A 230,686-nucleotide genomic window follows, 5' to 3' on the forward strand; every position below is an offset into this window, starting at 1 on the left:
GAGCAGAACGAAAGAAAGAAAAACAGCCTAATTATAAGCTTTGGATTGCCGCGAAGACTGTGCTTGAGCATTAATCTTATTGAATGGGCCCTTACAGGTGCAATTGCCGCGACGGGGGCAGTTTTAGGTACATGGGTCGCTGGTACGCTCATCTATCAGTCACAATTTTCTATGACATACCGCCCTAGCGTAGTTTGGACGACACTCGCTCTAAGCACGATGATAATGTTTGTTATCGCGGTTGGATACCTAGCAAGTAAACGCACATTATCAAGCTCTGTTCGGGAATTGCTCACAGAGTAGCTGTCATTTCACATCTGTTTCACGTGGCGTTGCATAGAGTGGTAAATACTTTTTAAGGAGATATTTTATGCAACGTCTATTCATGCAAGCTATCGTTTCAATTGTGCTTTTTAGCATGTTAATAATGGCGCACGCTGCGCCAAACGGCCCTGCCCCTCGCATTATCATGGTGCTTAGTAGTCATGGCGAAGCACAAGGGAAAGAAAAACCTGGCTACGAATTTGATGAGTTTGCCAAAGCTTACCTAGTGTTCAGCGCGAATGGCGTTGAAATAGATGTGGCCAGCCCTAAAGGCGGCGCAGTGGAGGCCGACGAGTATGATCCCAATAAAGCATTTAATTCTGACGTATTAAATGATGCGTCAGCAATGGCTAAGCTCAACAATACGATCGCTTTAAGTAATGTGCGCGCAGAGAACTACGATGCGGTATTTGTTGTTGGAGGAAAAGGGGCTATGTTTGATTTACCGTTTGATGCATCGCTACAACAACTTATTTCACACGTGTACGAAAACAAAGGTGTGGTTGCCGCTGTTTGCCATGGCCCTGCCGCGCTTGTTAATGTTAAATTATCGAATGGTGACTATCTCGTTGCTGGTAAAGCAGTTAATGGTTTTACAAACAATGAAGAGCTACTTTTTGGCAAAAAGTGGGCTAAGCAGTTTGACTTTATGCTTGAAGATAAACTCAAAGCGATAGGTGGCAAATTTCAATCTTCTGACATTATGCTTGAACATGTTGCTGTTGACGGCCACTTAGTCACAGGACAGAATCCTTCATCGACAGTGGCGGTGGCCAACGCCACGCTTAAGGCGCTGAATATCGCTGTACAGCCAATCCCTGCTTACAAGGATGACAGAACCTTAGCCAGCATCAGCGCATTTATCGAGGGTGATGACAGCGCGCTCCACGCCATTTCAGCATCACCGGAAAATCACCACCTTGCACTTGCTGGCATGTACGGTTACTACTATCTTCAACTTGCTTCGACAGAGAAAAAACAACAGCAAGCGCTTGCGTTAATGTTGCTTGCTCAAGAAGAGATAGATAACCCTGCTCTTGATATTCAAATAGCAAAAACACAATTTCAACTGGGTGATATTATGGCGAGTAGAAACACACTAGAAAAAATAATAGACAAGCACCCTGACTTTGAGCCAGCGCAGGCGCTCATGGCAACATTAACCCAGTAGTCAATATCACTGACTATGATTTGGTAAAGGAAGGTATGATGACAATGTCGAAAGGACTACACATACTGCTTATTGAAGATGAACCCAGTATTGCCAAGAATATTGCGCAATATATGGAACATCAGGGGCATGTATTGGACTTTGCTATAAGCGGTGATCACGGGCTAGAGCTTGCACTTAACGCTTATTATGATGTTGTCATTCTCGACCTTAATCTGCCTAACATGGACGGGCTAACTGTCTGCCAAACAATTAGACAAAAAGCAGACCGTCATATTCCAATTTTAATGCTAACAGCCCGTGATAGCATCGACGATAAAGTATCCGGATTTAACACAGGTACCGATGATTACCTAACCAAACCCTTTTCATTGCAGGAATTAGAAGTACGCTGTCTTGCTCTGTCAAAAAGGCATTTACTGCAAAGTCACGATAAAATCGAACTTGGCCCCATCGTTGTTGACCGCAAAAGCAGAACAGCCTGCAGAGATGGACAAGCCTTGGTGTTGAGTGCCATGGGCTTTAAGATCCTTTCCATTCTGGTACAAGCACATCCTCAAGTGGTTAGCCGCTCTCAACTTACTCAACAGCTTTGGGGAGATGACCCCACCGAGTCAGATGCCCTGCGCTCACATATCTATCAGCTTCGCGCCATCGTTGACAAACCGTTTGCCAAGCCACTTATAAAAACTGTTTTTGGTGCGGGGTTCGCGCTTTCCATTGATGATAGTAAGTAGAACATTATGCGTTTAACTGGTACTTCTTTTCACAGTTTAAGTAGTCGTATTATTTGGCGTTTTTGCTTGTTTACACTGGTAATCTCATCCATTTATGGCCTTATTGCACTGTCTCTGATGTATACCATTGAAGATAATTTTATCGAGCGCGGGGTGTTACAAGAAGCCGAATATCTTGAAAAGGGTTATTCCGCTACAGGCAGTTGGCCATCACCAAGAGAAACAAGTATGCAACTGGCTTTTTCAATCAGTGAGCTACCGCCTGATATACAAGCACTTGCCACGGAAGAGCCTCGCAGAAAAGAATTTTTCGGCCAAAATGGGCTTCATTATCACCTATATCGTTTCGATAACTTCCCCGATACTTTCTTGGTAGCCGAAGTAAGTGAACAGTTAATGGTGCGACCAATTCGCGGTGGTGTCATACAATTTCTCATCATAAGCGGGGTAACTGTCACGGTACTTGCATGCATGATCGCTTGGTTTATAGGTCGACGAACCACCCGTGGACTCAACGAGCTTGCGAGCGCTGTAGATGGCGTTGACGTAACAACCTTATCTGAACAGTTTTCGTCTAAAGGCCTTTTACATCACAATGCTAACAACTCTCCCAATAACGAAGTAGGTATTTTAGCGCACGCATTGGAGAAGACACTCAAGCGTATTGCACTTGCCATGGAGCGAGAGCGCAGTTTTACTCGCGACGTTAGCCACGAACTGCGAACACCGCTTGCCGTAATAAAGAACACTGTCGAAGTCGCACGGCTTAATGACAATAATGACAAGGAGCTTTTGCAGCGCATTGAGCACGGCGCAGAACAAATGGAAAGAACGGTTGAAACATTGCTTATGCTGGCTCGCGAAGAACACTGTGCATCTGACAACCATACTGTCGAACTCATGCCACTGCTTGAAGCCTCAGTCATCGACAACCGACTGTTATTAGATTCTAAACCTGTAGAAGTGAACATTGACGATAGTTGCAACATCCGTGTACTTGCTGAACCAAATGTGTTGAAAGTTATTTTAGATAACTTAATCAGCAATGCATTTAAATACACATTAGAGGGGAATGTGTCTATGACCATAAAAGATGGCGCTTTGCGTATCACAGACACTGGCCCCGGCCTTCAACAAGATATTGCCCAATCGGTAACTCAACGAGGTGTTAAGGGAGCGCAAAGCACTGGCCTCGGATTTGGTCTGTCTATTGTAAATAGGCTGTGTGAACAGCAAGGGCTAGCGCTAGAAATTACTAGCTCGTCAGGCACAGAAGTCACGTTGCACTTTTTGCGTTAGCTTAGTGGGAGTCCATTGTACTGCCTACATACTGATAGTCTGAGTAGACATCAGACGAGGTTTCGTTGATTTCACTAAACACGGCGAACTTGCCAACCATATCCATCGTAATAGACACGGGTAATACCGCCTCCTCCTTCTTGGTAAATGTCATACTCACCTTTAAATTATCAATCGTGGCTGCAAACATTGGTGAGAAGCTCGCTTTGTTAACGATGGTTAGGTGCCTAATGAACCTCTCGTCGAGATCGTAAATTAGCGTGCCTTGTAAATTTGACGAAGCTTCGTCACCCAACTTTTCCAGGAACACATCAAAACCAAAACGAATGGTGTTGTTGTCCCTTGCTATTTCGTGAACACTTTCCAGAATGATCAAATCACTAAGTGCTATAGCAGTGCTATTTTGTTGTTCTTGCTTTTGTTTAACAAACGCTCGCTGTTCTTGAGGTGTGGGCGGCCTATTATTTTTTTGCACTAATCTCCACTGATTAGGGTTGCTGGAATGAGGAGAAAATACTTCTATACTGCTGGTTTCAGTTCCTTCTTCGTTTTCGTAACGGGTTACGCGGTATGAAAACGCCTCTATCGGCGTATTCTCAAAATTTGCAATGGCATGAGCAAGCAGTGTTTTAGGGTCATTTATACGAACGACACTGTCACTTTCGCTCCCATCGCTTTGTGCATAAGAATAAAAGGTAGGCAGTGTAACTAAGCACGTACTCGCCAAAGCAAAAAGCGATTGTATTAACCTTGTTTTCATTGTTCAGGCCCTTGTTCAAAAGTGTAGACAAGTGCTCAATATCTAATAAGCACGGTAAACAGGATGCCAGTAGAGATGTGAACCCCCTGTGAAATAACGCATAAGCACCATTTCGAACAACTATTTGAATAGCGCAACGTCGCTGGGTACACTTTGCGAGAGCTTGGCAATGAGGTGAAACAATCCGTATGACCGCAAACAATACACACAAAAATCTGGATTTGCCCCCCGAACCGGAAAAACCCTTGCGTGATGATTGTTGTGGTGGTGGTTCGTGTTGCCCATGTATATGGGACGTATACTACGAAAAATTGGCCAAATGGCGGGAAGCAAAAGACGCATTAGAAAAGTGCGATCCGATGCCTGACGAAAATCAGCAACGGCCACTATAAGATGTTGGCACACATATAGCATCTATGCCAAAGCGAACACGCTAGCGATTAGTAAGTTGCTAGCGTGTTTCATATTGATTGTACTGGGCGAAAACGCGTTTTAGAAACCTTCTAATACCAGCTTACCAATAGCACTGCCCTCTTCTAGGATTTTATGCGCTTCAATCAAATTTGCCGCGCTAATTTTACCTAAGTGCTTACCAACGGTTGTTTTCACTTTTCCTTCATCGATGAGTTTAGCCACTTTATTGAGCAACTGGCTTTGTTCAAACATATCGTCTGTTTCAAACATCGAACGCGTAAACATGAACTCCCAGTGCAGTGACAAGCTCTTCTGTTTAAGTTTGCTGATGTCTAATGACTCAGGATCATCAATAAGAGCCAATTTACCTTTGGGCTTCATAACTTCAACAAACGCGTCAAGGTATGCACCTGTATTATTCAAACTGGCAACATGCGTTACCTGACCAATACTCAGTGCTTCAATTTGAGGGGCTAGCGGTTGACTATGATCAACCACATAGTCTGCACCTAGCGACGTAACCCACGCTTTCGAACTATCCCGGGATGCGGTAGCAATAACTGTAGCACCAGTAAGCGTTTTTAAAAGCTGTAGCATAATTGAACCAACGCCACCTGCGGCACCAACCACGAGCACCACGTCATCGCTTTTTTCGCCTTGCTGTGCTAACGCTAAGTGATCAAAAAGGAGTTCATAAGCCGTAATGGTGGTCAAAGGCAGCGCTGCCGCCTCACTGTCTGAAAGTGTCCTGGGCGCATGGCCAACAATGCGCTCATCCACCAATTGATATTCTGCATTGGTACCTTGACGCGTTAAATCACCTGCGTAATACACGCGATCGCCAACCGTGAAGTTAGACACATCAGCGCCAACTTCAACAACTTCACCCACTGCGTCCCACCCTAGCACTTTGGGAATACCGTCCTGTGGTTCTACTCTTTGACGAATTTTGTAGTCTACGGGGTTAACGGCAATAGCACTTACTTTTATCAGCAGGTCGCGTCCCGCTGTGGTAGGTTTGTCCAACTCAATATCAAGCAGTGCATTAGCGTCGTTAATCGCAAGTGACTGTGTATATCCAACCGCTTTCATCAATCTATTCTCCTTTTCATTACTAGCGGTATGATACCGCGCTCCCATTGCTTTTGAATATCAACTAAAAATAGAAACAGAATTTTGAATAAGAAAAAATTGAACAATAACAAGCAGGTAGTGCTGTTCTATCAGTCTATCGGAAACTGTTGTTCATCATCCATCATTTCAAACATATCAAGTACGCGCCGTTCTGCCGGGTCTAAATTAGCTTCAGATTGGGTCAACTGTTTTGTTGGCAAAGCGCTGGCCGTCTCTAAAACAGCTTCAAAAGATTGCTGCAGTTCGTCGATACGCGCTCTAAAAATGTCCATTTTGCCAAATCTAACAGCACCAAACCTGCCACAAACCATCAGTCGGTCGTGCGAAGTGGTGATACTTTGTAAGTGATTTCCAATGCCCGTAGACACCTGATACCACTTCTCGTTAACTCGAATAACGAGTTCGCCAGACTGACCGCCAAACCAAAACCCTTTTCTTTCGTCTTGGGCAAACGCACTGACCTCTTTAGTAAGCAATTTACCTGCGTACTTTGTTGGCATCTCAATATTTTCTACATCGCGAAGACCGTTAGCCTGTAGCACGATCATTCTGTCATAAGGCTTGGTGCTATAACGTCTCATTACTTTACCCGCGAAATAGGCATCTTCCGTATTTTGTGGAATAGCACCACGTCTAAGCTCGTCACCAACGTCAAATAAAATCTCAGTATCGCCAGCGACCAAATGTACCTGTCCATTGTAACAAACAGCGCGTATACCCTCATTGACGATCGACAAGTCGACAATAGGTGATGGCAGCGGCTTTTCTATCAGTTCTGTCAACGCAGAAGAAGATAATTGTCTAGATTGCAAATGGCGAGCTGGAATTGACAGAATTTGTCCGCCACTCGTTCCTAAATACAATGTTTCATCATAATAATTTGCAGTAGTGAAAACATAATTAGGCATTGAAAAAATGACCGGAGATTCAGACTCACGCCACAATACGATGGTCTCTACGCCTGCCAAACACATTAGGTTGCTATCTATTTCGACACTGCATAAAAAGTCCTTATTGACGGCTGGTGGCTGTAAATCTACGACGTCAGATTGCTGTTCTAAGACACCTATCGCGCCATCTTGACCACATATCAAAGAGCCAGAACGTATTGACGATGCGCTCCACCAGGTTGGCGAAGAAATGGAATACACTTCGGTTTGTCCACTGCCTAGGTCAAGCCGCTTTACTCGCCCCCATTTGTGTCCAACATAAAGAACATCGTCTTTGGCATCAGACATGCTGGTTATCTCACTGTATGAACCAGAATGCTTTTTCACAATTTGATTATTACTATCAACAAACAGAACGCTTCCTCGCGTTCCACCGAGTATTAAGTGCTCATCTGAATATGTCCCATAACTAATGGTTTCGCCAGCTGATATCCAGTGCTTTTCAATCTCAACGACCTTTTGCCACTGCTTCCTTTGGTTTAAGTCAGTTACAAGCCATACAGCTTCGCGGTTGATAACCCAAATTTTATTATCTGAAGCCACAATAACATCACTTTTCGCAATATTCAGGCGAACAGCTTTATTATTGTCTAAGTCAACAAAATAGGTTTTTAGCGGCTTGTTGTAACCACCGGATAGCCTCGCTAAAAACGTTGTTTCGCTTAGCACGTAAAGTGCTTTAAAAGTGAAGTATTTACTGGAGCTACTTGCACTCAGTAGTGATCTAACGCCATTAATTTCAGTTACGGTGCCACTTGACCACTTTCTAATTGCGAAATCGCTACACCCCAGGTACACATCGTTTGTAACTGGCACACCACAAGTAGCGTCCCAGTTTGCCTGTCCGATATCCTCGCTGAGGTAGGTTAAATCGCCATTTGCTTGAACTGAAACTTCAGCAATGTAGCCGTCATCGCCCGCAAGCAGAACATTTCCGTTTTCAAGCCCAAGCGCGAGATTAACGTCGCAGTGACAAGGAAGGTGTTGTTGGTAATCTCCACTTGAAGAACGAACGATTATGTTTCCCCCACCACAAGAGGCAACAAGACTTTGGTTGTCCAATTTAGCAAGTGTTAGCGTTTCGTTCACTCGTCCGTTGTACAAAGAGGTCCAGCGATTGTCTTCTAGATCATAGCTAAGCAATCTACCCATCCAGCCTACTGCGATAAACATATTGCTTCCACAAAACGCGACGCCCTCCAAAAAAGGCCTAGACGTTATGCTCAGTCTTTTCCATATACCATCTTTGTAGCGCAAAAGCCGCCCGCCCCAGCCCACCACAATAATGTTGTTTTCATCGATAGCCTCAATGGCATAGAGACGATCGTCTTTCTTTACAATACCTTCAGCTTCTTTGGTAATTTGGTTGCCTTTTATGCGGCACAGAGTGCCATTGCCACCACATAGCAAAAGTTCATTTGTATCGGGGATTCTTTCAATGGCATTAATGAAAGGCGTATCTGTTGGAGCATCTAATAACTCTGGGTCTTCACCAGGTCTTATACGTACTACCCCGCCTTTTTTTTGACCATTAATTGTTATTGGGCTACCCACCGCGTACAAGGTGCCATCGTCCAACCCCGCCATGGAATACCACCTATCAGGATAGGTTTTCTGACTTACTCTGTCCCACTTGATTAAATAGCGCCATTCACTGCCGTCAAAGTGAAGTATTTCAGAGTTATCTCCACAAACATATAGATCGTCAGAACTGCGACCCCACACAGCCTCAAACCACGTTGGGTCATAATTGCCTTCTGTTGGGTTGTTCTCAATGGTGTTCCAGTTAGTGCCATCAAAGCACCAAATGGCGCCGAATGTTCCCACCGCCCATACGTCGTTAGGTGCAAAACCATGTACATCATAAAAATCCGAAGTAGTGGGCACACTTACCGGCGAGACCACACCGCCGTTGATATGGAAAAACGTTCCCGATTCTGCAGCCGCTATCGCGTCTCCGTTGCCATGGCTCCATACCGCGTAGCATGTTTTTGAGCGGGTATGTGTGTTAGCGGCTTGAAGTGGGTTTTCACGTAGTTTTCTGGCCATTCCCTTTCCTCTTATGTTCCGGCAGTAATATCAATGGATATGATGTGAGCTACCGCGCAAAGAGACGTACCACTGCTCATAAAGAAGCGTAGTCGGTTTTTAGGCGTTGAGCGACTTTGTTTGCGTTGAATTGCTAAACATTGAAGTGAAATGAAAAAGAAGAAGGTGGCGAACGCTCTCCACCTTCACATACCATCAAAAATAATTTGTACCTTAACGGCGATACATTGCAGGCTCACCTACAGCTGGTGTGCTTGCTTTGATAAACTCTCGTAAATCCTGATTAGATTGTTTTAGGTCATCGCGGCGCAAATACATCATGTGCCCACTTCTATACCCTTTAAAGCTTAAACGGTCTTTCATTTTGCCGCTTTGATCAAGTTGCCACATCGTATACTTGGCATCAAAATAGTTAGTTGCACCATCGTAATATCCAGCTTGGATCATGACATTTAAATACGGGTTTTGCGCCATGGCTAGGCGTAAGTTCTCACCCGTTTTATTGTTTGTTCTATCCCAAGGGCGAACGGGACCAAACATATTGTATTTGATGTCTGTTTTATAGTTCAGCTCTTCACGCAAATAGTAGTTTATTGCAGGCGTGAAAGAATGAAGCCAAGACGTCAGTTCCGCCCAGTAATCAGGTCGATCGCCGCTTTGCTTCTCGTCTATTCCAAGATATCGACTATCAAGACGCCCCAGAGTTTTGCCTTCATCTCTTAATAGTGCTTTCCAGAAAAATGCGGTACTCACGTCAAGATTGTTCTGCGAGATATCTTGTTCAGACAACCCTGAATAGCGCGCCATTTTAGCCAATATGTCACGCTTTTCCTGATTACCAATAAAGCCACCTTTTGCTAACGCTGGAATAAGTTCGTTGATAGTAAAGTCTTCAACCTCGGGAAGAAAATCGGTAAGGTCTTTGCTCTGTAATTCGCTGTCTAATTTCTTGTGATACCACGCTGCCGCTGCAAAATACGGTAAGCGGTTAGCGGCCTTAATAAGCCCATCACGCTCTATGCCGATATCTGTGGGCGATACAAGTACAACGCCATTCAAGTACATCCATTGTCGACTTTGTAGTTCTAGCGCTAAACCCGAAACACGAGTAGTACCGTAGCTCTCTCCGATCAAATATTTGGGTGAGCGCCAGCGGTTATTTCGTGTCACAAATGTATTCACCCAATCAGCAAGGTATTTGATGTCAGCGTTTACACCAAAGAACATTTTTTGCTGTTCGTCTTTTGACGGCATATTGCCATCAGCATCTTCCAGTACACGGCTGTACCCGGTATTAACTGGATTGACAAACACAATGTCGGCGACATCTAAAATAGAGTAAGGGTTGGTTTGCACACCGTAAGGCTGCACAGGATACCCCTCACTGTCGATATTCAAAATGCGTGGGCCCGTGTAAGCAACGTGCATCCACACTGAAGCCGAGCCAGGTCCACCGTTAAATGAGATAATTAAGGGGCGAGCACTTTTATCTTTAATATCTGTGCGTTGGTAATAGGTATAGAACAGCGTAGCGACTGCTTCGTCGTTATTGTTCCAAACGGGCTGTGTACCCGTTGTTGCGCTGTATTTAACGCGTTTGCCTAAAATTTTAGTTTCGTGTTCGGTCACCACATTGCTGTCAATTTCGATTTGACGATCATGTGCACTCGAATCAGCATAGGAAGTGGCACTACACAGAGTAAGTGCGGCTAGAAATACCAGCCAAATTGAGCCTTTGTTCAAAGTAAGCATAGATTTATTCATGTTGGATTCTTTTTATATGTTTTAACGATTGTCACGATGTTTACAGGATCACTATAACGCTACCTTACACAACACTCAGGTTTGCTCGATAAACACGCCAAAATAGTCGACAGGTACCGAAAATGAACATAGCAATCAAGACGGTGAGGTGTTGTTTTCAGGACTGTGAAGGCGAACATGGCGATGCAGCTCAGGAAAAAATTCGAGAAACTCTTGCTCAATAATGTTGCGATTTACATCAATATCATCGACGGCGCGATAAAAGGTATTTTTAAACCTAATGCGTTTCGATACCACGGTTATTGCTTTTGCAATGCCGTCTTCAGTAGCGTAATCCTCAAACCAATTATGTGTAATCATATGCCCGATACTGTGCTGCATTGCGCGAGGCATTTGTGAGAGCCTGCGTTCCAGTAAAGTAAAACTTCGCTGAGTAAATGAATCGAAAGGCTCATCACAAAACACAGCCCAATGTTTTATCAATAAATGATCAAAATAGATATCCAGCGCTACAGGCGCAAAACGTCGTCTACTAGGCTCAAACAGGCCTTTAGCATTGACAACGCTTTGATGGGTGTCGGTAAACCTATCCACCTCATAGTGATTCGCCAAACCTCGTTGAACCGCTTCCGAAAACTGAGAGGTATCTACTCCTCGCCTAAAATCGCCAAGCAAATTACCGAAATGAGAATCTTCGGTGGCTTTTGCGAGGAATAAGTGGGCAAGGTAATTCATGAAAGTCGCCTGTTTATTTTTTAAGTTGAACGCCACGCCACCAATCGGGTAGTATTGCGCCGCATCGCAAACGGTGCGCTGTAAGCTTACAAACTTTTGGGGATAAGTAACACCATGTCTGTCATTTCTTCGTCTGAAGCTCTTTCTCTTTTGCAACCCATTAACGCTTTTTTGCAATGCGAAACGCCACAATCGTGGTTAGACGAAGCGAAGAAAGAAGACAATCTTAGGATATTGCTTACTGACCATCTAATTTGTGAACTTAAGGCGGCGCAAAGTGCCATGTACCTGTTACGCCGTTATGTTGCAGATGACGATACAAGTAAAATTCTACTTGGCTGGTTAAAGCCCTATGAAGACTTCACTTATCGCCATGAAGGTGACTGGGAATCTCTCAATACGAAACACCTATCAAAAAGCGTGTTCAATGTTGAGGGTCTAGACCCTTTCAAAAAAGATATGCTGGATAAAATGGTTATGCTTATAAAAGAAGAGCTACATCATTTTTATCAAGTACTCGAAATCATGCACAAGTTAGGCTTTGATTATAAGTCAGTTACATCTAGTCGTTATGCAAATGGACTGCTTAGGCATGTTCGCACCTATGAGCCGGAGAAACTGGTCGATAAGCTTATTTGCGGCGCTTATATAGAGGCCCGTTCATGTGAGCGCTTTGCGAAACTTGCTCCTTATGTTTCTCAAGAACTCGGTAAATTCTATGTTTCTCTGCTTCGTTCAGAGGCTAGACACTTCGAAGACTACTTAACGCTTGCTGCCGCTATTTCTCCTTTAGATATACAAAGCCGCGTAGACCACTTTGGAGAAGTGGAAAAACAGTTAATTGAAAGTGACGATGATACGTTTCGATTTCACTCTGGCGCTCCAAGCGCTGCCTAGCGATAATAAAGGCACAGAGCGAACGCCGATCATTATTTAATCAAATTTATTGACGCACCTCAGTTAATCCTGCACACTCAAATTGTAAACATATTGTTAACGGCAGTTCTAAGGTGCATTCACCTCATTTCTGTAGTCATAGTGCCTAGGTTTACATCTTCACTATGCATTTTCGCGTATTTTCACTGCCAACAACAATATATCCATAATAAAGACAATAACCGTGGTTATATAAGGCAGGTTCTATGATTTTGAATCATCTCGTCGGTATCTACACTCACCCTAAGGAAGAGTGGCAAACTATTGATATCAAACATGAAACGTATTTTTATGCGCTCACTCACATTGCTTTTATCGCACTTATCCCTTCACTTGTGGCGTATTACTCGAGCGCACATACGGGTTGGAGTATAGGCGCTGGTGACGTAATTAGATTAAGCGAAAGCAGTGCCATTATGATGGGCATTGGTATGTATTTCGGACTTGTTACGGGAGTCATTGCCCTTGCAGTGCTTATTCATGAATTAGCAAAAGCATTCGATGCATCGCCATCGTATACACAATCACTGGAGCTGGCAGCATATACTGCAACGCCTTTGTTTATGGTTGGCTTCGCAGGTCTGTATCCTGAACTTTGGGTAGTGATGACAGCACTACTTGTAGGTATAAGCTATTCCGTGTATTTGCTGTATTCTGGCGTCCCTATCATGTTGCACATGCATGAAGACAAAGGTTTTATCTATTCAAGCTCTGTGGTCACTTGTGGATTAGTTCTGCTTGTTATACTTATGACTAAGCTCTGTACTACTTTGGGGTTTGTATGGCGGTCCTGTTTTCGTGCATTAAGCGAATCTCGGCGTGATGCCGACCTGATTTGATACAAAAAAAGCCGCTTTTGAAAAGCGGCTTTTTAGTTTGATTTAATGCGACATATCAGTCGTCTGCCGCACCAATATTATGTACATCTAAGTTACTAAGTTCGGCTTGCACGACAGGGGCATTTCGCGATTTCTCTGAGCGTGACATATCGATACGCTCTAGATACTCTTGGTCGATATCAGCGGTAATGTAATTTCCATCGAATACCGAAGTTTCAAAACGTTGAATTGATTCATTTTCCTCACGTACCGCATCAACCAAGTCTGAGATATCTTGGAAAATTAGCCCGTCAGCCTGAATAAGTTCTGCGATTTGGTCAATCTCTCGACCGTAAGCAATAAGCTCATTAGCTGAAGGCATATCAATGCCATACACATTTGGGAACCGAATTTCTGGCGCTGCTGAAGCAAAGTACACTTTCTTCGCTCCCGATTCTCTTGCCATTTCGATAATCTGACCTGACGTCGTACCGCGTACAATGGAATCGTCGACAAGCAAAACGCTCTTTCCTTTAAACTCAGAGGAAATGGCGTTCAGTTTACGACGCACCGACTTCTTACGCATGGTTTGTCCAGGCATAATAAAGGTGCGACCAATATAGCGGTTTTTAACAAATCCTTGGCGATACGGTAAATCTAATGTGTTAGCGATTTGCAGCGCGACGTCCATTGATGTCTCTGGAATTGGAATAACCACGTCGATATCTAAATCTGACCATTCACGCTTGATCTTCTCTCCCAACTTGCGGCCCATGTTTACGCGTGATGCGTAAACTGAAATGCCGTCAATGAAGCTATCTGGACGGGCGAAGTAAACAAATTCAAAAATACAAGGCGATGTCACAGGGTTATCAGCACATTGACGAGTATGAAGCTGGCCTTCTTCGGTAATGTAAACCGCTTCACCAGGTGCGACATCACGGACGAACTGAAAACCAACAGCGTCAAGTGCCACGCTTTCAGAAGCCACCATCCACTCTTCACCCAACTCTGTCATTCTCTTGCCTAACGCCAGCGGGCGAATGCCATGAGGGTCACGAAATGCAACGATACCTTGGCCGATAATGGCAGCAACGACCGCATATGCACCGCGAATTTTCTTGTGGACTTTGGTCACAACTTCAAAAATATGTTCGGCACTAACGCTCAAGCCTGCTACTTGCTGTAGCTCGTGCGCTAAGATGTTAAGCAATAATTCTGAGTCGGACGTTGTATTGATATGGCGGCGTGCAATGCGAAAAACCTCTTCCTGAAGCTCATGTGCATTAGTGAGGTTACCATTATGCGCAAATGCAATACCAAATGGAGAGTTGACGTAAAAAGGTTGCGCCTCAGCTGAACTAGACGTCCCTGCTGTCGGATATCGCACGTGGCCGATCCCCATGTTTCCGGTAAGCCTTTTCATATGACGCGTATGGAAAACATCTCGAACCAAACCATTTGCCTTGCGCAAATTAAACATATTTTGGTCGATAGTCATTATGCCTGCGGCATCCTGTCCACGATGTTGAATGACCGTTAGACCGTCATACAAAGACTGAGCTACGGGCGTTTTACCAACTATTCCGACAATACCACACATGTGCGTTACCTATTTCAAGCGGGATTTAAGAAACTGGAGGAGTCTTTCACATAACTGAAAAACCACTCAATAATGACCCCAAACTCGGGGATAAGTACTGAGGCTTGCCACCATGCAGAGGAAGCAGCACCAGTAAAGGTGTCCATAAAAAAGAGCAACGCGCTAACAATTAATGCACCACGCAATGCACCAAAAACAATACCAAGGGCGCGATCGGTCCCCGACAAGCCCGTGGCTTGAACGAGTTGACTGATTGCAAAATTGATCATTCCACCAAGAATAAGTGTTGTGACAAACAATGCCGCAATAGCTGCGCCATTTTTTAAATATGGGTCGTCGATGGCTGTGAAATAAACTGCGAGGTCTGCATAGAAGTTGCTAGAAATAAAGAGTGCAGCGAACCATACCACAAGCGAAATGGCTTCTTTAACAAACCCTCTGATAAGGCTTATTAAGGTAGATACCGCAATGATACCCAGTATGGAAAAGTCTACCCAGTTCATCGTCTCTTTATTGCGTTAATGCCGCTTAAATACATAAAAGCAGCGAGCCGTTGGCGAGATGGCGCGCATTCTAACAGAAGCTAGAAATATTGCTAGTGTGTAATAAAGTTGCGTTAGTTTGGGGAGGGGTGGTAACACCCCCTACTCCACTTTAAACGTCGTTACCTTGCCTTTAAGGCTTGGTAAGTTCTTTAAGATGCGGTAGCGCTGCATCCAGTTTTTTCTTCTCTAAATCTGGCCCGACGAACACTTTATTTAGTGGGCCAGAACTTGTTTGGATTTTTCTGCTAAATGCGCGATAGCTAGCTTTCTCCAGCTTGCCTAATAACGCTTTGACGTTTTTATCATGCCTAAAGCTACCAAGCTGAATAACCCAACCAGCATCGTCGGCCGCATCACTTTTGTTCTCGATAACGGTTTGTGTTGCGAGATCATCATCTGTTCGGGAATCACTCGTCGTTTGCTGAGGGCTTTGTGTCACCTTGCTAGGTTGTTTCAGTAGACGCGAGTTCATCGTCCAGCGCTTTTTCATCTTCAATTTCCACAGCAGGAACAGCAGCCTTCGCTACGCGCTCACTGGGAAAAGGCTCAGGTTCAACGATGGGCTTGACCGAGCGGGTTCGTCGGAACAGAAACAAACGGCTCTCGGTTAGTTTGCTTTTTGCCATCAAGAAAGTCTGGTAAAAAGATAACGGCAAGAGCCACCACGATGATGGTTCCAACCAGTCTATTCTTTAATGCCGATGTCACTAATCTCTCCTGCTTAGATTGCTATCTATCAATTTAATGACTAAGCAATTACTGGGCTTCAAGCACGTCTGCTACGGTAACAAATGAGCCAAATACAAGGATTAGTTCACCATCTTGATAGTCAGCAAGCGCGCGTTGGTAAGCCGTTAATACGTCATCAAATGTGTCTATATTGTCTATGCTTGCTCCCGCATTAACAAGTGCATTTTCAAGAACACTTGCTTGGCAACCTCTTGGGCCTGAGGTGGATGCTGCATACCAAGAGGCCTGAAGCCCACTTAATGGTTCTAAAGTTTCGGCAATAGACTTATCTTTTAACATGCCGACGACAACGCGCATATGACCCACAGAATAACGTTCTAACCATTGCTTCATAGCTTGGGTTGCCTGGGGGTTGTGAGCAACATCAACTACCACTAGTGGCTTTTGGCTAATGACTTGCTGGCGCCCTGGCATTGTCGTTTTCGACAAGATGTCACGAAGCACTGGTTCATCAGGGAGTAATTTTAGCACTTCAAGCGCTGCTAACGCTGTGCTCGCATTTTGTAGCGGAATATTCGGATAGGGTAAATGCGCAAAGTGTTCCTCTTTACCTTTCCAAGACCACTCACTGTAGTCATCCGCAACTTCAGTGACAAAGTCCTGGGTGGCCCAGCGCGCAGAAACGGTGAGCTCATTAGCAACATCATAAAGTGAAGATGGTGGGAAAAGTTCACCAATTACCGCCTTTCCGTCTTTACGCATGATACCCGCTTTTTCACGCGCGATTTTTTCACGGGTGTTACCCAGCCAATCTTGGTGATCTAAATCGATGGTGGTTATGACTGCAAGGTCGGTATCTATGATGTTAGTTGCATCCAAACGACCGCCAAGGCCCACTTCTAAAATAGCGACATCGACGCACCAATCTTGCATCATCTTCATTGCCGCTAACGTACCAAACTCAAAGTAAGTTAGCGTGGTATCGCCGCGAGCACCTTCAACAAACTCAAACGCGTCAACAAACGCTTTTTCGCTAGCAAGTTCACCATTGTGTCTTACCCTTTCGCGGTAATCTGTTAAATGTGGTGAGCTATACACTGCAACGTGTTTACCTTGAGCCAACAACGCTTGTTCTAGCAAACGACAGGTTGTGCCTTTGCCGTTGGTTCCGGCTACGGTGATCACTAAAGATTCGTTTAGATTAAGCGACATACTTGAGGCGACAGCTTTGACTCTGTCGAGCCCCATATCAATAGCGCTAGGATGAATTGACTCGAGATAAGAAAGCCATTGGCTCAGACTTTTAGAAGGTGATGCGTTCGCATCCGCTGAGCCAACGGTAGTAGTATTTTTATTGTTCACTAATTCTTGTTATGCAACTTGACCAACAGGCTATGTAATCTATCACGCATTTCTCTGCGGTCAACAATCATATCGATTGCGCCTTTCTCAACTAGAAATTCACTGCGCTGGAAGCCTTCCGGAAGTTTCTCACGTACGGTTTGCTCGATAACACGAGGACTAAGCGAAACCAATAAGCGCTTTGGGCTCAGCTACGTTAATGTCACCTAGCATGGCTAGACTCGCTGATACACCGCCCATTGTAGGGTCTGTAAGCACAGAAATGTACGGTAAGCCTTTTTGCTCATTCTCGCCAGTGCTGCTGATGTCTTCGCCATCTGCATTAGAGACATTAGCGCTTCTTGCATACGCGCACCACCACTGGCAGAAAAACAGATTAGCGGTGTGTTATTTTCAAGACAAGCATTCACTGCTGCAACAAAACGCGCGCCAACAACTGACGCCATTGAACCACCCATAAAGGCAAACTCAAAGCATGCCACAACAACAGGCATACCTTTTAGCTTGCCTTGCATAACCACTAAGGCATCTTTTTCATTTGTGAGTTTTTGGGCTGCTACAATTCGGTCTTTGTAACGCTTTGAATCTTTAAACTTAAGTACATCCTGAGGCTCGTGCTCAGCGCCTAACTCGATGCGATCACCGTCGTCAAGAAAAGCATCAATTCGACGGCGTGCAGTGATGCGCATGTGATGGTCACACTTAGGGCATACTTCCTGTAGTTTTTCCAGTTCACTCTTATATAGCACGGCCTGACATGAACCACACTTCGTCCAGATACCTTCTGGAACGTTACCTTTTGTTGAGGTTTGTGTGCGTGGAAGAATTTTTTGAATCCAGCTCATGGAAATCGAATCCTTTTTTATCGGCTGCCCGCCACCCGCGTGAACTCTATTCACCGACAAGGCCAGCAACACATTAATTTTTAAGTTTCTTACTGAATTACCAAGAAAAAAGTCGTAAATCAGCAGAACAGCTACCTAATATAGCGCGCTATTAGACCACAATACAACGAAATGGAAAAAACAAAACTGGTCTAAGAAGTTGGCACTAGCCTCAATCAACTTTGCTATCGGCAGCATCTCGAGCCCATCGAGTTTGACCAATAAATTTAGTGAAATCAGCATTTCCCTTTAGGAAACTTATGCGTACCTGAATGTGTTTGAATTGATTTTTGAAGTGCACCACTCTTTCTAAAACGCGCCATAGCGGCTCGAACACTATGTTGAAATTCCACCAGTTCAGGGCGAATTACGAAAACCAGATCAACATCGCTAATGCTATTGGATGACTGATAAAATGTGGTATCGCAGAAGCTTTCGTCAAACATAATGGACTGGGCGTTTTGCTCACTCATGATGGTATAGTCACAGCGACCTCTGGCAAGCATCATTGCCATTGTCACTTGGCTATTTGAATTAACACGCACTAAACCACCGTTATTTTTGTAGAAGAACTCTTGTAGAACAGGGTAAATAAACCCGTAACGTGTGCATACACTGGCATTGGGGTTATCCTCTGGAACAAAGGGCCCGTAAAAAGCCGACGTTGAGTATATGTAACTCGAATGCGTCATTAATACATCACTAAAAATGAAGTAATTAGGATTATTGAGCCAGTCGATAGCAGACAAAAAAACATCCGCCTCTTTTTGCAGTAGGAAGTTTTCACTTCTTACACGATTAGAGTCTAAGTAGGTGATAGCAAAATCGCTTTCTGACTCAAGAAATGAGAAAAAGTCGACTACTACACCACGATAATCTTGGCTAACGTCATCAAAATACAGGTACGGTTTAGAACCTGGAGCATTGATAGCAAACCGGATTGACGCCGTTGCGTGTGATGATACAAATGTAGATACAGTGACAAGACTCATACATGCTAAAAAAGCCTTTTTAAAGCAGTGAGATAACGCCATCATGGTGACAATTCCTTTTATGTAACCTCAATATGTGTCGTGTAGTTTTATTTTAACTATAGAAAACACAGCGCAGTAATGCGAATTATTAATTACTAATCAGAAAAGTGAGAGGGCGTGCGCATGCTGATAAATGCAAACGCACTGCGTTGTTTAAGCGTGTAAAGAAAGTCTACTAGCGCAATGCGCACTGCCTCTGTTAGTCGTCAGGCAGAAAAAGAGGCCCTAAGGGTGGTTTTGGTAGCCCAAATGTTTCGGGGTAAGTTACATCAACGAGATACAGACCGTTGGGTTTTGCGGTAGCCGCAGATTGACTTCTGTCTTTTAAACTAAGTAGGTGAGCAATCCAATCTACAGGCTGCTCACCTAAGCCCCAATTTCAACGAGAGCCCCTGTAATATTGCGTACCATATGGTGTAAGAATGCATTAGCGCGAATGTCTATGATGACGTATATACCTTGCTTAGCTCACACTGACGTTCGTCACATTGCGAAAAGGTGTATTGCTTTGACATAGGGCAGCTCTAAATGACGTGAAATCTTGTTCACCAATCAAAGCTTGGGCGGCTTCGTGCATTTTTGCTTCGTCTAACGCCCGATGTACGTGTGTAACACCATGGCTAAGGATGGCAGGACGCATCTTGGAATTATGGATAACGTAGCGATAGCGACGGTGTGTAGCGGAAAAGCGAGCATGGAAGTCATCTGACACCGATTTTGCCCAAGTCACGGCGACAGAGTCAGGGAGATTTGCATTAACACCTAGCGTCCAAGCACGCTCGTTTCTTGGCGCATCGCAATGAAAATGGACAACCTGTCCCGTTGCATGGACACCCGCGTCAGTTCTACCCGCACATTGAACTTCAATCGGCTCATTAGCAACGATTGATAATGCTTTTTCTAAATGCTCCTGAACACTTGGCACTTCTCGTTGGCGCTGCCAACCAAAAACCGCAGCACCATCGTATTCAATGCCTAAGGCAATTCGCCCCATTTTTCTGATACCTCTAAGCTAAAAGGCGCTAAGTGTAGTCATGTCCCACTCAACATGCAATTAGCCGATAGATTTCAAAATAGACTCGGCTTCCATCTTTTGCTCATCACTGCCTTCTGACATTACTTCTTCTAGTAATTCTTTTGCAGCATCCACGTCTTCCATTTCGATGTACGCTCGGGCCAAATCTAAATTTGCGTTCTGTCCAGCATCCTTATCAATATCTATCACGGAATCTTCATCAGTAACACCTGTAAAATCAGACAGGCTTACATCTAGGTCGAGCTCTTGACTATCAGGGTCGACGCTGTTTGCATCATCGCCATCATCCATTAGCGCCTCTACGTCGAGGAACTCTTCAGGCGGTGTTATCTCACCATTTGACGTGTCGCTTAGACTATCATTAAGCAAGGCTTCAAGGTCTAAATCAGGGTTATCAAGTTGAAGAGGCTCATCCTCTAACGCTTTTTGTTCACTGCTTTGAGATACAGAAGAGTCCACCTCACCTTCCACCTCGTCAGGAATGTTTAGATCGTCGAGTTCATCATCGTCTTCAAGAGAGAAAGTGTCGTCCTCTTCATCATCACTTTCAAAGAAGGCTTCAAGTTCGTCGTCAACGTCTGTGTCATCAAGCTCAAACGTGTCCTCGTCAGCAAACGCGTCGTCACTGTCAGTATTGTTCTCTTGTGTCGTATCGTCGCCAGCTTCTTCGAGAGAAAATGCTTCCTCTGGCTCTGGCTCTGGCTCTGGCTCTGGCTCTGGCTCTGGCTCTGGCTCTGGCTCTGGCTCTGGCTCTGGCTCTGGCTCTTCAGGCTGTTCTAACTCAGATTCCGACGCAAGCTCTGATGTATCGACAGGGTCTTCAGACTCTAAGCTCTGCAGCAGTTCATCAAATTCCGCGCTGTCTAACTCGTTTAGCAACGCATAGTTTTCGGTGTTCTCATCATCGCTACCCGACAACCAATCGTCTAGGCCGGGCACATCATCAAGTTCGTTGATATCTTCAGCAGGAGCATTATTGCTCGGCGCTTCTTCTTCAGCAGGCTCTGTTTGTTGTGCTTCTTGCGAATTATCTGGCTCTACGCCATCAACTTCTTGTTCCAGCTCAAAGGTGTCAACCTCATCAAAAGCATCGTTGAGAATACTGTCGTCAAACCCTTCGTCACTCTCAGTTTCAGGCTCTGATGACTGTGACTCGACTTCACCAAATGATGGAATGTCGTCCATCATTTGTTGTTCAAAATCTTCAATCGCATCATCCAGAGGGTCAATAGACTCTGCTTCTGCTTCTGCTTCTGCTTCTGCTTCTGCTTCTGCTTCTGCTTCTGCTTCTGCTTCTGCTTCTGCTTCTGCTTCTGCTTCTGCTTCTGCTTCTGCTTCTGCTTCTGCTTCTGCTTCTGCTTCTGCTTCTGCTTCTGCTTCTGCTTCTGCTTCTGCTTCTGCTTCTGCTTCTGCTTCTGCTTCTGCTTCTGCTTCTGCTTCTGCTTCTGCTTCTGCTTCTGCTTCTGCTTCTGCTTCTGCTTCTGCTTCTGCTTCTGCTTCTGCTTCTGCTTCTGCTTCTGCTTCTGCTTCTGCTTCTGCTTCTGCTTCTGCTTCTGCTTCTGCTTCTGCTTCTGCTTCTGCTTCTGCTTCTGCTTCTGCTTCTGCTTCTGCAAAATCGTTTGCTAGCTCGTTATCAATGTCAAGTGTTTCTTCTTCAAAATCAGAATCTTGCTCCACTTTTTCTGATTCAACATCCGCATCATCGTGCATGATATCATCGCTAGCAGCATCCCCCTCCAACGCGGACTCACCAAAGTCAGCATCGTCAATATCTGCCTCTAACTCTGACAGTAATTCGTCAGCTAATTGGTCAGGATCGTTCGAAGTGTCTGTTTCTTCTGCCTCTAACTCAGCAAGCAACTCATCCGTCAGAGGGTCGCTGAAATCTTCTTCACTCTCTTCAGTTGCCTTATCTACATCAGTCACTGACTCAGACTCTGCTTCAGGCTCTGCAGGCTCATCTTCGAGATCAGCTTCAAGCTCAGCTAACAACTCATCAGTAATCGGATCATCAAAGTCTTCACTCGTATCTAAATCGGCCTCAGCTTCCGCAGGATCTTGTTCATCAACAGCTCCTGATTCGAGCTCTTCGTCTTGTGCCTGTAATTCTGCGATTAACTCATCAGAAAGTGGGTCACTAAAGTCAGCTACGCCTTCAAGGGTTTCTGCGTCAATCTCGTCTAACTCGTCGGCGATAGCGTCTAAGCTTTGTATTGACTGAGGAGACGGCGTGCCTGTACTGATTTCTTCTTCAATATCGTCTTCGTCGTCTTCATCACCTAAACCGCCCATCATTTCAATTTGTTCAATTTCATTGAGCAAATCGTCGGTGATCTTATTTATCTCTTTGTTTTGTTGATTTATCTCATCATCTAGCTTTTCAAGCATTTCTTCATTGATGAGGTCATCGTTACTATCCAGTTCATCCGTCAGACCAGCATCAACACCATGCTCTTCTAGCAAATCATCAATGCTAATTTCTGGCGTGTCGTCTTCATCTTCAACGTTAGGGAGACTGGAAGTCGTTTCGGAAGACGGCTCTTCATCGGCAGTATCAACCGCATCATCTGCTGCGCCTGCTAGTAGCGCATCAATATCATCCTCGTCGACATCTTCGTTAGCATCATCTGCAGAATTTTGCGCTTCATCACTAGTGTCAGTCTCAAACTGATTAAGAATATCGTCAGGGTCAACGTCTAATTCATCGGCCTGCGGCTCTTCACTTTGACTTTGGACATCGTTGAGGATGTCATCCACGTCAAAATCGTCATCTTCTGACGCAGTTTCATCCGAATTATCTTCAGACGATGGTTCCTCGCTTGATTCCTCGAAAACATCGTCATCGCCAGATAAATCAAAGCCCTCTAAGTCAGACGATTCATCTTCGCTTAACATCTTGTCAGACAAATCATCGTCGTCGAAGAGACTGTCTAACTCACTTTGATCAAGTTCATCACCTCCCTCTTCGAATAAGTCGTCCGTACCTTCATCAGGCACCAACATGTCATCTTCAAGGTCAGCAAACGTATCTAATTCGTCATCAAGACTATCTTCGAGGTCTGATGTTAGAACGTCGTCTAACAAGTCGTCATCGTTAAACAAGTCATCGTCAGACAACTCAGATTGATCGCCTAAGTCAGGCGCCAATGAATTAGATAAATCACCAATATCAGCATCCGGTACCTAAGCACGTCATCATTGTTAGAGCTAATGGGTGGCGTGGTTACTGGTGCTTCTTCAGGCGCACTATTGCGCTTTAACAACCAAGCTATTAACCCACCTACCAGTAATAGCGTCAGAACGCCTGAGCCGATAATTAAACTCATTGGGCTAGTTAGCGCATTAAGAAATGAGTCTTGCTTCTCTGCTTCTCGCTGCGCCTGCTCGGCTTTAATCATATCGAGAAGTTCTTGTTGAAGCGCAACTTGCATGTCCAACTGCGATTTCACATCGCCTTCGACCTGACCTCGTAACGTCTCTAGTTCACCGTTGACGGCCTCGACGCGATCGTACAATTTTCTATTTTCATTCAGCAGCGCTTCAACGTTTTCAAGGGACGCGGCAAATTGCATGCGCAACTCATCAAATTGTCGAGTCTGCTCTTGATCTAAGCGGGTAATCTTTTGTTCGATATCGGTTTGCGTTTGCGTTAGATCATTTTGATTAACCAATGGGGAAGCAGGTTTGATATTTCTAACACTACTACCAGGTTTGTTGAGTAGCTCTGCAAATTCTCTGTCATCTTGCTCGGCACGCATTTGTGCTTTTTGCTTATCGATGCGAGCAATGTAACGTTCTGAGGGCAACTTAAGAACAGCGCCGTCGACAAGCAAGTTAAGGTTGCCATTCTCGAATGCGTCAGGGTTAAGTTCGTAGATTGCCGTCATAACCTGGTAGACACTCAGGTTGTTATTCTGACGATACCGTTCGGCGATGCGCCACAATGTGTCGTTCGCATCTATCGGGCCATACTCAAGCCCAGAATACTGATTGCTGGCGTCTTTTGGACCCTTTAGTAATGTAGCGCGCTCCTGTGCGTCGACAGGTGCGATTGGGGCAGACAAACAAAGTGTGAGTAAAAGTAAGCCCGTCAAATGCAATTTCATAGCAGTCCTATATGCCCTTAAGCGTCTTTACCGCCTGTGACGTCGAGGCGGATTTTTAGCCAATCATTGTTATCAGAAGTCTATTGGCTTTTATTCTTGTTCTTAAGTCACTCGCAGCCCTAACATTCTGGAGTAACCTTGTGGCTTCGCGTTACACACTGAAGCACTGTAATTCGATTCTGTTTGTATTGTCTAAACCACTGAAGAAAAGTAGTTTTTTTAATTTTTCAAAACGTTAAAAAAACGTTGTTACTCAAACTATAAACCAGTTATTCGGGGCGATCTAGTGAGTGTTGATTATTTGCAAGCTCACTCTATTATGTAAACTATCGGCAAGCACAGAAAAATGTTTACTTTTTCTGTGCTTACTCGAAAGACACGGGTCATCTATTCCCGTAATTTACTACAAGTAATCGCGAATCAATGTTTCGGCAATTTGAATGCTATTCGTCGCAGCACCTTTGCGAATATTGTCTGACACTACCCATAAATTTAGACCGCATGGATGGGTTATGTCGTTACGAATCCGCCCCACATGCACAATGTCGTTTCCGCTGGCATTACTCACCTGTGTTGGAAATTGCTCATTGCTATCATAAACGGTTACACCAGGTGCATTAGCAAGCAACTCTTTAACTTGTTGCGCATCAATTGGCGAACGCGTTTCAAGATGAACGGACTCGGCATGCCCGTAAAACACTGGTACTCTCACAGCCGTTGCGTTAACAAGAATACTCTGGTCACCCATTATTTTCTGTGTTTCCCACAACATTTTCATTTCTTCTTTAGTGTAACCATTATCTTGAAACACATCGATTTGTGGGATGACATTAAAGGCAATTTGACGACTAAATGCTTCTGCTTTGACCTCTCGGGCATTCAGCAGCCCAGCGGTTTGTTTGGCCAACTCTTCCATAGCTTCTTTACCCGCACCCGACACAGACTGGTACGTGCAAACATTTATACGCTCAATTCCCACAGCGTCTTGAATTGGCTTCAACGCAACCAGCATTTGAATAGTGGAACAGTTGGGGTTAGCAATGATATTTCTATTGCGAAAATCGGCCAGCGCGTGGGCGTTAACCTCAGGCACAACAAGAGGAATATCTGGCTCGTACCTAAACTGAGAGGTGTTATCTATAACAATACAGCCTTCATCAGCAGCGCGCGGCGCGTACTTTTCAGAAATACTTCCCCCTGCTGAGAAAAAACCGAATTGTACTAGTGACCAGTCAAATTCATCGGCATCTAATACCTCAATGTCTTCGCCTTTAAACGATACGGTGCTTCCTGCTGAACGTTTACTGGCAAGCGGATATAGTCGATTTACGGGAAAATCTCGCTCTTCTAATAGTTCAATCATGGTTTGGCCCACAAGACCTGTGGCACCTAGAACCGCTACGTCAAACGCTTGCGACATAATATTTTATGCTCCTAACAAAAATCACAGTGTGATTTATTTATGATGATATTAAAAAGTAACAACAGCGGCGTTTCGACGTTACGGCTTTGAAAACAACGCCATGTTCTGCTGTGTTATTGTTGAAAAAAGTATTTCCTTACTTTGCTCTCGTGCTCTTTACACGTAGTGCGTGTTAACTACTCGCCTGTCGTCTCTAGTGTAAAACCCAGTTGTTCCAATGTTTGCTGTATCGGAGCACTGATTTGCTGAGACAAACGCAGCGTATATGCGCTGCATTCCCGACGCGTTCGATAGTGTTTGCGCATGTTGGCAAAACCTTTGCCTACATCAGCGCTGTTTGAGTTTACCCCTTCACTACCTGCTAGCAACGTTTCTCTTGTATGCTTATCGTCAATGGCAACATCGTACACTTGATGAAATATGCTGACAGCATCTTCCATAGCGAGGCGAGATGCTCTTGGACTATGAAGCAGAACATTGATTGGTTCCACCTAAACGAAAGAAAGCTACTTAGCTGCTTTTCCACTGGTTTACCTACGACCTCGCTTATTTGTTCGTAGATCATTTGGGTACCACGCACTTTCCCTTCAACAGAGTGGCCAGCAATATGGGGCGTAACAAACCACACATTTTTAAATAGCGCTGTATTTACATTGGGCTCGTTATCAAAAACATCTAACACAACGGTAGGTGCTTCACCTTTGTCCAATCTTTGTATTAATGCAGCTTCATCAATCACCTCACCGCGACACGCGTTAATCAACAGCTGCTTTGCATTCAATGAATTTAAGAAGTGGCCGTCGATAAGGCACCCGGTTGCATGAGGGCCTTCTTTCACAAAAGGAACGTGCAGAGATATGACATCACATTGTGAAATGCGCTCAAGCGAGACAAAATCACGCCCATCCCCCGACGCTTCAAGCGGTGGGTCGCACAGTAGGTGCTTAATATCTAACGCCGATAAAATTGTGCTTAGGGCACTGCCTACGTTTCCAGCACCAACAATGCCAACGGTGCATTCAGGCAATGCTAACTTGCCATCGCGATAGGCATGCAGCAATACACTTAACACATATTCTGCTACCGCGACGGCATTGCACCCAGCAGCAGATGCATGTGGTATTTCACGCGTATCAAGGTAGGCTTTATCAAGGTGGTTTGTGCCCGCGGTAGCCGTTGTAACAAGTTGAAGCTTGTTAGCGCGTTCCAACAATTTTGGCGTCACTTTCGTCGTCGAACGTAACGCTAAAATGTCCACATCACACAGCATATCGGGTGTGAATGTTTGCCATGCATAGGTTGTTACCTCGCCAAGGTCGTCAAGGTAATCACGTCCAAACGGAATGGTATCTTCAAGGAGTATCTTCATAGCGAAGATTGTACCTTAAGTTAAGTCTTGAGTAACCCACAGACTACTGGTGTTTAAGGTAAAAGAGGACCTAAAAATAACAATTAAGCGGGTTTGTGCAGGTAAACGCCGTGAACACATTGATAAATCAATGACTGGCGTAGACCAAACCCGCTTGAATGGCGTGTGACTATAAAGAAAAACCCGCCTTTTCCACGTTACTGGTCAAAGCCCGGGAATCTGCGTTCAACACGACGCTTAATACCGGGCCATGCCAATGTTCCACCTGCCTGCTTCGTCACTTCTGAAGCCTGCGCGCGAATGCCTTGTAATATGGCTGAGTGGATAGGTATTAATTTTTGCCCCGTGGCCTGCGCTTTCAGCTGTATCTCACACGCCCGTTGTAGAATGAACATAAACAAAAACGCATCAGGAATGTTGTCTGCACATGTGAGAAGCCCATGGTTGCGCAGGATCATAAATTGGGTATCACCTAAGTCTCTTACTAAACGTGCTTTTTCTTCGGGGTTTAAAGCGACACCTTCGTACGCGTGGTATGACAGCGATGCTAAGGGAAACAAAGATTGTTGCGAGTAAGGTTGTAAGCCCTCTTCTAATATCGATAGCGCCACACCTTCCGCGGTATGTAAATGCAAAACACACTTTGCATCGTCTCGTGCATCGTGTACGGCGCTGTGGATGGTGAAGCCCGCAGGGTTGATATCGTACTCACTCTCCATAACTTTGTTGCCGTTTAAGTCAACTTTCACCAAGCTAGATGCTGTAACTTCATCAAACATCATGCCGTAAGGATTAATAAGAAAGTGATGCTCTGGCCCAGGTACACGCGCTGAAATATGCGTAAAAATAAGGTCATCCCAGCCATACATTGCAACAGCCCTGTAGCAAGCAGCCAAATCTACTCGTGTTTGCCATTCTTGTTCACTTACTTGCGCTTTAACTGACGTCGTCATACCAACTCCAATGTCTTTTTGTATTGTCTCTACAATACGTACAAGATGTGCTATACACTGTCGGATATCCGACAGTGTAATGAATTTGTTAAATGGAAAAGTACAAAGAAACCCTGGCGAGTTCAATTTGGTTCAGCGGCATCGAGCCACATTTACAGCAGGTGATGTTTGACAAGATGCGTCTTAAGCACCTTAAGGCAGGCCAACAACTGCATGCTAAAGGGGAAGAAGGCGTTGGTTTTTACGGCGTATGCGAAGGGCGTTTACGCGTAGTGTCAGTGGGTATTGATGGCAGAGAAATGTTGTTTGCTTTGCTAGGTCCTGGTACCTGGTTTGGTGAGATTTCAATGTTTGACGATTTGCCCCGTACGCATGACAATTTTTGTGAAACTGACTGCACTGTGGCCATAATACAAAAAAAGCCATTTAAAGCGCTTCTTGCAGACTATCCTGAGCTATACCCACATTTCACCCGTTTACTCTGTACTCGAGTACGCAGCGCTTTTCAGTTTATAGACTCAAGTGCAGGCCTTAGCCTCAAACACCAACTGGTCAAGCGATTACTCATGCTTACCACCAGTTACGGCCAGCATATGCCAAAGCACAATACGATCACGTTATCGCTATCACAAGAGTCACTGGCACAGATGATAAACAGCAGCCGACAAACCGTAAACCAGCTATTAGGAGAGCTTCAGGAAGAGGGACTTCTTAAGCGTCACTATGGGAAAGTGACTATTCCCGACCCTGACCTTCTGTTTAGAGAATATCAATTTACCTGAGGCCTTAAGTTGTATAGGCCTTTGCGATACATTTTCAGCACCGAGCACCGAAAAACAGCACGCTATGGCACTTACGAAACAAAAAAACGCGCAATACGTGAGCATTGCGCGCTTTGTTGCATGATAAGCTTGATAGACATGATAAGCGTAATAAGCATTTTTCACAGGGTGTAATCGAACACCTTCGCTTACCTATTGGGCTAAGATCAGCCCTTGTATTTTTGCATTACCAAGGTTGCGTTTGTACCGCCAAAACCAAAGCTGTTAGACATAATCGTGTTTAGCTCTGCATCTCTAGCTTCAGTAACAATATCTAAACCTTGTGCAGCATCGTCTAGCGTGTCGATGTTGATAGATGGCGCAATAAAGCTATTTTCCATCATAAGTAAGCTATAGATAGCCTCGTTAACACCAGCAGCCCCCAACGCGTGACCAGTTAGTGACTTGGTTGCACTGATAGGCACGCCAGATTGACCAAACACCTCTTGGATAGCAGCAAGCTCTTTCACATCACCTACAGGTGTTGATGTACCATGTGTATTTAGGTAATCGATTGGCCCATTTACGTTTTGCATCGCCATTTGCATGCAGCGGATTGCGCCCTCGCCAGACGGTGCTACCATGTCGTAGCCATCAGAGGTTGCACCATAACCCACTACTTCGCCATAAATCTTAGCGCCGCGTGCAAGTGCATGCTCAAGCTCTTCAACGACAACCATACCGCCACCGCCAGAACTAACAAATCCATCTCGCGCTGCGTCATACGTACGCGAGGCTACCGATGGGTTATCGTTGTATTTCGAGCTTAATGCGCCCATAGCGTCAAACTGGCTTGATAATGACCAATGAAGCTCTTCACCGCCACCTGCAAAAACAACATCTTGTTTGCCAAGTTGAATGAGCTCTAGAGCATTACCGATGCAGTGTGCGCTTGTTGCACACGCTGAAGCAATAGAATAGTTAACCCCGCGAATTTTAAACGGTGTGGCTAAACACGCTGATACTGTAGATGCCATACAGCGCGGTACCATGTATGGACCAACGCGCTTCACACCTTTTTCGCGAAGAATATCTGCTGACAGTACCTGGTTTTCAGAAGACGCACCGCCAGAGCTAAGCAATAATACCCGTACGCTCGTTAGAAATATCACTTTCTTCTAGGCCTGAGTCTGCTATCGCTTGTTGCATTGCAACATACGCATAGCCTGCCGCATCACCCATAAAGCGCATCGCTTTGCGGTCGATGTGCTCTTTCAAATCAATATTAATGTCGCCCCAAACTTGGCTTCTTAGGCCCATTTCGGCGAACTGTTCCGAAAATGTAATACCTGACTTGCCCGCTCTTAATGAAGCAAGCACTTCTTCTTTGTTTACGCCGATACTTGATACGATGCCAAGACCTAGGTGATGACTGCTCTTCTCATAGTTTACCCTTTGCGTTAGTGCGGCTTATGGTAACGATTTTGAATCGTAAAGTGGTCTGCTTAGCGCATATCGAAGAATGCGTTTCCACTAAATCGTTGCACAACGACAATTTATACAAAAACTCAATTCAGCGTACACTTGTAAGCAAACAAAATCAATGACACGAAAAAGTGCTTAAACATCCACCTATTGGTGCAATCCTTTCACACATACGGCACTGTCATAGACAAGCCTTGTGCGAAGATGAGCAGTGAAACAAAACACGCTCATGCTGACTTTTTCAAGCAAACACGAATAATGATGGTTACAATACGCCATCGATCACCCGAACTCCCTGATACTTAACTGGATAAAGCAGCGAAAAATATGCCAACTACTTTCAATGCCGAAAAAAAGCACGCTCCGCTTCCTTGTCGTTTCCTTCGAGTTTTTGTCTGCACTTTGTTTGCCTGTGCAACAGCCCTGAGCGTGCAATCAACAGCCATGAGCGCACAATCAACAGCCGTGAGCGCTCACAATACGAACCAGCTAACAAGCAAAACGGCTGCCACGCCCTCTCCAATGATGCTCCCTTCATTACCCGAAGGCACGTCTAACAATGCGGTGGCAACGTTAAACATTGATGACACCGTGTATTTGTTTAGTTTTATGGGCTTGGGTAGTGGTAAAACTCACCATGACGTTCACAACAATGCATGGCAGCTTAAGATAGTTGATGACAAAACTTCGCAGTGGCAGCCCCTCCCCCAGGTGCCGTCTAGCTTGGCACTTAAAGGGCGGCTGGCATCTGTCGCCGTAGGTGTTCAAGATAAGGTATACATTTTTGGTGGCTATACGGTAGCAGAAGACCACAGTGAAATAAGTACACCGGATGTTTACGAATACGATCCCCTTGATATGACGTATACACTTCTTGCCCCCATGCCCATTCCCGTTGATGATGCCGTTGCCCTTGTATACCAGTCTCGCTATGTGTATTTGATCTCCGGTTGGCACAATGACGGCAACGTAAACTTAGTACAGGTTTACGACACCCAAACCAATACATGGCAACAGGCGAGTCCATTTTTAGGTAAGTCCGTTTTCGGTCATGCTGGCGCACTGGTTAACAATACCATGATGGTATGTGACGGTGTGGCCGTTATTCCTAACGAGGATAGACGACGCTCTTTTCAAGCGGAAACGGCGTGCTACAAGGGCGAGATCGACGCTGACAACCCGTTAAAAATTGACTGGCGTAGTGTGAAACACCCCACAGGAACAGCCCGATATCGCATGGCCAGTGCCGGCAATGAGAAAGATGGCTTAATGTATTTTGTGGGTGGCTCATCAAACCCATACAACTACAACGGTATAGGCTACAACGGCGTGCCGTCTGAGCCTGACAATCAAATATGGATATACAAAGTCCAGGACAACAGCTGGACAATCGAAAAATCTCGCCATAGCACAATGGATCATCGAGGCCTGCTCAATATTAATGATCAATGGTTCACAGTCGGCGGTATGGCAGAAGGCCAAGCGGTAACTGGCACCGTATCAACTCACTACCTCAGCAACAATTAGCACATAACTGCAACGGAGAGACACCATTCGTGAAATCTAAACATGCACAGGTTCATTTTAATGACAGCGGTACACCTGTGGCCGATCATTTCGACGACGTTTATTTTTCTAATGACAGCGGCATTGACGAAACGCAACACGTTTTCATCGAAGGCAATGACTTATCATCAAGATGGCTAGGCTGGTCTGAACCTTCATTTGTTATTGCAGAAACAGGTTTCGGTACGGGTCTTAATTTCTTGGTTGCTATGCATCAATTCAGCGCATTTAGGCAGGCCAATCCCACCCATCCGTTGAAACAGTTATTTTTTACTACTACCGAAAAATTCCCGCTTCCCCGAGATGATATGCAGCGCGCGTTGTCTGCATTCCCAGCACTAGGGCGTGAATCTGAAGCGCTAACTTCGGCATATCCAATGGGCCTAGAAGGTTGCCACAGACTCGATTTTGCTGAATTTTCTACCACGCTTGATTTATGGATAGGCGATGTACACGAGCTATTGCCACAATGGCATACGCCTATAAAAGGGCTTGTTGATGCTTGGTTTTTAGATGGCTTTGCGCCCAGTAAAAACCCCGACATGTGGACCGAGGCGCTGTTCAGCCAAATGGCTCGCCTATCAAAGACGGGCACAACTTTTGGTACCTTTACAGCTGCAGGTATTGTTAAACGCGGCTTGCGAGACGTGGGCTTTAACATTGCAAAGCGCAATGGCTTTGGTCGCAAGCGCGACATGCTCACTGGTGTATTTGATAACAACAATGACGGGGTTCCGCATAAATTACGCCTACCACCTGGCCCTTACTACCGATATGCCAATTCGCCGTTGACCAATCAACATACGGTGTTTGTAGTCGGTTCTGGTTTAGCGGCGGCAAGTGCCTGTTTGGCTTTAACCAAACGCGGTATTCGCACAACCCTTCTTTTTGACGGCGAGACGTTAGCCACAGGTGCATCAGGCAACCCTCAAGGCGGCTTCTATCCTCAGCTTCACAGCGAGGCAAGCATTGCGAGTCGGATTCAGGCGCATAGTTTTTTATACGCCAAGGCCTGTTATCAGGATATCGTACAAAAACACCCTGAAGTAGCGCACGACTTTTGTGGCGTAGTTCAGCTTAATTTCAATGATAAAGTATCGGCGCGGCAATCAAAATTAGCCCAAGCTGAGGTTTGGCCTGAAGCATTGATAAACGCGGTGGACGCCAAAGCCGTTAGCAAGATTGCCAATGTTAGTTTGCCCTACTCGGGTTTACATATTCCTTTCGGTGGCTGGCTGTCTCCACCCGATCTCGTTAAGGCTATGATTGACCAAGCAGCATCAACCGGGTATTTGGAGATAAAAGCCAACCACAAGTACATTAAACACGTTAGCGATGTTAAAGAAAAGGACGGCTCAGAAGGTCTCGTTGTTAGTTTTGTGACTAACGGCGCAGAAAAAGCGTATCATGCCGACCAGCTTATTTTGGCGCTAGGTGCTCAAGCAGTTAACGCCCCAGAGTTTGATAGTTTATCGCTACGTCCTGTGCGTGGTCAGGTAGAAGCTGTTCCCTCTCAAGCACCAATTGCTTCGCTTAACACCGTACTTTGTCACAAAGGCTATATGACTCCTAGCCTTTCGGGGCGACATGCCCTAGGCTCCACTTACGTCAAAAACGACATGGCGACGGATGTACGTAGTGAAGAAACGCAAATGAACTTGGATACCCATGCGCAAGCTCTTGCCAATACTGACATTGTAAGCGTGCTTGAACATGATGGAGACGCGCGCGCTGCCATTCGATTAGGCTCACCCGACCATCAACCTAGGTAGTAGGCTTGCTTCATGACTTTTCGACACTAAAGACCCAGTATGACGCGTTGGGCGTTGGGAAACCATTGGAGGCGACACCTACACTGCCTGCCAGCTGCTGCGCAACATTGACTTGTCTAGGTTCTAGGGGACTAACCACGGCGCCGCTAATGGCCGAGGTGTTGATAAGCAGTCTCTGCCATGAGCCACTGCCATTGAATAATGATTTATTGAATGCAGTAAATACAAGCCGCTTTATGACCAGAGAGGCCATTCGCGGCGAGTAGTGTTAGTGCATATTCACGTTGGCAATTTTGTTTAAATCCATAACAATAAATGCGGGAATATACACATTAGCACTGGCTACCACTTGTTTATTCTCTAGTGATACGATGCGTGCGTTAACGCGCACGCCTCTATCGTCTTCAATAATGGTTCCGGTAACAACATGGTCCATTTCCACTTGTTCTGCGAGCGCTTTGCCATCTCTTGTTAAAACAAAATCCCCAACCGGCGTTACAGTAATGCCCCCCGCCAGTTTGAAGTCGACAATTGCCAGCCCAAAGTCTTGCAGTTCAGCAATTAAGTATTCAGACAATTGATTGCCTAAAACCGTACTGTCATTCAGCGAATGATTAAGGCGAACAAAACTTGCCACGCCAACCATATCTTGATGCGTAAGTCGGGTTGCGTTGTCCATCAGCTTCATTGCCAGCTGCGATGCATAGTCATTTAAACGCTTATGCGTCCTTGAGGGGAAAAAACCTTGATGAAGCGGGTCTTTGTAGCCGGGTTCTTGTGCAACATGCTGTTGATACTCTCTATCTCTAGAATCTGGCGTGTAAACCAAACCAGAACGCCTTGGCACGGGCACAGGCTCAGCATCGTGCGTGATGTCGCCATCTTCACCTAACCAAAAGGAGCCAATTGAATCGGTACTTGAGCACCCACTTAACGAAATAGCCCCTGTAAAAACTAGCGACAAAACAACGCTTGGTAGCGGAATTCTTTTTAGCATGACAAACCTCTTGCTGTACTAACCGCGACTTAATTTAACGCCGTCACGCATACCATTTTGCTCACTACCATCACTTGGAATGAGTGCATCAACCACATAAAACGGCACCAGCATTTGCGCACTCGCCACCACTGCACGCGACTCCATGCCCAGTATTCTTGCATTAACAAGTACACCGCCTTGGTGTTTTGTCATCGTCCCCGTTAGGACATACTCAATAGGCAAGCTACTGCTTAACTCTAGATAGTCACGGCTCAACACGAAATCACCACCTTCGGTAATACGAATGTATTCCGTCGCTTTAAAATCAATAACGGGTACACGGAACTTGTGAAGTTCATGTACAAACGATTCGGCCATTTGTCGGCCGAGCAGGTCAGTTTGCTGAAGGTTTGTATCAAGCAACGCAAAATGCGTTACGCCTATGGGCGTTTTGTCATTGACGTATTCCATGTTCGCAATCAGGTCTTGCGTCATGTTTTTCACGTAGTCACCAATGTGTTTAGTAAGCGGTAAGCCTTTGTATGCACCTTGCACGCTAGAATAAAGAGGAGGCTGACCAATGGCACCGTAAGCGTCCATCCCGCCAACGTCGCTATCTTCTTCCATCATTTGAGGCTTAGCTGGCGCTCTATCTTGCGCGGTAATATCAATGACATTCATTGCAGGGCGCTGAGGAGATTGTTCTGCGATCTGCTCCTCGTCCATCATCATTGAGCAACCGCCCAAACTTGTTAATGAGGCCGATAGCATGAGTGCTGTGAAGTGTTTTCTGATTTTCATGTTTTTACCTCATACCTTCGGTTCTGTATAGCTTGCCATTACGGGTAGTAACGCGCTCTTCCTGCCAAAATAGTTCTGCAGGAAAAAAACGCGTTGCAGCAGCAACAATATCTTTGTTTCGCGCATTAACAATACGTGCATTTACGACCGCCCCCGACTCTTGATAAACAAGTGTGCCAGTAATGTAGTAGTCGACACGCTCTACGTTAGATAGACGTTCAATATCCCGCGTCAGTATTCTGTCGCTCTCGTCACTAACAATAATATCGTCTGAAAGCTTAAATTCTTGAGTAGAAAAGCCGCGTTTCGTGGCTTCAGTGATCATACCTTGCTCAAGTTGATGCCCCAACAACATAAGGGGGTGCTGGTGTTCAGGCGAGTATTTCATAGTATCAACAGGCACGAAGCCAACAACTGCGTAGCGTGATTGCCGCGAAGGACCCGCGCCAGCGAAGAGTTCATTAGCAAGCAAGTAGGTATAATATTCTACGTTACCCAAAGCATTTATGGATGACGTATCTGTTTGAGATAGTTGATTTTTCTCATCTGCCGAGGAAGAACACCCCATAAGTAGGCCCCCCACTAACGCAAACCCACATACGACGTACAAAAGTGGTGTAAAAAACGCTAAGCTGAAATTGTGTTGCAAGTGTTTCATTTCTCTAATCCGAGTAGAGAGCCAACCTTATCAACCATATAGTGCAAGGCTGCTCCATGCCGTTCGAGCAATTCATCGGCCGTCATTAAACCGACGTTTGCTGAATCAAATAGCATGATTCTGTCAATGACTATGCAAGTCACAGCAAAATTCACACCAACAATTGGTTCAAAAGCTATTTTGGCTTAGCTGCTACATAGAGAGTACTAGGTAGCAAGCGTGCCACCAGTGTCACCGTGTTAAATGGTGCTTTAAATTTTGTCGTCTACCGCAAGCAAAATGATAACAGGCTTACTCTGCTAAACGGTTTACCTCCGCGATTTGACAAGGCAAAGCGGAATAAAATTGCCGCTTAAAAACGTTTATTTCGTCGCTTTAATATGTATTGACGTTTCTTACACCTCATTGCATGCTTTATACACACCGTACTCCATCTGTATGCGCTTCCTTTTGTGTCGCTCGGCAAGGACGTTGATGTGCACGGTTTGGATTTAATACAAGAACGAGAATATTATGAAAAAGCTTTCCTTGGTAACGGCAGGCGTTCTGTCGGTAATGTTAAGTGGGTGCGGACAAGGCCCAAACTCAGAAGCCCAGTCACAAGCTTCTTCACCCGATACGGCGAAGATAGTTGAAGCTGCAAGCAATGTAGACATGGATGTAGGGTATAACGTACCTGTTGAATATTTCACCCTAGATAATGGCCTAAAAGTAGTGTTGTCGAAAGATGATACCGCACCAGTAGTAACGGTTGCTGTTTATTACAATATTGGCTTTAGAAATGAGCCTAAAGACCGCACTGGATTTGCTCACTTATTTGAGCACATGATGTTTCAAGGTTCAGAAAACCTTGGAAAAATGGAGTTTATCAAACTCGTCAACGATAACGGCGGTGTATTAAACGGCTCAACCCGATTCGACTTCACTAACTACTTCGAGATCATTCCTGCCCATAAACTCGAGACATTCTTATGGGCTGAAGCAGATAGAATGAAAGGCCTGGCCATAACTCAAGAAAACCTAACAAACCAGCAAGGGGTAGTAAAAAACGAAGTCAAGGTAAACGTCTTAAACCGTCCTTACGGCGGTTTCCCATGGCTTGATATGCCGCAATATGCCTTCAACAATTGGTATAATGCACACAACTTTTACGGCGACCTCGCCGACTTAGACGCCGCTAATCTTAAAGATGTAGACGCATTTTTCAAAATGTATTATGCACCTAACAATGCTGTGCTTGCAGTGGTGGGAGACATAGACGTACAACAAGCTAAACAAATGGTTGAAAAATATTTTGCGGCCATCCCATCGGCAGAACTATCGCCTCAACCAGACTTGACCGAACTTCGCCAAGAAAAAGAAAAAGTCTTCAACAAATTCGACAAACTCGCACCTAAACCAGCTTACGCCTTTGCCTACAAAATGCCGCCGCGCAACACGCCAGAGTATTATGCGATGGGCATTATTGACCAAATTTTGGTTCAAGGTGAAGACAGCTTGTTGTATCAAGAGCTTGTTAAAAATCAGCAAATCACTGGTAGCGTAAATGGCGGCATTAACTACTTGCTTGGAAACATGTTCAACTACAACGGCCCCATGCTTTGGATGAGCTCGTTTACTCACGACGATACCGTAAGTCGAGACACAATTACCGCAGCCATTGATAACGTAGTGAACAAACTTCAAGAAACACCGCTTACCGAAGATGAAATGGCGCGCGCTATTGTGAAGATTCGCTCAAGCTTGTTCGATGCCGTTGACGGCTTTTATGGGTTTGGACGTGCCGACTTGCTGGCGAGTTTTGCGCTTTTTGATAACGACCCAAGTAAGATTAACGACCTTGAAGCTAATTTCAAGAAAGTCACTCCAGAGGTAATAGCCCGCACGGTCAAAGAGTATCTTCGCCCTACTAACCGAACTATTTTAACGGTCACTCCAGGCGTTGATCCAAATGAAGAAGCTGAAAATGGCGGAAGTAAAGACAAAGATGCCACCACGGAACAGGGAGAATAACAATGACATTTACTAAAAAGCTTCTCGTTACCTCAATTTCTGCACTTTGCGCATTGGGTGTTTTTAGTGCTAACGCTAAAGAAACGCCACCAGCGGGCGGACAACCAAAAGATTTCGTGGTTCCACAAACCGATACCATGACACTTGCCAATGGACTGAAAGTCACTTTTGTACCTTACGGCAAGACACCGAAGGTAACGCTACAGTTAAGAACAAATACCTAGCAATATTGATGATGGTGAGAACATCTGGCTATCGGACATTAGCTATGAAATGTTGCGCCAAGGGACAACAACTTACACAGCAAAAGCGCTAGCCGAGACTGTGGCGAGTATGGGAGGCGAAGTCAATACATCCGTGGGTATGGATGCAAGCTTCGTCGGGATGAGTGTATTGTCTGAGTTCGGTGACGATGCCGTAGGTCTTATTGCCGATATGGTTATGAATGCAAAGTTCGAAGCGAATGATTTGGCACGTATTAAGACTGACACTGAACGCCGACTATCGGTGGCATTATCGAACCCTTCTTCAATCGCCAATGAAGCTTTCTATCACTCTGTTTACGGCAACCACCCTTATGGTCGACTTTATCCAACAAGCGAAAGTTTAAAAGCGCTGAGCGTTGAAAACACAGCAAACTTTGTTAAAACCCATATTGTGCCAAACCGCAGTCATCTGTATGTGTCAGGGGTTTTTGATAAAAGCAGTATAGCCAACGCGGTTGAGTCTGCTTTCAGTCAATGGGAAAAGGGGCAGCCTATTGAACGCAAGACGGTGTTGACGAAGTCTGGACCTTCTTTTGAATTGTTAGAGCGCGAAGATGCGCCACAATCTACGTTGCGATTGGGCCTTGCGACATTAGCGCCCGCACACGAAGACTACATGAAAATGAGTTTGATGAACACGTTACTCGGTGGCGCGTTTGCCAGCCGAATTACGTCTAATATTCGCGAAGACAAAGGTTACACCTACTCCCCCCGCTCAGCCATGGTAGACCGCGTTGGTACAGGGGTATGGTATGAAGCAGCCGATGTTACGGCAGAGTCAACAGGGGCTGCACTTGACGAGATCATAAAAGAGATCGATCTACTCGCTACCGAAGCACCGACTACTGAAGAGCTGGAGGGGATTAAAAACTACATGGCTGGTATTTTCGTGCTAAGAAACTCGTCACGTACTGCCATCATCTCTCAACTTGCGTTTACGGAGCTTCACGGTTTAGATGAAAGCTATTTAGCCGACTATGTGAAAACCATTTACGCTATCACACCAGAAGAGATAAAAGCGGTCACCGCGAAATATCTCGACGTGAATAAAATGCACTTGACCATTGTTGGTGACACTGAAAGCGTGATGCCGCAACTAAAAGAAGTTGAGGCACTAAAGCCGTTTATGTAATGTAAGATATGCTGACGTTGCTCTCGCGACGTCAGCTTTAATTCACCCCATCGCTGTATTGGCAGCTGAGTTGCGAGTAACGGTGAAAACCTCATCGAAAGTCACACTGAAAAATACGCTGAAAATCTCACTGCAATCTACATTGGATCTAACGTAAGCAATACTCGTTTATCGTCGGCTTCAACCGGGCAAGAACGGTGTACCGCAGCAAACTCCTCGTGGCCTTGCCATGCCTTACCTTTAAGCAGCCCTACATCAAATGCGCGCATCTGATGCACATCACTTTCCTTATAATACTGACCCAATCTGTTTTTCTTAAGCGAACCTGAGACACCCACTGAGGCTTGTGAAACTATCACTTCTTGCGGTAGCCACTGTGTGCCCTCTCCGAGATACGTATTCACCAGGCGCACAGGTATGTTGTCTACATGAAAGCTCGGACACATGGCTGCGCTAAGTGGAACAAGCCTCACGCCAACACTCTCGCAATCAAACAACGTCGTAAGCATGTCTGAAAGTAGAAAGATGTCATCAATTACTGCTTGTTTGCCGTCGCTATCTGGAAGCAGTGGTGCAAGCTCTTTTTTTAATGATGCCATAGAAAACACGCCACGCACGCCCATACCTAAGGCTTTGAAAGCAGCAGAGAAGTAACCTTGTACTAGCGTATTATTGGGTCTTTTCCACACTACAACGCTCTTTCCAACGTCAAAGATATCGCCCAAAACCAAAGGCTCGCTCCCTTCGCGCCACGACGCATTTATTGAGTGAATATCTGTGATATTAAGTGCTTGGGTACTCATGGTCATCTTAATGCCCCCAAGACGGGAATGGATCAGGTAACTCAGCCCACACAGCGTGACCTTGCATTAGCATTTCATCATTTAGTAGACATGCATCTAATCGCTCAATAATGTCATCTTTGTTTAGCCCCTGGCCAATAAATACCAGCTCTTGACGCATATCACCAAAAGGCTCCATCCACTGTGCCTCGATGGCTTTTAGGTAATCCGGATCGTCCGGCCATTGTTCTTTGGGCACGGCTTTCCAAAACAAACCTGCTGCGCCATAGCGTGCCATACCGCCCGCTTGGCTCCAACTTCCTGCCAGCTGTGGCCTTGTCGCCAGCCAGAAGAAGCCTTTTGAGCGTATTAATTTGCCAGCGATCTCTTTACTGTGAAGAAAGTCGTAGAACTTTTGAGGGTCGAATGGGCGTCGAGCCTCATAGGTAAAGCTGCTGATACCAAACTCTTCGGTTTCTGGTACATGCTCACCACGCATCTCTTTCAACCAGCCTGCTGATTGTTGCGCTTTTTCAAAACTAAAGCGGCTAGGTATTAAGGACTTCACCTAGCGGTACTTGTCCATGTTGAATGGGAATTTGCTTTGCTTCTGTGTTCAGTGTTTGCAAAATGCTTTGCAAACGTTTTAGGTCATTTTCAGCAATAAGGTCGGTCTTGCTAATAAGCAAAATATCTGCAAATTCAACTTGCTCTACTAACAAATCGGCGACGCTTCGTTCGTCCTCTTCGCCTAAACTTTCTCCCACTTCATCCAATCCTTTGGCCTCGTCGTAGTCCTTCAAAAAGTTAAGCGCATCGACAACGGTTACCATGGTATCAAGGCGCGAAATCTCCGATAAACTCTTACCGTCTTCGTCTGCAAAGGTAAAGGTTTCAGCAACAGGGAGCGGCTCAGAAATACCCGTAGACTCAATGACTAAGTAATCGTATTTACCTTCGTGAGCAAGGCGCTCAATTTCAAGTAAAAGGTCTTCTCGAAGAGTGCAACAAATACAGCCATTACTCATTTCAACAAGCTTTTCTTCTGCACGATTAAAGCTTATTTCGTTTTTGACAGTCGCGGCATCGATATTGATTTCACTCATGTCATTAACAATGACCGCAACGCGCAGCCCTTCCCTATTATTGAGAATATGATTGAGTACCGTGGTTTTACCTGCGCCTAAAAAACCAGAAAGCACGGTAACAGGTAGCTGATTAAAAGTAGACATTTCGCCCTCACAGAAACTTTTCAAAACGCTTTGCGTAAGTCATTTACTAGCTCACGCACTTTACAGATGTTATATCATAACATTTATGATGAAAAGCGGTATCTCAGCCATTCTCTTTTACTATGATGCCGCCAAAAAGAGGCAGCATTACTCCGTTATCGAAATACAAAGTGATGTTAAAAAGACACGCTAGCACGTGTCTTTTTTGCGTTACAAAAAGCGCAACACCAAGGCAATGATCACGCCAGTAACAACGAGCTGTAATAGGCAAAACCCCATGATGTCTTTGGCTTTAAGTCCAGCGATAGCCAAAACAGGCAATGCCCAGAAGGGTTGAATCAAGTTTGTCCATGCGTCTCCCCAGGCGACCGCCATAGCAACGCGAGAAACATCAGCGCCAAGCTCCGTGGCCGCAGGCAAAACAACGGGTGCCTGAACTGCCCACTGCCCGCCTCCAGACGGCACAAAGATATTTACAATGCCTGCACTGATAAAACTCCACACTGGCAAAGAGTCAGCACTTGCCATGCTAATTAACCATTGCGACATTGATTGTGCCAAGCCAGATTGCACCATGACCGCCATAATGCCAGCGTAAAACGGGAATTGGATAATAATGCCGCTACCGCCTTGTACTGCCTGTTGTAAGCTGTGCAACAAACTTCTTGGCGTACCGTGTAACACAATAGCCAAAAATAAAAAGAGCGTGTTAACAATATTTAAGTTAAGCCCGCCCTCTTGAATAAAATAACTGACCAAATAGAAAAGACCTATTGCTCCCACTAACAAAGAGAGCACTCTACTGGTTTCTAGTTTGTCTGCGGGCCTTTGGTTGGTTGTAACAGGTGCTTGTGTTTCGCTTAGCTTGTCTGTATCAACAAACACACTGTCATGCTCAGTGGGCAGCATTAGCCTATTAACTAGTGGAATAACCACAAACAAAATCGCCAGTAAAGACAGATTAAATGTACTAAAAATCGTCTCGCTGGTAGAGATAACGCCTATTTGAGCTTGGGCAAAATGCCCCTCGGTCGCGATAGTAAGAGGAACAGAGCCTGCCAAACCACCATGCCAAACCACAAACCCAGAATAGGCGCTTGCCACAAGCAAACGGTAGTCAACTCGAGTATTACGCGCTAATGCTCTTGCGAATAATGCCCCCACCACAAGCCCAAAGCCCCAGTTTATCCAACTCGCGGTTAACGACACTATAGTGACAAGCACGATTGCCTTGCCTGGCGTATTGCCCAGCATAGCAAGTCGCGACAAAAGCGCTTTCATCAACGGCGTATTGGCGAGCATAAAGCCTGTGACCAACACAAGCAGCATCTGCATCGAAAAGGTAAGTAGGCCCCAGATACCACTGCCCCATTGCTCTATCACCGTAACGGGCGATTGCTGCTCGTTGATGACCGCAGCGGCGAGTGTGACCAGTGTTAATATGAGAACAAAAATGAAAGGGTCAGGTAGATAGCGCTCGACTAACTTAACAAATGGCTTAGACGCACGATTTAGCATAACTCACTCGCAACATGTTAATAACTTGTTGCATGGTAACGCATTTTTCATGCTAGAGGTACCAACGGCAACACACTGACAAAGCGTATGCAGGTTGCCGTTTATAATTAGAGGGCTTAGTTAGTACAGAGCTTGCTAGCCCCTTCAAAAAGCCTATTCCACAACGCTTTAACTAACTCTGCGTCTTGCGCGTCAAGCTCATTGTTGTCAAAAGCCCGCTGAAGACTGTCAGTCATCTTATCGTTTAGCATCGACAAACTTGCTCCTTCAACCATTTCTAATTGACGCGCCTCAACAGCAAAGTGGCCTTGCAAATAGCTGGCGATAAAGAGCTCGTCATCGTTGCCGTGGTTAACGACATCGTCAAGTAGTGCTTCAATTTTTGCAATAGCATCAACCACGTCTTGTGGCGCAGCAGCAGGTGGTAACAAGGTTTTCTCCTAACTCTTCTTTTTAAACAATTCAATGAGGTAATTGTGGCTAAACCGCGTTATAAAGCACTTTGTCTTTGTAACCCGTGATAATGGTGAAGGCACCAGCAAGGCTTTCATCTAGCTGGCCGTCACCGGAATCTAGACGCAAAGGCTTTCCTTGAAGCGCCTGAATTTTTTGTTTGGTGGCAACCACAAGCATGTTTGGTTTGCCAATTTGGCGAATAAATGCGGGGCTTAACTGCTGGTTACCGCGACCTAGCACATGTCCTTGCCCCCCAATGACCGTTAGTACCACTTTTGTTGGATGGCCTTTGGTAATATCAATAAGTGCCTGCGCCGTAACGTCACTGGCCACAAGTTCGCCGCCTTTAACAATATCAACACCCAGCAATGTATTATCAAACCCAAGGAATTCCATCACAGCGCCAACCGTCGACCCAGACCCCATTACAAAGTAGGTATCAGGCTCGTCATCCATTATTTCGCTAATGTACGCTGCAATATCGTCAAGTACCAAGGCTTCATCTTCTTTGCCGCCCATTTTAACAGCTTGTACATAACTCAGTTCAGCGGGGACGCGCATTTCACCATAGTGTTTTGCAATGACTTTGCCGTTTCTGAACGCGTCTTCATCAATGTCTCTTACCTCAGCATCCATTTCGCTGACCAGTTCACCCGCAATCATTTGACTAACGACCTGTCCTGCCGCAGAGGGGGAAACACAATAAACGCCCGAGTGAATTTTGCAGCCGGCTGGCACGCCCAAAACGGGTACGTCGTTGCCTACCATACGGCATATATTACGCGCAGTGCCATCGCCGCCCGCAAATAGCAGTAAGTCTACACGAGCCTCTACCATCGCCTTGGCCGCGCGTTCTGAATCTTCCCCTTCAGTTTGCTCCTGCTCTGGCGCGTAGATGACCTCAAACGGAATACCCAACGACTCACAAACACTTGCGCCCATGTCGCTTGCAGCAGTGACAACGGTAAACTGCCCAGACAATGCATCAAGTATGCTTAATGCGCGCGCCATTTTTTCGTTGGCTTTTTTTTCAGCGCCCATCGCCAAGGCTTTTTCTCTTATTTCGGCCCCGTCACTGCCTTTAAGTGCTAACGCACCGCCAATGCCCGCAAAAGGATTTACAATAATACCAAGTCGAAACAAGGGTTGGGTCATGCAGCATTTCCTCCTACTGACGTGCTCGTGTGTTGATTAGGTGCCGAGTTTTCAGCGTGGTGAGGTGATTTAGATAAAAATGTTTGTTCTAATGCACGGATAAAGCGCGCTGCTCGCGGTGGAAACCCTTCGGCTTTATAACGTTGCAACTGCGCTGCTACGTTACGTGTAAACCCTTCTCTGTCAGGCTCTGCGCCATTTAGGTTATCGGTGCTGACTTGGAAGGTACGCCCAGCCGCTTCTGTCATGGCCCACTCGATAGCCTGTGGCTTTATTTCCACTTTCTCAAAATCAGCCTGCTGCTGTTCGTCGCGTCCATCAGGACAATACCAATATCCATAGTCTTCTAGCTTACGACGCGCCTCTCCAGCAATACACCAATGCGAAATTTCATGAAGCGCACTTGAGAAAAACCCGTGAGCGAACACAATTTGGTGATAGGCACATGCCTCGTTAGCAGGCAGATAAATAGGTTCGTCGCTTCCTAATACTAAACGCGTATTAAAGTCAGAAAACGTTTCATTGAACAGCGAAATAAGGGCTGGCACGTCGTGGTCTACCTCCACGGGCTCGTTATCAATACCAATGCTATTACTAATGCTGCTTTGCAATGACGAACTACCTATTGGTTTCATATTTCGTGGTGCTAACCTTTTCAATGAACTGCTAAAGATTGGGCGCGAAGTATACCAGTAAAAGCCAAAGGGATTAAACTTGTCCCTTGAAAGCAAAAGCTTGTTGGGTCAATCTAGGTTTACTCTTTTTCACGTCGGAGCTTATTTTTGGCACAAGAAATCATAAAACACATCCACAGGGTGAATGCACTTCGCGACCTTGCCACTAAGTTAGATGTGATGCACAAGATTCATGAATTACAGCATTGGCAGTGCCAAAGACTGTTGGTGAGCCATGATGATTTAGCACAACAACAGCGATATCAAAAAGCCATGGCGTTTTTTGTAGAAGAGTTATATGGGCCAAAAGATTTCAGCCAACGAGATGCTGATTTAGTGCGCGTTATACCCAAATTAGCCAAAGTATTGCCCGACAAAGCAATGAATGCCATGGACGATGCACTGTCGTTAAATGCCCTGTCGTTCGACCTTGATATGGCGATGGCGCAATACCTCAATGCGCATTTTGCAGACCAACCAATAGATAGACACAGCTACGCCGAAGCGTATCGCCATATAGGCAGACGCGATGACCGACAACATCAAATTGAAATTATCTCACACCTTGGTGACCAACTCGCCGATGTCATCAAGATTCGAGGAATTGGTATGCTCATTTCGCTGTCTCGCCGACCTGCAAAACTGGCAGGCTTGCTAGCACTTCACGAGTTTCTCGAAAGAGGGTTTAATGCGTTTAAAGCCATTGGCGATGTGCAGAGTTTTATTCAACCTGTGCTTGAACGTGAAAGCGCGCTAATGCACCGCTTGTTTGATGACACAATAACGCTGCCGGATGACAATCCGCTGCCTAACGTTTTATAACCTTAAGGAATCACATTGACCGACCTAGCGCTACCTTGGATCCATGATGCGCCATTTATCGAGCAGTGGCATATAGATGAGACGCATATTGATCACTATCAGCACGTGAATAATGTGGCCTATTTAACCCAACTTGAAAAACTCGCCTGGGCTCATTCAAACGCGCTCGGCCTTCACTTTTCAGACTACCGTTCACTTAATCGCGGTATGGTAATTAAGCGCCACGAACTGAATTATCATTTGCCCACTCATTTAGGCGATAGCTTATATTGCGCAACGTGGATTGTGCACTGTGATTCAAAACTAACCCTTAAACGACAGTTTCAATTTATTTGCCCCAAGCGTATGAAAACGGTGTTTGACGCGGTTACCACATTTGTATGTGTAAGTTTAGATACAGGCGCCCCCAAGCGTATGCCTGCGCAATTTACCGAGGCTTACGGCAAAGCGTGTATTTATGTGGAGCAGCCTCAATGAGGGCCGCGCTGGCAGTGCTACTTATCGGTCTTTTAGTGTTATCACTAGGGCTCAACGTTTACTTATGGTTTGCATTAAATCAAAGTGACAGTCTCTCGCGTTTACCTACTTCAAAAAATACAGAGAATAGCACCGCTTCGCTGATACCTCGTGAAGTAAACAACAATAGTGGTGAAACGAGTTGGCAAACAGACGTAGCCACAACGACAAGACAAGTGAATGAAAAGCAATGGATGCAAACGCTGCTTAATGACGGCGACTACGAACAGTTGTCTCAATACCTAACAGAACAGCTAAAAGCCTCCCCCTTTGACGAATCGCTATTGTTAATGGAAGCTGAGCTTATCAAGCTCACCAAACCGCTACCGACAGCACTGGTTCACTACTACGACCTACTGGAACTTCCCCTTTCACTTGAAGCTCAAGAAGACATAAGAGCAAAAGTGACACAGATGTACCAACAAGCCCAAGCGCAGTTAAGTAAAGAAGCCCAGTGGGAGCTTGTAGCCATGCTCAATGAGCCTTTGTTTCAACGACTGCCTGATGTCCGTCTTTTTGCACTCAATTTGGCCGAGGCTTACGCTCATCAACAAAAACTTACGCTGATGGAAGACGCACTTGCTGCGTTACCTAGCTTAGACGTTCAAGCAGAGGCCATTCGAGATTTAGCCTATGCCACAAACAATGAAGAGCCTGAACAACCATCACCTTTTAAATCGCCATCCATGCAAGGTAGTGAAAAACGCATTGCACTCACTCGCGTAGGTGACCAATACCGTATTCAGGCAAAAGCACTGAATCAGAAAGCGGTGATGATTTTAGATACAGGCGCCACGACAACCGCAATTTCGTCGAGGTTGTACGCGCGACTAGGCCGTGCGCGCAGGCTTACCTTTCTAGGTAATTTTAATGTTGGTACGGCATCAGGCACCATTGAAGCCCCCTTAGTGCAAATACCGCGCTTTTACTTTGCAGGTTATGAATTTGAAAACGTTTCAGCCATCGTTTTACCAGAAGCGGCATTGCCTGACACCGATGGTTTACTGGGTATGAATGTATTGGGTGAATTCGACTTTTCCATCAAGCCACAATCTAGCGAGCTTTGGCTTTCCAAACGATAAAAAAGCGCTTCATAACGAAGCGCTTATTACCTTTGTACTTTTTAGATTACTTTACACGCTAAACTTCAGCACATACTCGCGTGCCCTGATCGATAGCGCGCTTGGCATCAAGCTCTAATGCTTCGTCAGCCCCGCCTATCAAGTGGTATGGCATGTTAAGGCCTTCAACAATGTCTCGCATTGGTTCTTGACCCGCACAAATGATGATGTTGTCTACGGGTAACACTTGGCTATTGCCCTCTACCGTAATATGTAAGCCTTCATCATCAATCTTGTCGTACGACACGCCTGGGATCATAGTAACGCCTTTCGCCAATAACCCTGCGCGGTGCGCCCATCCGGTTGTCTTACCAAGCCCAGCGCCTACTTTTGATGATTTACGCTGTAATAAGAAAATCTCTCGTGGCGATGGTTCTGGCTGAGGTTTAACACCTTCAATTCCCGCACGAGCAGAGAATGTCATATCAATACCCCACTCTTTCATAAACGCAGGAATATCTTGGCTTGGCGTTTCTTTTCCATGAGATAAATACTCAGCTGTATCAAACCCAATGCCGCCTGCGCCAATAATAGCTACTTTATTGCCTACCGGCTTTTTGTCTTTTAATACATCAAGGTAAGTCAGTACTTTTTCGTGCTCGATACCTTCGATAGCAGGCGTACGCGGTTTGATGCCTGTTGCAACCATAACCTCGTCAAACCCTTCATCATTTAGCGCAGCGGCATCGACATAGGTATTAAGTTTAAGCGTAATATTTTTGTGAAGCTCTATCTGACGGGCAAAATAACGCAAAGTCTCATAAAACTCTTCTTTACCTGGAATTTGTTTAGCCACATTAAATTGGCCACCAATTTCACTCGCAGCATCGTAAACGACAACGTCATGGCCTCGCTGAGCTGATGTCACCGCTGCAGCTAGTCCAGCAGGTCCTGCACCGACAACCGCGACACGCTTTTTCGTTTCGGCAGGCTTCACGTTAATTTCTAACTCATGACAGGCGCGCGGATTAACCAAACAGCTTGTCATTTTGCCGTTAAATACGTGGTCTAAGCAGGCTTGGTTGCAGCCGATACACGTGTTAATTTCGTCTGCTTTATTTTGCTGCGCTTTGCGCACAAACTCTGGATCTGCTAAGAAAGGACGCGCCATCGAAACCATATCAGCGTCACCACGGGCGAGTACTTCTTCAGCTACCTCTGGCGTGTTGATACGATTTGATGTAATTACAGGGATGGACAGTGCTTCTCTGAATTTCGCCGTTACCCATGTAAAGGCCGCGCGAGGTACCTTGGTCGCGATGGTAGGAATTCGCGCTTCATGCCAACCAATACCCGTGTTGATAATAGTTGCGCCAGCTTGCTCAATCTCTTTACCTAACTGAACCACTTCTTCATACGTTGAGCCACCTTCTACCAAGTCCAGCATTGATAGACGATAAATAATGATAAAGTTTTTACCTACCGCTTCGCGCACACGGCGAACCACTTCGATAGGCAGTCGAATACGGTTTTCATATTCGCCACCCCATTGGTCATCACGGTGGTTGGTGCGCTTAGCAATAAACTGGTTTAGGAAGTACCCTTCTGAGCCCATGATCTCAACGCCGTCGTAATACGCGCGCTGCGCTTGAGTCGCTGCAGTAATGAAATCTTTTATTTGCTTTTCAATCTCGTCCGCTTCAAGTGCTTTAGGCTTAAATGGATTTATAGGCGCCTGCACTGCTGATGGTGCAACCAGTTTTGGGCTGTACGCATAACGACCGGTATGCAGTATTTGCATGCAAATTTTGCCGCCAGCAATATGCACGGCATCGGTCACTTCTTTGTGGTTTTTTACTGCTTCGTCAGTATCTAATCGAAATGTAGAAGGATGCGTAGCGCCCTCTTCATTTGGGCCGATACCACCGGTAACGATAAGGCCAACACCACCTCTGGCACGTTCACCATAGAATGCCGCCATTCGCTTATGGCCGTCTGGCAATTCTTCTAAGCCTGTGTGCATAGAGCCCATTAACACGCGATTTTTAAGCGTCGTAAAACCAAGATCGAGTGGACGAAATAAATGCGGATAAACAGAGTGGTCAGTAACGGTCTGGTTCATGAGAAATACCTGATAATTTTATAACGTTGTATTTTTAAATGTGATGTCGCTTTAACGCGACGACGTCAATTTTTATTGTTATGAATTCATTTTCTTTACCGCGCCATGTAGCGGTGGGTAATCGGGTAGCACTTTTGTCTTTTGTGCTTCCATGGCCTTAAATACGTCTTCCATTTGAAACATGCCCGCTTGCCATGTCGCCATGTAATTGAGACTTTCTGCCACGGTGTGCTCAACCGCATAGTTAATCATGGTTTTGGTACCCGATACGGCGAGTGGCGAATTGCCCGCAATTTGCTTAGCAATGGTCATGACTTCTTCAAGCATGCTGGCTTGGTCGTCAAAGACGCGATTAACAAAACCCAGTTGCTGCGCTTCCTGAGCACCAAAGTTGCGCCCGGTGTACGCTAATTCTTTTACGATGCCGATGGGAATAAGCTTTGGAAGGCGTTGTAATGTCCCTACATCCGCGGTCATACCAAGCTGAGTCTCTTTGATTGTAAAGAACGCATCGTTAGTGCAGTAGCGCATATCGCAAGCGCTCAGCAAATCTACCGCACCGCCAATTGCACCACCTTGCACAGCACCGATAACGGGCATACGGGCTTGTTCTATGGCAGTAAAACTATCTTGAAGCAGCATGACCATACGGCGCATTCGTTCTGCGCGACGTGAAGGGTCGCCTTTAAAATCCTCTTTCATATTCAAGAAGACAGATAAATCCATACCCGCTGAGAAATGCTTTCCTGTAGAGGAAATCACAATAACTCTTGCCTCGGCGGCTTCGTCAATGGCACGCACCGCAGCCGGTAATTCGGTCCAAAAAGCAGGGGTCATACTGTTCATCGCATCTGGGCGGTTTAACACAATATGGGCAATATGATCTTCGGTTTTAATCTCTAACGTAGAGTAATTCATGGTTTGCGCTGTCTCCATGGCGAATTCCTATTAACAATTTTGCAAACTAGACAGCGTCAAGATAAAAGGCTATGTTGACAGTGTCAAGATAAAAAGTAAGGTATAGGACTGCGGTGTATTGACCTTGTGCTTTTTAAAAGGCATTGTCCGTGCACCTAGGGTAGTCTCAACACTGCCTGTGGACTCAATAGTGTAGTCAATGTTTTCGGAATTCGTGTTTACTTATGGCATCAGCAGTACAAACTTATCACCACGGTGATTTGCGCAGCACCCTACTAGAGGTTGCAGCAAAGCGCCTTGCACACCAAGGCGTAGACAGTCTTTCATTAAGAAAGCTTGCTGAAGATGCAGGCGTTTCACGCACAGCGCCTTATCATCACTTTAAAGACAAAAGTGCTTTGCTAAGCGCAATAGCCGCTAAAGGCTTTAGTGATTGGCATAACGCTGCAAAACGTATTTTTGAACAAGAAGACAAAACACCACAGGCGCGTTTTAGAGAGTTTGTACACGAATATGTCGGGTATGCGGCAGATAACCCTGAAATGTACGAATTGATGTTTGGTCGCACCATCTGGCGCAACAACGCTGCGACAGATGATTTAAAAGAGGTGGCTTTTCCGTGCTTTCAATTCCAGGTCACCATGACGCGCTACTGGCAAGAAAAAGGCTTGTTGCCAGATAACAAAGATGCCTTGCGATTGGCCCAGGTCACATGGGGCACACTACATGGTATTGCACGACTTCTTATAGATGGGATATACGCCGACAACAGTCACATTGAGGAAATGTGTGACTGTGCCGCCGATCTGTTTATGCAAAAACCCTAGCGCTTTTCGCAGTGAACTTATCACACCTTAGCTTGCGATAGGAATTGGTTGCCCTTCGTGGGCCGCTTTTATAAATTCAGCGGCGCGCTCTGCAATCATGATGGTAGGCGCATTGGTATTACCGCCAATTAAACTTGGCATCACCGAGGCATCGACTACACGAAGCCCTTTTATGCCTCGCACATTTAATTGATTGTCCACAACCGCCATCGGGTCATCAATGCTCCCCATTTTGCAAGTGCCTATGGGGTGATAAATCGTTTCTGCGCGCTCACGCAAGAAGTCGAGGATTTCCTCATCGGTTTGCGCGTCTTCACCCGGATAGAGTTCACTGCCACCAAATTTCTCAAAATCTGGCGCTGAGAGTAACTTTCGGGCAATTCTCACACCTTCAATCATTACCTGCTGATCTTCTTCAGCAGAGAGATAATTAGGGTCAATTAAGGCTTGGTCAGCAGGATGGTTACTCTGCAGTGAAATTGTGCCCCGACTTTTAGGATATAAACAGCACACATGTAACCCGTATCCATAACCAAATGCCAGTTGTCGCCCGTGGTCGTTTAAAATAGCGGGCAAGAAATGGAACTGAATATCTGGTCCCTGTGTTGCAAGACTAGAACTCACAAATCCGCCAGACTCGGCAATGTTTGAAGAGAATATACCTTTACGCTTAAACGCATAATCAGCCGTAGCCTTAACGTAAGACGGTAGTGCACCCGCTGCAACTGCATACCCTTCGCGGGCTTTACAGGTGTATTGGACAATGGCGTCTAGATGGTCTTGTAAGTTTTGGCCTACGCCCGGCAAATCTTGTTGTACAAAGATCCCCTTTTCTTCTAATTCGGCACGTGGACCAATACCAGACAGCATTAATAGTTGCGGTGAATTGATAGCGCCTCCGCACAATATCACTTCGCTTTTGGCAAAATAGCGATTAACAGCGCCTTTTTCTCTAACCTGAACACCAATTGCCCTACCTTCTTTTAGCAGAACTTTTTCAGCTGCAACCTTAGTAAGTACCGTCAAGTTGTTGCGATGTTTAGCTTGGGTCAAATACCCTTTTGCCGTTGAACAGCGTTGACCGTTAACCTGAGTTACGTGGTAATAGCCAAGTCCTTCCCTGTCATCTCTATTAAAATCATCAAGTTGTCGGTACCCTGCAAACGATGCTGAATTGACAAAGGCATCTGACAGCACACTGGTATGGCGTAATTTACTGACGTTTAACGGGCCACCTGTACCATGATATTCATCAGCGCCTTCTTCGAAATTTTCAGCACGCTTAAAGTAAGGCAGGACTTCATCAAATGACCATCCCGTAGCCCCTTCTTCATTTGCCCACCGGTCATAGTCTTCTTTTTGTCCCCGTATGTAGCACATAGCGTTTACGGAACTACTACCGCCAAGTGTTTTCCCACGCGGCCAGAACAGCTCGCGGTCATACATCTCTTTTTGTGGTGCGGTATGATAACCCCACCCAATACCTTCAAAGCGGCTCAACAATGATAGGCCAAAGGGGATATGAATAAACGGGTTGGTGTCTTTTGAACCAGCCTCTAGAAGCAGAATATCTAACGCTGGATTTTCAGATAGTCGCGTGGCAAGTACTGCGCCAGCTGAGCCGCCGCCGACGATGATGTAATCGTATTTATTTAGTACTTCACTCATTACGCTTACTCCTTGCCACTAAATAGTAGTGATATACTTAGGGCATCAACTTGTTAATAAAATGTTGTGGTACGACCAGATTACCAAATAACACTACAGCGAGAAAAGTTTTATATTGTAAGTTTTAAAAAATCTAATAATCTTGGTAATTTAGAAGCTATACGTTCAAAAAAATGAACTGTTAAGTATATGTGCTCTTATCGAGCATATTGGTAACGTTTCAACTTACCATCTTATGTACAACCTAGTGACGGACAGCGGTCAAAATAACTATGATAACAACGCAATTAACGCTTAAAGACCGCATAACACTCTTCATCGCCACATGGCTGGTAAAATTTGGAAAACTCAATCACGACGACTTTACCCAAGCAGAGCTTCAAGCACTGATCGAAGATGCCTTTCCTTACCAATTCACTTTCGATATCCCAGTTGGCGTGGGAACAGTAAATGTGCTTGAAGGCAAAGTGACTCTGGATAACGCCGCCAATCGCGTTGGGTTGCAATGCTTAGCTGCCGTTCATATTGAAGTGGCTGCAAGCACTATTTATCGCGCCCACATCGTATTTGCATTGAGTGCAACTCCGCACTACGACGCTAATGCCGAAACCCTGTACCTAACCAATTTAGCCACCGACACGCTCACGTTGATTAACGACGACTATGCGTTTATTCGTGATACGCAATTTCTGTTATCTAAGTTTTTTCCAAAAAGCTTAAACTCGCTGTTGGGCAAACCTTTGCGCTCTGCCCTTTCTTTGTTTACGGCAGGCACATCAGATATGGCATCAGAGTATTTGAAGCTTTATCTTTCAGGGTCAAAGCAAGCTATTCTTGATTATCACAAACCACAAATAGATAACGCCATTACACGACAACTCACTCAAGACGATTTAAGCCACCGTATGCGCGATACCCAATGGCGAGAAGTCTTGTTTGCTCGCCTGGGTAAAAACGTGCGCGTTGAAGATAACGTGCTTCGTTTTTACCTTAATGATCACTCACAATAGACACTGGCATTACCTCTACTTGTTCACCAATGTCCTCTATGTTCAATCGAGGATCATCAACACTGGCTTCAAGCATATCGAATGCTTCGCTAACGTATTTTGCAAGAGGCTGTAAAGACTCAATGTTCTTGTTACAACACACCAGACCTACGTTAGCCGTGCCAGCATAGGTCATGAGGGTAATGTTTACGCCGCCTCCGGGCGTCATCGTTGATATGGGATAACACGCAAGTAACTCTGCATCTTTTAAGTAACGGGTATCTTTAGGGCCTGGTACATTAGATATTAGAATGTTGGCGATGGGTTTAACCACACTTGAGAGCCTAAGCCACTCAAATACAAGGGCTAATGACTGAATGGCGATAGTATAGCCACTAAACGCGGCAGGTCTTGCGTGTTGCGCTGCGTGTTTCACAATCCGGTGATTAACCACAATTTGTCGAAGGCGCAGATACGGGTCGGTTTCGCCATGGGCCAACTGCACGGGCACAATGGCAATTTTATTGCCTGTGGTTTTCTCGCCAGGTTTTCTTAAGTTAATGGGCATGTTGGTAAAAAGGGCTTTTTTAAACACCTGGCCATGGTCTTGTAATAGCTTGTGCACGCCAATATCAAACGCACAAAGTAGCACCTCATTGGCAGTAGAGCGCGTACGGCGGGCTAACTGTTTTACGCGTGTAAAGTCTAAGTCCATAGTGGCGACCGCCCTGCCCGCTTTAACTTGACCCGTAAGCACCGTTTTCGTGCTGGTAAAGGGTATAGGCATATAGTGTGGGTTAACTCTTAGAAGTTTCATGAATATGCGCAAAAAGATAATACACAAATCAAGCACGGTTTTTAGCGCATATCCCACGCCCACCAAACGTTTATAGAAACTGATTGGGTCTCGCTTTTTATGTCTTAGGCGTTTAACGGCCCACACAGGAGTAAATTTGGTGTCATGAGAGTGTGGCACATAGCCTGATTGAAACCATCGCACCAAAGTCGCACCATCGCCATACATGTGATGAACCCGCGCATAAATGGCAAATGTGTCGCTGCTTTCGTCGAAGATAAAGTGGTATTGCCAGAGCGGCTTGTCAGGGTCAAGACGTGAGGCATGCAATCGTGCAACGAAAGCATCCAGTACTTCGCGGTTTGTCACATCAGCTACTTTGTGAATTTGCACATGGTAATCCATGTTGAGCTTTTTTACTGGCGAGAAGCCAACTGGGTAACCAAGTACGGTTTTAATGTCACAATTAAACGGCGATGTTGCTCGTGCAAACCCGCGAATCTCCTGAAAGAGTTCAGGTACGTATTCAGTGCTTTTGGCCCCTTTTGGCATGGCGAGTAGCTGCAAACATGCAACGTGTTTTGGATTCTCGTCAGACTCGGTTATCCAAAAAGACTTATCTAAGAAACTGAGCGTTTTTGCCATCATTATTCCTTTAAGCAAAGTCGAGTGGCGACTGGGTTTTGAAATCTTTTACAAAATCGTGCGAGTTGAGCGTTTGCTCCAACTTCAGCTTTTCATCGTCACTTAACGCTAACCTTGGCAAAATGGCTACCATCATAAATGACAGAGCGTGATACTTCTGTAAGGTGTCATCAAGATGACTGCTAAGCTCATCAAATTGGCAAGATTGCGTGATGATAAGAGCAACCAAGTCTACAAGTAGCGTACTGTCGGACTTGTTTGCCAACAACACGTTTCGTTCACTCAATGAATCAAAGAGAAAATTAAGCTGTGTACGCAGGCTAGACAGTATATTCTTGTGTGCTCGCAAGATAGTCGGATACTTTTCAACAAGGTCAGCAGGGCTGCGATAAAAAAACCTAAACACATGAATACTATCCACCAGCAAATACAGATAATACATAATATCTTCAGCGTGCAAGGTATCGAGCTTGTCTTTCACAAGCAGCTTCTGCATTTGCTGTTCATGCATTTTCATCAGTGCCGTCACTAGGCTGTCCTTGCCCTTAAAGTGGTAATATAAATTGCCCGGACTGATGTCCAGCTCAACAGCAATATCAACGCTCGTTACGGTATTCTCACCATGCTCGTTAAACAGGGTAAGCGCCGCCAATAAAATCCTTTGTGCGGTTTTCATAAATACAAATTCAACACCTATTGCACCTCAACAGAGGTAATTCTATCTGTGTTTACTCACCCAATCGTACCGCTAATTTATCTCGTTTGGATGCTCGATTACTAACTATCACATAAAAACAAAGTACAGCTGCGCAAAGCCTGCAACCATGCCTAATATTGCACCTGTTACAATGAGCTTCCACTCATCTTGTTGGTACGCTGGGCGCAATACGCCTTCAAACTCTTCAGCAGAAAGGGCCTGCATACGTTCACTCAAGTCTTGACCTACGTGCAAAGCACCATTGGCATAGTCAAACGCATACATAAGATACTTGTCTGAATTATCAAAGATTTGCTGCACAGCTAATGCTTTCATTTTATGGTAATTTTCCGACCCTACCCCAAGGGCAAAATACGGCTGCGCTATGGCAACGTAACGCTCGATGGCGTCATTGACATGCAGCTCAATAAGCTCAAGCAGTTGTGCTGAACCAGAGCCGTGTAAAATAATATTAGTGATGTTTTTAGGGGTTATCAGCTTTTCTTCAATAATTGATGAATAAACCTCAGACACTTCCTTTTGCCGTTTGAGAAACATACCTTGTATGGTCATAGGGCCGAGCTTTCTAGGACGCTTCGGCTCAAAGATAATTTTGATGGCTATCCAATTGGTCGCGTACCCCACCAGAAGCCCGCCTAACGGCAATATCCACCAGGCCTGATAGAAATACCACAACAACATGGTTGGCAAACCAAACAGAAAGCCAAAATAAAAACCCGAGCGAACGATAAACGGAAATTCTTTACTGCCTGCTGTCAGAAAGATTTCATTGATCAGCTCTGGTGAGTTAACGAGCTGTTCAACAACAAGTTCTTTAATGTCCAAAATTTCAGACACATTATGCTGAAAGTCGTCCACCATTTTGTGAACCACATTAGGAATGTCGTTTTCAATTCGCTGGTATACCAAGTTTTTGCCTTGCACGGGCAGCGCTGCCCACAACTGAGGGGCTGACTCAGCCATCACGTTATTAACGACTTTTCGTATCACTTGGCTTAAGCGACGCTCCATTGCCTTAGTGAGCTCATCAGGGTCCAGGCGCTGAGCTAATTCTTCAACGCTTAGTAACTTACCCAACACCAATTCAACTTCAATCTCTGCCATTTGGCGGCGTTTGGCTAGTATAAGCCCCTGCCATCCAAATATAGGTTTAATGCCGACAAACTCTATAGGGTAAAACATCATTTTTACCGCTAAGTAATTTGTCAGCCAGCCTACTATAGCGCTTATCAGCGGGATAGATAGCAGAGTAAGCGTTTCAAAATTCCATTCCATACTGCGAGCAAGTGGTCCGATTTATTATTTTCTTTCTCAGGCTACTGAGTGCATAGGAATTGGTCAATGTAAAAGTTGAATTTAGTGCTAATTGTTGATTGAAAACAAGCGAATGTGCAGTTAAAACGTCATAATGATAGAGCACAGATAACACAAAGATAAATAGCGCCATTCTAGGTAGTAGATTCTAATAATCGCGCTTACACTGAAGCATGTTGACATGGACGTGAAACGCGGCAGATGTGCTTGAAACACGTTGCTTGTCTTTAACACTGAATAGGTAGTTGCCATGGCAGTATTCGATTTACGTTTGAAAAAACTCGAGCATGATATAGAAAATGCGACGAGTTGTGATGAGTATGAAGCCGCTTGTTTGGCGCACGATGCCTTGTCTGGTGCTGAAGAGTGGAAAGCAAAAGACGCCAGCGATGACTACGACTACAAGCTTATTCGAAAACGCGTCCAGCGCCTTCAGATTGCGCGCGGAAAAGGCGACATCCATGCACTAATGTCGATTCTTCACGAGGGCCTTCACGGCAATTTGGGAAACATTGCAAACCCAGTACTGCTCAGCAAGTGTAAAATTGGTACCAAATATCTTATTGAACAGTTTATTGACGAGGTTATCACCGCGCTTGAGCAAATTTATCACGCTGATGAAAACGATGTCGATTTCTACGAAAAGCTGTCATTTTTTGAAGAAACTGCCCACGCATTCGGTCGAAGCTGTTTAATGCTGTCAGGCGGCGCAGGGCTGGGATTTTTTCACGCGGGCGTCGTTAAATCGTTAAATGAGAAAAACCTGCTTCCAACGGTAGTATCAGGCGCAAGCGCTGGTTCAATTATCGCCGGTATGTTGGGTACACGCGATCACGATGAATTGCTTGAATCGTTGAGCGCCGAGTTTATCTACGAAACGTTCAAACATTGGCGTAGCTTTGCGGGCCTTGGTAAGAAGAGCTTGTTTGATAGTTCGGTGCTAGAAAATGCGCTGATCGAGTTGTTTGACCTTACCACATTTGAAGAAGCCTTTAAGAAGACTGGGCGTCACATCACGATCACCGTTTCTCCAGCCGATTTGCATCAACACTCAAGGCTTTTAAACGCAAAAACATCACCTAACGCCATTATTACACAGGCAGTCAGAGCCTCGTGTGCTGTACCTATTATTTTTAGCCCAGTGCAATTAAGGGCGAAAACCCAAAGCGGTGAGGTGGTTCCCTATATCCCTAACAGACGCTTTGCCGATGGTTCGCTTATGGCGGACCTCCCCTTTGAGCGCTTAGCTAGGCTTTACGGCGTTAATCACAGTATTGTTAGCCAAACTAACCCTTTGGCGGTGCCGTTTATATCGTCTAGTCGCATAGATCCCAATTCTTTATGGGACATGTCAGCCCGACATATTGGCCAACTCGCAAAATCAAACAGCATTTTTGCCATCGACTTCGTAGAAAGACTCATAGGAAATAAAAGCGCAAAACTCGCGATTCATAAAGTGCGGTCTATTATTGATCAGCAGTACGTGGGCAATATTAATATTCTCCCCAAACGTCAGATTAGGAACCTTTCACAAGTGCTTTCTAATCCTACCTTGGACAGCATTCAGCAGCTTATTACCAGTGGAGAAAGAGCTTCTTGGCCTCAACTTCACGTTATCAAAAGAAATACCAAAATAAGTGAGAATTTGAGGTATCATTTAGCACAATTGAAAAAACGCGAGGCAGTGGAATTGGGGCATCTTGTCAGGTAATTCTCCAAGTAAACTCTCTGTCTATTCCTGCCGTACAACCTTGACGGCATCGCAGCTAAATTAGTAAGGACGACGGTGAGCACAAACCCCGACAATATTTACACGCAACAAGTAAAGCAACTGATCAATATGGTCTACCCCCACGAGGTAGGCTATGGCTCGTTGTTTGAGGATGCCAATCATTATTTCTCACTAACCCCGTCACTAGAACAGCATACTGAAGATCTCAAAACTCAATTAGAAAAGCTTAAGGGCATAAAAAATAAAGAGGTACTGGCTGAGCAGCTGACGGCGCAGATTAAAAACAATACCGAAAAGCTGGAAGAAGAGCGATTGGCTAGGTTAGAGCGACTTCACCAAGTCAGTGAAAAATTGTTTGAGTTGTGTGAAGGTGATAACTGGCAAGAAACACAGCACCTAAGTGCCAAATTATTGGGCACGTTAATGTTACTAACCCCTGGGGCTGGTAGCAGGTCGCCCCGTATTCACCAGCGATATAAGCCACTTTACAAAGCCGTACTCACGTTAAGGCTGGTTGATAAGCTGCTCGAGCACGACACCATTGCTCATAAGTATTTATCAAAATATCGTGAGGCGTCTGCTCGCTTTAGTAACGACAAATATTGGCGAGCGAAATGGAAAACTGAGTTGGGCATTCCTCTTGTTACCGCCTCTCTATTGCAAGATATCGGGCTTCAATGTCCTGCTGCGATCACTATATTAAAAGGTGAGAACGGTGATAAGGACGAATTTCGGTTATTGGAAGAGTCGCAACGCCGAGATTTATTGAAGCTAAATTTTCACTTTACGCTTAAATACCTTTCTGACGGCTTAGGCATACCCAAGTACGTGGGAAATGACCGCTTAGAACGCGATAAGTTTGTACAAACTCAGCGCGAGGCTAATGCCTTTATTCTTCAACTGGTAAAAGACGCGTTTGTGTCCAAAACGGGGCTTGGCGAAGTCATCAAAATTCCTCAGATATATGCCTCAATCGTGTTTTCTACAAAGCTCGACTACAGTCGATTAAGCCTGCCGAAAGGCTATATGCTCATTGAGCAGTTGGCGAAAAAAGGAAGCCTAAACGCCAACCTGGCACAAGATTTTTTAGATATCGTTGGCTATTTCCCACAAGGCTTTGGCATTACTTTTATTCCTACTAATGAGAACGACCAAGAAAAAGATCAATACGAGTGCGCCATTGTAACCGGTCTTAACCCAAGTAAGGCGGCCGAGCCTTTGTGTAAAGTAGTGACACGCAACTTAACCTATATATCGAGCGGAAGTACTGAAGTAGTGCCTAGAACGCGAAACCTTTACTTTCCTGCAAATCGAAAAAAATTGATGCGTATAGGTAAGGAACGACTCATGGAAATAATGAGTGGGCTTTCCAGTGATTTCACGCCGGATGCATTAGATGATCTTGTGCCGAGTTATTGGGAGCCCTACGACTTCTTTAGTTTTAAGAATCACCAAAATATTTGGGCTAAGAATAAATAAAAAGCAAACCGAGGTTTGCTTTTTTTATATCAATTCGCCCTTAAAGACCTAGGCTTCATTTTTACTTTCATCTATCTGTCCGCTATTTTTGGCAGGACTGCTCGATTTAGGTGTAGTTGCCGTTGAGCGCTTTGCAGTTGTTGTTTTTCCAGCGGTGGCTGACGCTGAGGTCTTGCGCTTAGTCGTGGTTTTGGCTGTGCTACTTTTTGCTGTCGTTGTTTTCGCTGTTGACGACGCAGCTTTGCTTTGTGTCGATTTTGAAGCTGTTGATTTAGCAGCTGTACGTCGTGTGGCAGCAGGCTTCTTGGGCGCAGCAGCTTTCGATGTCGTAGTACTAGCGCTTGCTTCGGAAGATTTTTCAACCTTAGCGGCGGCTTGTTTTGCCGCTAACAGTGCAACTTGCTCGACAAGTAAGTCTACCTTTGCATTCAAGGCTTCCAACTGCTGAGCTTTCTGCTGCTTTTTCTGGCCTCCAGAAAGTACGTTAAAAAGCGGATTTTCGGTAACAAGTTTCTGTGCCGAATCAACCAGCGCGAATGGATTCAACGTACGTTTTAGCTCGCTTTCCACTTCAGCCCCCTTCGCCTGCATCGACATTATCGTTTCATGGGTATCATCAATCTTTTTGCTCACCATTCCTGCCGCCTGGTCCAGCTTCGCTGACAATAAGTCAGAACCCGCAAACAACCAACCAAATAGAGGAGACGATTTTAATGATGAAGATGCAGAACCATTAAGATTAGCCAGTGATGTGTTTGTCACTGATTCAACAGATTCGGTGCCGCTAGGTGTCGTTTTGTTACTCATGATAGCTCCTTGTGAGGAGATTTTAAGGGAGCGATCTAGAGCGAAATGATAGGTGTATAGCTTTATACCACGTCTAAGCTCTAGACCGAACACGTCACACATTCATGTGACGTGTTACAGTATGCAGCTTATGCTATGACAATTTACTTGCTTGCAGCTAGTTTTGCTACAGCTTCTGTCAATGCATCAATTTTCGCTGAAAGCTCTTCAATACGCTGGTCAGCTGGCTCAGAATCTAGACCTAGCTTCTTACGTACATCAGCTACACGGTTTTCTACATCATTCGTTGTAGATTTGAATTTGCTGCGTGCGTCGTCTTCTAGCGTTTCACCTTTGCTTACCAAATCGTCGAACATTTTGCTCGCTTCTTCGCTAAGCTTTTCGTAGCGGCCTTGTGCCTCTTCTACGCTTTTTCCATAAGCGCCAAGACCTGCCAACCAAATTTTACGAGCCATTTCTTCAGCTTCGTTGATTTTGCCTTTAATTGTATCTGTAGTAGTCATTTTCAGCTCCTATGAATGCTAAATGAAAGTGTCTTATCAACACCATGAGTACAATTTACGCCCAACAATTAGAAAGCGCATACTAAAAAGCAAAAAAGCCCGAAATAATTTTCGGGCTTTGCTGTTAATAGACTTGATACACCAAAGTCAGTATCAATTTACGGCGTTGGTATGAACACAATGTTTATATCGCTACACCTGCTAAATGCATAACAAACGCATATTCAAGCGCGGTAGACTCAAAACGCTTAAATCGTCCAGAAGCGCCGCCATGACCAGCTTCCATGTCTGTTTTGAACAGAAGAAGGTTGTCGTCAGTTTTCATTTCTCGCAGTTTCGCAACCCATTTCATCGGTTCAAAATACTGCACCTGCGAGTCATGAAGACCTGTGGTTACAAGCATATGAGGGTATGCTTTAGCTTCTACCTGATCGTATGGCGAATACGCCAGCATGGTCTCATATTCATCTTTATTGGCAGGGTTGCCCCACTCGGTATATTCGCCTGTTGTAAGTGGAATAGACGCATCGCTCATGGTTGTCACTACATCAACAAAGGGAACGTGCGCACTCACACCTTTGTAAAGCTCTGGTGCCATGTTAACAATCGCACCCATCAACAGACCTCCAGCGCTTCCGCCCATGGCAAACACACGAGATTTATCGGCGTAGTTTTTGGCAACAAGACCTTTGGTAACATCAATAAAGTCATAGAAAGTATTTACTTTCTGATGCATTTTACCGTCTTCATACCAGTCACGGCCCAACATTTGCCCACCGCGAATATGTGCTATGGCCACCACAAAACCACGGTCCAGCAGCGACACCCAACTACTTCTAAATGTTGGCTCTATGGTGGCACCGTAAGAACCATAAGCGTATTGGTAAAGTGGGTTAGTACCGTCCTTTTTAAATTTATCTTTACGATAGACCAGAGAAACCTAAGCACCTGTGCACCATCTCGCGCTTCAATCATCACACGCTCAGACGCATATATATCTGAAGAAAAAGTGTCAGATACTTTGGTTTGCTTCATTACTTGTGTTTCAAACGTATCAAGATTGATGTCGATAATTGAAGCAGGTGTTGTTAGCGAGCTATAATACAAGCGAAGTTTATTGGTATCTAGCTGCGTGTTACCCGTAAAATAAGCACCATAAATTGGGTCTTGAGTTGGTATTACTTTTTGCTCGCCCGTAGTCAGATTATGAACAACTAAACGCAGCATGCCGTTTTCTTTTTCTTTTACCACCAAATGATTGTTCATCACTTCCATACTTTGGATAAACACATCAGGTCGGTGTGCAACCATCTCTTCCCATTTAGATACATCATCAGTCGCATCAGCAGGCGCCTTCATGATCTTGAAGTTCTTAGCATCAATATTGGTAAGCACAAAGTAAGTGTCGCCTAATTTGGCAACACTGTACTCTTGGCCATCTTCAATAGGCAGAAAAACTTTGGTATCAGCTGTTGGATTATTAGCATCAATTAGCGTTAAGCCTGATTTGTCTGTATGACTGTGGTAAATATAGATATCTTCGTCGTCTTTGCTTTTGCCAATGAAGGTGTAGAACGTTGGGTCTGTTTCTTCAAACATTAGGACATCTTCGCTTTGCTGCGTGCCCAACTTGTGTCGATAGACTTGGTAACCCAACAACGTTTGCGGGTCTTTCTTAACGTAGAACAAATGTAAATTATCGTTAGCCCAAACAATTTGACCTGATGTGCCCTCTAGTACGTCAGGTAACATTTTACCGTCACTAAGCTTCTTTACGTTAATGGTGTAAATACGGCGGCTCAATGTATCTACTGAATAAGCTATTAGGTTGTTGTTACTACTTACTTCATAATCGCCGATGCTAAAGTAATCGTGACCTTCAGACATTACGTTAGCGTCCAGCAGTACCTCTGGCTCACTGTCTAACTGTTGCTTTCTCAAGTAGATTGGGTATTCGTTTTCACCTGAGTAGCTCGTGTAATACCAATAACCGTTAGAGAAAGCGGGAACTGTAGAGTCGTCCTTTTCAATACGAGAAACCAGCTCGTTGTATAGGGTTTCGCGCGCCTCTTTCAGCGGTGAAAGTACACTTTCGACATACGCATTTTCTTTTTCCAAGTGCGCGAGTATATCTTTGTCTGTTCTTGAGTCGTCACGCATCCAATAGTAATTGTCTGTACGCGTAACGCCGTGTGCCGTCATATCATGCGGTACTTTCTTGGCAACAGGTGCGGGAGTTTGAGTATTTAACGTGACCGTTGCTGCTACACTCTCTGCTTTATCCATTGGGGTGTTTGCTACCTCTTTTTCAGCAGTACAACCTGATAACAGGCCACCTGCTGCTAGTGCAATCCATATGTATTTCATTCTTATTCCCATTGTAAAAGGTTATTTTTCTTCCTACCTTTTGAGTATATCGAATTACATCATCGGGTCTAGGCTAAAGCGCCATAGCGACCAATTTAAAAGCGTGAAAAGTGTTACAAGATATGAGGGTGATAAAAACCCCATAAAAAAAGCGCCGTCTGAGGCGCTTTTCAACTGTATTTTTTAGCTTTTTGCAGGCTGAATGTGAGGTCTGGTTTAGTCCACCAAGTCTTTTGGCATATCGTGGCGGATTTCCTGCCATACCTTACCACTCTCAATACCGTATTTTCTTACCACTAGTGGTACACGGTCATACTCGCCTTTCTCAGCAACATCAAGAAGGTCTGCATAGTATTTGTTTGCAACATCTCGCGCTTGTTGATGGTCGAAGAAATATCCACCAATGCGAGAATATAGTCCTCTAAAGCCATTCATCATTAGGACGAAAACATTATTGTTTGAAGCCAGTGCCAAGTCGTGTGACATCTGATAATCAAACTGTGCAAAGGCCAAACCTTCTTGTTCAACATCTTTGTAGCGCGCAATAATTGCTGCCGATTCCTGCGGATTATTTCTAATTGCGCCTCGAATAAATACGGCGCTCAAATTCGTTCTAGCTGCTAAAAGGTTGTCTACTAGCTCAGGAATGCCTTCTTGGTCAAGACGCGCTAGCGTTTCTAGAATATTTAGACCACACGTTTCCCAAAAATTATTTACCTTGGTAGGTTTGCCGTGTTGGATAGTTAACCAACCGTCGCGCGCTAAACGCTGAAGCACTTCTCTCAGTGTGGTTCTTGTCACACCGATTAGCTCAGACAACTCGCGCTCTGCAGGCAGAATAGTGCCTGGTGGGAATCGTCCACTCCAAATTGATTCAACAATGTATTCTTCGGCGAATCCAGCCGGACTCTGAGCCTTATAAATCATAACTAATCGCCTGCACGTTATTGTTATTCTGTAACTGATTGTACCAGATGCTCATTTATTATCACACTGAAATATGCCACGTCCAGCAAAGCTTTCATCATTACTGGCACTTATTGGTAACCAATAAGTACTTTTCGCTTGCTAATCGTGCAAAAAAGGCTATGTCCAAATGCTATTTCCTTAGAAAAAGGATGGCTTTTGATTATTAATCAACCAAAACGACTGCATTTTGGTCATTAATAATAAACATCAGCAAAAATCGATAAATATTCAGTGACTTTGCTATGGTGGGGGCTGTGATTTGCTTTCTCAAGACGTTAATATCATGTACGCTTAAATTCCGTCTATAATGACAGCAGCAAAACCGCTAGCGGGGAAAACTTCCCTGATAACCAGCAGTTTATGTATGCAATACTCGGAACTACACAGTATAAAAGTCTGCAACTACGCACGCTTTGTTGTAAAAGGAACAGGAACTCATGCAAACCTCAATGATCGCGGCGATCTATAAGAACTTCCTGGGACATGCGCCCGACTGGTACAAAAAAACCATTATTGCCTTCCTCATTGTTAACCCCATTCTTTTTATGGTGGACCCGTATATTGCAGGCTGGACGCTTGTAATTCAGTTCATTTTTACACTTGCAATGGCATTAAAATGCTATCCATTGCAACCGGGCGGGTTGCTTTTGATTGAAGCCATGTTCATCGGCATGACCTCGCCAGGTCATATGATGCACGAGATAGAAGTAAACCTCGAAGTGCTATTGCTACTTGTGTTTATGGTGGCGGGTATCTACTTCATGAAAGACCTTCTGATGTACTTGTTTACCAAACTCGTCATCAAGGTACAAAATAAACTCGTCCTTTCTTTGTCTTTCATTTTTGCTTCCGCTTTTTTGTCTGCATTCTTAGACGCGCTGACCGTTGTGGCGGTTATCATCAGCGTGGGACTGGGCTTTTACTCAATCTATCACAAAGTGGCTTCGGGCAAAGAGTTTCACTCTGACCACGACCATACCAGCGATGACGAACTAGGGAGTCACGACCTAGAAGACTTTAGAGCCTTCTTACGCAACCTTATGATGCATTCAGCGGTAGGTACTGCGTTAGGTGGTGTAATGACTATGGTAGGCGAACCACAGAACCTTATTATTGCTGATAAAGCGGGTTGGAACTTCGTAGAGTTCTTTATTCGCATGGCACCAGTTAGCATCCCCGTGTTTGTATGTGGTTTGCTTACGACTGTTATACTCGAAAAAACCAAACTCTTCTCATATGGCGCACAGTTGCCATCGGCGGTTCGCCAAATACTTGTGGAATATAATGACCACATGGATAAAGGTCGCAGCAAACGTGAATCAGCGAAGCTTCTTGTACAGGCACTTATTGGTGTGTGGCTAATTGTTGGTTTGGCTACCCATATGGCGTCAGTAGGCCTTATCGGGCTCTCTGTTATCGTTCTTGCCACATCGACTAGCGGTATTATTGAAGAACACGCGCTAGGTAAAGCATTTGAAGAAGCCCTCCCTTTCACTGCCCTGCTTTGTGTATTTTTCGGCGTTGTAGCAGTTATTATTGACCAAGGCTTGTTCCAACCAGTTATACACTGGGTGTTGTCGTTTGAAGGTGAAACACAAATGGTTATGTTCTATCTAGCCAATGGTGTTCTGTCGATGGTGAGTGATAACGTATTTGTGGGCTCAGTATACATTACCGAGGTTACGGCAGCTCTGGAAGCAGGCCAAATTACCCGCGATCAATACGATATGCTTGCGGTTGCTATCAACACAGGGACTAACTTGCCAAGTGTTGCAACCCCTAACGGACAAGCGGCATTCTTATTCTTGCTTACCTCTGCGATAGCGCCATTGCTTCGCCTTTCTTATGGTAAAATGGTCATAATGGCTTTGCCTTACACCATTGTTCTTACGATTGTTGGTCTTGCCGCTACGTACATTGGCTTGGCAGACGCTACGCAATGGTTGTATGAGATGCACCTCATAAATCACCATAGCGCAGCAGAAGCGGTATCAGGCGCAGTAAGTCACTAAATTATGCGAGCATTAATTCACTCTATTAGTCAGTGGGCTGAGCACAAGTCATCATGGCTTGTGCTTTTTGCCACATCTTTGGCACTTGAAATAGCGGCATTGTATTTTCAATACGGAATGGGCCTAAAGCCATGCATTATGTGCATATATCAGCGTACTGCTATGTATGGCATCGTATTGTCTGCGCTTGTTGTAGTTATAAAAAACAATGGGCTAACCCGCATGTTAGGTTTTGCTGGCTGGGCCGTTTCTTCAGCATGGGGCTTTCTCATCGCAAAAGAGCACATTGGCATCTTAAACGCTGCCAACCCCTTCTTTGCTAGCTGTGAAATAGTACCAAACTTCCCATCGTGGCTTCAGCTACACGAATGGATACCTGCAATATTTGCTGCCGAGGGCGATTGCATGGAAGACAGTTGGCAGTTTTTATCTATGGGGATGGCTGAGTGGATGCAGCTTATCTTCGCTGCATACTTCATCGTCTTCGTCGTTGTTTTTTGTAGTCGTCTGTTAGATAAGAAACCCTTTTGATCGACTTATCTATCCTTCCCTCTAGGCTTCCGCCTATACACACGGAACAAGGCCCGGTGACCATTCAACGCATCGCTAGTAAACACTGCGATGCGTTGTGTGAAGCTGGTCAACAATCTATCCATCACGTCAAACCTTGGTTTGGCGCATCAACGTGCCCTGTCACTCCAGCATTAGCAAAACAGTGTATAGAAAGCATGGAAAAAGCGCGTGAAACGGGTTATGGATTAACTTACCTTCTTATGCATGACACTAAGTGTTTAGGCATGGGGATCATCAACTATATCAACCACACTCATTTAACCGCTAATTTGGGGTACTGGTTGCGACCTGATGCATGTGGAAAAGGATTGGCGACAGCCATTTGCGAAGCATTGAAAAAACTCGCTTTTTCTCAAATGAATTTGCATCGCCTTGAGTGCTATGTGGAACCAAATAACAAAGCAAGTATTCGCGTGGCAGAACGCATCGGAGGAAGTAAAGAAGGGCTGTGCCGCAAACGCATTTTTGGCAGAGATGCCCTTCTGTATGCCATTGTTGAGAACTAATTCGCCAACAAGAATGTCGTTTAGTCTAAGTCTTCTAATGGCCAAATAGCGATATAATCTTCAAAGTCGTGTAAGTCGACATCACTTTCAAATACCGTTTTGTTTCTCACTGACATACCCGCAGCATGCATAGCATGCTTTTTTCCTTTATTCAGTAACGGATGCCATGAAGGCAGCCCCCTGCCCTCATAAAGCCTTCTATATGCGCAACTGGTGGGCATAAAGAATATATCCTTGAGGTTGTCCTTGGTAAGTTTCACGCAATCAGGAACAAGCTCAATGCGCCTTGCATACTGAGTGCATTCGCATTTTTTTGTATTCAAATACGAACATACGACATTGGTGTAATGAATTTGTTCATTAGCCTTTATATGATCGGTCGGAGAATAGTTTTCTGCACTCTCATCATCGATAAATTTGTGTAGGCAGCATTTCGCACATCCATCACACAGCGACTCCCATTCGCTTTGAGTCATCTCTTCTAATGACTTAGTTTCCCAAAAAGCGTCTGTCATTGCCCTACGACCTTTGTATCTAGTGTAAAGTGGCCTTGCAGTGAAATAGACACGTTATCACCCGGAAGCAAAGGCCCTACGCCTTTTGGCGTCCCCGTTAATACCACATCACCAGCATCAAGCGTAAATATAGTCGACATATGCGCTATTAACGGAATAATTTTGTTTAACATTAACGAAGTGTCACCTTGTTGCCTTACTTCACCGTTAATCGTTAACGTGAAATGCAGGTCGTCCAAGTCGTTAATCGCACTGATTGGAACAAATTGAGACAAAGGCGCACTGTTGTCGAAAGATTTTGCCCTCTCCCACGGCTGACCATCTTTCTTCAAAGCAGCTTGAGCTTCACGAAGCGTTAAATCAAGACCAAGCCCAATTCCCCAAATAGCATTTTTAGCCTCTTCTTCATTGGCATTTTTGAGTTCTCGATTTAGCAGTACTGATACTTCAAGTTCGTTATGGCATGGCCCCATAGTCGTGGGTATAGCTACCGCGTTGGCAATGTTGCACATTGCTGCTTTTGGTTTCATGAAAAGCAGTGGAGCTTCAGAAACGGTAGAGTTCATTTCATTGATATGATCGAGGTAGTTTCTACCAACGCATACAACTTTGTTTACAGGAAGCCCTATGTCTTGACCTTTATCGTTTTGATGGTAATAAGTCATTAGTATCCTCTTTTAATGCGTTCTGATAGATAGCCAACCGAAACCCCGAAGTACGACGAACGGTTCCACTTCATTAGCGTATGAAAATTGTCATAAACGAGGTAAATTCGCCCTTCCTCTCCGTCAGGCATGATAAGCGATGCCTTAACATCGACCTTTGGTAGATCACGACCATCAAAACGTTTCACGCCATGATTATGCCAAAATGAAAGCGGCTTCATATTAGCTTTAGAGAGGCCTGACACAGGGACAGGCTGTGTGAGCTTTACTTGTCTGCCCCACGTCCCTGCATCACTCCAGCCCTCAGAAGAAAGGTAGTTTGCAATAGAAGCAAACACATCAGCTTTGGTATTCCAAATATCTTTTTTACCATCGCCATCGTAGTCGACCGCATAATTCAAAAACGATAACGGCATGAACTGGGTTTGTCCCATAGCGCCTGCCCACGAACCTTTGAACGCACTGACATTTGCATGCCCTTCATCTAAAATTCTGAGCGCAGCAAAAAAATTGTCCTTAAATAGTTTCTCTCTTCGCCCTTCAAAGGCCAATGAAGCCAATGCGGATATCACACTGTAGTTACCCTGAATTTTACCAAAGTTAGACTCATTCCCCCACAGTGCTACGATAAAGCGAGCCTGAACACCATATTGCTTCGCTATTTTATCTAGTAAGCTCTTGTTGTCTTGGTAAAGCGATACCGCTTGCTTAACCTTCCAATCTGGAACACGAGTCTCCAAGTAACTATCAAGCGTAATTTTTCGCTCAGGTTGATTCTTGTCAGATTTGACTACAGTAGGCCTAAATTGAATGTCGGCAAACGCTGATTCAATAACCTCTGCATTTATTCCTTTTGACTCAGCTTCGCTTTTCAATGTCGAGACATAACTAGCAAATGCAGCCAGTGTCTCCACATCTGAATTTTGCGCAAGCGATGGTAAAGGCAAAGCAACAAGCAAAGACATGATTACAGCGCGGCAGGCCTTTAATGCCTGATGCATATGACGTTTGCTCTTGTACATTGGGCTTATTAGTCGACGACTTCTGATAATGTAAAACATACAACTTAGAATTTTTTGTCTGGGGTCTTAGATAAACCAAGAGACTCACGATGCTGCTCTAGCATGTTGTCTTCCTTTGGAGGCATTTGTAGATAAAAACCTTTGTCGTTAAGTTCGTCAATCAACTTCTGCTTATCAACAAGCCCTAAACGCTCTCGTTTTTCAAGCGCGATAATTGTTACAAGCTCAGGCGTACCAAATCGCGCCATTAGAGGCTCGGGTACGTCACCGAACTCTCCTTTTTTCGGTACATATAAATACATACCTTCCTTTTTTCTGGTTTTATAAACCGCACATAGCATATTGCGTCTCGCCTTGTGTTGGAATGTTAGACCTAGCTCACATTACTGTGGAATGTCGCCCAGTAGCTTTGTCACATGAGGGGAAAACAATGACTTTCGCCACGTTGAAAGTACGTCTGGCGCTAAGCCCTGCACACGGGTTTCGTCAACGGGAAACCAATACCACTTTAACAGTTGATTTAACTGCTTCTTCGACGCTATCACATCACTACTTACACCGTTCTCATCGGCAATGCGCTCTGAAAGCAATTTTAGCTCGGCCAGTGTCTTTTTGTATTTTGGAATGTCAATTAAGCGAAGTACAACGGGAAGCCTAAGTTTTTCTGGTGTTTGTGCAAATTTCGTTCGCGCTTCTTCTATGATCGCCACGATAGCATCGCCGTAGCGTCGAATAGATTGATGATTCATGCCATTAATTCGGGATAGCGCAGACTTGCTATCGCATAAACGCTGGGCCGCTTCAAACAAGTGCCCTTCTTTAAATACAAAGTTAAGGGCTAAGTCTTTTTTCCTGGCAGTATGTAAACGCCATGCAGCTAACGCTTGTAACACGGTGAGTTGCTCGGAATTTAGACGCCAGTTATTTTTAATCTGGAGGTATGCAAAGTCTTCGGGCATCTGTGCGCGTTTTTTTGCTGCCAGCAGTGCTATCTCATCGAACACCCATTTAGTTTTATCTACTGCATTTATTTCGCTTGCTAACTGTTGATAGCAAGGTAACAAATAAAGCACATCGTTTGCTGCGTAGCTAAGTTGTGCTTCGCGCAACGGACGTGCTAGCCAGTCTGTGCGCGACTCGCCTTTATCAAGCTCAACACCACATAGCATTTCAACAAGCTTGGCATAGCCAAGTGTCGCTCCTTTCCCAAGCACACTAGCTGCGAACTGCGTATCAAAAATAGGAGCGGGTATGGTACCAAATGCCGTGAGGAATGTTTCTAGGTCTTCTGAACATGAATGTAAGACCTTCACAACAGACTGGTTTTCAAGCAGCGCAATAAATGGCTGCATATTGTTAATGGCAAGCGGGTCAATCAAAACGAGTTGATGACCATCGTATAACTGGATCAAGCCCAAATGTGGCGTGAGAGTGCGGGTTCTGACGAACTCGGTATCAAGGGCTACCGCTTCTTGGCGTTGTGCCGCTACACACACTTTTTCTAATTGTTCAAATGTTGTAATTAATTGATATTGCATAGTCTTGCACAGTAATAAAAAAGCTAAGCTTACGCTTAGCTTTCAAAAACTAACTTCTCAATTAGTCTCTAAGCTCCCGACGCAGAATTTTTCCTACATTGGTTTTAGGTAAATCGTCTTTGAAAACAACTTGTTTAGGTACTTTATAACCTGTTAAGTGATTACGACAATGCGCGATCACTTCTTTCTCTGTCAGCGCGTCGTTATTGCGAACCACGAATAGTTTCACAACCTCACCACTTACTTCGTGAGGTACACCGACTGCCGCGGCTTCAACAATACTTTCATGCATTGCAGCCACTTCTTCAATTTCATTAGGGAAAACATTGAAGCCAGATACCAGGATCATATCCTTTTTGCGGTCAACAATATACAGGTATCCTTCATCATCGATGGTAGCGATGTCACCTGTTGCTAACCACCCGTCCTTAAGTACTTCCTCTGTTGCTTCAGGACGATTTAAGTACCCTTTCATTACTTGTGGGCCTTTCACCCACATTTCTCCAGGCTCGCCTTTTTCAACTGGATTACCGTCATCGTCTAATAGCTTGATGTCAGTTGATGGAACAGGCATGCCAATCGCGCCTTTATACGCTTCAATTTGAGGTGGGTTAACAGCAACTACGGGTGAACACTCTGTTAAACCATAGCCCTCTAGTAAGACAGTACCCGTGACCTTTTCCCACTTTTCTGCAACAGGACGTTGCACAGCCATACCGCCACCGAGACCAAACTTAAAGTTACTAAAGTCCAGTTCGTCGAACCCTGGCGTGTTCAATAGCCCGTTAAACAACGTGTTTACTCCAGGCAAAATAGTAAATGGATATTTCCCAAGTTCACTAACAAACGCTAAGCATATCACGTGGGTTGGTAATAAGAAGATTACGACAACCGTACTTAACGAACATCAAGCAGTTCGCTAGCAATGCGAAAATATGATAAAGCGGTAGCGCTGTGACAACAAAATCTTCGCCCTCTTCAATCACAGTTTCGAGGATACCTGACACCTGCTCTAAGTTGGCAACCATGTTACGGTGAGTCAGCATTGCCCCCTTCGATACGCCAGTGGTTCCGCCCGTGTATTGCAAAAATGCTAAATCGGTATTTGAAATCTCTGGTCTTGTGTATTGAAGTGACTGGCCTTTTTTTACAGCAGCGGTAAACGACGTAGTTTGTGGCAAGTTAAACGCAGGCACCATTTTCTTCACGTATTTAACGACCGCATTTACGATCCAACGTTTTGGTGCAGGTAACATGTCACCTAATGCAGTGAGAAACACTTCTTGCAAGTTTGTTTCTGCGATAACTTCTTCTAATGTGCAGGCAAAGTTTTCGACGATGACAATGGCTTTGGCATTAGCATCGTTCAGCTGGTGCTTGAGCTCGCGAGCCGTGTACAGTGGGTTTACATTAACCACCACCATGCCCGCTCTTAGAATACCAAACATTGCCACTGGATACTGAAGAAGGTTTGGCATCATGATAGCTACGGCATCACCGCGCTTCAATCCGCTAGCTTGCAGGTAAGCCGCAAACTGTGCCGACAACGTATCGAGCTCTTCAAATGAAATAGAATGCCCCATGTTGATGAAGGCTTCTTTATCTTTAAATTTTTTGACCGACTGCTCGAAAATGTCTACAACAGACGCATAGCGATCTGCATCAATCTCTGCGGATACGCGAGGGTCGTAATGCTTAAGCCAGGTTTTTTCCACCAAAACCTCCTCTACTTTATTCTTATACTACTTTTATGGCCGCAACAGAGCCGCGACACATATAACTGGTCTGATAACTTGCGAATAGTATAGGATGTGTAAAAAAAATAAACGCCACAATTTACAATTGCTCAACAAATTGCTGAATTAATAGCCCTACATCCTCACTATTTTCCATGTGAATGTGGTGCCCGCCTACGAATTGTTCATATCGTGCATTTTTAAACCATGATTCTCTAGACGGATAAACCTTATCTAATGCTTTAAAACTTTTGGAAGCACCGATAAATAATACGGGACATGTGATCGCACGCATCAAATCTTCCGCTTGCGCCTCTGTGAGGCGTAAAGTTGACTTTGTTCTTAGCCTTGGGTCTGACGACCAAAAACAATGTCCACCTGCGTCCTGCGTTAGGTTGCGACTCAAAATTGCTCGTGCGTCGTCGGCGTTAATATCAGATACCTTACAACGAGCTTTAACCGCCTCATCAAGCTCAACGGTGCGCAGTTGGTTGCGACGTTTTGCATGACGGCTAATAATCGCGTCGCGCATCTGTTGGGATGTCGTGTCCTCTTTTAACGTAAGCGGGCCACACGCATCTATGCTTACCACTGCCTTGACTACCTCTGGAAACACAGCCGCAAATTGCGTGGCTAAAATGCCCCCCAAAGAATGGCCGAGTAAAATTACAGACCCCCAAGCGTTGTCTTGTATGAGCGCATACAAATCTTGTAGAAAATCAACTTGATTATATTGCGCGCCAACAGGACGATGTTGAGATTTCCCATGCCCAGCCAAATCAATAGCAACAAAGTGAAACGCTGTTAAGAACGGCGCCAAAGGCCTTAAACTTTCAGCGTTATCCAAGTAACCGTGAAGCCCAATTATAACAGGTCCTGTTCCTTGGTTATCAAGCGCTGCCAATTGCAGTGCTCCAGCACTAAACTCTTTTTCAAGCATCCTTTTCCCTCGCGGCAAACAGAAACCGCCTTTATTACAATTACTGCTTAGGTCTATACGAAAAAGGCGGCAAATGCATGCCGCCTTTACTGCTGGAATTATTTTCGTTTCAGGTTTGAAGGCTCACCAGAACGCCCCGCATCATTGCTTTGCGTAATACGGGTTTGTGAACGACTTGGCATGGGTGAGCGACTTGGCGCATTGTGGTAGCGAATAACGCGTGTACGACTAAAGCCAGGGTGACCCCATCCCCAGTTACGCCAGCCCCATGGGTGGTAGAAAGGTCCCACGCCCCCCAAAACGGTGAATACCAACCTGAAAAACTGTTAAAGGCAAAGGTATCAACGTCATAGACATCGCGTCTTCGCCACATATGATAATCGTCCGCAATGATGGTCGGGTAAATATAAGGTTGCTCGCCCACCATCCCCGCAGTAGGTGTAGTCAAGGCTCCTAGAAAAGTCGCTTCTCTGCCTTCCTCGAAAACGATAGGGTCAACGAACCCGTCAATCTGTACTTTAAATCGGCCGATGGTTTCGCCATTTGAATTAGGTTTGCCATAGTGGTTGAGTGGAAAGTGAGCTAACTCAATCAAGGTCTTATTGGGTTTATTTTCCACTCCAACAATTAAACCACCCCATCGCGCTTTTTGCCCTTGGGCATTGGCACCTGATGTGACAGCTTTAGAATAACTCACTAATTGAGTTCCATCTGGAACATCAATGCTTTCAGGCACGATGGCACAACCTGAAAAAATCACTACTGACAATAACAACAAGAAACGAGACATCTTACTGCTCCTCGGCGATCCCTGGAAAAATGAACATGCTTGTTTTGACCGTGTTAGTAGCAGAGGTCAACAAACAATAAAGCTAAAGATAACACTAGCACTGATACGTGCCAACAACCACTAACGTTCTATTACAAATGCATAATTTACAATGGAAACTTAACATTTTGTACCTCCATTAGAGAACGAAAGATACGATTTGTTCAATTCGTATAGAAGGTGTAAGAAAGTAACTCGTGTCTTATGCGTAAATATCTACACCAAACATTGATTGGATAGATTCGCGCTGTTGCTGCTTTTCGAAACTCGTGTATGACGCAATAGCCTGTTGTGAATATGCATTACCATCTTCCCTGATAAACTGTTGGTAGGCTTTTGCGTTATCCGCTCCTTGCTCATCAGGCGCAACAACCATCGCCTTGATTGACGACGGATCTTGACCTTTTTCTTGCTGTTGCGGGTCTTTGTTTACCTTATTTACACGCCCTTGTTCCGAGCCTGTAGAAGGTATTGAAAAGTTGTTCGTGATATTCATACAACGAGCGTAGCTGCAATAATTATACCAGCGCCACTAATATGGCGCTGGTAGGCATTGCCCGTTATTCTCTTCCGGGCAGCTTTTTCCATGTCACTTTATCGCGCAGATAAACCGGCTCTACGGACGTTGCCTCCGTCACAGTACCGTTCTCGTGCGCATGTTGTGCTAACTCAAGCATAAATCGCGCATTGGGGAGAGTCACTTGAGCTTGCTCTTGCGTTGTACATTGCTGTAACCACTGTCCAAGTGCATCGTAAGCGCTCCAGCCTGTACCCGCAGCGATAACATTCTGTTTATTCAGGCCTGCTAACTCATTTAGCTGCTCCACGGCATCGTGCGGTGGGCACACCTGTTCGGCAACGACTAAGGTAATGTCGCTTTCAGATTGCTTAAAGACAGCAAAATACACTTCATCCATACGTGCGTCTGACGCTACAGCAATGTATTTATTGGTCACACCGATGCTGCTCTCAGCATCTCCCAAGCTGGCCACTTCGTGGGCCATTGCCTCTAGCGTGCTAACACCAGCCACTTTTAGACCTGTGCCTAGTGAGAGCCCTTGAATCATACCAGTAGCAATCCTTACATAGCCAGTAAAGCTGCCTGGTCCTCGTCCAAATGCTAAAAGATCTAATTCAGATAACGTCAAATCAGCATCTTTAAGTACGTCATCCACCATTGGCAATAGGCGTTGGCTGTGCTGCTGAGGACACACTTCAAAACGAGAAGTAATGATATCGTCGTGTAACAGCGCGACTGAGCATGCTTCTGTAGCGGTATCAATAGCTAGAATTTTCATAATTTTCTCTTACAGATTAATCTTCATCGATAGCAGCAAGAAACTGCTCTACCTCATCTAAGCTTCTAGTGCGCTTCATATCGGGTAAACTACCAATGAACGTCTTTGCATAAGGTTTGGTTACCAGTCTATTGTCACAAATAACCAAAACCCCTTTATCTGATGGATCCCGAATAAGCCCTCTCGGCTCCTTGTTTAAGTGTAATAACTGCCTGCGGTATTTGAATTACACCAAAAGGGTTCGCACCTCGCTTCTTTACATCTTCCATGCGCGCCTGTAATAAGGGGTCATCGGGTGAAGCAAACGGTAATTTATCAATCATTACACAAACTAAATCATTACCGCGAACATCAACCCCCTCCCAAAATGCTCCAGTGCCCATTAATACGGCTTTTTCATCAGCAAGATAAGCATCGAGGAGTGCCTGTTTCGTTGTGGTACCTTGCACCAAAAGCGGATTATCAACTTCATCTGCAAGTTTTTCAGCAATCTCACGAAGCATCGCATGGCTAGTAAATAACAGGAAACAGCGTCCGCGGCTGGCTTTTATCAAACGTTTAGCCGTGTGCAAAAGCGTTTCTCGCATCTTAAAACTGTTGGGCTCTGGCAAGTAACGAGGCACGCATAGCATGGCTTGCTCAGGATAGTTAAAAGGACTATCAAGCCCTAATGTCTGTGCATCTTCTAATCCCATACGCCGCTGAAAGTGCTCAAAACCACCATTGACCATCAGCGTTGCAGAGGTAAATATCCACCCTCGTGGAGGCGACGACACAAAACGCCTAAATTTAGCCGCAATGGATAATGGCGTCAGATGCATAATGAGGTGACGCTGAGTTGTTTCATACCACAAGCTTACATTGTCTTGCTGATTGTCGCTTAACGCATCAAGCTGCTCTCTTGCTGCAACAACCCGCTCATACATATTGTCTAAATCTTTATCTCGTCCAATGTGCAGCTTGCACACTTCGTGCAAAACGCCCAAAGCTTCTGCTAACTTTCCAACGTGCAATCTAATATCGTCTCTATCAAGGGCTTCTGCCCAGTTGCCGCGCTCTGGTGTATCAGGAAAAAGTAAACGTAAGTCTGATGCAATCATTCGGCACTTATCGGCGGCTTTATCAAGCTGTCCGGCGTCTTTCAGCACCGTTCTAAACAAGAGGGTGATGTCTTTCGCCATATCGTGTATTTGACGCGTAGATAACGACTCACCAAAGTAATCACTGGCGATATCTGGAATTTGATGTGCTTCATCAAAAATAATGGCATCAGCCTCGGGAATGAGTTCACCAAACCCCGTATCTTTAAGCGCCATATCAGCAAAAAACAAATGATGATTCACCACAATAATATCGGCATCAAGCGCCTTTCGACGGGCTTTGACTAAATAACAGTCCTCGTAATCTGGGCAATCTCGTCCTAGGCAATTATCAACCGTTGACGTCACCAAGGGCAGAACGCGCGCATCTTCGGGTAACGTTTTAAGTTCTCCCATATCTCCCGTTTTCGTTGAGCTAGACCAGCGCTTTACTTCTGACAACTGACCAAGTACTTCTTTCTCTACCAGTGTTGAGTTTCCGCCATGCTGCGCTAAACGATGCAAACACAGATAGTTAGCACGCCCTTTGAGCAACGCCGTTTTACGTTTGCTCCCCAATGCTTTTTTACCAATGGTAGGTCGCGGTGAAACAATTGCTCTTGAAGGTTTTTTGTTCCGGTAGAAACAATCGCTTTGCCGTCGCTTAACAATGCGGGCGCGAGATAAGCAAACGTTTTTCCTGTTCCTGTTCCCGCTTCAACAATAAGACTCCCGGTTTTATCGATAGCATGCTTTACCGATTTTGCCATTTCAGTTTGTGCTTCACGAGGTACAAACCCTTTAATGGTATTGGCGAGCAAGCCATCTGAAGAGAAGACATTATTGATTGTTGGCATGATGTAAGCGCTTTGGTTTCTTTTTCGACTATCGGGCGCGCATTATGCCAAAAAGCACTTTGAATGCCCAATAGCGATTTTTGTATTTGCGCTGACACACCAATTTTATGATGCACGCTTCGCTACCCTGTGATAAATAGATTTTGTCTTCTGGAGCAAAAAATACGCTTTGTTATAACGGTAAGTAAGCGCACTATTCAGCCCCCAAGTATCTGTGCTTGTCTTTATTGTAGAGGTTGTTATGAGAAGTGTGTTTCTAATTGGATGTAGCGTTATGGCTTTGTCGGTATCAGCAACTGACTCAGAAACTGCGCCAGCTGAGCTTATTGCTGAACTACAGCAATATTGTACTGAAGTTGCAGAAGGTGAAGGTACACAAGGTAAGCCTATGAAGGCATTTGTCTTAGAATGTGTAAATGACGAACTAGAGTCAGAGGGATACCAGAAAATAACGTCACTCGACTAGCATCTGTTGAAGTAGATACAAATCAGTATGTGGGCTTACAGTGTTTTGTAGGCCCTTGTTACCTCTCAAAATAAGCGTCGACTAAATCAGCAAGCGCTTCGTCTAATTCTTCTTCAAAAGCGTCAAGATCGATATTAAAACTGTCCATATATTTGGCAGCGTTATCGCGCGACAAGAACGCGTTTTTTATTTGAAATTCGAGCTCAGGCAAAGATTTGTCATAGCGAGGCTTAATAGTCCATCTTAAGCAATGGCCATGAAGATCTTTAAGTTGGCGCTTGGCGTATTCACAAAACTCTTCCACATAGTCTGCCCCTTGCGGGCCGAGACAACCTGGTTCAATTCGATACATCACTAGTAGCTTTTTGTAGAGAGGAAGTCGCGTTTCCATCGTATTCGCACGTTGTCAAAAGTATGAGTATGGGAAAGTTATGACATTTTTGCCAGTACAAACCGCAGCATTGGTACTTTTGGCATTAGTCTTCTTCAATGTGATATCTCATGCGTTCTGGCACGCCGTTTCGCTCCATTGCAGGGATATACAGGCCTTCTTCGAATCCCAATTCAATTGCTCGATTGACAATTTCCAGAGCGTCTAGACTGCTTTTTTGATGCTTAGCAAACGCGATGTGTACTGTGCGCCGTTCAATGGTATTTAAATCAAACTCAATCGAACCATCATAATGTGACAGCTCGGTATCTAACAAATACTCACCATAGCTTTCAGACATGATCATACGGTCAACTTTCCCTAAATGTAGCAACCGCAACCCCTCTTGCGCTGTGGCGACTTCAAAGACATCAACTGATTTGTAGTGTGACAACAGCGTATCGTGGCTACCAAGTCGAATACTGGCAATCATCGAATTGGCATCGGGAAAGTTAGTATTATAGAAAGTGCCAAATATACCGTAACCGAGTACATGCGAATAGGCAGCCCATTGTTCCCTACCCTCTAAATTTGCCGCCAAGAATAACCCATCAGCGATACCGGCTTGTACCAAATTTTTTGCTCTCGCCCATGGTGCGACGGTCACATTTACGCTATACCCAAGCCTCTTAAGGCTTTCATTTACAAATTCCCAATTGGCGCGATAGATGGGGTAATTCGCGCTAAGCATTTTTTCGTGGTCGTGGCCTACGGCAAGTGTAACGTGCTTAGCCTCAACGCGAGATAGCGTCATCAGACAGATAAAAATAAACAAAGAAAGCCAACACCAATTCCGTCGACTTTCAGTAATTTTGTGTAGAAAATGCAAAGTAAGTACTCTCTAAATCTCTCAGCTGTGCCATTCTTTCACTACAAGTATACTACACACAAACTACAATCACAGTAGGTGAGTAAGACTCGTCTTGGCGAACATTTTTATGAAAACAGTTCGCAATATTAAAGTACGGCGCCCGATATCCATATCTCAAACTGCCAAGGCGCTAGCACTCTGGTTGTGGAGGGTGAAAACACTAGTTTCTCACTAGAAGCCCAATTGGTATATTGCCCTTGAAAGAGCGGCTCTTCAAAAGAGACTTCCACTGCCTCATTCGAAAAGTTAATAACAACGAAGACTTTTTCATCGCGATTGTGACGCACAAAGCTAAAAATACGCTTCATTTGTGAATTTGGAACTTGAATCATGCGCGCTCCATATTCACCATTACCTAATACAGCCATGGATTTTTTTAGCGTAATCAGTGATGCGTAAAGGTCGCCAATCGGGTGAGCCTGCCATTCGATAGGATCGCGTTCGAAAAAAGCCAATCGCTTAGTCTCACCCGCTTCTTGGCCATTGTGAATTAAGGGCATACCTTCGCCAATAACCGACAGCACAATGCAGGCTTCTAGCGCATCTTTAAACTGCTCCCTTTGCGTTCCATCCCATGCATTCTTGTCATGATTACTTACAAATGTCATGCGATACGCGTTAGTTGGCCAGCTCCTCTCGTTCCATGAGTAATACTTTCGCAGCCTGTCTAAAGAGCATCGTCCGTCTGCGAGTTCATGAAGCGTTTCATTCCAACTCCACGCATACGTCATATTGAACGCTTTCTCGTGGAGATCTCTATTTTCCCATTCAGCTAGCATAAACATGGGCTTCACCGCCTCAAGCGCCTGCCTTGCTTGCTCCCAAAAGTCATTGGGAACGTAACCTGCCACATCACAACGAAAACCGTCGATATCAAATGTTTCGACCCAGTACTTCATTGCCGAAATCATGTAATCTCGTAGCTCACTCTGGTTATAGTCAAACTCGATAATGTCGCTCCAATCCCACCAAGGAGAGGGTCTGAAATCTCCTTTATAATCTTTGGCATACCAGTGTGGGTGTGATTCTACTAAAGCGTTGTCCCAAGCACTGTGATTGGGAACCCAATCGATAATGACCTTAAGCGATAGTCTGTGTGCTTCGCTTACGAGAGCATGCAGTTCTTTTGATGTACCAAACTCAGGGTTAATTGCTTTGTAATCTTTTACTGCATAGGGGCTTCCTAACTCACCTTTCCGATTTTTCTCACCAATGGGGTGAATCGGCATAAGCCATAGAATATCCGCACCCAATGCCTTTATCCGTTCTAGCTGCTTGGTCACGCCTGCAAAATCGCCTTGTTCAGAAAATTGACGCGTGTTGATTTGATAGATCACACTATCAGCCGACCAAGAAGGTTGAACTAGGTTATAGCGACATTGCACGGAAGTTGCTTTATTCATAACGGACTCTTTTTGCCTTTAAGAGTGGCGTTGTTCGCCTCTCGTTGACTCTGGCTTTTTAAAACAAGGGTAAACTTGTAACGCCAAGTACAAATACCCAGAAACCGAAAAATAACTTTAAGCGTTGCACAGAAAAAGCGAGTACTAGATATTTAGCGAGTAACCCGCCAATAACTGCGCCCATTCCAGCAAAAAGCACCACCTCCCACACAATACTATGAGTGACAAGCGCATGGAATGGCAAAGCGGACCACACCGTAAACGCTGATAACACCACGGCAATTGCGATAGACATCGTTACATTGAATCCGCGGATAATGAGATAGACTGCTACCATCTCGCCAACACCTACAGACAGCCACGCTGTTATCACCCCACCCGCAAACGCGATAAAAGGAAGTGCAACGATATCCGCACGTCGAATATCTTTTTCAAAGTGTAGACGCTTCATTAATGGAATAGAGGCAAAAATAGCGAGAGAAAGCAGAACCGAAAATCCACCAAAAAGTGTATGAAGACTATTCGCACCACCTAATACGTGTTGTAGCAACATGGTTCCGTGGTCAGAAAACTGGGCAAACCACATGCCGCATAGAGAAGCGGGCACGGTGAGCATCAAGGTGCTTGGCAACGCATTCCAGTAGCCATCTTGTTGATGCTGCACTCGATAATAGCGCCACCATGTCAAAGCACCTGCGGTCATACCGCAACATTGAATACCAAAACTCGTCGCAACGATAGATTGAGGAGAGAAAGATAGATAATTGAAAAACGGAACAAAAACTACACCACCACCAGCACCTGTGGAATTGGCAAAGATAGCCCCTATAACGCCAAGAAGAGAAAACAGCCCAAACTCACTGGCCAAATCGAAAGGACCAGGCTGCAAAAGCCATACAGCTGTCCAAATTATAAAAAGCGCTATCATTACGACTTTAAAAGATAGAAATTTAACCAACGACCGTCCTCTTCTTTAGACATATATTCTATTTTTCGAACTATTTACGACCCATTGTCCGTATAAGGTCACGCGCTTAAGACTATCAGTAAGTAAACGCAAAGTGCAGACACAGCGGTATTTTGTCAGCTATTTTTAAAAGAAACCTAAGTATATTGTCTATGGTAGAAGTATCTGCGTCTAACGAAAACACGACAGTGAGGTTGTCTCCAAACCGTTCAGCGACTTGGCAACAAACCAAAGTGCTGATGATCTTTTTTACCTGCTTTGTCATCTCCATTGCCATGGCATGGTCACTCGTTGGCGCATGGCTTATTTTGCCTTTCGCTGGTGTCGAAGTGTCTGCATTGGCATTGGTCATGTACCTTGTATCAAGAGCGACTTATCAATGGGAAGAAGTGCAGATTGACAATGAATCAATAACCATTAGCAGTTCCAGAGGTTCAGCGCTCACTTTAACAAGGCATCATACGTATCTTTTTTTTGTTGAAGATAAAGAAAACAGGCGTATACCAAAACTCGTTTTCACGACGCCCCATGCAAAGTGTGAAATAGGCTCGTTTCTCAATGAAAAAGACAAAACACAATTAGCTAACCATTTATCTGATATAGGAATTATTATCTGTAAAAACAAATGGTGGACTAGTTAGCGCACATTGCCACGGGATGTGAAATTCAGCTTTCATTAACTCTCCAAGCCACGCGTGAAACAAAATTAATGATCGTTTCCCAGTACATGCACTAAAAATTAAGTAGTAGGTTAACCAATGAGGCCACTACCATGAACTTGTATATCGAATCTTTAGAAGGTGGAAATTACCTTGCGTCGACTGGAAACGGTGCAACGCGCACGCTTGTAAGAGATAACAAATCACAGCCAAAGACTTTCCATTGTCTAAACGAAATACGCGAGCATTTTGACCGCCAGCCGTTCGAACAGGTGTGGCTGCGACAGAATACCCCCTATGAAGAAATGGTCGGCCAACACGAACGAGCGAGACCACTCGACCTTGAAATAGAGTGGTAGTGCTCAATCATCGAATACTTTTTGACCAGTTTGCATGTTTGCATGCTTCTTGCGTATATCTTATTAAATGAAGATTCGTTTGCTTCACGCACAAACGCTGTGGTTCTGCGGTGGCAAGCGCAACTAAGTTATTTAAAGGAGAATCGCATGAAATTACACGTAAGAGCAGTAAAAATGGGTGTTTTGATGTCAGTGCTTATGTTTGTGGGCTGTGCATCAATGGGTGACGGCACTGTCGCCGAAAAGCGACAAGCAATATTAGATATGCAGGCTAATGCACTAAGTCGATTATATGTTGAGAAACCCGATACTCAATCCCAAGTGCGAGACGCAGCGGGCTACGCCGTATTCACCAATGCAAATATTAATGTCATCTTCTTTGCCGCCGGTACAGGTTACGGAGTTGTGAACAACAATAATACGGGCACAAAAACATACATGAATATGGCTGAGGGTGGTGTGGGCCTGGGACTCGGCGCAAAGGATTATCGCATCGTCATGGTATTCCATACGCAGCAGGCTATGCGCCACTTTATTGAAAACGGTTGGACCGTAGGTGGCAACGCAGACGCCGCAGCAAAGGCTGGAAACAAAGGAGCCTCTGCGCAAGGCGAAGGCTACATAGGCAATGTAACGGTTTATACTATGACCGAAAGTGGCCTTGCACTTCAGGCAACGGTTAAAGGTACGAAGTTTTGGGTAGATAAAGAACTCAATTAAGTTTGTCCCCCTACTGCATCAGTTGGGGGATTTCTTTGATAGGGTTGTGGCTTTCAAGTACTGTGCATAGGTGCAATGGTTTAACATCGAAAATATTTTCATTACATTATCAGAGCCAATAATGAATGGGTTTTGCTCACTCAAATCCAAGTTGATAAGCTTCTCATATGAATTATCACGTTTTGGGTGATTGGACAAAAACACGTCGATGTCATTTTCTTTAACAATGCGTTTCATCCTGTTAGTCGATTCAACGTAGCTAAGTATTCGAGCCGCGTTTGGTCCATAGTTTAGGCCTGTTCCTCCCCATAACACCGCTGTATGTTTCACGTTCATTGCATCGACAACAGGAAATAGAATTGATAGTGTTCCCGGCGTGTGCCCTGGCGTATCTAAGAAAGTAATTGTTGTATTTCCGACCGTTATATTTTCGCCATGTACCGTTCCTTTGTCTCGAGTAGGACGCTCTCCCCAATTTGGACTTGAAAAACCATCGCCGCCCTTAGAAAGCCAATTCCATTCTTTTTCGCTCATGATTACTATGGGGGAATACGTCGAGTCAATTAAAGATTGCCCGCCATAATGATCTCCGTGGCCATGTGTGATGATAAGGTGTGAAATCGGTTTATCTTGGAGACCTAGTGATTTCAATCCATCAATAATATAGCGTTGTGCTTGTCTATTGTTATTGAGGGCATCGACCAAAACAATCGACTCCCCCGTATCTATGGCCCAACTAGAAACATTATCTGCGCCGACATAATACAAATTGTTAAAGACTTTCGTCGCTTTTAGCTGTTGACGCCTTTTGTTTCTATTCACTTTTTCCTTAGATTCGGAGCGCGAATTATCCCTGCGCTTTCGCTTCGACATATCTCGCAATGGCTGTGATACGTCACACAAATCTGCCAAGCCTGGGAACAAAGATGAATAAGCCATTCCCTTATCAACATTTTGTTGAATTTTCGTCTCAATGCTTTCCACTGCGTCAACAAATGGGGATGTAAAAACACACATTGTTAACGTTATCATTGATATAGAACGACACAAATTTAGAATGTCCAATTCAGGCCTAGCCACAGTCTTCTCCCGTCTTCAACATACCCAAACTCTTCATATCTTAACGTTTTGTCGAACACGTTATACAGGCCAGTTTGCAACTTTATATTGCGTGTTAATTTAGTATTGTAGCCCAAATCTAGCAACCCTACACCAGGCGACAAGATCGAGCGTGAAGACACCGAAGTTAATGCTGTTTCTCTGCTTCTTAATGTCCATCGCGACCACAACTCAGAGTCGCCACCTAGTTTATATGCAGAATTCATGGTGAAGAGATGCTTTGGCTGCTGCACTAGAGGTAGACCTAAGCATTTGAACCTAGTTTTCTGTTCAGAGCGCGTAAAAGTATATGCAGCGTTGAGGGAGAACCTATCCCAAGACCATCGAACGGCTATCTCTGAACCATACGATATGGCTTTATCTATGTTAATGTTGAATCTATCAGTATCGTCTAAGCATTCTGCCAATTCACAGTTTGCAACTGCAATTTTATCTTCAAAGTCATTGTGAAACGCAGTGATACTGTATTCAAGGTCACGATCACTTGAATAGTAAACTGCTATTTCAGTATTCTGTGTTGTTTCGGGTGTTAGATTTGGGTTGCCATAAATATCGCCTCCTCTACTTTCTTGTATCCAACCTGATGCCATGTCACGCAAATCGGGAGTTCGATAGCCTGTAGACACTCCAGCTTTGACAACCCAATTGTCATTGACATTGTATACTGCATAGATTCTTGGACTAACCTGGGAATTGAATTGCTCATTGTCATCGAGCCTCAACCCCATTGTGATGGCCAAAGCTTTTGAAGCAAACCATTCAACTTCACTGTAAACTGACCATTGTGAGTTTTCGATGTCCGTCGCATTAACACTATCGGTGCTCCCATCTTGCAAAGCCTCACGCAAGAACTCCGCTCCGGCGGTCAATCTATAGTTGTGCCCTGTAGCAAAGGACCATTGTGTATTGGCAATTGTATTTTCTATTGATATATCACGACCGAGGTTTTCTACAGTCTCTTGCTGAATATAGCTGCGAGCGCGACTTTCATTATGGTGCCACTCATGTGTCAGGGCATAAGACTCCCGCTCATTCTGAGTTTCTGTTGCTGAGTTTCGCGTTGGTAGAGATTTCCCTGGATTTGCTCGACGGGTTTGGTCTTGAAGTGAGTACTCGAGTGTGAATATATTGTCGTTGTTAGGTGTCAGATGAAGGGCTGTGCGAATATTGTGCAGAGTTTTATCAGCATAACCACGCTCAATTTCATCCTCTTCGCGGTTTTGATACAGTCCACTCGCAGTTAAACTTAGCAGATCGTTTACCAATGGTCCTGAAAACGCTAACTGTAGCTGACTATCCGAACCACTCTCAGAATGGTTCTGCAGTCTAGTTTCGGCCCTTAAATTACCTCCCCATTTTTTGTAATCTTTTCGTGTAATGATGTTAATTACACCTCCCATAGCATCAGAACCGTATAGCGTAGACATCGGGCCTCGCACCACTTCAATACGATCGATACTATCTAAAGGGGGAAGCCAATCTTGCTCAAAACCACCGCTGCCGTTAGGTTGTGACTCTCTACCGGTTTGTCTTTTTCCATCTACTAGGATTGTCGTATATTGAGCAGGCAGTCCTCGAATACTTATGTCCTGTCTATACCCGCCCCCTGTTACCGTTACACCAGGGACATCTCTTAACGCATCAGTTATATCTTTATATGCCCGCTGACTAAGTTGCTTCCGGTCCAAAACACTTATTGATGCAGGAGCTTGAGAGAGCAATTGCTCAAATCCAGATGCCGTAACCGTTATATTTTCTATATTGGTATCTTGGGTTGGTAAAGGAGCAGCATTCGCAAAAAAACTGAATAAACTTATAAAAAGAGGGGTAGTTGTAGCAAAAAGGGACTTCATATTGCGCTTTCAAAAAACAAAGTTAACGCAGATGATAATCATTATTATTAACAAGTAAATAAAAAATTGATTAATCAAGCAAAATGGATTTGCATAAAACTACTGGCTTGGGCATATTTTGTACTACTCGGCTAAAAGGACTTTGTATGATAAGTGTGGTTTTCAATCAAAAAGGTGGCGTAGGCAAGTCTACGATAAGCACAAACCTTGCGGCCCAAAGTGCCAAGCTGGGATATAGAACCTTACTGGTAGACTTAGATGCCCAAGGCAATAGCACGCACTATGCAGGTGTCGATGTTGATGATGCAACGTTAACGGTTGCAGATATGTTTAAGCAGGTAGTTGGCATATTTAGGACACCTAAAAAACCCATCGAGTTTGTTCATGAAACCCCTTTTGATAACCTCTTTGTGATGCCATCTTCGCCCGCACTGAGTGATGTGGAAAGAGAGTTGGAAACTCGGTATAAAATCTTTAAGCTTCGAGATTCACTTAAAGACCTTCGTAACAACTTCGACTTTATATTCATTGACACGCCCCCCAACTTTAACTTTTACTCCAAGGCTGCATTAATTGCCTCAGATGGGTTTTGTGTGCCGTTTGATTGCGATGACTTTTCAGCTCAAGCTATACATCGACTGCTCGACAATGTCATGGAGCTTCGCAGCGATCACAACCCTGAGTTAACATTCCAAGGTGTTGTCATCAATCAATTTAATAGCCAAGCAAGACTACCTCACCAACTTGTGGCCGAGTTGAAAGCACAGGAGTTGCCCGTATTAGAAAATCACATTGGAACGACAGTGAAAGTAAAAGAGTCACACTCAAATCGACAGCCACTACCCTATTATTTGCCAAATCACAAAGTGTCCAAGCAAATCGCTGCCCTGTTTAAAGAGCTATACCTCTAGCGCTAAACGTCGATATCGATATGCTTTAAACCGGGTTTGTCGTCGACATCCGCATCGCCCTTTTCGTTTGCTTTCGCTGATATGTTATCAATAGCTTCGGTTCGCTTTACGTCTTGGAACGGGTCTTTGTCATCTTCGCTGAAATGATCTGATTTTTTTGTTTTTTGTACTTTTTTCACGCGCTCATCAACTTCAAAAGGCACCTTGGTGTTGCGCGGTAAAATCGGAAACAAAAGATCGTTACTCATACATTCCTCAACGTTAAATGGGACCTTTTCACCTAATCTTTATATCTGCTGAATAGTTCAAAAACATTAGGATCACAATCATTCATATCGAAAAGTTTTACTATATATACTTTTATTTAGACCCATTGACTAAAAAGAGTTCACTTTGGCCTTGCAAATCGCATGTCAAAACGATAATGTTTCAGCCGTTCAGAAATAGGAAGTAAATTTTTTAGAAATGATTAACTGCGCAGCGATTCATCACCATCACCACAAAGCATAACCTTTCAGGTTCGTGCTGGAAGGTCTATAACTCCTTCCAGTGGCGCAGATAGAACAAATTCTCGACCCTCGGAAGGAAACTTCCGAGGGTTTTTTCGTTTAAGGCGCAATCAAAAGTTTAAATACAACGTGTAAGGAACGTTTCAATGAGTAACAGCAAAAGACTTCGAATTGCCGTACAGAAATCAGGCCGATTAAGCGATGACAGCATCGCTTTACTGAAAGCTATTGGCATCAAATTGAACATTCGTGATCGCCTGCTGATTGCGCATTCAACGAACCAGCCTATCGATTTACTTCGCGTGCGTGACGACGATATTCCAGGCCTAGTTATGGATGGCGTTGTTGACCTTGGCTTTATCGGCGAAAACGAGCTTGAAGAAAAGATGCTTGAGCGTAAAGCAGCTTACAAGCCATTTGAGTATGAAGTACTGCGTCGCTTAGATTACGGCGGTTGCCGACTATCAATCGCGGTACCTAATGAAATGGAATATGAAGGCATTCAGTCTTTAGAGGGTAAAAAAGTGGCCACCACCTACCCTTACCTACTTGAGCGCTATTTCAAAGACCAAGGTATCAATGCCAAAGCCGTGATGCTTCAAGGTTCAGTAGAAGTTGCTCCGCGCGCGGGTGTAGCCGACGCTATCTGTGACTTGGTATCAACAGGCGCAACGCTAGAAGCGAACGGCCTTGTTGAGAAAGACGTTATTTTCCGCAGTAAAGCAGTATTAATTAAACGCGCTGACGGCGAATTAAGCGACGAAAAAGAAACGCTGGTTAATCGCTTAATGCCGCGTGTTGACGGTGTATTGCTAGCAAAAGAAAGCAAGTACATCATGCTACACGCACCAAAAGCCTATTTAGAGCAGGTAAAAAGCTTGCTTCCAGGTGCTGAAAACCCAACCGTATTACCTCTTGCTGGAAATGACGAACAAGTGGCTATCCACGTGGTGTCTACAGAAACGTTATTCTGGGAAACCATGGAAAAGCTTAAGGCACTTGGTTGTAGCTCGATTCTTGTAATGCCAATCGAAAAAATGATGGGCTAAAAGGCAGGCAATTATGATTACTTGGTCATCTCTTTCTACAAATGAGAAAAAACAGGCGTTAGCCCGCCCGGCTATGGCCAATAGCCAACAGTTAAAGCAAACCGTGGGCGACATTATCGCCCGCGTTGAGGCAGAAGGCGATGCGGCAGTGCTTGATTACACGCGTAAGTTCGATTGCCCAGAACTCACCAGCTTGGTGCTTTCGCAAGACAATATTGATGCCCTTGCAGCTAAGGTGACACCTGAAGTAGCAGATGCTATCGATACAGCGTTTAACAACATAAAAACGTTTCACGAAGCGCAGACGCCAAGCGACATTGCATTAACCACGACACCAGGGGTTAAATGCGAGCTTCGCTTTACTGCCCTTGATGCCGTAGGACTTTATATTCCAGGCGGAAGTGCGCCATTACCGTCTACAGTGTTAATGCTGGGCGTGCCTGCATTGGTGGCGGGTTGTGAAAATAAACTGCTGTGTACTCCGCCAAACAAAGAACAGCTTATCGCGCCTGAAATTGCTTATGCGGCAAAAAAGTGCGGTATCGAAAAGATATTTTTGTGTGGTGGCGCTCAGGCCGTTGCCGCTATGGCTCTTGGTACAGAGACCATTCCACAGGTCGATAAGATTTTTGGCCCGGGTAATAGCTTTGTGACAGAGGCTAAACAACAAGTAAGCCAGCGCGCTGACGGTGCCGCTATCGATATGCCAGCGGGTCCGTCAGAAGTGTTAGTACTTGCTGACGACAATGCAAACCCCGAATTTGTAGCAGCTGACCTGCTCTCTCAAGCCGAGCATGGTCCAGACTCACAAGCGATTTTGGTATCAAACAGTGCCAAGCTTATTGAAGAAGTCAAAGCTGCCGTTGAGCGTCAATTGTCAACGCTCTCACGAGCAGAGATTGCACGCCCAGCAATGCAAAATGCGCGTTATATATTAGCCGACTCTGTTGAACAAGCCATTGAAGCAAGCAACGCTTATGCCGCTGAGCACTTAATAGTACAAATAGAAAACGCCCGTGATTATTTGCCCAAAATCAAATACGCAGGTTCTATTTTCTTAGGTCCTTGGTCACCTGAGTCTGCCGGCGATTATGCATCAGGTACAAACCACGTATTGCCCACCTACGGCTATGCTAAGAATTATTCTAGTCTTGGCCTGTTAGATTTTATGCGCCGCTACACGATTCAGGAGCTAAGTGCAGACGGCATGCGTAATTTAGGCCCTGCGATCATGGCACTCGCTGCAGCAGAAGGCTTAGACGCACACGAACAGGCCGTTGCACTTCGCATGCAAGCGCTTAAGCAAGGAGACGACTAATGTCGGTACTTATCGATAACCTAATTAACGAGAACTTAGTGCCGTTAAAGCCCTACGAGTCGGCACGTCGCTTGTTCTCTGGTGGTCAAGACTGGCTTAATGCTAACGAGTCACCTTTTGCTAATGAATACAGTGTTGATAGCGGTAACTTTAATCGCTATCCATCATGCCAGCCTGAAGCGGTAGTCAATGGCTACGCAAGCTACTCTGGCCTTGATAAGTCACAGCTTATTGTCACCCGCGGCGCCGATGAAGGTATTGAACTACTTATTCGTACCTTCTGTACGCCGGGTAAAGATAACATTCTTATCTGCCCGCCAACCTATGGTATGTATGCAATCAGTGCTGAAACCTGTGATGTGGGCATTAAAAAAGTGCCCCTTAACGACGACTTTAGCCTTAACGTGAATGCTGTATGCGCAGAAGAAGACGTTAACGTGATCTTCATTTGTGCGCCAAATAATCCAACCGATACATGCCGGTTGCCCGCGAAGACATTAAAACCGTGCTCAATCACTTTGCTGATAAGGCATTGGTAGTGGTAGATGAAGCGTACATTGAGTTCGATGCTGACAATACATGGGCGAATGAGATTAACAACTACCCGAATTTAGTGGTACTTCGTACGCTGTCTAAAGCGTTTGCACTTGCTAAGCCTTCGCTGTGGTTTTACACTTGCTCAAGCACCAGTCATTCAAGCTCTGCTGAAAGTAATAGCGCCCTATCCTATTCCAGAGCCAGTGGCGCAGATTGCCGCACAAGCATTGTCGGCAGAATCGCTAACGCTACTTGAGCTTCAAGTGGCAACCATCAATCGCGAAAAAGAGGCCTTAGCCGAAGCGTTAGACGCAGTTGAAGGCTTTGAGTTAGTGGGTGATAGACGAGCAAACTTTATCTTATTTCGCTACGCAAAAGCGCAAGCCCTAATGCAGTACTTGGTAAGCCAAGGCATGCTCATTCGCGACCAATCAAAACAGCTTAACTTACAAAACTGCTTGCGCGTGAGCATCGGTACTGAAGAGCAAAATCAGCGCTTAATGCAGTTAATTAACGAATTTAAAAATAATGAGGACGCGGCATGAGTCAGCAAGCCATTTTATTTATTGACCGCGACGGCACACTTGTTGAAGAGCCGCCAGTAGATAAGCAGTTAGATAGTTTAGAAAAGCTTGTTTTCGAGCCAAACGTTATTCCTGTGCTACTTAAGCTTAAAGCAGCTGGGTTTAAACTCGTGATGGTAAGTAATCAAGACGGGTTGGGTACAGACAGCTTCCCACAGGAAGATTTCGACAAGCCTCACAACGCCATGATGGCCGTATTCGAAAGCCAAGGTGTAGTGTTTGATGACGTGTTGATTTGCCCGCATTTTGACGAAGACAACTGCACATGCCGTAAGCCGAAGCTCGGCCTAGTGCAAGAATACTTGCAGCAGGGCAAAGTGGATTTCACTCGTTCATTTGTGATTGGTGACAGAATTACCGACGTTCAGCTTGCCGAAAACATGGGTATTCGCAGCTTCCAGTACAACCGCGAGAGCTTGAACTGGAACGACATTCAGAAAAGCTTGCTTGCGTCTTCACGTATTGCAGAGGTCGTGCGTACCACCTCTGAAACCGATATTCGCGTTCGTGTAGATTTAGACTCGCAAGCTAAGTCGACCATTCAAACTGGCATGGGCTTTTTTGATCACATGCTCGACCAAATTGCTACCCACGGTGGTTTTGAGTTAAATCTGACTACTGATGGTGATTTGCACATTGATGATCACCACAGTGTAGAAGATACCGCGCTTGCACTAGGTGAGGCCCTAAAAAAAGCTTTGGGCGACAAACGAGGTATTGGTCGCTTCGGATTTGCTTTGCCAATGGATGAGTGTCGTGCGGAATGTATCATGGATATTTCTAACCGCCCTCACCTTAAATTTGATGCTGAATTTAGCCGCGACCAAGTAGGCGAAATGGCCACAGAAATGGTGCCACACTTCTTCTACTCGCTTGCGCAAAGCATGGGGCTATCGCTGCACCTTTCCACCAGCGAAGGCAATGCACACCACCAAGTAGAAAGCTTGTTTAAAGTATTTGGACGTGCGCTTCGTCAAGCTATTACGCGCCAAGGCGATGCACTACCAAGCAGTAAAGGAGCACTGTAATGTCAGTGGTAAATACCAGCCAGCGACAAAAAATCGTTATAGTGAATACTGGCTGCGCCAACATTTCATCTGTACGCTTTGCGCTTGAACGCTTAGGTGTTGAAGTAGACGTATCTGACGACGTAAACGTAATAAAAAGCGCTGACAAAGTATTTTTGCCCGGTGTAGGTACTGCCGCTGCAGCCATGGCAAGCATCAAACAAAAAGCGCTAGTGGAAACCCTTCAATCGCTTACCCAACCTGTACTAGGCGTATGTTTAGGCATGCAGCTTATGGTTGAAAGTAGCGCCGAAGGTGGCCTTCAAGGTACAGGCAACATCGACTGTTTAAACCTTATGCCCGGGCACGTAGCGCGCATGGAATCGAAAGGCGTGCGCTTACCTCATATGGGGTGGAACACTGTTTCTCATAACAATGAAAGCTTGTTCAAAGGCATCCCACAAGATACGTACTTTTATTTTGTGCATAGCTTTGCTGTACCTGAGTACGAGCACACGCTTGCAAGCTGTACTTACGGCAACGCATTTTCAGCCGCTATAAATAAAGACAATTTTTACGGGGTACAATTTCACCCAGAGCGTTCTGGCGAGGCCGGAGCACAACTACTGACTAACTTTGTGAACCTATAATGATTATTCCAGCGATTGATCTTATTGACGGACACGTAGTGCGCCTTTATCAAGGGGACTACGAGCAGAAAACCCAATACGAACTGGACCCTGTAGATGTGGTTCACGACTATGCCGACCAAGGTGCAACTTGGTTGCACATTGTTGACTTAACTGGCGCTAAAGACACAACTAAACGCCAGCTTTCACTTATCAAGTCTATGGTCGACACCAAGCGCATGAAGTTTCAAGCAGGCGGCGGCATTCGTAGCGAAGAGGAAGTAGCGCAGCTGCTTGAGACTGGCGTAAGCCGTGTGGTTATTGGCTCATTGGCGGTGAAACAGCCTGAACTGGTGAAGTCTTGGGTAGAAAAATATGGGCCAGAGCACATTGTATTGGCCCTTGATATTAATATTAGCGAAAGCGGTGAAAAGCTTATTGCCACGCACGGCTGGCAAGAAAACTCTGGTGTCGCCCTTGAAGGCTTATTGGAAGACTTCTCCTCAGTTGGCGCAAAGCACGTGCTTTGCACCGACATCAGCCGCGACGGCACGCTTCAAGGCGCGAACACCGAGCTATATCAAGAAATGGCAGCCCGCTTCCCACATGTTAGCTGGCAAGCGTCGGGTGGTATTGGCAGCATCGCTGATATTGAAGCGCTCAAACCCACAAACGTTGGCGGCGTTATTTTAGGCCGCGCATTGCTTGAAGGTAAGTTTACGGTGAAGGAGGCAATCGCATGCTGGCAAAGCGCATAATACCGTGTTTAGACGTACGCGACGGCAAAGTCGTTAAGGGCGTTCAGTTTAGAAACCACGAAATCATTGGCGATATTGTACCTCTTGCCGAGCAATACGCGAAAGCTGGTGCCGACGAGCTGGTATTTTACGATATTACCGCAAGCTCTGATGCCCGCGTAGTGGATAAAAGCTGGGTAAGCCGTATTGCACAGGTTATTGATATTCCGTTTTGCGTTGCAGGCGGCATTAAAAGCATTGAAGACGCTGGGCGCATTTTGGAAATGGGTGCAGATAAGATTTCAATTAACTCACCTGCCCTTAACAACCCAGACCTTATTAACCAACTGCACGATGTTTACGGTCAACAGTGCGTGGTGATTGGTATCGATAGCTTTTATAACGAAGCCACAGACCAATACGAAGTTTACAAGTTTACCGGCGATGAAGCCCGTACACAAAAAAGCCAGTGGCAAACCATCGACTGGATTAAAGAAGTGCAGTCGCGCGGAGCAGGTGAAATTGTGCTTAACTGCATGAACCAAGACGGCGTGCGCAAAGGCTACGACGTAAAGCAGCTGAAAGCCGTACGCGATGTATGTGAAGTGCCGCTAATTGCATCAGGAGGTGCAGGTGAAATTGCCCACTTTACTGATGTGTTTCAACAAGCTGACGTAGATGGCGCACTGGCGGCATCGGTATTTCATAAAGGCATTATCAATATTGATGAGCTAAAAGCAGAATTAACCAGCAATGGCGTTGCCATGCGTAAGCGTCACGGATTAACGGCGCAAGCAGAAGGAGTAAACCCATGATTATTACTAATGACAATAGCAATAAGCTTGCGTGGGACAAAATGGATAACCTATTGCCTGCCATTGTGCAAGACGCACTATCAGGCAAGGTATTGATGCAGGGTTACATGGACCAAGACGCCCTAGCAGAAACCCTTGAAACGGGCAAAGTGACCTTTTTCAGCCGCTCAAAGCAGCGCCTTTGGACTAAGGGTGAAACGTCAGGTAACACGCTAGATTTAGTGAGCGTTGCCTGCGACTGCGACCAAGATTCACTGTTGGTACTTGCTAACCCTAATGGCCCAACATGCCATACTGGCGTTGAAAGCTGCTGGTTTGACGGGAACACTCCGGCATTTACCTTTCTTGCAGACTTAGAGCGAGTATTGGCTGCCCGCAAAGATGCCGACCCAAAAAGCAGCTACACCGCAAGCCTATACAACAAAGGCATTAAGCGAATAGCACAGAAAGTGGGTGAAGAAGGCGTTGAAACCGCATTGGCTGCCACCGTACACGACAAAGAAGAACTGAAAAACGAAGCCGCTGATTTGCTGTATCACCTAACAGTGTTACTTCAAGCTAGCGACATGTCGCTAAACGATGCACTTGCTGTACTTCGCGAGCGTCATAAATAAAGGCTTTACCTAGCACAACCTTGTACAGCCATATGGTAAGCATATACGATGGTCTTTACAGGGTTGTGCTAACAACTTTACCCGCAGCATTATTTAAACGCGCTCCACATGGATAAGTTTAGCTTATTTCCAATATACGCTAAATATTCACTCATACGCTGTCTAACTTTAAATCTATGCTCGCTCACAAGCGCAATAAAACGCTTAGCACCTTTAAACCTGCCTACCTTACTTTTCATACCACTCAGCACACTAGTTAACATTGTCACACCTACCTTTTGCCTATTCATCGTTTGCTCAGCATCCTTGATTTGTCTTTACTTCACCAACGATAAAACCTAACCTTTTATATAAGGTAAACTTATATAAATATTCATATGGACAGACGTCTACGATGGTTAAACAATTTACTGTGTTTTGAAGTAGCAGCGCGGCATCAAAGTTACAGTAAAGCCGCTGAAGAACTCTTTGTCTCTCAAGCCGCAGTGAGTCAACAAATGCGCTTGCTCGAAGAAAATATTGGCGCGGCTCTATTTAGACGACAAGGACGAAAAATGGCACTTACCTCACAAGGTAAGACATTACTTCTCGCCTGTCAGACGGGCTTTTCAGAAATTGTTAATGGGTTGAACCAAGTTCAGGAAGAGCCTATTCAAGGGAGCCTAACTATAAGCTCAACACAAGCCTATTGCGCGTTATGGTTACTGCCCAATCTTTACGACTTTTTTAACATTCACCCCGAAATAAACATCAACGTGCAAGCGTCAAATCTATGTGAAGACTTACATGAAGGTAACGTCGATGTCGCCATTCGATTTAGCACGTCTACTTCGGCGCTTCAAAAAGAAGGGTTAGTTGTAGAGAAAATTGGTGAAAATGGCGTCGTTCCAGTTTGCTCTCCGTCATTTGCAAGAGACAAGCAAATACATAGCACTGAAGACTTAGTAAAAACGCGTTTGCTGTCATTGCCCATGAGTGACAAGGTAAATTGGGAGACGTATTTTGAACACGTTCAAGTAGATACAATGAAAAAGCCTCTCAACAAAACCGAGGTCTCTTCAAGTGATCTGGCGCTGAGTGCAGCACTGTCGAGCCAAGGCGTTATGCTGGCTTCTGATATGATGATTGGGCAATACATCAAGTCAGGCCAACTTATTGTGCCTGTCGATATACCTCACCCGGTCAGGTGGAAATCACACATCATTTATCTTGAACACTCTTCTAAGCACAAACGCATAACGCTTTTCTGCAATTGGCTTAAAAGGAAGATGTGGCAACACGAAATGGGCCAACCTGCCCATTGAAGTAACAGCGTGTTGCCCTTTGCAATACGTTTTTGCAGTGGTCAACACGCTCTGGTTAAGCGAAGGCTTGCAACTTCAATTAAACGTGCACAATTACGACATGTGCTAAAGTGCAACTATCGAGCATGCCTTCGTATGCGCTTTTACTCTTCAGTTTCGTTTAGCAATACAGGCTCTCCTAATCCGAGCGCCTTCAGACGCTCAAATTGTGTCGCCTTATCACCAACCACCAAATAAATCATGTTATCTGGATGGACATAGTTTTGATACAAGCGCTTCATATCGTCAACCGTTAACGCTTTAACTTGCTGCTCGCGTTGCATTACGTAATCGTCAGCAAACCCAAGGTCGCTAATGTTACCCACTACATTTAGTTTTGCGCCCAATGTTTCAAAGGCACGCGCGTTAGACTTAAGCGTAAAGCCCTTTGTCACAGACAAATCCTCAGATGAATAGTTGTTCCCGAAAGACAACAAAATATCGCGTATGGCTTCAATGGCTTCCAACGTTACGTTTGAGCGTACATTGCTTCTTAATGCAAATACGCCTGTATTCTTATCACTAGAGAATCCAGAATAGATTCCGTAGGTATACCCTTTGTTTTCACGTAATTCCTGCATTAGTTGAGAGGCAAAACCACCACCGCCTAAGCGGTAGTTCATGACACTGGCAACATAACTATCTGGGTGAGACACAGTTGGTGCTGGATGACCAAAATATAGCACTGACTGCTTCGCATCAGGCACGTCATAAAAATAAATCTTGGCTTTTTCAGGTAGCGTAACTTGAGATACTTCAGGTAACGTTACCGCTTTCGCCTTCCAATTTGTGTTTAAATTAGCCAGTGCGCTACTTACCTTCGACTGCGAAATATCCCCCGCTACATGAAGCTTGGCTAAAGTAGGCGTAAAGTTTCGCTCAAAGTACTGCGTCAAATCACTCACCTCAATGGCGGTTACGCTGTCGAGAGAACCAATAACAGGTTGCGCCAATGGATGCTCTTCTCCATAGAGAAGCTCACCAAACTCCACCGACGCGATTGCACCTGGATTTGCTTTAATCTGTTTAATCTCATTGATGACATCATCTTTGGCAAGTTCGAACTCTGTCGCGTCGAATCGTGGGGTAAGTATGACTTGAGATACAATATCCATCACTTTATCAAAGTGCTTTGACAGTGAAGTACCGCTGATAACAATGGCGTCATCGGTCGCTTGTGCGTCAAGTGAAGCGCCAAGCATCTCTATTTCCTGCTCTAACACTTCAGGCGTCTTGCTTTGTGTACCTTTAAGCAAAATACCAGACAGTAGATTAGCGACGCCTGTTTTATCTTGTGGGTCAAGCAGCATGCCGCCATCAATCTTAAGCTCAAACGCGACAAGCGGCACTTCATCGTTTTCTATACCTGCCACGTGAATGCCAGAGTCTAGCGTAGTTTGCCACACCACCGGCGGTGTAATGGTAACTTGCTCACCATATGGCGGCTCTTTACTTCTGTCGAAATTAGAAGGTGTACGTTCGTAGTCAGCCGTGATAGACGCATCAAAGCTCTCTTCAGCACCTGCCACAATTTGCTCTTCAACCACTGCCGCTTCTAATGAGTTATTAAGCACCAGAGATTCTTGGCCTTTTGGTACAAAGCTTGTTGCAACAAAAGGCTTATCTTTTATATATGTGTTGTAAACACGCATGACATCGTCAGCACTTACTGACAATATCTTCTGCACATCTTCACTGATGTACTGTGCCCCGCCTGCAAAAATTTCGTATTGGGCCAGTTGGAATCCCTTACCAAGCACACTTGATAACCCCTGATAGAACCCTGTTTCTTGCCCAGCTTTGATACGAGCTAAATCTTTTTCAGCAATACCGTCTTTTTCAAACGCTGCAAATGCTTGGTTAATCGCCTCTGCAACCTTATTCAAATCAATGTCGTTGAACGCCATGACTTGTAGCTGCATTTGACCTGCTATTTCAGAATCATAACCATACATATAAACATTGCTAGTAAGTTTTTTCTCATCAATCAGCACCTTGTTTAACGGCGCGTTTTTCCCCTGCGCTAAGTACTCTGAAAGGACTTTTAATGCATAATAATCTGGGTGATATTCTGGCACCGTTGGCCACACCATAGTGAGCATTGGCGCTTGGGCAAAGTTGTCGACGTGAAAGCGTTTCACTGTTTGAGTTAACGCAGCAGGCTGCTGTGCTAAGGGCTTAATACTTTTGCCAGCAGGAATTTCACCAAAATAATGCTCTACCCACGCCTTGGTCTGTGCAATATCTATATCCCCAGCAATGGTTAGCACTACATTGTTGGGCACATACCACTGATTAAAGAATTCTTTCACATCAGCTAGCGTGGCGTTTTGAAGGTCTTCTAGCGAACCAATTACCTGCCAACTGTACGGGTGACCTTTGGGATACAAGTTTTTATCAATGACATATTGATTGTGGCCGTAAGGACGGTTATCAACACTTTGACGTTTTTCATTTTTGACCACTTGTTTTTCTTTCGCAAGTACAGGCTCTGTCACGGTATTAATGAAGTAACCAAGCTTATCGGCTTCTGCCCAAATCATTTTTTCTAAGGCATCAATAGGCACGGTTTGATAATAGTTTGTACTGTCTCTACTGGTCGACCCATTAGCACCAGAACCACCAATGCGCGCACTTAGTTTATCTAGTCCGCCTTTTCCTAAATTCTCTGACTCCAAGAACAACAGATGCTCGAACAAGTGTGCAAACCCCGTTCTTCCCTCTTTTTCTCTAGCAGAGCCTACATGCGCTGTTAATGCCACAGCAGCGACAGGATCAGAACGGTCAACGTGTAGAAGTACAGTTAAGCCATTATCAAGAGTAAATCGTTCAAACTCGACATTGAACGTCGCTGAACTTTCAACGGTGGTTTCCACTTGAGAGATTGGGGTTTTAGACTGTGATTGATCAGAGGTTAATGGTTTGGAGGTATTTGAGTGACTACAGCCTGCTACTGACGCTACTAATGCTACAGCCGCTAGCCCGGTAAAAATTTTTGAGCGTTTAAACATGGTTCCGCTTCTTTTGTCCATAAAACAATAAGAAGTATCACAAAGCTTGATTTCACGCCATACCGTCAGACTCCTAGACAAAACGAGCAACCGGACCAAGCGTTTTCCACGACACTTGAAGGCCTTCGTAAAGGCTTGTTTTTTATTAACTTTAAACAAGCTATAGGTTAAAAAACAAATGACGCTGCGTGACCTACATCGCCCAGAAGAAACATAGTGTTACATTTTGCGTAGGAACACCCTCAAGCTCTTGGGGTCGAATCTCAGTGTGTCTGTCCATAGAGAGTCTATTAAATGTTATCGCTAAAAAAACAATTAAAAGAAAATCTCCCTTTTATTTTACTCATTGTACTGATGTTTTCGTTTAGAAGCAGCGTGGCTGATTGGTATCACGTTCCGTCTGGTTCCATGGAGCCGAATATACAAATTGGCGACCGAGTAGTTGTTGACAAAATGGCTTACTCACTAGATGTGCCATTTACCAATTATGAACTCATGAGTACTGGCGACATAGAGCGAGGCGATATTGTTATCATTGATAGCCATGCAGCGAAAAACCGACTAATAAAGCGCGTTGTAGCAGTTGAAGGCGACACCGTGTCGCTTAACAATAATAGACTCATTATCAATGGTGAGCCCGCTCGCTTAAAAGCAATAAACACGGCTCTCTATAAAGAAGAATTTAGTGACACTAAAAGAACGATAGCGCTTAGTGCAACGCCAAGTCCCGCTTCAAGTTTTAACGAAGTCGTGGTGCCAGAAGGACACATTTTGGCAATGGGAGATAACAGAAACAACAGTGTAGATTCGAGGTATTACGGCTTTTTCCCGATCTCAGAGGTGCGAGGTAAAGCGACATCAATTGCATTCTCAGTAGATAGTGAGAACTACTATTTGCCACGCAAAGAGCGTCTATTTGTCTCTCTGGAGTAGTTTCACTGCTTACTTATTTTTATGGAGTAGTTTCACTGCTCCTGCCTTTCCCCTTCTCCAGCATGTATTTCAATTACTTATTAGTAAGAAATGATTTAGACTTCACGGGTGAATATGGTTACCCAAAGCACCGCTGGCTGTTCGTAACAACCTGGTCAAAAGGTGCGTTTGATGCCAACCTGAATATTAGCTACATAGGCGAGTTTGAAGATACGCCAGATATTAACTTTGATGGCGTACTCGATTTTGAAGAAAACACGTCACGCATGGTTGATTCTCAAATGCTAGTAGACCTTCAGTTCGGTTATAACTATAGCGACAACCTACGACTTGTAATCGGCTCGAATAATTTACTTGATGAAGATCCACCGTTCGCCATTGGTAACGGAGATAGTGACTTATACGGATATGTAGGCGGGGTTCACAATCCTAGGGGACGTTTTGTGTATTCAAAACTTACCTATCGCTTTTAGTAAATAGTGCTATGAATTAAAAAACGCCCTTGATTGGGCGTTTTTTTGTTCTTCACCTTTTACATACCAAAGTGAATGAGTATTAGGTTCCCCACGGCAGCACATAACATAGCTACAAACGTCAAAATCATACCTAAGCAAAGCGCTGCCAACTTACGCCCGCATGCTTACCAAGCCCATAGGCGTGCAGTACCCGACCAAAAAGCAAAGCGCCAGCAAGCGCATGCACTACCCACATTTGCCCAGTGTTTGCTTCAAAACACGCAATCATAATGAGCGTGATCGGCACATATTCACTAAAATTCCCATGAGCTCGCACCAAGCGACTTAGGTCCTCATGACCCCCATCGCCGATACCCACTTTATTACGACGGCGTGCGCCAATAACTAAAATTGAGAGATAAAGATAACAAATACCCAGTAAGCTTGCGTAAAAAGCCGTAATTGGCAAAACCATGGTCTACTCCACATGTTATTGTTATTCAGGAATTCAAGTGCTAGCAAGCGTCACAACATAGCACGCTCACCCTAAGTATTAAACGCTATTGATTTACAAGATACAAGATACAAAAAAGGCCGCTTTTAGCGACCTTCTTAATTAATCTGGACGAATAGTTAGCCCAGACGCTCAGCAAGCTCAGCACTTACTTCTTCCACTGGACGTGTACCGTCAAGCTTGTGATAAGCACAGTTGCCTGCTGCCGCTTCTGCACTGTAATAATCTACCAGCGGCTTTGTTTGCTCGTGGTAGATTGCTAGACGTTTGCGTACTGTTTCTTCTTTGTCGTCATCACGTACGATAAGTTCGTCGCCCGTCTCATCGTCTTTACCTTCCACTTTAGGAGGATTGTACACAACATGGTATACACGACCCGATGCAGGGTGCACTCGGCGACCGCCCATACGTTCAACGATTACGTCATCAGCAACGTCAAACTCTATGCAATGGTCAACTGATACGCCTGCTTCCTTCATCGCATCAGCTTGAGGAATAGTGCGAGGGAAACCGTCTAGCAAAAACCCGTCTTTACAGTCGTCCTGAGCAATGCGCTCTTTAACCAAGCCAATAATGATCTCATCAGAAACCAATTTACCTTCGTCCATTACGCGTTTTGCTTGAAGACCTAGCTCTGTGCCTGCCTTGATCGCTGCACGAAGCATATCGCCTGTAGAGATTTGAGGAATGCCGTATTTGCCCATTAGAAACTGAGCTTGTGTGCCCTTACCCGCGCCAGGAGCGCCGAGAAGAATGATTCGCATGAGTGCGTTCTCCGCTTATGATTTTTGAACTTTTTTACTTCGGGCACTTTACACATTGTCCTGTTGAGTGACAAGTGTTCCAAGCACCGTTAGGTGAATCTTAAGACTAATGGCGAATATATGTTCAGCTTATAGGCAACCTATGTAAGTCGCTTAAGTATTATTCGCCCATGTGAAACTATCATTCCACGGACCGTCATTAAAACCAATAATCAGCACGAATATAGCACAATAAAAACCACAAACTAACACAAGTGGCGATTAGGCATAAAAAAACGGGCATTAAGCCCGTTTTTCACTGTAAACCTATTGGGTCACTTGCTTATTTTGCCAGCTTCATTAGCAAAGTGTTCAAGTTCTGAACAAAGGTTGAAGGGTCTTTTAGGCTACCTTGTTCTGACAGTGCAGCTTGGTCAAACAACACGCCTACCCATTGATTGAATAACTCTTCGTCTTGTGTGTCGGCAAGCAATTTAACCAAGCTATGCTCAGGGTTAAGCTCGAAGTGGTACTTCACGTCTGGTACGGTTTGTCCAGCCGCTTGCATCAGCTTCATCATCTGCGTGGTCATGCCGTTGTCATCAGCGACAATAACCGCAGGCGAGTCGGTAAGACGGTGTGTAAACTTAACGTCAATTACCTTATCGCCAAGTGCAGTTTTCGCTCTCTCTAGCACACCTTCAACTTCTTTTTCTGCTTCTTCCTGCGCTTTCTTGGCTTCTTCGTCTTCTAAGTCGCCTAAATCCAAGTTTGCTTTTGCAATAGAAACAAATTGTTTCTCATTAAACTCGGTAAGGTGTGACATTAACCATTCATCGATGCGCTCACCCATAAGAAGTACTTCGATGCCCTTCTTGCGGAAAATCTCAAGGTGCGGACTTGATTTAGCCGCCTGCAAGCTGTCTGCAGTTACATAGTAGATCTTGTCTTGGCCTTCCTTCATACGCTCAATGTAATCAGCTAGTGACACAGTTTGAGCATCTGAATCGCCGTGTGTAGAAGCGAAACGCAGTAAACCAGCGATTTTTTCGCGATTACTGAAATCTTCGGCTGGGCCTTCTTTCAGCACGTTACCGAATTCATTCCAAAATGACTGATACTTCTCAGCATCATTCTTCGCCATCTTTTCAAGCATTTGCAACACACGCTTAGTGCACCCCTGGCGCAGTGCCTGTGTAATCTTATTGTCTTGAAGAATTTCACGAGACACATTAAGTGGAAGGTCATTACTGTCTAACAAGCCTTTCACAAAACGTAGGTATGTCGGCATAAACTGCTCTGCGTCATCCATAATAAATACGCGTTGCACATACAGTTTCAAGCCGTGGCTCTGGTCGCGATTCCACATATCAAACGGTGCTTTCGATGGTATGTATAACAGGCTTGTATATTCTGTTTTACCTTCGACTTTATTGTGCGCCCACGCTAGCGGGTCGGTGAAATCATGCGAAATGTGCTTGTAAAACTCGTTGTACTCTTCTGCAGAGATATCAGACTTTTCACGCGTCCATAGTGCTGTGGCTTTGTTAACCACTTCCCACTCACCAGGCTGCGCTTCAATTTTCTCACCATCAGGGCCTTCACTTTCAGGCACTTCATCCTTCCACATTTGCACGGGAATGCTGATGTGATCTGAATACTTGCTCACGATAGAACGCAAACGCCATGTATCCGCATACTCTTTTTCTTCTTCACGAAGATGAAGGGTTATTTCAGTACCGCGGGTCGGCTTGTTGATTTCTGAAATAGTGAATTCACCTTCACCATCTGAGACCCACTCAACACCAGCAGAAGCGTCGGCTCCTGCGGCACGAGTGCGCACAGTTACTTTATCAGCAACGATAAACGCAGAGTAAAACCCTACGCCAAACTGACCGATAAGCTGTGAATCTTTCGCACTGTCGCCCGACAACTTGCTGAAGAAATCTTTCGTTCCTGACTTAGCAATTGTGCCTAGGTTCGCGATGACTTCATCACGTGTCATCCCAATACCATTATCAGTGATGGTGACAGTGTTCGCTTCTTTGTCTACGCTAAGTTTAACGTTAAGGTCGCCATCATTTTCGTAGAGGCTATCGTTTTCTAATGCGCGAAAACGAAGCTTATCTGCTGCATCGGCGGCATTTGACACTAACTCACGTAGGAAAATCTCTTTGTTCGAATACAAAGAGTGAATCATTAGATGAAGAAGCTGTTTTACTTCTGTTTGAAAACCGTGGGTTTCTTTCTGGGCTGCTTCAGCCATAATCCAATATCTCCTCATTGAATGGATCTTGATACTGTAAGCGAGGTAGGGACACTGAGGCCATTTTTCAATGTTTAGAAAGAAAATTTATTAGTTAGAGCGGAAAAACTATCATGACGTTCGATTTGCATTGCACAAACCGACATCATGTGATGAACTCATTTTACGAGCGCGTGTTGGGCTTAAAGTTTGCGGCGTCCAGAAAAGGCATGGGTAAGCGTATTGCCATCGATATACTCAAGTTCCCCACCCACCGGTACACCATGTGCTATACGAGAAGCTTCTACGTTATGCGATGCGCACAACTGCGCAATATAATGCGCGGTGGCTTCGCCTTCCACTGTCGGGTTTGTCGCAAGGATAACCTCATTGATACCCCCTGCTTGCAAGCGACGCTCAAATTCATCTAGCCCTATTTCATTTGGCCCAACGCCGTCAATAGGTGACAAATGCCCCATTAAAACAAAGTACTGGCCTTTGTAACTAAGAGTTTGTTCAATTGCCAATACATCTTGCGGGCTCTCAACTATGCACAATAACCCACTAGCTTCGCGCTCGGGGTGCCGACAGATATCGCACAACTCATCTTCGGTAAAGGTCCTACAACGCTTACAATGATGAATATGTTCCATGGCATTGTGCAGCACATTGCTTAAATCGAGCGCACCAGTGCGATTGCGCTCTAGCAAATGAAACGCCATGCGCTGTGCGCTTTTGTTTCCGACGCCAGGTAAGCAAGTTAACGCTTGAATTAGTTCTGAGAGTAATGGGCTGAACTTCATAGTTTTCTACTACTTCACTTATTGTTTGTCTTCAGTGTCTTTCGCGTATTTAATCACGTTCCGCTTTACTTGGTCGAGCTTAACTTCATAGACATTTCCGCCAACAAGCCCTTTAAATTCCTCGTCGGTGAATACCAATGTGTTGTCATCATAGAAGGTTACGGCTTCTTTTTGCGTCACAATACCAAGGTCAATGCGAGACACATCACCACTAAAAAAATTGTCGCCTTCAAAATTCTCGAAAAGCCACAAACTGGTCGAATCAAGCAACACAAGTTTGGTTCTGTCGGGGCTTATCGCTGCAGAAGTAATCCAACACAACTTTTCTAAAGTGGTACAGGTCTTAAACTCCCCGATTAGCTGAGCATCAAAATTTGCTGCATGATCTCCTACTTTGTAGAGCTTTGTAATACCATCGAATGGTTTAGTCCGGTTTTTGGTAAACAGATAAAGATGACGATTAAATTCCACAAACGCTTCTAAGTCGTAGTTCTTGTCGTGTGGCGCGACTTTATCTTTGGACATTTGCGGATATGTGAACTTGATAATTTCAGCTTCAGTAGAATCGCTCTTTATATCGATAGGGTTTTCAATTTTGTAAATAGTTAACCAACGGCGGTCATTATCATTATTGCCAAAGTCACCTAAGAAAAAGTGCCCAAAACGATTTTGCGTCATGTCCTCCCAATCAACATTTTTTGCATTGCTAACGCTCACTTCGCGCGCCACACTGCCATCTTTATTAAGCATATACAAAATGGGGCCGTCTCCACCATCGTTTATTGCCCATAAACGCTTGTATTTATCGAATTCTATACCGGATATTTCTTTTAACTTAGCGTCAACAGACACAGTTTTCATGCTAAAAAGCTCATGAACACTTAAAAATAATGCTGCGGCCGCAACAGGCAGCAATAAAACGGTAGTAGAAACCAGGCCTTTCCTTCGCAAATGTAATGCCTCCACGGCGGGCCATGCCATTGATAACAAAGCCATCATTGATAATAAGAATCGACCGAGCCAAAAGCACCAATGGTCAATTAAAGCAGTATTGTATAACGAGGATTGCGCTAAAGCAGATCTTTTAAGAAGTCAACAATTGCATGATAGACAAAGTTGATGGAATATTTGCATGGTTCACCCTGCGTTTACCTATCATTGGCTAAGGTATCCATTAAATAAGTATTATTGAAGGAATGTTTCTATGGCTCAAGCCTCTCTCTCAGTACTCGTTATTGAGGACAATCACGCCTTAGCTAATCAAATTTGTCGTTTTCTAGAGGGCGTGGGTTGGTGCATCGATTACGCAGCCAATGGTAAAGAAGGCTTAACACTGAGTGAGCATTATCAATTCGATGTCATTGTTTTAGACCTAAACTTACCCGATATAGACGGACTGCAAATTTGCGAACAAATAAAAACATATCAAAAACGGACAACGCCTGTTCTTATGCTAACCGCTAGAGATTCATATGAAGATAAAGCAAAGGGGTTTGCCAAAGGTGCAGACGACTACCTTACAAAACCCTTCGATCTTAGAGAGTTAGTTTTGCGCTGCGAAGCTCTTTCGAGACGACCTGAGTTACACCTTGATACCAAGTTAGAAAAAGGCCAAATGGTATTGGATACACGTGCCCATCAAGTGACATGGGCTGGAACTCCGATAAAGCTCACTAATGTAAGCTTTCAAATTTTACATAAGCTGCTGCTGAGTTATCCTTACCCTGTAACGCGAAGCGATATTTCTTTGCTGTTGTGGGGAGAAACTCCTCCTGAAAGTAATGCACTGAAGTCTCACATGTATAACCTACGAAAAGCACTAGATGCGGTTACCGATAGCCCAAAACTTCACACTATTAGCAGTGTTGGCTATCAACTCAAGGATCTTTAGGCAGCCACACTCTAGTCGCATTTCGTCATAACAGTCACACGATAACTACTTTCACTTTTGTCTATATGTACATGCCAGTTGAGTGCATCAGCAATGCGCTGTACAAGGTAATTGCCATGCCCTAACCCCTGATATAAGTTGTTCGCTTTTGCCACAATACTGTTTTCAAAAATAAGCTTGTTTGGTGCACTACGTACTGTTACCGACTGGGTGCCACTATGGTAAATACCATTACTGATAAGGTTTTGAAACAACAAACCTACCAGCACTTGGTTGCCATAAACGGTAGACTTTTCATCGAGCGCTAATGTTGCCTCAATGCACGTGCCCGGCATATTGTGGTGTAACATGACAATATGTTTCTCTAAAAGAGGTTTTACCTCGATATATTGCATATGGAAATTTTCAGAGCGGGCGAGTGCCAACAATACTTCAATGGTATTTTTTAAACTTTCACTTACTTGCGAAAGTAATGCTTTATCTTCATTTCCGATAGGCTCCTCACCTGAAAGCAACAATGTATTTTGCAACAGTGCAATAGGCGTTCTTAGTTCATGGCTAACGTCACGAGTAAAGTTTCTCTCCCGTTGTAGCAGCGCGTAGTTCTCATTGAGCGCCATAGCAAATGCCTCTCGAAGCAAGGACGTCTCATCTTTGTACTTTGCCGATTCAAATGGAAACACGGTGCCTGCTTTATGGCTCAGTACATCCGAAGTGAGCTTTTCAATAGGTTTAGCAATACGATTTGAAATGAGCCAAGCAATAGTGAGTGCAATTGTCATAACAATAAGCGTAACGACCGATAAAAAGCCGTTGAGCAAAGCGCTTAAACTGCTAATAACTGCAAGTTTAGAGTCTTCAATTAACAGTAAAAAGTGGCGACCGTCGTGCGTGGTATATCGGTCAAAATGATAGTTAAATTCAGCTACTGTGAACTCTTTTTCATGATCAAAGCGTGCTACACCTTTAGCGATATCCTCAGGTAGGCTGTCTTCATCAATGTAAAGCGTAACGTAATCAACTCGGGGGTCGACCAGCTCACCTTTCGTAGCATAAATATTTTTGATGTAGCGCGCTTCGGCGTGCATCACTCGTTTTACTACATCGTCTTCAGTCACCACCGCAAACAACCATGTGATGGCGCCAAAGAGAATACACAATACAGAGGTAAGTACACCAAAAGAGATAAAAAGGCGATGCTTGATAAAATGTGTTTGCATAAGTAAATCTGTCTAGTGCCCCCAATAAAACGAAAGCTGCGAAGCATTTAAAATATCCTCACAGCTAATGCCAAAATGATGTTACAGCGGACCGTTTACAAATTAGAGTAGCCGTCGATATGGTTCATAGGGAGAGTAACGCACCTTTTGCTTTCAATACAGAGCGAAAGCGGTATGTCGACGTTAGCAATACTGAGCCACTCCTCTTCTGACAAACTTTGAGCAGGCATTTGGTTAATCCTGGTGATCACATCTCCTACTTCAATATTTTCGTCTTTCGCAGCAAACCCGTCAGCGACATGCCTAACAACAAAATTGCCGTCAATAAGTTTTCGTATCTCTAAACCTGACAGGTTGTACTGTGACCGGAATACACTATTTTCATAGGGAGTAAGCGCAAACTGTGATGTATGGTAATCAATAATAGAGACATACTGGTTAATAAGCGCACTACCAATGATCCACCAGTCATCCTCGTCATCGCTTTTAATGACATTCGACTTTACGTTGTTAAAAGTAAGTTCGCCAATAACGAGCTTATCCAACGTGAAGCGATGATGCATGGCTTTGCCATTCATGCCAAAGTCAGCGGCACTTATGGTTTGCGGGAGTGTTATATCGTTATTTTTTATGAAAGCGGTATTAAGTTTGAAGTAGTGTCGACTGCCAGTATCTATCACTACCTCTCTTTCATACTGATGTTCACTGTCAAAGTGTACTGATGCTGGTATGCTCAATTTTCCCCAAAACGTAGTGAACGGAATGGCTACGTGGTTGGCAATTGGCAACAGAGGCTCTCGAGATGCAGAAATTACGCCTGACTGCTTGTCAAACCTCCAAGCAAAATGGCGTAAAATATCGTGGCCTAGAACACCGTCAAAGCGGGCCTCTTGTGGTGTATGGTAATAATGACTTTCTGAAAGGGGAATATATGCAACTTTAACATCGCTAAACGTTATGTTTCCAAGCATCAGAGTATTGATAACCGTTTGATAAGCTGGTGTACTTGCGCCTTCTCCCCACCCTCCTACTGAAAGTTCATATCCTTTGGTTGAAGACACATTCCTTCCTTTCTCTGTGTCAAAAAGAATTGAAAATGATGCTCCAGTGTCAATGAGAAACAACAAGTCTTGTCCATTTGCATTAACGGTTATATAAGGCTTATGCCCAATATAGGTTGCATCAAAGTGCTGTATCGATTGTGCCTTTGCCCACAATGGCACGATATCATCGTTTGCACTTTTCATTCTCAATGTGTTTACAACTGAGCAACCGGATAGGCTGATCATGCAAAGAAGCATGAATACTCTTACCATAAAGATTTCCTCGCTTAGTGAATGTAATGCGCAGGCTATCTTGGACAAGGTGAAAATTGGGTCAAAATTATGGCTAGGTAAAGAGCCATTGTTGGGAATGGAAAAATATATAGAATTTGCCTTGCACTTTAAGGCATCCAAGTAAGAAGTGTTGCTTTCCCAACATTCTACTGGGGTCTTAGCGCTCTTTCCTATCGCTCGGATGCAACTTAAGCTGCTTTTCACGCGGCTCGCCTGGCTGGACAAATTGGTCGATTATTGCCTGTTCATGTTCAGTAAAAGCAGAAGAAAAATTGTCTTGTCCAATGGCTACCTTTGCTTTTTGTGCGGGAGCTATTCGCGCATTGGCGCGCGCAATTTGCTTGGTGAAATCCTCAATTGAGATTCGGTTATAGATGAATATCCCTGGCTTATTCGAGGAAGAAATTGGAGCAAGTAAATCATCATGCTCTAGCATGAAAGCATGTTTAAATATGGCTTGCGACTTTGTAAAACATGCACTTGGGCTTCGCAGCGCAGCCGCTTCAGGTAAAGCTTTTATACGCACACTATCGCCATTATCTGACGTTTGCCACGTAACGCCGCACACACTGACGCTGAACGCATCGGTTTGATTTGCCACTTCCTTTCTTGCAAGCGGAGTCTTTGCATCGACACTTTGAAGTTGATGCAAGATTTCAGGTAAGTCATCTAATACTATTTTTTCTAGAGTAATGGCGCTAAGCATTAGACTGATAAGTAAGCTTGAGGGTGTTTTCAAGGTAGTACACTTGCCCTGTGTCTTTCCATATTGACACGGCTCCGTGCTGTTGACGTTTTACCACACCGCGACTTCTGTCCTTTGCCTGTAATCGACCAAATATTTTTGCTAACACTATACTCAGTACTTTTTGTTTACCCTTCTATAGTTTTACTGTGTACAGGCCTTTCTTCGCAAGTCGAACGACCTATTGTGACAACATTGTAATGTCTTGTTTACCACGAGAATATGCAAGGCGAATTGTCCTAATGTAAGCAAGACAAAACCAATTTACTCACGTTGGAGTAGTAAAGATAGGAACATACCAAATGTAATGAGAATTATTTTTAATAAAAAGTATGTAAGATTGTCAGCGATAGTCCATGAATCAGTGTGACAAGCAGGAGAAATAGTGCGAAATTTAATTAACGCAACGGTAACAGCCGTGCATCATTGGAACGACACCTTATTTAGCTTTAAGACTACCAGAGAAACGTCATTCACGTTTGAAAATGGCCAGTTTGTAATGATTGGGCTAGAGGTTGACGGCAAACCGCTCATGCGCGCATACAGCATCGCCAGTGCTAACTACGAAGACGAGCTTGAATTCTTTAGTATTAAGGTGCCAGACGGCGCACTAACTTCAAGACTGCAAAATATTCAGCCTGGCGATGAGATTATGCTAAATGCGAGGCCTACTGGAACTCTGGTGCCAGGCTATCTCCTGCCTGGCAAACACCTTTATTTACTAAGCACTGGTACGGGACTTGCCCCATTTATGAGTGTTATTCGTGATCCTTTCATTTATGAACGCTACGAAAAAATTATTCTTGTTCATGGTACGCGTTGGAAAAGTGAACTTGCTTATCAAGACGAAATTGAAAACCAGCTACCTCAAAACCCCTATTTTGGCGAAGCGGTGCAAGACAAACTTATTTACTACCCTACGGTAACCCGAGAGCATTACACTCACAATGGTAAGGTGCACGAAGGCCGTATTACTGATTTGCTAGCGAGTCAAAAGCTAATTGATGATATAGACATGCCATCGTTAAACAAAGAACACGATCGATTCATGCTTTGTGGCAATGATGCCATGCTTCAAGACTTAATGAGCATGCTAAACGATCAAGGATTTACTAAAGCGAACTCTCGCCAATTGGGGCATTACGTTATTGAGCAGGCTTTTATTGAAAAGTGATGGCAATAAAAAAGCCGACATCAAGGTCGGCTTTTTTGAATATTCTAGATTAAAACGGCATTTTGAAGCCAGGAGGAAGCGGCATCCCACCCGTTACATCGCCCATTTTTTCTTTACTGGTTTCTTGCACTCGACGAACTGCATCATTGAACGCTGCAGCCACCAAATCTTCTACCATATCCTTGTCGTCATCCATCAATGATTCGTCAATATCGACGCGACGAACATTGTGATTACAGGTCATAGTAACTTTAACCATACCCGCGCCCGCTTCACCAGTTACTTCTAGTTTAGCTAGGTCGTCTTGTACTTTTTGCATGCGCTCTTGCATTTGCTGCGCCTGCTTCATGATGTTGCCCATTCCACCTTTAAACATATTCTTGTCTCGCTTCGTTTTGGTGTTAATAAAACTACTATCTTGCTTTAACCGTGTCGGTTAATACTGAGGCATCGAAGGTCGATAGCAGTGCTTGAATTGTATCGTCGGTATTTACAACCGAGTGCGCATGCGCGTGGCGCATGGCATGTATTTCTTGTTGTAGCGCAAATGGCGTCGTTGACGGCTCCCCCAACGTGATATCTACATTTACGTTTTCACCCAGTCCATGATGCATTGCATCAATAAGCTGTTGTTTTGTACTATCGTTTAATAAATGCGACTGACTGTGGTCAATTTCAAGGGATACCGTATCCCCATTTCTAGCAAAAGACGCATGCAATACTAGCTGCTTTAGTAAACCAGCAACAGGCATTTGCTCTACCAACTGGCTCCAGCTATCAATTTGACTGGCATGAGTGAGTTTGTTCCCGTCATTGAGATAAGCCTTAAGGCTTCCGTTATACGTTGTGGCAAGCGGCGTATCGAAATCAAATGCATCGCGAGCAAAATCAGCGTCAGATGATTCAGTTTGCTCCTCGCTATGGCCGAGCTTAGTATTGTCATGATTTTGAAGCGCAGCACCTTCAACGGGCATATCACTTTCCCAATGAGGCAGCGGCTCATTGTCAGCCTCTGCGTATTCTGCCGAGCTGTGTTGTTGGCTTTCCCAAGGTGGCGCATCATGCTCAACTGTAGATGTCTCTTTACCTTTTTGTGCTATTGAGGGCTCGACTACTTCATTTTGAACTTCTTCAAAGGAAGGCGCATGGGCCTCACTTTCAAAAGGCGCTGAAGCGCTGGGCTCATTCGCGTATGGGGCATCAGAGTCGAACTCGTTAAATGAAAAATCGTCGTTTGATGTTTCGTTGCTAACTTCATGCTGTCCAGCGTTATGTTGTTCCGAACTAGGGAAAGCACTTTTCACTGCGGTATCGGCAGCTGTAGATGCATCGCTAGTAACCTGCACAGCATCCTGTGCTGCCGAATCTCCAGCAACGCTGGCCTCGGCAACCGTATCAGCGCTTGGTACGCTATCTTCGTTGGATCCGCTGGGTTCATTATCTAATGCAGATGGTGTCGCTGTTTTTACAAATCGAGCCTGAATCTCGTCTGCGCTTGTCAGCCCCGAGTTAGCCCCACCGTCAGTTGCTTTGCTGTCTGCGTCTTCGGCCTTGCGCTGTTTCAGCTTTTGACGAAGCGCCAGCATATCAGCCGTTGAAGTCAGTTGTTCTTCTGCCGAAAGCGCATTTGTGCTGGCTGCTGAATTGTGTTCTTCAGGTACTTTAGCTTCAGAGTGAACCTAGCAAGTCGATATTGTCGATGCCATAATCTGCGTCATCATCTGACGACGCTGGCATATCATCCATGTATGCATCTAACGGTGGTCCATCAAAACCCGTGTCTGAGGCAGACGTATCCGACTCTGTACTTTCTGGCGCAGTTTGAGCTGACTCTGGGATCGCTTGGTTTGATGTGGCCTGCTCAGAAACCATGGCTTGTGGCGATGGTGTATCTAATGCGTCATTTTCAGACTTTTCATCTGGCTGTAAATGTACCGGGGTTTCTGTCTCATCAGAAACAACATGGCTGTCGTCGATAGCGTCTTGCGTCTTTATTGAAGTTGCAGAAGTTTCGCTTGCATGCGTATCCTCCTGCTTACTGACGTTTCCCGGGCCACCACTTGGGTCAGTAGGCAATATCGCTGTATTACTCTGATTAGCCTTGCCACTAATCGGCAATGCAACGCCGCTGATTCCCGACGCTATATCGGAAGCCGTATCAGCAAGCGGTGCAGATGGCGCAAACGTCATCATGCGCATTAACGTCATTTCAAAAGCACTTTTACCGTCTGCAGCAAAAGGTAAGTCTTTTCTGCCTTGTAGTGCAATTTGATAGAACAGTTGAACCTGCTCTGCTGGTATTGTTTTGGCTAGTTGATAAATAGCTTTAGCAGACGTCGTCTCTAGTTTGCACGCTTCTGGAACCCACTGTGTAAGGGCTATTTGATGCAAAAGACTCGCAAGCTCACCATGTACATTGTCATAATCAGGCGCTTGCTCAGCAATGTCGTTGACCAGTTGCAGCACGTCTGCCGGGCTTTTGTTCACCACGGCATGAATGACTTTTAACAGCTGGTTTTTATCCATCAGACCAAGCATATCTGTCACGATTGACGCGACGACTTGATTACCACCTTGCGCAATAGCTTGGTCAGTCAAACTTAATGCGTCACGCATACTACCTTGTGCAGCTCGTGCCAACAAAGCAATTGCCTGGGGTTCAAACGGAAGCTGTTCGTGTTCAAGGATATGAGACAACTGCCCTACGATCTGCTCACGTGACATGGCTTTTAGATTAAACTGTAAGCAGCGCGATAAAATCGTTATCGGTAACTTTTGCGGATCAGTAGTCGCCAGCAAAAATTTGACGTGCGGTGGTGGTTCCTCAAGCGTTTTTAACAACGCATTGAAGCTGTGCTTTGATAGCATGTGTACCTCATCGATGAGGTACACTTTGTATCGGCCCCGTGTGGGCTTATATTGCACATTATCAAGAAGCTCACGTGTATCTTCTACCTTCGTTCTTGATGCTGCGTCAATCTCGAGCAAATCAACATAATTACCCTGCTCTATTTCTTTACAGGTATTACATTGACCACAAGGGTTTGCACCTTGTCCTTCTTCGCAATTAAGGCTCTTTGAAAAGATACGCGCAATAGTCGTTTTTCCTACACCGCGAGTACCCGTGAATAGGTACGCGTGATGTAAGCGATCGTTATCCAAAGCATTCGAAATGGCTGACACTACATGCTCTTGCCCTACAAGTTCACTGAACTTGCCTGGGCGCCACTTCCTTGCTAATACCTGATAACTCATTATTACGTTTTTAGCCTTATATGCTTTGTGGACAAAGTATGAGGCGTTTACTCGCCGTCAAATTCGCAAATTGAATAGCTTTCAATATCTAGCGCAGTAAGTTTCTCACAACCGCCCAAATCCGGAAGATTGATGACAAAGCCTGCGTGATTGACTTCTCCGCCTAGAGAGCGAATAAGCTTTGCAGAAGCAGCAATTGTGCCGCCAGTCGCCAGCAAGTCATCGATAAGAAGTACTTTATCGCCTGGCTCGATAGCGTCTTTATGAATTTCTAATGTATCGGTGCCATACTCAAGCTCATAGCTTTCGCTAACCACTTCGCGTGGAAGCTTGTTCGGCTTTCTTACAGGAACGAAGCCGATGCCCATTTCGATAGCCAAGGGTGCACCGAAAAGAAAACCACGCGCTTCTGTACCCGCAATTTTAGTGAAGCCCATGCCTTGATATTTTTCAACAAGCAATGAGATACAGCTACTGAACGCTTTGTGATCTTCCAAAACGCTGGTTACATCTCTAAATAAAATACCTGGCTTTGGATAGTCAGGTACGGTTTTTACTACTGATTTAATATATTCTGCAGTCACAATATTGCCTTGAATGTCTGCGTTATAACCAGAAGGTAAACCAGTCGACGATGATATGCATCAACGGAAACGCGATTAGAGTTACGAGCGATGCTAGAAAGTACCACTTATTATAGACTTCTTTGAAATCTGAATTGTCAGCCATTTGCACTACCTAAACAATTTTATGAACAAAAAAATGGTGCTAAATGTTAATCGAAAGCAAGCGCGATTGACAGCGCTAATGTAGTTGATCGCTCACTTTCGATACAGATCAGGGCTAAAGTTTAATATAAAGCGAATAAATGAAGTGTGTTTAACCTAGCAAAAGCTAAGCATTATGATGCCTTTTTGCAGCATTTCAGACACGGTTTGCTGCATTCCAGATTTTAGGGCTTCCTCAGGTATTTGAGGAAGTTGGTTTTTAAGCAACTCACTAAGGCCTTCTAGCGTTACACCATTGTCTTGCTGTTCCAATGTGTTAAGCAGTATTGCAGTAACCGGGTTGATATTGGCAAATTGAACATTGCATTGCGCATCACGGTAAACTACATAAAACTGTTGCTCTGGCGCGGTCGTCTCTGGCATATAGTCATCGCCTATTAAATGGACCGCATAGGAATAGCCTGCTAACGAGGCGTAGGGTGATACTCTTATTGTACTTACACGCTGACCTTCTTCATAAAAAGTTGCCGTGTCATCATTCGAGCGAATGCTTACATCTAATTCAAGCCATTCATAGTGCGCCAGTTCAGCGCTAAATTCCGGCAACGTTATAGTAAGTTCGGGCGAGCGAGAGAGGTACTCAACAAACTCTTTACTAATTTCTGCAAAATAAGGTGAACGACATTCGTGTTCTATAAAAAACTGTCTCACTAACGATTCCCACCCTTTCTCACCATAGAGTTTAATAACTATAGATTTAAGTACGGGAAAGGCAGTGCTCACAAAGTTGTCGATATTATTGAAAAACAACGACTGATATATCTCCATTCTTCGCGATTCTTCATTGCTGCGTCGCTGATACGAAGACGGATCTTTTATTGCACTTACAAATTCTGACTGGACAGATTGAAACGGTTTATTCACGCCACGCTCCCGTTAAGCGCAGTAACGTCAACGCTAACAAACTGTTCTTGAATTTGTTTAATACGACGTACCTCAGATAGCAGAGTATCGATAGAAGGAATATTAAAATCCCGTTCCAATAATGTTGGAAAAACGCCATGCGTTGCATAGGCATGTTCAAGCAACTTCCATACGGGCTCAATAACGTCGGCTCCGTGTGTGTCAACTTTTAGATCTTCTGCTTCATCATAGTGCCCTGCAATGTGGCCGTACACTATCTTGTTAGAAGGCAAACCTTCTATAAACTGACGAGCATCATATTTGTGGTTAATACTATTTACATAAACGTTGTTTACATCGAGTAACATTAGACAGCCAGATTCTTGTATTACCGCGTTGGTAAACTCCAGCTCCGTCATCTCTTGACCCGGTGCAATATAGTAAGACACATTCTCTAACACCAAAGGGCGCTCAATAATATCTTGAACCTGTTTGATTCGAGCAACCACATGACTCACAGCGTCCTCAGTAAAAGGAATTGGCATAAGGTCGTACATATGTCCATTGCCTGAGCAATAGCTTAAATGCTCACTGTACAAGTCGATATTATTGGTATCTAGGAAGCGCTTTACGCTCTTGACGAATTCAACGTCTAATTTGTCACTACTCCCAATAGAAAGCGACAAACCATGCGTAGTGAAAGGAGCTTGTTTTGAAGCTTGTTCAAATTGTTGTTGATAGCGACCACCCAATGGAATCCAGTTTTCGGGAGCTACTTCCCAAAAATCGACTTCGCTTGGTAAAGACGGTAAAAGCTCGTCCAGCATTTCTCGTCTAAAGCCTAAACCAGCACCTTTGATGGCATTCATACATTCCCCACTACTTCATTACCATTTAAAACAAAAATGGCCATCGAACGACGGCCATTTTAGCAACGCATTTACAAGATAACAGTTTGGATCACACTAGTGTAATTGGTGTTATCTCGCTAAATGAGGCCTTAATTACATGCTGCCGCACTTACCTTCGCCACATTTACCTTCTTTAGCTTTTTTGTCGCCGCCGCACTTGCCTTCGCCACATTTACCTTCTTTGGCTTTTTTATCGCCGCCGCACTTACCTTCACCACACTTGCCTTCGTGAGCTTTTTTGTCGCCGCCGCACTTACCTTCGCCACACTTGCCTTCTTTAGCTTGCTTGTCGCCGCCACATTTGCCTTCGCCGCACTTGCCTTCTTTGGCTGACTTATCGCCGCCACACTTACCTTCACCACATTTGCCTTCAGCTGCAAATTGGCTGTAACCTGATTCTAGTGACTGCATGCCAAAAGGATTAATTTCAGCAACGGCAACCGTAGACGCCAAAGAGCCAATTACAACTGCACCAAGTGCTGTAGCTACAGATGATTTTTTGATTTGTTTCATTGATCTACCCTCAATAATATTAGTCATGTTTGACGTACGGTAAGCACGTGTATTAAAGAAGACCCAGCGACGCCGTTTGATATTTCAAAAATTATTAAAATTTTTACAATTTTCATCTACATAGTTGAATTAATTGAAATTAATATGACTGTAAAAATAACATCACAGGTGATCTTTTATCATTTACAGTAAAAGTAAAGTACAGTGATGTCAGAAAGTACAGAAAATAGGGATTCGGCATTGAACCATCAATTTTATTTGGGTGAATGGCAAGTAGACGCTACAAGTAATACGTTGTCGTTAGGGAAAACAAGACGTACGATTGAACCCAAAGCAATGGACGTGCTGCTGTTATTGTGCCAACAGCAAGGCGACGTGGTGAGCGCGGACGATATTGTTGCGCAGTGCTGGCCCACAAACCCTGTGGGTGACAACCCAATTCACAAAACCATTACTCAGCTGCGAAAAGCGCTAGATGACAAGGCAAGTAGCCCTACTTTTATAGAAACTATAAGAAAACGAGGCTATCGCATTATCGCGCCCGTTCAGTTCATCAATGATGAACAGGCGCAAGCAACACAAGCTAACTGGGAAGGTGCTTCCCCTTTTCTGGGGTTGAGTGCTTACTCGTCAAAAGAAAGCAAAGTGTTTTTCGGAAGAAATGCTCTGACCAGAGAACTTATAACTCGCATTACAGAGCAATTCAAAAAGCGCAGGCCTTTTACGCTGGTGATGGGGCCCAGTGGTTCAGGGAAAAGCTCCTTAGTACACGCAGGGCTACTCCCAAGATTGCTTGACTATAAAGGTACAAACGGTATTCGCGTATTCGATTATGTCAGCATCGATATGGCCGATGTCAATGTGGACACCCATAGTTCACACAGCTTGCTGAATGAATTAGCGGCACAAATGCTAGATTGGGGTAACAGCGAGAAAGGAGTATTTGAAGGATATAGCGTTGAAAGTTTAACTAACACCTTACTTCATTCTCCAGACGACCTTGTATCACATGTAAAACACTGGTTTACGGTTGAGAAGTTTGATGAAAACAACACGAGCTCAAGCGTGGGTACTCATGTTCCTTATCCATGCTTTGCGTTGATTATCGATAGATTAGAAGCACTTCTTGCCAGTACCACTATTACAGAAGAAGCTAAATTAGGTGTTTTTGAATTATTGGAAGCGCTGAGTGAGAGTAATTTTTTTCTTGTTGTACTGGTATGCCGAAACGACTTTTATCCTCTTGTTTCACATTACTCCCCTTTAATGAAATACAAGTCACGCGGTGCTCATGTGGACATTGCAGCGCCTACACTAAGCGAATTGGCGCAGATTATTAAGCTGCCTGCCGTAGCCGCTGGTCTAGAATGGGAGTGGGATGAAATCACGAATGCGTCGGTTGACGACATCATCCTGGCTGATGCGGCCAAGGAACCCAATTGTTTACCCTTGCTACAATACACACTTCAAGAAATGTATTTACAGCGTCACCACAATACATTGCAAATTGACACCTACAAGAGACTGGGTGGTATCGAGGGTGCGATAGGCTATAAGGCGGAAGTGTTGTTTAACGCCTTAACCAAAAAGGTACAGGACGCTTTTGATTCAGTAATGCCACTGCTGGTAACACTAACCGAAGAAGGCAAAAACTTAACAAGTAAAAGCGCAAATTGGGACGCTCTTTCAACTGACGCTGAGCGAGAGTTTGTAAAGCAAATGGTGGATAACCGCTTGTTTGTTTCTTACCTGAACCAAGGCATTGCCAACTTTAGGGTAGCGCATGAAGCAGTGCTGCGAAAATGGGAGCGCGTGCAGCAATGGATTAGCCAACATCAATCTACTCTGGCCACTAAGTCAAGCCTTTCTAAACAGGCTGAACTTTGGCTATCAGACGAAAAAAGCAACGCCTACCTGCTTGCAGAGGGTAAGCCACTGGTGAATGCCCTGGCGCTAAGAGACAGTACTCACATACGTCTATCTGAAAACGAAGAGTTACTTATACAGGCTTCATCACGAAAAGCTAAACAAAAGCGATTGTTTAAGGGCGTGACGGTAGCGCTGTTAGCATGCCTGACTCTTGTGTCGTTTACTGCCATGTTAAGCAGCCAGCAATCACAAAAACTTGCTGAACGAAAACGGGTTGAGGCTGAGAACCTTATGGGTTTTATGATTGGCGATTTTGCTGACAAGCTCAGAAGTGTTAAACGCATGGATTTGCTTGAAGGTATTAGTGAACAAGCATTAGCTTATGTTGAAGCCGCACAAGAAGAGGAATCAGGTTGGTTTGGCTCAATCGGTCAAGAGCCAAGTTTTGAGTTGCGTTTTCAGCATGCTCTTTCGCTGCAGGCGATGGCTGAGGTGCGCTATTACCGCGACGATGCCAACACCGCTAAGAAATTGTACGAGCAGGCCGATAAAGGTTTAAAAGCATTGCTAAGCGAGCAGCCCAACAATTTCGAGCTATTAAAAGCCGCAGGGGCTAATGCATTTTGGTTGGGGAACATTGCATTTGAAGCTCATAACTTGAATTTAGCTGGCAAACAATTAAAGCGTTACTTAAATTTTAGCGAAGAAATGCTAACGTTAGAACCAGACAATGATACCGCGTTAATGGAGGTCAGTTATGCCACAAACTCCATGGGGAGCGTGGCCTTTCGTCAATTAGAGTTTGCACATGCACTGTCGTACTTTGAGTCTTCTTTGGCTTACAAGCAGCAGATACTTGAAAAGTCAGGCGAATCAATTTCGGCTGTCACTGCTTTAGCAAATAGCCATTCATGGATTGCCTCTACCCTAATGAACCTAGGAAATATAAGCGACGCCATAAAAACATTAGAAAGCGCTGAGGTTATGTTAACAAAACAACTACTGTCTACGCCCGGAAATGCAACCATTATTGAAAATCTTAGCTTTGTTAAAGTTAATATTGCCGAAAGTAGCTTGTTTACTAGTGACATGGCCAAATCAATCGAAAAGCTCCAAGAAGCGCAAAGCTTACTGGGTAACATTCTCGCCCAGGACCCTGATAACAGCACATGGAAGTCTCAGCATATAAATATTGGAATCTTGTTAAAATACTATCAATCGCAAACTCTTTCTTCATTAAACATTAATAGCACTGACTTAAATATAAGTATTGACGAAATTCAGAGCGAAAATTATTTTGTTACTACAAAAGGTTACGCCACACATTATTTTCAGAACGTAGGAAAGTGGGAACTTAGTAAAAGGCTATTAACCTCATTAGAAAAAACAGAGTCGATGTCGGAAAGTATAAGTGATGCAATACGCATGAATATACTTAACATCGAAAATATGAAAAAGTACATCCCCTACCAGCTAGCTAGTATCCGTCAATCACTGCATGAAAACAATCTTGATATCAATGCCATAACAAAAAAGTGTGAAGACCTATTTACCCTAACTAGTAAGGTTATAAATCAAAGTCAGCACCCATCGTATTTACAAGCCTATGTATTCTCGGGCTACTGTTTAAACAAGCAAAATACCGTAAACGAAAAACGTGCGCAGCTTGCTCGAATGAAAGTACCGCTGCCACACTACTTTTCCATCATCAATAAGGAATTGATAAATGACAACACCACCCAACTATAATTACAGTGTAACCGTTAGCGCAGAAGGTGCGTTCACCATAACACCAGAGGGCAATGCGCCAGAATCGCCCATTAAAGTAACCGTGCCTAACACAACCATTACCTATACCCTTACACCAGATACCGCAGCAGCCATGGTATTTTTAGCACCAGAAATATCCAATGACCCCGAGGGAGACCTAACTTGGGAAATAGTAGATTCAGGCAGAAGTATTGTGATCACCGATTCAGACGCTGACGACGAAGACTGCATTTGTGTAAAGCTAGTAGCTGGCTTTGTCAGTCCAGACCCAGAGATACAAAACAAACCTACATAATATATGAAACTTTCTAGCTGAACGAAGTTATAGACGTTCAACCACATCAACTTTTAGAACACGTTGAGCTTCTCGGCTCACGTGTTTTATTACCTTCCAAAAACAAGCAAGACTGCCCGTTTCGATGAATACTTACCGAAGACAATCGGCAGTAATATCACGGGCTCTTTCAACCATCTTGTTTGCAATACGCATAAAGAAATAACCTTGGCACTGCTTTACTTATATTGACCAAGGCAAAAATGGTTATTAATATCACTAACGCGCCTGAAACCTTGCGCAACAACAAAAATTTAATAAGGATGTAAAATGTTTACTATGAAGATGGTTGCTAAACCCCTGTTTTTTTGCTGATATGTTTTTCATTCAGCGCGTTTGCAACAGATGACAATACGGCTACTTTCACCCTCGAACTCTGGGCGCCAGACGAGGTTCCTCCCCACGACGCCAAGCATGCCGAAATAGGCAACAGTTACTACTATCGCTACACCCCTGAAGTCGTTCAATTTAATTCCAACCAAAACCGTAAATTGAATATTGAGTTTCATGAAAACACTGAAAGCCGTTATCAATTTCGCTGGGTAACCGCAACCAGCCCAGGTGACGTTACGTTGCTAAGTAAGTCAAACTCGCTTATGGAAATTGCCATTGACGACGGTGACGACGTTTCTGATTCAATATACATCGAAGTATGGGTATATGACACGCTGACCTATGAGCGGTTTATGTGTGACCCGCAAATACAAAACAGGCCGACAACATAGGCGTCCAACGACATCGACCATTAGAACACGTTGAGCTATGTTAGCTCAGCGTGTTTTTGTTTTACTCATTTTACAAATAACAAATTTGGTCACGTCCTTTCGACTTGGCTTGATATAATAACGTATCTGCGGCATGCAGCAGTGCATCACTCGTCTCATACCTATGACTTTCCTGCGTAGCTACCCCCATACTGACCGTTAACCCTACGCTGGACATCAGGGCAAAGTGTTTCGCACTTAACTGTGCCAAGTGACGCTTTATACGTATTGCTAAAAGCTGAGCGGTTTGAGCAGAACAATTCGGCAATATTAATGCAAATTCTTCACCGCCATAACGGGCGGCCAAGGTGTTTCTATTGGGTAAGCTTAAATTCAGAGTTTCCCCTATTCGCTTTAAACACCTGTCTCCCATAATGTGTCCATAATCATCGTTAAAGCGTTTAAAATGGTCAATATCAATAAAGATAATACTTAACGGCAAATCATCCTCTTCACACTTTGCCCATTGCTGAGACAAATAATCCGCAAATTTGTGTCGATTTGCTAAGCCTGTTAAAAAATCTGTTTCTGCTTTACGCTTCAGTGACGAGTACTCCGCTTTGTGCACTGTGAGGTCGCGTAATATACAAAGAAACAAGGCACTGTCAGCACTGAGTGCTTGTGGCAATGACGATAGCGTAAGCTCAACACTGACGACGCTATGAGAAGGCCCTAACCGACATACAGTTACTTCTAAAGGAGGAGTATTAATAATTTCGCTGGACGCTTTGTCCAGACAATGAATGATCTGGCTGTGTGACCGCCCAGTTTCGTCACGCAAGAAAGCGAGTAAGTTTTCCCCGGCTAGCTGGTCTTTTTTACCATCGAACAATAAGGCCGCCTGTGAGTTGAGCATTTCAATATTGCCATTGATATCTAAAACCATAACGGCTTCGTTGATGAAATTGAGCATGGTGGCCAATGAACTGTCTTTATAAAAACCAACGTGGCCACTTGTGTGTTGAAAAGGTGTGTTGTCTTTGATCATAGCTGCATACATCTTGTTATACCTAGAACAGGAGTTTTGATGTATACAGAATAGAAAATTCTTTAATGAATTAACTTCTGGTTACCTTCCGATTTAACCCTTTGTTTTAATTAACCATTTTAAATAAGGTAGGGTTCAATTCAGACTTATTCATTGCTAGTTTGCATCTGCTCAATGACCGTATCACTATCGGATAACGCAAAGAGCGTTGTTAGCTTATTGAATAATTCTACTTTTCGATCACTCATATTTGAAATGGCAAAAAATGTAGGAATGTTGCGACGCATTGACACTGCGAGTTCACTTATATTATCAGGTACTCTTTCGATGTGATAACGATAGGGCGCTTCATACGTTGCTAAATGTGTTGTTCGGCCAAATTGAAAAAGTTGAATTGCATCAGTACTGTTTGGCATATCGAAAAAGGTATAACCCTGCTGTTCGAGTTCTTGTCTTAAGCCAACATAGTCGTAGCCCCTGATGGCTGCTACGGTTTTTTCTCCACTCAACCCAGAGTTTGTCATTAAAACGAGTGAAAGGTAACTAAAAGGTTTTTCAACAAATGTAACATTATTGTCTAATGCCTTCGTTCCTTTAACATTAACAGTAATGTCTATTTCACCTTTACGAACGCGCTCAAAAAGGCGAGCCGGAGGCGGACATTCTATTTCTACTTTGTATCCTGCAAGTTCAAGTATTGCGCGTGAAATCGTTACAGCTTCTCCATGACAGCTAACACCTTCATTATCTTTGATAATAAGGGGCGGAAACTCAACAACGCCAAGCACTACTGTATTGTCTTTCGTGAATTCTTTTTCTTGTGAGTAAGAAAGACTAGTAAACATACACAAGAGAACAGCGATACTACACTTTAGAAACATTTATCAACACTATCTAAATAAGATGAACATATTTGTTGTTACTTATACTTTATATAGAAACTAGTGAACAAAAGATAGTTTAGCAAGGAAGTTGCAGATATAAGTAAGTATGAATTGCTTTACGTATGGTGATAAAGCAAAAAACCCGCCGTAAGGCGGGTTTCTTTAATTGGGACCTGGCAGTGTCCTACTCTCACATGGGGAAGCCCCACACTACCATCGGCGCTAATACGTTTCACTTCTGAGTTCGGAATGGAGTCAGGTGGTACCGTATCGCTATGGCTGCCAGGAAAAACTGGTAACAATTTGGGAAAGATAATATTAATTCAATCAGTGAGTAACTACTTTTCACTCTACTTACTTTAGCTTGTCTACAACACTCAAAAGCCTAAAGCTTTTTGGGCGTTGTATGGTTAAGCCTCTCGGGCAATTAGTACAGGTTAGCTTAACGCCTTACAACGCTTCCACACCCTGCCTATCAACGTCATCGTCTATAACAACCCTTCCAGAACTTAAAGTTCAGGGATGACTCATCTTTGGGCTTACTTCCCGCTTAGATGCTTTCAGCGGTTATCCGTTCCGAACATAGCTACCGGGCAATGCCATTGGCATGACAACCCGAACACCAGCGGTTCGTCCACTCCGGTCCTCTCGTACTAGGAGCAGCTCCCATCAATCATCCAACGCCCACACCAGATAGGGACCGAACTGTCTCACGACGTTCTAAACCCAGCTCGCGTACCACTTTAAATGGCGAACAGCCATACCCTTGGGACCGACTTCAGCCCCAGGATGTGATGAGCCGACATCGAGGTGCCAAACACCGCCGTCGATATGAACTCTTGGGCGGTATCAGCCTGTTATCCCCGGAGTACCTTTTATCCGTTGAGCGATGGCCCTTCCATACAGAACCACCGGATCACTATGACCTACTTTCGTACCTGCTCGACGTGTCTGTCTCGCAGTTAAGCTAGCTTATGCCATTGCACTAACCTCACGATGTCCGACCGTGATTAGCTAACCTTCGTGCTCCTCCGTTACTATTTGGGAGGAGACCGCCCCAGTCAAACTACCCACCAGACACTGTCCACAATCCCGATTAGGGACCTATGTTAGAACATCAAACATACAAGGGTGGTATTTCAAGGACGGCTCCACACAATCTAGCGACTGTGCTTCAAAGCCTCCCACCTATCCTACACATGTAGGTTCAATGTTCAGTGCCAAGCTGTAGTAAAGGTTCACGGGGTCTTTCCGTCTAGGTGCGGGTACACAGCATCTTCACTGCGATTTCAATTTCACTGAGTCTCGGGTGGAGACAGCGTGGCCATGGTTACACCATTCGTGCAGGTCGGAACTTACCCGACAAGGAATTTCGCTACCTTAGGACCGTTATAGTTACGGCCGCCGTTTACCGGGGCTTCGATCAAGAGCTTCGCATACGCTAACCCCATCAATTAACCTTCCGGCACCGGGCAGGTGTCACACCCTATACGTCCTCTTACGAGTTTGCAGAGTGCTGTGTTTTTAATAAACAGTCCCAGCCACCTGGTCACTGCGGCCCCCATCTGCTTACCACGTAAAGTGTTCACAAACAGGGGCGTACCTTCTCCCGAAGTTACGGTACAATTTTGCCGAGTTCCTTCACCCGAGTTCTCTCAAGCGCCTTAGTATTCTCTACCTGACCACCTGTGTCGGTTTGGGGTACGGTTCATATAATCATAAGTTTAGAAGCTTTTCCTGGAAGCAGGGCATCAACAACTTCACCACCTTAGTGGCTCGTCTCGCGTCTCAGCTTTAAGTGTCCGGATTTACCTAAACACTCGGCCTACTCGCTTTCACTTGGACAACCAACGCCAAGCTTGCCTAGCCTTCTCCGTCCCTCCATCACTGATTATATAAGTACGGGAATATTAACCCGTTTCCCATCGACTACGCATTTCTGCCTCGCCTTAGGGGCCGACTTACCCTGCCCTGATTAGCATGGGACAGGAAACCTTGGTCTTCCGGCGTGGGAGTTTTTCACTCCCATTATCGTTACTCATGTCAGCATTCGCACTTGTGATATGTCCAGCAAGCTTTACAACTCACCTTCATCCACTTACACAACGCTCCCCTACCCAGCAAGTAAACTTGCTGCCGCAGCTTCGGTATATTGCTTAGCCCCGTTACATCTTCCGCGCAGGCCGACTCGACTAGTGAGCTATTACGCTTTCTTTAAAGGGTGGCTGCTTCTAAGCCAACCTCCTAGCTGTCTATGCCTTCCCACATCGTTTCCCACTTAGCAATATTTTGGGACCTTAGCTGGCGGTCTGGGTTGTTTCCCTCTCCACGACGGACGTTAGCACCCGCCGTGTGTCTCCCGGATAGTTCTCATTGGTATTCGGAGTTTGCAAAGGGTTGGTAAGTCGGGATGACCCCCTAGCCTTAACAGTGCTCTACCCCCAATGGAATTCGTCCGAGGCTCTACCTAAATAGATTTCGGGGAGAACCAGCTATCTCCCGGTTTGATTGGCCTTTCACCCCCAGCCACAGGTCATCCCCTAACTTTTCAACGTTAGTGGGTTCGGTCCTCCAGTTGATGTTACTCAACCTTCAACCTGCCCATGGCTAGATCACCGGGTTTCGGGTCTATACCTAGCAACTAAACGCGCAGTTAACACTCGCTTTCGCTACGGCTCCGTTATTCACTTAACCTTGCTACTAAATATAAGTCGCTGACCCATTATACAAAAGGTACGCAGTCACCCCACGAAGTGGCTCCCACTGCTTGTACGTATACGGTTTCAGGTTCTATTTCACTCCCCTCACAGGGGTTCTTTTCGCCTTTCCCTCACGGTACTGGTTCACTATCGGTCAGTTAGGAGTATTTAGCCTTGGAGGATGGTCCCCCCATATTCAGTCAAGATAACACGTGTCCCGACCTACTCGATTTCACTGTAAAGAACTCGTCGTGTACGGGGCTATCACCCTGTATCGCTCCTCTTCCCAAAGGATTCCACTAAATTCTAAACAGCTTAAGGGCTGCTCCCCGTTCGCTCGCCGCTACTAGGGGAATCTCGGTTGATTTCTTTTCCTAAGGGTACTTAGATGTTTCAGTTCCCCTCGTTCGCCTCGTTACACTATGTATTCATGTAACGATACCTGTAAACAGGTGGGTTTCCCCATTCGGACATCTGTGGCTCAAATGCATTTTGTCGGCTCACCACAGCTTTTCGCAGACTTACACGTCCTTCATCGCCTCTAACTGCCAAGGCATCCACCGTATACGCTTCGTCACTTAACCATACAACCCCAAACAGCCTTTTGACTTCTGCCTGAGTTATGTCGCATGAATGACAAGCTAATCGGAAGAATTGCCTTGTTATCAAATCATCGATTGATAACAAGCAATTCAGTCAAGTAGAGTAAAAAGTCATCTTTCGATTTCTCAGTTACTCAATTTTGATTGATTACTATTAATATCAGCTTTCCAAATTGTTAAAGAACATTCGTAAAATGACGAATCATTTCACTTTAGAGTAAAAAACCCTAATCAATGCTTACTGAAACAGTAAATATTCATTAGGATTTAAATTCCGTTTTGACACATATACTGCCATCTATTTCTTGCTTAGACAAGGCATCTGATTGCGTAGCGTGCTAGTAGCACGTGAGCGATACGATAACGCAGTATAAGTAAGAAATGGTAGGCTTGGGCAGACTTGAACTGCCGACCTCACCCTTATCAGGGGTGCGCTCTAACCAGCTGAGCTACAAGCCTGTGGTGGAGCTAAGCAGGATCGAACTGCTGACCTCCTGAATGCAAATCAGGCGCTCTCCCAGCTGAGCTATAGCCCCATAAACTTGTGTCGTTCTTCGTTTTAAACAAGACTATCTGTGTAGGCACTGCATCAAGGCGTCTATCGACGTAATGGTAAGGAGGTGATCCAACCCCAGGTTCCCCTAGGGTTACCTTGTTACGACTTCACCCCAGTCATGAAACACAAAGTGGTAATCGTCCTCCCGAAGGTTAGACTAACTACTTCTTTTGCATCCCACTCCCATGGTGTGACGGGCGGTGTGTACAAGGCCCGGGAACGTATTCACCGCAGTATTCTGACCTGCGATTACTAGCGATTCCGACTTCATGGAGTCGAGTTGCAGACTCCAATCCGGACTACGACATTCTTTAAGGGGTCCGCTCCACATCACTGTCTCGCTTCCCTCTGTAAATGCCATTGTAGCACGTGTGTAGCCCTACACGTAAGGGCCATGATGACTTGACGTCGTCCCCACCTTCCTCCGGTTTGTCACTAGCAGTCTCCTTAGAGTGCCCAACTTAATGCTGGCAACTAAGGACAAGGGTTGCGCTCGTTGCGGGACTTAACCCAACATCTCACGACACGAGCTGACGACAGCCATGCAGCACCTGTGTCAGAGTTCCCGAAGGCACCAATCTATCTCTAGAAAGTTCTCTGCATGTCAAGTGTAGGTAAGGTTCTTCGCGTTGCATCGAATTAAACCACATGCTCCACCGCTTGTGCGGGCCCCCGTCAATTCATTTGAGTTTTAACCTTGCGGCCGTACTCCCCAGGCGGTCTACTTAGCGCGTTAGCTTCGCTACTCACGATTTAAAATCACAAACAGCTAGTAGACAGCGTTTACGGTGTGGACTACCAGGGTATCTAATCCTGTTCGCTACCCACACTTTCGCACATGAGCGTCAGTCTTTGGCCAGGGAGTCGCCTTCGCCACTGATGTTCCTCCAGATATCTACGCATTTCACCGCTACACCTGGAATTCCACTCCCCTCTCCAAGACTCTAGTCTGCCAGTTCTAAATGACCATCCCAGGTTGAGCCCGGGGCTTTCACATCTAGCTTAACAAACCGCCTGCGTGCGCTTTACGCCCAGTAATTCCGATTAACGCTCGCACCCTCCGTATTACCGCGGCTGCTGGCACGGAGTTAGCTGGTGCTTCTTCTGTTGTTAACGTCACGGATAGCAGGTATTAACTACTAACTTTTCCTCACAACTGAAAGTGCTTTACAACCCGAAGGCCTTCTTCACACACGCGGCATGGCTGCATCAGGGTTTCCCCCATTGTGCAATATTCCCCACTGCTGCCTCCCGTAGGAGTCTGGGCCGTGTCTCAGTCCCAGTGTGGCTGATCTTCCTCTCAGAACAGCTAGAGATCGTCGCCTTGGTAAGCCTTTACCTTACCAACTAGCTAATCTCACTTGGGCCTCTCTTTGCGCCGGAGCCTAAGCCCCGTTTGGTCCGAAGACATTATGCGGTATTAGCAGTCGTTTCCAACTGTTATCCCCCTCGCAAAGGCAAGTTCCCAAGCATTACTCACCCGTCCGCCACTCGTCAGCGATGTGCAAGCACACCCTGTTACCGTTCGACTTGCATGTGTTAGGCCTGCCGCCAGCGTTCAATCTGAGCCATGATCAAACTCTTCAATTAAATATATCGAAATATGAATCGTCGTTGTGACACTCTTAACGAGTGCCCACACAGATTGTCTTGTCTAAATTTTTAAAGAACAATGTGCAGAATCATCGAATATGATTTCTGCGCAAGGAGGACCAACATTACTCTCAGTTGGTTCGTTTCCTTGCTCGACAGCTTGATACTAATCTTTGCTGCCAGCTGCCTCTTCCGAAGCGGATGCGTATCTTACAGCGCATCTTTTTTTTGTCAACAACTTTTGTTTATTTATTTTTAAACTTGGTTTTCGACACCCTCATCAGTTGTTAGCTTTTCGCTGTTCCCTGTTGAGGAGGCGCGCATTCTACGCATTCTTTCTTTGCCGTCAACACCCTTCTTTAAATAATTATAAAAAAAGCGACCGTTCGGTCGCTTTTTAAACTATTCGGTTAATAACGCATCAAATCAGCGTTATTTCTTATCTTCTTTTTGGTTCTCGCAGTCTTCAACGTGAGAAGATTTGAAGTCGGCATCTTCTTCATGGTCTCCTACTACATCGTGTAGAGTCACCTTATCGACTGTGCGAAACGTATTTATCGGTCCTGCAAGTGCATATAGCGCAAACACTAGGAATAACACAAGGGCAGGTTCGGTAGCCACCACTACGAATATCAGTAGTACTAGCAACAAAGCAACGAATGGAACCTTACCGTGCCAGTTCACTTCTTTGAAAGAGTTGTACTTAAAGTTGCTTACCATCAAAAGACCCGCTAATCCTGTTACAGCGGCAACAATAAAACCATAATCAGTACCGACAGCTTCATACTCAACACCAACCCACACTAAGCCAGCAACAACCGCAGCAGCAGCTGGACTCGCCAGTCCTTGGAAGAAACGCTTATCAGCAATTCCTACTTGTGTGTTAAATCGGGCAAGCCTTAATGCAGCGCCAGCAACATAGACGAATGCAGCTAACCATCCAAGTTTACCAAGTTCGGTCAGCCCCCAGTTATACGCCACCAGTGCAGGCGCTACACCAAACGATACCATGTCTGCCATTGAGTCATACTCGGCACCAAAATCGCTTTGCGTGTTTGTCATGCGAGCAACACGCCCATCAAGCCCGTCAAAAATCATAGCAACAAAAATCGCGACTGCCGCAGCTTCAAAGCGACCATTCATTGAAGAGACTACTGCAAAAAAACCAGAAAACAATCCAGCAGTCGTTAATAGGTTCGGAAGTAAATATATTCCTTTACGCTTTTGTTCAGACATATGTCCTCGTAATATTACTCAATCTCTACCGTGATTATTTCACAGTTAAAGCTTCAGGCATAGCCACCCCTTCTTTCAGTTCGTTCAACATCCTTTATAAGTAATAACTATGTATGCGAGTACATACCGAACTAATAATCCCGCTAGGTTACATTTCCAGGACCATGTTGAAGTTCCTCGGGCATCTATGCTTGAGGGAACTTTTCCCTATCAATTAAACAGGAAAAATTGAAATGCGGTTAAGTTCATATATCGTCGGTCTTAGCGCGCTAGCGACCATTGTATTTAATGGGGACGCAGTAGCTGGCTACAATTCTAGTTATTACAAGAGTAACTGCGGCAACTACGCGCAGTCGACCAACCCCAAATGTGATTCCCCTGTGGGCGAGCATGTTTATAATCTTGTAAACAGCGGCGTTTACGAAGGAACATCGTCAACCTCTTCTAATGTCTCTATAGGTGGTATTAACGTCTCAATGACCAGCTGGGCCGATACATACGGTCAATTAGACGACATTGTCGTCGGAGCAAACAGCTATAAAATATCAAATTATTATGGTTATGGAGTAACGAACCAGGATTGGGAATACAGCAATAGTTATCCGGATCATGCTATCGATAACGTAAACTCCGTACGCGGAAATTGGCAAGACTTCGATTTTGTTCTTTTTTCGTTCAGTGAAGCAGTGACCCTCCAAGGTGCTAACTTCTCGTGGGTGTATGATAAGAGCGATACTCAGGTTTCAGTTGCGGCATTGACAAGTATCGAAACGTTGACTTCAGGGCGCAACACCTGGGATGACATTGTCGGCAACGCAATTACATCTTCTTATAACGTCGAAAAGTGCGATTCCAGCGACGCCCACCTAAAGTACAAATCAGAGTTTTCATTAGATACAACAGCTAAATATTGGCTGGTTGGAGCTTATAATAAGGTGTTTGGTAACATTGGGGGATCATCTACCAATGACGCATTTAAATTGACGAGCATCGGGTTTGAGACTAAGGGAGGAACCTCGCCACCTACGCCAACAGAGGTTAGCGAACCTGGTACAATTGGCATTTTGTTCGCAACAGGGTTGCTAATTGCTTGGAGGCGTAAAACTTCACCTTAACCCAAATCATACTTTAGTCTATAAAAGCTGATCTTTACTTGTCAGCTTTTTTTACATCCAATTTCAAAAAACAAAAAAAACTATTAAAAAACAGCCGTTAAAAAAACTGGCACGATTCTAGCTTTACCTCTTTCAATTAAAAGTTGTTAACAGTAAGGCTTTAGTCCATGAAGTTTATGTCTAAATTTGTCGCTCTGACCCTAGTGTGTGGTATGTCACAAACAGCATTCGCTGGTGATTCAATGATTGAACATTACAATTATAACATGCTTACACAAAACGTTTCTAAGGGCTTCGAACCAAACAATAATTCAATTCAGATTAACGGCAGTGACATCTACGTTTCTTACACAACATGGTCTGACACAGCAGGTAGCAGCGACGACCAGGTAGTTAGGCAAAACGGCTTAGATTATTCCTCTTACTGGGGTCTTGCCATGACGAATAAGGATCATGGTGGGAAATTGTCGGATTGGCATACGATTGATAATAATCCCGACGATTGGAAATATGATTTCGATATGGTTTTATTCTCATTTAGTGAATCCGTCGCGCTCACCAGCACGAAGTTTCAATATCTGACAGGTGCGGGTGATGAAAACCAATTAACAGTTGTTGGCTTCGACAATATTGATATTTTCAGGAATACGGCAAATACTGCAACGACTTGGGATGACATTGCTAGGTTCAAATGCAATTACATCAGTAACGCACAGAAACATTTCGCCCAACCCTGCAGGTCGCGGTAATTATGAGGTGACATATCCTACGCTTACTGAGGCCAAATATTGGTTGGTGGGTGCATACAACACGCACTTTGATCCAAGCACCAGCGTGTCTGATATCGACGGTTCTGGTTTTAAACTGGCAGCATTGGGTTTTTCCCAAACCACAACGAAAACTACGCCTCCACCAAAAGAAGTATCCGCCCCAAATACTTTAGCGTTTATGGGTCTAGGGTTAGGTTTTGTAATGTTTAGGCGCAAACGCTTGGTTTAATTGTTTAAAAGTAACCCAAAAAGACGTATCTTTGAAAAGGTGGCAATGGCCACCTTTTTTGTTATCAAATCCTCTACCTCGGTGAATTTTAGTTAGTCATGGAAAGTTCGAATAAAAATAAATCTTCAATAAAACGTACATTGAAAAATCTTGTTGCCACACTCCTTTTTGTATCAACACAATCTATCAGCTATGCATCTACCTCTGAAGATTATGAAAAAGCACTTTCCGCTTTCAATAAAGATGCGTTCGATGAAGCATATATCCACCTAAAAAACAGTCTTCAAAAAGACCCAGAGAACTTAGCAGCCAAACTTCTAATGGGTGAAATATTGTTAATAAATGGCTATCTAAAAGCTGCTGAAATGGAGTTTATAGAAGCGCTCGAAATGGGAGCGGACATCAATCTTCTAGCAGAACCTCTTGGCAATACTTGGCTTTTTCTCAATAAATACGAAAACATAGTGTCATTTTCAGAAATAAAAAAATTAACAGGAACAAACAAAAGAGAATGGCTTTTAATCAGAGCAACCGCTTGCCTTAGGCTTCAAGATGAAGAGTGTGCTCTTAGAGACTACAATTCAATTAATTTAGATTACCCTAACTTTGTTCCGGCAATTAACGGCTTGGCATCTATTGCATTGCAAAACGAAGAGCTAACCAACGCGAATGAATTGATAAACCGTGCAATTGCAATTTCTCCGAAAGACCCTATTTCGTGGAGACTTAAAGGCCAGCTAGCATACCGCCAAGGTGATACTGAAAAGGCGACATCATTTCTTCAAAAAGCGCTTTCATTCAATAGAGATGACCCTATAGCCCTACGCAACTTAGTAGATCTCTACCTTGAAGCAAAAGACTATGACACAGCGAAACTCTTTGTTGCAGAGATAATTGAAGACACCCCTAATGATCCCTTAGCCATTTTGCTTAACAGTTGGTTACAGAGCAGAGATAGCCAACAAGCTATCGATAACAGTAAGCTCAAAGAATTGAATGACTTTATGGCGCAACTTGACCCTGGGCTTATTACATCACAGCCCATGCTTTTGTATATAAGCGGTTTGACGAACTTTTTTAACAATAATATGGAAACCGCTGCGAAAGAGTTTAGCTCTTATTTACAAAAAGAGCCTGGCGATCTGCAGGCTGTACTTATGCTAAGCCAAGTTTACATTGCTACACAACAAGATAAGCAAGCAATGATTCTATTAGAGCGCCACAAAGATGAAATTATAGAAGACATAGATTCAGCGTTATTGCTTGGTGACCTATTCATAAGACAGAACAAAGCTTTTAAAGCGCAACGTCTGCTTCAAGAGCTGCAATTTAAGTACAAGAATGAAAGTAAGTTAGAACTCTTTAAAATTAAGTTAATGGCGGCGAGAGGCAAACAAGACGAAGCATTATCAATTCTTGATAATAATCTCGAAAAATACAAGGAAAGCGCTTAGCTTTTTGTTTACTTACGCATTAATGAATCTTCAAGCGGGAAAGTTCGAAAAAGCATTGAAAAGTGCCGAAATGCTTTCTGATATATTTCCTGATGAGGCAGAGGTATATAATTTAAAAGCGGGTATTTTGATACGCCAAGGCAATCTAAACGAAGCTAAAACCAACATACTTAGAGCGCTTGAAAAAAGCCCGACTCTGTTCTCTGCAAAATTCAACCTTGCAGCAACGGAAAGCAGATTAGGGAATACTGAGATATCCAACAAGTTAGTCGACGAACTTTTGATATTATCCCCGCAGCACAATGAAACATTGCTTTTAAGAGCCTTTAATCTTACTAAGCTCAACAGGTATGAAGAAGCACAGCAAATCTACCTCGATATATTGACTCTTAATCCTTCTAACATCAATGCGCGAGAACGGGTGTCTGAGCTCTATCAACAGCAAAGAGATGTTAAGAGTGCGCTGTATCATCTAGATCTATTATTAAAGGATAATTTTGACAACGCGAGTTACCTGTTGAGAAAAGCGCAGCTCTTGATCGAAGACGATCGAATTTCTGACGCTGAGAAAACATTAAACGTTGTGAAAAATTTCATTTCGAGTTCTCCAGATAAATTAATCCTTTATTCCGAGCTAATGCGTTCAGTTGATAACAACGATGAAGCCAAGGCTGCTATGGCAAGAGCCCATGATTTGTCAGCCTACAACGTCTTTATTACCCTGCGATATGCAAGCCTTCTGCTTGATTTAGAGCTTAACGAAGATGCAGATAAATTACTTTCATCAATAGGCGATGATAAACGAGGCACACCAGTCTACTATTTTTTGAAAGGAAGGGTCTGGGCGAATAAGGGTGAATCACTCCGAGCAGTGAGATTCTTTAAAGAGGCTCTGGAGCTGGATCCGAGGTTCGCTCAAGCTATTATCGGCATGTATAACTTTGCTTTGAATCAGCAACATGTCGAGCTTTTTCTTGAGACCACAAGGTCCCTTGTAGATAAAGACAACACTAATTTATTGACTAAAAACCTTCTTGCACAATATTTGTTTTTTATAGGCGAATATGAGGAATCAATATCGCTTTACAAACAGTTAGTCAGTGAGCCCAACTTAGTCAATCCAGCGGAAGCATACAACCGATTGGCGATAATGAGTATCGATGCATCCCTCGAGCAAGCCAGTGAATATGCCAATAAAGCGTATTCACTTCAGCAAAATTCAGCAGATATACTTGATACACTAGGCCATGTGAAAGCACTTCAAGGTGAATATGAAGAAAGCTTAAAACTGCTGAGAGATGCCTTCGCCAGAAACGCAAATGACCCTAAAATTCGATATCATCTTGGATATACACTTGCGAAGTTAAATCGTGTTGAAGAAGCAAAACAAGAACTAAATTATGCAGTTAACGTTGAGCGTCCTTTTTACCTGCGACCACAAGCGCAAGCTTTGTTGGATTCACTCTCAGTACAATAATTCGCGGCTTGTTGACTAACGAAGCGCTTCGTATATGAGTGCTCCAAAGCGGGTCAGCGCATTAAAAAAGGGCGACAATTCATGTCGCCCTTTTTTGTTCGCATTAGCGCTATTGGCTAACGACAAACAAACCGCTTTCATCAGCATCAATACGAATTGTGGATTCAGGTATCAATTCACCTGCCAACAATTGATGTGCCAATGGATTTTCCACTTGGACTTGAATTGCACGTTTTAATGGACGCGCGCCAAACACAGGATCAAAACCAGCTTCTGCCAACTTATCCATCGCTGCAGCAGACAGTGTTAATTTATACCCTTTCTCGGCAAGTCTAGCACGCAACGATGCAAGTTGGATTTTAGCAATAGACTTAATTTCTTCTTTACCCAAAGGATGGAAAACAACAATATCATCAACGCGGTTGATGAACTCAGGCCTAAAGTGTTGACCTACAACACTCATAACGGCAGCCTTCATCTCATCGTATTGGTTGTCGCTATGTTTATCTTGAATAACATCTGAACCCAAGTTAGATGTCATAATGACGACAGTATTTTTGAAATCTACCGTACGTCCCTGCCCGTCAGTTAAGCGCCCGTCATCTAATACCTGAAGTAATATGTTAAATACATCAGGGTGTGCTTTTTCAACCTCGTCAAGCAAGATAACAGAGTATGGCTTACGACGCACCGCCTCTGTCAAATAGCCACCTTCTTCATAGCCTACATAGCCAGGAGGAGCACCAACCAAACGTGCCACTGAGTGTTTTTCCATAAACTCAGACATATCAATGCGTATCATTGCATCTTCAGTATCAAACATAAATCCCGCGAGGGCTTTGCACAGTTCGGTTTTACCTACGCCAGTTGGGCCTAAGAACAAAAACGAGCCTATGGGACGTGCAGGGTCAGCGAGTCCTGCTCGTGACCGCCTTATTGCATTTGAAACCGCTTCAACCGCTTCTTCTTGACCAACCACTCGCTTATGTAAAACGTCTTCCATACGAAGGAGTTTATCTCGCTCTCCTTCGAGCATTTTGGCAACAGGGATACCCGTCCAGCGCGACAGCACGTCTGCAATTTCTGCATCCGTAACTTTGTTTTTTACTAGCTTAGTTTCGCGAGTTTCATTTTCTGCCGCCTGCTCTAATTTAGCTTCTAGTTCTGGAATGCGGCCATATTGCAGTTCAGACATACGATTTAAATCAGATGCCCTTCTTGCAATTTCTAGATCTAATTTCGCCTGCTCTAACTCCCCCTTAATGGTTTGCGTACCTTGCATGGCGTCTTTTTCATCTAGCCATACTTTTTCAAGCTCTGCATACTTCGTCTCAGCTTGCTCGCGCTCAAGTTCTATCATTTCTAGACGCTTATGGCTTGCATCGTCTGTTTCTTTTGCAAGAGCCTGTTCTTCCAACTTAAGCTGGATAATACGGCGCTCAAGTCGATCCATGTCCTCAGGTTTAGAATCAATTTGTAAACGGATGCTTGAAGCCGCTTCATCTATAAGATCAATAGCTTTGTCTGGAAGTTGCCTATCGCTAATATAACGGTGAGACAAACTAGCGGCCGCCACTATCGCGGGGTCAGTAATATCAACCGAGTGATGAAGTTCATAGCGCTCTTTTAAGCCACGCAGAATAGCAATGGTGTCTTCTACACTGGGCTCTTCTACCAAGACTTTTTGGAAACGGCGTTCAAGAGCAGCATCTTTTTCTATATATTGTCTGTATTCATCGAGCGTAGTAGCTCCCACACAGTGAAGCTCGCCGCGTGCAAGAGCTGGTTTAAGCATATTGCCAGCGTCCATTGCACCGTCGCCTTTACCTGCTCCCACCATAGTGTGAAGTTCATCGACGAATAAGATCACGCGGCCTTCTTCTTTGGCTAACTCATTGAGTACAGCTTTAAGGCGCTCTTCAAATTCACCACGGTACTTTGCACCCGCAACCAATGCGCCCATATCTAATGCAAGCACACGCTTATTTTTCAAACCTTCTGGCACTTCACCATTAATAATACGCTGCGCCAGCCCTTCAACAATCGCAGTTTTACCGACGCCTGGCTCGCCAATCAATACCGGATTATTCTTTGTACGACGCTGTAAAACCTGTACCGTGCGACGAATTTCATCATCACGACCGATAACAGGGTCTAGTTTGCCTTGTTCTGCGCGCTCGGTAAGATCTGTTGTGTATTTATCTAGTGCTTGCCTTACATCTTCGGCATTTGGGTCGGTTACCGTTTGTCCGCCCCGCATGTCGTCTATTGCGGCCTCGACAGTGTCTTGGGTAATGTTTAAGCTCTTGAGTATTTCACCCAAGCGCCCTTTGTCTTGTAGCGCCGCCAGCACAAAAATTTCTGACGTGATGTATTCATCTTTGCGCTGCTGCGCAATTTTGTCGCACAAGTTTAAGAGTATGCCGCTGTCTTTGCTAAGCTGAACGTCTCCGCCTATGCCTTCAATTCTCGGCAAACGTTCAATTGCCTGACTAAGCGCTGAGCGCAGCGCATTCACATTAATGTTGGCTTGATCTAAGAGCGGTCTAACTGACCCACCCTGTTGATTAAGCATCGCGGTCATTAAATGAACAGGTTCGATGTACTGATGGTCTCTACCCAATGCGAGTGATTGAGCATCGGAAATAGCGAGCTGAAATTTGCTGGTAAATTTGTCTAATCTCATAATCTCAACCTAAAAGGGAAACATTAAAATGTTTTTAATTCGTTGCAGTAGTTATGGGATCTGGTGAATTATGATTCAAGTAGTTAAATGCAATCTTAGTCAAAAAGATAACAAAAGCGCATAGAAATTTGATTTAAAACAAATTCAACGCTCTGTAATACCGATGACACTGACTATACGCCCTGTTGCGCGTTTTCCTCGATGCGTTGCCAAGCGATGGGAGTAGAATTGCTCTTGCTCACAGTACGTACACAAATTACTACTCACTACATCAGTTAACCCTAATGCAACCAACTGTGCTTTCGCAATTGCAGGTAAATCTAAGAGAAATTTTCCAGTACTCGAACTTTTCAGAAGCGCGTCTGGATACGCTACAAACACCTCGGCAAGGTGTTGGTCGACTTCATAGCAGCGCTGACAAATCGCAGGGCCAATCCATGCCATGATACTGCTTGGCGCAGCATTAAATTGTGAAATCGTATTAGCAATCACGCCACTTTCAAGTCCCTTCCAACCGCCGTGTACCGCAGCCACTTCCTTTCCCTCATTATCACACAGCAGAATTGGCACACAGTCTGCCGTCATCACTGCACAAAAACATGCTGAGGATGAGGAGTAGGCCGCATCTGCTGTGGTATCGGCAGAGGGCAGCACCACAACTTTGTTTGAATGAACTTGCTCAAGCCAAGACAGTTTTTCATGATAGGGAAGCAGCGCTCTGTTTGCTTTAACTAGTAACAAGTCATCACCAACATGCGCCCCAACATTAAGGCCATCAAGGTCACCAGTACTCACCCCGCCCTGGCGCGTACTGGTATATGCGACAATATGCTTTGGGCTATTCCATTGGGGCGTGATGACTAAGCTAGATTCAGACATTCTATTACAACATGTCCTGGGGATTATCCTCAGTATCTTTCTTCACTGCTTTTAGCAATTTTTGCATATCTTCAGGCAGAGGTGCCTTCCAGGTCATCCACTCTTCAGTTTCAGGATGAAACAGTGATAGTTGTGCAGCATGAAGCGCTTGTCTCTGGAACCCTCTCAGTGTCCCTATGAACTCTTCTGATGCGCCTTTCGGTAAGCGTGGACGACCACCATAAACTTGGTCACCTAACAATGGGTGTTTGATATGCGCCATGTGCACACGTATTTGGTGGGTTCGGCCTGTTTCTAGCTTCAAACGTAAGTGCGTATAAGCTCGGAATTTTTCAATAACACGATAGTGAGTAACAGTCAGTTTGCCCATTTCACGAACGGCCATATGAGTACGTTTTGTTGCATGTCTTCCAATAGGGGCATCAACAATACCACCAGCAACCATGGTTCCCAACGCCACCGCTTCATATTCACGACTCATTTCTCGACGTTGCAACTGGTCCACTAGATGAGTTTGGGCAGGCACTGTTTTGGCCACTACCATTAAACCTGTCGTATCTTTATCAAGTCTATGAACGATACCAGCACGGGGGACTTTGTCGATTTCTGGAACATGATTTAACAACGCGTTTAGTACTGTCCCACTAGGGTTGCCAGCGCCAGGATGCACAACAAGGTCAGACGGCTTATTGATGACTAAAATATGATCGTCTTCGTAAACGATATTTAAAGCAATGTCTTGTGCTTCACTGGTTACTTGAACATCCATCTCAGCCTTTACTGTTACCACTTCGTCCATCTCCATTTTATGGCGTGGTACTGTAATGACTTCCCCGTTTACCGCTACATTACCTTCTTGAATCCAAGTTTTTAACTTAGAACGCGAATATTCCGGGAACAAATCAGCTAAAACTTGATCTAAGCGTAAACCAAAATGCGCAGCTTCCGTTGAAGCTTCTAATTGTATTGTGTTGAGTGACTGTGTCATAACACCATTGTTAACGTCTAAAAAAGAGTATTATAACAAGTATTCACGCTGTACACTGCCTTGTTTACGTTTTTGTATGGTTTTTCTCACCGTTAGTGCGTTAGAATGCAATTAAAGTGTTGTTGTTTAACACGTGAGCTTAGACAGCGAAGTATTAAACTGTTTAGCAGGAATCTAGAATTATTATGAAATCATTTCGTTTACTCGCACCAGTATTGTTAGGTGCAGTGATATCTGTCACAGGCTGCAGCTCTTCAGATAATGAAGAAAAAGCAGTTTTAGCGAACATGGGCGCGCAGCAACTCTACGACAGCGCCAAACAAAGCATGGAAGTGGGCAATTTCACAGCCGCTTCACAAACACTGAGTGCGTTGGATTCACGCTATCCTTTCGGTCCTTTGTCGCATCAAGTTCAGCTTGATATGATTTATAGCTACTATAAGTCAGGAAAAATTGATGAAACATTGGCGACCATAGATAGATTCATCAGGCTAAATCCTAATCACTCTGACGTGGATTATGCGTTTTATATGCGCGGCTTAACCAACATGGAATCTGATAGCAATCTGTTCCAAGAACTGATGAATATTGATCGAACAGACAGAGATCCAAGTAAATCACGTCAAGCCTTTGAAGATTTTCGTCGCCTTATCCAACAGTACCCAGACAGCAAGTACGCTGCGGACGCCAAACAACGTATGGTCTACATCAAGGACCGTTTGGCGCGTTATGAAATTGCCATTGCGCGTTTTTACATGAGAAGACAAGCGTACGTTGCAGCAGCTAATCGCGGTCGCTACGTTATCGAGCACTTTCCAAATACAACCCAAGTTCAACAAGCGCTTGAAATCATGGTATCAAGCTACGAACAATTGGGACTTGATGAACTAAGAGAAAACGCACTGAAAACACTGAGACTTAATTATCCAGAAAGCGAATTCTTAAGTTAGTATCTAGAATAAAAAACGCACTTTTAAGTGCGTTTTTTGTTTCAGTATATTCTATGCGTTATCTGAAAAACAAATGACTGAAGGGGTTTAGCAGCCTTGCAAGACCCGATGTGAAATGAAGTGGTTGATCTACGATACTAAAAACCAAACACCCTTCTTTTGTATCGGCGCGAGGTGTATGCGTTTTTTCACCGTCCATGAAAATGAAGTCGCTAGGTGTCATAGTGATTTAAACCGTCACTAAATTCACCATCGATAACTAAGGTGTATTCTGTGCCGCGATGGGTATGCTCTGGTACGCTTCCACCTTGTGCCATATAGATAAAGTTAGCTACGCCCTGATTTCCTAAATCTACAGGCGCCTGCCACAACTTCCCTACCAAGCTGGACCACCCGCCAGTTTTTTTCGTGTACCTGTGTAGTGTCGACGGTAATTCGAATCTACGACCGTCAAGCTCTATCGACGTAACGTCTTTTGCTTGAACACCCACTTTATTTATAGGGCGCTCAAATAACCTATTGTCGTCTTCAATACTTCCTTGGATTAGCTCAGAGGTACTATTTTTAGAAGGCGAGCTCGTAATATTAGCTAACATGTCGCCAAAGACCATTTGGCTATCTGCGCTTGACGGCGCACTACTTAGTAATTCTTCAGCCAACGCCTCTGTTTCCAGCTCGACACGAAGACGACATTTTTCACACATGTCGCAGTGTGCAGCAACCATCAAAGAGATTGCAGGAGAAAGACTTCCCTCGACAAATTCACTCAATTGTTGATGCGTTGGATGAAACTTAATCATTGTCGCTTAGCATTACCTTAAGACGCTGAAGTGCAAGACGAGTGCGTGATTTAACCGTTCCAAGCGGAATCAGCAGCTCATCAGCCACCTCCTGTTGAGATTTTCCGTCAATATATATTGCTTCTACTACCGCTTTTTGTTTTAAAGGCAGTGACTCAAATAAATGACCAATTTGTTCAAGTGTTACTTGCTCATCAAGTGACGTTTCGTTTTGGTCTGGCGTTTGTTCACAAAGAACAGGCCACAGGTCATCAGAACACACATCTTCTTTTCTATTCTGTAACTTTCTTAGCATATCAAAACGGATGTTACGCGCAATCGTGAAGATCCATGTCGAAGGTGAACCTTTCTCAGCGTTGAACAAATGCGCTTTTTGCCACACGTTCGACATTGTGTCTTGAACCAGTTCCATCGCTAAAGCCTCATTGCCCATTTGCTTCAGTGCATAAGAGCGCAGCCGTGGAGCGAAGTAATTGAATACGCTAGCGAATGACCGTTTGCATCTGTCATTAGCAACCGCTACAAGATAATCAGACATTTCAGTTGCACATTCTTTAGGTTTGATTGTGCTGTTACTTTGTTCCAGTGGAATTCCAACTAACATACTTATCGTCCGCCTTTCTGTTTTGGTATTGTCATTCTACGGTGAAATGGCTTTGATTGTTCGCTATATTCAATTACGTTTTTGTAATGCTCGAATTTTTGCAGTTATTTAACTTGACACACTCTAAGCAATTAGAGCAGACAAATAGTGCAACAAGCCAGTACATTCTTTCTGTGCTAAGAAATGTTGCTTTTGAGCGCCGTCTACAGGTAATAGTTCTAACCATCTATTTAACACCCAGTTCGGGCAATCAAATTTAGGCGCATCATACAATAGAGCTAATTCTTCGTAATCACTGAATATCTCTTTCAGCCTCTCGTCCATAGGTGCGAGTTGTTGAGGCGCTAATGCACAATCCCATTGTGCTATAGATTGACAGCTACCTGTCCGCAAACCGTCTTTCTCGGTTTTAATATCTGACACTTCAACTAGCTGAGAACCAGCAACCTTTATGCCAAGCAGGCCGTCATCCAACATATCGAAATCAATAACGCTCGCCATCGTACCTATTTTATGAATGTGCTCATTCTTATCTTTGTCACCGTTTGCGTTAAGCATACACATGACAAAGCCTTTGTTTTCGGCGCATGCTTCTTTAACCATCCTTAAATACCGCGGCTCAAAAATACGCAACGCCATACGCCCCTCCGGTAAAAGATGGGCAGACAATGGAAATAATGGAAAACGTTCTTCAGTCATAAAATTCACTTCCGATTACACATACCTGCTTACGAAAGTGAGTACGTATTGGATCGAATGTGAAAAATTTTCACACTTAATCACTGACACAATTGATCTCTGGGGCTAATAAACTTGTAAATGAAAAGACTAGAAAAAATGAAATAGTCAAATCAAAGACTTGCGAGAAGAGCAAAAAAACATCACTCTTGAAAAAAAAGCAACACTGGTTTTCCGTTCTATGGGTGAAACATTAAATTTTTTGTTTTTTTACGTAGGTGAAGGAAGTCTGCAATGAATGTAATCAGTCGCTTTTGTAAAATTTACACGGATATCTGTCAAATCTCACCAGATGACTTAGCCACTATCTATGCTGATAACGTGCTATTTATTGACCCGATTACAACACATCACGGGCTTAATGAAGTAAAGGACTATTTTGATAACCTTCTTATACAAGCAAAAAGCTGCAAATTCGATATTGCACATGTGCTTTGTTGTGAATCAAATGACTCAAAGGTTACACATGTCGTAAATTGGACGATGGCACTAACCCTTAATAAAGGTGACAAGCTCATCACATTAGATGGGACAACACAGTTAGGCGTTAAAGATGACATCATTGTCTATCATAAAGATTATTACGATGTGGGCGAAATGGTATACGAGCACGTACCTCTGTTAGGTTTTGTGATTAAAAAGATAAAAGGAAGGCTCGCCTCGTGAAGACAATTTTAATAACTGGCGCAACATCCGGTATTGGAAAAGCACTAGCTGAACATGCGGCGAGTAGCAACTATAACGTAATTGCATGTGGACGAAATAAAGACGCATTATCAAGCCTCGCCGAGCACCCTAATATCGAGGCCTGTCAATTTGACGTAACCGAACTTGAAGAAACACGCCAAGCGTTGCGATCACTAGAATTCGATATTGCGGTACTAAATGCAGGGACCTGCGAGTATGTCGATGTCGATGATTTTGAGCCAGAGATGTTTCGACGCGTTTTCGAACCTAATTTTTTTGGCGTAGTAAACTGCGTAGACGCCTTAATTCCTAAACTGAAACGAGGCGACAAACTTGTTATCGTCGACAGCATGGCGCGGCTTCTTCCCTTCACCCGCTCTCAGGCATATGGAGCGAGCAAAGCTGCACTGCACTATTTTACCAAATCACTTGAGGTCGACTTACACGACAAAGGCATTCACGTGCAGGCGGTTTCGCCGGGTTTTGTTGAGACGCCTTTAACAGATAAGAACGATTTCGAGATGCCGATGAAGATAACGTCTTCCGAAGCTGCTGAGTCCATGCTCAAAGGAATAGAAAGTAATAAACAAACCGTTTTCTTTCCTCGCGTATTTGGATTGATTTTACGGTTCATGAATATTCTGCCAACACCCATCAAGAAACGGTTGTCTTTGGCAATGAGAGAAGAAAAATAAGAGACAATTTAATGACAAAAAAAATAGCAATTGTTGGAACAGGTGTATCAGGTTTAACGTGTGCATACTTGCTCAACAGAAATCATGATATAACCGTTTATGAAGCTAATGACTATATCGGCGGTCACACGGCGACTAAGCAAATTGAAGATGACGGGCAAACACATCACATAGATACAGGTTTTATAGTTTTTAATGATTGGACCTACCCTAATTTCATCAAACTTATCACAAAGCTAGGCGTAGATTTTCAACCGACCGAAATGAGTTTTTCGGTTACAAGTAAACCTGCAAACTTAGAATACAATGGCAATAATCTAAACAGCCTTTTTGCCCAGAGACGTAATATTCTGCGCCCGCGTTTTTGGCGGATAGTCAGGGATATACTAAAATTCAATAGAGCTTGTAAGCAAATGGTTGCAGATAATAAAGATACCTCTACGCTCACCCTGCAGGATGTCATTGAAGAATTGAAGTTAAGCGATGACTTCGCACGCTATTATATTCTTCCGATGTGCGCCGCTATATGGTCAAGCAGCCTCGAACAAACACGACGTTTCCCGCTCACATTCTTCCTTCAATTTTTCAATAATCATGGACTACTCAACATTACTGACCGCCCTCAGTGGTACACCATTAAAGGAGGTTCTAGCCAGTATATCGAACCATTAATCGCGGATTTCAAGACGAAGATTAAGCTATCCTGCGGTGTAGTGTCTGTCGTAAAGCAGGAACAACAATGGAAGGTTGTCGATTCGCAAAACAACTCTGCTTTGTTTGATGAGGTAGTGTTTGCATGCCATAGCGACCAGGCGCTCAAAATGATTGACGCACCTTCTGATGCGCACAAAACGGTACTCGGAAATATTCCCTATGCGAGCAATGATGTGGTAATGCATAAAGATGTCGGTCAATTGCCAAAGCGAAAACTAGCGTGGGCAAGCTGGAATTATCGGTTAAAAGAGGATACTAGCGAGGAAATGCGCCCGGCCTCCGTCACCTACAACATGAATATATTGCAGCGTCTGAATGTTCCTAATACCTATTGTGTGACATTAAATAATACCGATGAAATTACGCCAGCGAGTATTTTAGGGCGATACGACTATGCTCATCCACAATACAGCGCAGAAATGGTTGCTGCACAACAACAACGCAGCAAAATTTGCGGTGTGGATAATCTACATTTTTGCGGTGCTTATTGGTACAACGGTTTTCATGAAGATGGTGTTCGCAGTGCACTAGACGTTTGCGAGCGGTTTGGTGAATCCCTGTGATAGAGAGTGCTATCTACAAAGGCAAAGTCTACCATGAGCGATTTAAGCCCACTCAACATAAATTCGATTACGACATTTATCTGTTTTGGTTAAAACTCACAGATGGAGAAATGGCGGAGCTAGACGCCTCATTGTCACATTTCTCTATCGGTAAAAAAGCAAGAGTACGTTTTAAACGAAGCGATTACTTAGGTCCTCAAAACTGCTCATTGTCAGACGCCGTTCTCAAAAAAATGAAAAGCCTAAATAATGGTGTCGCGCTTACTGGTGACGTCTTTATGTTGGGCCAATTACGTATGTGGGGCATGTACTTTAGTCCCGTGAATTTTTATTACCTTCGCAACAACGAAGGGCACTTCACACACATGCTGGCCGAGGTCAGCAATACGCCATGGAACGAACGTCATCACTACCTGGTTGATTTAGCGATACAAGCTGAGACGCCAAAAACGTTTCACGTGTCACCTTTCAACCCCATGGATATGACATATAAATGGCGAATTTCGCAGCCAAATAATAGACTATCATTGGCAATGGACTGCGTGCGAAGTGACAAAGAATTTAGTGCTGGCATCAACTTAACTAAAATTAAGCTAGATAATACAAATCTATCCGATGTCATGAAACGTATACCAAGTATGACAATAAAAACAGTGGTTGGGATATACTGGCAAGCGCTCAAATTATTCCTTAAGCGAACTCCACTGTATTCACACCCAGAAAAAAGTCAGGAACAATAAAAATGTCTTTCGGTGAATCTGTACTACTAACGACTTCAGAGGTTTCATTTGTTGATAAGACCTGTAGAACACTATTCCTACAATGTCTGAAACACCTTCCACATGGCAGCCTTACAATCCAAGAGTGTGGCGATGTGATTGCGCAATTCGGCAATAAACATGACGAGTTAGCCGCAACTGTTAATATTAAGGATGTGAGCGCTTATAGACGCCTTTTACTCGGCGGCAGTGTGGGTGCTTATGAAGCGTTTATGGATGACTTATGGGATAGCGATGATGTGACAGCTGTAGTGCGCATCTTCGCGAGGAACCTCCCTACCCTTGACGAGTGGGAAAGTAAATTTAAGTGGCTATCAATGCCAATCAACAAATTACAACACTTCACTCGACGCAATACTCGAGATCAAGCGAAAAAGAACATTGAAGCGCATTATGATTTAGGTAATAAGCTCTACACACGCTTTCTAGACCCAACCATGATGTATTCATCAGCTATCTATCCAGACGTCAACAGCACGCTTAATGAGGCGCAAAACTATAAGCTGAAAAGCATTTGTGACAAGCTTCAGTTGAAGGAGTCAGATCATCTCATAGAAATTGGTACAGGCTGGGGTGGACTTGCCGTTTATGCAGCGAAGCATTATGGGTGTAAAGTAACGACGACGACTATTTCTGAAGAGCAATACGCTTGGGCTCAGTCGTGGATTGCTCGAGAGGGGTTGTCAGAGAAAGTTACACTACTCAAAAATGACTACCGACTTCTCGAGGGACAGTTTGACAAACTGGTATCTATTGAAATGATCGAGGCGGTGGGCAAACAGTTTTTAGGTAATTTCTTTGAAAAGTGCTCGTCGTTATTAAAAGACAACGGCTTGATGTTATTACAGTCAATCACCATCGATGACCGTCGCTACGACAGTTACGCCAATAGCGTTGACTTTATACAGAAATATATTTTCCCAGGTGGCTTTTTACCCTCCCAATACCAACTTAATGCGCACCTCAAAAAGCATACAGACATGATGATCAGAGACCTTCATGACATAGGTATTGATTACGCAAAAACCCTTAATCATTGGTATGAAGCGTTTGTATCTGCAAAAGACGAGCTAATGAAGGATGGGTATGATGAACGATTTATGAGAATGTGGACGTACTACCTAAAATATTGTGAAGGTGGTTTTCTAGAGCGCACCATTAGCACTGTCCAATTGGTGATCTCCAAACCGCATTACAGAGCCCTTCCAACTCGCTAGAGCTTTAGCACAACAGAGTATTTCTAAACTAAAAAAGGCGCCAATCATCAACGATCGCGCCTTTTTTTGTGTTGTAAGAAAAGGATTACTCTTCAACGACAGATATGGGTTTGGACAACATGGGCTTACCCTGATTAATATTTATCTCTACCCGTCGATTTTTCGCCCTGTCCACAGCGGTAGTAGCGTTTTCGACAACGGGATTAGTATCCGCTTTCCCCACTACAGACATTCGGCTTTCATCAAAACCTGGGGCTGTACGCATCGCCTCAGCTACCGCTACAGCCCTTTGTGAAGAAAGGTCCCAGTTAGAGCGATACAGCTCATTCGCGATGTGTTGCCCATCACTATGCCCAGATATTTCAATTTCGCCGGGAACGTCAGCCAATAGCACACCTATTTTTCTCAAAATAGGTTGAAATTGGGGCTGAAGAAATGCGGACCCCGCTGAAAAAGAACCATTTTCTTGAATGCGAATAGTAATTTGTTGTCCAAGCGACTCTAACTCTATTGAACCATCTAATATTTGTTTTTGCAGTTGCTGTGCAATCTTTTTCATTAACTCAGCGTTTTGGGATTGGTCAGAACTTTGCTCAGCAGAAGATGCAGACTCATTTGCAGTTTGTTGCGACTGACCTCCCCTTTGTTCTCCCCGCTGTTTTTGACGGCCTCCTGCAGAGTCCTCATCACCCGCTTGAAACTCAAGCATCTGCTGGGTCATTTCAATGGTTTGTTGTTGGATTGACTCTATGGGTGTGGGGTCAGGCTTGCCTGGCCTAAACTCCATTGCGATAACGCTAGTACCTTTCGGTATATCCTTAACTTCAATCTTGTTCTGTACGCCGAATGCGAATTTCATTGACCCCGCTATTTGTTTAAACTTGAGCACGTCCATTTCGGAAAAAGACAGCAACAGTACAAAGAAGCACATAAGCAGAGACATTAGGTCTGCGAATGTTCCCATCCAAGCGGGTAGCCCTTCGGGGGGGCATTTTGGGCATTCTTCTTCGGCCATTATTCTTCCTCGGCAGCGCCTCGTTTACTGGCAGCAAGATAGTTTTTCAGTACGCCTTCGATAACGCGAGGGTTCTGGCCATCAGCAATGCCGACAATGCCATCAAGCACTAGACTTTGATTAAGCTTTTCTTCCCCTGCACGTACAGCAAGCTTAAACGCAATTGGCAAACACACTACGTTTGCAAAGAAAGCACCATAGAGCGTGGTTAGAAGTGCCACAGCCATCGCAGGACCGATTGCTTTAGGGTCGTCCATATTTGATAGCATCGCTACCAAACCAATCAGGGTACCAATCATGCCCATCGCTGGCGCAACATCTCCCATACCCTTGAAGATTGAAGCACCAAAGTCGTGTCGCTCACTGGTCATCGATATATCCTTAGACAGTGTTTCTCGAACTACTTCTATATCGTGACCATCAACTAACATGTCTACGCCTTTTTGCATAAACTCATTGGATATTTCTGCTTCTTCTAACGCTAGAAAGCCACCTTTACGAGCCGCATCCGCCATCTCTACAATTTTTTCAATAAGCTCTTCGGGCGACTCAATTTTGAACATAAACGCCTTACCCGCCACTTTCCCCGCGCCGAAAAACTGGCCAAGCGTGAACTGAGACAAAACAACGAATAAGGTTCCACCGAAAACGATAAGTATTGATTGCACGTCTATAAACATGCTCATGCTGCCGCCCAGAATCATAGCCATAACTATGAAACCAATGGCGCCCAACATACCTATGACGGTTGCTAAATCCACTCACTCTTCCTCATTTATGTGCAGACAGTGCTATTGATGTACATGTATTCTATCGGCAAAGTGTTAAAATTCTAAAACAACATTATTGAAAAATATCACATTTATTCAAGCGTGACATTAGACCCTCATGGCCTTCGCCACACTGATTCGCCTCTTTCACGACTATAGCATACAAACATGATGACGCTTCTTTGCGTTTATGTTTGATGTAAATGCCAACAAGCTAGTTGATTTTCTATATTAACCAATGCCAGGCCCCAGAAGCGCGTTTGAAACGCGTAAAATGTGTGCCAACAAGGCCTACTAGCATGAGTTATGAGCAATATACGGACAAACCATTTGACCCTTTTGCACCCCTCGGTTAATGTGCGCGTACATGTATTTTGATGACCACATTGAGTGATTTTTATGACGAATGAAAAAGATGCTCCTTCATTTGAAGAGACGCTATCCGAATTAGAAAGCATCGTAAATGAAATGGAAAATGGTGATTTACCACTCAATAAAGCATTAGAAAAGTTTGAGCGTGGTATCGCGCTTTCTCGCCAAGGTCAACAGTCGCTAGAAAGTGCTGAGCAAAAAGTGAAAATACTCCTCAGTGAACATGGCAATGATACATTAAAAACACTCCCTGAAAGTGAACAGCCCTAACGCATTCATTTTTGAATAACAGGTACCCTATGAATTTTTCTGTTTTGCATCAGCAAATAAAGCAACAAACTGATGCATCGCTTCTTATGCTGATTGATAACCTGCCTAATTACGCTCCGCGTTTAAAAGACGCGATGCGACATGCATTGCTTGCTGGCGGCAAGCGCATGCGTCCACTACTGGTACAAGTAGTCGGCAATACGCTTGATGTACCAAAGAAAGACCAAATGGCAATTAGCATGGCAATAGAGTGCATTCATGCCTACTCATTGGTGCACGATGACTTACCGGCGATGGACGATGATGATCTCAGAAGAGGCATGCCTACGTGTCATATTGCATTCGACGAGGCCACAGCAATACTTGCTGGTGATGCTTTACAAGCATTAGCCTTTAGTGTTTTGGCTGACGCTGAACTCAGCGAGTTCGCCCAAACGAAGCGTTCTGCGCTCCTGTCTGTTCTGGCCAAGAATGCTGGATATGCAGGTATGTGTGGCGGACAAGCCATTGACTTGGCAAGCACTGGTAAAGCGATATCTCTTGACGAGCTTAGACGTCTTCACACTCTAAAAATAGGTGCATTGTTGAAAGCTTGCGTGGAAATGATCACCATAGCAAGTGAAGGGTTATCCGAACAAACTAAGGACGACCTAATGGCCTTCGCAGCGGATATAGGACTGGCATTTCAAGTTCAAGACGATATTCTTGACGTTGAAGGGAGCAGCGAACAACTCGGCAAACCAGCTGGTTCTGATCAAGCGCTAGGCAAAAATACCTTTCCGGCCAAGTTGGGCCTTGGCGGTGCAAAAAAAGAGTTAGAATTACTTCACAATAATGCACTTCAAGCCTTGTCGCGTTTACCCTACAATACAGATAGTTTAATTGCGTTTAGCGAGCTTTTGGTAAAACGTGACCATTAGCCACGCGCCATGTTGAAAAAGATAATAAGTACATGAGTTTAGATCTCCAACATTACCCAACGCTTGCGCTTGCGCAAACGCCAGAGGCTTTAAGACAGCTACCACAAGAAAAGTTACGCGAGCTATCTGACGAGTTACGTGAATACTTACTTACCTGTGTAAGCCAAACCAGTGGGCATTTCGCCTCAGGTTTGGGGACGGTTGAACTTACAGTCGCACTGCATTACGTCTATAACACGCCTTTCGACCGTCTGTTATGGGATGTTGGCCATCAAGCTTATCCACACAAAATCCTTACGGGACGAGCTGAACGCATGAGTACCATCCGTCAAAAAGACGGTCTACATCCGTTTCCTTGGCCGCCTGAAAGCGATTATGACACATTTGCCGTTGGACATTCGTCGACATCTATTAGTGCTGCGCTAGGAATGGCTGTTGCCGCAGAAAAAGAAGGCAAAGATCGCAAAGTCGTTGCTGTTATTGGCGATGGCGCAATGACTGCGGGTATGGCATTTGAAGCGCTTAACCATGCGGGCGATATTAAAAAAGACATGGTTGTAGTACTAAACGACAACGAGATGTCGATTTCGGAAAATGTCGGCGCTTTAAACAGTCACCTTGCACGCTTACTTACTGGCAACTTTTTCAATTCTATCCGTGACGGTGGTAAAAAGCTGTTGAGCAACGTACCGCCTATTAAGGAGTTCGCTAGTCGCGCCGAAGAGCATCTCAAAGGTATGGTGGTTCCCGGCACTATCTTTGAAGAGCTGGGCTTTAATTACATAGGCCCTATCGATGGGCACGACGTTAATGCCGTGGTCGATACACTTCGCAATATGCGTAAATTTGAAGGTCCTCAACTTTTACACGTGGTAACTAAAAAAGGTAAAGGCTACGCAGTAGCGGAAGAAGACCCCATTAAGTTCCACGCCGTACCTAAGTTCAACCCGGCTGACAATGCGCTACCAAAATCAAAGCCTTCTGCACCTACCTACTCGGCAATTTTTGGAAAGTGGTTATGTGATATGGCTGCGCAAGACCCCAAATTAATGGCAGTTACGCTTAGCCATGCGAGAAGGCTCTGGTATGGTTGAGTTTTCACAACGTTTTCCAGAACAATATTTTGATGTTGCAATAGCAGAGCAACACGCCGTGACGTTCGGTGCAGGTCTTGCGAAAGATGGAATGAACGCGGTTGTCGCCATTTATTCATCATTTTTACAACGCGCATACGACCAACTTATCCATGATGTCGCTATTCAGGACCTTCCAGTACTGTTCGCGATAGACAGAGCAGGTATTGTTGGTGCTGACGGCCCGACGCATCAAGGCGCATTTGATATCGCGTTCCTACGCTGTATACCGAATATGGTAGTAATGGCACCTTCAGATGAAAATGAATGTCGCCAGATGCTTTATACTGGCCATAAGCTTCAAAAGCCTGCTGCTGTGCGTTATCCGCGTGGTGCTGGTATGGGTATAACGCCAGATGAAACGATGACAATGCTAGAAATCGGTAAGTCTCGTACCTGCAGAACATCATCAAAAGAAAAGGCTGAAAGTATTGCCATCTTGAACTTTGGATGTTTGCTTCCTTATGCGTTAGAAGCAGCAGAAGCCATAGATGCTACTGTTATTGATATGCGTTTTGTCAAACCGTTAGATGGTGACGCTGTATTAAAGGCGGCAGAAGAGCACAACGCAATCATTACTCTGGAGGACGGTTGTATTATGGGCGGTGCTGGAAGCGCTGTACTTGAGCACCTGCAACAAAATGGCGTATTAAAAGTCGTCAAAATGCTTGGCTTGCCAGACAGTTTTATTTTGCAAGGAACACAGCAAGAGATGTACAAAGAGCATGGTCTTGATGCTGAAGGTATTATCAAAGCAGCAGACGCGCTAACTTCGTAGCCCGTTCACTCTCAATAACACATAAAAAAGCCCGCTTCAGCGGGCTTTTTTATAGAACTTGTAGTATAGCAGGCCAAAAACTCATCAAAAGATGCAAGCAACCACAGGCCATAGCACCAGCAATCAAATCGTCTAACATAATGCCCGTGCCACCGTGTAAGCGCTTATCGATGATACCGATTGGCCAAGGCTTTAAAATATCGAACAACCGAAACAAAACAAAACCAAATAGCAGCGAGGATAGCGAAATAGGTACAAATAAGAACGTGACGAACATACCCGCTATTTCATCCCACACGATGGAACCGTGATCATGAACTTGCATATCGTCAGCTGTTTTTCCACACAAATAAATACCGACAATTGAGAAAATCAGCGTAAGCGCCACAAAAGACACAGTTGATACGTCGGCACATAATACGAGAAAAGGTATAGCCGCGAGTGAGCCAAATGTACCGGGCATAATTGGAACGAGGCCGCTACCAAAACCGAGTGCCAGAAAGTGTATAGGGTTTTTCATACTGACTCTGGCGCGATACTCTGCTTGCATATTGATTTCTCTTGTCCTGCTCGCTTTAGTAAGAAACACAGTACCACTAAAGAAAAAAAACTTTAAAATTAGAAACTGTGTTCGTAGCCCGATAAATTATTTGGCGTGTACTTTTCGTTATCTTTAAGCAACGACAATGACCCAGAGTGTCCGGTCAACTGCCCTATACATGTTGCCTTTACATTAGTACTTGCCAATGACGTTTCGAGACTCCCTCTTTGCTCTTCACCAACGGTAAAAATAAGTTCGTAGTCGTCGCCTGCTGATAGTGCATACTCTATGGCTTGCTCTGGAGACACGGCACTGGTGAGCGCCCGAGACAATGGAAGCCTATCAACGTGTACATTTGCACCACAAGCAGATGCCTTTAGAATATGTTCTAAATCAGATAACAACCCATCTGAAACATCAATGCACGACGTTGCTATTCGACGAATAGCAGTACCCACGGCAACGCGAGGTGTTGGAAAGTAATGACGGTTAATTAAGACGTCTCTTGCCTCGCCTGAGACATCGATATTATTTTGTAATATATCAAGCCCCGCGCCTAACATCACCTAACGTACCAGTAACATATACCCAATCACCAGGCTTCGCGCCGCTGCGCGTCAACTCTGAACCTGGAGGAATAAAGCCCTGAGCCGTAATAGTCATAGCCATTGGACCTTTTACGGTGTCACCGCCAATGAGCTGCACAGAATAATACTGAGTTAACTCGTGTAGTCCACTAACAAAATCGTCTAGCCAAGCTTCATTCACTTGTGGTAGCGATAGCGAGAGACTGATCCAAGCCGGTTCTGCTCCCATTGCTGCCAAATCACTTAAGTTTACAGCGACAGTCTTATATGCCACGGACTTGGCAGGAGCTCCCTCTAGAAAGTGCACGCTTAGCGACGAGCGTATCCGTAGTAACGGCGAGTTGTTGATTTTCAGGAACCGTTGTTACAGCACAGTCATCACCGATACCTATAACAACATCTTTACGTTTGTGGCCGCTGTTTGAAAAATAGCGGCCGATAAGATCAAATTCTTTCACGGTAATTTTTAAACCCTTTCAGCGGCAATCCTTGCCGCCATGGTAAGGTTAGTCGCGCTCATCTTTGCGCAATGTGCGCACCGCTTTGTCTAGTGCGCCATTAATGAATTTATGACTTTCTTCGGCACCAAAAGCCTTTGCAAGTTCAATCGCTTCATTAATAATTACGCGATAAGGTACATCGATGCGCTCAGTCAGCTCTAAAGTAGCAATACGAAGAATGGCCTTTTCGATAGCATCTAATTCTTCAGGCAAACGGCCAAGATACGGTTTAATAGTCGCATCAAGATTACTTGCGTTGTGTGCAACACCACGCAATAGAGCTTGGAAATACGCCATATCCACCTTTTGCATGTCATTACTGGTTGCTAATGCCAGTTCAACTTGCTGGATATCGTTGTGACTCATTTGCCATGAATATACACCTTGAAGGGCTAATTCACGGGCTTTGCGACGAGCTGAAACTTTCACTTAATGTTTACCTTAAAGCTTTTCAACAGCATCGATAACGTTAACCATTTCAAGCGCACCTAGTGCAGCTTCTGCACCTTTGTTACCTGCTTTGGTTCCTGAACGTTCGATTGCTTGTTCAATTGAATCTGTTGTGATCACGCCAAATGACACTGGCACACCGTACTCAAGTGATACCTGCGCAAGGCCTTTGTTACATTCGCCCGCTACAAAATCAAAGTGAGGTGTTCCGCCACGAATAACCGCACCTAGTGCAATAATCGCGTCAAATGACTTTTTCTCGGCAATTTTTTGTGCCACTACAGGTAACTCATACGCACCAGGAACACGTACTACCGTGATGTCGTCACTGTTTACTTCACCGTGACGCTCAAGTGTATCTAACGCACCTTCTAATAAGCTTTCTACAACAAAACTATTAAAGCGTGATACTACGATAGCAATCTTTTTACTCTATTGCTCTGATATTACCTTCAATTACCTGCATGGTTTCATTCCTCGAGAAAAAACGGCGCGAAGTATACCACAACTGCGCCTAAACTAAATCGATTGTTTCTGTAACTTCTATTTGTACATTTGACCTAGGCTGATTGCGGGGCAGTAACCTCGGATGTGAACACGCGGTAAATACATCCCTGTACGCTCCGTCATCGCATCCATGCGGTGGAGGGTTCACAACCGAAATTACTCCCCCACTCTGATTCATCCAAAGTTCGTGTCGGGCACGCCCTCTCTGCGCTTTTTACTCCCGCGCTTTAACTAAATACACTAGTCGTGAACGTACTCCACGACTTCAAGGCCGTAACCTGACAAGGCGTGATATTTAATGGGTTTGCTCAACAAACGCATCTTATGTACACCCATCGATGCTAGAATCTGGCTGCCTACACCAATGGTACGAGAAGAGCCTTGCCAGTCTGCACCGGTAGGACGCTCCCCCTATCTTCCGCCGCAAAGCGACGTACTTGATGTTCAATATGTTCCTCTTTACCCAAAAGCACGAGCACACCACCCTCTTCCGATATCTTGCGCATACCATCCGCTAAAGTGAGTGAGCGATGAATACCGCGTGTAGAACCAAGAAGATCACTAAAAGTATTGTGCAAGTGAACGCGCACTAGCGTTGGCTGATCTTCTTTGATTTCGCCTTTCTTCAAGGCAAAGTGTAGTTGATTGTCTATGCTATCTTTGAACGTATGTAGCTCAAAATCGCCGTATTCGGTAGGCATGTTGCATTGGGCAACCTTTTCAATCGTTGTTTCATTGAGGTTTCTATACTCAATAAGGTCAGCGATTGTGCCAATTTTAAGATCGTGCTTTTCGGCAAACTTCTCTAGTTCAGGTCGACGGGCCATGGTGCCATCTTCATTAAGAATCTCGACAATTACGCCCGCTGGCTCTAAACCTGCTAAACGTGGCAAGTCAACGCCTGCTTCGGTATGACCTGCGCGATTGAGTACACCGCCTTCTTTCGCAATAAGCGGAAAAATATGACCCGGCTGAACGATATCTGTAGCCTTAGCGTCTTTTGATACTGCTGCAAGTATAGTCGTCGCTCGGTCAGCAGCAGAGATTCCTGTGGTAACCCCTGTCGCAGCCTCAATCGATACTGTAAAGTTTGTGGAAAATTGTGCTTCGTTTTTATCAACCATCAATGGAAGATTCAACGTACGACAGCGCTCTTGGGTCATTGGCAAACACACAAGGCCTCTAGCATGGGTTACCATAAAGTTTATTGCTTCAGGTGTAACATGCTCTGCCGCCATAATCAGATCGCCTTCATTCTCACGATCTTCGTCGTCCATCAGAATAACCATCTTACCCTGACGAATGTCTTCAATAATTTCTTGTGTAGTGTTAAATGCCATAATTTATGCTTCTTGTGGGGTTATTTTTTTAAAAATCCGTTCTCGGCAAGAAATGCCATATCGATGCCTTTGCTCTTGGGCTCTGCCGCTTTTTCACCCAACATAAGGCGCTCCAAGTAACGTGCAATAACATCAACCTCTAAATTCACCGCAGTACCCACTTTATAGGTGCCCATTATGGTCTCTTTCAAGGTATGCGGAATGATCCACAGCATAAATTCAGAGCCGTTGACCTCATTAACTGTCAAGCTGATGCCGTCGACAGTAATGCTTCCTTTGTGAGCGATATACTTGGCAAGTTCTTCTGGCGCTTTAACCCAAAACTCAATGTAGTCAGCATGCTTTATAATTTGTGTTACCGTGCCAACACCATCAACATGGCCTGAAACAATGTGACCACCAAAGCGGTCAGTTGGACGCATCGCTTTTTCTAAATTGACAGTTGAACCTGCAGAATAATGCGCGAAGCCAGTTAGCTTTATAGTCTCTGCAGACACATCTGCACAGTAAAAGTCATCACCCATATCTGTAACCGTCAGACAGACGCCATTAGTTGCAATACTATCGCCAAGTGCCACATCAGCCATATCCAGTGACGGTGACGACACAGTAAGGCGGATGTCGGTTCCGCGATTATCTAACTTTTGAATCGTACCTAAAGCCTGAATAATTCCGGTAAACATAATTTTCCTCTTTTACGCTGTTAGCGAGCCTCGTGGCTAACATTAGGACGGAAGATAAACTTAATATCGTTGCCGACTTGACGATTTTCAATAAGGGACAGTGAAATAGACTGTTCTAGTGCTGTAAAAGTCGGCAACGTTACCATACTGATGCCTTTATCCCCCAAAAGCTTAGGTGCCTGATAGCAAATTAATTCATCCACTAGACCAGTATGTAACAAGGCTCCTGCCAAACCGGGTCCCGCCTCTACCCACACTTCATTGAACTGTTTATCGCCTAGAGCTTGTATAAGTGCGCTTAAATCAACTTTTCCTTCATTCTGCGGCAATGTTAAGCAGCACTCGTCTTCAGCGGGTGAATGTGAGTTTACTGTCGCAATCAGCGTTTTGTGACCATCACTACGTATTTGATAATCTTCACCTATGACATTTTCACTATCGACAATTACTCGTGTCGGTTGCCTAATATCATCAGTAGGATAATCACTAAAATCAGCTTCGTTTGGCCTAACCAGTAGACTTGGATTGTCGGCTTTTACGGTACCAGACCCGGTTAACACAACGCAGCTTTGCGCTCTGTAGCGCTGCACATCACGCCTTGCTTCAGGCCCTGTTATCCACTGACTAACTCCATTTCCCAACGCTATTTTGCCGTCTAAACTTATCCCCAATTTGACGCGGACAAATGGCCTACCTGTCAGCATACGCTTAATAAAACCTGGGTTTAGCGCTGCTGATTCCGCGGCCATTACGTCACTGACAACCTCAATGCCATTCTCCTGTAAGATTCGGATGCCGTTGCCGCTCACAGTAGGATTAGGATCAGTCATTGCAATGACCACGCGGCTCACTTGAGCCTTTACCAGTGCTTCAGCACATGGTGGCGTTCTACCGTAATGGCTGCATGGTTCTAGTGTGACATATGCGGTAGCTCCGCGAGCTCCCTGTTTTCTGTTGCTAGCAGCTTCGCGTAATGCATGTACCTCGGCGTGGGGCGTTCCGGCTTTTATGTGAAACCCCTGACCGATAAGCGTGTTGTTTTCATCAACAATGACACAGCCTACACGTGGGTTAGGTGACGTAGTAAAACGCCCTTTTTTGGCAAGTTGAATAGCTTTCGCCATCCAATGATAATCGTTCTCTATGACAGCGTGGTCCACTATTTATCCTATGATAAGGTATACCGCTCTAGTCGCCTAAGCGCGCTATTTCTTCTCCAAACTCTCGGATATCTTCAAAGGAGCGGTATACAGAGGCAAAGCGCACATAAGCCACCTTGTCGAGCTCTTTAAGTGCTTTCATGATCAAATTGCCAAGCAACTCGCTTTCAACCTCTCGCTCACCAGTAGCTCTTAGCTCAGATTTCAGCGAAAGAATACATTGCTCGACTTTTTCGGTACTGACAGGGCGCTTCTCGAGCGCGCGTTGTAAACCTGCACGAAGTTTGTCTTCATTGAATGGTTCTCGCGAGCCATCGCGCTTGATGACGCGGGGCATAACTAACTCCGCACCTTCAAATGTAGTAAAGCGCTCGTGGCATACAATACACTCACGACGTCTACGCACTTGATGCCCTTCCGCCACAAGGCGTGAATCAATCACTTTTGTTTCTTGCGCTGAGCAAAAAGGGCAAAACATAGAATTTCCTTAACAATTGCGTACTTAGGTAAGCCTTATGAACAATTTTGCATTACTACCAAAGTACGCAACAAAACACAAACCTATTTATAAACAGGGAATTGTGAGCAAAGCGATACGACTTCGTCTTGAACACGTTTGATAACTGACTCGTCACCCATGTTATCAAGAATATCACAAATCCACGTTGCGACTTGTTTAGCTTGCTCTTCTTTAAAGCCACGACGTGTAATCGCTGGGCTACCAATACGAAGACCACTGGTAACAAAAGGCGAACGGGGGTCGTTCGGTACTGAGTTTTTGTTCACCGTGATGTTCGCTGCACCCAATGCTGCATCAGCATCTTTACCAGTAATGTCTTTATCAATCAGGTCTAACAGGAATAAGTGGTTATCTGTACCGCCAGAAACAATCTTGTAACCGCGCTCAATCATTACCGCTACCATTGCTTTGGCATTTGCAACAACCTGCTGCTGGTACGCTTTAAACTCTGGCTGTAGCGCTTCTTTGAACGCCACTGCTTTTGCTGCAATAACATGGCAAAGAGGTCCACCTTGGTTGCCTGGGAATACCGAGCTATTTAGCTTTTTGTAGATAGTTTCATCGCCGCATGCAGAAAGAATAAGACCGCTACGTGGACCTAGCTAGCGTTTTGTGCGTAGTCGTGGTTACCACATGTGCATGTGGAAGAGGATTAGGGTAAACACCTGCCGCGACTAAACCAGCGACATGCGCCATATCTACGAGTAAAAAAGCGCCAACACTATCAGCGATTTCACGGAATTTAGCCCAATCAACAACGCCAGAGTATGCAGAAAAACCACCAATGATCATTTTTGGTTTGTGCTCTTTGGCTAGCGCTTCCACCTGCGCGTAGTCAATTTCACCCGTTTCATTGTTTAATCCGTATTGAACCGCGTTGTACGTCTTACCTGAGAAGTTCACGTGCGAACCGTGAGTAAGGTGACCACCTTCAGAAAGACTCATACCCAGTACTGTATCGCCTGCATCAAGAAGCGCCATGAATACTGCTGAATTAGCTTGAGAACCCGCATGCGGCTGCACGTTGGCGTATTCTGCACCGAAAAGCTCTTTCGCACGATCGATAGCCAATTGCTCAACGACATCAACGTGTTCACAACCGCCATAGTAGCGTTTGCCCGGATAACCTTCTGCATATTTGTTGGTCAACTGTGAACCCTGCGCTTCCATAACTCGTGGGCTACAGTAGTTTTCAGAGGCAATTAGCTCAATGTGATGTTCTTGACGCTCAACCTCTTTTGCCATTGCATTGGCTAGTTCTGGGTCAAAGTCAGCTATGTTCATTTCGCGAGAAAACATGGGGGCTCCTTAACTGCGGTTTTTATGTGGCGTAAATTAATACTAATCTGCATAAGTGACTGTGTGTGCCAATGACCTATGCAGGTTAGTATTTACGCCGATAGCTCAATTTGAGGCCATATTCTAGTCATTTTCAGCCCCGTGTATACCGCTTTATGACGAAATTAATACAAATGGCGTAGGTTTAACGATATACCTACGCCTTTAACGTATTAGCACTGTTTTTCGAGAGCTTTAACGCGGTCAAATAGGCTTCCAATCTTCTGTAGTCGAACCGCATTTTTACGCCATTCGCGATTGGTTTGTGCCTAAGCTGCCCCGAAGAGTAAACGCCAGATTCTGTAATATCTTGTACGATCATGGTGTACCCGGTGACCTGAACATTATCACAGATGCTGATGTGTCCATTAATACCTACGCCCCCACCGATGATGACGTGTTTACCTATGTGGCAACTCCCTGCAATGCCCGTAGCACCACAGATACACGAATGGTCGCCAATTATGCAGTTGTGCCCAATTTGAACTTGATTATCAATAATGACATTAGTGCCTAGAACTGTATCTTCCATTGCACCACGGTCTATGCTGCTACTCGCCCCAATTTGGCTATCGTCCCCAATACGCACAGAGCCCGTTTGAGGAATCGGCAGCCAAACGCCCTTATCGTTTGCGTAACCAAAACCTGCTGCACCAATTACCGTTTGGCTGTGGACAGTAACGCGCTTTCCAATGATTACGTCATGATAAATAGTTACATTTGGATGAATAGTTGACCCTTCGCCGATATGAGTGCCTTTTCGTACCACGGTGTTAGCACCTATGGACACGCGTGAGCCCAACACCACATTGTCCTCAATAATCACGTTGTGCCCCAACGAAACGTCACTACCTATACGCGCTGATGGTGCTATAACGGCTGACTCAGCCACTCCTGTTGCTACAACAGGAGTGGTATCGAATAACTGCGCAATGCGAGCAAACGCCGCATGAGGATTGGCAACGACGAGAGCTGGCACAGGACTGTCACCCTTTAGGCTTTCATGTAAGATAACAGCGCCCGCCTTTGTATCTTTGAGCTGCGGCTTGTACTTAGGGTTGGTCAGAAAAGAAATCTGGTGCTCAGCAGCTCCTGAAAGCGTTCCGACCGCAGAGATGACTACACCGCCCTCTCCTTCTACTTCGCCACCAACATGGTTAGCAAGTTCTTCCAAACTGTATGTGCGTTTGTTCATAGCAGTCATGCGATTTACCTGTTCGGATGTTTAATTGATATATGGAGCATGCCCATTGCATTTCAATACAACGCTGGCAATCATGCACCTACTTTTGGTGACTAAGTTTACATTAATTCAGCACACGCTCCGACGTTTTAATAGCGCAATTCAACGTAAGTGCGCAAAATAACAGCAAGAATATGGGTAAATGGCGTTAGACTCTGGCACAAACTATAGTGTTACGAGTAGAATACGGCATCATAATTTTTTGATTCGAAGACGCGGGTAAATACCCAACAACCTGATGCGCTTTTCGATTTGACTAACTTTTTATTACCGCTTTCAAGCGAGGATCGAGCATGGCTCAATACGTATACAGTATGCATCGCGTGGGCAAGATTGTTCCACCGAATAGACACATTCTTAAAAACATCTCTCTTAGCTTTTTCCCCGGCGCAAAAATTGGTGTTCTCGGGCTTAACGGCGCGGGTAAATCTACACTACTTCGCATTATGGTAGGTGTTGATACTGACATCGAAGGTGAAGCTCGCCCGCAGCCAGGATTAAAAGTAGGTTATCTTCCACAGGAGCCACAGCTCGATGAAACAAAAGATGTTCGCGGAAACATAGAAGAAGCGGTTGCTGACGTTAAGCATGCACTAACGCGTCTTGATGAAGTATATGCAGCTTATGCAGACCCTGATGCTGATTTTGATGCCTTGGCAAAAGAACAAGGTGAACTAGAAGCAATTATTCAATCTAAGGATGGTCACAACCTAGAAAACGCCCTTGAGCGCGCCGCTGATGCTCTGCGTCTGCCACCATGGGATGCTGACGTAAGTAAGCTTTCTGGGGGCGAACGTCGCCGTGTTGCGCTTTGCCGCCTACTTCTAGAAAAGCCAGAGATGCTGCTACTTGACGAACCGACTAACCACTTAGATGCAGAGTCTGTTGCGTGGTTAGAGCGTTTCTTACATGACTATGAAGGTACCGTGGTAGCTATTACCCACGATAGATACTTCTTAGATAATGTTGCAGGCTGGATCCTTGAGCTTGACCGCGGTGAAGGTATTCCGTGGGAAGGTAACTACTCATCTTGGCTAGAGCAGAAAGAAAATCGTCTTCAGCAAGAAGAGCGTGCAGAAACAGCACGAATGAAGAGTATGAAACAAGAGCTTGAGTGGGTTCGATCTAACCCGAAAGGTCGTCACGCGAAAAGCAAGGCGCGTATGGCTCGCTTTGAAGAACTGTCTACCAGTGACTATCAAAAACGAAATGAAACCAATGAGTTGTTCATTCCACCAGGTGAACGCCTAGGGGATAAAGTTATTGAGGTTTCAAACCTTAAGAAGTCATACGGCGACCGTGTACTCATTGATGACTTATCGTTCAACGTGCCAAAAGGGGCTATCGTCGGTATTGTTGGACCAAACGGTGCGGGTAAATCGACGCTGTTCAGAATGTTAACGGGTGCTGAACAACCAGATTCTGGCAACATCGATTTAGGTGATACCGTTCAAATTGCGGCGGTTGAGCAGTTCCGCGACCATATGAACGAAAACAATACGGTTTGGAAAGAGATTTCTGATGACTCGGACATCATCCGCATTGGCAACTTTGAAATTAACAGCCGCGCGTACTGCAGCAGGTTCAACTTTAAAGGCACAGATCAGCAGAAGTTCATAAAAGACCTATCTGGTGGTGAGCGCAATCGTGTTCACTTGGCCAAGCTATTAAAAGCTGGCGGTAACGTATTGCTTCTGGATGAACCAACCAACGACTTGGATGTTGAAACATTACGAGCGTTAGAAAATGCCCTGTTGGAGTTCCCAGGCTGTGCCATGGTTATATCGCACGACCGTTGGTTCTTAGACCGAGTAGCTACACATATCATGGACTACCGCGACGAAGGTAATATTAACTTCTTCGAAGGCAACTATTCTGATTACGAGAGCTGGCTGAAACAAGAGTTTGGGCAAGACGTTGTTGAACCGCATCGTTTGAAGTATAAGCGCATGTCGAAATAACGAAATAAATTCGTCTTATTTCGCTGCTCTTTTAGTTATCTAAAAGCCCTCTTTTAAGAGGGCTTTTTTATTGCTAACTGCACGTATTTGGCTAATACTGATCGGAAGTAAAGTGAGAGGTAGCAAGGCATGACCGACAAACGGCAATTTCAACGTGTACCATTGAACGTCAACGGCAAGCTTGCGCATGGAAGTACCGAGATTGACGTTTTGGTTAGTGATATATCTTTACAAGGCATCAAGCTTCAAGCAAATGAGCAAGCATTGGGGAATTTGCCTTTTGACAGTCATGAGCCTTATATTGCGAGATTTCAAGCCAATGATGATAGCCCTCTCATTTCGCTGTACATTTCTCAGCTATATCGGCACTCAGACAGTCGCAAAGACGTAGTGTCTTTAGGCTGCAAAGTCGAAAGTATGAGTGTGGAATGTGTAAGCGCACTTCGCCGACTTATCGCATTAAATAGTAAAGACGCAACGATTGACGAAAAAGATCTTAACGCGCTCGTAAACGCGGTTTATCAATCGCCAAGATAAACCGCAATACTCATTATTTTCACTCCAATGCATCCAAGGCTTCTGAGAGCCTCGCGACGGGTATGACCTTCATGCCGTTTATCGCTTGTTTAGGAGCATTCGCTTTAGGCACAATGGCGCGCTTGAATCCGTGCTTAGCAGCTTCAATAATGCGTTCTGTTCCATTTGGCACTGGCCGAATTTCGCTTACCAAACCTACTTCACCAAAAACTATCAAGTCACGCGGTAATGAGCGATTGCGAAAACTCGATATCATAGCAAGCAATAGCGCTAAATCGGCTCCTGTCTCAGCGACTCTTACTCCGCCGACGACATTAACAAACACATCTTGGTCGTTCATTTGAACATTGCCATGCCTGTGTAACACGGCCAACAACATGGATAGTCTGTTCTGATCAAGCCCCACTGCAATGCGACGTGGGTTTGACATTTGTGAGTAATCGACAAGGGCCTGAATCTCAACCAACAAAGGTCTTGTTCCTTCCCAAATCACCATAACACTAGAGCCAGGTGTTTCGTTGTCACCGCGACTTAAAAAGATAGCCGAGGGGTTATTGACTTCCTTCAACCCTTTTTCAGTCATCGCGAAGACACCTAATTCATTCACAGCGCCAAATCGATTTTTGTGGCTGCGAAGAGTACGGTAGCGACCATCGCTTTCACCTTCTAACATCATCGAACTGTCAATACAGTGCTCTAGCACCTTAGGACCTGCAAGATTACCGTCTTTGGTAACGTGACCGACAATAAACATCGCGATGTGATTTTGCTTAGCAAAGCGCGTTAAATACGCTGCGCTTTCCCTCACTTGAGACACGCTGCCTGGTGCAGATTGGACGTCAGAAACATGCATAACTTGGATAGAGTCAATCACCATGATTTTTGGCTTTTTGGTTAACGCTAAATCGCAAATTGTTTCAACGTTAGTTTCTGCCAACATCATTAGCTTGTCGTCAGGCAAATTTAGACGTTTTGCTCGCATCGCGACCTGCTGAAGAGACTCTTCTCCCGTTACATAGAGCGCACTTTCAGTTTGTGCCATTTGACACATGACTTGCAGCAGTAATGTACTTTTCCCTGCACCGGGAGAACCGCCGATTAGCATAGCAGCTCCAGGTACTATTCCACCGCCGAGTACTCTGTCAAGTTCCTTGAAACTCGAGCTGAACCTAGGTAACGATTCTAAGTCAATCGCGTTAAGCGTTTCTATTTTAGCTGCTGTTTGGCTAAGCATATCCTGATGTTGACTGACGCGTGGCCGTTTTGGCACTGGCCACGACAAACTCGCTTATGGTATTCCACGCTTTGCACTCTGAGCATTGCCCCTGCCAACGCGGAAATTCTGCACCGCAGTCAGAACATACATAAGCCGTTTTACGTTTTGCCATATTGCTATTTTATCCGTAGCTCAAAAGGAGTATTCTATCACTAACATCAACGATATAAGTACACTCCTTCAGGCCTTTTTAAACGGATTTATTATCAGGAGTAAAAGTAGGTGTGAACGCCGTTACAATAGTAGCTATTTTGCGGTTTACGGGAGTATAAGGTCGCAAGGCTTCAAATTAATGAGTTTGGCTATCTAGCCGATAACAACTAAAATAATGATACTTAAAGACAAAGTTGCGTATTCATGAGTCAAGATTTAAAGCAATATGCTGACATAATAGACCAGCTCAAACCTATGGTTAATGAGCCTGAGTTCAATCAGGTGTTGCTGCAAATTGCGTCTGACGTCCCTAAAGAAAAGCGTTTTCTCATAAAAATGGAGGTCAAACGACTTGCCAAACCCTGTATGAGAACCATTGACTTGCGCGGGCATGTGGACGGGGATTGCAAGAAATACGTTTACGAGGACCGCACTCATTACATGGATAGCATCGCGGTTGACAAATTTGAAGAACAACTACGCATTTTCGGTCGCTACACCTACGGCGTGTATGAAGCAGTTCAGAACACCGAAAACAATTTTCGCCTGATGCGCGAAAAAGAATTAGCGCAAGAGCGCGCAGATAAAGAAAGCCCAGAAATCAAAAAACGATCTGCGGTACTCGAACAATTTAAAGTTCCCACTGTTAATTTGCTCGACTATCAACAGCGTAACGCAGAGCGTATGAACTTTGCAGTTGCGGTTGAAATTTTCGATAAATCAGGTCAATCCGTCAGGGGACTTAGCGTTGATATTTCAATGAAAGGCCTTCAAGTCAAACTTTCAAAAGACACTTTCTTCCGAAAAGACGAAACACTGTTTATTTACTTTAGAGGGTTAGAGAATGAGTTCGCCCTTGATAAGAAAAATGGCATTGCTTATAAGCTGGTCAAAATAACAACCAAAAATGACGTAAATTATCTGGCGCTTCAGCGTGATAAGGATTATCCAAACGTCGCGTTTGACAAATTTTTAGACAACTTTATTACGGGAAATAAGCGCCGTTATAAAGTGAACATGACTAATACGCTCGATGCCATAAAAAGTAAAATTTGCGAACAATATTTTTCACCGCGAAGCCCTACTCTGCCTGTTTTTATTGATGTTATTAATGGCACCATGGTTCCACGATTTGCCATGATGAATGAGGTTAACAGAGAAACAATTCAGTATTGGCAGGATGAGCAAGACACGTGTAGATTGAACTTTCTTTTGACACAAGAGCGACTGACGCGGCTACTCAACAAATCAGAAGAAGTCAGAGAAATCTTTGTCTTTAGTTTTACTCACTTTCAAAATGAGAAAGTGTATTTTTACTCAGCCTCCTATGAAGAGCTACTTCAAAAAGAAGTGCTGAAACGCGTATTCCTTGGATTTGGGTCAAAGAAAGTTAGCTGGCGTGTCTTTAAAATTACGCTTACCGATATTACGCCAGAGCAAGCGCACATACCACTTTCTATTCCCGACTCGGTAGGCAATAAAGTTAAGAAGCTTAATACGCCCCCGTCGGCAAGATTAATGTCACGTTTGAAAAACTTACGCTATCTTGCACATGTCACGGATGTAACGTCTGTTACCGGACAAGAAACGTACAACGAGTTCAAATTCAATCGCGACAACTTAACCCACCTACGAAATTTCGGTCACCCTCGTAACCGTGCACCGTCAAATATTCAAATTGTTCGGTTTAAGTATGAAGAGCAGCGTATAGAAAGCCGCTATCAACTGAGAACGCAAATAGAGGCGCGCTTTAATTGTGATGAAACGGTTCATAAGGGCGTAAGTGAAGATATCTCCGTTCACGGGCTCGGCTTGCGCATAGAATTAAGTAAAGAATACAAAGGGACCCTTGATGGACGTGTTGAAGTAGCATTTCCCAAGCTACAAGAAATCACCACCAGCTATGACGTGATGCACCTTCAATATGACGTCATTTATCATAACGTCGATAAGAATATACTTCATCTCAAAGCGGTAGCTGGGGACGAAGGCAAGAGTGCTCGCCTCTTTTTTGATGAGCTTATAAAGAAAAATAAAAGCAGCTTAAAAGTTGAGTCTGATGAAGAAGAAGTAGAAGGAATGGGACACGCATTGCGGTGCATCAACGCTCGTAACGCGACTTCTTTGTCGTTCTTGCTCAATAAAGAAGGCATTCGCTATACCCCTCAGGCTTGTATGATTGGAAAGCAAGATGAGCGAGTAACAACATTAACGACTCAATTTGCTGAAACGGGAAAAGTGAACCTAGAGTTCTTTTTCCGAGACAGAAAGCAAGAATCACCGTTTGTTCAAAGCGGAATAAAATCGGTAAAACTTGAAAATATGCCATTAAGGGAGGAATTGTTTATATCGTTTGATGTGTCTCAAAAAGACTCCCGCATGGCAATCATCCCTCGCTATTCGCATAAGTTTGAAGATAACGAGCAACGTCGGGCATTCATAAAAGAAGCGATGACGCGCGGTCAGTTTATTGCGATACATGTCATGCTCACTACAACGGGCAAGCCCGACATGACCATGCTTCAAACTGAAATTAACTATGTCACTATGTACGCTATGCACAGAGCTCGCGAATTAGAAAAACAAATGTGGGGTATTGCTGCGTGCTCACACTTAATCGATGTCACTGATGAAGTATTAGTTCGCTACGGGTTCTCTGTCGAAGATGTCACCGCAAACAAAACACTTAAAAGTAGCGGCTCAGCATCTTCATTGATGCTAAACCAAGCGTAAAATGAAGACGCGCAGAACAGCACCTGCGCGTTTAACCCTTGCGGAACACTAAGCGTCTAAAAGGTACAAGAGGCTGTGTAAGCTGCCAACACGAATAGCCACATCAGCCTTTTCATTCACTAACGGTTTGCCATGACACGCAACGCCAAGTGCAGATGCTTCCATCATAGCTAAGTCATTGGCTCCATCCCCCATTGCGACAGTCTGTGTACCTAGGATATCCCACTGCTTAGCGAGCTCATTCACTGTTCGCGCCTTTACCTCTGCGTTGACTATCTCACCAGAAACCTTGCCAGTCAGTTTGCCCTCTTCTATACACAGCAGGTTAGACACCGCGTAATCTAATCCGAGCCTATCTTTTAAATGATCTGCGAAATAAGTAAAACCGCCAGACGCGATGGCCAATTTCCAACCGCGTTGTTTTAGTGTAGCCAATAGCGCTTGAATACCAGGCATAAGCGGAATGCTATCGCGAATTTGCGAAAGATGAGCAACAGATACATCTTCAAGACACGCCACCCGATGGATCAGGCTGTCATTAAATGCAATTTCACCACGCATAGCCTTTGCGGTTACCTGTGCGACTTTGTCTCCAACACCAGCTAGTTTTGCGATCTCGTCAATACACTCAATAGCAATAACCGTACTATCCATATCCATGACTAACAAGCCTGGTCTTGACAGCGTCGGCCTTTTGCCTTGAATGGCCACATCGACATTAAAGGATAAGGATACACTACTGCACAGCGCGTTGAGCAGCTTAGGTTCGGCTTTGAGCAGTTTTCCTCGAACCTCTATAACATCGTCGCCAAACTGTTGATGAAATTGATTGAATGCTGCACTTTCGGCAACAAAAAGTTCGTCTAACTGCAGCAATACGTTTCTGAGCATGTAGGGCGTCAATGCTTGTCCAGAAACGGTCAATGTATGACTGAAGTCTAATTCTCTGTGCTCAGTGTGGACATAAGAAGCTAAAGTAGCTGAACGGTGAAATGAATTGTCTACTTCAGCGCGCAATAGCGCATGAATATTAGATTGCACAAGCATAGTTTTCCAAAATCGAGAGTACGCTAATGCTAACTAATTAGGCTCGTTAATAAAATATCCTGTTTTAAATAAATTACAGGAAACTTGGGGCATCATGATCATTGCGATTTGCTTTAGTTCATATAGGCTTATACTAACGAGCATCATCATAGATAAGGCTGCACTATTGGCAATAGCAACTCCACCAAAACGACTGGGAAACGATCCACACACTGTTTATACCGCTGTGAAACGTTTATTTCACTCAATAGTCGTATGTTCAGTTATTACGCTTATTGTTGCCCTTGTTTTGTTATTCCAACAATACCAGCAAGACTGGCTGACGATACAGACGCGCTATTCCGGTGAAAGTCTCGCTCGACAATACGCAAAACTACTTCAACCTTCCTCGAATGCATCAACCGCAGCAAGCGCAGTATTAACGAGAGAACATATGGAAAAAATAACTGCCGTACTTGCACAAGAGCCTCATATTCTCAGTCTCTCAGTGTTCGATAAAGACGGACGCTACCTCGCACCTCTCCCTAAAGTAGAAAGTGTTGTAGCAATGAGCCAATCGCAGGGCATGACACCACTGACTTTCGTAGAACCAATCATAGATGATGGTGGCGCATTAATGGGCTACGTCAACATACATATGGATACGCAAACAGTACTTGAAAGCCCATTGTCTCTGCGCTACCAACTTGTATTGATTGCCTGTATTTTGGTTTGTCTCGCGCTATTGATGGGCATCTATATAACGAGGGGGTTTTATAAATTTCGTCCTTGGGTTATTGAGACAATAGAGGCAAAGCGAGTAAAAAAAACCTCACGTATACAGTAAGTTAATTAACTTTTTTTAAGAAAAGTCTTTGATAATTGTGGCTCGTCGCCTCAATAAGTGAGTCACCTTCAATTCCACTCAAAGCTTGTAGTGTAGAAACAACATCTGGCAGGAATCTCGGTAAATTAGGCTGACCCTGACGCCCCTGCATTGGCATGTCAGGCGCATCGGTTTCTAACAAAAGCGCCTCGAGATTGTGCTCGATAAGATGCGTTACCGTTGTCCGGGTCTTTTGAGCGCGCTCATAGGTTATTGTTCCCCCAATGCCTAAGCAGAAACCTTTATCTATATAACGTTTAGCGTCATCTATGCTTCCGGAAAACGCATGCACTACCCCGCCGCACAGTGGCGGTGTCAGCTTTAGTGCCTCAAATAACAAGTGATGACTTTTTCTGTGGTGCAAAATAACCTAAGCAACTTTACGCTATTGGCGATAGATAACTGAGCCTGTAGAGCGCGCTTCTGTATCTGCATAGGCACATCAATATGCCCATCTAGCCCTGTTTCCCCAATCGCCTTCACCGAAAAATGAAGATTAGAGGCGGCGTCTTCTAGTTCATTAATCTGATGACTAAGCACAACATCATGCTCTGCCGTTGTTTTTTGTGATGGTGTAAGGAAATAAGGGTGTAAACCGAGTGCGGTATCAATGGGAAACGAACCTCGATACCTTTCACTAAATTGCTGGAGCGTTTTCCATGACTGGACGGTTATGCCAGGCGCCATTATACGCGTAACCCCCGACTGCATGGCACTACCAATCACATCGTTAAGCATTTCGCCTAATGGAGATAGATTTAGGTGACAATGACTATCAATCATGACGATTCGCTGTTTACCGTCTACTTTAAGGCATCAAGCGCTGTGTAGACCAAACTCCGTCTTCACTTTTGTTGTATTCAAAGCGGTCGTGAAGCCTGTCTTCCCCACCTTGCCAGAACTCAATTTGGTGTGGCACGATCCTAAAGCCGCCCCAAAAATCTGGAACGGGCAATTCTTTGTTGGCAAACTTATCTTTCAACTGCTTAAATTGAGTCAACAATAACTCGCGACTGCTAATCGGTTTACTTTGCTTGGACGCATAAGCGGCAAGCTGACTGTCTTTAGGACGAGAAAAAAAGTAGCTCGCATTTTCAGACACTGTCAGTTTTTCAACACGTCCGCACACCCTAACTTGTCGTTCCATAAAGAACCATGGGAAGTGGCAAGACACTTTTGGATTAACGGAAAGTTCCTGTGCTTTTCGACTCCCAAGGTTTGTGAAAAAAACAAAACCTTTGTCGCTAACATCTTTTAGTAGCACGATTCGCTGCGAAGGTTGCCCTGATGCATCAACCGTTGCGACCGTCATTGCAGTTGGATCAGGAATACCCGCATCTATTGCATCTTTTAGCCATTTATCGAATAAGGAAAAAGGGTTAGAAGTTAGGTCAGACTCACTCAAAGTAGCTTTTGAATATTGTCTGCGCATATCAGAAATTGCCATATCACGCTCCAGCGTTTAGCCGATTATAATTGTGTGAAATGATAACGAGGAAGAACGGTGCCAAGATCACACTCGGCACCAGATTGACGAAGCCCTCGGGGCTTGACGCGCTTAAAAGTTACTGTCGTCACCATAACCAAGCGAGCGCAGCGCACGTTCATCGTCTGCCCACCCTTGTTTAACTTTAACCCACAGCTCTAGAAAAACTTTGTTATCAAACAAGTTTTCCATATCTTTTCGCGCTTGTTCACCAATTGTCTTAAGGTGTTTACCACCTTTTCCGATGATCATTCGCTTTTGCGTTTCGCGCTCTACTAAGATAAGCCCACTTATACGATAAACGCCATTGTCAGCCATTTTAAACTGTTCAATTTCTACCGTTGTTGAATATGGCAGCTCGTCACCCGTGAAGCGCATGAGTTTTTCGCGAATAATTTCAGCGGCCATAAAGCGACTAGAACGATCGGTAATATAGTCTTCTGGAAAGAAAAACTCGCTTTCTGGTAGTGACTGGGCGACAAGGTCACGAATGCCATCTATCATTTTTCCCTGTTTTGCACTAATTGGGATGATATGTTCAAACGCGTGCTTTTCACCCAGCTTTTGCAAGTGCACCATGAACCCTTCCTTGTCTTCCACTTTATCCATTTTATTCACGATAAGGTAGCAAGGAAGGTTTGCTTGTTTTACTTTTGATAGCACCATTTCATCTTCACTGTTGAAGCGGTCGCCTTCAACAACAAACAGCACCAAACCAACTTCGGCAAGCGAACTTGACGCTGCGCGATTCATATAACGATTTATCGCGCGTTTTTCATCTTGGTGAAGCCCTGGAGTATCAACGTAAATTGCCTGATAATCGCCATCCGTATCAATACCTAATATGCGGTGTCGTGTGGTTTGCGGCTTTCGCGAGGTAATACTTACCTTTTGACCAAGCAGGCGGTTTAGCAGAGTCGATTTGCCCACGTTAGGTCGACCGACAATAGCAACCAATCCACAGCGAGTTTTTACAGTGGGAATGTCACCGTGCCCATCTTCGTTATGTGTTGCCATCTAGCTTCTCCAAGGTTAAACGTGCAGCCTCTTGTTCTGCTTTACGACGACTATTTCCAGAAGCCAGCACGGCTTCAGCAAGGCTTTCCACTTTACAACTCACTTCAAAAGTTTGCGCGTGGTCTTTACCTGAAATCGACAAGACTTCGTAGGTAGGTAACGCTAATTTACGGCCTTGTAGAAACTCCTGAAGGCGTGTTTTGCTGTCCTTGGGATGAGCATTAGGATCTAACTTAACGATACGCGTTTCCCATAGGCGGTCAATAACACCGCGCACGTCATCCATGCCAGAGTCTAGATATATAGCCCCAAGAATGGCCTCAACGGCATCAGCTAATATTGAACTTCTTCTATGGCCACCGCTTTTTAATTCACCTGGTCCTAAATTCAGCAGCTCACCGACGCTGGTCTCTTTTGCAAGTTCAGCGAGTGTCTCACCTTTAACCAAGGTAGAACGCATACGAGTTAACTTTCCTTCCGGGACATTAGGAAAACGCCTAAACAAGGTTTCACCTATTATCATGCCTAAAATGGCATCGCCCAGAAACTCAAGCCTTTCATTATGTTCTTTGGCAGCACTGCGATGAGTCAATGCTTGCTCTAGCAATGCTTCATTGTTGAAGGTATAGCCTATCGCTTTGTACAAACGACGATATTTATCAATTCCTTGCATTAATGGATGCCACCTGCACGCTCAAAGCGAACTCCTGTTGGGATCCACGTTGGGAGAAAATCAGAGGACTTGCGTTCGAATTCAAATGAAATCCAAATCGCTACTGCTTTACCCACCAGATTTTCATCTGGCACAAAACCCCAGAAACGACTATCACGGCTGTTGTCGCGATTATCACCTAATACAAAGTAGTGTCCTTCAGGCACAATCCACTCGTTGTTTCTGGTACCAGGTTGAGTATAAAAATTGACTGGTGAAATTTCGCGCACGGGGTGACGTAAGATATCGTGTTTAACGTTACCCAAATCTTCGGTATAACGCATCAGCTGCGCCATATCTTGAACAAACTCACCGCGTTCTTGAAACTCTAGCGGTACCGCCTTTAATTTCGCACAGTTTGTGCCAGACTCGCATTTAGGTTTTATGTATACCTGCTTGTTTTGATAAACAATCGTATCGCCTGGTAAACCTATAACGCGTTTAATGTAATCAATTGATGTGTCTTCGGGGTATTTGAACACCACCACATCGCCACGCTCAGGTACGCCGGTCTCAATGATCTTGCTTCTGAATACAGGGTCTTTTACCCCGTATGAGAACTTTTCTACCAGAATAAAATCACCCACCAAGAGTGTAGGCATCATTGAGCCTGAAGGAATTTGAAAAGGCTCGTATAAAAACGAACGCAACACCAAAACAAAGGCAATAACAGGGAAAATTTGCTGAGAGGTATCTACCAAATACGGTAGCTGCGGATCTTCTCCATAAGCTGCACCTTCGGCGGTAGCCGCAGCTTGAAGTCGCGCCTTGCGCTTCGGTGCAAAAACCAGGCTGTCCACTAGCCAAATAAGCCCCGTTGCCAAGGTGAGAGCCACCAATATCAGGGAGAAGTAATTCGCCATTATTTACCTACCTTGAGTACTGCGAGGAATGCATCTTGAGGTAATTCTACATTACCCACTTGCTTCATTCGCTTTTTACCTTCTTTTTGTTTTTGTAGCAGCTTTTTCTTACGACTTACGTCACCGCCGTAACACTTTGCGATTACGTTTTTACGCAGCTGTTTAACAGTGCTTCTTGCAACAATGTGGTTACCAATAGCGGCTTGAATGGCAATATCAAACATCTGACGAGGGATTAGCTCGCGAAGTTTTTCTACTAATTCGCGACCACGCCCTTGCGAGTTTTCTCTGTGAGTGATTACCGCTAGTGCGTCTACGCGTTCACCGTTAATAAGGATATCAACCCTTACCATGTCTGAGGTCTGGAACCTTTTGAAATTGTAATCAAGAGACGCGAATCCGCGGCTAGTAGACTTAAGCCTATCGAAGAAATCAAGCACCACTTCAGCCATAGGAAGTTCGTACGTTACTGCAACCTGCTTGCCGTGATACGTCATGTTGGTTTGCATACCGCGCTTTTCAACACACAATGTGATCACGTTTCCAAGGTATTCTTGTGGTACAAGAATATTGGCTTCAACCATAGGCTCGCGTATTTCAGCGATGTCGTTCACGGGAGGAAGTTTAGCTGGACTATCAACAGTTAGTATTTCACCTTTAGTGGTCTCTACTTCATAGATTACCGTCGGTGCTGTTGTAATAAGGCCAAGGTCATATTCACGCTCTAAACGCTCTTGGATAATCTCCATATGAAGCATACCAAGGAAGCCTATACGGAATCCAAAGCCAAGCGCTGCTGAGCTTTCTGGCTCATAAAACAAAGAAGCATCGTTTAGGCTCAACTTTGCTAAAGCGTCTCGGAAGTCTTCATAATCATCAGAGCTAATAGGGAAAATACCCGCATATACCTGTGGTTTTACTTTCTTAAAGCCTGGTAGCATTTCAGCAGCAGGCTCTCGCGCTAGTGTAATTGTATCGCCCACAGGCGCACCTTGAATGTCTTTGATGCTTAAGCAATAATAAATCCAACTTCACCTGCGCGAAGAACGCCGGTATCAAGTGGCTTAGGCGTAAACACACCAATCTTATCTACTTGGTGCGTTTGTCCATTTGACATAATCTGAATTTTGTCTTTCTTAGACAGCTGACCTTCGACAATGCGTACCAAGGAAACAACACCCTGGTAATTGTCAAACCAAGAGTCAACAATTAGCGCCTTTAGCGGTGCATCTCTATCACCCTCTGGCGGTGGGATCTGGTTTACGATGACTTCTAATACATCTTCAATACCGATACCGGTTTTCGCAGAGCAGCGCACAGCATCTAGGGCATCAATACCAACAATATCTTCAATCTCTTCTGCAACGCGGTCCGGCTCTGCTTGTGGCAAGTCAATCTTGTTAAGTATCGGTACCACTTCCATATCCATTTCAATGGCGGTGTAACAGTTAGCTAGAGTTTGTGCTTCTACACCCTGCCCTGCATCCACAACCAACAATGCGCCTTCACAAGCGGCAAGAGAACGCGATACTTCATAGGTAAAGTCAACGTGTCCCGGGGTATCGATGAAGTTTAACTGGTAAGTCTCCCCATCTCTTGCGTTGTAATTAAGTGTTACGCTTTGCGCTTTGATGGTAATTCCGCGCTCTTTTTCAAGGTCCATCGAATCGAGTACCTGCTCAGCCATTTCGCGGTCGGAAAGCCCTCCGCAATGCTGAATTAGGCGGTCTGAAAGTGTAGACTTACCGTGGTCGATATGAGCGATGATACTGAAATTACGAATGTGCGATTGTTGCATAATGCTGGAAATTACCTGCAGAAAAGTTCATTAAACAAAATATAGCTACGACTTATACGCAGCGCGTGCGGATTTTACCCATTTATTGAACGAAAAGCGAATTAGCGTGATGTAATTTTATTGTTTGTCACTGTGAGTGTTATTTCATATTTACGATGACGAGACGGCGTGTTTATTTTTCAGGCACTAAGCGCTGATTTATTTATGGAATAATCAAGTGTCACTCCAAACTTTCAAGTAATACGGGCTGATACTTTCCGCTTTCAGTCACCTGCAGCTTTCTCGAAATGACCTTATAAACCAAAAACGTGATGGTTACGCTTGGCAGCAGTGCCCATAGCTCTTGTGTCAGGCCTAATGTTGGCAAATAAAGAGATGCGAGGATAAATGCAAGAATAAAGCTAGTGAGCGGCATGAGGTACAGCCACGCAGATGCACTTAAAATTCCGGCCTCAGGAATACCCACTGTCACTTCCTGTCCAAGCTTGACTGACATTGGCGAACGAAGAGTTAGCTGCTGCGTTCTGGGCGCCAAAGCACGAGACACTAAACCCGTACCACAGTCACTTTGCGCCTGACAACTATTGCACGTCGACTTAATGGCTGCCTCTACCGTAATGCTGTCACCTTCTATGGCTACTACAGTCGCCTTCTCTCTAATCATGGTCTATGTGCTCGTTACTGGCAAAAACACGTAAGTTAATCAACAACTTTCGGGCCTAGTGATGTGGCTATTGCTTTAGCCGTTTGCAAAGGAATTTCCCCCACAACGGTGACTTGTGCTTTTCCATCAGTAAGGGTCAAAAAAGTACTCAGTTCGTTACGCAGCGCTATATCACCGCCTATAGCATCTTCGGCTGGCTGTACGTAAACCGACACGTCAACTAGCCCATCGGTCAGCAGTTTATACTCTACGACTTGACCAGTTAAGGCTAATCGCCGCGTATCTTGTTTAATTTCTCGCATGCCTAGAGGTAGAAACCCGATATCCCAATTGTGTTCTCGCGTTTGTTGTCCACCCATCGCCATAGGTTTAGGAAGAGAACCAGGATTGATCCTTGAAAAGTACTCAGAGGGCTCTGGGTTAATGGTGTAAGCCGTTACTTGAATCTGCTCAAGTAACGCCCCTTGCAAATCCAGCATATTGAGTTTTAGTAACATTCCCGTTTCTTCATCAAGCCAAAGCTGATAACTAAAACGCGTGTTATCACGACTTACAATGCGTATTTGTTGTGCCGGACGACCCGCGACACGCGCCCGCCCAACGGGTACAAATTCATAGGCTTTTAATAGTTGTTCGGGATGGTATACCAATGCACTGGGAATAGGTCCGTTTATATGATTTGAATGCAAACTATACGGTTGAACATCTGGCTCAAATACACTGACAACATTATTGATACGGATTAACTCTCGACCCGGTCCATTTTGTAAACTGAGCTGCTCAACTTCCGTACCATCATCTAAAATACCGTGGCGCCACAAAAATGGGACTGTCTCTTTACCAGCGACACTTTGCACAAACGTAACTTGGAAATTAGCTTGTGTAATTATGTTTTGAAGCTGCACCAACCATTGCGCGGTGGTTGAAGGTTGTGATTGGGACGCTTCCAAATTCTGAGGGGGTTGTCGGTTTCGACCACATTCTGAACTTCAGCTTTTGACGTATTTGTGTCGTCCTCAGCAGTCTGTTCAGTAGACTGAGCATGTGATGCACTTGAAATGAATAACAAAAAGAAGAGAGTACTACAACGCATTTTCCCTGCCCTAGAAACAAACAAACCAGCAGAAGATGCTGGTTTGCACTGTAAATTTATCTGCTGCCTCTTATTATGACATAAGAGGCCACAATTTGTTGACACGCGAAGCGATGTGCTCGGTGGACACCAAAACCGATTACTCTGGACGCTGTGAAGCTTCCTTATCGGTATTGCTTTCGCTACTCGCTTCCTCATCCTGCTTCAGTCTGATTTGCTGTTCGTGATCGGCAATCAATGCATTGATTTTTCGTTTGGTCTCAAGCACTTCATTCATGTCATTGCGCGGTAATGCGCGGGTTTGCTCAAGACTCACTGGTGCTAGACCACCTTGAGGACGAGCCGTCGAAAATGTTTCAAACGGTTCTGTCGGCACAGGTTGGTTGAATTGCTGAACACCTATAATCACTGCCAATGCCACCGAAGCGGCCACTGCGAACTGACCAGACTGCTTCGCAAATGGGATAACGCTACCAAGCGCAGGAATTGAACGCCATCGAGAGGGCTTAGGTGCCACAATCGCAGGTTCGTCCGCTAGAGCAGCTGCTACGCTGGCAGTTATATCTAACTGCGGAGCGACATTTGCTTCTTTTCTCATTGCACCGCGGATCACGTGGTATCGCTGCCATTTGGCCTGAAGCGCTTCATCGTGCTTAATTGCATCAATGATGTCATTGCCTTCTATCTCACCATCCATGAATGCGGACAATTTTTCTTGCTGTTGCGTCATAAATTCATTTCCAGATCAATTTGATCGTTTACTACCCTAACACAGCTGTTAGTCATCTACGAAAAAAGAAAGTTCATCTTTTTTTTAATTTATTTCGATTAATTTTCCAGCAGCGGCTGAATAACTTTATCTATGGCTTCTCGCGCTCTGAAAATGCGAGAACGAACAGTGCCGACAGGACACGCCATGACACTTGCTATCTCCTCGTAGCTCAGTCCCTCAATCTCGCGCAATGTAATTGCCATACGCAAATCGTCAGGTAACTTTTCCACCACTTTAAACAAAGTATCTTCTATCTCTTCTGATAACAGGCTTCTCTCAGGGGTTGACTGTTCCTTTAATGCGTCGCTGCCTTCGTAATAGTCAGCCTCTTGTGCATCAACATCACTTGAAGGAGGCTTGCGCCCCTGTGAGACAAGATAGTTTTTCGCACTGTTTACCGCAATGCGATAAAGCCACGTATAAAAGGCACTGTCTCCGCGAAAATTAGGTAACGCGCGATACGCTTTGATAAACGCTTCTTGTGTTACGTCTGCCACATCGCCTGTATTCTTCACGTACCTAGATACCAAATGCATCACCTTATGTTGATATCGAGTTACCAACAAATTAAACGCATTCTTGTCACCACGCTGTACTTTTTCGACCAATTGTTGGTCGGTTATCTGCTCGCTCATTCGAGCCGTTACTCCCTACTTCAACTACACCTTAGCTCTCATAAGCAAGGATGTAGACGCGTTCTTTTTCCAAAAGTTCTGTTCTAGTATTAAAAATTTTAAAAAATGCGTGTATCTGCACCTAACAAACATTGTGTTTTGCCACTCATCCTTTAGACTTGCCGAACCTTTGCTCGTTTGAATTGATATAAAAATACATGAAATCTGTATCGTCTTCACTAACTTCCACATCAAATGCTATAGAACATCGTTGTGACGTGTTGATAATAGGGAGTGGCGCAGCAGGTCTGAGCCTGGCATTAAAGCTTGCAGACCACTGCCAAGTTATCGTCTTAAGCAAGAGCGATAGAAACGAAGGCTCCACACGCTATGCACAAGGTGGTATTGCGGCAGTATTTGATGAACAAGACTCTATTGATGCTCATGTCAAAGACACGCTAAAAGCTGGCGGTGGATTATGTGAAGAGTCAGCGGTTAGATTTACAGCTGAACGCGCTAAATCAGCACTAGAGTGGTTAATAGGTTATGGCGTTCCTTTTGATACTGAAAAAAGTGAAACGGGCGAAGAACGCTTTCACCTTACAAGAGAAGGTGGACATAGCCACAGACGGATTTTACACGCGGCCGATGCTACGGGTGAAGCCCTGCAGATTACGTTAAACGATGCAGTTTCAACACACCCCAATATACATGTGTTCGAACGCTACAACGCCATTGACCTTATTCCCTCTAAGTCTAAAAAGAATCATTGCGTCGGCGCCTATGTTTGGAATAGGCAACAAGAACACGTCGAGGTTATCCGCGCACCTTTTATCGCACTGGCAACTGGCGGTGGCAGTAAAGTATATCAATATACGTCAAACCCTGATGTTTCCAGCGGCGATGGCATTGCAATGGCCTGGCGTGCTTAGCTGTCGCGTAGCAAATATGGAATTCAATCAGTTTCACCCCACTTGTTTATTCCATCCTCAAGCACGTAACTTTCTTATAACTGAAGCATTACGAGGAGAAGGCGCAAACTTGTGTCATGCGGATGGCACACGTTTTATGCATAAGTTTGATGAGCGCGGCGATTTGGCGCCAAGGGATGTGGTGGCGCGTGCAATTGATTACGAAATGAAACGCCTGGGTGCTGACTGCATGTACCTTGATATCAGTCACAAGCCCGCCGACTTTATTGTTAAGCATTTCCCCAATATTTATCGCAAGTGCCGTTCTCTGGGTATCGATATAACTCGAGAACCCATTCCCGTTGTACCAGCAGCACATTATAGTTGCGGTGGTGTTATTACCGACTTTAACGCAAAAACTGACTTAGACAATGTGTATGCTATTGGCGAAGTTGCCTATACAGGTCTCCATGGTGCCAATCGCATGGCGTCGAATTCATTATTAGAGTGTATCGTTTTTGCCACTGCAGCTGCTGACGATATCATTGGGAAGTTACCTACGGCAAACTGCCAAGAAACAATTGCTCCTTGGGATGAAAGCCAAGTATCAGACTCAGACGAAGAAGTCATTATTCAGCATAACTGGCATGAGTTACGTCTATTTATGTGGGACTATGTCGGTATTGTTCGCACTGATAAACGCCTAGAACGCGCCATGCGCCGCATAAAACTGTTGGAACAAGAGATTGCTGAGTACTACGCGCACTTTAGGGTGAGCAACAATTTACTTGAACTACGAAACTTGGTCACGGTTGCTGAATTGATTGTTCGTTGCGCTATGGAAAGAAAGGAAAGTAGAGGTCTACACTTCAACATCGATCACCCAGACCAAGTCAATGATCCTAAACCAACTATATTAGTTCCAAAACGACAGCTATCGGGCGCTGACGTTGGCTCACTGATTACTGAGGGTAGCTTTCTAGAAAGCGAGCAATAAGATTTTTGTTTAGATACTTAAGGGGGCTGTAGTGCAACTTTATAAATGCCTGCCCCCTGCCCTTAAAATGAGACGCTCATCGCTAAGTGAGTCACCGTCTCTTCTTCGTTAGTCACATCAATTAATGCTTCTGTGTCTGTTTTACAATGTTGCAAGATGTGGATGTGGTTGGGCAAGAAGACCGGTTTTTTGAATTGGCATCGAATGTCCGTAATATGACTAACGCCACTATTCTCTTGGTGAGCAACGAAGGCCGAAACCGCTCTGGCTAGTGTCCACATGCCATGAGCAATAGGCTTTTTAAAGCCAAAGGCTTTCGCAGAGACACCTGAAATATGAATCGGGTTGTAGTCTCCCGAAATTTTTGCGTAACGACGACCCGTATTCGACGAGGCACTTAACTCACTAATGAGCGCTTTTTCTTGTGTATAACACTCATCAGCAGCTTCATTACTCGCCACGCGTGGCGCAACATGAACCGCTTTTACCTTAACTAAATAACTACTTGTTGCACGATAAACAACTTTTCCGCTTTGCCAAGCTTCAAGCAGCACATCAACTTCCCACCCTCTTTGATGAGGTCGCACGTCATGAAAACGCACGCGGCATTCAAAAGCTTCACTTAAGCTGCATTCACGCTCCATAGAGACATGATTCGCTGAGTGAATCAACCCTAGCAGTGGAAAGGGGCTCTGTTTATCGAGTAAACATTGCATTTGCAAAGGCAAAGACAAGGTTTGTAAATACAATGGATGCATACCGTCGCTGGCAGGCCAGTCAACTTCTTGGCAATATTCACTGTAATGCACATTGTCGATAGACAGAGTTTTTGTGTAGATACGCTGTGGCAGTGTTGGCGGTTTGAATTGCATCAACTGATTTGCATCAACACGCTTAAACAACGCTCTTGTATACTCACGAAGCATCTAATTAATTCCTTGAAGACGTTCCCTTGCTTGCGAAAATTACGGCACGCGCCAATCTTCGATAATCAGCTTCAGAACATTCGTTTTTTAACACCCACGCTAAATGGGAATGGTCTTTGTCAAACCAACGGCGCTTAACACTGACAACCTCTAAACAAATTCCCCATGGAAATACTTGAGAGGAAGAGTGGATTTGCATGGGTGCACTACTGCAATGGCTAGAGAGAGGCGGCGTTTCACTATCAATGCTGCTTATTCTACCACTGTTTGTGAGTGAAAACGTATACCGCCGTGGTAACACTTTGTTACTAAATGTAGCGCTTTGACCCTCGCCTGTAAGAAACCCCGCTAGCAACACTGTCATAAAAGCACAATATACAAACGCCACAGTATGAGGTTGCACCCATGTCCACAAGGAGGGCGACATACTACCAAGCGATATCATTGAGCAGCTCACTATGCCAAGTGCACTAGCTACAGGCCTGCAATTTGAAGTCTTTACCGATATTCTATACTTTGACACGGTTCACAATGGTAGACACCATCGCGGCAAGCTCGGGGTCGTTGCATTTTTGGTGGCCCATGATCCATGCAAACAAATCTGGATCATCACTGGTTAGCAAGCGCTCAAACGTCACTTGGTCTTCATAGCTGAGTTCGTCAAATGCTTCTTCAACAAAGGGAAGTAAAAGTACATCTAATTCCAACATGCCTCTACGGCAAGCCCACTTTAATCGTGCTAGTCTTTTTGGTTCAAACATAGTGTCTTATTTTTTATTTAAATTACCTTTAAAATAATACCATGCTCAAGGTGTGAGGATCACTGCTCTTTTGGTCTGATATTGACATTCTAATATGGCGATATATTGACTCGTGTCAATCTGCCCTTGATTATCAGGTTTTACACCATACCTTACTCACATATCGTTGAACTAATGAGAAACAACATGTCGCAACTTCTTTCTTTAAACAGTATGCCTGACAACTATATCATTCGCTTAAATGAAGCTATGATCATTTCGCTAGAAGGTGAACAGGCTGATAGCTATTTACACGGCCAGTTAACTGTAAACATTAATAAGCTAGAAGGCGATACCGCTCGTCATTATGCGCATTGCGACAATAAAGGCAAAACCTGGTCTCTTGGCTATGTAGCCCGAGAAGGAAATCGTATTTTGATGATAAGTAACCAATCATCAGGCGCGCATTCTCTTGCTCAACTAAATAAGTACGGTGTGTTCTCAAAAGTAGATATCGTTGATGATACACAGGCTTACACTACGCTCTTCGTTTCATCGAGTATTGCACAAAAGCTGCTTTCGAAGGTATTTCAAGACACTGACTTTGTGGAACTGCTTGCAGAGGCACCGTCTCAAGATGCGCTTAGATGTGCTTCGTCAGAGGCGGGGATAATGTTTAATGCTGGATTACAGTCCCCAGGCCTTATTGTTGTGTTACGTAACGACGTTGCTGCAACGCTGCTCGACGCATTGAACGATGACATTGCGGTTTATGACCAAACAGTCTTTGACGCGCTTCAAATCAAAAGTGTACACGCTGCCATCGATGATAATGCAGTAGCTGAATATGTTCCTCAGATGATGAACGTCCAAGCGCTAGAGGGTATCGATTTTGATAAAGGCTGCTACATGGGCCAAGAAGTCGTCGCACGCACACGATTCTTAGGCAAAAACAAACGCGCAGCTTTTAGCTTTACACTGGACAGCGCTGTTGTGGTGCCAACAGGTTCTGCTGTTGAAAAGCAACTTGGCGAAAACTGGCGCATTGCAGGAAAAGTCATCCATAGCGCGATGCTTGGCAATGAAACATGGTTTTTAGCTGTGTTAAACAATGACACTACCACAGAAGATTTACACAGATTGGCTGATAATCATGATGTGACCTGCTACCCTAATGCACTACCGTACAATATTGAGCAACAGGCGAGCAATATTGTGAAAAAACGCCGATAGTATTTGAGCATGACAGCCTTTGAGCCTAAATGTGACGCAAAAGGCAACACGCTCCAAGTTATTTGTTTAAATGCCCTTATTAATAGGGCCTAAATAGGAATTGATATGACAATTACCTCTGACAGCGTAGTGACGCTGCACTACACCGTTTCCACTGAAGATGGCACATCCCTTGATTCATCTGAAGGAAAGTCACCTCTGGTAGTGCTTCTAGGGCGCCGCTTTCTAATTGAAGGGCTGGAAGATGCGTTAATCGGAAAATCTAAAGACGACAGCTTCAATGTTTCTGTCGAACCTGAAAAAGCTTACGGCGAACGCGCCGACGAACTTGTTCAAACAGTACCTCGCTCGATGTTCGAGGGTATGGACGTAGAAGTTGGTATGTCTTTTAGAGCAACCACCCCTCAAGGAGAGCAGTCAGTTATTATTATCGAAACCACTGACGAAGACGTGGTTGTAGATGGCAATCACCCATTGGCAGGTATTCCGCTTACTTTTGATGTAAAAGTAATTGATGTGCGAGAGGCAACAGCAGAAGAACTTGAACATGGACAAGCTCACTCGGAACAATCGAGCTGTTGTGATCCTGATACTGGCGAGTGTTCAGAGGATAAACACTAATTTTTTGCACTGGTATTAAAAAAGGGAGCGTTTGCTCCCTTTTTTTAAATAGCGTCTTCGTTTTGCTCGCCCGTTCTTATACGAACTGCTGTTTCGACGTTATATACAAAGATTTTTCCATCACCAATTTTGCCTGTTTTTGCAGAAGATTGGATAGCTTCTACAGCTTGCTCAACGCGATCGTCGTCAAGAACAAGCTCAATTTTTATCTTGGGAAGAAAATCCACTTGATACTCTGCACCACGGTAAAGTTCTGTATGGCCCTTTTGACGACCAAAGCCTTTTACCTCTGATACTGTCATCCCTGCAATACCGACTTCAGCTAGCGCTTCCCTTACATCGTCCATTTTGAATGGTTTAATGATAGCTTCAATTTTTTTCATGGCTACAACTCGTCGTAAATTGTTGGAATAGGTACACGTTTATGTTGTGTACGCTCATAAATATAGAGCAATTTTTCTTCTACTTCTGCAGAAACCGACTTACCCTCGAGGAAATCGTCAATTTGATCGTAGGTCATGCCGAGTGCTTGTTCATCCTCTTTTTGAGGTGAGAGGCTCTCTAAATCGGCTGTAGGCGCTTTAGTGATAACGTGATGTGGTGCACCTAAATGGGCGGCTATAGCGCGCACTTGGCGTTTGCTTAGACCAAAAAGTGGCGCTAAATCACATGCCCCATCACCATATTTTGTATAAAAGCCGGTAATATTCTCCGCCGAGTGGTCAGTGCCTAACACCAAGCCGTCGACCATTCCCGCAATTTCATACTGAATGACCATTCGCGTGCGCGCTTTAACGTTACCTTTGACGAAGTCTTTTTTAGCGTCACTATCTGGTAGCAAGCTTGATTGCATCAAGGCCTCTGAAGTCGACTCATGAATAGCATCTGCGCCAGGTTTGACGTTAACCGTCACCGCATGAGTTGGCTTTATAAAATCGATTGACTGTTGAGCATCAGCTTCATCAGCCTGCGTGTCATAAGGAAGGCGAACAGCGATAAACTGGTAACTTTCATGATTTTCTTGGTTTAATTCATCAACGGCTAACTGAGCAAGCTTACCTAAAGTACAAGAATCAATACCGCCACTGATCCCCAACACCAATGAGTTGAGTCCAGACGTTAATAACTGCTTTTTAATAAATGAGACTCGACGAGCAACTTCATATTCCAAGTCAATTTCAGGCAGCACTTTCATTTCTTCAATAACTGCTTGTTTTTGCATCATAATATCCACGTAATGTTGAGGCGTCCTGTAGATTGAGTTTACGATAATACACAAAGAGTTGTTAGTGTTATTATACTGTCGGCACAAGATTCAGTATAAAGTGTATATTCGCCTATGCGATAGCGCGTTTATACATACCTTAGTCTTACAAAAATAGTTTATCTTTACTCATATACCGATAGTCAGGAATCATAGCAAAGCATGAGTGCCAAATCAGTTTCTTCATCACGTTTCACATCGTTGAGATCTCAGAAAGGTCTAACGTTGCTAGAAATGCTGGTTGCGGTATCTATCTTGGCAATCGTATTGACTTCTGTCGCCCCAAACATACAAAGTATTCTTGTCAAAAATAAGATCACTTCTGACTTAAACAACCTTAGCGCTCTTGCTCAGCGCGCTCGATTTACCGCTGTCGATGAACAAACGTCTGTCGTATTGTGCCCGACAGAAAATTATTCTACGTGCTCAAACGATTGGAAAAGTGCAAAAATGGTATTCATTGACGCCAACACCAACGATCAACGTGATGATAGCGAGCCCCTCATTGCGACAAGCGACCCGTTAAATTCGGCCAATATTATTTATGGCATCAGTGGCCCCATTATTTTTAATGAACAAGGGGGGATTGATACGGCGGCAACGGTGACTCTGTGCCCTAAAACTAATGATAACAATTATGCATCAGCTCTACTCCTCTCCTTGTATGGTCGTATATCAGTAGCGGTAGACAGCGATGGTAATGGTATTAAAGAAGACCTGGCTAAGCGCAGAGCTAAGTTGTAGTTAATACTTCTAGCTGCCAGTTATTTACTAGCACATCTGAGGCGAAATGCCTTGTTCGGTCAAGGTTTGTGTTTTACAGACATGGCTTGTACTCAACCATGACATAACAACCTTAATTTCGTATTCATTATTAGTGCTTTTATTCTCTTCAACCGATACGCCTTTAATCTCAAGTATCGGTAACGCCGAAAGTGGTAAATACATCCCTGTTTGAAGCCAATGCCTCGCCTGAATTGCCTGAAGCTGCATAAGATAGCTGGAAACCTTCAGCTGATTCACTTTTCGATTTGCTCCAACAGTATTCACTACTATTGCTACCGCTAAAATACTTATTACAGCCAGCGTACATAACATTTCTATGAGTGTAATTCCTTTACTACGTATCGACTCCACGAATGCCATTAAATCCCCTCCTTAGTACAGCTTCATAAATTAATGTTTGCCAGTACATTTACGCTATCAATTTAGCGAAAGAGCGTTAACCGAACCTGCGTATGGTTTTAATGAAGTCACGGAAGAATCTAAACACCACTGGTAAAAAAACAAGGAATTGTGAGCGCCACAACAGTGGCTACACTCTTCTCGAGCTTATGATTGTTGTCGCGTTAATATGCACTGTAAGCGCGTTATCAATTCCTTCTTTTTATCATTGGAAACAAGAGACAGAATTTAAGTATGTATTGCGTGCTATTACAGACATAGCGCATAGGGCAAGAGTAAGTTCAATTACACTGAATAAGCCGATTCATCTGAAAATAGGTTTGGAAGATACTCGCTGTATAGCAATTAGCGAAAACGACAGCTGTGATTGCACTACAAAAGAAAAATGCAGTGTAAATGGAAAAGTTTGGGCTTTTGATTTTGTTGATACAAAGAGCAACGTGAGTATTAGTACGAATTCTACCAAAAAGTTGAAAGCACACTCCATCACGTTCAATTCACAGGGAACGCTACACTTCGCCAACAATAGCACCTTGTACGTTCAGAGCTTACCGCTTAAAGCAAAAGTGACCATCAGTGTATTAGGGAGAATAAAAACCTGTACCAGCGAGCCAATGACAGGATTCTCTAAATGTTGAAGACGGAAGGTATGACGCTTGTCGAGTTATTGATCGCAACAGCATTAGGTGCCTTGGTATTGTCATTGAGTACAAGCCACATCGCCTTTTTACATCACTCATTTCAAAAAATGAACCGTCAAATTGCGCTGAAGGACGAAATGCGCATGTTACAACAGCTTTTAACAGCACAGCTGCAGCAGGCAAATTTTGTGATGCGCACAGCCACCGCATTACCAGAAACAAGCGAACTAAAAAGTTCTGTTGCTATCAGTCAATTTGACGGCGAGTTACCTAATAGCTGTATCACGTTTACTACCGACAAAGACCATAGCGGCGACATTGAATTAACGGGAGCCGAGTTTGTTGGTTTTCGACTGCGCGACAATGCGATTGAGCAAAGCGTCTCTGGAGCACTATGTGACAAAAAAGGATGGCACGATATTACTGATGCAAATACAACGACTGTAGAAAGCTTCAATGTTAGCCCGCTGTCACTCACGTCCCTAGGCGCCGTCTTTGCTGTGAACATGAAAGCGTCGTGTAAGAAAGACAGCACTATCAAGCACACACTAAGCTTTACGGTAACTGCACTGAATGTTCGCTCGTGAGAATGAATATGCCTGTAAGTTTCTTGCCCATTTATTACGTTCAATAAACAAAGAGTAGCCTAATCATGACTTATGGTAGAACGAGCAGAAACGTAAAAGCGCCTACTGAAGCGCAATCAGGTATGGTGGTCATGTCAATTGTCATTATTCTTTTGGTAACGACCACACTATTGACAAAATTTACTGCACAACGCATTCAAGCATATCAAGATATGACTAAGGCGATTAACTCTACAGTCGAAACCGAAATACGATTAGTTCAAGCGCAACGAGACATTGGAAGGCAATTGCGTACTAAAAATGTTGAAAGCATAATACTTAGCGAGACCGACATTAGCTATGACATAGTTTCAACACAGCTCGAGGGTGACAAGCAGCAAGCACTAGCCCAATATATCGTCTCGGTGTCGACAGCAAATTATACTGCAACGTACACGGAGCAATATCTCCGCTATCCGGCAATAATTAACACCGCACAATTAGCACTGCCCATTACATCTTTTGACGATATAACTGACCAACTTTTCAACCGCCAGTTAGGCGAATTAAGCCCACTTTACTTCCCGGATATCGTGGCTCTAGATAACTGCGATACATTGCTTGCGGGCCAACATTACTGGATAACGGGCGATTGCAAGTTGAGTAGCTCAGGTTTGAAGGGCAACTCTGCGAAATCACCTATGCTTATCATTGTAGAAAATGGAGATATTCACCTATCAGCCAGTACTGCTTTTTATGGGTTATTAGTGCAGATATCAGATAACGGAAGTAACTATTCGCTAAAGGTGGAAAATGGGGCTTCGATAGTTGGTGCGCTAACGAGTAACAAAACGCTCAACACAATGTTAATGGGCGATGTAAATCACTCACAAGAAACATTGAACATGCTTCAGCAACAACCAGCATTACAGAAGGTCATTCCGATACCCGGGAGTTGGTATGCTAGCACTGAATAAGCCGACAACTTGTCGCGGTGCAATATTGATAGAGGTACTTGGTGCTGCGTTTTTTTTCATTGCAACGGCTGCATTGTTATTGCACTGCCAAACCAACATTGCACTACAGCTACACGCTATTGAACAAGAGGAAAAGCTACAGCAACATCAACAGGATAAAAAGCAAAAGGCCTCAGTAGAGACCTTTTATGAACAGCAATGGCAGGACATAAGTAGGTTTGGCAACTTAACCGTCAAATCTGCGCAGCAGTAATAACTTACGTCGCAATTAGCCCTGGTATTATAGTGGTTTCAATCGCTTAACAAGACCAACAGTATTCGGTAGATTCTAAGCTTCCGTTATTATTTTGATCCCAGCCTTTGCGACCATCACTAAAGTAAAAAAGCGCACCATCTGAAGCTTGTGTTGAACCACTGACTGGGGTGGCTTTTAGCTGATATGTATTTGCCCCAGATGCCACTATCGTTAAGTCATATCGCTTGTTACTGACAGGCTCTGAAGAAGGAGAATGGGTTGCGAATATGGTAGGTTCCCCTGTGTCACTGCCACCGCTACCTGCCCCCTCGTAGCTAAATGCACCGCTATGATGTCGTTCCATAGCCGCGGCAAACGCCAATAGGTCAGCTTGTCCGGTACCACGGTAACTATCTGCTACTACGCCCTGATAAGATGGGTAGGCAATAGCGGCAATGATGCCAACAATCGTAACCACAATCATAAGCTCTATAAGTGAAAAGCCGCTGTGCCGATTAGTCTTCATAAGGAATTACTCTCTCTCTGTCTCAGAATGCCAACTACCGCGTTGAATGCGCTCAAATCTACCATAAATGTTTTCAGCAAGACATTCGAAAGCTGATAAACAGTCTTCGTTGTTGCCGTCTTCATCAACATCGATTACCGCAGAGACACACTCTGTACCCAAGCAAACTACCGGACTAACGATGTCCTCTATGAGGATTTTCGTCTCAGGAGCAATCCCTGTTTGTTTAAGTTCAGCAACCCTATCTCCATCGTCAAGCACCCCGTTATTATTTAGGTCTGTTACTGCATTTCCGTTGAATAAACTCACCAAATAAGCGCGACTGTTTCCAGTTGGCGGTGCACAAGCGCTGGTGCTGCTTGAAGCAGGTACATAAGTTGTAAAGAACACCTTGTAATCAAGAATGAGCGGTGAAGCTAATACTTTTTCACCATTGGTTGTGAGGTTAAGATACCACCCAGCCTTGTTTGCAAACGTTGATGACGCCAACTCTCGCTCAGACTCATCGCCACTGGTTAATGCATGGCTAGTAGCATTGTACATATCACTCTCGTACACCGTAGGCATAAACGTAAATTCGTTATCGATGGTTCTTTGGAACACGCCACTGTCTTTTAGCATATAGAAATTATCTTCTACCACAGTATCTAGTGGAGAAGCGCGCCAACCCGTGCCTAGCGCTACGCCGTAATAAAGCTCATCACCCAAGGCGATTTCAGTCACATCAGGGCCATAATAGAAGCGACGATTGGTTTCTGCGGTATCTCCTCCAAAGTCGGCAAGTCGCGCGCCTTTGATAAAGTTCGAACCTGATTTACCGTTGTAAATATCCAATCTGAAAAGCTGGCCACCTGTGTCAGCCACATACATATGGTCGGCAAAGCCGTCGTTATCTCGATCAATCACCGAAATACGACCTGGGATACTGTATGTCATGTGTTCAAGGTTCAAGTTTGCGTCGGCATTACTGGCCTGCCACAATAGGCTTCCGTTATCTGCGTCAAACATAAATACTGCGTTGCCTATACCATCATTGGAACGCACAGCTCTATCATCTTGAGCGTTGTCATAACCGCCACCTACAATCATGACATCTTTCACTTGGTCGCCCATACGCACCTTAGTGATAGTTGGACGTGACCATGTTTGTCCTAGTTTAGCTAATTCACCGCTGCCACCTTCAATTTTAAATTTGAGCGTTGGCGCCGTTTTATTTGATACATCAAATACGTAGTAATTCTGCCCGCCTCGTCGCATACCGACATACAAATACAATTTATCTTCCACAGTGCGAAGTATTAAATCACCATCGATACCGTATTTGTGTTCGAAAGATGAGGCATCTTTATAGAAATGGTGAAGGTTTTGCAGCAGCTCTTTAGGCATTATTGCGAAATTTTCTTCGCCCGTCTCAGTGTCGAACGAATGCAGCATCCCCTGATTAGTTGCAACGAAAATAGCTGAATCGTTTGTCCCGTAGTTTACAATGATGGGCTGCGAATGAATGGGATCCCCCATTTGAGGACGGTAGTCAGACGTACTTCCATCGCCATTGTCATCCTTTACATCAACACCGCGCGCCCATTTTAATATGGCATCTCTTAGCGCTTCTGCATCAGCTTCATCCTGTAACCCTAAATCATTTACGGTTATGTTGCTGTTATCCTCATGAAGCGCATTAGCTGTTTGCACTATTCCACCAGCACCATCAAACACATAGATATTTCGATTACTGCCAAGCTTACTTGCAGCACCGCCTTCACTAACTTCACTTCCATCTGCCAGTGTGGACCAATAGCTATGTGAGTTCTCTGCGAAGAACCCTGTAACACTATCCACCGCACTAGCGCTGTTTTTATCGAGGATTTTGTCACCACTTAAACGATAACGTTTTAAGTTCCCTGGCCAAATAGCGCCTTCACTTGGCTTAAACAAAGCGAAATACAGCTCATCACGGTGCGTTAGACGGTTAAGCTGGTTGACGGCCACACCAGGCGACACAAACGTTGCATTGATGTCTTTTACCGAACGTAGAATAGTATTGAATGCTTCTAACAAGTCTGTGCTGTTATCCGCTTGATAGAAGCCACCTCCACTTTGCAGCGCTAACTGGTTAAGGAAGTTGTTTGCTGTACTGTTAGCAGCAAACCCAATGGTATGTGTAATCACGCGAGGGCCGATTACAGAGGTTTCCGACTTACTTAAATTCTTAACGAGGTCTAAACCACATTTTTCACCGCCACTTCCCGTGCACGATTTACCTAACAGCGTCTGAATTTTACTAACACTATGGTTGTTATTCGCTTCACCATCAGACAATAAGACGATGTGGTTGTTGGTCTGACACTGTAAGTCAGACACAGGGGAAATATACGTCGCTCCGCTAGGTATGGCTTCATTAATACACTTGCTGCTAGAAAGATTATCGACAGTACAGCCTGAGGGTAACACTGAATCTTCACCAATGTAGGAGCTTCTATGGCTTACGCGGGTGCTGCGACGCACAGAACTACTCACACTGCTCTCACCACGTTTTAAGCCATAGTCGACATCCAAGCCCCCATAATAATTTGTTGCTTCTAACAGCGTATCTACAATAGGCGTAAAACCATTAGCACTGAGCTCATCTATTTTGCTTACCAAGTGTTCCCTTACTGTAGCAGAGGCTCCCGGAGTTGCTGAGCCGTTAAACTTAACGATGAGTCTAGGGGCCTTTGACGGAGACCCTCCATACGTGTAAGCCCCTCGGTAAGAAACAAAATTATCCAGAACAAATGCCATATTATTGCCAGGCACCCAACCCGGGCGGTCTACAATACTTTTAACGATAGAGCTTATGTCCGGAGACTGGTAATCGCCATTGCTATAGAAATCGGGCATAGACCAGTTTATTCCGTCAGTTTTGGGTAAATTGTGAATGCGATACCGCTTATTAGGATGGAAATCTTGTGCACTATCGTCAGCAACACCGCGAATTCGCATACTTGGGCTGCCATACGTTCTAGTGCTGTATCCGGTGAATTCCAAATAAGCCTCAGTAATTTCAGCGCCCTGAGGAATATTTACATTTCTGAATCGAATACCTACATAATCGTTGTAGTATGCATTGAATGTAAGCTCATTCCCGGTATTTGGGTAGCCGTTTGTGTCTTCTTCAGAGTTATCTTTTGAATTAGCGACTTGATAAATCCCCTCACCTTCAATACAACCCGTCGCCGTAGAATCATCATAAGAAACCACAAGCTGTGGCGCCCCACTTTGGCCCACATCACTGGCTCGCGCTTCTCTGCTGCTCGCCGAGTCGGAGCTACTACCTTCAATAAGGATATTTAAATCTTTTCCGCCACACCAAGCACTTAAATCGACGATTTCTTGAATGACAGAGCTGATATCGGGCGTCGTGACGACTTCACCCGAAGAAGGAAAACTGTTATCTGTAGACCATTCAATGTTGGCAGCCGTCTTTGTTCTTGATGTAAGGTTGTTATTGGTATTTGAAAAAGCCGTGCTTGAGGCGTTCGCCTCGCCTGAAATAATTAACGATGTCCCCGCAACATTAAACTTCTCTGACGTAAACCGAATACTCGCGCTAACGATAGTCGCACCTTGAGGTATATTTAAGTCGGTGAAACGCATGCCAGAGGTAACGGTCGCTGTCCCCTGACTCAAGACTAAGTCATTGCTATCGGTGGTTACTGAACCATTGATTTCATGTGCATCATGGTCATCATCATTGGTAGAGACAATAATTTCGGGTCTAACTGCATCATCAATATCGCGAATGGGATAAAGAATAGGGCCACCGAAGTCAGAAAAACGCATTAACCCCGCGTTGATATTGGTTGCCGAACCGAGCGCATCCTTCAATGCATTTTGCACCCGAAGCATACGGGTTTGTGAAGTTCCATCGTATGCCCCCATGCTGCCCGATGAGTCCATGATGAACAGTACATTAGGGTTGTAGGTAACGGCACTATTTGCATTGCCGAGGTAGATGTCTAAGTCATCCCCTACCGCTGAGAAGCCAATACAACTGAAAAGCGTAATGGAAGCAATATAACTCGAAATTTTTTTCATAACGCCACCTATTGAGATGCTGGACCAAACACTGATGCTGCAAGCGTATTCGCCACGACGGACGATTTACCAGACACCTTTCCACAACCGCGAATAACAAATACGTGACAGTTAATGTTGCTGCCACCAATGACATTACTCGAACCTCGACAAGCCTGTTCCCTGACAAACGCCGTACGAGACCAACTTTTTGATGACGCTTCAGTTTGGTAAGTTCCATCTGTGACATGTCTGTCGCCAACGGCTAACCCTCCTACTGTCATGTATCTATCTGTCCAAGCGCCTTCATCAAAACAGCTCATGGAATCCACGGTAGGGTCAAACACATTTCCCTGACGCGCTTCTGACAGCGGGTCAGTTTTTGTTGCATCGCTTAGCAAAATCTCATCTTCCGATTCGAAAAACACGCCCGCGATTGCAGATTCTGCAGCGTCAAACGCAAGGCCACTTTGCTGCATGGACACCGCCATTTTTGATTGGGACAAACTGCTCGTCACAGCACTAACGCCCAACACTGTGATAGACAGCAGCACCAAAAGCGCAAAAACCATCACTAAACCTTGCTGCTTCATTGCGAACTCCTAACAAAATTCTTCATATTGCGAAGGGCTAATGTCTTTGAAAAAACCTGATAATAATGAGATGTATCCATGGTTTTTGCCGCTTCATTAAGCAGCGCATACTGCTGCGCTTGCGTTTGCTGCACTTCGTTTTGATAGCTTTTGAGCATTAATGCCCATCTAATTGACACGACCTGTTGATTATCATCGCGTAATGCTTCAACAGCATCTGCAGTCACATAACGAATTGCCTGGCCTCGAGAAGAGGTAATAACGTCTGACACACCGAACTGTATTTGAAAGCTCTCTACGTTATCCAGCAGAGTCACCGTTTCTGGCGTTTTTACTTCGGTTTTTAACCCTCTTAGCACGCGACCGTCGTACCCGGTACACTTAAGAGCACTACCGCTAACAAAGTAGTAATTAACCACGTGAAATTCGGCATCCGTAGCATAGCCGTGATTGCTGCCAGTACAGTCTTTTGTTCCCTGTAAACTGACGGCTAGCTTGTCGCTGCCGCCTGAACCGGTTTGCACACTGCCTAAACTTGTTTGTGATGCAAAATCACCAGGCAGCGCTATTGGATTGTTATGAACATAAGCAGCCTCAGCGATAGTATCTACCGAATCATCCACACTAGCTGTAATAAGGTCGTAGCGACCCACTTCGTAAAACTCAGCGGAAAGGCGCCCCATGATAAAGCGGCCGGACTCTTGTACTTGTGCCACGGCTTGGTTGAGCTTATTCGTTACACTACTACTTACCAGCACCTGGATAACCGCGGCCGAGATAATCAAACCCAGAGTAAGCGTAATCATTAGCTCAACCAGTGAAAAACCTTTCTGATTGTGCATAACGCAAGATTGATTTCTCATAGTGTAATATCCTTGAAGACGCACGCATTGCTGTCTCCGTCTTGTGTATTACACCTCGTGTTAAGCGTATATTTCTGATTGCCCGAAGAAGTAACAGGCCAAGAAAGTAGAATGGCGACACGTGAACCAGCACTGCAGCTATAAATATCTGCGTTATTGTTATCATCACAACTTACGCTTACTGTCGTTTGTGGGTTCGTCTGTACCGCTGAACACGATAGTGCCCAGCCATCGTACTGTGCCATCTGAACTTCATCACAGTCTTGGCCTTCACAATTTGGGATGCCAGCAGGCCGAGTTAAACAAAAACAACGATATGGGTGACTTGACCCTGCACAGCTCAGCCCAGAAAAATTGTAGTTGGATGCCGTAAAATAATTGTTAGGAACAACCATGCCATCGCCGACCGTCGCAGGTCGTGCTGCGGCTCTTAACCGCTCAGCCACTTGAGCGGCAACCATTTCAGCCTGAGTTCGACTGATAGCATCCTTATTGGCAAAAGAGCCAGTGAATTGCAATGCCGCAACACCTAAAAGGCCGACCGCAAGAATAAACAGAGTAATGAGGATTTCAATTAACCCTGCGCCTCTTTGTTTTTCAAAGCGGTTATGCACTACGCTCTTCATAGTCACCTTGCTTACCGTCATTAACCTAGCCATATGATTACGCTTACTTTTGGCACTATCGCCAATATAGTATAATAAGACAAAATAGAATGAGACTGGGTATTATTGGTTATTAAAACGTATAATTTTAATAAGAAAGTCTACGCAAAATAGTATTGAAATGGTAATAAAGCAGGGCTTTAAGGTATTGGTTTTTATTCGCTATTGCTCACTCTACAACGAATAGCGCTAATGTACCCACCTGAACTAAAAACACCGCAACAGAGTGCGGTGTTTTCATTTATTGGTTTTTTATCGTGGGGATACTTGTTCTATATCACTTGTTTGACACGGAGTTCTTTAGGAACGGCAAACTCTACGTTCTCTTCTCTTCCCAAGCGCTCTGATGCCGACACAGCTCCCCACTCGTTCAAACGATTCACAACACCTTGAACCAACACTTCAGGCGCTGATGCCCCTGCGGTTACGCCAATGTGCTCTACGCCTTCAAGCCAAGACTTTTGTATGCAGTTTGCGTCAGCAATTAGATATGCTGTGGCACCAATTTTTTCTGCAAGTTCTCTCAAACGATTAGAGTTAGAGCTGTTCTGTGCACCAACCACTAACAGCACTTGGCAATCCTGCGCTAGGTCGCGTACTGCATCTTGACGGTTTTGTGTTGCATAACAAATATCGTCTTTTCGCGGACCATTGATTTGTGGGAACTTAGCACGCAGCGCGTCGATAACGTCCGCCGTATCGTCAACAGACAATGTCGTTTGGCTGCAGTAATAAAGGTTTTCAGGGTCTTTTACTTCTAAGGTAGCAACATCAGCTTCAGACTCAACAAGATAGATTCCGCCTTTCTCGTTGTTGTATTGTCCCATTGTACCTTCAACTTCTGGGTGCCCTGCATGTCCAATTAACACGCACTCTGTGCCAGTTTTACTCGCGCGCGTGACTTCCATGTGCACTTTGGTTACTAAAGGACATGTCGCATCAAACACTTTTAGGCCGCGATCATCGGCTTCTCTTCGCACGGCCTGTGAAACCCCGTGAGCTGAAAAAATGACGATACTACCATCTGGCACTTCATGCAGCTCATCAACAAACAATGCGCCGCGTTCACGAAGCCCATCAACGACAAACTTGTTGTGAACCACTTCATGACGAACATAAATAGGTGGCTCAAACATTTCTAACGCGCGCTCTACAATGGTAATGGCTCTATCGACGCCAGCACAAAAGCCTCTTGGGTTTGCTAAATGAATTTGCATAATTAGTTTCCGCCCTGCGCACTCGCGCCAGGTTTTACATCTACAATCTCAACATCGAAAACAACCGTTTGCCCAGCAAGCGGGTGATTAAAATCTACAGTAACCGAATCGCCAGCTACACTTCTGATAATACCCGGAATTTCCGAGCCATCTGGTTGAGCAAAGGCCAAAATCATGCCCTCTTCAATACTCAAATCAGAACCAAAGCGGCTTCTGTCCATGTAATGAATGTTATTTGGGTTGGGCTCACCAAATGCATCGTTAGCTTGAAGGGTGAACGCTTTTTTATCACCTTTTGAAAGGCCCAATAAACACGCTTCAAAGTTTGGTGTAAGGCTACCATCGCCCATCACCATTTTTGCAGGTTTATTGTTCACGCGTGTACTGTCTGCTGCTGAACCATCTTCTAACTTCAAATCGAAGTGAAGAATGACTTCACTGTCAGCACCAATTACTAAAGAATCTGTCATGACCGTCCCGGAGATTACTTTGAGGTTTCACTATTGTCGGCTGTGTCTTGCACATGGCCTTTAGATTCTGAACCTTCGCGCTTTTCACCATTTTTGATCATATCTATGATCAAAAGTGCTGCACCAATAAAAATAGCACTATCGGCAATATTAAACGCAGGCCAGTGATAATTGTTTACGTAGAAGTCAAGAAAGTCGATGACATAACCATGTACAAGTCTGTCATACACGTTTCCTAACGCTCCACCTAAGATAAAAGCAAACGCAATGGGCAACATTTTTTGCGACCGAGGAGATTGCTTTAACCACCACAAAATAACGACACTTACTACCACAGCTATACCTAGTAAAGAACCATCTCTGCCAGCCACCAGCGCTATCCAAAAAGCTAAACGCCGCGCCGTAGTTATGTACATAGGTGAAGTTAAAGAAAGGTAATACTTGAATCGACTGATATAACGACATCGAATCAATTACCGCGTACTTGCTCCACTGGTCAAGGATAAACGCAATTGCGCTTATCCATAAAAATCGTAAACCCGTTTCGCGAAATAGCTTAAGCATAATGGCGCTCTTCTCCATCACCATCGATGTTAGTCACACAACGACCACATAATTCTTCGTGGCCTTCGTGCGTGCCTACATCATCACGATGGTGCCAGCAGCGTACGCACTTCGCGCCACTTGCTTTGTTAACGGTTAGCCACAAGCCTTCTACGTCGGTATCGTTTGCACCTTCTGGTGCACTTTCAACTTTCGTCAGCGTAACACCTGATGTAATAAGCACGAAGCGAAGTTCATCTTCAAGTTTTGACAATACATTGTATAAAGATTCAGATGCATACAATGAGATATCAGCTTCTAATGAGCCACCAAGTTCACCGTCCTTACGTGCTTGCTCCATGGCTTGGTTAGCCGCATCTTTAACACTAAGTACCTGATGCCAAAAATCATCATCAAAGGCTTCACTTTGCGTAAATGTTGCAAAACCTTCATACCAAGTTTCAGTAAATACGAATTCACTGCGCTCGCCAGGTAGCGTTTCCCAAATCTCTTGAGCAGTAAAGCTCATGATTGGCGCCATCCAGCGTACTAATGCTTCGATAATGTGATACATAGCGGTTTGGCAAGAGCGACGCGCTAGGCCGTCGGCTTTGGCTGTGTATTGACGGTCTTTGATCACATCAAGATAGAATGAGCCAAGTTCAATAGAGCAGAAGTGCATTAACTTTTGCGTCACCACCAGCAAATCATACTTCTCGTAGGCCTCAACCAATTCCGTTTGTAGCGCTTTTGCACGTGCAACAATCCAGCGGTCAAGTGCGACCATATCGTCTTCGGCAACGGCATCTTCAACGCTAAACCCATTAAGGTTAGACAGTAAGAAGCGAGCCGTGTTACGTACACGGCGATACGAATCGGCCGCGCGTTTTAAAATTTCATCTGATACCGCAATTTCACCGCGATAGTCTGTCGAGGCAACCCAAAGGCGCAAGATGTCCGCACCGAGTTTATTGGTGACTTCCTGTGGAGCAACAACGTTGCCCACAGACTTAGACATCTTGCGGCCGTGCGCGTCTACCGTGAAACCATGTGTTAGCACTTCTTTATATGGCGCATGTCCGTGCATCGCTGTTGAAGACATCAATGATGACATAAACCAACCGCGGTGCTGGTCAGAGCCTTCAAGGTAAAGGTCAGCAGAAGCGGGAATGTCATCGCGCTGGTCGACAACAAAATAGTGCGTCACGCCCGAGTCAAACCATACGTCTAAGGTATCGGTCACTTTCTCATAGTGCTCAAATTCACCGCCTAACAGCGCAGAATCGTCAATATCCCACCAGGCCTGAATGCCTTTAGACTCCACTTCAAGCGCAACCTTTTCCATCAATGCCGCAGACTCAGGGTGAATCTCGCCAGTGAGTTTATGCACGTAAAGTGGAATAGGCACACCCCACGTACGCTGACGCGAGATACACCAATCTGGTCGCCCTTCTACCATTTTTTCGATGCGGTTTTGGCCCCAATCAGGGATCCACTTGGTTTGCTTAATTTGTTCAAGGGATTCTGCACGCAATCCTTTTTTGTCCATGCTGACAAACCATTGAGGCGTTGCACGGAAAATAATTGGCGTTTTATGGCGCCAGCAGTGTGGATAGCTGTGCTCGTATTTAACGTTTAGAACAAGGTTGCCCTTTTCTTTAACGGTTTCGATGATTTCGTCATTCGCTTTAAATACAAACTTGCCCGCAAACAGCGGGGTGTTTTCAAGATAAACACCGTTGTTGCCAACCGGGTTATACACTTCAATGTCGTACTTCTTGCCCACATTGAAATCGTCTACACCGTGCGCAGGAGCAGTGTGAACACAGCCTGTACCTGACTCAGTAGTTACGTGCTCACCAAGAATGAGTGGTACTTCAAGGTCAAGGAAAGGATGATTAACCTTCAGATTTTCTAGCGCCTCACCGGTACAAGTCGCAACTTCGCGGAAATCTTCAACACCATAGCGGCTCATGCAGCTTTCAAGCAGGTCTTGTGCAACCACAAGCCACTCGTTTGAAGGCTGAACTTCAACAATGGCATAGGTTAATTCAGGGTGTAAGCTAATTGCGCGGTTCGCAGGTAGTGTCCATGGAGTAGTCGTCCAGATAACCACGCCCGCTTTATGTGCCGTTAGGTCATCTTCAGTGACACCAAAAGCCTGTGCAATGGCCGCAACATCAGCAACCGGGAACTTCACATCGATAGCTGGCGACACTTTATCTTTGTACTCAACTTCTGCTTCCGCAAGCGCAGAACCACAATCTGTACACCAATGTACCGGTTTAAACCCCTTCTCTAGATGGCCAGAGTCAACAATTTTACTTAGCGCGCGAATGATGTCGGCTTCAGATTTGAAGTCCATGGTTTTGTACGGGTTATCCCAAGCACCGAAAATACCTAGGCGTTTGAAATCAGCCATTTGTCCGTCAATTTGCTTTTGCGCATATTCACGGCATTTTTGGCGAAACTCTGCCGCTGTTACTTTCTTACCTGGCTTGCCTACTTTCTTTTCTACCATTAATTCGATAGGAAGCCCGTGGCAATCCCAACCCGGAACATATGGGGCATCAAAGTCAGACAAAGACTTTGATTTTACAATGATATCTTTAAGAATTTTATTAACCGCGTGACCAATATGAATGTCGCCATTTGCATAAGGAGGGCCATCGTGAAGAATAAAAGGCTTTTTACCTTGTTTTGCTTCACGAATTTTGTTGTATACCCCTTTTTCCTGCCAGTCTTTAAGCATTTTTGGCTCGCGCTGAGCAAGGTTACCGCGCATAGGAAACGCAGTTTCTGGAAGGTTCAATGTGGCTTTGTAATCACTCATAAAATTGTATTATCCGGTTACCTTAGGTTTCATCTAATGCCTGATGGGCATTGTGAAGGCGTTCAATTTTTTCTACTGTGAGGCTTTCACCGCTATCTGCAGTAAACAATCCTCACCGCACGTTAATTCACACGTATTCGTTTTGAGACTTTATCACGATTAACTACGCCAATAACAGACGCGCTTGCGCTGCATCAGCTTGTATTTGGTCTTTTAATGCCTCAAACGAGGCGAATTTAATTTCATCTCTTATTTTGGCCATTGGGAATACCGTAATTGGCTTCCCATACAAATCAGTAGAAAGGTCAAAAATGTGCACTTCTAACTGATTTCTTTCGCCGTTTAAGGTTGGTCTTCGGCCAATATTGGCAACACCGTTGTAGTGTTTGTCTTCTATATCTACACGCACTGCAAACACACCATGAATGGGCGTTTTTTGCCGTTTAAGCATGACGTTAGCAGTGGGAAACCCTATCGTTCTGCCCTTTTTCTCGCCGTGAACCACGCGACCATGGATAGCAAAAGGTCTGCCTAACATTTCAGTCGCTAGCCCAAATGCACTATCAGAAAGTGCTTCTCTGACAGCTGTTGAGCTAATGCGATGAGCGTGCATTGTAAAGCTCTGCGTACTAACAACCTCGAAGCCGTACATTCGACCAGCGGCTTTGAGCATCTCAAAATCGCCTTTACGTCCATTGCCAAAGCGAAAATCATCACCGACAACAAGAAATTTCACGCCGAGTTTGTCAACCAATAAGTCTTGGACAAACGTATCTGCGCTCTGTTTAGCAAAGTCCGCATTGAAACGCACTGCAAGTAGTCGGTCTACACCCTGCTGTTTTAGTAACTCGTATTTTTCGCGAAGTGGACTAATTCGAGCTGGTGCCTTTTCAGGCATAAACACTTCTTCTGGCTGAGGTTCAAAAACCATGACCGTTGCGGGCAATGATAGTGACTTGGCTTTTTCGAGTACATTTGCCAATACGGCTTGATGACCACGATGCACGCCGTCGAACTTGCCAATAGTGAGCACACACCCTTTATGATGGGGTTTTACATTGTTGAGCCCGCGGATAAATTCCACTGTTAGCCACTACCTTTTAACTGCTAGAAAATCAAAGCTCGCGATTATAGCCGACCGCGAGCACAATACCAAGCGCAAGGCCTAAGCCCTTTATTACTTACCCACCTTGCTAAGTAATGCATTAGCCACCGCCACTTCTAAAGTGTCGAGGGCGCATGCCTAGCACCACCATGCTTGCTAAGAACAGTGCAACCGACATTCCAATAGTGACAGCAACTTCAGTAATTTGGGCAGATAGTGATAAATCAAAGAAAGCTAGGCTAGGTATCGCGATAATATATCAGTCCGCCCATAGCAGCGCTTGAGAGCAATACACGCACAATAAAAAGAATTGACGTGCGACTGAGGGCAAATACGCCTTGCTGGTGAAGCGTAAAATAAAGCAGCGCTGCATTTAATGTTGCTGACATGCTAGTGGCAACAGCCAAACCAATATATCCAAAAGGCACCGCTAACACGATATTAAACACCATGTTGGCAACCATGCACCAAATACCAAATTTAACGGGTGTTTTAGTGTCTTGACGGGAGTAAAAACCAGGTGCGAGGACTTTGACTAACATAAAACTTAGTAGGCCGAATGAGTACGCCGTTAACGAATACGACGCCATAATAGCCGTGTCAGCCGTAAATGCGCCGCGTTGAAATATAACGGTAAGTATAGGCCGAGCCATTACCCCAAGCCCTACGGCCGCAGGAATGCCCAACAAACAAACCATTCTAAATGCCCAGTCGATATTAGCGGCAAACGCTTTGGGGTTATTACTTACATGATTACGAGATAATGTAGGCAAGATCACTGTGGCAATCGCAATACCAAACAACCCCAACGGAAATTCGAGAAGGCGGTCAGAGTAATAAAGCCAACTAATGGAGCCCGTGACCAGAAAGCTAGCAATAAACGTGTCGAACAACAGATTAATTTGCCCTACCGACACACCAAACAGTGCGGGGATCATTAACGTACGCACTTTCACAACGTTTTCATCGTGCCATCCCCATTTGGGTTTAACCAATAGCCCTGCCCGAAATAAGAAAGGAAGCTGAAACAAAAACTGTACGATGCCACCAATAAACACCCCCCATGCCAGTGCATAGGCTGACTGAGACAGTGCAGGAGCCAAAAAGATGGCACAGGTGATAATACACACATTTAATAACACAGGCGTAAAGGCAGCCACGGCAAACTTGTTAAGCGTATTTAAAATAGCGCCTGCAAGTCCAGTTAACGAGATAAATGCCAAATAAGGAAAGGTAATCTTGAGCATGGTAGAGGCAAGTACAAATTTGTCACCAGCTTCATCGCCATCTAGCCACGCCATAAACCAGCCTGTACCAAATAATGCAGCAAGCACAGGCGATGCAATAACACCGATTATCGATACCACAAACACGATAGCGCCTAACGTACCGCTCACTTTTGCAACAAATTCTCGAAGTTCCCGCTTATCATCATTTTCATGAACTTCGGTTAACACAGGAATAAATGCTTGTGCAAAAGCCCCTTCAGCAAAAAGGCGACGTAGAAAATTGGGAATTTTGTTAGCAAAGAAAAACACATCGGCGGCGGCGCCATCACCCATTAGGCGAGCGACTACTACATCGCGAACCAGCCCTAGGATGCGTGAGACCAGCGTCATTACACTGACGATAATTCCAGATTTAATTAATTTGCGCGACACGTAATACTTCCGTTTTGTAAGCGCTCCAACGCAGAGGTATTAATGCGCAGCACTGAAACAATAAGAGTTAAGTAAATAATGATAACGAAAGGCGTGTATGGGTGAAACGATTTATTCAAAATAGTTGTGCACCTTTAATAACTTCTTGCTATAATCCGCGCCCGATATGGGATGCCATGTTTGAGCATAGCTCATTCCAAATGTCCGCTAAAAATGTCGCAAAGAATGTGCAACGTGTTGAGCATACTTTGTGTTCAATAGCTTGCGCGTTTAACGCGGTACGATTTAAGTTTTAAATCGTTTGACATTTGGGCGTTTGCTAGGCACAATCCGCACCCTCGTTTTTGACATGAATTTATTTTGGGAGTTACACCTTGGCTAACATTAAGTCTGCTAAGAAGCGTGCAATCCAAGCCGAAAAGCGTCGCCAGCATAACGCTAGCCGCCGTTCAATGACTCGTACAAGCATCAAAAAAGTAGTTGCTGCTATCGCTAGTGGCGATAAAGAAGCTGCACAAGCTGCACTTACTGCTGCTACTCCGATTCTTGACAGAATGGCTACTAAAGGCTTGATTCACAAGAACAAAGCTGCTCGTCATAAGAGCCGTCTAGCTGCACAAATCAAAGCACTAGGTTAATCTTAAAGATTAGTAGTAAAAAAGCGCCTTTCGGCGCTTTTTTTGTATCTGTATGATTTAGACAGTTCGAGCTTATGTTCATTCGAGCTTATGCTCACTAACTCATTTTTCGAATACTACTCGCAGGCATCACACGCATAACCCAATGCAGCACCGCCCATGGCCAGCTTGGTACAAACGCATTGGCTTTTTCTTTATTTATTGCACTAACCATGGCTCTGCAGCCTACATCGGTGTCGACAATAAAGGGTACTTTTTCTACCTTCTCGTTTATCTCACTGCGGATAAAGCCAGGGTGAATACACGTCACTTTGATAGGCGTATTCATAACATCCATACGAATACCCTCTGTCATCGATGTTAGCCCGGCTTTGGTTGCAGCATAAACCGTCATTGCTCGTCTGAAGCCACGCACCGCACTAATCGATGAAATAGTAACAAGGTGTCCACTGTTTTGTGCTCTGAATATGGTCATCGCTGCTTCACACTGGGCAAGCGCAGAAACAAAGTTGGTTACCGCAGTTTGTTTATTGGCGTGAAAAAAGCCGGTACCTACTGATGCCCCTTTTCCCATTCCTGCATTAACAATGACGCGGTCGAGTTGCCCCATATCTGCTTTAAACGCGTCAAACACATCAAATACTGCATCGTGATCGTTAACATCGAGAGAGCGAACGTACACTTCTATATTGGGGTTTAACTGTAGCAACTCCTGTTTAAGTTGCTCTAGGTTATCGATGCGACGAGCACAAAGCGCTAGATTGCAGCCTTGTTTGGCAAACTCAATAGCCATTCCCTTTCCAAGTCCTGAGCTAGCACCTGTGATCAGAATATTTTTTCTTATTGTCATTATCGTTTTCCTGAAGCTTTTATGGCTTTGTTACAGCGCCACATTAAATAGTGAATGAAAATCCAAAAATTTTTGAAGGCAGGATTATCCGTTTGCCCATGGTGATAGCGATAGTATATTTGCTGGGCTATTCCGGCTAGCCTAAAGAGTCCGTACACTTCGTAGAACGTAAAGTCCTCTACATCCACTTCCATCTCTTTGCAGTAATACGCCACGACCTCTTTACGCGTGAGCATACCGGGTAGGTGTGTGGGCTGTCTGCGGGTTGACTGTGCTAAAAAGTCGTCATCGGCTTGCACCCAATACGCCAACGTATTGCCTAGGTCCATCAGCGGGTCGCCTAATGTGGCCAATTCCCAGTCCAATACCCCTATTATTTCGGTATAACTACTTGGGTTCAGTACGACGTTATCAAAGCGAAAATCGTTGTGAGTAATGCATATGCGCTCGTTAGCTAAGCATATGCTTTTCAAGCCAACGCATTATTTTTTTGCCTGAAGGTACGTTCCAGGTTTTCGCTTTGCTATAGCGTTCACTCCACCCGCTAATTTGCCTTTCTATATACCCTTGACCTTTGCCTAAGTGCGAAAGCCCCGCGCGCTCATAATCAACTTTGTGTAGTTCAATTAAACTATCAAGCACGTTTGTGCACAGTTGCTTAGTCTGGGCCTGCGTTGTGTCCAGGCCTTTGGGTAAATTCTTTCTTGGAATAACATAGAGTAAGCTTTTCCATCACATAAAAGTCAGTACCAATAACCGTCTCGTCATCGCAATACCCAAGCATCTGCGGAACGTAGCGATATACAGGCTTAAGTGCGTGCTGCAAGCGAAATTCTCTGCCCATGTCATGTGCACCTTTAGCTTTCGTTCCAGCGGGCGCTCTGCGCAGTATTAACGATGTATTCTTATAGTCTAGGCAGTAAGTCCAGTTTGAGGCGCCCCCTGAATACTGGGTTACGGCTAAGCGTGCCCTCAAGCGCTATTTTGGTATTACTTTCAGGCTCTGAAATCGATGATTTAAGCCAAGCGTCAACGACCTCAATATTGAGCTCTTCACCGCTTCGTACACTGTCAGCTTTATCTACTACACTGTGTGACATGTTTACTCCACTTATTACTGTTAACGCTTTTCCATTGCGCGTTTCATAGATTTTGTTTGGCCAAGCATGCTGGCTATATAACGCTGCGAAGGTAGGAGCTTTTTAAGCAAGAACGCTTTTTTGCCTAGTTTGTGCGTAAGAATTAAAAAGCGCTTGCCTTTGACTTGCTGATAGATAGATTCCGCTACCTCTTCTTTAGTGATATCTGCTTTACTGAAGAAGCGATTTATCATTTTATGGGCTGCAGGGTTGGTGCTACGCATTGACTCATCCAAATTGGTCTTAAAAAAACTTGGGCATACAACGCTCACATCAATGCCATCTGGTGCTAGCTCTAGCTTCATGGTCTCTGAAAACGCTACAACCGCAGCTTTCACCGCATTGTAGCTTCCCATATAGGGAATAGGCGTCAGCCCAGCTTGCGAGGCAATATTGACAAAATAGCCACTGCCCTGCCTACGCATAAGCGGCACTAGGGCGCGACTTACCCTTACCATCCCAAGAACATTAATATCAAACACCCACTGCCACTGATCAATAGTCTCGTCGAGCAAGCTCCCGCCTGTCGCCACACCTGCATTGTTAAATACATAGTCGATACCCTGCCAACGCGCGTCTAACTTATGGGCTAGCTCGTGCACGTCATCGTCTTTGGTAATATCGCACTCGACATAGAATGCTTGAGCACCCAAGGCATTAAGCTGCTCAATCGTCTCTGCTGCTCTTACGGCATTTATATCTGCTATGCAGATTTTAACGCCATCATGTTTTTGTGCCCATTTTAGCGCCAGGGCCTGGCCTAAGCTAGGTTGCTCCGCCAGTGATGACTATGCGCATACGTGCGTTCTCTCTTCTTCCAATTTCATTGTTTTTTTGGTTTTTGCATGCTTTCACTTGTTATTGATGTCGTTAACTATGGTGTCGTTAACTACATAGCACGCTGTGTGTCTTGCTTTGTCTCTTGTTGCGATTTTTGTTGCGTCTCTTGGCGCGCGCGATAACGCTTTGCCCATATTGCTAAAAAGGCTGGGCCAATGTACATGGCAATACCATAAACGCCTGCTGCGATAGCGTAATCGGGTGCTTTTAAGAAACTAATGCAAATCAACATCGCAAGTGCGGCATTTTGAACGCCAATTTCAATCGCAAGCGTCAGTGCATCTTTTACATTGAGGCCAGTAATTTTCGACAACAACAAACCTAAGGACACAGACAGCAGATTTAGGGTCACACATACTAAAAACGCGCTGTCGAAAGAAGCCGCCAAACTGTCTTTTTCTGATACCAGCACGCCTACAATCATCAACAGCATAAAATACATAGAGAACTTTCTAAAAAGTCTTCCGTTCGCTGGGCGAACATTGGTTTTCGCGCTCGAATTACCATGCCAATGATAATAAGCACAATTGACACTCCTACTAAGCCCACTACAGTTTGGATTATAGAGAAGGCTTAGCGCGTTTTCTTCTACAAAATAATTAATAGCAAACTGAATGATAAACGGGGTAGAAAATACGCATACGATAGTTGAAACCGCGGTAAGGCTTACCGACAGGGCTAAGTTAGCGCGCGCAAGATGGCTTATAAGGTTACTGGTGGTGCCGCCAGGGCATGCGGCAAGTATCATAACACCTACAGCTATGTAAGGCGGTAATGCAAAAGCGATACATAAGGAGAACGCCAACAGCGGCAATAAGAGAATTTGCCCAATAACGCCTGAAAGCACGGCCTTTGGCGTTTTAAGTAATCGAGAAAAGTCTTGTAGAGTAAGGGTTAGCCCCATGCCAAACATAACGAATGCCAACGCCAGAGGTAACAACACCTCGGTAAGTACAGATGCCTGCATAAACACGCCCCTTACAAAAGATACCTTTTATTAACATTTAATGCAGTGTACGCTGTTTAAAAATAAATAAAAATGATGAGTTATTATGGAAATCCATAAATATGATGCATGGCAAAATTGATCTCAATTTATTTATTGTACTAAGAGCAGTATATGAACAAGGCAGTATTACTAAGGCAGCACAGCGTCTTCATCTTACGCAGCCCGCCGTTAGTCATGCCCTAGGCTTGATTACGAGATAATTTTAATGACGATTTATTTGTGCGTCACGGCTAAGCAAGTGGTGCCAACCCCTTTTTGCCAAAGTATTATTGCTTCGGTTACCGACGCCGTGGATACGTTAGAGCAAACGGTAAGTGGTAGTGTGAGCTTTGATATTAACGCTACTTCACGTAAGCTCACTTTAGGGTTGCGCGATATTTTAGAATCGACGTTTTTGCCTACGCTCGTCCCCAAACTTATCACAGACAGCCCTACTATCACGGTACACAGCCAACAAGTTACATGGCCAGAAATAGAGCCTTTACTGGTGGCAAAAGAACTAGACTTAGTGATTGATGTGCTGGTGCCCACCAGCAAAGAAATTCAGTCTCAATTTATTTGTAACGAACGCTTTGTTGTCATATGTGCATCGAAAAACCCCTACCTTAAGAAGGTCAGCATGCAAGCATATGCCGATGCTTATCACACTTTGGTTATGCTGAAAGACTCTAAGCTGGATAGTGTTGAACTTGCGCTAGCGCAGCACAATTTGCAAAGAAAAGTGACACTCCAATGCGAGCATTATTTCGCAGCAGCAGACGTGGTAAGCTTAGGTGTAATTTGTTACTCACTATGCCAGAGCGTTATGCCCACCAGCTGACCCAAAAATTTGATATCACCGTAACCCCTTTGCCTTTTGAAGTCCCCTTGTTGTAGGTATACATGTATTGGCATAAAACGGCAGAGGAGGATTTGGTCAACAAATGGATGCGTCAGCAACTCACTCAAACTGCCAGTGATTTGGGGTTAAGTTAAGGTTCTGAGTTACCCACAAATAAGGCTGATGCAAGCATCAGCCTTATTTTAAGTACCGTAACTAAGAGTACATAACTACTGTACAGGCAATGTCAATGTACCCGAGTCATTAACACCATCCTTGGTCTGATACTCATAAAAGAAAGTTACCGACGAAGGCATTTCAGCGGTGTTATCTCCCAAAGTCAGGAACGCATTCTCTGTATAAATGTAAGTGCTATCTTCAATTGCACTACCACGAAGTAAACTAACGTAGGAGTCAGTGTCTACACTTTCATTCGCTGCAACTGCAAGCGCAAACCTGCGACTGACTCTCACGTTGCCGTTTCTTACAATTTCCAAACGTCTTACATAATCGAAAGAGTCTTCACCTTCAGTATAACTTTGAGTCGTAATATTTAGAAAGTTAAGTGATTCCACAGAGACCGGGAACATAAAGCGCACTGAACCATCGTTATTGTTGGCAGTGTTAGGCTCTCCCGCCGAGTTCTCACTGATAATGATGACGCCGTTTGAATAGAAGTTAGTATTGTCTATAGTCACATCATTTATACTAAACGCATTCTCTTCACTGGGTCCCGTGGTAAACGATAAATCATCATTATAAACTGTTGTAGACGCGCCACCTACAAGCGGCATCACTTGCCCAATATTAAACTCATAAGACGTATTTCCACGCAGAGTCTCTACTGGCGAGAACGTTTGCTTAATTCCTCCTAATGATGGGCTTGATGTAATGGCTACTTCTTGAGTGACTCTTTCAACATAAGTATAGCCCAAAGGAACGCCGTCACTGTCCGAATCATTACCACGTGTAACTGTAATATCTTGGAATGTAAGGCTTACTTCTTCATCCGCAATACTTACCGCTTCGTTATAAAAAACAGAATATTCATAATTATCTCTATCAAGAGTATTAGTAATGACTTCTACTGATGAGAAAGGCTCCACTTCTCTAGCAACAAGAACCAGGTTTAACGATGCTTCATCATTTACGTAAAAAGAGGTATTGCTATCAAACCCATAGCCTGAAACTCGGATACGCGTTTCGCCAGTCCCATTTACGGTATCTCGTCGCAGAGTTATGTTTCCAGACGAATAAGTGGTATCACCTATCGAAAAAGAGGGCATTTGTAAATCTACATAATTGTCGAACGGAACCGTCATTTCGTGGAATTGACTTTCCGTATTAAAAGAAGAGTCAAACGCTTCGTCGTCAATGTTTGCGGTAAACGTCGCATCGCTTAACACGTTACCTGCACTATCAATAAGTGTTATTGCTAACGACTTTTCCTCTGGCAAAACTGGCACATTGTCTCTAAGTTGCAACTCAGGTTGCTGGAAATTACTTGCTCGATAAATAAAGAGGCTCTCACCAGCAATACCAATGCTATCCGAAGGTGTAGACAAATAATCGGCAACGCCATCATCGTCAAAATCAATGTTTGCTTGCAAAGTTACATTGAAATCTCTAGGCAATGTAATTTCATATTCTTGTGTTTCTGTGTTGTACGTTGATTGGTGTGCGAATTCACCAACGTTACTTGTTGCGTTACCTAAATATGAAAAACCAGTGAATGATAGCCCAGCAATATTTTCCCCTGTGTCCACATTTGTGATGTTGAATTTAACATTTACAGGTTTAGAGATTGTTAGTGTACCAATGTCATCGAAAGCTTCACCAGAGCTAACTGAACGCGTGGTAATAAAGAACGCGCGACTAAGGTAACTTTCATCAGAAGTCGATGCTACGATGGTTAAATCAGAGTTCGCAGGAAGGCTGTCAATTTCAAATCGTCCTTCCTCTGCTTCAAGATTTTCAACAAGTACCGAGGCACCTTGATATATAGTTAACAATAAATTATCAACTGGCATTTCTGAATCAGCGCTTACCACCAAGCCAGAGAGCGTTACTGCAGTTTCACTATTCTCAAGCTGTTCAGCCAATAGGTTGTTCTGTTCTTCTAGTACGGCATTTTGTTGATTTAGCGCATCAACAACACCATCGTTGCTGTCATCATCAACCTCAATACAGCCTGTAAGTGCAAGTGAAACAAAGAGAGGGATAGGAGCAAGTTTTTTATTGATCTTCACGATACATCCTTAATATCAGATTTAACTAACGAAAAAACAAAGGATGAAAAAAGAAAACGTCGAGCATGAACAATACTTGAGAGAAACTGTACTACCTTGTACGTGACCACATTCATCCTTGAAGCGCGCTAGGGTACAGAGTTACAAATTACTTTTCACCCTTTTTATTATTAAATCTTCAAGATAATTCAATATTCCCAAAAAATGTGTCACACAATGGTCAACCTAGCGTCACCTAACTGTCAATTAGCTCTTCTATAGTGGCGTTCCAAGGCAATGCTTTGGGACTTCGCTAATGAAAAAAACACACTACCGCACGCTTTGGCTTTCTGATATCCATTTGGGTAACAAAGATTGTAAGGCCGAGTATTTACTCTCCTTTTTAGACAGCATTTCAGTAGACACTTTGTATCTGGTTGGCGACATCGTCGACATGTGGCAAATGACCAAGCAGTTTCGCTGGCCAAAAACACACAACCAGGTTATGCATAAATTTATGCAAATGAGCCAAGAAGGAACCCGGGTTGTCTATTTGCCGGGTAATCACGACGAGCCCATCCAGTCATATGCTTAGGTATGGCATTTGGCGATATAGAAATAGAACGCGAACTAGTTCATACCACAGCACTTGGAAAACGCTATCTGGTGTTACATGGCGACCAGTTTGATGGCGACGTTACCATGGGTAAGTTCCATGCATGGATTGGTGATAAAGGATACGACCTATTGCTGTTCCTAAACCGTGAATTCAACCGCTTTCGAGCGTGGCGCAAGCGCGAGTATTGGTCCTTGGCAGGCTATATCAAGAAACACATTAAAGGCGCTAACGAAGCTATCTCTCGCTATAGACAAGCATGCTGCAGCCGAGCTAAGGAAATGGGGCTAGATGGCGTGGTATGCGGCCATATTCATCACCCAGAAAGCACGTTCGAAGACGGTATTCATTACGTTAACGACGGAGACTGGATTGAAAACTGTAGCGCCCTAGCTGAGGACAAGGAAGGCAACCTCTCGCTCATTCATTTCTTAGACACCGTTGAACACACCAATGTAACGCAGCTAGACGTGAAAAACGCACGTTCTAAAGCTGCTTAAATAAAATCATGATGGCGCTTTTTCGCAGTTACAAGTTGTTAACATTGTCAAATAACTGCCATTAAACTGTGTAAAAAGCGTCATATTGACCTGCTATTGTTCGCCAAAATGTATAAAGATAAACAGGCACTATGTTTACTGTAAACGATGTACTGAACAAACATTACCCTCAGGTAGCGAGTAACCCTATCCTCTTTAAATCACTCTCGTTTGTATTGAAACACCTGCTTCACGAACAAGAGATAACTGAGTTTGGTGAAACCTATCCGCACTATGAAGACATCGATTTTGTTGAGCAAGTACTAGAGTATTTCAACATTAGCTACTCGACGCGTGATGTCGAGAAAGAACATATTCCCAGTGAAGGTCGAGTAGTGATTATTGCCAATCACCCAATCGGTTCTCTAGACGCGTTAGCATTGATTAAGCTGGTCAGTGAAGTACGTCATGATTTAAAGGTAGTTGCCAATCAAATGCTAATGGCGATTGAGCCATTACATGACATGTTACTACCTGTAAACAACATGCAAGGTGGTACACCCAAGCAGCATTTATCAGCTATTCAGTCACACCTAAATAGTGATGGGGCCATCTTGATTTTCCCAGCGGGCGAAGTATCTCGTCTTCGCCCACAAGGCGTAAGGGATACACGCTGGCATTCAGGTTTTTTGCGAATTGCGCGCCAAGCCAAGTCCCCTATTCTCCCCGTTTACATTGATGCGAAAAATAGCCCTTTGTTTTATGGCGTGTCTATGGTTTATAAACCGCTGGCAACGGCGCTACTAGTAAAGGAAATGTTTAAGCAACGACGTAAACACCTGCCTATGCGCATAGGTGAGCTGATTCCATTTGAGTCATATAGCCAGACAAACATTCCACTTAAAGAACAAGTTAAATTGTTTAAGCGGCATCTATACAGAATAGGCAGTAATAAAAAAGGGGTTTTTGAAACACAAGCCTCTATTGCTATGCCTGAAGACCGGAAAGAATTGGCAAGGGCCATTCGCCAGTGCGAACACCTTGGGCAAACCGGCGATGGTAAATCAATCTATTTATATCAACACAAGAACTGCTCCCCCATCATGCGGGAAATAGGTCGCTTGAGAGAAATCGCATTTAGAGCTGTTGGTGAAGGCACCAACAAACGCCGAGATATAGACCAATATGACTCCCACTACTACCACCTTGTATTATGGGATGACTCTGACCTTGAAATTGTAGGTGCCTATCGCTTTGGCGATGCTGAATTACTTACTCAGGCAGACCATCCAACGGGGCTCTATTCAGCAACACTGTTTGATTACAGCGACAAAAATGACACACTGTTTTCAGAAGGATTAGAACTAGGCCGCAGCTTTGTGCAACCTCGCTATTGGGGCAAACGTAGTTTAGACTATTTATGGATTGGCATAGGCGCGTTTTTAAGTCGCTACCCTAAGTACCGCTATTTGTTTGGTGCCGTTTCGCTGAGCAACGCTTATCCGCAACACGCCAAAGATCTCATCGTCCAGTTTTACTCAACTTACTTTCCCGCTAAGTTCGGAGAGGCTAGTTGCAAACGCCCCTATCAAATTACCCAAGACGTTCTCCACACCTTTACAGGTAACGACTATAAGGCAGAATTTACCCAGCTTAAACACTTACTTGCCAACATGGGTGTGAACGTACCTACGCTTTACAAGCAGTACTCAGAAGTGGCCAAAGAAGGCGGGGTCGCTTTTTTAGGTTTTAATGTAGACCCAGATTTTAACGATTGTATAGATGGATTAGTGGTTGTAGACATGCTCGCGCTTACCGAGAAAAAGCGCAGGCGCTATCTAGAACATTGCGACTTAAAACAAACTGCATAAGATCTAACTACTCAAAGAAGCGCTTGTAGTTGCAAGCGCTTCTTTAATCGCCCAGTTCTCTATTTATTCAGTGCTTTATTTTGCGCCTCTACACAAGGTGTCCATAGTAAAGCCCCCTAGTTTTACCATCGGCAATAACAAGCTTTAATCAGTGCAACGTCCTATTTGGCGTAAAACGTCAGTGTAGATATCTTCAAGCGTTATCAAATCAGAAAGATGAATATGCTCGTTAATCTGATGAATAGTGGTATTGGGCACACCAACTTCGACTACCTGAGTCTTATCGCTGGCAAAAAATCGACCATCAGATGTGCCGCCAGATGTGCTAACCACAGGGTATTTTCCGGTTGTTGACTTTATCGCTTTTTCTACACTTGTTATTAGACAGCTTCCCAACTCACGAGGCCGACTTAAATATGATTCACAAGGTCGTGAAAACGATATTGTCGCGCTGTCATCTGCTTGATGAATTAGACGCTGTAGCAATTGCGCTAAGCGCTCTTCATCAAACTGCCACGAGTAACGCACGTTAAACTCTATCCTAACTGCACTTGGAACAATATTGTCGGTAAAACTGCCTGTGTCCATATGTGTAATTTGCAGTGTGGTTCCAGGGAAATCATCAGTCCCTACGTCGAAGGCGTAGTTGGTTAATGCTTGTACTATGTTGCTGGCTTTGTGTATGGCGTTCACCGCGGTTTTTGGGTAGGCCACATGTCCTTGCTTTCCTACGACGGAAACGGTGGCAGAGAGAGAGCCTCTTCGTCCAATCTTTATTGTATCGCCTGTTTGCACCGTAGAAGTTGGTTCTCCGATTAAACACATGTCTAGTACAACGCCGCGTTCATCCAAGGTATTCTTAATCCAGCGAGAGCCCCACTCTGCCTCACCTTCTTCGTCGCTGGTGATCAGCCACCAATACGTTACCCTATCGGAACTCATTGAAGTAATGGCCCGTTCTGTAGCCGCTAACATTGCTGCAATGCCTGTTTTCATATCTGCTGCGCCTCTGCCATAAAGCTTATTTTGACTAATGACAGGACTAAAAGGAGGCGACTTCCATTTATCCAAAGGGCCCGGAGGAACGACATCTGTGTGGCCAGAAAAAGCAAAATGACAGGGCCCATGACCCCAGCGCGCAATAAGGTTTTTCACGCCATTTATATAGTGTTCTTCGCAAACGAACCCCAGCTTCTCAAGTCTATGCATTAAGTATGTTTGGCACCCAGCATCAACAGGCGTTATAGACTCTCTTGCTATAAGAACTTCAGCGAAATGTATGCTTCGAGCGAGCGGAGCTTGCGGGAGTGATTGAATTGCCATAGCACCTAACAGAAGAAGTATTAACTAGCTCTATTACATAAAGACTTGGTGACAGCGCAATAACACTTTTACTACAAAGCAATGACAGATGAGCATAAGGTCAAGAGAACTTAATGGTATTTGACGCCATCGCTTGCTATAACTACTAGCAAATATGCGTAATCCATTAAGGCATTGATATGATGAAAATTATTGTACTTATTCCGTTACTACTTTCCTTGTTATGGTTTGGGTATTTGCAAGCCAATAAATATACACTTGAACAAGGTAAGCAAGGTTTTTTGTATATATTCGTATTATCTGGCGTTATTGCAGCCTTCTACACGTTAATGATGTTCCTTACCCATTAGGAACCATTAAGGGCTGCTACCCAAACGCAAGCTGCAAATTGCTATTGGCAACCTTCCCTCGCTTTACACATTAACTTTGGTACAAACAAAAAAAGCCCTTCTAAACAGAAGGGCTTTTAGGAAGTACACATAACGTGTGCACGTTGAGCGTCTTACATTACACTTAAGTGTTTTGTTATAGCGCTGCAGACACAGTTACGTCGGCTTTTGCACGCAATGCTTCAACATATTGCTGATACAAACGCTGGCCTTGAACCTGCGCAAGACGCTGCTTAAGGCCTTCGCCAAGGCCTGCTTCAAGCACCGGTGCAGCATTAACCGCAGCCAACTCTACTACCGCAACGTCACCATTTACCGTTGTTGCCACGTCAACTTTGTTATCGCCTTCAGGTGCTAACGAGAACAGGGTGTCTACAATGGCGCGTGCTAGCGTTCCACCCGCTCTTGGTACATCCTCTGCCGTTTCCCATGAAACAGACTTGGCATTAAGTGCCTCTTCTACGCTTTCACCTGCACGCACCTTCTGTGCAATATCAAATGCCCACGCTTCTGCCGCTTCTCTTGCCTTTTCAGCTTTTACCGAAGCCTCTATACCTTCGCGTACTTCATCAAGTGACTGCGTACGCTGAGGCAGATGTTCAACAACTCGAACGACAACAATATTTTCTTCATCCAATTCAATGATATCGCTGTTCAGGCCTTCTTCAACTAGCTCGGCTGAAAACGCAGCATCTAGCAACGCTGGAGCACTTAAGTCTACAGGTGCGGTATTTCTGCTGAAAAGTACTGACTCTTGCACAGGAAGATCAACAGCGCTCGCGACATCTTCTAAAGTATCAGGTACCTCAAATGCAATTTCCGCCATGGTATTTTGCAATTCGAAATATTTTTCCATTGCTGCATCATACAGCAGAGCGTCACGTATCTCACTTGCGACTTCGTCAAAAGCCTTCACCTGTGCTTCGCGTAGATCGGTGAGTTTTACGATATGAAAACCGAAATCAGTTTCAACAACATCTGAAATATCGCCTACGCTCTCAAGCCCGAATGCTGCTTCATCAAACGCCGGGTCCATCATCTCTGGTGTTATAAAATCTAAGTCACCGCCGTTTTCAGCAGAAAACGTGTCGTCTGAATTAGCTTCAGCTAACGCCGCAAAGTCAGCGCCATTATCAAGTTCAGCTTTTAGCGACTGCGCCTTTTGGCGAGCAGCATCAGCATCATCGCCTGCTTCGATAAGAATATGCGATACGCGGCGCTCTTCTTCTTTACCGTAGCTGTTGATATTGTTGTCGTAGTAAGTGCGCACGGCATCTTCATCAACCGATACACGACTCTTCAAGTCTTCTGCACTTAGTTTTACATACGCTAACTTAACCTGCTCTTCAGTATCGAATGACGCAATGTTGTTATTGTAAAAAGCCTCTACATCTGCTTCAGTCACTTCAACAGTGTCAGCGAACGCATCAGCATTAACCATGGCATATTTTGCGTTACGAGTTTGACGCTGCAATGCGTTAGCTTGTTCAACTTCTCCGTCCAACGCGAACGAAGAGTTTGTCAGTGCCGCAGTAAGTTGGTTCTGCGTCATTTGGATTCTTAGGTAATCACGGAAGTCCGCAACTTGAAAACCGTTCTGACGTAAGATTGCCTGGAAGCGCTCATTGTCGAACTGGCCACCAAATTGGAACTCTGGCATTTGAACAATCGTTTCACGAATTTGTTCGTCACTTACGCGAAGACCCATTTCAGCTGCTTGCTGTTGAATAAGCTTTTCTGCAATCAAACGGTCTAATACATTTTTGCGAAAGTCCGCCAAGTACTGCTCGCTAGAGAAAAGCTGAGCAATGCTCTCACCGTACTGTGACTCCATTTGTGCACGTTGGTTTTGATACGCGCGTTCTAGTTCTTGTGCCGAGATTTCTTCGCCGTTTACGGTCGCCACAGCTGTTGTACCTGAAGAGGTAAGGTAGCTACCTACACCAGCGAAAACGAAACTCAAAACGATAAGCGCGATAATCGCCATCGCCCATGGGCCTTGAGAACCTTCTCTGATTCTTTCTAGCATGATTGTTCTTCAACTCCGTTGCTTACTACAGTTATCTCGCGCTGACGACGCATCGTGTGCGTGAGATAAAATAAGCAGTGATTATAACCCAATGCCAATGAATATAAACGGCCAAAACTCACTATTTGCACTTGTTATCACGGGATTTCCATTACAAAAAGAGGAATTGGATGCGTTGTTTGTCATTGCAGGTTGGTTTGGTAAGTCGACAAGGGGTTTGACAGAGGTGTTTTTCCCCTACCTTCTAACCACAAATAAAAAAGGCGATGGACTAGCCATCGCCTTTTTCTATAATTTCTTTGCTTAGTTACAAGCGTCTTTCAGTGCTTTACCAGCTTTGAAAGAAGGAACTTTCGCAGCTGAAATCTGAATAGTCTCACCAGTTTGTGGGTTACGGCCACTGCGAGCTGAACGTTCGCGAACTGAGAAAGTACCAAAGCCAACTAGTGCAACTTGGTCGCCGTCTTTTAGTGCTGCAGTTACTGAGTCAGTGAATGCGTCAAGAGCGCGGCCAGCAGCTGCTTTAGAAATGTCTGCACCAGCAGCAATTTGGTCGATAAGTTGAGACTTGTTCACAATTATGATCCCCTTCGATTGTTATTATACTGTTTGTCCAAAACGATTTTGCTTGAACGTTATAGCAAGCTTGATTGTTAACATCAAGCCTCGGTCACAAATAATTAACTTTTTGTTTAATCGCTGCAATCCCTTTTGTGGCAAGGCTTCAAGCGAATACCACTTAAAGGTAACACAACTTTTGCGAGTTGAAAGCCCATTTTTGAAAAAAAACGACATTTCTTTAACTCAACGAACAATATTTAATCAATTATTTCAAAAAAATGGCTACACGCCTTTAAAATTAGGCAATGTAGCCATCGTAACTAGTTAGTTTTTCACCACTTGAAAGCTTTCTACAGGCTCTTGCAATGCAATATCTAAGACATCATCAATCCACTTAACTGGGTGAATCGATAAATCTTTTTTCACATTGTCGGGTATCTCTTCCAAATCTCGTTCATTATCTTTTGGAATCACTACCGTTTTTATACCACCGCGGTGTGCAGCTAGCAGTTTTTCTTTCAAGCCACCAATAGCTAACACTTCACCACGTAGCGTAATTTCACCTGTCATTGCCACATCACATTTAACAGGGTTACCCGTCAGCGATGACACTAACGCGGTGCACATCGCAATACCAGCACTTGGGCCATCTTTAGGTGTAGCACCTTCTGGTACGTGAACATGGATGTCGCGCTTTTCATAAAAGTCATCGTTAATACGAAGCTTTTCAGCACGGCTTCTGACCACAGTCATTGCAGCTTTGATGGACTCTTGCATAACATCGCCAAGCGAGCCTGTTGATGTCATCTTACCTTTACCAGGTACTGACGTTGTCTCGATAGTTAATAAGTCACCACCTACTTGTGTCCAAGCAAGCCCGGTTACTTGACCTATCTGGTTGTCTTTGTCGGCTTTACCGTAGTCGAAACGCTGAACGCCTAGGTAGTCTTTAAGGTTGTCTTGGGTAACTTCAACCTTGCCTTTGCTCTTCTTAAGCAAGATGTCTTTCACCGCTTTACGACACACTTTAGACACTTCGCGCTCAAGACCACGTACACCCGCTTCTCGCGTGTAGTAACGGATCATGCCAATTACTGCTGAATCAGTAATTTCTAACTCTTTCGCTTTGAGACCATTTCGCTCCATTTGCTTGCCAATTAGGTGATTCTTGGCAATGTTGAGTTTTTCGTCTTCGGTGTAGTAAGCCAAACGAATCACTTCCATACGGTCTAATAGCGGGCCCGGGATATTCATGCTGTTTGAAGTAGCAACAAACATGACATCAGACAGGTCGTAATCCACCTCTAGATAGTGATCACTAAAGCTATTGTTTTGCTCGGGGTCTAGTACTTCTAGTAAGGCTGATGCTGGGTCACCGCGCATGTCAGACGACATCTTGTCAATTTCATCTAACAAAAACAGTGGGTTTTTAACCCCAACCTTTGCCATTTTTTGCACTAACTTACCTGGCAATGAACCAATGTACGTACGGCGATGCCCACGGATTTCCGCTTCATCGCGCACGCCACCTAGCGCCATACGGACATATTTGCGCCCAGTCGCTTTAGCAATAGACTGCCCAAGCGAAGTCTTACCCACGCCAGGAGGCCCAACAAGACACAAAATAGGCCCTTTGAGTTTTTTCACGCGCTGCTGAACCGCAAGGTACTCTAAAATGCGCTCTTTGACTTTCTCAAGTCCATAGTGATCTTCATTCAATACACTTTCAGCACGAGATAAATCTTTCTTTACTGGCGAGCGTTTGTTCCACGGCACATTGGTTAGCCACTCAATGTAGCTGCGCAGTACGGTCGCTTCAGCAGACATAGGCGACATCATCTTGAGCTTTTGAAGTTCAGCTTTTGCTTTGTCTTCAGCCTCTTTTGGCATTTTAGCGTCAGCAATTTTTTTCGATAATACTTCAAATTCATCAGGAGCATCATCTAATTCGCCCAGCTCTTTTTGAATAGCTTTCATTTGCTCATTCAAATAGTACTCTCGCTGACTCTTCTCCATTTGTTTTTTGACGCGAGTGCGAATCTTCTTTTCGACCTGTAACAGGTCTATTTCGCCCTCCATCAACGCCATTAAATACTCAAGGCGTTCGTTAACACCCTGCATCTCAAGCACTTTTTGCTTTTCAGTTAGCTTAAGTGGCATATGAGCGGCCATGGTGTCAGCCAATCTAGCTGCGTCTTCAATACCGTTTAATGACGTGAGTACTTCAGGTGGGATTTTTTTATTCAGCTTAACATAGCCTTCGAACTGCGACACCGCAGAGCGAATAAGCACTTCCTGCTCACTCTCTTCGATGGCTTCGTCTTCAAGTTGTTCTACGTTAGCAACAAAATAAGGCTCAGACTGTTGATAGCTATCTATCTGGCCTCTTACACTACCTTCTACAAGTACTTTGACCGTACCATCAGGCAGCTTAAGCAACTGCAGAATGGTAGCGATAGTACCCACTGTATAAATGTCATCTGCTTCTGGCTCATCGACACCTGCGTCTTTCTGCGCCACAAGGAATATTTGTTTATCATTCTCCATTGCCGCTTCAAGGCAACGGATAGATTTTTCACGCCCAACAAATAGGGGTATGACCATATGCGGGTATACCACTACATCCCGCAAGGCAAGCACAGGAATTTCAATGCGATTTTCACGCTCAACTGTCATACTTGTTCTCAATTAGTTTGAAATGTCATTTTTATATGGGGATGCAAGAGCAAAGTTCAATCGAAACTTATTAAAGTGCGTTAATTCCTTAACCTTACCTTCCCTGCTCTACCTATAACCATTATCGATTTTTCGCTGTAAGGCAATACTTAACTCAAAATTCTGATAGAAAGGATAAGATACCTTTTATCAAGTGAGCAAAAATCAAACATATCTTGCAAGTTCAGCGTCGTGAACGAACTGGGTGCAAGGCGAAAGTTGATGAAAAACCGCGTGACCCAATGTTTATTGATGAAGTAAGCCAGAAACAACGAATGTCGTTTTTAGGCCGCGTCAGCGAGCATGGTTTAGACAAGGCGGGAAGTTTTGGGGAACCGGAGTTTACGTATGGTAAATGAGGATTTCACAAAATTTACCAACGCGGTATAAATCAGCGCAGTAGCGGTTTAAAAATAAAAAAGGCCCCAGCGGGGCCTTTTTTAGCTCTCTAGATTACTCAGAGGCTGCTTTCTTTTCATTACTATCATATATCAATATCGGCTTCGATTCCCCGCGAATCACGGTTTCATCAATAACCACTTTACTGACATCTTCCATCGATGGAAGGTCATACATGGTATCTAACAGAACAGCTTCTACGATTGAACGAAGTCCGCGGGCACCTGTTTTACGCTCCATTGCTTTTTTGGCAATTGCGTTAAGCGCATCGTCACGGAATTCTAGCTCTACATCTTCCATAGAGAATAGCGCACCATATTGCTTCGTGATGGCATTCTTAGGTTCGCGTAGAATTTCGATTAACGCTTCTTCGTTTAACTCTTCAAGACTCGTTACAACAGGAAGACGACCGATGAATTCTGGAATCAATCCATACTTCACTAGATCTTCAGGCTCTACCTGCTTAAACAGTTCGCTGATTTGTTTGCTGTTGTCTTTAGACTTGACCGTTGCGCCAAAGCCAATTCCGGTATCTTTTTGCGCTCGTTGCTCAATAACTTTATCAAGCCCTGCAAACGCACCACCGCAAATAAACAAGATCTTTGAAGTATCTACTTGTAAAAACTCTTGCTGCGGGTGCTTACGTCCACCCTGTGGCGGAACCGATGCAACTGTACCTTCAATCAGCTTAAGAAGTGCTTGCTGTACACCTTCACCTGACACATCACGTGTAATTGAAGGGTTGTCAGACTTACGTGAAATCTTGTCAATTTCATCGATGTACACAATACCGCGCTGTGCTTTTTCGACGTCATAATCGCATTTCTGCAGTAGCTTTTGGATGATGTTTTCTACATCTTCGCCAACATAGCCAGCTTCCGTAAGGGTTGTGGCGTCCGCCATGGTAAATGGTACGTCAAGTAGGCGCGCTAGTGTCTCTGCAAGTAGTGTTTTTCCGCTACCTGTAGGGCCAATTAACAAGATGTTACTCTTGCCTAGTTCAACACCATCATGCACGTCACCGTTGCGAAGTCGTTTGTAGTGGTTATAAACCGCTACTGATAAGACTTTTTTCGCGTGTTCTTGACCAATTACATAATCGTCAAGATGCGCATGTATTTCGCTAGGTTTAGGTAAAGCGTCCTGCTTTTGCTTTGGCGCAATTTCCTTAATTTCTTCGCGAATGATATCGTTACATAACTCAACACACTCGTCGCATATAAATACCGACGGGCCTGCTATTAATTTTCTTACTTCGTGTTGGCTTTTGCCACAAAACGAACAGTACAGTAGCTTATTATCACCGTCACCGCTTTGCTTATCACTCATTACATTTTGCCTCTGCCATACCCGAGTCAAAAATCATTATGTGCGATGCACTGACTCAGGTTTACTATAACTATACTACTTAGTTGCGGCTACGTCAGATCGATTTGCTAAAACTTGGTCAACTAAGCCGTATTCTTGCGCTTCAGTTGCACTTAAGAAATTGTCTCGATCGGTATCACGTGCAACCTTCTCGTAGTCTTGACCAGTATGGTCGGCCATAAGACGATTTAACTTCTCTTTAATAGACAGAATTTCTTTCGCATGAATTTCAAAATCTGATGCTTGGCCTTGAAAGCCACCCAATGGTTGGTGAATCATCACTCGAGAGTTGGGTAGACAATAACGTTTACCTTTTGCTCCTGCCGACAATAAAAAAGCGCCCATGCTGGCTGCTTGCCCCATACACACTGTGCTTACATCAGGCTTAATGAAGTTCATAGTGTCATATATCGCCATACCCGCAGTCACAGAACCGCCAGGTGAATTGATATATAAGAAAATATCCTTTTCTGGATTCTCTGCTTCTAGAAACAGCATTTGAGCAACGATGAGGTTGGCCATGTGGTCTTCAACTTGCCCTACCAAGAAAATCACGTTTTCTTTTAATAGGCGAGAATAGATGTCGTAAGAGCGCTCACCTTTTGAGGTTTGCTCTACAACCATTGGGACAAGTGCATTCATAGGGTCAAACGGGGTATTAGTCATAGCTACCTTGATTATCTAGCGTTAAAAACAAAAATGCTCGGAAGGCTCCGAGCATTTAAGCAGTTGCTGACAAGTATTGTCAATCAGACAGTAAAAATTTACGCCTGTTTGTTCATAACCTCGTCAAAAGCTTTAGTTACTTCAGTAACTTTTGCTTGCTCAAGAACCCACTCAATAGCTTGCTCTTCAAGTGCAACGTTTTGCATTTGCTGCATAAGCTCTTGGTTATTGTTGTAGTATTCAATAACTTCTTGTGGATCTTCATACGCAGACGCTGCAGTTTCGATCATCTCGTTTACTTTCGCGTCGTCAGCTTTAAGCTCGTTGTTTTTGATAACTTCGCCTAGAAGTAGACCAATTGAAACACGGCGCTTAGCGTTGTCAGTGAACAAGTCAGCTGGCAGCTCTGGAAGGTTCTGACCACCGCCCTGTTGGCTGAAGCGCTGCTTCGCTTGCTCGCGAAGTGCGTTAACTTCTTGGTCGATTAGCGCTTGAGGAATATCGATTTCGTTAGCGTCTACTAGTTTAGCGATAACGTCTTCTTTTACCTGCGCTTTAAGCGTTTGGTCTAGCTCACGCTGCATGTTCTTGCGAACTTCTGCTTTAAGCGCGTCTACACCGCCTTCTTCCACACCGAACAGTTTCGCAAACTCTTCGTCAACTTTAGGTAGAGATTGACCTTCTACCTTCTTAACAGTTGCTTGGAAAACAGCGTCTTTACCTTTCAGGTTTTCTGCGTGGTAGTCTTCAGGGAAGGTTACTTCGATAGTTACTTCTTCACCTGTTTTCGCGCCAACAAGTGGTTTTTCGAAACCAGGAATCATACGGCCTTTGCCTAGCTCAAGTGCGAAATCTTCAGCTTTTCCGCCTTCAAACTCTTCACCGTCGATAGAACCAACAAAATCAATAATTACTTTGTCGTCTTTCTTCGCTTTACGCTTAACTTCTTTCCAAGTTGCGTGTTGCTTTTGAAGCGTTTCCATCATGTTATCAAGATCTTCGTCAGTAATTTCAACTACTGGCTTTTCGATTTCGATATCGCTAACACCTTTCACTTCTACTTCTGGGTAAACTTCAAAAGATGCTGTAAATTCTAGGTCCTGACCGTCTTCGTCTTTAGTCAGTTCAAACTTGGGCATACCAGCAGGCTGAATCTTTTCTTGAATAACCGCTTGGTAGAAATTCTGTTGCATTACGTCACCAGCAACTTCTTGGCGAACTGCTTGGCCGAAACGCTTTTTAATTACACTAACAGGTACTTTGCCCGGGCGGAAACCGTTAATACGCTGTGTTTTCGCCAACTGCTGTAGGCGTGACTTAACTGCTGAATCAACCGCGTCAGCTGGAACGGTGATAGTAAGACGGCGTTCTAAACCCTGGGTCGTCTCGACTGAAACTTGCATTATGTTACCTCAACTATACGCCTTTACAGGCGTTTTGTTCTCAATCCCCCTCCCGTCATGCACTTTTAGCATATCACTCCGGGGAAGAGGTCGTTATCTGACGTTTATACAATCATGGTTGGGACAAAAGAATGTCAAAAAGCCAACCTGAAACAAACGTACTGGTTAAAAAAAGACGCGGTAGTATACAGCCGCACATCACAAGAGTCGAGAGGCAAAGGCAAGTTTGTAAGGCGCATTTGAACATAATACGAACAAACGAGGAATAAAATTGAAAATAAATGCGTTGAGAGCTTAGAAAGGTAAGAAAAGAGAGATAAATGGTCGGTGAGACAGGATTTGAACCTGCGACCCCTTGTACCCAAAACAAGTGCGCTACCAAGCTGCGCCACTCACCGACAGAGATATCTTTGAAAAGCTTTTGATAAAGCTTGAAAATATGGTGCGGAAGGAGAGACTTGAACTCTCACGCCGTGAAGCACTGGAACCTAAATCCAGCGTGTCTACCAATTCCACCACTTCCGCAAAAAGTGGGGTGGACGATGGGACTTGAACCCACGACAACCGGAATCACAATCCGGGGCTCTACCAACTGAGCTACGCCCACCATAGAGGTGCTTGCATAGTTTACATGTGAATTGTAAAACATGTAAACTTGAAAATTCTGCCATCCTGTCAGGACCTACCTGACCCGCATGGCGCGCCCGGCAGGATTCGAACCTGCGACCCACGGCTTAGAAGGCCGTTGCTCTATCCAGCTGAGCTACGGGCGCTCGGCGAATCTTCGCTGCAAAAAGTGGTCGGTGAGACAGGATTTGAACCTGCGACCCCTTGTACCCAAAACAAGTGCGCTACCAAGCTGCGCCACTCACCGACAATTGTAGCGGCTTTCTGAGATGTTTTGTCTCTGTGCCGTTACGGGGTGCGAATATTACTGACATGACCCCACCTCGTCAAACACTTTTTTAAATAAATTTTCCAACCGCTCACAAAGCGCACATAATCGCGTTTTTTTGAACAAAAAGAACAATAAACAGCCAGATTTACGCGTCATCTACAACCTACATGCCCCCTTTCAAACCTAAAACAACTGTAGCAGTCGTTTTATATAAAGGGGGAATCTTCATGTTTTTTTAAACTACTAAGGTTATTTTCTCTAATTTTTTGCCTCTCGGCAGTTAAAGGCTGGTTTAGCAATGGCGTTTTATGAAACAATATAGGGCACTTGTTGACCACTACACTACAAATAACACTATGACCGCTCACCTTATTGACGGCAAACTTATTGCCAAACAAGTTCGCCAACACGTTTCTTCTTATGTTGACTCACTTATTCAAGCCAAGAAAAGACAGCCAGGACTTGCTGTTGTACTTGTAGGCAGTGATGCTGCTTCACAGGTTTACGTTGCAAACAAGCGCAAAGCATGTGAAGAAGTTGGATTCGTTTCTCGCTCATTCGACCTTCCGTCTGACACAACAGAGGAAACGCTACTGGGTCTTATTGATGAACTCAACGATGACAAAGAAATCGATGGCATCCTAGTTCAGCTTCCCTTGCCTGCGGGTTTAAATGCTGAAAAGGTACTAGAGAGAATTCAACCTCATAAAGACGTTGATGGATTTCATCCATATAATATCGGTCGCCTAGCGCAGCGAATTCCAGCCCTTCGCCCTTGTACGCCAAAAGGTATAATGACGATGGTTGAGTCAACAAAGCGCCCTGTAAAAGGACTGGACGCAGTTATTGTAGGTGCTTCAAACATTGTAGGCCGCCCGATGAGCCTAGAACTTTTGTTAGCTGGCTGCACAGTAACAACATGTCACAAGTTCACACAGGACTTAAAGAGTCATGTGCAGCGTGCAGACTTACTTGTTGTCGCGGTTGGTAAACCTAACTTTATTCCTGGTGATTGGGTTAAACGTGGCGCCATTGTTATTGATGTTGGTATCAACCGACTCAACGACGGTTCACTCGTGGGCGACGTCGATTTCGAAAAAGCGCAAGAACGCGCTGGTTGGATAACGCCTGTTCCAGGTGGTGTTGGCCCGATGACAGTAGCAAGCCTTATAGAAAACACGTTAGAAGCTTACGTAAAATACCATTCGTAGTATCTTTAGACTGGGCATCATTGCCACCATGATGCCCCACGCTTTAGAATCTATTACTGCACACTATGGAAAATAATAGCCAGCCAATGCCAACTTCAGATTCCCATTACATTCAGGCAACCATGCAATGGGTGGATGATATCGTAATTGCTCATAACTTCTGTCCGTTCGCAAAGTATGTTCGCTCACCCAACAGAATACGCTGTGAGGTAGTGCAAGGTGATGTGGGAGATATCCTTGAAACTCTCTTTACTGAGCTTCAATTTCTCGAAAACAATGAAACAACGGCGACAACGCTTCTCGTGTTAAAACACCCATTGTTATCTGATTTTGGCGAATATCTTGATGTTCTCGCCATATCAGAGAAGATGCTGCAAGACTGGGGATATGCAGGTCGCTACCAACTTGCGAGTTTTCATCCAAACTATGTTTTTGACGGAAGCGATACTGACAGCAGTGAAAACTACACGAACCGCTCGCCCTACCCTCTCTTTCACTTGATTAGAGAAAGCGATATTTCTCGCTACATGAAAAATGAAGAAGACGCAGAGAAGATATACAGTCACAATATCGAAAAAGCGCAGTCGCTAGGTTGTCC

Annotated in this window: 183 protein-coding genes, 7 tRNA genes, 3 rRNA genes, 30 pseudogenes and 1 other annotated feature (2 of these 224 only partly in view); of the genes and pseudogenes, 78 read left to right on the plus strand and 145 right to left on the minus strand. The window is 44.5% G+C overall.

What is annotated here, in order from left to right:
- From V6N89_RS13385 to V6N89_RS13400, 4 genes are all read left to right on the plus strand, one after another.
- A protein-coding gene (locus V6N89_RS13385; RefSeq protein WP_346992803.1) for an ABC transporter permease crosses the window boundary here: on the plus strand, positions 1–303 show its end. The gene continues 1,716 nt to the left of window position 1, outside the view; 303 of the gene's 2,019 nt are visible here — the last part of the coding sequence; its start codon lies beyond the left edge, outside the window; its stop codon occupies positions 301–303.
- 67 nt (positions 304–370) lie between these two features.
- Positions 371–1,495, plus strand: a complete 1,125-nt coding sequence (locus V6N89_RS13390) for a type 1 glutamine amidotransferase domain-containing protein (RefSeq protein ID WP_338518016.1) — start codon at positions 371–373, stop codon at positions 1,493–1,495.
- Positions 1,496–1,533: 38 nt separating this feature from the next.
- Entirely contained in the window at positions 1,534–2,232 is a 699-nt protein-coding gene (locus V6N89_RS13395) for a response regulator transcription factor (RefSeq protein ID WP_338520273.1), read from the plus strand.
- 66 nt (positions 2,233–2,298) lie between these two features.
- A complete protein-coding gene (locus V6N89_RS13400; RefSeq protein WP_338518017.1) occupies positions 2,299–3,531 on the plus strand; it encodes a sensor histidine kinase in 1,233 nt (410 codons plus the stop codon).
- 1 nt (position 3,532) lies between these two features.
- Here the strand turns inward: V6N89_RS13400 and V6N89_RS13405 are convergent, their stop codons facing one another.
- Entirely contained in the window at positions 3,533–4,291 is a 759-nt protein-coding gene (locus tag V6N89_RS13405) for a hypothetical protein (protein ID WP_338518018.1), read from the minus strand.
- Between the two features lie 188 nt (positions 4,292–4,479).
- Here V6N89_RS13405 and V6N89_RS13410 point away from each other — a divergent pair, with 188 nt between their 5' ends.
- Positions 4,480–4,683 (plus strand): oxidoreductase-like domain-containing protein, encoded by a 204-nt coding sequence (locus V6N89_RS13410; RefSeq protein ID WP_338518019.1) that lies wholly within the window; start codon positions 4,480–4,482, stop codon positions 4,681–4,683.
- Positions 4,684–4,783: 100 nt separating this feature from the next.
- Here V6N89_RS13410 and V6N89_RS13415 read toward each other — a convergent pair whose 3' ends face one another.
- The 4 genes from V6N89_RS13415 to V6N89_RS13430 form a co-directional block, all read right to left on the minus strand.
- Complete coding sequence (locus V6N89_RS13415; RefSeq protein ID WP_338520274.1) at positions 4,784–5,797, minus strand: zinc-binding alcohol dehydrogenase family protein; 1,014 nt, start codon at positions 5,795–5,797, stop codon at positions 4,784–4,786.
- 131 nt (positions 5,798–5,928) lie between these two features.
- Positions 5,929–8,838, minus strand: a complete 2,910-nt coding sequence (locus V6N89_RS13420; protein ID WP_346992804.1) for a hypothetical protein — start codon at positions 8,836–8,838, stop codon at positions 5,929–5,931.
- 213 nt (positions 8,839–9,051) lie between these two features.
- The gene (locus V6N89_RS13425) at positions 9,052–10,602 is read right to left on the minus strand and encodes a S10 family peptidase (protein ID WP_346992805.1); all 1,551 of its coding nucleotides are present in this window, start codon (positions 10,600–10,602) and stop codon (positions 9,052–9,054) included.
- 135 nt (positions 10,603–10,737) lie between these two features.
- On the minus strand, positions 10,738–11,337 hold the full coding sequence (locus V6N89_RS13430) for an acyl carrier protein phosphodiesterase (protein ID WP_338518022.1): 600 nt from the start codon (positions 11,335–11,337) through the stop codon (positions 10,738–10,740).
- A gap of 114 nt (positions 11,338–11,451) precedes the next feature.
- On the opposite strand from V6N89_RS13430, the gene miaE reads away from it, so the two are divergent.
- Together miaE and V6N89_RS13440 are read left to right on the plus strand one after the other, a co-directional pair.
- Positions 11,452–12,234, plus strand: a complete 783-nt coding sequence (miaE, locus tag V6N89_RS13435) for a tRNA isopentenyl-2-thiomethyl-A-37 hydroxylase MiaE (RefSeq protein WP_338518023.1) — start codon at positions 11,452–11,454, stop codon at positions 12,232–12,234.
- A 245-nt stretch (positions 12,235–12,479) separates the two neighbouring features.
- Positions 12,480–13,080 (plus strand): annotated as a pseudogene (locus V6N89_RS13440) (Yip1 family protein).
- Between the two features lie 87 nt (positions 13,081–13,167).
- Here the strand turns inward: V6N89_RS13440 and purF are convergent.
- The 13 genes and pseudogenes from purF to V6N89_RS13505 all read right to left on the minus strand — a co-directional run bounded on the left by purF (position 13,168) and on the right by V6N89_RS13505 (position 28,096).
- Positions 13,168–14,694, minus strand: a complete 1,527-nt coding sequence (gene purF, locus V6N89_RS13445) for an amidophosphoribosyltransferase (protein ID WP_338518024.1) — start codon at positions 14,692–14,694, stop codon at positions 13,168–13,170.
- A gap of 14 nt (positions 14,695–14,708) precedes the next feature.
- Positions 14,709–15,197 (minus strand): CvpA family protein, encoded by a 489-nt coding sequence (locus V6N89_RS13450; protein ID WP_338518025.1) that lies wholly within the window; start codon positions 15,195–15,197, stop codon positions 14,709–14,711.
- 141 nt (positions 15,198–15,338) lie between these two features.
- Positions 15,339–15,947 (minus strand): annotated as a pseudogene (locus V6N89_RS13455) (SPOR domain-containing protein).
- Between the two features lie 48 nt (positions 15,948–15,995).
- The gene (gene folC / locus V6N89_RS13460; RefSeq protein ID WP_338518026.1) at positions 15,996–17,291 is read right to left on the minus strand and encodes a bifunctional tetrahydrofolate synthase/dihydrofolate synthase; all 1,296 of its coding nucleotides are present in this window, start codon (positions 17,289–17,291) and stop codon (positions 15,996–15,998) included.
- Positions 17,291–18,136: pseudogene (gene accD / locus V6N89_RS13465) on the minus strand (acetyl-CoA carboxylase, carboxyltransferase subunit beta). Before accD ends, folC begins: the two are co-directional and overlap by 1 nt.
- 275 nt (positions 18,137–18,411) lie before the next feature.
- A complete protein-coding gene (locus V6N89_RS13470) occupies positions 18,412–19,212 on the minus strand; it encodes a substrate-binding periplasmic protein (protein ID WP_338518027.1) in 801 nt (266 codons plus the stop codon).
- Between the two features lie 196 nt (positions 19,213–19,408).
- A pseudogene (gene truA / locus V6N89_RS13475) lies at positions 19,409–20,203 on the minus strand (tRNA pseudouridine(38-40) synthase TruA).
- A gap of 60 nt (positions 20,204–20,263) precedes the next feature.
- Positions 20,264–23,392 carry a hypothetical protein gene (locus V6N89_RS13480; RefSeq protein ID WP_346992806.1) on the minus strand — a complete coding sequence of 1,043 codons (3,129 nt, stop codon included), beginning with the start codon at positions 23,390–23,392 and terminating at the stop codon, positions 20,264–20,266.
- A complete protein-coding gene (locus V6N89_RS13485; RefSeq protein ID WP_338518029.1) occupies positions 23,377–24,351 on the minus strand; it encodes a FimV/HubP family polar landmark protein in 975 nt (324 codons plus the stop codon). The genes V6N89_RS13480 and V6N89_RS13485 overlap by 16 nt, the downstream gene beginning before the upstream one ends.
- A 403-nt stretch (positions 24,352–24,754) precedes the next feature.
- Positions 24,755–25,771: an aspartate-semialdehyde dehydrogenase gene (locus tag V6N89_RS13490; RefSeq protein ID WP_338518030.1), complete on the minus strand. Its 1,017-nt coding sequence runs from the start codon at positions 25,769–25,771 to the stop codon at positions 24,755–24,757.
- Between the two features lie 179 nt (positions 25,772–25,950).
- Positions 25,951–26,214 carry a DUF3410 domain-containing protein gene (locus V6N89_RS13495; protein ID WP_431189730.1) on the minus strand — a complete coding sequence of 88 codons (264 nt, stop codon included), beginning with the start codon at positions 26,212–26,214 and terminating at the stop codon, positions 25,951–25,953.
- Entirely contained in the window at positions 26,136–27,143 is a 1,008-nt protein-coding gene (locus V6N89_RS13500) for a 4-phosphoerythronate dehydrogenase (RefSeq protein WP_346992808.1), read from the minus strand. The genes V6N89_RS13495 and V6N89_RS13500 overlap by 79 nt, the downstream gene beginning before the upstream one ends.
- Positions 27,144–27,340: 197 nt before the next feature.
- On the minus strand, positions 27,341–28,096 hold the full coding sequence (locus V6N89_RS13505; RefSeq protein ID WP_338518033.1) for a class II aldolase/adducin family protein: 756 nt from the start codon (positions 28,094–28,096) through the stop codon (positions 27,341–27,343).
- Between the two features lie 92 nt (positions 28,097–28,188).
- On the opposite strand from V6N89_RS13505, the gene V6N89_RS13510 reads away from it, so the two are divergent.
- A complete protein-coding gene (locus V6N89_RS13510) occupies positions 28,189–28,878 on the plus strand; it encodes a Crp/Fnr family transcriptional regulator (protein ID WP_338518035.1) in 690 nt (229 codons plus the stop codon).
- Positions 28,879–29,084: 206 nt separating this feature from the next.
- Here the strand turns inward: V6N89_RS13510 and fabB are convergent.
- A pseudogene (gene fabB, locus V6N89_RS13515) lies at positions 29,085–30,302 on the minus strand (beta-ketoacyl-ACP synthase I).
- A 484-nt stretch (positions 30,303–30,786) separates the two neighbouring features.
- On the opposite strand from fabB, the gene V6N89_RS13520 reads away from it, so the two are divergent.
- Positions 30,787–31,869 (plus strand): Kelch repeat-containing protein, encoded by a 1,083-nt coding sequence (locus V6N89_RS13520; RefSeq protein ID WP_346992809.1) that lies wholly within the window; start codon positions 30,787–30,789, stop codon positions 31,867–31,869.
- 29 nt (positions 31,870–31,898) lie between these two features.
- Positions 31,899–33,946, plus strand: a pseudogene (gene mnmC, locus V6N89_RS13525) (bifunctional tRNA (5-methylaminomethyl-2-thiouridine)(34)-methyltransferase MnmD/FAD-dependent 5-carboxymethylaminomethyl-2-thiouridine(34) oxidoreductase MnmC).
- A 2-nt stretch (positions 33,947–33,948) separates the two neighbouring features.
- Here the strand turns inward: mnmC and V6N89_RS13535 are convergent.
- The 3 genes from V6N89_RS13535 to V6N89_RS13545 are packed head-to-tail and all read right to left on the minus strand — an operon-like array spanning position 33,949 to position 36,028.
- Positions 33,949–34,677, minus strand: a complete 729-nt coding sequence (locus V6N89_RS13535) for a FlgO family outer membrane protein (RefSeq protein ID WP_346992811.1) — start codon at positions 34,675–34,677, stop codon at positions 33,949–33,951.
- A gap of 18 nt (positions 34,678–34,695) precedes the next feature.
- Positions 34,696–35,460 (minus strand): FlgO family outer membrane protein, encoded by a 765-nt coding sequence (locus tag V6N89_RS13540; RefSeq protein WP_346992812.1) that lies wholly within the window; start codon positions 35,458–35,460, stop codon positions 34,696–34,698.
- A 4-nt stretch (positions 35,461–35,464) separates the two neighbouring features.
- The gene (locus V6N89_RS13545) at positions 35,465–36,028 is read right to left on the minus strand and encodes a FlgO family outer membrane protein (protein WP_338520275.1); all 564 of its coding nucleotides are present in this window, start codon (positions 36,026–36,028) and stop codon (positions 35,465–35,467) included.
- Positions 36,029–36,631: 603 nt separating this feature from the next.
- Between V6N89_RS13545 and V6N89_RS13550 the strand changes: the two genes are divergently transcribed.
- Genes V6N89_RS13550 through V6N89_RS13560 form a run of 3 tightly spaced genes read left to right on the plus strand, consistent with a single transcriptional unit; the run spans position 36,632 to position 39,529 of the window.
- Positions 36,632–38,131: a M16 family metallopeptidase gene (locus tag V6N89_RS13550; RefSeq protein WP_338518042.1), complete on the plus strand. Its 1,500-nt coding sequence runs from the start codon at positions 36,632–36,634 to the stop codon at positions 38,129–38,131.
- A 2-nt stretch (positions 38,132–38,133) separates the two neighbouring features.
- On the plus strand, positions 38,134–38,355 hold the full coding sequence (locus tag V6N89_RS13555) for a hypothetical protein (protein ID WP_346992813.1): 222 nt from the start codon (positions 38,134–38,136) through the stop codon (positions 38,353–38,355).
- Between the two features lie 49 nt (positions 38,356–38,404).
- The gene (locus V6N89_RS13560) at positions 38,405–39,529 is read left to right on the plus strand and encodes a M16 family metallopeptidase (RefSeq protein WP_338518044.1); all 1,125 of its coding nucleotides are present in this window, start codon (positions 38,405–38,407) and stop codon (positions 39,527–39,529) included.
- 137 nt (positions 39,530–39,666) lie between these two features.
- Here the strand turns inward: V6N89_RS13560 and V6N89_RS13565 are convergent, their stop codons facing one another.
- The 6 genes and pseudogenes from V6N89_RS13565 to V6N89_RS13590 form a co-directional block, all read right to left on the minus strand.
- The gene (locus V6N89_RS13565; RefSeq protein ID WP_338518045.1) at positions 39,667–40,338 is read right to left on the minus strand and encodes a DUF1826 domain-containing protein; all 672 of its coding nucleotides are present in this window, start codon (positions 40,336–40,338) and stop codon (positions 39,667–39,669) included.
- Position 40,339: 1 nt separating this feature from the next.
- A pseudogene (gene zigA, locus V6N89_RS13570) lies at positions 40,340–41,543 on the minus strand (zinc metallochaperone GTPase ZigA).
- Positions 41,544–41,753: 210 nt separating this feature from the next.
- Positions 41,754–43,061 carry a short-chain fatty acid transporter gene (locus V6N89_RS13575; RefSeq protein WP_338518046.1) on the minus strand — a complete coding sequence of 436 codons (1,308 nt, stop codon included), beginning with the start codon at positions 43,059–43,061 and terminating at the stop codon, positions 41,754–41,756.
- A 116-nt stretch (positions 43,062–43,177) separates the two neighbouring features.
- Positions 43,178–43,492: a YfcL family protein gene (locus tag V6N89_RS13580; RefSeq protein WP_226433372.1), complete on the minus strand. Its 315-nt coding sequence runs from the start codon at positions 43,490–43,492 to the stop codon at positions 43,178–43,180.
- Positions 43,493–43,541: 49 nt separating this feature from the next.
- Positions 43,542–44,672, minus strand: a complete 1,131-nt coding sequence (locus V6N89_RS13585; RefSeq protein WP_346992814.1) for an ATP-NAD kinase family protein — start codon at positions 44,670–44,672, stop codon at positions 43,542–43,544.
- Positions 44,669–45,307, minus strand: coding sequence for an elongation factor P hydroxylase (locus V6N89_RS13590; protein WP_338518047.1), 639 nt, complete (start codon positions 45,305–45,307; stop codon positions 44,669–44,671). Before V6N89_RS13590 ends, V6N89_RS13585 begins: the two co-directional genes overlap by 4 nt.
- 147 nt (positions 45,308–45,454) lie before the next feature.
- Between V6N89_RS13590 and V6N89_RS13595 the strand changes: the two genes are divergently transcribed.
- The 3 genes from V6N89_RS13595 to V6N89_RS13605 are packed head-to-tail and all read left to right on the plus strand — an operon-like array spanning position 45,455 to position 47,766.
- Positions 45,455–46,168: an FFLEELY motif protein gene (locus V6N89_RS13595; protein ID WP_338518048.1), complete on the plus strand. Its 714-nt coding sequence runs from the start codon at positions 45,455–45,457 to the stop codon at positions 46,166–46,168.
- A gap of 15 nt (positions 46,169–46,183) precedes the next feature.
- Positions 46,184–46,645: an acyl-CoA thioesterase gene (locus V6N89_RS13600; protein ID WP_346992815.1), complete on the plus strand. Its 462-nt coding sequence runs from the start codon at positions 46,184–46,186 to the stop codon at positions 46,643–46,645.
- Entirely contained in the window at positions 46,642–47,766 is a 1,125-nt protein-coding gene (locus tag V6N89_RS13605) for a retropepsin-like aspartic protease family protein (protein WP_338518049.1), read from the plus strand. The genes V6N89_RS13600 and V6N89_RS13605 overlap by 4 nt, the downstream gene beginning before the upstream one ends.
- Before the next feature lie 58 nt (positions 47,767–47,824).
- Here V6N89_RS13605 and V6N89_RS13610 read toward each other — a convergent pair whose 3' ends face one another.
- Positions 47,825–49,867: an NADPH-dependent 2,4-dienoyl-CoA reductase gene (locus tag V6N89_RS13610; protein WP_346992816.1), complete on the minus strand. Its 2,043-nt coding sequence runs from the start codon at positions 49,865–49,867 to the stop codon at positions 47,825–47,827.
- 78 nt (positions 49,868–49,945) lie between these two features.
- Positions 49,946–50,785, minus strand: a complete 840-nt coding sequence (locus V6N89_RS13615) for a crotonase/enoyl-CoA hydratase family protein (protein ID WP_338520276.1) — start codon at positions 50,783–50,785, stop codon at positions 49,946–49,948.
- Between the two features lie 224 nt (positions 50,786–51,009).
- On the opposite strand from V6N89_RS13615, the gene V6N89_RS13620 reads away from it, so the two are divergent.
- Positions 51,010–51,612 (plus strand): TetR/AcrR family transcriptional regulator, encoded by a 603-nt coding sequence (locus tag V6N89_RS13620; protein WP_338518050.1) that lies wholly within the window; start codon positions 51,010–51,012, stop codon positions 51,610–51,612.
- A 27-nt stretch (positions 51,613–51,639) separates the two neighbouring features.
- Here the strand turns inward: V6N89_RS13620 and V6N89_RS13625 are convergent, their stop codons facing one another.
- Entirely contained in the window at positions 51,640–53,280 is a 1,641-nt protein-coding gene (locus V6N89_RS13625) for a GMC family oxidoreductase (protein ID WP_338518051.1), read from the minus strand.
- 272 nt (positions 53,281–53,552) lie between these two features.
- Between V6N89_RS13625 and V6N89_RS13630 the strand changes: the two genes are divergently transcribed.
- Complete coding sequence (locus tag V6N89_RS13630; protein WP_338518052.1) at positions 53,553–54,290, plus strand: DUF1439 domain-containing protein; 738 nt, start codon at positions 53,553–53,555, stop codon at positions 54,288–54,290.
- Here V6N89_RS13630 and V6N89_RS13635 read toward each other — a convergent pair.
- From V6N89_RS13635 to V6N89_RS13645, 3 genes are all read right to left on the minus strand, one after another.
- The gene (locus V6N89_RS13635; protein WP_346993808.1) at positions 54,271–55,710 is read right to left on the minus strand and encodes a wax ester/triacylglycerol synthase domain-containing protein; all 1,440 of its coding nucleotides are present in this window, start codon (positions 55,708–55,710) and stop codon (positions 54,271–54,273) included. The genes V6N89_RS13630 and V6N89_RS13635 overlap by 20 nt on opposite strands.
- A gap of 10 nt (positions 55,711–55,720) precedes the next feature.
- On the minus strand, positions 55,721–56,386 hold the full coding sequence (locus tag V6N89_RS13640; RefSeq protein ID WP_338518053.1) for a TetR/AcrR family transcriptional regulator: 666 nt from the start codon (positions 56,384–56,386) through the stop codon (positions 55,721–55,723).
- Between the two features lie 108 nt (positions 56,387–56,494).
- Positions 56,495–57,703, minus strand: coding sequence for a DUF445 domain-containing protein (locus tag V6N89_RS13645; protein ID WP_346992817.1), 1,209 nt, complete (start codon positions 57,701–57,703; stop codon positions 56,495–56,497).
- Positions 57,704–57,992: 289 nt separating this feature from the next.
- Between V6N89_RS13645 and V6N89_RS13650 the strand changes: the two genes are divergently transcribed.
- The gene (locus tag V6N89_RS13650; protein WP_346992818.1) at positions 57,993–59,453 is read left to right on the plus strand and encodes a DUF3336 domain-containing protein; all 1,461 of its coding nucleotides are present in this window, start codon (positions 57,993–57,995) and stop codon (positions 59,451–59,453) included.
- A 129-nt stretch (positions 59,454–59,582) separates the two neighbouring features.
- A complete protein-coding gene (locus tag V6N89_RS13655) occupies positions 59,583–60,953 on the plus strand; it encodes a hypothetical protein (protein WP_346993809.1) in 1,371 nt (456 codons plus the stop codon).
- A 48-nt stretch (positions 60,954–61,001) separates the two neighbouring features.
- Here the strand turns inward: V6N89_RS13655 and V6N89_RS13660 are convergent, their stop codons facing one another.
- The 4 genes and pseudogenes from V6N89_RS13660 to fadR form a co-directional block, all read right to left on the minus strand.
- Positions 61,002–61,760, minus strand: coding sequence for a hypothetical protein (locus V6N89_RS13660; protein ID WP_338518055.1), 759 nt, complete (start codon positions 61,758–61,760; stop codon positions 61,002–61,004).
- A gap of 143 nt (positions 61,761–61,903) precedes the next feature.
- A complete protein-coding gene (locus V6N89_RS13665; protein ID WP_338518056.1) occupies positions 61,904–62,263 on the minus strand; it encodes a phasin-related domain-containing protein in 360 nt (119 codons plus the stop codon).
- A gap of 184 nt (positions 62,264–62,447) precedes the next feature.
- A pseudogene (locus V6N89_RS13670) lies at positions 62,448–64,630 on the minus strand (S9 family peptidase).
- A 216-nt stretch (positions 64,631–64,846) separates the two neighbouring features.
- The gene (fadR, locus tag V6N89_RS13675) at positions 64,847–65,557 is read right to left on the minus strand and encodes a fatty acid metabolism transcriptional regulator FadR (protein WP_338518057.1); all 711 of its coding nucleotides are present in this window, start codon (positions 65,555–65,557) and stop codon (positions 64,847–64,849) included.
- 479 nt (positions 65,558–66,036) lie between these two features.
- Here fadR and nhaB point away from each other — a divergent pair, with 479 nt between their 5' ends.
- The 3 genes from nhaB to V6N89_RS13690 are packed head-to-tail and all read left to right on the plus strand — an operon-like array spanning position 66,037 to position 68,690.
- On the plus strand, positions 66,037–67,611 hold the full coding sequence (nhaB, locus tag V6N89_RS13680) for a sodium/proton antiporter NhaB (protein ID WP_338518058.1): 1,575 nt from the start codon (positions 66,037–66,039) through the stop codon (positions 67,609–67,611).
- Positions 67,612–67,614: 3 nt separating this feature from the next.
- Positions 67,615–68,142, plus strand: a complete 528-nt coding sequence (gene dsbB / locus V6N89_RS13685; RefSeq protein WP_338518059.1) for a disulfide bond formation protein DsbB — start codon at positions 67,615–67,617, stop codon at positions 68,140–68,142.
- On the plus strand, positions 68,139–68,690 hold the full coding sequence (locus tag V6N89_RS13690) for a GNAT family N-acetyltransferase (protein ID WP_338518060.1): 552 nt from the start codon (positions 68,139–68,141) through the stop codon (positions 68,688–68,690). The genes dsbB and V6N89_RS13690 overlap by 4 nt, the downstream gene beginning before the upstream one ends.
- A gap of 20 nt (positions 68,691–68,710) precedes the next feature.
- On the opposite strand, the gene V6N89_RS13695 is transcribed toward V6N89_RS13690, so the two are convergent.
- From V6N89_RS13695 to V6N89_RS13745, 11 genes and pseudogenes are all read right to left on the minus strand, one after another.
- Positions 68,711–69,205, minus strand: coding sequence for a YcgN family cysteine cluster protein (locus V6N89_RS13695; protein WP_338518061.1), 495 nt, complete (start codon positions 69,203–69,205; stop codon positions 68,711–68,713).
- Positions 69,202–69,870, minus strand: a complete 669-nt coding sequence (locus tag V6N89_RS13700; protein WP_338518062.1) for a fumarylacetoacetate hydrolase family protein — start codon at positions 69,868–69,870, stop codon at positions 69,202–69,204. The genes V6N89_RS13695 and V6N89_RS13700 overlap by 4 nt, the downstream gene beginning before the upstream one ends.
- Positions 69,870–70,871 carry a lytic murein transglycosylase gene (locus V6N89_RS13705; protein WP_338518063.1) on the minus strand — a complete coding sequence of 334 codons (1,002 nt, stop codon included), beginning with the start codon at positions 70,869–70,871 and terminating at the stop codon, positions 69,870–69,872. Before V6N89_RS13705 ends, V6N89_RS13700 begins: the two co-directional genes overlap by 1 nt.
- A gap of 65 nt (positions 70,872–70,936) precedes the next feature.
- On the minus strand, positions 70,937–71,233 hold the full coding sequence (locus tag V6N89_RS13710) for a YcgL domain-containing protein (protein ID WP_338518064.1): 297 nt from the start codon (positions 71,231–71,233) through the stop codon (positions 70,937–70,939).
- A gap of 42 nt (positions 71,234–71,275) precedes the next feature.
- The gene (gene rnd / locus V6N89_RS13715; protein WP_338518065.1) at positions 71,276–72,430 is read right to left on the minus strand and encodes a ribonuclease D; all 1,155 of its coding nucleotides are present in this window, start codon (positions 72,428–72,430) and stop codon (positions 71,276–71,278) included.
- A gap of 61 nt (positions 72,431–72,491) precedes the next feature.
- Positions 72,492–74,145: pseudogene (gene fadD / locus V6N89_RS13720) on the minus strand (long-chain-fatty-acid--CoA ligase FadD).
- A 121-nt stretch (positions 74,146–74,266) separates the two neighbouring features.
- Entirely contained in the window at positions 74,267–75,106 is an 840-nt protein-coding gene (locus V6N89_RS13725) for an alpha/beta fold hydrolase (protein WP_346992819.1), read from the minus strand.
- A gap of 109 nt (positions 75,107–75,215) precedes the next feature.
- Complete coding sequence (locus V6N89_RS13730; protein WP_346992820.1) at positions 75,216–75,896, minus strand: Slp family lipoprotein; 681 nt, start codon at positions 75,894–75,896, stop codon at positions 75,216–75,218.
- A gap of 241 nt (positions 75,897–76,137) precedes the next feature.
- The gene (locus V6N89_RS13735; RefSeq protein ID WP_338518068.1) at positions 76,138–76,431 is read right to left on the minus strand and encodes a hypothetical protein; all 294 of its coding nucleotides are present in this window, start codon (positions 76,429–76,431) and stop codon (positions 76,138–76,140) included.
- A gap of 64 nt (positions 76,432–76,495) precedes the next feature.
- The gene (gene tsaB, locus V6N89_RS13740) at positions 76,496–77,233 is read right to left on the minus strand and encodes a tRNA (adenosine(37)-N6)-threonylcarbamoyltransferase complex dimerization subunit type 1 TsaB (RefSeq protein WP_346992821.1); all 738 of its coding nucleotides are present in this window, start codon (positions 77,231–77,233) and stop codon (positions 76,496–76,498) included.
- Between the two features lie 16 nt (positions 77,234–77,249).
- Positions 77,250–79,169: pseudogene (locus V6N89_RS13745) on the minus strand (ATP-dependent DNA helicase).
- Between the two features lie 241 nt (positions 79,170–79,410).
- On the opposite strand from V6N89_RS13745, the gene V6N89_RS13750 reads away from it, so the two are divergent.
- Positions 79,411–79,635, plus strand: coding sequence for a hypothetical protein (locus V6N89_RS13750; RefSeq protein ID WP_338518069.1), 225 nt, complete (start codon positions 79,411–79,413; stop codon positions 79,633–79,635).
- Between the two features lie 58 nt (positions 79,636–79,693).
- Here V6N89_RS13750 and V6N89_RS13755 read toward each other — a convergent pair whose 3' ends face one another.
- From V6N89_RS13755 to V6N89_RS13770, 4 genes are all read right to left on the minus strand, one after another.
- On the minus strand, positions 79,694–80,026 hold the full coding sequence (locus V6N89_RS13755) for a hypothetical protein (protein WP_338518070.1): 333 nt from the start codon (positions 80,024–80,026) through the stop codon (positions 79,694–79,696).
- A gap of 85 nt (positions 80,027–80,111) precedes the next feature.
- On the minus strand, positions 80,112–80,840 hold the full coding sequence (locus tag V6N89_RS13760) for a substrate-binding periplasmic protein (protein ID WP_338518071.1): 729 nt from the start codon (positions 80,838–80,840) through the stop codon (positions 80,112–80,114).
- Between the two features lie 182 nt (positions 80,841–81,022).
- Complete coding sequence (locus V6N89_RS13765; RefSeq protein ID WP_338518072.1) at positions 81,023–82,339, minus strand: alpha-amylase family glycosyl hydrolase; 1,317 nt, start codon at positions 82,337–82,339, stop codon at positions 81,023–81,025.
- Between the two features lie 58 nt (positions 82,340–82,397).
- Positions 82,398–83,267 (minus strand): sulfite exporter TauE/SafE family protein, encoded by an 870-nt coding sequence (locus tag V6N89_RS13770; protein WP_431189803.1) that lies wholly within the window; start codon positions 83,265–83,267, stop codon positions 82,398–82,400.
- Between the two features lie 191 nt (positions 83,268–83,458).
- Here V6N89_RS13770 and V6N89_RS13775 point away from each other — a divergent pair, with 191 nt between their 5' ends.
- From V6N89_RS13775 to V6N89_RS13785, 3 genes are all read left to right on the plus strand, one after another.
- Positions 83,459–83,947 (plus strand): DUF2244 domain-containing protein, encoded by a 489-nt coding sequence (locus V6N89_RS13775; protein WP_338518074.1) that lies wholly within the window; start codon positions 83,459–83,461, stop codon positions 83,945–83,947.
- Between the two features lie 131 nt (positions 83,948–84,078).
- Entirely contained in the window at positions 84,079–84,324 is a 246-nt protein-coding gene (locus tag V6N89_RS13780) for a DUF6482 family protein (protein WP_346992822.1), read from the plus strand.
- 147 nt (positions 84,325–84,471) lie between these two features.
- Positions 84,472–85,044, plus strand: coding sequence for a YSC84-related protein (locus V6N89_RS13785; RefSeq protein WP_346992823.1), 573 nt, complete (start codon positions 84,472–84,474; stop codon positions 85,042–85,044).
- Positions 85,045–85,062: 18 nt separating this feature from the next.
- On the opposite strand, the gene V6N89_RS13790 is transcribed toward V6N89_RS13785, so the two are convergent.
- Entirely contained in the window at positions 85,063–86,124 is a 1,062-nt protein-coding gene (locus tag V6N89_RS13790; RefSeq protein WP_338518075.1) for an MBL fold metallo-hydrolase, read from the minus strand.
- Positions 86,097–88,016 (minus strand): TonB-dependent receptor domain-containing protein, encoded by a 1,920-nt coding sequence (locus V6N89_RS13795; protein WP_346992824.1) that lies wholly within the window; start codon positions 88,014–88,016, stop codon positions 86,097–86,099. The genes V6N89_RS13790 and V6N89_RS13795 overlap by 28 nt, the downstream gene beginning before the upstream one ends.
- A gap of 146 nt (positions 88,017–88,162) precedes the next feature.
- Here V6N89_RS13795 and V6N89_RS13800 point away from each other — a divergent pair, with 146 nt between their 5' ends.
- Positions 88,163–88,927, plus strand: coding sequence for a ParA family protein (locus tag V6N89_RS13800; protein ID WP_338518079.1), 765 nt, complete (start codon positions 88,163–88,165; stop codon positions 88,925–88,927).
- 2 nt (positions 88,928–88,929) lie between these two features.
- Here the strand turns inward: V6N89_RS13800 and V6N89_RS13805 are convergent, their stop codons facing one another.
- On the minus strand, positions 88,930–89,175 hold the full coding sequence (locus V6N89_RS13805) for a hypothetical protein (RefSeq protein ID WP_338518080.1): 246 nt from the start codon (positions 89,173–89,175) through the stop codon (positions 88,930–88,932).
- A 237-nt stretch (positions 89,176–89,412) separates the two neighbouring features.
- Positions 89,413–89,531: a sequence feature (His leader region), on the plus strand.
- A 51-nt stretch (positions 89,532–89,582) separates the two neighbouring features.
- Between V6N89_RS13805 and hisG the strand changes: the two genes are divergently transcribed.
- From hisG to V6N89_RS13850, 9 genes and pseudogenes are all read left to right on the plus strand, one after another.
- On the plus strand, positions 89,583–90,485 hold the full coding sequence (hisG, locus tag V6N89_RS13810) for an ATP phosphoribosyltransferase (RefSeq protein ID WP_346992825.1): 903 nt from the start codon (positions 89,583–89,585) through the stop codon (positions 90,483–90,485).
- Between the two features lie 13 nt (positions 90,486–90,498).
- A complete protein-coding gene (gene hisD, locus V6N89_RS13815) occupies positions 90,499–91,803 on the plus strand; it encodes a histidinol dehydrogenase (protein WP_346992826.1) in 1,305 nt (434 codons plus the stop codon).
- Positions 91,803–92,885, plus strand: a pseudogene (gene hisC / locus V6N89_RS13820) (histidinol-phosphate transaminase). The gene hisD and the pseudogene hisC overlap by 1 nt, the downstream one beginning before the upstream one ends.
- On the plus strand, positions 92,882–93,952 hold the full coding sequence (hisB, locus tag V6N89_RS13825) for a bifunctional histidinol-phosphatase/imidazoleglycerol-phosphate dehydratase HisB (RefSeq protein ID WP_338518081.1): 1,071 nt from the start codon (positions 92,882–92,884) through the stop codon (positions 93,950–93,952). The pseudogene hisC and the gene hisB overlap by 4 nt, the downstream one beginning before the upstream one ends.
- Positions 93,952–94,581 carry an imidazole glycerol phosphate synthase subunit HisH gene (gene hisH, locus V6N89_RS13830; RefSeq protein ID WP_338518082.1) on the plus strand — a complete coding sequence of 210 codons (630 nt, stop codon included), beginning with the start codon at positions 93,952–93,954 and terminating at the stop codon, positions 94,579–94,581. Before hisB ends, hisH begins: the two co-directional genes overlap by 1 nt.
- Entirely contained in the window at positions 94,581–95,318 is a 738-nt protein-coding gene (gene hisA / locus V6N89_RS13835; RefSeq protein ID WP_338518083.1) for a 1-(5-phosphoribosyl)-5-[(5-phosphoribosylamino)methylideneamino]imidazole-4-carboxamide isomerase, read from the plus strand. Before hisH ends, hisA begins: the two co-directional genes overlap by 1 nt.
- Positions 95,300–96,112 carry an imidazole glycerol phosphate synthase subunit HisF gene (hisF, locus tag V6N89_RS13840; RefSeq protein WP_014950033.1) on the plus strand — a complete coding sequence of 271 codons (813 nt, stop codon included), beginning with the start codon at positions 95,300–95,302 and terminating at the stop codon, positions 96,110–96,112. Before hisA ends, hisF begins: the two co-directional genes overlap by 19 nt.
- Positions 96,109–96,726: a bifunctional phosphoribosyl-AMP cyclohydrolase/phosphoribosyl-ATP diphosphatase HisIE gene (gene hisIE / locus V6N89_RS13845; RefSeq protein ID WP_338518085.1), complete on the plus strand. Its 618-nt coding sequence runs from the start codon at positions 96,109–96,111 to the stop codon at positions 96,724–96,726. The genes hisF and hisIE overlap by 4 nt, the downstream gene beginning before the upstream one ends.
- A gap of 377 nt (positions 96,727–97,103) precedes the next feature.
- On the plus strand, positions 97,104–98,030 hold the full coding sequence (locus V6N89_RS13850) for a LysR substrate-binding domain-containing protein (RefSeq protein ID WP_338518086.1): 927 nt from the start codon (positions 97,104–97,106) through the stop codon (positions 98,028–98,030).
- Between the two features lie 143 nt (positions 98,031–98,173).
- Here V6N89_RS13850 and V6N89_RS13855 read toward each other — a convergent pair whose 3' ends face one another.
- Positions 98,174–101,080, minus strand: a complete 2,907-nt coding sequence (locus tag V6N89_RS13855) for a M16 family metallopeptidase (RefSeq protein ID WP_346992827.1) — start codon at positions 101,078–101,080, stop codon at positions 98,174–98,176.
- Between the two features lie 294 nt (positions 101,081–101,374).
- Between V6N89_RS13855 and lepB (V6N89_RS13860) the strand changes: the two genes are divergently transcribed.
- Positions 101,375–102,013 carry a signal peptidase I gene (gene lepB / locus V6N89_RS13860; protein ID WP_338518089.1) on the plus strand — a complete coding sequence of 213 codons (639 nt, stop codon included), beginning with the start codon at positions 101,375–101,377 and terminating at the stop codon, positions 102,011–102,013.
- 95 nt (positions 102,014–102,108) lie between these two features.
- Positions 102,109–102,486, plus strand: a pseudogene (locus V6N89_RS13865) (TonB-dependent receptor); the annotation flags it as partial.
- Between the two features lie 59 nt (positions 102,487–102,545).
- On the opposite strand, the pseudogene V6N89_RS13870 reads toward V6N89_RS13865, so the two are convergent.
- From V6N89_RS13870 to V6N89_RS13890, 5 genes and pseudogenes are all read right to left on the minus strand, one after another.
- Positions 102,546–102,943, minus strand: a pseudogene (locus V6N89_RS13870) (MAPEG family protein).
- A 158-nt stretch (positions 102,944–103,101) separates the two neighbouring features.
- Positions 103,102–103,746, minus strand: coding sequence for an adenylate kinase (gene adk, locus V6N89_RS13875; RefSeq protein ID WP_338518090.1), 645 nt, complete (start codon positions 103,744–103,746; stop codon positions 103,102–103,104).
- Between the two features lie 322 nt (positions 103,747–104,068).
- A complete protein-coding gene (gene htpG / locus V6N89_RS13880; protein ID WP_338518091.1) occupies positions 104,069–105,991 on the minus strand; it encodes a molecular chaperone HtpG in 1,923 nt (640 codons plus the stop codon).
- A 182-nt stretch (positions 105,992–106,173) separates the two neighbouring features.
- Entirely contained in the window at positions 106,174–106,773 is a 600-nt protein-coding gene (gene recR, locus V6N89_RS13885; protein ID WP_338518092.1) for a recombination mediator RecR, read from the minus strand.
- A gap of 18 nt (positions 106,774–106,791) precedes the next feature.
- Positions 106,792–107,724, minus strand: a complete 933-nt coding sequence (locus V6N89_RS13890; protein WP_338518093.1) for a hypothetical protein — start codon at positions 107,722–107,724, stop codon at positions 106,792–106,794.
- Positions 107,725–107,977: 253 nt separating this feature from the next.
- Here V6N89_RS13890 and V6N89_RS13895 point away from each other — a divergent pair, with 253 nt between their 5' ends.
- Complete coding sequence (locus V6N89_RS13895) at positions 107,978–108,664, plus strand: response regulator transcription factor (RefSeq protein WP_338518094.1); 687 nt, start codon at positions 107,978–107,980, stop codon at positions 108,662–108,664.
- An 11-nt stretch (positions 108,665–108,675) separates the two neighbouring features.
- Here the strand turns inward: V6N89_RS13895 and V6N89_RS13900 are convergent, their stop codons facing one another.
- From V6N89_RS13900 to V6N89_RS13910, 3 genes are all read right to left on the minus strand, one after another.
- Complete coding sequence (locus tag V6N89_RS13900; protein WP_338518095.1) at positions 108,676–109,884, minus strand: sensor histidine kinase; 1,209 nt, start codon at positions 109,882–109,884, stop codon at positions 108,676–108,678.
- Positions 109,885–109,979: 95 nt separating this feature from the next.
- Positions 109,980–111,200, minus strand: a complete 1,221-nt coding sequence (locus V6N89_RS13905; protein WP_338518096.1) for an aspartyl protease family protein — start codon at positions 111,198–111,200, stop codon at positions 109,980–109,982.
- 178 nt (positions 111,201–111,378) lie between these two features.
- Positions 111,379–111,960 carry a hypothetical protein gene (locus tag V6N89_RS13910; RefSeq protein ID WP_338518097.1) on the minus strand — a complete coding sequence of 194 codons (582 nt, stop codon included), beginning with the start codon at positions 111,958–111,960 and terminating at the stop codon, positions 111,379–111,381.
- A 391-nt stretch (positions 111,961–112,351) separates the two neighbouring features.
- Between V6N89_RS13910 and V6N89_RS13915 the strand changes: the two genes are divergently transcribed.
- Entirely contained in the window at positions 112,352–113,140 is a 789-nt protein-coding gene (locus V6N89_RS13915; RefSeq protein WP_338518098.1) for a ferredoxin--NADP reductase, read from the plus strand.
- Between the two features lie 49 nt (positions 113,141–113,189).
- Here the strand turns inward: V6N89_RS13915 and V6N89_RS13920 are convergent, their stop codons facing one another.
- The 7 genes from V6N89_RS13920 to V6N89_RS13950 all read right to left on the minus strand — a co-directional run bounded on the left by V6N89_RS13920 (position 113,190) and on the right by V6N89_RS13950 (position 119,450).
- Complete coding sequence (locus tag V6N89_RS13920; protein ID WP_014998895.1) at positions 113,190–113,516, minus strand: YbaB/EbfC family nucleoid-associated protein; 327 nt, start codon at positions 113,514–113,516, stop codon at positions 113,190–113,192.
- Between the two features lie 37 nt (positions 113,517–113,553).
- Positions 113,554–114,726 carry a DNA polymerase III subunit gamma/tau C-terminal domain-containing protein gene (locus tag V6N89_RS13925; protein WP_338518099.1) on the minus strand — a complete coding sequence of 391 codons (1,173 nt, stop codon included), beginning with the start codon at positions 114,724–114,726 and terminating at the stop codon, positions 113,554–113,556.
- Positions 114,727–114,808: 82 nt separating this feature from the next.
- Positions 114,809–116,395: a DNA polymerase III subunit gamma/tau gene (dnaX, locus tag V6N89_RS13930; RefSeq protein WP_338518100.1), complete on the minus strand. Its 1,587-nt coding sequence runs from the start codon at positions 116,393–116,395 to the stop codon at positions 114,809–114,811.
- Between the two features lie 47 nt (positions 116,396–116,442).
- Positions 116,443–116,979, minus strand: coding sequence for an adenine phosphoribosyltransferase (gene apt / locus V6N89_RS13935; RefSeq protein WP_346992828.1), 537 nt, complete (start codon positions 116,977–116,979; stop codon positions 116,443–116,445).
- Between the two features lie 300 nt (positions 116,980–117,279).
- A complete protein-coding gene (locus V6N89_RS13940) occupies positions 117,280–118,047 on the minus strand; it encodes an HvfC family RiPP maturation protein (protein WP_346992829.1) in 768 nt (255 codons plus the stop codon).
- Positions 118,044–118,895, minus strand: a complete 852-nt coding sequence (locus tag V6N89_RS13945; protein ID WP_338518102.1) for an HvfB family MNIO-type RiPP peptide maturase — start codon at positions 118,893–118,895, stop codon at positions 118,044–118,046. Before V6N89_RS13945 ends, V6N89_RS13940 begins: the two co-directional genes overlap by 4 nt.
- Before the next feature lie 135 nt (positions 118,896–119,030).
- Complete coding sequence (locus V6N89_RS13950) at positions 119,031–119,450, minus strand: HvfA family oxazolone/thioamide-modified RiPP metallophore (RefSeq protein WP_338518103.1); 420 nt, start codon at positions 119,448–119,450, stop codon at positions 119,031–119,033.
- 240 nt (positions 119,451–119,690) lie between these two features.
- Between V6N89_RS13950 and V6N89_RS13955 the strand changes: the two genes are divergently transcribed.
- The 3 genes from V6N89_RS13955 to V6N89_RS13965 all read left to right on the plus strand — a co-directional run bounded on the left by V6N89_RS13955 (position 119,691) and on the right by V6N89_RS13965 (position 124,148).
- The gene (locus V6N89_RS13955) at positions 119,691–123,068 is read left to right on the plus strand and encodes a winged helix-turn-helix domain-containing protein (protein ID WP_346992830.1); all 3,378 of its coding nucleotides are present in this window, start codon (positions 119,691–119,693) and stop codon (positions 123,066–123,068) included.
- Positions 123,046–123,384, plus strand: a complete 339-nt coding sequence (locus V6N89_RS13960) for a DP-EP family protein (protein ID WP_338518105.1) — start codon at positions 123,046–123,048, stop codon at positions 123,382–123,384. The genes V6N89_RS13955 and V6N89_RS13960 overlap by 23 nt, the downstream gene beginning before the upstream one ends.
- 347 nt (positions 123,385–123,731) lie before the next feature.
- A complete protein-coding gene (locus V6N89_RS13965; RefSeq protein WP_346992831.1) occupies positions 123,732–124,148 on the plus strand; it encodes a hypothetical protein in 417 nt (138 codons plus the stop codon).
- A gap of 70 nt (positions 124,149–124,218) precedes the next feature.
- On the opposite strand, the gene V6N89_RS13970 is transcribed toward V6N89_RS13965, so the two are convergent.
- The 8 genes from V6N89_RS13970 to pssA form a co-directional block, all read right to left on the minus strand.
- A complete protein-coding gene (locus V6N89_RS13970) occupies positions 124,219–125,187 on the minus strand; it encodes a GGDEF domain-containing protein (protein WP_338518107.1) in 969 nt (322 codons plus the stop codon).
- A 134-nt stretch (positions 125,188–125,321) separates the two neighbouring features.
- Entirely contained in the window at positions 125,322–126,020 is a 699-nt protein-coding gene (locus V6N89_RS13975) for a substrate-binding periplasmic protein (RefSeq protein ID WP_338518108.1), read from the minus strand.
- A 210-nt stretch (positions 126,021–126,230) separates the two neighbouring features.
- Positions 126,231–126,346 (minus strand): 5S ribosomal RNA (gene rrf, locus V6N89_RS13980).
- Between the two features lie 119 nt (positions 126,347–126,465).
- Positions 126,466–129,342, minus strand: a 23S ribosomal RNA gene (locus V6N89_RS13985).
- A gap of 400 nt (positions 129,343–129,742) precedes the next feature.
- A tRNA-Ile gene (locus tag V6N89_RS13990) sits at positions 129,743–129,819 on the minus strand.
- Between the two features lies 1 nt (position 129,820).
- Positions 129,821–129,896, minus strand: a tRNA-Ala gene (locus tag V6N89_RS13995).
- Between the two features lie 77 nt (positions 129,897–129,973).
- Positions 129,974–131,506: ribosomal RNA gene (locus V6N89_RS14000) — 16S ribosomal RNA — on the minus strand.
- The 16S, 23S and 5S rRNA genes sit together here with 2 tRNA genes alongside, the layout of an rRNA operon.
- A 435-nt stretch (positions 131,507–131,941) precedes the next feature.
- Entirely contained in the window at positions 131,942–132,745 is an 804-nt protein-coding gene (gene pssA, locus V6N89_RS14005) for a CDP-diacylglycerol--serine O-phosphatidyltransferase (RefSeq protein WP_338518109.1), read from the minus strand.
- Positions 132,746–132,978: 233 nt separating this feature from the next.
- Here pssA and xdp1 point away from each other — a divergent pair, with 233 nt between their 5' ends.
- From xdp1 to V6N89_RS14030, 5 genes are all read left to right on the plus strand, one after another.
- The gene (gene xdp1 / locus V6N89_RS14010) at positions 132,979–133,860 is read left to right on the plus strand and encodes an exosortase-dependent surface protein XDP1 (protein ID WP_346992832.1); all 882 of its coding nucleotides are present in this window, start codon (positions 132,979–132,981) and stop codon (positions 133,858–133,860) included.
- Positions 133,861–134,027: 167 nt separating this feature from the next.
- On the plus strand, positions 134,028–134,609 hold the full coding sequence (locus V6N89_RS14015; RefSeq protein WP_346992833.1) for a hypothetical protein: 582 nt from the start codon (positions 134,028–134,030) through the stop codon (positions 134,607–134,609).
- Positions 134,610–134,616: 7 nt separating this feature from the next.
- Entirely contained in the window at positions 134,617–134,859 is a 243-nt protein-coding gene (locus tag V6N89_RS14020; protein ID WP_338518112.1) for a PEP-CTERM sorting domain-containing protein, read from the plus strand.
- A 98-nt stretch (positions 134,860–134,957) separates the two neighbouring features.
- Positions 134,958–136,313 (plus strand): tetratricopeptide repeat protein, encoded by a 1,356-nt coding sequence (locus V6N89_RS14025; protein WP_338518113.1) that lies wholly within the window; start codon positions 134,958–134,960, stop codon positions 136,311–136,313.
- A gap of 4 nt (positions 136,314–136,317) precedes the next feature.
- Positions 136,318–137,790 (plus strand): tetratricopeptide repeat protein, encoded by a 1,473-nt coding sequence (locus V6N89_RS14030; protein WP_346992834.1) that lies wholly within the window; start codon positions 136,318–136,320, stop codon positions 137,788–137,790.
- Between the two features lie 109 nt (positions 137,791–137,899).
- Here the strand turns inward: V6N89_RS14030 and clpB are convergent, their stop codons facing one another.
- The 3 genes from clpB to rluD all read right to left on the minus strand — a co-directional run bounded on the left by clpB (position 137,900) and on the right by rluD (position 142,343).
- Positions 137,900–140,476 (minus strand): ATP-dependent chaperone ClpB, encoded by a 2,577-nt coding sequence (clpB, locus tag V6N89_RS14035; protein WP_338518116.1) that lies wholly within the window; start codon positions 140,474–140,476, stop codon positions 137,900–137,902.
- A 144-nt stretch (positions 140,477–140,620) separates the two neighbouring features.
- The gene (gene pgeF, locus V6N89_RS14040; protein WP_338518117.1) at positions 140,621–141,355 is read right to left on the minus strand and encodes a peptidoglycan editing factor PgeF; all 735 of its coding nucleotides are present in this window, start codon (positions 141,353–141,355) and stop codon (positions 140,621–140,623) included.
- A gap of 4 nt (positions 141,356–141,359) precedes the next feature.
- Entirely contained in the window at positions 141,360–142,343 is a 984-nt protein-coding gene (gene rluD / locus V6N89_RS14045) for a 23S rRNA pseudouridine(1911/1915/1917) synthase RluD (protein ID WP_346992835.1), read from the minus strand.
- Positions 142,344–142,528: 185 nt separating this feature from the next.
- Here rluD and V6N89_RS14050 point away from each other — a divergent pair, with 185 nt between their 5' ends.
- Entirely contained in the window at positions 142,529–143,293 is a 765-nt protein-coding gene (locus V6N89_RS14050; protein WP_338518118.1) for an outer membrane protein assembly factor BamD, read from the plus strand.
- A 58-nt stretch (positions 143,294–143,351) separates the two neighbouring features.
- Here the strand turns inward: V6N89_RS14050 and V6N89_RS14055 are convergent.
- The 3 genes and pseudogenes from V6N89_RS14055 to V6N89_RS14065 all read right to left on the minus strand — a co-directional run bounded on the left by V6N89_RS14055 (position 143,352) and on the right by V6N89_RS14065 (position 145,396).
- Positions 143,352–144,093 (minus strand): annotated as a pseudogene (locus V6N89_RS14055) (cupin domain-containing protein).
- A complete protein-coding gene (locus V6N89_RS14060) occupies positions 144,086–144,697 on the minus strand; it encodes a sigma-70 family RNA polymerase sigma factor (protein WP_338518119.1) in 612 nt (203 codons plus the stop codon). The pseudogene V6N89_RS14055 and the gene V6N89_RS14060 overlap by 8 nt, the downstream one beginning before the upstream one ends.
- 123 nt (positions 144,698–144,820) lie before the next feature.
- Positions 144,821–145,396, minus strand: coding sequence for an LON peptidase substrate-binding domain-containing protein (locus tag V6N89_RS14065; protein WP_338518120.1), 576 nt, complete (start codon positions 145,394–145,396; stop codon positions 144,821–144,823).
- 273 nt (positions 145,397–145,669) lie between these two features.
- Between V6N89_RS14065 and V6N89_RS14070 the strand changes: the two genes are divergently transcribed.
- Genes V6N89_RS14070 through V6N89_RS14090 form a run of 5 tightly spaced genes read left to right on the plus strand, consistent with a single transcriptional unit; the run spans position 145,670 to position 150,090 of the window.
- Positions 145,670–146,101, plus strand: coding sequence for a nuclear transport factor 2 family protein (locus V6N89_RS14070; protein ID WP_338518121.1), 432 nt, complete (start codon positions 145,670–145,672; stop codon positions 146,099–146,101).
- Positions 146,098–146,817, plus strand: a complete 720-nt coding sequence (locus tag V6N89_RS14075) for an SDR family NAD(P)-dependent oxidoreductase (RefSeq protein ID WP_338518122.1) — start codon at positions 146,098–146,100, stop codon at positions 146,815–146,817. The genes V6N89_RS14070 and V6N89_RS14075 overlap by 4 nt, the downstream gene beginning before the upstream one ends.
- Positions 146,818–146,828: 11 nt before the next feature.
- Positions 146,829–148,094: an NAD(P)/FAD-dependent oxidoreductase gene (locus tag V6N89_RS14080; protein ID WP_338518123.1), complete on the plus strand. Its 1,266-nt coding sequence runs from the start codon at positions 146,829–146,831 to the stop codon at positions 148,092–148,094.
- Positions 148,091–148,834 carry a DUF1365 domain-containing protein gene (locus tag V6N89_RS14085; RefSeq protein ID WP_338518124.1) on the plus strand — a complete coding sequence of 248 codons (744 nt, stop codon included), beginning with the start codon at positions 148,091–148,093 and terminating at the stop codon, positions 148,832–148,834. Before V6N89_RS14080 ends, V6N89_RS14085 begins: the two co-directional genes overlap by 4 nt.
- Positions 148,835–148,836: 2 nt before the next feature.
- On the plus strand, positions 148,837–150,090 hold the full coding sequence (locus tag V6N89_RS14090) for a cyclopropane-fatty-acyl-phospholipid synthase family protein (protein ID WP_346992836.1): 1,254 nt from the start codon (positions 148,837–148,839) through the stop codon (positions 150,088–150,090).
- An 85-nt stretch (positions 150,091–150,175) separates the two neighbouring features.
- Here the strand turns inward: V6N89_RS14090 and V6N89_RS14095 are convergent, their stop codons facing one another.
- Positions 150,176–151,105 carry a flagellar motor protein MotB gene (locus tag V6N89_RS14095; RefSeq protein WP_338518125.1) on the minus strand — a complete coding sequence of 310 codons (930 nt, stop codon included), beginning with the start codon at positions 151,103–151,105 and terminating at the stop codon, positions 150,176–150,178.
- The gene (gene pomA, locus V6N89_RS14100; RefSeq protein ID WP_338518126.1) at positions 151,105–151,866 is read right to left on the minus strand and encodes a flagellar motor protein PomA; all 762 of its coding nucleotides are present in this window, start codon (positions 151,864–151,866) and stop codon (positions 151,105–151,107) included. Before pomA ends, V6N89_RS14095 begins: the two co-directional genes overlap by 1 nt.
- Positions 151,867–152,274: 408 nt before the next feature.
- On the opposite strand from pomA, the gene xseB reads away from it, so the two are divergent.
- From xseB to dxs, 3 genes and pseudogenes are all read left to right on the plus strand, one after another.
- The gene (gene xseB / locus V6N89_RS14105; protein WP_338518127.1) at positions 152,275–152,517 is read left to right on the plus strand and encodes an exodeoxyribonuclease VII small subunit; all 243 of its coding nucleotides are present in this window, start codon (positions 152,275–152,277) and stop codon (positions 152,515–152,517) included.
- 29 nt (positions 152,518–152,546) lie between these two features.
- Positions 152,547–153,437 carry a farnesyl diphosphate synthase gene (locus V6N89_RS14110; protein ID WP_346992837.1) on the plus strand — a complete coding sequence of 297 codons (891 nt, stop codon included), beginning with the start codon at positions 152,547–152,549 and terminating at the stop codon, positions 153,435–153,437.
- A 32-nt stretch (positions 153,438–153,469) separates the two neighbouring features.
- Positions 153,470–155,348: pseudogene (gene dxs, locus V6N89_RS14115) on the plus strand (1-deoxy-D-xylulose-5-phosphate synthase).
- Positions 155,349–155,397: 49 nt separating this feature from the next.
- On the opposite strand, the gene V6N89_RS14120 reads toward dxs, so the two are convergent.
- From V6N89_RS14120 to lpxD, 10 genes and pseudogenes are all read right to left on the minus strand, one after another.
- Entirely contained in the window at positions 155,398–155,898 is a 501-nt protein-coding gene (locus V6N89_RS14120) for a phosphatidylglycerophosphatase A family protein (RefSeq protein ID WP_338518128.1), read from the minus strand.
- Positions 155,899–155,966: 68 nt separating this feature from the next.
- Positions 155,967–156,934 (minus strand): annotated as a pseudogene (gene thiL / locus V6N89_RS14125) (thiamine-phosphate kinase).
- 48 nt (positions 156,935–156,982) lie between these two features.
- Entirely contained in the window at positions 156,983–157,405 is a 423-nt protein-coding gene (nusB, locus tag V6N89_RS14130; RefSeq protein ID WP_014979773.1) for a transcription antitermination factor NusB, read from the minus strand.
- A gap of 12 nt (positions 157,406–157,417) precedes the next feature.
- Positions 157,418–157,892 (minus strand): annotated as a pseudogene (ribH, locus tag V6N89_RS14135) (6,7-dimethyl-8-ribityllumazine synthase).
- 281 nt (positions 157,893–158,173) lie between these two features.
- A pseudogene (ribBA, locus tag V6N89_RS14140) lies at positions 158,174–159,273 on the minus strand (bifunctional 3,4-dihydroxy-2-butanone-4-phosphate synthase/GTP cyclohydrolase II).
- Positions 159,274–159,293: 20 nt separating this feature from the next.
- Positions 159,294–159,956, minus strand: a complete 663-nt coding sequence (locus tag V6N89_RS14145; RefSeq protein ID WP_338518129.1) for a riboflavin synthase — start codon at positions 159,954–159,956, stop codon at positions 159,294–159,296.
- 20 nt (positions 159,957–159,976) lie between these two features.
- Positions 159,977–161,116: a bifunctional diaminohydroxyphosphoribosylaminopyrimidine deaminase/5-amino-6-(5-phosphoribosylamino)uracil reductase RibD gene (ribD, locus tag V6N89_RS14150; protein WP_338518130.1), complete on the minus strand. Its 1,140-nt coding sequence runs from the start codon at positions 161,114–161,116 to the stop codon at positions 159,977–159,979.
- Between the two features lie 28 nt (positions 161,117–161,144).
- Positions 161,145–161,594 carry a transcriptional regulator NrdR gene (gene nrdR / locus V6N89_RS14155; protein ID WP_338518131.1) on the minus strand — a complete coding sequence of 150 codons (450 nt, stop codon included), beginning with the start codon at positions 161,592–161,594 and terminating at the stop codon, positions 161,145–161,147.
- A gap of 83 nt (positions 161,595–161,677) precedes the next feature.
- Positions 161,678–162,935, minus strand: a pseudogene (gene glyA, locus V6N89_RS14160) (serine hydroxymethyltransferase).
- A gap of 212 nt (positions 162,936–163,147) precedes the next feature.
- Positions 163,148–164,178, minus strand: a pseudogene (gene lpxD, locus V6N89_RS14165) (UDP-3-O-(3-hydroxymyristoyl)glucosamine N-acyltransferase).
- Between the two features lie 332 nt (positions 164,179–164,510).
- Between lpxD and ettA the strand changes: the two are divergent.
- Positions 164,511–166,178, plus strand: a complete 1,668-nt coding sequence (gene ettA, locus V6N89_RS14170; protein ID WP_346992838.1) for an energy-dependent translational throttle protein EttA — start codon at positions 164,511–164,513, stop codon at positions 166,176–166,178.
- Between the two features lie 129 nt (positions 166,179–166,307).
- Positions 166,308–166,715 (plus strand): PilZ domain-containing protein, encoded by a 408-nt coding sequence (locus tag V6N89_RS14175; protein ID WP_338518133.1) that lies wholly within the window; start codon positions 166,308–166,310, stop codon positions 166,713–166,715.
- A gap of 19 nt (positions 166,716–166,734) precedes the next feature.
- Here V6N89_RS14175 and radA read toward each other — a convergent pair.
- Positions 166,735–168,103 (minus strand): annotated as a pseudogene (radA, locus tag V6N89_RS14180) (DNA repair protein RadA).
- Positions 168,104–168,348: 245 nt separating this feature from the next.
- Here radA and V6N89_RS14185 point away from each other — a divergent pair.
- Positions 168,349–170,877, plus strand: coding sequence for a PilZ domain-containing protein (locus V6N89_RS14185; RefSeq protein WP_338518134.1), 2,529 nt, complete (start codon positions 168,349–168,351; stop codon positions 170,875–170,877).
- A gap of 48 nt (positions 170,878–170,925) precedes the next feature.
- On the opposite strand, the gene serB is transcribed toward V6N89_RS14185, so the two are convergent.
- On the minus strand, positions 170,926–171,924 hold the full coding sequence (serB, locus tag V6N89_RS14190; RefSeq protein WP_346992839.1) for a phosphoserine phosphatase SerB: 999 nt from the start codon (positions 171,922–171,924) through the stop codon (positions 170,926–170,928).
- A 166-nt stretch (positions 171,925–172,090) separates the two neighbouring features.
- Between serB and V6N89_RS14195 the strand changes: the two genes are divergently transcribed.
- The gene (locus tag V6N89_RS14195; RefSeq protein WP_338518135.1) at positions 172,091–172,750 is read left to right on the plus strand and encodes an AhpA/YtjB family protein; all 660 of its coding nucleotides are present in this window, start codon (positions 172,091–172,093) and stop codon (positions 172,748–172,750) included.
- A 1-nt stretch (position 172,751) separates the two neighbouring features.
- On the opposite strand, the gene V6N89_RS14200 is transcribed toward V6N89_RS14195, so the two are convergent.
- The 11 genes and pseudogenes from V6N89_RS14200 to rpoE all read right to left on the minus strand — a co-directional run bounded on the left by V6N89_RS14200 (position 172,752) and on the right by rpoE (position 181,829).
- Positions 172,752–173,129: a TatD family hydrolase gene (locus V6N89_RS14200; protein WP_338518136.1), complete on the minus strand. Its 378-nt coding sequence runs from the start codon at positions 173,127–173,129 to the stop codon at positions 172,752–172,754.
- Complete coding sequence (locus V6N89_RS14205) at positions 173,111–173,572, minus strand: TatD family hydrolase (RefSeq protein ID WP_346992840.1); 462 nt, start codon at positions 173,570–173,572, stop codon at positions 173,111–173,113. The genes V6N89_RS14200 and V6N89_RS14205 overlap by 19 nt, the downstream gene beginning before the upstream one ends.
- 25 nt (positions 173,573–173,597) lie before the next feature.
- A complete protein-coding gene (gene pdxH / locus V6N89_RS14210; RefSeq protein WP_338518138.1) occupies positions 173,598–174,236 on the minus strand; it encodes a pyridoxamine 5'-phosphate oxidase in 639 nt (212 codons plus the stop codon).
- A 111-nt stretch (positions 174,237–174,347) separates the two neighbouring features.
- Complete coding sequence (gene era, locus V6N89_RS14215; protein WP_338518139.1) at positions 174,348–175,292, minus strand: GTPase Era; 945 nt, start codon at positions 175,290–175,292, stop codon at positions 174,348–174,350.
- On the minus strand, positions 175,279–175,965 hold the full coding sequence (gene rnc / locus V6N89_RS14220) for a ribonuclease III (protein WP_338518140.1): 687 nt from the start codon (positions 175,963–175,965) through the stop codon (positions 175,279–175,281). Before rnc ends, era begins: the two co-directional genes overlap by 14 nt.
- Positions 175,965–176,867, minus strand: a complete 903-nt coding sequence (lepB, locus tag V6N89_RS14225; RefSeq protein WP_346992841.1) for a signal peptidase I — start codon at positions 176,865–176,867, stop codon at positions 175,965–175,967. Before lepB (V6N89_RS14225) ends, rnc begins: the two co-directional genes overlap by 1 nt.
- A pseudogene (gene lepA, locus V6N89_RS14230) lies at positions 176,867–178,665 on the minus strand (translation elongation factor 4). Before lepA ends, lepB (V6N89_RS14225) begins: the two are co-directional and overlap by 1 nt.
- A gap of 220 nt (positions 178,666–178,885) precedes the next feature.
- Entirely contained in the window at positions 178,886–179,329 is a 444-nt protein-coding gene (locus tag V6N89_RS14235; RefSeq protein WP_338518141.1) for a SoxR reducing system RseC family protein, read from the minus strand.
- A 35-nt stretch (positions 179,330–179,364) separates the two neighbouring features.
- Positions 179,365–180,186, minus strand: coding sequence for a MucB/RseB C-terminal domain-containing protein (locus tag V6N89_RS14240; RefSeq protein WP_346992842.1), 822 nt, complete (start codon positions 180,184–180,186; stop codon positions 179,365–179,367).
- Positions 180,187–180,561: 375 nt separating this feature from the next.
- Complete coding sequence (locus tag V6N89_RS14245; RefSeq protein ID WP_338518143.1) at positions 180,562–181,152, minus strand: sigma-E factor negative regulatory protein; 591 nt, start codon at positions 181,150–181,152, stop codon at positions 180,562–180,564.
- A 98-nt stretch (positions 181,153–181,250) separates the two neighbouring features.
- Entirely contained in the window at positions 181,251–181,829 is a 579-nt protein-coding gene (rpoE, locus tag V6N89_RS14250) for an RNA polymerase sigma factor RpoE (protein WP_338518144.1), read from the minus strand.
- 197 nt (positions 181,830–182,026) lie between these two features.
- Here rpoE and nadB point away from each other — a divergent pair.
- Positions 182,027–183,716 (plus strand): annotated as a pseudogene (gene nadB, locus V6N89_RS14255) (L-aspartate oxidase).
- 62 nt (positions 183,717–183,778) lie between these two features.
- On the opposite strand, the gene V6N89_RS14260 reads toward nadB, so the two are convergent.
- From V6N89_RS14260 to V6N89_RS14270, 3 genes are read right to left on the minus strand one after another with little or no spacing between them, the layout of a single operon-like run.
- A complete protein-coding gene (locus tag V6N89_RS14260; RefSeq protein WP_346992843.1) occupies positions 183,779–184,642 on the minus strand; it encodes a MaoC family dehydratase in 864 nt (287 codons plus the stop codon).
- A 4-nt stretch (positions 184,643–184,646) separates the two neighbouring features.
- On the minus strand, positions 184,647–185,165 hold the full coding sequence (locus tag V6N89_RS21795) for a protein YgfX (protein ID WP_431189731.1): 519 nt from the start codon (positions 185,163–185,165) through the stop codon (positions 184,647–184,649).
- Positions 185,152–185,403 carry a succinate dehydrogenase assembly factor 2 gene (locus V6N89_RS14270; RefSeq protein ID WP_338518147.1) on the minus strand — a complete coding sequence of 84 codons (252 nt, stop codon included), beginning with the start codon at positions 185,401–185,403 and terminating at the stop codon, positions 185,152–185,154. The genes V6N89_RS21795 and V6N89_RS14270 overlap by 14 nt, the downstream gene beginning before the upstream one ends.
- 186 nt (positions 185,404–185,589) lie before the next feature.
- Between V6N89_RS14270 and V6N89_RS14275 the strand changes: the two genes are divergently transcribed.
- Together V6N89_RS14275 and V6N89_RS14280 are read left to right on the plus strand one after the other, a co-directional pair.
- Complete coding sequence (locus tag V6N89_RS14275) at positions 185,590–186,615, plus strand: YgfZ/GcvT domain-containing protein (RefSeq protein WP_338518148.1); 1,026 nt, start codon at positions 185,590–185,592, stop codon at positions 186,613–186,615.
- 105 nt (positions 186,616–186,720) lie between these two features.
- The gene (locus V6N89_RS14280; protein ID WP_338518149.1) at positions 186,721–187,236 is read left to right on the plus strand and encodes an FKBP-type peptidyl-prolyl cis-trans isomerase; all 516 of its coding nucleotides are present in this window, start codon (positions 186,721–186,723) and stop codon (positions 187,234–187,236) included.
- Between the two features lie 44 nt (positions 187,237–187,280).
- Here the strand turns inward: V6N89_RS14280 and V6N89_RS14285 are convergent, their stop codons facing one another.
- Together V6N89_RS14285 and nadE are read right to left on the minus strand one after the other, a co-directional pair.
- The gene (locus V6N89_RS14285) at positions 187,281–187,619 is read right to left on the minus strand and encodes a P-II family nitrogen regulator (protein WP_338518150.1); all 339 of its coding nucleotides are present in this window, start codon (positions 187,617–187,619) and stop codon (positions 187,281–187,283) included.
- Between the two features lie 2 nt (positions 187,620–187,621).
- Positions 187,622–188,458, minus strand: a complete 837-nt coding sequence (nadE, locus tag V6N89_RS14290; protein ID WP_346993810.1) for an ammonia-dependent NAD(+) synthetase — start codon at positions 188,456–188,458, stop codon at positions 187,622–187,624.
- A gap of 204 nt (positions 188,459–188,662) precedes the next feature.
- Between nadE and V6N89_RS14295 the strand changes: the two genes are divergently transcribed.
- Positions 188,663–189,244, plus strand: coding sequence for a GspH/FimT family pseudopilin (locus V6N89_RS14295; RefSeq protein WP_346992844.1), 582 nt, complete (start codon positions 188,663–188,665; stop codon positions 189,242–189,244).
- A gap of 27 nt (positions 189,245–189,271) precedes the next feature.
- On the opposite strand, the gene V6N89_RS14300 is transcribed toward V6N89_RS14295, so the two are convergent.
- Positions 189,272–189,646 carry a type II secretion system protein gene (locus V6N89_RS14300; RefSeq protein WP_338518152.1) on the minus strand — a complete coding sequence of 125 codons (375 nt, stop codon included), beginning with the start codon at positions 189,644–189,646 and terminating at the stop codon, positions 189,272–189,274.
- Positions 189,647–189,738: 92 nt separating this feature from the next.
- Here V6N89_RS14300 and V6N89_RS14305 point away from each other — a divergent pair, with 92 nt between their 5' ends.
- From V6N89_RS14305 to V6N89_RS14320, 4 genes are all read left to right on the plus strand, one after another.
- Positions 189,739–190,323: a prepilin-type N-terminal cleavage/methylation domain-containing protein gene (locus tag V6N89_RS14305; RefSeq protein WP_346992845.1), complete on the plus strand. Its 585-nt coding sequence runs from the start codon at positions 189,739–189,741 to the stop codon at positions 190,321–190,323.
- The gene (locus tag V6N89_RS14310; protein ID WP_338518153.1) at positions 190,317–190,913 is read left to right on the plus strand and encodes a hypothetical protein; all 597 of its coding nucleotides are present in this window, start codon (positions 190,317–190,319) and stop codon (positions 190,911–190,913) included. The genes V6N89_RS14305 and V6N89_RS14310 overlap by 7 nt, the downstream gene beginning before the upstream one ends.
- Positions 190,914–190,978: 65 nt before the next feature.
- Positions 190,979–191,869 carry a hypothetical protein gene (locus V6N89_RS14315; RefSeq protein ID WP_338518154.1) on the plus strand — a complete coding sequence of 297 codons (891 nt, stop codon included), beginning with the start codon at positions 190,979–190,981 and terminating at the stop codon, positions 191,867–191,869.
- On the plus strand, positions 191,853–192,122 hold the full coding sequence (locus V6N89_RS14320) for a hypothetical protein (protein WP_346992846.1): 270 nt from the start codon (positions 191,853–191,855) through the stop codon (positions 192,120–192,122). Before V6N89_RS14315 ends, V6N89_RS14320 begins: the two co-directional genes overlap by 17 nt.
- A gap of 46 nt (positions 192,123–192,168) precedes the next feature.
- Here V6N89_RS14320 and V6N89_RS14325 read toward each other — a convergent pair whose 3' ends face one another.
- From V6N89_RS14325 to murJ, 11 genes and pseudogenes are all read right to left on the minus strand, one after another.
- Positions 192,169–192,630 carry a type IV pilin protein gene (locus tag V6N89_RS14325; RefSeq protein WP_346992847.1) on the minus strand — a complete coding sequence of 154 codons (462 nt, stop codon included), beginning with the start codon at positions 192,628–192,630 and terminating at the stop codon, positions 192,169–192,171.
- A gap of 6 nt (positions 192,631–192,636) precedes the next feature.
- Positions 192,637–196,707, minus strand: a complete 4,071-nt coding sequence (locus tag V6N89_RS14330; protein WP_338518156.1) for a PilC/PilY family type IV pilus protein — start codon at positions 196,705–196,707, stop codon at positions 192,637–192,639.
- Between the two features lie 8 nt (positions 196,708–196,715).
- Positions 196,716–197,279 carry a pilus assembly PilX family protein gene (locus V6N89_RS14335; protein ID WP_338518157.1) on the minus strand — a complete coding sequence of 188 codons (564 nt, stop codon included), beginning with the start codon at positions 197,277–197,279 and terminating at the stop codon, positions 196,716–196,718.
- Positions 197,276–198,142: a PilW family protein gene (locus V6N89_RS14340; protein ID WP_346992848.1), complete on the minus strand. Its 867-nt coding sequence runs from the start codon at positions 198,140–198,142 to the stop codon at positions 197,276–197,278. The genes V6N89_RS14335 and V6N89_RS14340 overlap by 4 nt, the downstream gene beginning before the upstream one ends.
- The gene (locus V6N89_RS14345; protein WP_431189732.1) at positions 198,139–198,789 is read right to left on the minus strand and encodes a type IV pilus modification PilV family protein; all 651 of its coding nucleotides are present in this window, start codon (positions 198,787–198,789) and stop codon (positions 198,139–198,141) included. The genes V6N89_RS14340 and V6N89_RS14345 overlap by 4 nt, the downstream gene beginning before the upstream one ends.
- Before the next feature lie 290 nt (positions 198,790–199,079).
- A complete protein-coding gene (ispH, locus tag V6N89_RS14350; protein ID WP_338518160.1) occupies positions 199,080–200,024 on the minus strand; it encodes a 4-hydroxy-3-methylbut-2-enyl diphosphate reductase in 945 nt (314 codons plus the stop codon).
- A 2-nt stretch (positions 200,025–200,026) separates the two neighbouring features.
- Positions 200,027–200,494 carry an FKBP-type peptidyl-prolyl cis-trans isomerase gene (gene fkpB / locus V6N89_RS14355; RefSeq protein ID WP_338518161.1) on the minus strand — a complete coding sequence of 156 codons (468 nt, stop codon included), beginning with the start codon at positions 200,492–200,494 and terminating at the stop codon, positions 200,027–200,029.
- 14 nt (positions 200,495–200,508) lie between these two features.
- Positions 200,509–201,058: pseudogene (lspA, locus tag V6N89_RS14360) on the minus strand (signal peptidase II).
- Positions 201,051–203,870: an isoleucine--tRNA ligase gene (gene ileS, locus V6N89_RS14365; RefSeq protein ID WP_346992849.1), complete on the minus strand. Its 2,820-nt coding sequence runs from the start codon at positions 203,868–203,870 to the stop codon at positions 201,051–201,053. Before ileS ends, lspA begins: the two are co-directional and overlap by 8 nt.
- Positions 203,871–204,033: 163 nt before the next feature.
- On the minus strand, positions 204,034–204,954 hold the full coding sequence (gene ribF / locus V6N89_RS14370) for a bifunctional riboflavin kinase/FAD synthetase (RefSeq protein ID WP_338518163.1): 921 nt from the start codon (positions 204,952–204,954) through the stop codon (positions 204,034–204,036).
- A gap of 121 nt (positions 204,955–205,075) precedes the next feature.
- A pseudogene (gene murJ / locus V6N89_RS14375) lies at positions 205,076–206,636 on the minus strand (murein biosynthesis integral membrane protein MurJ).
- A gap of 374 nt (positions 206,637–207,010) precedes the next feature.
- Between murJ and rpsT the strand changes: the two are divergent.
- Positions 207,011–207,274, plus strand: a complete 264-nt coding sequence (gene rpsT, locus V6N89_RS14380; protein ID WP_202262006.1) for a 30S ribosomal protein S20 — start codon at positions 207,011–207,013, stop codon at positions 207,272–207,274.
- 97 nt (positions 207,275–207,371) lie between these two features.
- On the opposite strand, the gene V6N89_RS14385 is transcribed toward rpsT, so the two are convergent.
- The 4 genes and pseudogenes from V6N89_RS14385 to V6N89_RS14400 all read right to left on the minus strand — a co-directional run bounded on the left by V6N89_RS14385 (position 207,372) and on the right by V6N89_RS14400 (position 211,070).
- The gene (locus V6N89_RS14385) at positions 207,372–208,124 is read right to left on the minus strand and encodes an SDR family oxidoreductase (protein ID WP_346992850.1); all 753 of its coding nucleotides are present in this window, start codon (positions 208,122–208,124) and stop codon (positions 207,372–207,374) included.
- Positions 208,124–209,224 (minus strand): annotated as a pseudogene (locus tag V6N89_RS14390) (phosphotransferase family protein). Before V6N89_RS14390 ends, V6N89_RS14385 begins: the two are co-directional and overlap by 1 nt.
- A gap of 20 nt (positions 209,225–209,244) precedes the next feature.
- Positions 209,245–210,061 (minus strand): annotated as a pseudogene (locus V6N89_RS14395) (SDR family oxidoreductase).
- Positions 210,062–210,152: 91 nt separating this feature from the next.
- Positions 210,153–211,070: pseudogene (locus tag V6N89_RS14400) on the minus strand (bile acid:sodium symporter family protein).
- A 101-nt stretch (positions 211,071–211,171) separates the two neighbouring features.
- Between V6N89_RS14400 and V6N89_RS14405 the strand changes: the two are divergent.
- Positions 211,172–212,087 (plus strand): annotated as a pseudogene (locus tag V6N89_RS14405) (LysR family transcriptional regulator).
- A gap of 75 nt (positions 212,088–212,162) precedes the next feature.
- Here V6N89_RS14405 and V6N89_RS14410 read toward each other — a convergent pair.
- Positions 212,163–214,181 (minus strand): hypothetical protein, encoded by a 2,019-nt coding sequence (locus V6N89_RS14410; RefSeq protein WP_346992851.1) that lies wholly within the window; start codon positions 214,179–214,181, stop codon positions 212,163–212,165.
- 295 nt (positions 214,182–214,476) lie between these two features.
- On the opposite strand from V6N89_RS14410, the pseudogene V6N89_RS14415 reads away from it, so the two are divergent.
- Both V6N89_RS14415 and V6N89_RS14420 read left to right on the plus strand, forming a co-directional pair.
- Positions 214,477–215,276 (plus strand): annotated as a pseudogene (locus tag V6N89_RS14415) (UDP-2,3-diacylglucosamine diphosphatase).
- A 131-nt stretch (positions 215,277–215,407) separates the two neighbouring features.
- Positions 215,408–217,126 (plus strand): lysophospholipid acyltransferase family protein, encoded by a 1,719-nt coding sequence (locus tag V6N89_RS14420; protein WP_346992852.1) that lies wholly within the window; start codon positions 215,408–215,410, stop codon positions 217,124–217,126.
- Between the two features lie 144 nt (positions 217,127–217,270).
- Here the strand turns inward: V6N89_RS14420 and dapE are convergent, their stop codons facing one another.
- Entirely contained in the window at positions 217,271–218,449 is a 1,179-nt protein-coding gene (gene dapE / locus V6N89_RS14425; protein ID WP_338518167.1) for a succinyl-diaminopimelate desuccinylase, read from the minus strand.
- A gap of 179 nt (positions 218,450–218,628) precedes the next feature.
- On the opposite strand from dapE, the gene V6N89_RS14430 reads away from it, so the two are divergent.
- Positions 218,629–218,799, plus strand: coding sequence for a hypothetical protein (locus V6N89_RS14430; RefSeq protein WP_338518168.1), 171 nt, complete (start codon positions 218,629–218,631; stop codon positions 218,797–218,799).
- Between the two features lie 175 nt (positions 218,800–218,974).
- On the opposite strand, the gene V6N89_RS14435 is transcribed toward V6N89_RS14430, so the two are convergent.
- Positions 218,975–220,867: a SurA N-terminal domain-containing protein gene (locus V6N89_RS14435; RefSeq protein WP_346992853.1), complete on the minus strand. Its 1,893-nt coding sequence runs from the start codon at positions 220,865–220,867 to the stop codon at positions 218,975–218,977.
- A gap of 91 nt (positions 220,868–220,958) precedes the next feature.
- Here V6N89_RS14435 and V6N89_RS14440 point away from each other — a divergent pair, with 91 nt between their 5' ends.
- Positions 220,959–221,174 (plus strand): hypothetical protein, encoded by a 216-nt coding sequence (locus V6N89_RS14440; protein WP_338518169.1) that lies wholly within the window; start codon positions 220,959–220,961, stop codon positions 221,172–221,174.
- Here V6N89_RS14440 and hupB read toward each other — a convergent pair.
- The 10 genes from hupB to V6N89_RS14490 form a co-directional block, all read right to left on the minus strand.
- Positions 221,171–221,443 carry a nucleoid-associated protein HU-beta gene (hupB, locus tag V6N89_RS14445; RefSeq protein WP_012518978.1) on the minus strand — a complete coding sequence of 91 codons (273 nt, stop codon included), beginning with the start codon at positions 221,441–221,443 and terminating at the stop codon, positions 221,171–221,173. The two genes, V6N89_RS14440 and hupB, sit on opposite strands and share 4 nt — an antisense overlap.
- A 309-nt stretch (positions 221,444–221,752) precedes the next feature.
- Positions 221,753–224,104: an endopeptidase La gene (gene lon, locus V6N89_RS14450; protein ID WP_346992854.1), complete on the minus strand. Its 2,352-nt coding sequence runs from the start codon at positions 224,102–224,104 to the stop codon at positions 221,753–221,755.
- A 492-nt stretch (positions 224,105–224,596) separates the two neighbouring features.
- Positions 224,597–225,871 (minus strand): ATP-dependent protease ATP-binding subunit ClpX, encoded by a 1,275-nt coding sequence (gene clpX / locus V6N89_RS14455; RefSeq protein ID WP_338518170.1) that lies wholly within the window; start codon positions 225,869–225,871, stop codon positions 224,597–224,599.
- 75 nt (positions 225,872–225,946) lie between these two features.
- A complete protein-coding gene (gene clpP, locus V6N89_RS14460; RefSeq protein ID WP_338518171.1) occupies positions 225,947–226,576 on the minus strand; it encodes an ATP-dependent Clp endopeptidase proteolytic subunit ClpP in 630 nt (209 codons plus the stop codon).
- A 98-nt stretch (positions 226,577–226,674) separates the two neighbouring features.
- Positions 226,675–227,979 carry a trigger factor gene (gene tig / locus V6N89_RS14465; RefSeq protein WP_338518172.1) on the minus strand — a complete coding sequence of 435 codons (1,305 nt, stop codon included), beginning with the start codon at positions 227,977–227,979 and terminating at the stop codon, positions 226,675–226,677.
- A 321-nt stretch (positions 227,980–228,300) separates the two neighbouring features.
- Positions 228,301–228,377, minus strand: a tRNA-Pro gene (locus V6N89_RS14470).
- A gap of 42 nt (positions 228,378–228,419) precedes the next feature.
- Positions 228,420–228,504 (minus strand) — tRNA-Leu (locus V6N89_RS14475).
- A 6-nt stretch (positions 228,505–228,510) separates the two neighbouring features.
- A tRNA-His gene (locus V6N89_RS14480) sits at positions 228,511–228,586 on the minus strand.
- An 89-nt stretch (positions 228,587–228,675) separates the two neighbouring features.
- Positions 228,676–228,752 (minus strand) — tRNA-Arg (locus V6N89_RS14485).
- A gap of 24 nt (positions 228,753–228,776) precedes the next feature.
- A tRNA-Pro gene (locus V6N89_RS14490) sits at positions 228,777–228,853 on the minus strand.
- Positions 228,854–229,233: 380 nt separating this feature from the next.
- Between V6N89_RS14490 and folD the strand changes: the two genes are divergently transcribed.
- Positions 229,234–230,088, plus strand: coding sequence for a bifunctional methylenetetrahydrofolate dehydrogenase/methenyltetrahydrofolate cyclohydrolase FolD (gene folD, locus V6N89_RS14495; RefSeq protein WP_338520149.1), 855 nt, complete (start codon positions 229,234–229,236; stop codon positions 230,086–230,088).
- Between the two features lie 65 nt (positions 230,089–230,153).
- On the plus strand, positions 230,154–230,686 hold the 5' portion of the coding sequence (locus tag V6N89_RS14500; protein ID WP_338518173.1) for a DUF1415 domain-containing protein. The gene runs 43 nt beyond the window's last position; the window shows 533 of its 576 coding nt (coding positions 1–533); its start codon is at positions 230,154–230,156; the stop codon falls past the right edge of the window.

It is taken from the genome of Alteromonas gracilis (assembly GCF_036870955.2).
Lineage (GTDB): Bacteria > Pseudomonadota > Gammaproteobacteria > Enterobacterales > Alteromonadaceae > Alteromonas > Alteromonas gracilis_A.

What these genes read in the sequence shown, in the direction of transcription:
- V6N89_RS14095 (WP_338518125.1), bottom strand. Translation starts at nt 151,105, where the DNA reads ATGGCCGAAGAAGAATGCCCAAAATGCCCCCCCGAAGGGCTACCCGCT.
- hisD (WP_346992826.1), top strand. Translation starts at nt 90,499, where the DNA reads ATGATTACTTGGTCATCTCTTTCTACAAATGAGAAAAAACAGGCGTTA.
- V6N89_RS13590 (WP_338518047.1), bottom strand. Translation starts at nt 45,307, where the DNA reads ATGAAACCAATAGGTAGTTCGTCATTGCAAAGCAGCATTAGTAATAGC.
- V6N89_RS13970 (WP_338518107.1), bottom strand. Translation starts at nt 125,187, where the DNA reads ATGTATGCAGCTATGATCAAAGACAACACACCTTTTCAACACACAAGT.
- V6N89_RS13485 (WP_338518029.1), bottom strand. Translation starts at nt 24,351, where the DNA reads ATGAAATTGCATTTGACGGGCTTACTTTTACTCACACTTTGTTTGTCT.
- V6N89_RS14205 (WP_346992840.1), bottom strand. Translation starts at nt 173,572, where the DNA reads ATGATTGATAGTCATTGTCACCTAAATCTATCTCCATTAGGCGAAATG.
- V6N89_RS13900 (WP_338518095.1), bottom strand. Translation starts at nt 109,884, where the DNA reads ATGCAAACACATTTTATCAAGCATCGCCTTTTTATCTCTTTTGGTGTA.
- V6N89_RS13950 (WP_338518103.1), bottom strand. Translation starts at nt 119,450, where the DNA reads ATGAAACAAATCAAAAAATCATCTGTAGCTACAGCACTTGGTGCAGTT.
- tig (WP_338518172.1), bottom strand. Translation starts at nt 227,979, where the DNA reads ATGCAAGTTTCAGTCGAGACGACCCAGGGTTTAGAACGCCGTCTTACT.
- V6N89_RS13470 (WP_338518027.1), bottom strand. Translation starts at nt 19,212, where the DNA reads ATGATGGCGTTATCTCACTGCTTTAAAAAGGCTTTTTTAGCATGTATG.
- V6N89_RS13660 (WP_338518055.1), bottom strand. Translation starts at nt 61,760, where the DNA reads ATGAGTAACAAAACGACACCTAGCGGCACCGAATCTGTTGAATCAGTG.
- lepB (WP_346992841.1), bottom strand. Translation starts at nt 176,867, where the DNA reads ATGGCGAATTACTTCTCCCTGATATTGGTGGCTCTCACCTTGGCAACG.
- dsbB (WP_338518059.1), top strand. Translation starts at nt 67,615, where the DNA reads ATGCGAGCATTAATTCACTCTATTAGTCAGTGGGCTGAGCACAAGTCA.
- V6N89_RS13640 (WP_338518053.1), bottom strand. Translation starts at nt 56,386, where the DNA reads ATGAAAACCGCACAAAGGATTTTATTGGCGGCGCTTACCCTGTTTAAC.
- V6N89_RS13605 (WP_338518049.1), top strand. Translation starts at nt 46,642, where the DNA reads ATGAGGGCCGCGCTGGCAGTGCTACTTATCGGTCTTTTAGTGTTATCA.
- V6N89_RS13540 (WP_346992812.1), bottom strand. Translation starts at nt 35,460, where the DNA reads ATGAAAATCAGAAAACACTTCACAGCACTCATGCTATCGGCCTCATTA.
- V6N89_RS14270 (WP_338518147.1), bottom strand. Translation starts at nt 185,403, where the DNA reads ATGTTTGAACCAAAAAGACTAGCACGATTAAAGTGGGCTTGCCGTAGA.
- V6N89_RS13500 (WP_346992808.1), bottom strand. Translation starts at nt 27,143, where the DNA reads ATGAAGATACTCCTTGAAGATACCATTCCGTTTGGACGTGATTACCTT.
- V6N89_RS14015 (WP_346992833.1), top strand. Translation starts at nt 134,028, where the DNA reads ATGAAGTTTATGTCTAAATTTGTCGCTCTGACCCTAGTGTGTGGTATG.
- miaE (WP_338518023.1), top strand. Translation starts at nt 11,452, where the DNA reads ATGTCTGTCATTTCTTCGTCTGAAGCTCTTTCTCTTTTGCAACCCATT.
- V6N89_RS14145 (WP_338518129.1), bottom strand. Translation starts at nt 159,956, where the DNA reads ATGTTTACCGGAATTATTCAGGCTTTAGGTACGATTCAAAAGTTAGAT.
- V6N89_RS13960 (WP_338518105.1), top strand. Translation starts at nt 123,046, where the DNA reads ATGACAACACCACCCAACTATAATTACAGTGTAACCGTTAGCGCAGAA.
- V6N89_RS13390 (WP_338518016.1), top strand. Translation starts at nt 371, where the DNA reads ATGCAACGTCTATTCATGCAAGCTATCGTTTCAATTGTGCTTTTTAGC.
- V6N89_RS14385 (WP_346992850.1), bottom strand. Translation starts at nt 208,124, where the DNA reads ATGACAATAAGAAAAAATATTCTGATCACAGGTGCTAGCTCAGGACTT.
- purF (WP_338518024.1), bottom strand. Translation starts at nt 14,694, where the DNA reads ATGTGTGGTATTGTCGGAATAGTTGGTAAAACGCCCGTAGCTCAGTCT.
- V6N89_RS13925 (WP_338518099.1), bottom strand. Translation starts at nt 114,726, where the DNA reads ATGCTGGCGCTTCGTCAAAAGCTGAAACAGCGCAAGGCCGAAGACGCA.
- V6N89_RS14430 (WP_338518168.1), top strand. Translation starts at nt 218,629, where the DNA reads ATGATGAAAATTATTGTACTTATTCCGTTACTACTTTCCTTGTTATGG.
- xseB (WP_338518127.1), top strand. Translation starts at nt 152,275, where the DNA reads ATGACGAATGAAAAAGATGCTCCTTCATTTGAAGAGACGCTATCCGAA.
- V6N89_RS13645 (WP_346992817.1), bottom strand. Translation starts at nt 57,703, where the DNA reads ATGGAATGGAATTTTGAAACGCTTACTCTGCTATCTATCCCGCTGATA.
- V6N89_RS13785 (WP_346992823.1), top strand. Translation starts at nt 84,472, where the DNA reads ATGAAATTACACGTAAGAGCAGTAAAAATGGGTGTTTTGATGTCAGTG.
- V6N89_RS13665 (WP_338518056.1), bottom strand. Translation starts at nt 62,263, where the DNA reads ATGACTACTACAGATACAATTAAAGGCAAAATCAACGAAGCTGAAGAA.
- ettA (WP_346992838.1), top strand. Translation starts at nt 164,511, where the DNA reads ATGGCTCAATACGTATACAGTATGCATCGCGTGGGCAAGATTGTTCCA.
- V6N89_RS13415 (WP_338520274.1), bottom strand. Translation starts at nt 5,797, where the DNA reads ATGAAAGCGGTTGGATATACACAGTCACTTGCGATTAACGACGCTAAT.
- V6N89_RS13780 (WP_346992822.1), top strand. Translation starts at nt 84,079, where the DNA reads ATGAACTTGTATATCGAATCTTTAGAAGGTGGAAATTACCTTGCGTCG.
- V6N89_RS13975 (WP_338518108.1), bottom strand. Translation starts at nt 126,020, where the DNA reads ATGTTTACTAGTCTTTCTTACTCACAAGAAAAAGAATTCACGAAAGAC.
- V6N89_RS14315 (WP_338518154.1), top strand. Translation starts at nt 190,979, where the DNA reads ATGACTTATGGTAGAACGAGCAGAAACGTAAAAGCGCCTACTGAAGCG.
- V6N89_RS13560 (WP_338518044.1), top strand. Translation starts at nt 38,405, where the DNA reads ATGTTGCGCCAAGGGACAACAACTTACACAGCAAAAGCGCTAGCCGAG.
- V6N89_RS14320 (WP_346992846.1), top strand. Translation starts at nt 191,853, where the DNA reads ATGCTAGCACTGAATAAGCCGACAACTTGTCGCGGTGCAATATTGATA.
- nadE (WP_346993810.1), bottom strand. Translation starts at nt 188,458, where the DNA reads ATGCAAAAACAAGCAGTTATTGAAGAAATGAAAGTGCTGCCTGAAATT.
- V6N89_RS13805 (WP_338518080.1), bottom strand. Translation starts at nt 89,175, where the DNA reads ATGAGTAACGATCTTTTGTTTCCGATTTTACCGCGCAACACCAAGGTG.
- V6N89_RS13630 (WP_338518052.1), top strand. Translation starts at nt 53,553, where the DNA reads ATGATAACAACGCAATTAACGCTTAAAGACCGCATAACACTCTTCATC.
- dapE (WP_338518167.1), bottom strand. Translation starts at nt 218,449, where the DNA reads ATGGCAATTCAATCACTCCCGCAAGCTCCGCTCGCTCGAAGCATACAT.
- V6N89_RS13695 (WP_338518061.1), bottom strand. Translation starts at nt 69,205, where the DNA reads ATGACAGACGCTTTTTGGGAAACTAAGTCATTAGAAGAGATGACTCAA.
- V6N89_RS13650 (WP_346992818.1), top strand. Translation starts at nt 57,993, where the DNA reads ATGGCAGTATTCGATTTACGTTTGAAAAAACTCGAGCATGATATAGAA.
- V6N89_RS14335 (WP_338518157.1), bottom strand. Translation starts at nt 197,279, where the DNA reads ATGAAGCAGCAAGGTTTAGTGATGGTTTTTGCGCTTTTGGTGCTGCTG.
- V6N89_RS13550 (WP_338518042.1), top strand. Translation starts at nt 36,632, where the DNA reads ATGAAAAAGCTTTCCTTGGTAACGGCAGGCGTTCTGTCGGTAATGTTA.
- V6N89_RS13585 (WP_346992814.1), bottom strand. Translation starts at nt 44,672, where the DNA reads ATGACCCAACCCTTGTTTCGACTTGGTATTATTGTAAATCCTTTTGCG.
- V6N89_RS14060 (WP_338518119.1), bottom strand. Translation starts at nt 144,697, where the DNA reads ATGTTAGTTGGAATTCCACTGGAACAAAGTAACAGCACAATCAAACCT.
- hisB (WP_338518081.1), top strand. Translation starts at nt 92,882, where the DNA reads ATGAGTCAGCAAGCCATTTTATTTATTGACCGCGACGGCACACTTGTT.
- V6N89_RS13795 (WP_346992824.1), bottom strand. Translation starts at nt 88,016, where the DNA reads ATGAAGTCCCTTTTTGCTACAACTACCCCTCTTTTTATAAGTTTATTC.
- V6N89_RS13535 (WP_346992811.1), bottom strand. Translation starts at nt 34,677, where the DNA reads ATGCTAAAAAGAATTCCGCTACCAAGCGTTGTTTTGTCGCTAGTTTTT.
- V6N89_RS13755 (WP_338518070.1), bottom strand. Translation starts at nt 80,026, where the DNA reads ATGGAAACGCGACTTCCTCTCTACAAAAAGCTACTAGTGATGTATCGA.
- pgeF (WP_338518117.1), bottom strand. Translation starts at nt 141,355, where the DNA reads ATGTCTGAATCTAGCTTAGTCATCACGCCCCAATGGAATAGCCCAAAG.
- V6N89_RS13490 (WP_338518030.1), bottom strand. Translation starts at nt 25,771, where the DNA reads ATGTCGCAAGCGTTTGACGTAGCGGTTCTAGGTGCCACAGGTCTTGTG.
- ileS (WP_346992849.1), bottom strand. Translation starts at nt 203,870, where the DNA reads ATGAGTGATTACAAAGCCACATTGAACCTTCCAGAAACTGCGTTTCCT.
- V6N89_RS13735 (WP_338518068.1), bottom strand. Translation starts at nt 76,431, where the DNA reads ATGAATATCACGAACAACTTTTCAATACCTTCTACAGGCTCGGAACAA.
- clpP (WP_338518171.1), bottom strand. Translation starts at nt 226,576, where the DNA reads ATGACTAATACCCCGTTTGACCCTATGAATGCACTTGTCCCAATGGTT.
- rpoE (WP_338518144.1), bottom strand. Translation starts at nt 181,829, where the DNA reads ATGAGCGAGCAGATAACCGACCAACAATTGGTCGAAAAAGTACAGCGT.
- V6N89_RS14120 (WP_338518128.1), bottom strand. Translation starts at nt 155,898, where the DNA reads ATGCAAGCAGAGTATCGCGCCAGAGTCAGTATGAAAAACCCTATACAC.
- folD (WP_338520149.1), top strand. Translation starts at nt 229,234, where the DNA reads ATGACCGCTCACCTTATTGACGGCAAACTTATTGCCAAACAAGTTCGC.
- V6N89_RS14325 (WP_346992847.1), bottom strand. Translation starts at nt 192,630, where the DNA reads ATGAAGACTAATCGGCACAGCGGCTTTTCACTTATAGAGCTTATGATT.
- fadR (WP_338518057.1), bottom strand. Translation starts at nt 65,557, where the DNA reads ATGATTTATAAGGCTCAGAGTCCGGCTGGATTCGCCGAAGAATACATT.
- V6N89_RS14175 (WP_338518133.1), top strand. Translation starts at nt 166,308, where the DNA reads ATGACCGACAAACGGCAATTTCAACGTGTACCATTGAACGTCAACGGC.
- pdxH (WP_338518138.1), bottom strand. Translation starts at nt 174,236, where the DNA reads ATGGCAATTTCTGATATGCGCAGACAATATTCAAAAGCTACTTTGAGT.
- nrdR (WP_338518131.1), bottom strand. Translation starts at nt 161,594, where the DNA reads ATGTTTTGCCCTTTTTGCTCAGCGCAAGAAACAAAAGTGATTGATTCA.
- V6N89_RS14440 (WP_338518169.1), top strand. Translation starts at nt 220,959, where the DNA reads ATGCCAATGAATATAAACGGCCAAAACTCACTATTTGCACTTGTTATC.
- V6N89_RS14300 (WP_338518152.1), bottom strand. Translation starts at nt 189,646, where the DNA reads ATGGCATTCGTGGAGTCGATACGTAGTAAAGGAATTACACTCATAGAA.
- V6N89_RS13620 (WP_338518050.1), top strand. Translation starts at nt 51,010, where the DNA reads ATGGCATCAGCAGTACAAACTTATCACCACGGTGATTTGCGCAGCACC.
- V6N89_RS13565 (WP_338518045.1), bottom strand. Translation starts at nt 40,338, where the DNA reads ATGACCATGAGTACCCAAGCACTTAATATCACAGATATTCACTCAATA.
- V6N89_RS14260 (WP_346992843.1), bottom strand. Translation starts at nt 184,642, where the DNA reads ATGCTTCGTGAGTATACAAGAGCGTTGTTTAAGCGTGTTGATGCAAAT.
- V6N89_RS13505 (WP_338518033.1), bottom strand. Translation starts at nt 28,096, where the DNA reads ATGACGACGTCAGTTAAAGCGCAAGTAAGTGAACAAGAATGGCAAACA.
- V6N89_RS14185 (WP_338518134.1), top strand. Translation starts at nt 168,349, where the DNA reads ATGAGTCAAGATTTAAAGCAATATGCTGACATAATAGACCAGCTCAAA.
- V6N89_RS13705 (WP_338518063.1), bottom strand. Translation starts at nt 70,871, where the DNA reads ATGCATCAGGCATTAAAGGCCTGCCGCGCTGTAATCATGTCTTTGCTT.
- clpX (WP_338518170.1), bottom strand. Translation starts at nt 225,871, where the DNA reads ATGAGTGATAAGCAAAGCGGTGACGGTGATAATAAGCTACTGTACTGT.
- lon (WP_346992854.1), bottom strand. Translation starts at nt 224,104, where the DNA reads ATGACAGTTGAGCGTGAAAATCGCATTGAAATTCCTGTGCTTGCCTTG.
- V6N89_RS13420 (WP_346992804.1), bottom strand. Translation starts at nt 8,838, where the DNA reads ATGGCCAGAAAACTACGTGAAAACCCACTTCAAGCCGCTAACACACAT.
- V6N89_RS13800 (WP_338518079.1), top strand. Translation starts at nt 88,163, where the DNA reads ATGATAAGTGTGGTTTTCAATCAAAAAGGTGGCGTAGGCAAGTCTACG.
- V6N89_RS14305 (WP_346992845.1), top strand. Translation starts at nt 189,739, where the DNA reads ATGGTTTTAATGAAGTCACGGAAGAATCTAAACACCACTGGTAAAAAA.
- era (WP_338518139.1), bottom strand. Translation starts at nt 175,292, where the DNA reads ATGGCAACACATAACGAAGATGGGCACGGTGACATTCCCACTGTAAAA.
- V6N89_RS14330 (WP_338518156.1), bottom strand. Translation starts at nt 196,707, where the DNA reads ATGAAAAAAATTTCGAGTTATATTGCTTCCATTACGCTTTTCAGTTGT.
- V6N89_RS13610 (WP_346992816.1), bottom strand. Translation starts at nt 49,867, where the DNA reads ATGAACCAGACCGTTACTGACCACTCTGTTTATCCGCATTTATTTCGT.
- hisA (WP_338518083.1), top strand. Translation starts at nt 94,581, where the DNA reads ATGATTATTCCAGCGATTGATCTTATTGACGGACACGTAGTGCGCCTT.
- V6N89_RS14025 (WP_338518113.1), top strand. Translation starts at nt 134,958, where the DNA reads ATGGAAAGTTCGAATAAAAATAAATCTTCAATAAAACGTACATTGAAA.
- V6N89_RS13615 (WP_338520276.1), bottom strand. Translation starts at nt 50,785, where the DNA reads ATGAATTACTCTACGTTAGAGATTAAAACCGAAGATCATATTGCCCAT.
- htpG (WP_338518091.1), bottom strand. Translation starts at nt 105,991, where the DNA reads ATGGCTGAAGCAGCCCAGAAAGAAACCCACGGTTTTCAAACAGAAGTA.
- hisG (WP_346992825.1), top strand. Translation starts at nt 89,583, where the DNA reads ATGAGTAACAGCAAAAGACTTCGAATTGCCGTACAGAAATCAGGCCGA.
- ispH (WP_338518160.1), bottom strand. Translation starts at nt 200,024, where the DNA reads ATGCAAATTCATTTAGCAAACCCAAGAGGCTTTTGTGCTGGCGTCGAT.
- adk (WP_338518090.1), bottom strand. Translation starts at nt 103,746, where the DNA reads ATGCGAATCATTCTTCTCGGCGCTCCTGGCGCGGGTAAGGGCACACAA.
- nhaB (WP_338518058.1), top strand. Translation starts at nt 66,037, where the DNA reads ATGCAAACCTCAATGATCGCGGCGATCTATAAGAACTTCCTGGGACAT.
- recR (WP_338518092.1), bottom strand. Translation starts at nt 106,773, where the DNA reads ATGAAGTTCAGCCCATTACTCTCAGAACTAATTCAAGCGTTAACTTGC.
- V6N89_RS13765 (WP_338518072.1), bottom strand. Translation starts at nt 82,339, where the DNA reads ATGAATAAAGCAACTTCCGTGCAATGTCGCTATAACCTAGTTCAACCT.
- V6N89_RS13510 (WP_338518035.1), top strand. Translation starts at nt 28,189, where the DNA reads ATGGAAAAGTACAAAGAAACCCTGGCGAGTTCAATTTGGTTCAGCGGC.
- V6N89_RS14420 (WP_346992852.1), top strand. Translation starts at nt 215,408, where the DNA reads ATGTTTACTGTAAACGATGTACTGAACAAACATTACCCTCAGGTAGCG.
- V6N89_RS14070 (WP_338518121.1), top strand. Translation starts at nt 145,670, where the DNA reads ATGAATGTAATCAGTCGCTTTTGTAAAATTTACACGGATATCTGTCAA.
- hisIE (WP_338518085.1), top strand. Translation starts at nt 96,109, where the DNA reads ATGATTATTACTAATGACAATAGCAATAAGCTTGCGTGGGACAAAATG.
- V6N89_RS14065 (WP_338518120.1), bottom strand. Translation starts at nt 145,396, where the DNA reads ATGACTGAAGAACGTTTTCCATTATTTCCATTGTCTGCCCATCTTTTA.
- V6N89_RS13545 (WP_338520275.1), bottom strand. Translation starts at nt 36,028, where the DNA reads ATGGGGTGTTCTTCCTCGGCAGATGAGAAAAATCAACTATCTCAAACA.
- V6N89_RS13520 (WP_346992809.1), top strand. Translation starts at nt 30,787, where the DNA reads ATGAGCGCACAATCAACAGCCGTGAGCGCTCACAATACGAACCAGCTA.
- V6N89_RS13425 (WP_346992805.1), bottom strand. Translation starts at nt 10,602, where the DNA reads ATGAATAAATCTATGCTTACTTTGAACAAAGGCTCAATTTGGCTGGTA.
- clpB (WP_338518116.1), bottom strand. Translation starts at nt 140,476, where the DNA reads ATGAGATTAGACAAATTTACCAGCAAATTTCAGCTCGCTATTTCCGAT.
- V6N89_RS14110 (WP_346992837.1), top strand. Translation starts at nt 152,547, where the DNA reads ATGAATTTTTCTGTTTTGCATCAGCAAATAAAGCAACAAACTGATGCA.
- V6N89_RS13725 (WP_346992819.1), bottom strand. Translation starts at nt 75,106, where the DNA reads ATGCTTGAAAAAGAGTTTAGTGCTGGAGCACTGCAATTGGCAGCGCTT.
- V6N89_RS14080 (WP_338518123.1), top strand. Translation starts at nt 146,829, where the DNA reads ATGACAAAAAAAATAGCAATTGTTGGAACAGGTGTATCAGGTTTAACG.
- lepB (WP_338518089.1), top strand. Translation starts at nt 101,375, where the DNA reads ATGTTATCGCTAAAAAAACAATTAAAAGAAAATCTCCCTTTTATTTTA.
- V6N89_RS13855 (WP_346992827.1), bottom strand. Translation starts at nt 101,080, where the DNA reads ATGTTTAAACGCTCAAAAATTTTTACCGGGCTAGCGGCTGTAGCATTA.
- V6N89_RS14435 (WP_346992853.1), bottom strand. Translation starts at nt 220,867, where the DNA reads ATGCTAGAAAGAATCAGAGAAGGTTCTCAAGGCCCATGGGCGATGGCG.
- V6N89_RS13450 (WP_338518025.1), bottom strand. Translation starts at nt 15,197, where the DNA reads ATGAACTGGGTAGACTTTTCCATACTGGGTATCATTGCGGTATCTACC.
- hisF (WP_014950033.1), top strand. Translation starts at nt 95,300, where the DNA reads ATGCTGGCAAAGCGCATAATACCGTGTTTAGACGTACGCGACGGCAAA.
- V6N89_RS14050 (WP_338518118.1), top strand. Translation starts at nt 142,529, where the DNA reads ATGAAATCATTTCGTTTACTCGCACCAGTATTGTTAGGTGCAGTGATA.
- V6N89_RS13625 (WP_338518051.1), bottom strand. Translation starts at nt 53,280, where the DNA reads ATGAGTGAAGTACTAAATAAATACGATTACATCATCGTCGGCGGCGGC.
- V6N89_RS13495 (WP_431189730.1), bottom strand. Translation starts at nt 26,214, where the DNA reads ATGGAAGATGCTGTCAGCATATTTCATCAAGTGTACGATGTTGCCATT.
- V6N89_RS13750 (WP_338518069.1), top strand. Translation starts at nt 79,411, where the DNA reads ATGAGAAGTGTGTTTCTAATTGGATGTAGCGTTATGGCTTTGTCGGTA.
- V6N89_RS13575 (WP_338518046.1), bottom strand. Translation starts at nt 43,061, where the DNA reads ATGCTAAATCGTGCGTCTAAGCCATTTGTTAAGTTAGTCGAGCGCTAT.
- V6N89_RS14310 (WP_338518153.1), top strand. Translation starts at nt 190,317, where the DNA reads ATGTTGAAGACGGAAGGTATGACGCTTGTCGAGTTATTGATCGCAACA.
- V6N89_RS13635 (WP_346993808.1), bottom strand. Translation starts at nt 55,710, where the DNA reads ATGGCAAAAACGCTCAGTTTCTTAGATAAGTCTTTTTGGATAACCGAG.
- V6N89_RS14090 (WP_346992836.1), top strand. Translation starts at nt 148,837, where the DNA reads ATGTCTTTCGGTGAATCTGTACTACTAACGACTTCAGAGGTTTCATTT.
- V6N89_RS13895 (WP_338518094.1), top strand. Translation starts at nt 107,978, where the DNA reads ATGGCTCAAGCCTCTCTCTCAGTACTCGTTATTGAGGACAATCACGCC.
- V6N89_RS13700 (WP_338518062.1), bottom strand. Translation starts at nt 69,870, where the DNA reads ATGACTTATTACCATCAAAACGATAAAGGTCAAGACATAGGGCTTCCT.
- rnd (WP_338518065.1), bottom strand. Translation starts at nt 72,430, where the DNA reads ATGCAATATCAATTAATTACAACATTTGAACAATTAGAAAAAGTGTGT.
- V6N89_RS13655 (WP_346993809.1), top strand. Translation starts at nt 59,583, where the DNA reads ATGGTCTACCCCCACGAGGTAGGCTATGGCTCGTTGTTTGAGGATGCC.
- V6N89_RS14285 (WP_338518150.1), bottom strand. Translation starts at nt 187,619, where the DNA reads ATGAAAAAAATTGAAGCTATCATTAAACCATTCAAAATGGACGATGTA.
- V6N89_RS14340 (WP_346992848.1), bottom strand. Translation starts at nt 198,142, where the DNA reads ATGAGAAATCAATCTTGCGTTATGCACAATCAGAAAGGTTTTTCACTG.
- V6N89_RS13775 (WP_338518074.1), top strand. Translation starts at nt 83,459, where the DNA reads ATGGTAGAAGTATCTGCGTCTAACGAAAACACGACAGTGAGGTTGTCT.
- V6N89_RS13430 (WP_338518022.1), bottom strand. Translation starts at nt 11,337, where the DNA reads ATGAATTACCTTGCCCACTTATTCCTCGCAAAAGCCACCGAAGATTCT.
- V6N89_RS13405 (WP_338518018.1), bottom strand. Translation starts at nt 4,291, where the DNA reads ATGAAAACAAGGTTAATACAATCGCTTTTTGCTTTGGCGAGTACGTGC.
- V6N89_RS13905 (WP_338518096.1), bottom strand. Translation starts at nt 111,200, where the DNA reads ATGGTAAGAGTATTCATGCTTCTTTGCATGATCAGCCTATCCGGTTGC.
- V6N89_RS14245 (WP_338518143.1), bottom strand. Translation starts at nt 181,152, where the DNA reads ATGACGCAACAGCAAGAAAAATTGTCCGCATTCATGGATGGTGAGATA.
- V6N89_RS13555 (WP_346992813.1), top strand. Translation starts at nt 38,134, where the DNA reads ATGACATTTACTAAAAAGCTTCTCGTTACCTCAATTTCTGCACTTTGC.
- V6N89_RS14235 (WP_338518141.1), bottom strand. Translation starts at nt 179,329, where the DNA reads ATGATTAGAGAGAAGGCGACTGTAGTAGCCATAGAAGGTGACAGCATT.
- V6N89_RS13945 (WP_338518102.1), bottom strand. Translation starts at nt 118,895, where the DNA reads ATGAATGCCATCAAAGGTGCTGGTTTAGGCTTTAGACGAGAAATGCTG.
- dnaX (WP_338518100.1), bottom strand. Translation starts at nt 116,395, where the DNA reads ATGAGTTATCAGGTATTAGCAAGGAAGTGGCGCCCAGGCAAGTTCAGT.
- fkpB (WP_338518161.1), bottom strand. Translation starts at nt 200,494, where the DNA reads ATGACAGATTCTTTAGTAATTGGTGCTGACAGTGAAGTCATTCTTCAC.
- rnc (WP_338518140.1), bottom strand. Translation starts at nt 175,965, where the DNA reads ATGCAAGGAATTGATAAATATCGTCGTTTGTACAAAGCGATAGGCTAT.
- tsaB (WP_346992821.1), bottom strand. Translation starts at nt 77,233, where the DNA reads ATGAAAATTCTAGCTATTGATACCGCTACAGAAGCATGCTCAGTCGCG.
- V6N89_RS13410 (WP_338518019.1), top strand. Translation starts at nt 4,480, where the DNA reads ATGACCGCAAACAATACACACAAAAATCTGGATTTGCCCCCCGAACCG.
- V6N89_RS13850 (WP_338518086.1), top strand. Translation starts at nt 97,104, where the DNA reads ATGGACAGACGTCTACGATGGTTAAACAATTTACTGTGTTTTGAAGTA.
- V6N89_RS14280 (WP_338518149.1), top strand. Translation starts at nt 186,721, where the DNA reads ATGACAATTACCTCTGACAGCGTAGTGACGCTGCACTACACCGTTTCC.
- V6N89_RS14295 (WP_346992844.1), top strand. Translation starts at nt 188,663, where the DNA reads ATGAGTGCCAAATCAGTTTCTTCATCACGTTTCACATCGTTGAGATCT.
- xdp1 (WP_346992832.1), top strand. Translation starts at nt 132,979, where the DNA reads ATGCGGTTAAGTTCATATATCGTCGGTCTTAGCGCGCTAGCGACCATT.
- V6N89_RS13730 (WP_346992820.1), bottom strand. Translation starts at nt 75,896, where the DNA reads ATGTCTCGTTTCTTGTTGTTATTGTCAGTAGTGATTTTTTCAGGTTGT.
- pssA (WP_338518109.1), bottom strand. Translation starts at nt 132,745, where the DNA reads ATGTCTGAACAAAAGCGTAAAGGAATATATTTACTTCCGAACCTATTA.
- V6N89_RS13395 (WP_338520273.1), top strand. Translation starts at nt 1,534, where the DNA reads ATGACAATGTCGAAAGGACTACACATACTGCTTATTGAAGATGAACCC.
- V6N89_RS13770 (WP_431189803.1), bottom strand. Translation starts at nt 83,267, where the DNA reads ATGATAGCGCTTTTTATAATTTGGACAGCTGTATGGCTTTTGCAGCCT.
- V6N89_RS13920 (WP_014998895.1), bottom strand. Translation starts at nt 113,516, where the DNA reads ATGTTTAAAGGTGGAATGGGCAACATCATGAAGCAGGCGCAGCAAATG.
- hisH (WP_338518082.1), top strand. Translation starts at nt 93,952, where the DNA reads ATGTCAGTGGTAAATACCAGCCAGCGACAAAAAATCGTTATAGTGAAT.
- V6N89_RS14275 (WP_338518148.1), top strand. Translation starts at nt 185,590, where the DNA reads ATGTCGCAACTTCTTTCTTTAAACAGTATGCCTGACAACTATATCATT.
- serB (WP_346992839.1), bottom strand. Translation starts at nt 171,924, where the DNA reads ATGCTTGTGCAATCTAATATTCATGCGCTATTGCGCGCTGAAGTAGAC.
- V6N89_RS14345 (WP_431189732.1), bottom strand. Translation starts at nt 198,789, where the DNA reads ATGACGGTAAGCAAGGTGACTATGAAGAGCGTAGTGCATAACCGCTTT.
- rluD (WP_346992835.1), bottom strand. Translation starts at nt 142,343, where the DNA reads ATGACACAGTCACTCAACACAATACAATTAGAAGCTTCAACGGAAGCT.
- V6N89_RS13710 (WP_338518064.1), bottom strand. Translation starts at nt 71,233, where the DNA reads ATGCTATGTGCGGTTTATAAAACCAGAAAAAAGGAAGGTATGTATTTA.